The 185,798-nt window shown below is 68.5% G+C and carries 143 protein-coding genes, 1 tRNA gene, 4 pseudogenes and 1 riboswitch; of the genes and pseudogenes, 89 read left to right on the top strand and 59 right to left on the bottom strand.

The genetic code is table 11. The features are described 5' to 3' along the window. The 6 genes from A5775_RS22875 to A5775_RS22900 form a co-directional block, all read left to right on the top strand. On the top strand, nt 1-2,291 hold a 2,291-nt coding region (locus A5775_RS22875; protein WP_156660824.1), incomplete at its 5' end, for a thioester reductase domain-containing protein. Nucleotides 2,292-2,413: 122 nt separating this feature from the next. After that, on the top strand, nt 2,414-2,983 hold the full coding sequence (locus A5775_RS22880) for a carboxymuconolactone decarboxylase family protein (RefSeq protein WP_067257611.1): 570 nt from the start codon (nt 2,414-2,416) through the stop codon (nt 2,981-2,983). A 75-nt stretch (nt 2,984-3,058) separates the two neighbouring features. Continuing rightward, the gene (locus tag A5775_RS22885) at nt 3,059-4,183 is read left to right on the top strand and encodes a nitronate monooxygenase family protein (protein WP_067257614.1); all 1,125 of its coding nucleotides are present in this window, start codon (nt 3,059-3,061) and stop codon (nt 4,181-4,183) included. 82 nt (nt 4,184-4,265) lie between these two features. Then, nucleotides 4,266-4,451: riboswitch (M-box (ykoK) riboswitch) on the top strand. Between the two features lie 287 nt (nt 4,452-4,738). Further along, complete coding sequence (locus A5775_RS22890) at nt 4,739-4,987, top strand: Rv1535 family protein (RefSeq protein ID WP_067257617.1); 249 nt, start codon at nt 4,739-4,741, stop codon at nt 4,985-4,987. A 206-nt stretch (nt 4,988-5,193) separates the two neighbouring features. Continuing rightward, the gene (ileS, locus tag A5775_RS22895) at nt 5,194-8,331 is read left to right on the top strand and encodes an isoleucine--tRNA ligase (protein ID WP_067257620.1); all 3,138 of its coding nucleotides are present in this window, start codon (nt 5,194-5,196) and stop codon (nt 8,329-8,331) included. Nucleotides 8,332-8,582: 251 nt separating this feature from the next. After that, nucleotides 8,583-9,968, top strand: coding sequence for a DNA polymerase IV (locus tag A5775_RS22900; RefSeq protein ID WP_197512876.1), 1,386 nt, complete (start codon nt 8,583-8,585; stop codon nt 9,966-9,968). Here A5775_RS22900 and A5775_RS22905 read toward each other — a convergent pair. Beyond that, nucleotides 9,933-10,889 (bottom strand): asparaginase, encoded by a 957-nt coding sequence (locus tag A5775_RS22905; protein ID WP_067258009.1) that lies wholly within the window; start codon nt 10,887-10,889, stop codon nt 9,933-9,935. The two genes, A5775_RS22900 and A5775_RS22905, sit on opposite strands and share 36 nt — an antisense overlap. Nucleotides 10,890-10,943: 54 nt before the next feature. On the opposite strand from A5775_RS22905, the gene lspA reads away from it, so the two are divergent. After that, nucleotides 10,944-11,534: a signal peptidase II gene (gene lspA, locus A5775_RS22910; protein ID WP_082953141.1), complete on the top strand. Its 591-nt coding sequence runs from the start codon at nt 10,944-10,946 to the stop codon at nt 11,532-11,534. Continuing rightward, nucleotides 11,527-12,453 carry an RluA family pseudouridine synthase gene (locus A5775_RS22915; protein ID WP_067257625.1) on the top strand — a complete coding sequence of 309 codons (927 nt, stop codon included), beginning with the start codon at nt 11,527-11,529 and terminating at the stop codon, nt 12,451-12,453. Before lspA ends, A5775_RS22915 begins: the two co-directional genes overlap by 8 nt. Before the next feature lies 1 nt (nt 12,454). On the opposite strand, the gene A5775_RS22920 is transcribed toward A5775_RS22915, so the two are convergent. Together A5775_RS22920 and A5775_RS25180 are read right to left on the bottom strand one after the other, a co-directional pair. After that, nucleotides 12,455-13,213, bottom strand: coding sequence for a class I SAM-dependent methyltransferase (locus A5775_RS22920; RefSeq protein ID WP_067257628.1), 759 nt, complete (start codon nt 13,211-13,213; stop codon nt 12,455-12,457). Between the two features lie 47 nt (nt 13,214-13,260). Continuing rightward, a pseudogene (locus tag A5775_RS25180) lies at nt 13,261-13,374 on the bottom strand (group 1 truncated hemoglobin); the annotation flags it as partial. Nucleotides 13,375-13,598: 224 nt separating this feature from the next. Here A5775_RS25180 and A5775_RS22925 point away from each other — a divergent pair. The 4 genes from A5775_RS22925 to dnaE all read left to right on the top strand — a co-directional run bounded on the left by A5775_RS22925 (nt 13,599) and on the right by dnaE (nt 19,598). After that, on the top strand, nt 13,599-14,639 hold the full coding sequence (locus A5775_RS22925; protein ID WP_067258012.1) for an SDR family NAD(P)-dependent oxidoreductase: 1,041 nt from the start codon (nt 13,599-13,601) through the stop codon (nt 14,637-14,639). 3 nt (nt 14,640-14,642) lie between these two features. Then, nucleotides 14,643-15,446: an SDR family oxidoreductase gene (locus A5775_RS22930; protein WP_067257631.1), complete on the top strand. Its 804-nt coding sequence runs from the start codon at nt 14,643-14,645 to the stop codon at nt 15,444-15,446. A gap of 119 nt (nt 15,447-15,565) precedes the next feature. Then, the gene (locus tag A5775_RS22935; protein ID WP_067257634.1) at nt 15,566-15,997 is read left to right on the top strand and encodes an SRPBCC family protein; all 432 of its coding nucleotides are present in this window, start codon (nt 15,566-15,568) and stop codon (nt 15,995-15,997) included. 67 nt (nt 15,998-16,064) lie between these two features. Beyond that, entirely contained in the window at nt 16,065-19,598 is a 3,534-nt protein-coding gene (gene dnaE / locus A5775_RS22940; protein WP_067257637.1) for a DNA polymerase III subunit alpha, read from the top strand. A gap of 77 nt (nt 19,599-19,675) precedes the next feature. On the opposite strand, the gene A5775_RS22945 is transcribed toward dnaE, so the two are convergent. Continuing rightward, nucleotides 19,676-20,530 carry an MBL fold metallo-hydrolase gene (locus tag A5775_RS22945; protein WP_231995256.1) on the bottom strand — a complete coding sequence of 285 codons (855 nt, stop codon included), beginning with the start codon at nt 20,528-20,530 and terminating at the stop codon, nt 19,676-19,678. 80 nt (nt 20,531-20,610) lie between these two features. Further along, nucleotides 20,611-21,057 (bottom strand): PPOX class F420-dependent oxidoreductase, encoded by a 447-nt coding sequence (locus A5775_RS22950; RefSeq protein ID WP_067257643.1) that lies wholly within the window; start codon nt 21,055-21,057, stop codon nt 20,611-20,613. Between the two features lie 60 nt (nt 21,058-21,117). Here A5775_RS22950 and A5775_RS22955 point away from each other — a divergent pair, with 60 nt between their 5' ends. From A5775_RS22955 to A5775_RS22990, 8 genes are all read left to right on the top strand, one after another. After that, the gene (locus A5775_RS22955; RefSeq protein ID WP_067257647.1) at nt 21,118-21,519 is read left to right on the top strand and encodes a helix-turn-helix domain-containing protein; all 402 of its coding nucleotides are present in this window, start codon (nt 21,118-21,120) and stop codon (nt 21,517-21,519) included. Next, nucleotides 21,516-21,992 (top strand): VOC family protein, encoded by a 477-nt coding sequence (locus A5775_RS22960; RefSeq protein WP_067257650.1) that lies wholly within the window; start codon nt 21,516-21,518, stop codon nt 21,990-21,992. Before A5775_RS22955 ends, A5775_RS22960 begins: the two co-directional genes overlap by 4 nt. A gap of 40 nt (nt 21,993-22,032) precedes the next feature. Continuing rightward, nucleotides 22,033-23,859, top strand: a complete 1,827-nt coding sequence (fadD11, locus tag A5775_RS22965; protein ID WP_067257653.1) for a fatty acid--CoA ligase FadD11 — start codon at nt 22,033-22,035, stop codon at nt 23,857-23,859. Beyond that, nucleotides 23,856-25,760, top strand: a complete 1,905-nt coding sequence (locus A5775_RS22970; protein WP_067257656.1) for a lysophospholipid acyltransferase — start codon at nt 23,856-23,858, stop codon at nt 25,758-25,760. Before fadD11 ends, A5775_RS22970 begins: the two co-directional genes overlap by 4 nt. 87 nt (nt 25,761-25,847) lie before the next feature. Further along, nucleotides 25,848-26,633 (top strand): DUF6065 family protein, encoded by a 786-nt coding sequence (locus A5775_RS22975; RefSeq protein WP_067257660.1) that lies wholly within the window; start codon nt 25,848-25,850, stop codon nt 26,631-26,633. A 185-nt stretch (nt 26,634-26,818) separates the two neighbouring features. Further along, nucleotides 26,819-27,256, top strand: a complete 438-nt coding sequence (locus tag A5775_RS22980) for a nitroreductase family deazaflavin-dependent oxidoreductase (protein WP_067257663.1) — start codon at nt 26,819-26,821, stop codon at nt 27,254-27,256. 38 nt (nt 27,257-27,294) lie between these two features. Then, nucleotides 27,295-28,578 (top strand): threonine ammonia-lyase, encoded by a 1,284-nt coding sequence (gene ilvA / locus A5775_RS22985; RefSeq protein WP_067257667.1) that lies wholly within the window; start codon nt 27,295-27,297, stop codon nt 28,576-28,578. Nucleotides 28,579-28,596: 18 nt separating this feature from the next. Further along, complete coding sequence (locus A5775_RS22990; RefSeq protein WP_067257670.1) at nt 28,597-29,502, top strand: phosphatase PAP2 family protein; 906 nt, start codon at nt 28,597-28,599, stop codon at nt 29,500-29,502. A 2-nt stretch (nt 29,503-29,504) separates the two neighbouring features. Here A5775_RS22990 and A5775_RS22995 read toward each other — a convergent pair whose 3' ends face one another. Beyond that, on the bottom strand, nt 29,505-30,188 hold the full coding sequence (locus tag A5775_RS22995) for a pyridoxamine 5'-phosphate oxidase family protein (protein ID WP_067257673.1): 684 nt from the start codon (nt 30,186-30,188) through the stop codon (nt 29,505-29,507). A gap of 28 nt (nt 30,189-30,216) precedes the next feature. Here A5775_RS22995 and A5775_RS23000 point away from each other — a divergent pair, with 28 nt between their 5' ends. Further along, entirely contained in the window at nt 30,217-31,545 is a 1,329-nt protein-coding gene (locus tag A5775_RS23000) for an aminotransferase class I/II-fold pyridoxal phosphate-dependent enzyme (protein WP_067257677.1), read from the top strand. Nucleotides 31,546-31,552: 7 nt separating this feature from the next. On the opposite strand, the gene A5775_RS25755 is transcribed toward A5775_RS23000, so the two are convergent. The 7 genes and pseudogenes from A5775_RS25755 to A5775_RS23030 form a co-directional block, all read right to left on the bottom strand. Next, entirely contained in the window at nt 31,553-31,717 is a 165-nt protein-coding gene (locus tag A5775_RS25755) for a hypothetical protein (protein ID WP_197512853.1), read from the bottom strand. Between the two features lie 37 nt (nt 31,718-31,754). Next, the gene (gene treZ / locus A5775_RS23005; RefSeq protein WP_067257680.1) at nt 31,755-33,506 is read right to left on the bottom strand and encodes a malto-oligosyltrehalose trehalohydrolase; all 1,752 of its coding nucleotides are present in this window, start codon (nt 33,504-33,506) and stop codon (nt 31,755-31,757) included. Continuing rightward, a complete protein-coding gene (treY, locus tag A5775_RS23010; RefSeq protein ID WP_067257683.1) occupies nt 33,499-35,811 on the bottom strand; it encodes a malto-oligosyltrehalose synthase in 2,313 nt (770 codons plus the stop codon). Before treY ends, treZ begins: the two co-directional genes overlap by 8 nt. A 3-nt stretch (nt 35,812-35,814) precedes the next feature. Then, nucleotides 35,815-38,016: a glycogen debranching protein GlgX gene (glgX, locus tag A5775_RS23015; protein WP_067257686.1), complete on the bottom strand. Its 2,202-nt coding sequence runs from the start codon at nt 38,014-38,016 to the stop codon at nt 35,815-35,817. 59 nt (nt 38,017-38,075) lie between these two features. Continuing rightward, nucleotides 38,076-40,259, bottom strand: a complete 2,184-nt coding sequence (locus tag A5775_RS23020) for an acyltransferase family protein (RefSeq protein ID WP_067257689.1) — start codon at nt 40,257-40,259, stop codon at nt 38,076-38,078. A 313-nt stretch (nt 40,260-40,572) separates the two neighbouring features. Beyond that, a pseudogene (gene ripD / locus A5775_RS23025) lies at nt 40,573-41,241 on the bottom strand (NlpC/P60 family peptidoglycan-binding protein RipD); the annotation flags it as partial. Between the two features lie 333 nt (nt 41,242-41,574). Beyond that, entirely contained in the window at nt 41,575-42,006 is a 432-nt protein-coding gene (locus tag A5775_RS23030; protein ID WP_067257697.1) for a hypothetical protein, read from the bottom strand. A gap of 62 nt (nt 42,007-42,068) precedes the next feature. Here A5775_RS23030 and A5775_RS23035 point away from each other — a divergent pair, with 62 nt between their 5' ends. From A5775_RS23035 to A5775_RS23055, 5 genes are read left to right on the top strand one after another with little or no spacing between them, the layout of a single operon-like run. Next, nucleotides 42,069-43,373 carry an adenosylmethionine--8-amino-7-oxononanoate transaminase gene (locus tag A5775_RS23035; RefSeq protein ID WP_067257701.1) on the top strand — a complete coding sequence of 435 codons (1,305 nt, stop codon included), beginning with the start codon at nt 42,069-42,071 and terminating at the stop codon, nt 43,371-43,373. 31 nt (nt 43,374-43,404) lie between these two features. Beyond that, nucleotides 43,405-43,587, top strand: a complete 183-nt coding sequence (locus tag A5775_RS25965) for a hypothetical protein (protein ID WP_067257704.1) — start codon at nt 43,405-43,407, stop codon at nt 43,585-43,587. Between the two features lie 11 nt (nt 43,588-43,598). Continuing rightward, nucleotides 43,599-44,756 carry an 8-amino-7-oxononanoate synthase gene (locus A5775_RS23045; RefSeq protein WP_067257707.1) on the top strand — a complete coding sequence of 386 codons (1,158 nt, stop codon included), beginning with the start codon at nt 43,599-43,601 and terminating at the stop codon, nt 44,754-44,756. Between the two features lie 9 nt (nt 44,757-44,765). Then, on the top strand, nt 44,766-45,446 hold the full coding sequence (bioD, locus tag A5775_RS23050) for a dethiobiotin synthase (protein ID WP_067257711.1): 681 nt from the start codon (nt 44,766-44,768) through the stop codon (nt 45,444-45,446). Next, a complete protein-coding gene (locus tag A5775_RS23055) occupies nt 45,446-45,961 on the top strand; it encodes a 2'-5' RNA ligase family protein (RefSeq protein ID WP_067257714.1) in 516 nt (171 codons plus the stop codon). The genes bioD and A5775_RS23055 overlap by 1 nt, the downstream gene beginning before the upstream one ends. A 20-nt stretch (nt 45,962-45,981) precedes the next feature. On the opposite strand, the pseudogene A5775_RS23060 reads toward A5775_RS23055, so the two are convergent. The 6 genes and pseudogenes from A5775_RS23060 to A5775_RS23085 form a co-directional block, all read right to left on the bottom strand. Further along, nucleotides 45,982-47,395 (bottom strand): annotated as a pseudogene (locus tag A5775_RS23060) (mechanosensitive ion channel family protein). A 10-nt stretch (nt 47,396-47,405) separates the two neighbouring features. Beyond that, nucleotides 47,406-49,589: an adenylate/guanylate cyclase domain-containing protein gene (locus tag A5775_RS23065; RefSeq protein ID WP_067257718.1), complete on the bottom strand. Its 2,184-nt coding sequence runs from the start codon at nt 49,587-49,589 to the stop codon at nt 47,406-47,408. A gap of 51 nt (nt 49,590-49,640) precedes the next feature. Next, nucleotides 49,641-51,005, bottom strand: coding sequence for a hypothetical protein (locus tag A5775_RS23070; protein ID WP_067257721.1), 1,365 nt, complete (start codon nt 51,003-51,005; stop codon nt 49,641-49,643). Continuing rightward, the gene (locus A5775_RS23075) at nt 51,002-51,364 is read right to left on the bottom strand and encodes a hypothetical protein (RefSeq protein WP_067257725.1); all 363 of its coding nucleotides are present in this window, start codon (nt 51,362-51,364) and stop codon (nt 51,002-51,004) included. The genes A5775_RS23070 and A5775_RS23075 overlap by 4 nt, the downstream gene beginning before the upstream one ends. Nucleotides 51,365-51,367: 3 nt before the next feature. Further along, a complete protein-coding gene (locus A5775_RS23080) occupies nt 51,368-53,200 on the bottom strand; it encodes a hypothetical protein (RefSeq protein ID WP_067258015.1) in 1,833 nt (610 codons plus the stop codon). A gap of 112 nt (nt 53,201-53,312) precedes the next feature. Further along, on the bottom strand, nt 53,313-53,504 hold the full coding sequence (locus tag A5775_RS23085) for a hypothetical protein (RefSeq protein WP_067257728.1): 192 nt from the start codon (nt 53,502-53,504) through the stop codon (nt 53,313-53,315). A gap of 134 nt (nt 53,505-53,638) precedes the next feature. Between A5775_RS23085 and bioB the strand changes: the two genes are divergently transcribed. Genes bioB through A5775_RS23100 form a run of 3 tightly spaced genes read left to right on the top strand, consistent with a single transcriptional unit; the run spans nt 53,639 to nt 55,601 of the window. Then, nucleotides 53,639-54,676, top strand: a complete 1,038-nt coding sequence (gene bioB / locus A5775_RS23090; protein ID WP_067257731.1) for a biotin synthase BioB — start codon at nt 53,639-53,641, stop codon at nt 54,674-54,676. Between the two features lie 29 nt (nt 54,677-54,705). After that, nucleotides 54,706-54,933 carry a hypothetical protein gene (locus A5775_RS23095; RefSeq protein WP_067257734.1) on the top strand — a complete coding sequence of 76 codons (228 nt, stop codon included), beginning with the start codon at nt 54,706-54,708 and terminating at the stop codon, nt 54,931-54,933. Next, nucleotides 54,930-55,601, top strand: a complete 672-nt coding sequence (locus tag A5775_RS23100) for a DUF2567 domain-containing protein (RefSeq protein ID WP_067257738.1) — start codon at nt 54,930-54,932, stop codon at nt 55,599-55,601. The genes A5775_RS23095 and A5775_RS23100 overlap by 4 nt, the downstream gene beginning before the upstream one ends. Here A5775_RS23100 and A5775_RS23105 read toward each other — a convergent pair. Continuing rightward, entirely contained in the window at nt 55,596-56,936 is a 1,341-nt protein-coding gene (locus A5775_RS23105; protein ID WP_067258017.1) for a lipase family protein, read from the bottom strand. The genes A5775_RS23100 and A5775_RS23105 overlap by 6 nt on opposite strands. A 162-nt stretch (nt 56,937-57,098) precedes the next feature. Continuing rightward, the gene (locus tag A5775_RS23110) at nt 57,099-57,824 is read right to left on the bottom strand and encodes an NUDIX domain-containing protein (protein WP_067257741.1); all 726 of its coding nucleotides are present in this window, start codon (nt 57,822-57,824) and stop codon (nt 57,099-57,101) included. 46 nt (nt 57,825-57,870) lie between these two features. Between A5775_RS23110 and nadA the strand changes: the two genes are divergently transcribed. Genes nadA through nadC form a run of 3 tightly spaced genes read left to right on the top strand, consistent with a single transcriptional unit; the run spans nt 57,871 to nt 61,354 of the window. Continuing rightward, entirely contained in the window at nt 57,871-58,920 is a 1,050-nt protein-coding gene (gene nadA, locus A5775_RS23115; protein ID WP_067257744.1) for a quinolinate synthase NadA, read from the top strand. After that, complete coding sequence (locus A5775_RS23120) at nt 58,917-60,497, top strand: L-aspartate oxidase (protein WP_067257747.1); 1,581 nt, start codon at nt 58,917-58,919, stop codon at nt 60,495-60,497. The genes nadA and A5775_RS23120 overlap by 4 nt, the downstream gene beginning before the upstream one ends. A 2-nt stretch (nt 60,498-60,499) precedes the next feature. Next, nucleotides 60,500-61,354 (top strand): carboxylating nicotinate-nucleotide diphosphorylase, encoded by an 855-nt coding sequence (gene nadC / locus A5775_RS23125; RefSeq protein ID WP_197512855.1) that lies wholly within the window; start codon nt 60,500-60,502, stop codon nt 61,352-61,354. Nucleotides 61,355-61,497: 143 nt separating this feature from the next. Here the strand turns inward: nadC and A5775_RS23130 are convergent, their stop codons facing one another. Then, nucleotides 61,498-61,911 carry a nitroreductase family deazaflavin-dependent oxidoreductase gene (locus A5775_RS23130; RefSeq protein WP_067257753.1) on the bottom strand — a complete coding sequence of 138 codons (414 nt, stop codon included), beginning with the start codon at nt 61,909-61,911 and terminating at the stop codon, nt 61,498-61,500. Between the two features lie 96 nt (nt 61,912-62,007). On the opposite strand from A5775_RS23130, the gene hisD reads away from it, so the two are divergent. From hisD to A5775_RS23175, 9 genes are all read left to right on the top strand, one after another. Further along, nucleotides 62,008-63,354: a histidinol dehydrogenase gene (gene hisD, locus A5775_RS23135; protein ID WP_067257756.1), complete on the top strand. Its 1,347-nt coding sequence runs from the start codon at nt 62,008-62,010 to the stop codon at nt 63,352-63,354. Beyond that, nucleotides 63,351-64,499, top strand: coding sequence for a histidinol-phosphate transaminase (locus A5775_RS23140; RefSeq protein WP_067257759.1), 1,149 nt, complete (start codon nt 63,351-63,353; stop codon nt 64,497-64,499). Before hisD ends, A5775_RS23140 begins: the two co-directional genes overlap by 4 nt. Beyond that, nucleotides 64,496-65,128, top strand: a complete 633-nt coding sequence (gene hisB / locus A5775_RS23145) for an imidazoleglycerol-phosphate dehydratase HisB (RefSeq protein WP_067257762.1) — start codon at nt 64,496-64,498, stop codon at nt 65,126-65,128. Before A5775_RS23140 ends, hisB begins: the two co-directional genes overlap by 4 nt. Then, the gene (gene hisH, locus A5775_RS23150) at nt 65,125-65,745 is read left to right on the top strand and encodes an imidazole glycerol phosphate synthase subunit HisH (protein WP_067257765.1); all 621 of its coding nucleotides are present in this window, start codon (nt 65,125-65,127) and stop codon (nt 65,743-65,745) included. Before hisB ends, hisH begins: the two co-directional genes overlap by 4 nt. 82 nt (nt 65,746-65,827) lie before the next feature. Then, nucleotides 65,828-66,571, top strand: coding sequence for a bifunctional 1-(5-phosphoribosyl)-5-((5-phosphoribosylamino)methylideneamino)imidazole-4-carboxamide isomerase/phosphoribosylanthranilate isomerase PriA (gene priA, locus A5775_RS23155; RefSeq protein ID WP_067257769.1), 744 nt, complete (start codon nt 65,828-65,830; stop codon nt 66,569-66,571). 7 nt (nt 66,572-66,578) lie between these two features. Next, complete coding sequence (locus A5775_RS23160; RefSeq protein WP_067257772.1) at nt 66,579-67,379, top strand: inositol monophosphatase; 801 nt, start codon at nt 66,579-66,581, stop codon at nt 67,377-67,379. 1 nt (nt 67,380) lies between these two features. Then, complete coding sequence (gene hisF, locus A5775_RS23165) at nt 67,381-68,178, top strand: imidazole glycerol phosphate synthase subunit HisF (RefSeq protein WP_067257775.1); 798 nt, start codon at nt 67,381-67,383, stop codon at nt 68,176-68,178. Further along, nucleotides 68,175-68,522, top strand: coding sequence for a phosphoribosyl-AMP cyclohydrolase (gene hisI, locus A5775_RS23170; RefSeq protein ID WP_067257778.1), 348 nt, complete (start codon nt 68,175-68,177; stop codon nt 68,520-68,522). Before hisF ends, hisI begins: the two co-directional genes overlap by 4 nt. Nucleotides 68,523-68,593: 71 nt before the next feature. Further along, complete coding sequence (locus A5775_RS23175) at nt 68,594-69,700, top strand: calcium:proton antiporter (RefSeq protein ID WP_067257781.1); 1,107 nt, start codon at nt 68,594-68,596, stop codon at nt 69,698-69,700. A 7-nt stretch (nt 69,701-69,707) separates the two neighbouring features. Here the strand turns inward: A5775_RS23175 and A5775_RS23180 are convergent, their stop codons facing one another. After that, nucleotides 69,708-70,166, bottom strand: coding sequence for a peroxiredoxin (locus A5775_RS23180; protein ID WP_067257784.1), 459 nt, complete (start codon nt 70,164-70,166; stop codon nt 69,708-69,710). A 132-nt stretch (nt 70,167-70,298) separates the two neighbouring features. Here A5775_RS23180 and A5775_RS23185 point away from each other — a divergent pair, with 132 nt between their 5' ends. The 11 genes from A5775_RS23185 to usfY all read left to right on the top strand — a co-directional run bounded on the left by A5775_RS23185 (nt 70,299) and on the right by usfY (nt 82,269). Continuing rightward, nucleotides 70,299-71,837 (top strand): anthranilate synthase component I, encoded by a 1,539-nt coding sequence (locus A5775_RS23185; RefSeq protein ID WP_067257787.1) that lies wholly within the window; start codon nt 70,299-70,301, stop codon nt 71,835-71,837. Further along, nucleotides 71,830-72,516: a TIGR02234 family membrane protein gene (locus A5775_RS23190; protein WP_067258021.1), complete on the top strand. Its 687-nt coding sequence runs from the start codon at nt 71,830-71,832 to the stop codon at nt 72,514-72,516. The genes A5775_RS23185 and A5775_RS23190 overlap by 8 nt, the downstream gene beginning before the upstream one ends. Nucleotides 72,517-72,629: 113 nt before the next feature. Next, a complete protein-coding gene (gene trpC, locus A5775_RS23195; RefSeq protein WP_067257790.1) occupies nt 72,630-73,448 on the top strand; it encodes an indole-3-glycerol phosphate synthase TrpC in 819 nt (272 codons plus the stop codon). Nucleotides 73,449-73,521: 73 nt separating this feature from the next. After that, nucleotides 73,522-74,790, top strand: coding sequence for a tryptophan synthase subunit beta (gene trpB / locus A5775_RS23200; protein WP_067257793.1), 1,269 nt, complete (start codon nt 73,522-73,524; stop codon nt 74,788-74,790). Then, nucleotides 74,787-75,602, top strand: coding sequence for a tryptophan synthase subunit alpha (trpA, locus tag A5775_RS23205; RefSeq protein ID WP_067257798.1), 816 nt, complete (start codon nt 74,787-74,789; stop codon nt 75,600-75,602). The genes trpB and trpA overlap by 4 nt, the downstream gene beginning before the upstream one ends. Next, the gene (locus tag A5775_RS23210; protein WP_067257802.1) at nt 75,599-77,143 is read left to right on the top strand and encodes a prolipoprotein diacylglyceryl transferase; all 1,545 of its coding nucleotides are present in this window, start codon (nt 75,599-75,601) and stop codon (nt 77,141-77,143) included. The genes trpA and A5775_RS23210 overlap by 4 nt, the downstream gene beginning before the upstream one ends. A gap of 81 nt (nt 77,144-77,224) precedes the next feature. Further along, nucleotides 77,225-77,647 (top strand): DUF2752 domain-containing protein, encoded by a 423-nt coding sequence (locus A5775_RS23215; RefSeq protein WP_067258023.1) that lies wholly within the window; start codon nt 77,225-77,227, stop codon nt 77,645-77,647. Between the two features lie 65 nt (nt 77,648-77,712). After that, entirely contained in the window at nt 77,713-79,131 is a 1,419-nt protein-coding gene (gene pyk, locus A5775_RS23220; RefSeq protein ID WP_067257805.1) for a pyruvate kinase, read from the top strand. A 135-nt stretch (nt 79,132-79,266) separates the two neighbouring features. Then, nucleotides 79,267-80,160, top strand: coding sequence for an acyl-CoA thioesterase II (locus A5775_RS23225; RefSeq protein ID WP_067257808.1), 894 nt, complete (start codon nt 79,267-79,269; stop codon nt 80,158-80,160). Between the two features lie 144 nt (nt 80,161-80,304). Further along, nucleotides 80,305-81,702: a bifunctional lysylphosphatidylglycerol flippase/synthetase MprF gene (locus tag A5775_RS23230; RefSeq protein WP_067257811.1), complete on the top strand. Its 1,398-nt coding sequence runs from the start codon at nt 80,305-80,307 to the stop codon at nt 81,700-81,702. A gap of 255 nt (nt 81,703-81,957) precedes the next feature. Continuing rightward, nucleotides 81,958-82,269, top strand: a complete 312-nt coding sequence (gene usfY, locus A5775_RS23235; protein ID WP_067257815.1) for a protein UsfY — start codon at nt 81,958-81,960, stop codon at nt 82,267-82,269. 36 nt (nt 82,270-82,305) lie between these two features. Here the strand turns inward: usfY and cydC are convergent, their stop codons facing one another. The 7 genes from cydC to A5775_RS23275 all read right to left on the bottom strand — a co-directional run bounded on the left by cydC (nt 82,306) and on the right by A5775_RS23275 (nt 90,984). Beyond that, a complete protein-coding gene (gene cydC, locus A5775_RS23240) occupies nt 82,306-83,985 on the bottom strand; it encodes a thiol reductant ABC exporter subunit CydC (protein ID WP_067257819.1) in 1,680 nt (559 codons plus the stop codon). Next, entirely contained in the window at nt 83,972-85,585 is a 1,614-nt protein-coding gene (gene cydD / locus A5775_RS23245; RefSeq protein WP_082953145.1) for a thiol reductant ABC exporter subunit CydD, read from the bottom strand. Before cydD ends, cydC begins: the two co-directional genes overlap by 14 nt. 62 nt (nt 85,586-85,647) lie before the next feature. Continuing rightward, entirely contained in the window at nt 85,648-86,688 is a 1,041-nt protein-coding gene (gene cydB / locus A5775_RS23250) for a cytochrome d ubiquinol oxidase subunit II (protein WP_067257825.1), read from the bottom strand. A gap of 41 nt (nt 86,689-86,729) precedes the next feature. Then, on the bottom strand, nt 86,730-88,202 hold the full coding sequence (locus A5775_RS23255) for a cytochrome ubiquinol oxidase subunit I (RefSeq protein ID WP_067257828.1): 1,473 nt from the start codon (nt 88,200-88,202) through the stop codon (nt 86,730-86,732). A gap of 84 nt (nt 88,203-88,286) precedes the next feature. Beyond that, on the bottom strand, nt 88,287-88,898 hold the full coding sequence (locus tag A5775_RS23260; RefSeq protein WP_369827903.1) for an HdeD family acid-resistance protein: 612 nt from the start codon (nt 88,896-88,898) through the stop codon (nt 88,287-88,289). Nucleotides 88,899-88,925: 27 nt separating this feature from the next. Continuing rightward, nucleotides 88,926-90,257, bottom strand: coding sequence for an adenylate/guanylate cyclase domain-containing protein (locus A5775_RS23265; protein WP_067257834.1), 1,332 nt, complete (start codon nt 90,255-90,257; stop codon nt 88,926-88,928). Nucleotides 90,258-90,907: 650 nt separating this feature from the next. Then, nucleotides 90,908-90,984 (bottom strand) — tRNA-Leu (locus A5775_RS23275). 113 nt (nt 90,985-91,097) lie between these two features. Here A5775_RS23275 and A5775_RS23280 point away from each other — a divergent pair. Continuing rightward, the gene (locus A5775_RS23280; RefSeq protein WP_156660825.1) at nt 91,098-91,715 is read left to right on the top strand and encodes an ANTAR domain-containing response regulator; all 618 of its coding nucleotides are present in this window, start codon (nt 91,098-91,100) and stop codon (nt 91,713-91,715) included. Between the two features lie 193 nt (nt 91,716-91,908). On the opposite strand, the gene A5775_RS23285 is transcribed toward A5775_RS23280, so the two are convergent. Both A5775_RS23285 and A5775_RS23290 read right to left on the bottom strand, forming a co-directional pair. After that, nucleotides 91,909-93,114, bottom strand: coding sequence for a lipid-transfer protein (locus A5775_RS23285; RefSeq protein WP_067258026.1), 1,206 nt, complete (start codon nt 93,112-93,114; stop codon nt 91,909-91,911). After that, on the bottom strand, nt 93,111-93,566 hold the full coding sequence (locus A5775_RS23290) for a Zn-ribbon domain-containing OB-fold protein (RefSeq protein ID WP_067257841.1): 456 nt from the start codon (nt 93,564-93,566) through the stop codon (nt 93,111-93,113). Before A5775_RS23290 ends, A5775_RS23285 begins: the two co-directional genes overlap by 4 nt. Nucleotides 93,567-93,730: 164 nt before the next feature. Here A5775_RS23290 and polA point away from each other — a divergent pair, with 164 nt between their 5' ends. The 3 genes from polA to coaE all read left to right on the top strand — a co-directional run bounded on the left by polA (nt 93,731) and on the right by coaE (nt 99,332). After that, nucleotides 93,731-96,391, top strand: coding sequence for a DNA polymerase I (polA, locus tag A5775_RS23295; RefSeq protein ID WP_197512878.1), 2,661 nt, complete (start codon nt 93,731-93,733; stop codon nt 96,389-96,391). Nucleotides 96,392-96,656: 265 nt separating this feature from the next. Then, nucleotides 96,657-98,099 carry a 30S ribosomal protein S1 gene (rpsA, locus tag A5775_RS23300; protein WP_067257848.1) on the top strand — a complete coding sequence of 481 codons (1,443 nt, stop codon included), beginning with the start codon at nt 96,657-96,659 and terminating at the stop codon, nt 98,097-98,099. Between the two features lie 18 nt (nt 98,100-98,117). After that, a complete protein-coding gene (coaE, locus tag A5775_RS23305) occupies nt 98,118-99,332 on the top strand; it encodes a dephospho-CoA kinase (protein WP_067257851.1) in 1,215 nt (404 codons plus the stop codon). A 111-nt stretch (nt 99,333-99,443) separates the two neighbouring features. On the opposite strand, the gene A5775_RS23310 is transcribed toward coaE, so the two are convergent. The 6 genes from A5775_RS23310 to A5775_RS23335 form a co-directional block, all read right to left on the bottom strand. Then, entirely contained in the window at nt 99,444-99,857 is a 414-nt protein-coding gene (locus A5775_RS23310) for a hypothetical protein (RefSeq protein WP_067257855.1), read from the bottom strand. Nucleotides 99,858-99,904: 47 nt separating this feature from the next. After that, nucleotides 99,905-100,690 carry an Fpg/Nei family DNA glycosylase gene (locus A5775_RS23315; RefSeq protein ID WP_067257858.1) on the bottom strand — a complete coding sequence of 262 codons (786 nt, stop codon included), beginning with the start codon at nt 100,688-100,690 and terminating at the stop codon, nt 99,905-99,907. Further along, nucleotides 100,683-101,573: a non-homologous end-joining DNA ligase gene (gene ligD / locus A5775_RS23320; protein WP_067257861.1), complete on the bottom strand. Its 891-nt coding sequence runs from the start codon at nt 101,571-101,573 to the stop codon at nt 100,683-100,685. Before ligD (A5775_RS23320) ends, A5775_RS23315 begins: the two co-directional genes overlap by 8 nt. Beyond that, nucleotides 101,573-102,571 (bottom strand): non-homologous end-joining DNA ligase, encoded by a 999-nt coding sequence (gene ligD, locus A5775_RS23325; RefSeq protein ID WP_067257864.1) that lies wholly within the window; start codon nt 102,569-102,571, stop codon nt 101,573-101,575. The genes ligD (A5775_RS23320) and ligD (A5775_RS23325) overlap by 1 nt, the downstream gene beginning before the upstream one ends. Continuing rightward, entirely contained in the window at nt 102,568-103,032 is a 465-nt protein-coding gene (locus A5775_RS23330) for a DUF402 domain-containing protein (RefSeq protein WP_067258028.1), read from the bottom strand. The genes ligD (A5775_RS23325) and A5775_RS23330 overlap by 4 nt, the downstream gene beginning before the upstream one ends. A gap of 94 nt (nt 103,033-103,126) precedes the next feature. After that, a complete protein-coding gene (locus tag A5775_RS23335; protein ID WP_197512868.1) occupies nt 103,127-105,676 on the bottom strand; it encodes an FHA domain-containing protein in 2,550 nt (849 codons plus the stop codon). Between the two features lie 155 nt (nt 105,677-105,831). Here A5775_RS23335 and A5775_RS23340 point away from each other — a divergent pair, with 155 nt between their 5' ends. The 3 genes from A5775_RS23340 (at nt 105,832) to A5775_RS23350 (ending at nt 111,683) form a co-directional block, all read left to right on the top strand. Next, nucleotides 105,832-107,886 (top strand): serine/threonine-protein kinase, encoded by a 2,055-nt coding sequence (locus A5775_RS23340; RefSeq protein WP_067257871.1) that lies wholly within the window; start codon nt 105,832-105,834, stop codon nt 107,884-107,886. A 143-nt stretch (nt 107,887-108,029) separates the two neighbouring features. After that, a complete protein-coding gene (gene uvrB / locus A5775_RS23345; protein WP_067257873.1) occupies nt 108,030-110,207 on the top strand; it encodes an excinuclease ABC subunit UvrB in 2,178 nt (725 codons plus the stop codon). Between the two features lie 57 nt (nt 110,208-110,264). Next, entirely contained in the window at nt 110,265-111,683 is a 1,419-nt protein-coding gene (locus tag A5775_RS23350; RefSeq protein WP_067257878.1) for an MFS transporter, read from the top strand. 11 nt (nt 111,684-111,694) lie between these two features. Here A5775_RS23350 and A5775_RS23355 read toward each other — a convergent pair whose 3' ends face one another. Continuing rightward, on the bottom strand, nt 111,695-113,278 hold the full coding sequence (locus A5775_RS23355) for a glycosyltransferase family 39 protein (RefSeq protein ID WP_067257880.1): 1,584 nt from the start codon (nt 113,276-113,278) through the stop codon (nt 111,695-111,697). 284 nt (nt 113,279-113,562) lie between these two features. On the opposite strand from A5775_RS23355, the gene A5775_RS23360 reads away from it, so the two are divergent. Beyond that, complete coding sequence (locus A5775_RS23360; protein ID WP_067257883.1) at nt 113,563-114,006, top strand: universal stress protein; 444 nt, start codon at nt 113,563-113,565, stop codon at nt 114,004-114,006. A gap of 18 nt (nt 114,007-114,024) precedes the next feature. Here A5775_RS23360 and A5775_RS23365 read toward each other — a convergent pair whose 3' ends face one another. Further along, nucleotides 114,025-114,723: an MBL fold metallo-hydrolase gene (locus A5775_RS23365; RefSeq protein ID WP_067257884.1), complete on the bottom strand. Its 699-nt coding sequence runs from the start codon at nt 114,721-114,723 to the stop codon at nt 114,025-114,027. A gap of 133 nt (nt 114,724-114,856) precedes the next feature. On the opposite strand from A5775_RS23365, the gene uvrA reads away from it, so the two are divergent. Next, the gene (gene uvrA, locus A5775_RS23370; protein WP_067257888.1) at nt 114,857-117,775 is read left to right on the top strand and encodes an excinuclease ABC subunit UvrA; all 2,919 of its coding nucleotides are present in this window, start codon (nt 114,857-114,859) and stop codon (nt 117,773-117,775) included. Between the two features lie 138 nt (nt 117,776-117,913). Here the strand turns inward: uvrA and A5775_RS23375 are convergent, their stop codons facing one another. Then, complete coding sequence (locus tag A5775_RS23375; RefSeq protein ID WP_067257891.1) at nt 117,914-118,159, bottom strand: hypothetical protein; 246 nt, start codon at nt 118,157-118,159, stop codon at nt 117,914-117,916. A 372-nt stretch (nt 118,160-118,531) separates the two neighbouring features. Here A5775_RS23375 and A5775_RS23380 point away from each other — a divergent pair, with 372 nt between their 5' ends. The 3 genes from A5775_RS23380 to A5775_RS23390 all read left to right on the top strand — a co-directional run bounded on the left by A5775_RS23380 (nt 118,532) and on the right by A5775_RS23390 (nt 121,380). Continuing rightward, nucleotides 118,532-119,266 carry a hypothetical protein gene (locus tag A5775_RS23380; protein WP_067257894.1) on the top strand — a complete coding sequence of 245 codons (735 nt, stop codon included), beginning with the start codon at nt 118,532-118,534 and terminating at the stop codon, nt 119,264-119,266. Between the two features lie 44 nt (nt 119,267-119,310). Continuing rightward, the gene (locus tag A5775_RS23385; RefSeq protein ID WP_067257898.1) at nt 119,311-120,681 is read left to right on the top strand and encodes a cytochrome P450; all 1,371 of its coding nucleotides are present in this window, start codon (nt 119,311-119,313) and stop codon (nt 120,679-120,681) included. A 99-nt stretch (nt 120,682-120,780) separates the two neighbouring features. After that, nucleotides 120,781-121,380: a bifunctional 2-polyprenyl-6-hydroxyphenol methylase/3-demethylubiquinol 3-O-methyltransferase UbiG gene (locus A5775_RS23390; RefSeq protein WP_067258031.1), complete on the top strand. Its 600-nt coding sequence runs from the start codon at nt 120,781-120,783 to the stop codon at nt 121,378-121,380. Nucleotides 121,381-121,440: 60 nt separating this feature from the next. Here the strand turns inward: A5775_RS23390 and A5775_RS23395 are convergent, their stop codons facing one another. The 6 genes from A5775_RS23395 to lysX all read right to left on the bottom strand — a co-directional run bounded on the left by A5775_RS23395 (nt 121,441) and on the right by lysX (nt 131,773). Next, complete coding sequence (locus tag A5775_RS23395) at nt 121,441-123,285, bottom strand: bifunctional diguanylate cyclase/phosphodiesterase (protein WP_067257901.1); 1,845 nt, start codon at nt 123,283-123,285, stop codon at nt 121,441-121,443. Between the two features lie 109 nt (nt 123,286-123,394). Further along, the gene (locus A5775_RS23400) at nt 123,395-125,521 is read right to left on the bottom strand and encodes an Rv1355c family protein (protein WP_067257904.1); all 2,127 of its coding nucleotides are present in this window, start codon (nt 125,519-125,521) and stop codon (nt 123,395-123,397) included. Between the two features lie 85 nt (nt 125,522-125,606). Continuing rightward, complete coding sequence (locus tag A5775_RS23405) at nt 125,607-126,272, bottom strand: TetR/AcrR family transcriptional regulator (RefSeq protein ID WP_067257907.1); 666 nt, start codon at nt 126,270-126,272, stop codon at nt 125,607-125,609. A gap of 172 nt (nt 126,273-126,444) precedes the next feature. Further along, on the bottom strand, nt 126,445-126,864 hold the full coding sequence (locus tag A5775_RS23410; RefSeq protein ID WP_197512870.1) for a DUF6653 family protein: 420 nt from the start codon (nt 126,862-126,864) through the stop codon (nt 126,445-126,447). Nucleotides 126,865-126,869: 5 nt separating this feature from the next. Beyond that, the gene (locus A5775_RS23415) at nt 126,870-128,354 is read right to left on the bottom strand and encodes an alpha/beta hydrolase family protein (protein WP_197512872.1); all 1,485 of its coding nucleotides are present in this window, start codon (nt 128,352-128,354) and stop codon (nt 126,870-126,872) included. A 77-nt stretch (nt 128,355-128,431) separates the two neighbouring features. Then, nucleotides 128,432-131,773, bottom strand: coding sequence for a bifunctional lysylphosphatidylglycerol synthetase/lysine--tRNA ligase LysX (gene lysX, locus A5775_RS23420; protein WP_369827904.1), 3,342 nt, complete (start codon nt 131,771-131,773; stop codon nt 128,432-128,434). A 459-nt stretch (nt 131,774-132,232) separates the two neighbouring features. Between lysX and infC the strand changes: the two genes are divergently transcribed. From infC to A5775_RS23440, 4 genes are all read left to right on the top strand, one after another. Then, on the top strand, nt 132,233-132,841 hold the full coding sequence (gene infC, locus A5775_RS23425; protein WP_067258034.1) for a translation initiation factor IF-3: 609 nt from the start codon (nt 132,233-132,235) through the stop codon (nt 132,839-132,841). 62 nt (nt 132,842-132,903) lie between these two features. Further along, entirely contained in the window at nt 132,904-133,098 is a 195-nt protein-coding gene (gene rpmI, locus A5775_RS23430; RefSeq protein ID WP_067257922.1) for a 50S ribosomal protein L35, read from the top strand. Between the two features lie 87 nt (nt 133,099-133,185). Continuing rightward, a complete protein-coding gene (gene rplT / locus A5775_RS23435; protein WP_008257634.1) occupies nt 133,186-133,581 on the top strand; it encodes a 50S ribosomal protein L20 in 396 nt (131 codons plus the stop codon). A gap of 33 nt (nt 133,582-133,614) precedes the next feature. Beyond that, nucleotides 133,615-134,406 carry an RNA methyltransferase gene (locus A5775_RS23440; protein ID WP_156660830.1) on the top strand — a complete coding sequence of 264 codons (792 nt, stop codon included), beginning with the start codon at nt 133,615-133,617 and terminating at the stop codon, nt 134,404-134,406. Here A5775_RS23440 and A5775_RS23445 read toward each other — a convergent pair. After that, nucleotides 134,393-135,460, bottom strand: a complete 1,068-nt coding sequence (locus tag A5775_RS23445) for an oxygenase MpaB family protein (RefSeq protein ID WP_067258036.1) — start codon at nt 135,458-135,460, stop codon at nt 134,393-134,395. The genes A5775_RS23440 and A5775_RS23445 overlap by 14 nt on opposite strands. Before the next feature lie 199 nt (nt 135,461-135,659). Between A5775_RS23445 and A5775_RS23450 the strand changes: the two genes are divergently transcribed. The 18 genes and pseudogenes from A5775_RS23450 (at nt 135,660) to A5775_RS23535 (ending at nt 169,302) form a co-directional block, all read left to right on the top strand. Further along, nucleotides 135,660-136,577: an adenylate/guanylate cyclase domain-containing protein gene (locus A5775_RS23450; RefSeq protein ID WP_067257929.1), complete on the top strand. Its 918-nt coding sequence runs from the start codon at nt 135,660-135,662 to the stop codon at nt 136,575-136,577. A 9-nt stretch (nt 136,578-136,586) separates the two neighbouring features. Continuing rightward, nucleotides 136,587-137,405, top strand: a complete 819-nt coding sequence (locus tag A5775_RS23455) for a rhomboid-like protein (RefSeq protein WP_067257932.1) — start codon at nt 136,587-136,589, stop codon at nt 137,403-137,405. Nucleotides 137,406-137,544: 139 nt separating this feature from the next. Next, nucleotides 137,545-138,588, top strand: coding sequence for a phenylalanine--tRNA ligase subunit alpha (gene pheS / locus A5775_RS23460; protein ID WP_067257936.1), 1,044 nt, complete (start codon nt 137,545-137,547; stop codon nt 138,586-138,588). After that, the gene (gene pheT / locus A5775_RS23465) at nt 138,588-141,074 is read left to right on the top strand and encodes a phenylalanine--tRNA ligase subunit beta (RefSeq protein ID WP_067257940.1); all 2,487 of its coding nucleotides are present in this window, start codon (nt 138,588-138,590) and stop codon (nt 141,072-141,074) included. Before pheS ends, pheT begins: the two co-directional genes overlap by 1 nt. A gap of 31 nt (nt 141,075-141,105) precedes the next feature. Continuing rightward, nucleotides 141,106-142,165, top strand: a pseudogene (gene argC, locus A5775_RS23470) (N-acetyl-gamma-glutamyl-phosphate reductase). After that, on the top strand, nt 142,162-143,370 hold the full coding sequence (gene argJ, locus A5775_RS23475) for a bifunctional glutamate N-acetyltransferase/amino-acid acetyltransferase ArgJ (protein WP_067257947.1): 1,209 nt from the start codon (nt 142,162-142,164) through the stop codon (nt 143,368-143,370). Before argC ends, argJ begins: the two are co-directional and overlap by 4 nt. Next, on the top strand, nt 143,367-144,254 hold the full coding sequence (gene argB / locus A5775_RS23480) for an acetylglutamate kinase (RefSeq protein ID WP_067257949.1): 888 nt from the start codon (nt 143,367-143,369) through the stop codon (nt 144,252-144,254). Before argJ ends, argB begins: the two co-directional genes overlap by 4 nt. Beyond that, complete coding sequence (locus A5775_RS23485) at nt 144,245-145,450, top strand: acetylornithine transaminase (RefSeq protein ID WP_369827905.1); 1,206 nt, start codon at nt 144,245-144,247, stop codon at nt 145,448-145,450. Before argB ends, A5775_RS23485 begins: the two co-directional genes overlap by 10 nt. Then, on the top strand, nt 145,443-146,369 hold the full coding sequence (gene argF / locus A5775_RS23490; RefSeq protein ID WP_067257952.1) for an ornithine carbamoyltransferase: 927 nt from the start codon (nt 145,443-145,445) through the stop codon (nt 146,367-146,369). The genes A5775_RS23485 and argF overlap by 8 nt, the downstream gene beginning before the upstream one ends. Further along, nucleotides 146,366-146,860, top strand: coding sequence for an arginine repressor (locus tag A5775_RS23495; protein ID WP_067257956.1), 495 nt, complete (start codon nt 146,366-146,368; stop codon nt 146,858-146,860). The genes argF and A5775_RS23495 overlap by 4 nt, the downstream gene beginning before the upstream one ends. A gap of 49 nt (nt 146,861-146,909) precedes the next feature. After that, entirely contained in the window at nt 146,910-148,106 is a 1,197-nt protein-coding gene (locus A5775_RS23500) for an argininosuccinate synthase (RefSeq protein ID WP_067257959.1), read from the top strand. Nucleotides 148,107-148,125: 19 nt separating this feature from the next. Beyond that, on the top strand, nt 148,126-149,556 hold the full coding sequence (gene argH, locus A5775_RS23505) for an argininosuccinate lyase (RefSeq protein WP_067257962.1): 1,431 nt from the start codon (nt 148,126-148,128) through the stop codon (nt 149,554-149,556). 111 nt (nt 149,557-149,667) lie between these two features. Further along, nucleotides 149,668-150,729, top strand: a complete 1,062-nt coding sequence (locus A5775_RS23510; RefSeq protein ID WP_067257965.1) for a type III polyketide synthase — start codon at nt 149,668-149,670, stop codon at nt 150,727-150,729. A 139-nt stretch (nt 150,730-150,868) separates the two neighbouring features. Further along, the gene (locus tag A5775_RS23515) at nt 150,869-157,267 is read left to right on the top strand and encodes a type I polyketide synthase (RefSeq protein ID WP_067257969.1); all 6,399 of its coding nucleotides are present in this window, start codon (nt 150,869-150,871) and stop codon (nt 157,265-157,267) included. Beyond that, on the top strand, nt 157,248-163,649 hold the full coding sequence (locus tag A5775_RS23520; RefSeq protein ID WP_067257971.1) for a type I polyketide synthase: 6,402 nt from the start codon (nt 157,248-157,250) through the stop codon (nt 163,647-163,649). The genes A5775_RS23515 and A5775_RS23520 overlap by 20 nt, the downstream gene beginning before the upstream one ends. A gap of 2 nt (nt 163,650-163,651) precedes the next feature. Further along, a complete protein-coding gene (locus A5775_RS23525) occupies nt 163,652-166,759 on the top strand; it encodes a type I polyketide synthase (protein ID WP_067257974.1) in 3,108 nt (1,035 codons plus the stop codon). A gap of 160 nt (nt 166,760-166,919) precedes the next feature. Beyond that, nucleotides 166,920-167,981, top strand: coding sequence for a type III polyketide synthase (locus tag A5775_RS23530; RefSeq protein ID WP_067257977.1), 1,062 nt, complete (start codon nt 166,920-166,922; stop codon nt 167,979-167,981). Nucleotides 167,982-168,045: 64 nt separating this feature from the next. Continuing rightward, nucleotides 168,046-169,302, top strand: a complete 1,257-nt coding sequence (locus A5775_RS23535) for an HNH endonuclease signature motif containing protein (protein WP_067257979.1) — start codon at nt 168,046-168,048, stop codon at nt 169,300-169,302. 150 nt (nt 169,303-169,452) lie between these two features. Here the strand turns inward: A5775_RS23535 and A5775_RS23540 are convergent, their stop codons facing one another. The 8 genes from A5775_RS23540 to A5775_RS23575 form a co-directional block, all read right to left on the bottom strand. Then, the gene (locus tag A5775_RS23540) at nt 169,453-171,243 is read right to left on the bottom strand and encodes an ABC-F family ATP-binding cassette domain-containing protein (RefSeq protein WP_067258041.1); all 1,791 of its coding nucleotides are present in this window, start codon (nt 171,241-171,243) and stop codon (nt 169,453-169,455) included. Nucleotides 171,244-171,393: 150 nt separating this feature from the next. Further along, complete coding sequence (locus A5775_RS23545; protein WP_067258046.1) at nt 171,394-172,080, bottom strand: PAS and ANTAR domain-containing protein; 687 nt, start codon at nt 172,078-172,080, stop codon at nt 171,394-171,396. A gap of 89 nt (nt 172,081-172,169) precedes the next feature. Next, nucleotides 172,170-173,288, bottom strand: coding sequence for an enolase C-terminal domain-like protein (locus tag A5775_RS23550; RefSeq protein ID WP_156660827.1), 1,119 nt, complete (start codon nt 173,286-173,288; stop codon nt 172,170-172,172). Further along, nucleotides 173,285-174,301: an SDR family oxidoreductase gene (locus A5775_RS23555; RefSeq protein WP_067257982.1), complete on the bottom strand. Its 1,017-nt coding sequence runs from the start codon at nt 174,299-174,301 to the stop codon at nt 173,285-173,287. The genes A5775_RS23550 and A5775_RS23555 overlap by 4 nt, the downstream gene beginning before the upstream one ends. Nucleotides 174,302-174,331: 30 nt before the next feature. After that, entirely contained in the window at nt 174,332-176,122 is a 1,791-nt protein-coding gene (locus A5775_RS23560) for a glycoside hydrolase family 15 protein (protein WP_067257984.1), read from the bottom strand. Then, nucleotides 176,115-177,812: a GMC family oxidoreductase gene (locus A5775_RS23565; RefSeq protein ID WP_067257987.1), complete on the bottom strand. Its 1,698-nt coding sequence runs from the start codon at nt 177,810-177,812 to the stop codon at nt 176,115-176,117. Before A5775_RS23565 ends, A5775_RS23560 begins: the two co-directional genes overlap by 8 nt. Further along, a complete protein-coding gene (locus A5775_RS23570; RefSeq protein WP_067257990.1) occupies nt 177,812-178,558 on the bottom strand; it encodes a gluconate 2-dehydrogenase subunit 3 family protein in 747 nt (248 codons plus the stop codon). The genes A5775_RS23565 and A5775_RS23570 overlap by 1 nt, the downstream gene beginning before the upstream one ends. Before the next feature lie 18 nt (nt 178,559-178,576). After that, on the bottom strand, nt 178,577-179,083 hold the full coding sequence (locus A5775_RS23575; protein ID WP_067257991.1) for a hypothetical protein: 507 nt from the start codon (nt 179,081-179,083) through the stop codon (nt 178,577-178,579). Nucleotides 179,084-179,589: 506 nt separating this feature from the next. Here A5775_RS23575 and A5775_RS23580 point away from each other — a divergent pair. From A5775_RS23580 to A5775_RS23590, 3 genes are all read left to right on the top strand, one after another. Then, the gene (locus A5775_RS23580; protein WP_067257993.1) at nt 179,590-180,054 is read left to right on the top strand and encodes a DUF2834 domain-containing protein; all 465 of its coding nucleotides are present in this window, start codon (nt 179,590-179,592) and stop codon (nt 180,052-180,054) included. 183 nt (nt 180,055-180,237) lie between these two features. Further along, nucleotides 180,238-183,285: an acyl-CoA synthetase gene (locus tag A5775_RS23585; RefSeq protein ID WP_156660828.1), complete on the top strand. Its 3,048-nt coding sequence runs from the start codon at nt 180,238-180,240 to the stop codon at nt 183,283-183,285. After that, on the top strand, nt 183,282-183,509 hold the full coding sequence (locus A5775_RS23590; protein ID WP_067257998.1) for a Trm112 family protein: 228 nt from the start codon (nt 183,282-183,284) through the stop codon (nt 183,507-183,509). The genes A5775_RS23585 and A5775_RS23590 overlap by 4 nt, the downstream gene beginning before the upstream one ends. Here the strand turns inward: A5775_RS23590 and A5775_RS23595 are convergent. The 3 genes from A5775_RS23595 to A5775_RS23605 form a co-directional block, all read right to left on the bottom strand. Beyond that, nucleotides 183,475-184,098, bottom strand: a complete 624-nt coding sequence (locus A5775_RS23595) for a TetR family transcriptional regulator (RefSeq protein WP_067258000.1) — start codon at nt 184,096-184,098, stop codon at nt 183,475-183,477. The two genes, A5775_RS23590 and A5775_RS23595, sit on opposite strands and share 35 nt — an antisense overlap. Before the next feature lie 112 nt (nt 184,099-184,210). Further along, nucleotides 184,211-185,029: an ABC transporter permease gene (locus tag A5775_RS23600; RefSeq protein ID WP_197512874.1), complete on the bottom strand. Its 819-nt coding sequence runs from the start codon at nt 185,027-185,029 to the stop codon at nt 184,211-184,213. Beyond that, complete coding sequence (locus A5775_RS23605) at nt 184,963-185,727, bottom strand: ABC transporter ATP-binding protein (RefSeq protein ID WP_067258004.1); 765 nt, start codon at nt 185,725-185,727, stop codon at nt 184,963-184,965. The genes A5775_RS23600 and A5775_RS23605 overlap by 67 nt, the downstream gene beginning before the upstream one ends. Between the last annotated feature and the right edge of the window lie 71 nt (nt 185,728-185,798).

A 185,798-nucleotide genomic window follows, 5' to 3' on the forward strand; every position in this document is an offset into this window, starting at 1 on the left:
GTGAGGCCTGCCCGGTCGAGGTCGTCGACCGGTGGGCGCCGGGACGGGTGATGATCAACGCCTACGGCCCGACCGAGGCCACCGTGTACGCGGCGATGAGCGCCCCGCTGCACACCGAAGCGGGGTCGGCGCCGATCGGTGCGCCGGTGCCGCGGGCCGCGTTGTTCGTGCTGGACCGCTGGCTGCGTCCGGCGCCCCAGGGCGTCGTCGGCGAGCTGTACATCGCCGGACACGGTGTGGCCGCGGGATATTCGCGGCGGTCCGGTTTGACGGCGTCGCGATTCGTGGCCTGCCCGTTCGGCGGGCCCGGTGCGCGCATGTACCGCACCGGCGACCTGGTCCGGTGGGGCCACGACGGTCAGCTGGAGTACCTCGGCCGCGCCGACGAGCAGGTCAAGCTCCGCGGCTACCGCATCGAACTCGGTGAAGTGCAGGCGGCCCTCGCCGCGCTGGACGGGGTCGAGCAGGCCGCGGTGATCGCGCGCGAGGACCGTCCCGGCGACAAGCGGCTGGTCGGTTACATCACCGGCACCGCCGACCCGGTCGGCATCCGCATCCAGCTGGCCGACCGGCTGCCCGCCTACATGGTGCCGGCCGCGGTGGTGGTGCTGGACGCGCTGCCGCTGACGGTCAACGGCAAGCTCGACAAGCGCGCGCTGCCCGCACCCGAGTACCAGAAGCGCGGCGGCGAATACGTCGCCCCGGCCAACCACACCGAGGAGATCGTGGCCGGCATCTTCGCCCGGGTCCTCGGCATGGAGCGCGTCTCGGTCGAAGACTCCTTCTTCGAGCTCGGCGGGGACTCGCTGTCGGCGATGCGGGTGATCGCCGAGATCAACACCGCGGTCGACGGCGCCCTGTCGGTGCGCACCCTGTTCGACTCGCAGTCCATCCGGGCCCTGAGTCAGCGGATCACCAGCGGCGCCGACACCGAGAACGCCGCGGGGCCCGGCTTCGCGGCGGTGCACGGCGCCGACGCAACCGAGGTGTATGCCCGCGACCTCACGCTGGACAAGTTCATCGACGCGGCGACGCTGTCGACCGTGCCGTCGCTGACCGGCCCCAGCTCCGAGGTGCGGACGGTCCTGCTGACCGGCGCGACCGGTTTCCTGGGTCGTTACCTGGTGCTGGAATGGCTCGAGCAGCTGGAACTGGTCGAGGGCAAGCTGATCTGCCTGGTGCGGGCCCGCACGGACGAGGACGCCTGGCGCCGTCTGGAGAAGACCTTCGACAGCGGTGACCCCGAACTGCTGCAGCACTTCCGGGAATTGGCCGAAGAGCACCTGCAGGTCGTCGCCGGCGACAAGGGCCAGGCCAACCTGGGATTGGATGAGGCGACCTGGCAGCGGCTGGCCGAGACCGTCGACCTGATCGTCGACTCCGCGGCCGTGGTCAACGGCGTGCTGCCCTACAGCGAGCTATTCGCCCCCAACGTCGCGGGCACGGCCGAGCTGATCCGGTTGGCGCTCACCACGAAGATGAAGCCGTACGCGTACGTGTCGACCTCGGACGTGGGGCGCCAGATCGAGCCGTCGGCGTTCACCGAGGACGCCGACATCCGGGTCATCAGCGCCACCCGCGTCGTCGACGGCAGCTACGCCAACGGCTACGGCACCAGCAAGTGGGCGGGCGAGGTGCTGCTGCGCGAGGCCCACGACCTGTGCGCGCTGCCGGTCGGGGTGTTCCGCTGCGACATGATCCTGGCCGACACCACCTACGCGGGCCAGCTCAACCTGTCGGACATGTTCACCCGGATGCTGCTCAGCGTCGTGGCCAGCGGCGTCGCGCCACGCTCCTTCTACCAACTCGACGCGCACGGCAACCGGCAACGCGCACACTTCGACGCCCTGCCGGTGGAGTTCGTCGCCGAATCGATCACCACCCTGGGCGCCCAGGTGGGGCGGGAGTCCGCGACCGGGTTCGAGACCTACCACGTGATGAACCCGCACGACGACGGCGTCGGCCTCGACGAGTACGTCGACTGGGTCATCGATGCCGGTTACCCGATCGAGCGGATCGACGACTTCGGGGAGTGGCTGCACCGGATGGAGGCCGCTCTGCACGACCTGCCGGAGCGACAGCGCCACCAGTCGGTGCTGCAGCTGCTGCAATTGCGCAACGCTGCGCATGTGCCGCCGGCGGACCCGGCCCGCGGCTGCCTGGGGCCCACCCAGCGCTTCCGCGCCGCGGTGCAGGAAGCCAAAATCGGCCCCGACAACGACATCCCGCACATCAGCGCGCCGGTGATCGTCAAATACGTGACCGACCTGCAGCTGCTCGGCCTGCTCTGAAACACGTTCGCCGGTAGCGGTTTTCGCCATCGCCGGCCGAAGTCGTCGTCGTCGCGGCTCCCGCTGGCTACCATGACCGGTAGAACGCGACGGTCCCGCCGCAGGAGAGGAGTGCTCATCCGATGACAACAGCGCGCCTGCCCAAACTGCCACTGGACGAAGCCAAAGCCGCCGCCGACGAAGCGGCCGTCCCCAATTACATGGCCGAACTGAGCATCTTCCAAGTGTTGCTCAACCATCCGCCGCTGGCGCGCGCCATCAACGACCTGCTCGCCACCATGCTCTGGCACGGCGCCCTCGACGCGCGGTTGCGCGAGTTGGTGATCATGCGGATAGGCTGGCTCACCGCCTGCGACTACGAATGGACCCAGCACTGGCGCGTCGCCTCCCGGCTCGGTGTCTCGGGCGACGACCTGCTCGGCGTGCGAGATTGGCGCAACTACGCCGGGTTTGGGCCCGCCGAGCGGGCCGTGCTCGCGGCCACCGACGACGTGGTGCGCGACGGCGCGGTCAGCGCCGCGAGTTGGGCGGTGTGTGAGCGCGAATTCAACGGCGACACAACGGTTCTCGTTGAATTGGTCACGGTCATCGGCGCGTGGCGCATGGTCTCGTCCATCCTGCAGAGCCTCGAGGTGCCGCTGGAGGAGGGCGTGTCGAGCTGGCCTCCAGACGGCCGACCGCCCGGGTCGTAGCGGCGGCGAATCAGCGCGAATTGCTCAGGGCCGTAAGCGATTGACTTCTCCAGCAATAACTCTTAGCGTCGGGCAATGAGAACCAGGGTCGCCGAGATGCTCGGTGTCGAATTCCCGATCTGCGCCTTCAGTCATTGCCGCGATGTGGTGGCCGCGGTGACCAACGCAGGCGGATTCGGCGTCCTGGGCGCCACCGCGCACAGTCCAGCGCGATTGCGCAGCGAGCTGACTTGGATCGAGGAGCAGACCGGGGGCAAACCGTACGGGGTCGACCTGCTGCTGCCGCCCAAATACGTGGGCGCCGAACAAGGTGGGATCGACGCCAACCAGGTCCGGACCCTGCTGCCCGACGAGCATCGCGCCTTCGTCGACGACCTGCTGGCCCGCTACGGGGTGACGGCGCCCGCCGGGGACGCCCGCGTGTCCGCGGGTGGCCTGAGCATCTCGCCCAAGACGTACGAGCCACTGCTCGACGTGGCCTTCGCGCACAACATCCGGCTGATCGCCAGCGCGCTCGGCCCACCCCCGGCGGACCTCGTCGAGCGCGCCCACGACCAGGACGTGCTGGTGGCCGCCCTGGCCGGCACTACCCGCCACGCGCAGCGGCACGCCGCGGCCGGCGTCGACGTGATCGTCGCGCAGGGCACCGAGGCCGGCGGCCACACCGGCGACGTGGCGACCATGGTGCTGGTGCCCGAGGTCGTCGATGCCGTGGCGCCGGTGCCGGTGCTGGCCGCCGGCGGGATCGCCCGCGGCCGCCAGATCGCGGCGGCGCTGGCCCTGGGCGCCGAGGGTGTGTGGTGCGGGTCGGTCTGGCTGACCACCGAGGAAGCCGAGACGGTGCCTGTCGTCAAGGAGAAGTTCCTCGCCGCCACCTCCTCCGACACGGTGCGGTCGCGCTCGATGACGGGCAAGCCGGCGCGGATGCTGCGCACCGCCTGGACCGAGGAGTGGGAGCGGCCCGAAAACCCCGACCCGTTGGGCATGCCATTGCAGACCGCGCTGATCGCCGAGCCGCAGGTGCGCATCAACTCCGCCGCCGTCCACGACGGCGCCAAGGCGCGTGAGCTGGCGACATACTTCGTCGGACAGGTGGTGGGCTCGCTCAATCGGGTCCGCCCGACGCGCTCGGTGGTGCTGGACATGGTCGACGAGTTCATCGACACCATCGGCCGGCTGGACGGCCTGATCGAGAAGTGATCCCGGGCCCGTCGGTAACGAATCGCGGACACGCCAGCCAGGGATTTGACCGCGTCAGACCGCTCGTGCATGATCGGTCGGGTAAGCACCTCGTTAGGTGAGGCGTCTACACGAATACAGGCCACTGACCCCGAACGTCGAAAGACGCCCCGGGTCAGGACAGCTCCTCCCGGCTTAAGGGTTGAGCCCAGGTGGCTTCCGGTTTGGATTGTTTTTCCAGGCCAGGACACGTCGTGTGGTGCCGAAGCTCTGACGAGAGGGGTGCGGATCTCCGGCAATCGTCGGATTCTGCTCCTCTTGCTGCGCCCAGATCGCATGCGACCCCGCGTGCGTCGTGACCGCGAGGAGGTGAGGGACACATGAGTTCTAGCGATAGTCCGGATCGAAGTCCGAACACTGTTTCGTCCCGATCCGTTCTCCGGCGCGACGTACTCGGCTGAGTTGTCGCACACGCTAAGTGCTTATCCGCCAAGCGTTCTGAGATCGGAACCGACCCGGGACGGGACACGTCAGTCCTTTTTGGTCCCCGTTGGAATTCTCCTCTAGGAGTCGATCATGACCGCAGCTCTCTACGACGAAGTCGTCACCGTCGCGCCCGCTCGCACCCTGACGGTGGTACGGGACTTCCCTGAAATCCAGGTTCCCGCGCCCGAGACCGAAGAGCCGCGCCGCAGCGACTACCCGCTCTTCGGCCCGGGCGGCGACCCGCTGATCAACGGGGCCTGCCGGTTGTTGAGCATCCCGCTGCGGCACGTGTACGCGGCGCTGTGGCGCGTGGGTGTGCTCGAGGTTCGGGGCCAGTAGAATCGTTTCACTGGCGTCGATCCGGCCATCACCGGGGAGCCTTCGGAAGAACAGCCGGCCGGCTCAGTAGAACCGAACGGGTAGGCCCGTCACAGCCTGTTCAATGAGCGGCCGCGCGCGAGCGCGGCAAGCGGGGTGGTACCGCGGCGCTCGCGCAGCCGGCGCGTCGTCGTCCCCAGGCCTGAGACTGGCACAGGAGACGACGGTTGACCGAGCACACTTACCCCAAGCTGGCCAGCGGGGCGCCCGACTTCCCGGCGCTCGAGGTCGAGGTGCTGGATTACTGGGCCCGCGACGACACCTTCCGCGCCAGCATCGCCGGCCGCGAGGGCTCGCCGGAATACGTGTTCTACGACGGGCCGCCGTTCGCCAACGGTCTGCCGCACTATGGGCACCTGCTCACCGGCTACGTCAAAGACATCGTCCCGCGGTATCGCACCATGCGCGGCTACAAGGTGGAGCGCCGCTTCGGCTGGGACACCCACGGCCTGCCGGCCGAACTCGAGGTCGAGCGCCAGTTGGGCATCAGCGACAAATCGCAGATCGACGACATGGGCATCGCCGCCTTCAACGACGCCTGCCGCGCCTCGGTGCTGCGCTACACCGACGAGTGGCAGGCCTACGTCACCCGCCAGGCGCGCTGGGTGGACTTCGACAACGACTACAAGACGCTGGACCTGCCCTACATGGAGTCGGTGATCTGGGCGTTCAAGCAGCTCTGGGACAAGGACCTGGCCTATGAGGGCTACCGGGTGCTGCCTTATTGCTGGCGCGACGAAACCCCGCTGTCCAACCACGAATTGCGGATGGACGACGACGTCTACCAGAGCCGCCAAGACCCCGCGCTGACGGTGGGGTTCAAGGTGGTCGGGGGCGACTTGGACGGCGCCTACCTGTTGGTGTGGACCACGACACCGTGGACCCTGCCGTCCAACCTCGCCGTCGCCGTCAACCCCGACGTGACCTACGCGCAGGTGCGCGTCGGGGAGCGGCGTTTCGTGCTGGCCGAGGCGAGGCTGGGCGCCTACGCGCGAGAGCTCGGCTTCGAAAAGGGATTCGAAAAGGGAGTGGAACCCGAGGTGCTGGGCACCTGTCGGGGCGCGGACCTGCTGGGCACCCGGTACCTGCCGCCGTTCCCATATTTCATGGATGCGCACGATGCCTTTCGTGTGCTCTCGGGCGAGTTCGTCACCACCGAGGACGGCACCGGCATCGTCCATCTGGCGCCGGCCTACGGCGAGGACGACATGGCTGTCGCGGACGCCGCCGGCATCGCCCCGGTCACCCCGGTCGATTCCAGGGGACGCTTCGACGCCAGCGTCCCGGATTACCAGGGGCAGCACGTCTTTGACGCCAACCCGCACATCATTCGCGACCTGAAGAACGGCAGCGGTCCCGCCGCGGCCAACGGGGCGGTGGTGCTGCGCCACGAAACCTACGAGCACCCCTACCCGCACTGCTGGCGGTGCCGCAATCCGTTGATCTACCGGGCGGTGTCGTCCTGGTTCGTCGCGGTCACCGAATTCCGGGATCGCATGGTGGAACTCAACCAGCAGATCACCTGGTACCCCGAACACGTCAAGGACGGCCAGTTCGGCAAGTGGTTGCAGGGCGCCCGCGATTGGTCGATCTCACGGAACCGCTACTGGGGCACCCCGATTCCGGTGTGGAAGTCCGACGACCCGGCCTATCCGCGCATCGACGTGTACGGCAGCCTCGACGAGCTGGAGCGCGACTTCGGGGTGCGGCCCACCAACCTGCACCGCCCCTTCATCGACGAGCTGACCCGGCCCAATCCCGACGACCCGACCGGGCGTTCGGTGATGCGCCGCATCCCCGACGTGCTCGACGTGTGGTTCGACTCCGGGTCGATGCCCTATGCGCAGGTCCACTTCCCGTTCGAGAACGCCGACTGGTTCGACACCCACTATCCCGGTGACTTCATCGTCGAGTACATCGGCCAGACCCGCGGCTGGTTCTACACGCTACACGTGTTGGCCACCGCGCTGTTCGACCGGCCGTCCTTCAAAACCTGTGTGGCCCATGGCATCGTGCTGGGCTCCGACGGCCAGAAGATGAGCAAGTCGCTGCGCAACTATCCCGACGTGTCCGAGGTGTTCGACCGCGACGGCTCCGATGCCATGCGCTGGTTCCTGATGGCCTCACCGATCCTGCGCGGCGGCAACCTCATCGTCACCGAACAAGGCATCCGCGAGGGCGTGCGCCAGGTGCTACTGCCGTTCTGGAACGCCTATAGCTTCCTGGCCCTCTACGCGCCGAAAGTCGGTACCTGGCGCACCGATTCGACCCAGGTGCTGGACCGCTACATCCTGGCCAAGCTCGCCGAACTGCGCGACGACCTCACCCGCGAAATGGACAGCTGTGACATCTCGCGGGCCTGCGAGCAGCTGCGAAAGTTCACCGAGGCGTTGACGAACTGGTATGTGCGACGGTCGCGTTCGCGGTTCTGGACCGAAGACGCCGATGCCATCGACACCCTGCACACCGTGCTGGAGGTGACCGCGCGGCTGGCCGCGCCGCTGCTTCCGTCGGTGACCGAGATCGTCTGGCGCGGCCTGACCGGCGGGCGGTCTGTGCACCTGACCGATTGGCCGCAGGAGGGCGACGTGCCCGCCGACCCCGATCTGGTCGCCGCGATGGATCAGGTCCGCGAGGTGTGCTCGGCCGCATCGTCGTTGCGCAAGGCCAAGAAGCTGCGGGTGCGGTTACCGCTGCCGAAACTCACTGTCGCGGTGGGTAATCCGCATCTCCTCGAGCCGTTCGTCGACCTGATCGCCGACGAGCTCAACGTCAAGAGCGTCGAGCTGACCGACGCGATCGACACGTACGGCTCCTTCGAACTCACCGTCAACGCGCGGGTGGCCGGCCCGCGGCTGGGCAAGGCCGTGCAGGCCGCGATCAAGGCGGTCAAGGCGGGGGAGGGCGTCGTCAACGACGACGGCACCCTGACCGCCGGCCCCGCGGTCCTGCAACCGGGCGAATACAGCTCGCGGCTGGTCGCCGCCGACCCGGAGTTCACCGCGGCCCTGCCCGACGGGGCGGGCCTGGTGGTGCTGGACGGCACGGTGACGCCCGAGCTGGAGGCCGAAGGCTGGGCCAAGGACCGGATCCGCGAATTGCAGGAGCTGCGCAAGTCGACGGGACTGGATGTGTCCGACCGGATTTCGGTGGTGATGTCGGTGCCCGCCGGGCGCGCCGACTGGGCACAGGCGCACCGCGACCTCATTGCGGGCGAAATCCTGGCGACCAGTTTCGAATTCGGCGAGCCCCGCGACGGCGCGGACATCGGCGATGGCGTGCGGGTGAGCATCGCCAAGGCCTGAGCCGTCACATGCGCCACTTTCGCCTCTCCGCGAGGCGGCACATGGTTTGCCCGCCTCTGAGCGACAATCCGTCGCCGGACCGCATCGGCGTGACCCGTTGTCGCTGTGAGGCGGGCACAGCACCACATGGTCGGCCGCGGCCCCGGACGGTTCACGCGATGCGGCTGACCGACGGGTTGACCGCCCGCCAACGCCATCGCCTTGGCGATGGACGCCAGGCCAATAGCATCAACCCTGTGGAGTCGCGTTGGGTGCTGCACCTGGACATGGATGCGTTCTTCGCTTCCGTCGAGCAGCTCACCCGGCCGACCCTGCGCGGTCGGCCGGTGCTGGTCGGCGGATTGGGTGGCCGCGGCGTGGTGGCCGGCGCCAGCTACGAGGCGCGCGTGTTCGGCGCCCGCTCGGCCATGCCCATGCATCAGGCCCGCCGCCTGGTCGGCGTGAGCGCGGTGGTGTTGCCGCCGCGCGGCGTGGTGTACGGGGTGGCCAGCCGGCGGGTCTTCGACACCATTCGCGCCGTCGTCCCCGTCGTCGAGCAACTCTCCTTCGACGAGGGATTCGGCGAACCCGCGCAGCTGGCCGGGGCGTCCGCCGCCGACGTCGAAACCTTCTGCGAGGATCTGCGCCGACGGGTTCGTGACCGGACCGGGCTGATCGCCTCGGTGGGCGCGGGCTCGGGCAAGCAGATCGCCAAGATCGCCTCCGGGCTGGCCAAGCCCGACGGGATCCGCGTGGTCCGCCGCGACGAAGAACGGCCGCTGCTCGGCGGGTTGCCGGTGCGCCGGCTGTGGGGGATCGGCCCGGTCGCCGAGGAGAAGCTGCATCGCCTCGGTATCGAGACCATCGGGGAGCTGGCCGCGCTGACCGACGCCGAGGCGGCCAACATCCTGGGCGCCACGATCGGGCCGGCGCTGCACCGGCTGGCCCTCGGTGTCGATGACCGCCCGGTCGCCGAGCGCGCCGAGGCCAAGCAGATCAGCTCCGAGTCGACCTTCGCCGCCGACCTGACCAGCCTGGAGCAGCTGCGTGAGGCGATCGAACCGATCGCCGAGCACGCCCATCACCGTCTGTTGCGCGACGGCCGCGGCGCGCGCACCGTCACGGTCAAGCTGAAGAAATCCGACATGAGCACCCTGACCCGGTCCGCGACGCTGCCCTACGCCACCACCGAGATCGTCGCGCTGGTCGGCGTGGCCCGCCGGCTGCTGCTCGATCCGCGCGAGATCGGGCCCATTCGCCTTCTCGGCGTGGGGTTTTCGGGGTTGAGCGACGTGCGCCAGGAGTCACTGTTCCCGGATCTGGAACTGCCGCAGGAGCAAACGGATTCGCCGTCCGTCGAAACCGCGGCCGAGGCCATGTTCAGCACGGGACCCGACCAAGCGGGTTGGCGGGTGGGCGACGACGTCGTGCACGGCGACCTCGGGCACGGCTGGGTGCAGGGCGCCGGCCACGGTGTGGTCACCGCCCGGTTCGAAACCCGCGCGTCGGGCCCGGGCCCGGCGAGGACGTTTCCCGCCGACAGCGGCGAGCTGGCCCGCGCCAACCCGGTCGATTCCCTGGACTGGCCGGACTACGTGGGCGATCTGCAGGCCGACGCCGTGTCAGCCCCACCGGCCGATGACGTCGGCGACGGGTAGCCCGGCGGCCAGCGCGGCGATCAGCAGGACCCGCGCCTGAGGCGGCCGCAGCATCGGCACCAGCACCGCCCCGGCGGTCGCCATGGCATGGCCGGGGCCGTAGCTCGCGCCGACCCGCCCGCCGGGGACCCGGGTGGACACCGCGACGACGATCCCGTCGCCGCAGTGCCGGCGCACCGCGTCGACCACCGTGGGCCCGGCGTTACCCGAGCCCAACGCCTCGAGCACCACGGCGCGCGCCCCGGCGTCCACGCAGGCATCGAGCGCCACCGCGTCGCCGCCCAGATACGTCGCGACGATGTCGACCCGCGGCGCCGAACCCGCCCGCGGCTCGCCCACGTACGGCCGCGTCTTGGGGCCGGTCAGCGTCACCTCGCCCGCGACGGTGCCGAGGAGCCGGCCGGTGAAGCCGCTCAGGTCCTCGGTGGCCGCCTTGTACATGCCCAGCGGCTGCAACACCCGGCCCGCAAAACACAGCACCACGCCCAGGCCGCGGGCGGCGGGGCTGGCCGCCACCGCCAGGGCGTCGCGCACATTCGCCGGACCGTCGGCGTCGGGGGCGTCGGCGCTGCGCATCGCGCCGGTCAGCACGATCGGCGCGTCGCCGGCATAGGTGAGGTCGAGCCACAGGGCGCTTTCCTCCATGGTGTCGGTGCCATGCAGGACGACAACCCCGTCGGCGCCGCCGTCGAGCGCGGCCGTCACCGCGTCGCGAATCCGGTCCCAATCGGCCAGCGTCAGCTCCGAGCTGTCCACCGCCAGCAGGTCAACGACGTCGACGTCGTGCTCCCCGCGAAAGGGCGCGGTCAACTCGGCCCCGTTGTAGGAGGGCCGGTGCACCCCGTCGGCGCCGGTGCCGGTGGATATCGTGCCCCCGGTGGCGATCACGGTGAGGCGGGCCATGGTCGAATCATTGCGCATCGCCGCCACACGGACATCGCTAGGTTGCGCGGGGCAGTAGGGGATGATGAGAGAGTGCCTGAAGAACCAACGGGATCAACGGAGCCGGTGACCTCGGCCGACAACGCTGAGAACGACGCCGCCGACCAGCAGCGGCCGCCGCGCCGGCTGCGCTTGCTGCTGTCGGTCGCCGCGATCGTCCTGGCCCTGGACATCGTCACCAAGGTGCTCGCCGTCAAGCTGTTGCCTCCCGGACAGCCGGTGCCGATCATCGGCGACACGGTGACCTGGACCCTGGTGCGCAATTCGGGCGCCGCGTTCTCGATGGCCACCGGCTACACCTGGATGCTGACCCTGATCGCGACCGGCGTGGTGGCCGGCATCTTCTGGATGGGCCGGCGGCTGGTGTCGCCCTGGTGGGCGGTGGGCCTGGGGTTGATCCTCGGCGGCGCCATGGGCAACCTGGTCGACCGCTTCTTCCGGGCGCCCGGACCGCTGCGCGGCCATGTCGTGGACTTCCTCTCGGTCGGTTGGTGGCCGGTGTTCAACGTCGCCGATCCCTCCGTGGTGGGCGGCGCCATCCTGCTGGTGGTGCTGTCGATCTTCGGTTTCGACTTCGACTCAGTCGGTCGGCGCAACGCCGACGGGGACAGCGCGGGTGAGTGACCGCTCGATGCCGGTTCCGGAGGGGCTGGCGGGCATGCGCGTCGACACCGGCCTGGCCCGCCTGCTGGGGCTGTCGCGCAGCGCCGCGGCGGCCCTGGCCGAAGACGGCGGCGTCGAATTGGACGGGGTGCAGGCCGGCAAGTCCGACCGGCTGACCGGCGGCGCGTGGCTGCAGGTGCGCCTGCCCGAGGCGCCGGCGCCGCCGCAGAACACGCCGGTCGACATCGAGGGCATGACGATCCTGTACTCCGACGACGACATCGTCGCGGTCGACAAGCCGGCCGCGGTGGCCGCGCACGCGTCGGTGGGCTGGACCGGGCCGACGGTGCTCGGCGGCCTGGCCGCCGCCGGTTACCGGATCACCACCTCCGGGGTGCCCGAGCGGCAGGGCATCGTGCATCGCCTCGACGTCGGTACCTCCGGGGTGATGGTGGTGGCGCTCTCCGAGCGCGCTTACACCCTGCTCAAGCGGGCGTTCAAGCAGCGCACCGTCGACAAGCGCTACCACGCGCTGGTGCAGGGGCATCCGGATCCGTCCAGCGGGACCATCGACGCCCCGATCGGGCGGCACCGCGGCGGTGAGTGGAAGTTCGCGGTCACCAAGGACGGCCGGCACAGCCTCACCCACTACGACACCGTGGAGGCCTTCGTCGCGGCCAGCCTGCTCGACGTGCACCTGGAAACCGGGCGCACCCACCAGATCCGGGTGCATTTCTCCGCGCTGCACCACCCGTGCTGCGGCGACCTGGTCTACGGCGCCGACCCCAAACTCGCGAAAAAGCTTGGCCTGGAACGTCAATGGCTGCATGCCCGCTCGCTGTCGTTCGCCCATCCGGCCGACGGGCGGCGGATGGAGATCGTCAGCCCCTACCCGCCCGACCTGCAGCACGCGCTGGACGTGCTGCGAGCCGAGGGCTGACTCAGCCGGGCTTGCGGGCCTCGACGAGCACCCGCGTCGGGTGCGTGACGAACGGCCCCTCGGCCTCGATCCGCTCGTGAAGTTCGGCCAGCCGGTCGCGGTAGCGCTGCACGCTGAAGTCGGGCACCGACCAGACCACCTTGCGCAGGAAGTAGACGATGGCGCCGACGTCGAAGAATTCGGCCCGCATCCGCTCCATGCGCAGATCGACGATCTGCAGCCCGGCGGCCTCGGCCTGAGCGCGGACGGCGTCCGGGTGAAACTCGGCCCACTTCTGCGGCTGCGGTCCGATGAAGTACTCCACCAGCTCGCCCATCGTGGCGGGACCGATGTGCTGCGCGAAGTAGGTGCCGCCCGGCCGGAGCACCCGAAAGATCTCGGTCCACCAGACGGAGATCGGATGGCGCGTGGTGACCAGGTCGAAGGCGTCATCGGCGAACGGTAGCGGCGGCTCGTCGCGAGTCGCGACGACCACCACGCCGTGCGGATGCAGGCGCCGGGTGGCCAGGGCCGCGTTGGGCGGCCACGTCTCGATGGCCGCCATGGTGGGCGGGAACGGCGCCGCGCCGGACAGCACCTCCCCGCCTCCGGTGTGAATGTCCAGCGCGGACGACACGCTCGCCAACCGTTGCTTCAGCAGGCGCTGGTAGCCCCACGACGGGCGGTCCTCGGTCGCCCGTCCGTCCAGCCACGAGAAATCCCAGCCGTCGACCGGGGCGGCGTCCGCCTCCGCGATCAGGTCGTCAAATGTGCGCCGCATCCCAGCATGCTAGGCACCGTTTGCGACGGACGGCAGGCGGAATGCGATCAGACCGTCGCCTTGGCGTCGCCCGTCGCGATCTCGGACACCGTCTCCGACGGGAGCCCGGCGCCGGCCAGTGCGTCGGCCAAATGCCCGGCCACCAAGCCGAAGTGGTGCATCCCGGCACTGCCCGTCGGTTAGTGCGCGATCACGCACGGATTGCCTTGTGTAACACGCGGATCGCCTACGGGTGGCGATCGTTGTGGGCGAACCGTGAGAAGGCGCGCCGCGTTTACATGACCGCAATCTGCATCGGGGCGGGGACTGATGTCTTAGGTTGGCGTGATGGTGCACGTCACATCACTCGCGCAGCCCGCAAGGCGGTCGTCAGGAGCGAATGCCGATGAACCTTGGTGACTTAACGAACTTGGTGGAGAACTCGCTGGGGAACCTGGTGGAAAAACCGCTGGCTGCGGTGTCTCACATCGTCAACACCCCCAACTCGGCGGGGCGGTATCGGCCGTTCTATCTGAGGAATCTGCTCGATGCGGTGCAGGGCCGCACGCTCGAGGAGGCCGTCGCGGGCAAGACCGCCCTGATCACCGGGGGATCGTCGGGCATCGGGGAGGCCGCCGCGAAGAAGATCGCGGAAGCCGGCGGCGCGGTGGCGCTGGTGGCGCGCACCCGGGAGAACCTCGAGAAGGTCGCCTCTGAGATCCGCGACGCCGGCGGGATGGCCCACGTCTACCCGTGCGACCTGTCCGACATGGACGCCATCGCCGCGATGGCCGATCAGGTGCTCGACGACCTCGGCGGGGTCGACATCCTGATCAACAACGCGGGCCGGTCGATTCGGCGTTCGCTGGCGCTGTCCTACGACCGGATCCACGATTACCAGCGGACCATGCAGCTGAACTACCTCGGCGCTGTCCAGCTGATCCTCAAGTTCATCCCCGGGATGCGCGAGCGGGGATTCGGGCACGTGCTCAACGTCTCCTCGGTCGGCGTGCAGACGCGGGCGCCCCGCTTCGGGGCCTACATCGCCAGCAAGGCCGCGCTGGACAGCCTGTGCGACGCGCTGCAGGCCGAGACCGTCAACGACGACGTCCGGTTCACCACCGTGCACATGGCGCTGGTGCGCACGCCGATGATCAGCCCGACCACCCTCTACGACAAATTCCCGGCGCTGACGCCCGAGCAGGCGGCCGGCGTGATCGCGGACGCGATCGTGCACCGGCCGCGCCGGGCCAGCTCGCCGTTCGGCCAGTTCGCCGCCCTCGCCGATGCGGTCAACCCGGCGGTGATGGACCGGGTGCGCAACCGGGCGTTCGCCATGTTCAGCGACTCCAGCGCCGCAAAGGGTAACGAATCGACAACCGACACAACGGAATTCGACAGACGAAGCGAGACGTTTGTGCGGGCGACCCGAGGGATACATTGGTGAGACATGAGCCTTCCGAAACCTGACATCCAGACCACCGTCGTCATCACCGGGGCGTCATCGGGCATCGGCGCCGAACTGGCTCGCGGACTGGCCCGACGCGGCTTCCCGCTGTTGCTGGTCGCGCGGCGCCGCGAGCGCCTCGACGAGCTGGCCAACGAGGTGGGCAAGGAGTACTCGGTCGCCGTCGAGGTGCTGCCGCTGGATCTCAGCGACGGCGAGGCCCGCGCCAAACTGGCGAACCGGCTGCGCACCGAGCCGATCGCCGGGTTGTGCAACAGCGCCGGATTCGGCACCAGCGGGGTCTTCCACCAGTTGCCGGTGGAACGCGAGAGCGACGAGATCACCCTCAACGCGCTGGCGTTGATGGAACTCACCCACGCGAGCTTGCCCGGCATGGTTGAGCGCGGGGCCGGCGCGGTGATGAACATCGCCTCGATCGCGGGTTTTCAGCCGGTTCCCTACATGGCCGTCTATTCGGCCACCAAGGCCTTCGTGCAGACCTTCTCCGAAGCGGTCCACGAGGAGCTGCACGGCACCGGGGTGTCGGTCACCTGTCTGTGCCCGGGGCCGGTGCCGACCGAGTGGGCCGAGATCGCCAACGCCGAGCGGTTCAGCATTCCGCTGGCGCAGGTCTCGCCGCGCGAGGTGGCCGAGGCGGCGATCGGTGGCATGCTCTCCGGCAGGCGCACCGTGGTGCCCGGCGTGGTGCCCAAGGTGGTCAGCACGGGGGGCCGATTCGTGCCGCGCAGCCTGCTGTTGCCGGGCATCCGGATCGGCAACCGTTTCCGCGGGGGGCCCAAGCGCTGAGCGCCCGGTCTGTCCGGCGTGTTCAATCCGCGGGCGTAACCACACTGCGAAAAAATGCGCCAGAAATCGCAGCCTGGTTACGCTCGCGAGCCAAGATCCGCCGCCATTAAGCTCAGCCGGTGGCCGCTGTGGAGATGACCGCCGACGTACCGATGAGCCCCCAGCAGATGTGGGACCAGGTGTCCGACTTGTCGGACCTGGGTGACTGGCTGGTGATGCACGAGGGGTGGCGCAGCGAACTCCCCGACGAGCTGGGCGAAGGAACCCAGGTCGTCGGCGTGGCCCGGGCCAAGGGCCTCCGCAACCGGGTGACGTGGACGGTGACCAAGTGGGACCCGCCGCACGAGGTGACGATGTCGGGCTCCGGCAAAGGCGGGGCCAAATACGCCGTGTCGCTCACCGTGCGGCCCACCGAGGAGGGATCGACGCTGGGTCTGCGCCTGGAGCTGGGCGGGCGGGCGCTGTTCGGTCCGGTGGGCGCCGCGGCGGCTCGCGCCGTCAAAGGCGACGTGCAGAAGTCGTTGAAGAACTTCGTCGAGTTGTACGGATAAACGCCTTAAGACACACGCGGCGACACGCCCGAAAGCCGTCGGTGCTCAGTCATAGACTGGCGTCCCTATGAACCACTCGTCCTTCGTGCACCTGCATAACCACACCGAGTACTCGATGTTGGACGGTGCCGCGAAGATCACGCCGATGCTCGCCGAGGTGGAGCGGCTGCAAATGCCCGCGGTCGGGATGACCGACCACGGAAACATGTTCGGCGCCAGCGAGTTCTACAACGCCGCGGCCAAGGCCGGGATCAAACCGATCATCGGCGTCGAGGCCTACATCGCGCCGGCGTCGCGCTTCGACACCCGGCGGATTCTGTGGGGTGACCCCGGCCAGAAGTCCGACGACGTCTCGGGCAGCGGCTCCTACACGCACATGACGATGGTGGCCGAGAACGCCACCGGCCTGCGCAACCTGTTCAAGCTGTCCTCGCTGGCGTCGTTCGAGGGCCAGCTCGGCAAGTGGTCGCGGATGGACGCCGAGATCATCGCCGAACACGCCGAGGGCATCATCGCCACCACCGGCTGCCCCTCGGGGGAGGTGCAGACCCGCCTTCGGTTGGGGCATGACCGCGAGGCGCTGGAGTCGGCCGCCAAGTGGCGCGAGATCTTCGGCGCCGACAACTACTTCCTCGAGCTGATGGACCACGGCCTGTCCATCGAGCAACGGGTCCGCGAAGGGCTGCTGGAGATCGGCCGCAAACTGGGCATCCCGCCGCTGGCCACCAACGACTGCCACTACGTCACCCGCGACGCCGCGCACAACCACGAGGCGCTGCTGTGCGTGCAGACCGGCAAGACGCTCTCGGACCCGAACCGCTTCAAGTTCGACGGTGACGGCTACTACCTGAAGTCGGCCGCCGACATGCGCCGGATCTGGGACGACGCGGTCCCCGGCGCCTGCGACTCCACCCTGCTCATCGCCGAGCGGGTGCAGCCCTACGACGAGGTCTGGGCGCCCCGCGACCGGATGCCGATCTTCCCGGTGCCCGAGGGGCACGACCAGGCGAGCTGGCTGCACCACGAGGTGATGGCCGGGCTGCAGCGGCGGTTCGGAGCCGACGTCGGCCAGGACTACATCGACCGGGCCGAGTACGAGATCAAGGTCATCTGCGACAAGGGTTTCCCGTCGTACTTCCTGATCGTCGCGGACCTGATCAATTACGCGCGGTCGGTCGACATCCGGGTCGGGCCGGGGCGCGGCTCGGCGGCGGGCTCGCTGGTGGCCTACTCGCTGGGCATCACCAACATCGACCCCATCCCGCACGGCCTGCTGTTCGAGCGCTTCCTCAACCCGGAACGCCCGTCGGCGCCCGACATCGACATCGACTTCGACGACCGTCGTCGCGGCGAGATGGTGCGCTACGCCGCCGACAAGTGGGGCTCCGACCGCGTCGCGCAGGTCATCACCTTCGGTACCATCAAAACCAAAGCGGCCCTGAAGGACTCGGCGCGCATCCACTACGGCCAGCCCGGGTTCGCCATCGCCGACCGGATCACCAAGGCGCTGCCGCCGCCGATCATGGCCAAGGACATTCCGCTGTCGGGGATCACCGATCCCGCCCACGAGCGATACAAGGAGGCCGCCGAGGTCCGCGGCCTGATCGAAACCGACCCCGACGTCCGCACCATCTACCAGACCGCCCGCGGCCTGGAGGGCCTGATCCGCAACGCCGGCGTGCACGCGTGCGCGGTGATCATGAGCAGCGAGCCGCTGACCGAGGCCATCCCGCTGTGGAAGCGGCCGCAGGACGGCGCCGTCATCACCGGCTGGGACTACCCGTCGTGTGAGGCCATCGGCCTGCTGAAGATGGACTTCCTGGGCCTGCGCAACCTGACGATCATCGGCGACGCCCTGGATAACATCAAGGCCAACAGGGGAATCGACCTCGACCTGGAAACCGTGCCGCTGGACGACAAGCCCACCTACGAGCTGCTGGGCCGGGGCGACACCCTGGGCGTGTTCCAGCTCGACGGCGGCCCGATGCGCGATCTGCTGCGCCGCATGCAGCCCACCGAGTTCAACGACATCGTCGCGGTGCTGGCCCTGTACCGCCCCGGCCCGATGGGCATGAACGCCCACAACGACTACGCCGACCGCAAGAACGCGCGACAGCCGATCAAGCCCATTCACCCGGAGCTCGAGGAGCCGCTGCGCGAGATCCTTTCCGAGACTCACGGTTTGATCGTCTACCAAGAGCAGATCATGCTCATCGCCCAGAAGGTCGCCTCCTACACCATGGGTAAGGCCGACGCGCTGCGTAAGGCGATGGGGAAGAAGAAGCTCGAGGTGCTCGAGGCCGAGTACAAGGGCTTCTACGAGGGCATGACCGCCAACGGATTCTCCGAAAAAGCGGTGAAGGCGTTGTGGGACACCATCCTTCCGTTCGCCGGGTATGCGTTCAACAAGTCGCACGCGGCCGGCTACGGCCTGGTCTCGTATTGGACCGCCTATCTCAAGGCCAACTATCCGGCCGAGTACATGGCCGGGCTGCTGACCTCGGTGGGTGACGACAAGGACAAGGCCGCCGTCTACCTCGCCGACTGCCGCAAGCTGGGCATCACGGTGCTGCCGCCCGACGTCAACGAGTCGCTGGTGAACTTCGCCTCGGTCGGAACGGACATCCGCTTCGGGCTGGGCGCGGTGCGCAATGTCGGTGCCAACGTGGTGGGCTCGCTGATCGGCACCCGCAACGGCAAGGGCAAGTTCACCGACTTCTCGGACTACCTGAACAAGATCGACATCGCCGCCTGCAACAAGAAGGTGACCGAGTCGCTGATCAAGGCCGGCGCCTTCGACTCGCTCGGGCATGCCCGCAAGGGCCTGTTCCTGGTGCACACCGACGCGGTCGATTCGGTGCTGGGCACCAAGAAGGCCGAGGCGATAGGCCAGTTCGACCTGTTCGGCGGTGATGACGGTTGCACCGAATCGGTGTTCACCATCAAGGTGCCCGACGACGAGTGGGAGGACAAGCACAAGCTCGCGCTGGAGCGGGAGATGCTGGGCCTGTACGTGTCCGGGCACCCGCTCAACGGGGTGGCGCACCTGCTGGCCGCGCAGGTGGACACCCAGATCCCGGCCATCCTCGACGGCGATGTGGCCAACGAGACCCAGGTACGGGTGGGCGGCATCCTCGCATCGGTCAACCGGCGGGTCAACAAGAACGGGATGCCCTGGGCGTCAGCGCAATTGGAGGACCTCACCGGTGGCATCGAGGTGATGTTCTTCCCGCACGCGTATTCCAGCTACGGCGCCGACATCGCCGATGACACCGTCGTGCTGATCAACGCCAAGGTGGCCATCCGCGACGACCGGATCAGCCTGATCGCCAACGAGCTTGTGGTGCCGGACTTTTCCACCGCCCAGGCGAACCGGCCGATCGCGGTCAGCCTGCCCACGCGGCAGTGCACCATCGACAAGGTCAGCGCGCTCAAGCAGGTGCTGGCCCGCCACCCAGGGACCTCGCAGGTGCACCTGCGGCTGATCAGCGGTGACCGGATCACCACGCTGGAACTCGATGCGTCGCTGCGGGTGACGCCGTCGCCGGCGTTGATGGGCGATCTCAAGGAACTGCTCGGCCCGGGCTGCCTGGGCGGCTAGCGGTAGCCATCGCCGACTGTGCGGCCAGCCGCACGCTCGCGCCCGACTGTGCGGCCGGCCGCACACTCGCGGCGCGATCAGGGCAAGGCCAGCACCGCCTGGTGGTCGTGAGTCGGGATGATCGTGACCGCGTGCCGCGCCAGGTGCAGGCGCTGGAGCGTCTTGAAGGCCTCCTCGCGATCCTCGTCCACCAAATTGCCTGGGTAGCTTGACTTCTGCCGGACCTTGTCGATCTGCAACCGGTGCCAGGCGGCGTCGCCGGCGATCAAGATCCATCCCCGCTGGGTGTGGGCGAGCACCCCGACACTGCCCGGCGTGTGACCGGCCAGATCCACCAAAAGCACCGACCGGTCGCCGAACAGATCGTGGCTTGCGGTGAAGGTCAGCACCGGCGGCCCGTCCAGCTCGTATTCGCTGATCGCCCGGCCGCGCAGCGAATCGCGCACGCCGCCGACGGGCGCGACGGAGCCCGAAGCGATCCAATCGTGTTCGCGGCGGTGCAGGTGCACGGGAAGGTCCGGCAGGTCGAGCAGACCCGACACGTGGTCCCAGTGCGCGTGGGTGGGCACGGCGAAATCCAGCGTCGGCGCATCGGGTAGATGGGACAGTGCCGTGACGGTGGGGATGGTGCTGTCCGGCGGACGGACCGCGACCCGCAGCACCGCGGGCAGCTGGGCGATCGCGCGGTGCTCGGCGTCGAGGCACACCGCGGGATCGACGATGAACGTGGCCTGCGGGTGAGTGATGAGGAACGACGTCAGCGAGTTCTCGATGCGGGCCGGTGTGAAGGTGCCCTCGACGATGGCGGCCGTCGGCACCCGGCGCGGCACCTGGGGCAGCGCCCGCACGGTCACGGCGCGGCCGGTGTCCGGCAGCCCCGCGTCGACGACGCTGCGCACGAACCGTTCGTCGGGCCGCTTCGGACGCACCATCCCTCGCACGAGTCCTGCTGCGGCGCTGCAGCATTGGCGAAGGGTGGGGGAGCGGACGGGGTCCGGCATCGCGGTGCGCGTCATGGCAGTTCCACCCGGACGATCACACTGTCCGGCCACACCCCGCCGTCGCGGGCGCGCCGCACTTTCTCGCGCACGCACAGCTCCTGGTGCACGTTCGTCACGCCCGGGACCTTGATCAGCGGCACGATGTTCCATTGCCAGCCGTACCGGCGCCGCAGCACCCGGTTGGCCCGTTCGGCGTCGGCGCCGGACAGGACGGTGGCGCGGCCCGCCAGCGTCCTCGCGCCCGGGCGGACCCGGCCCCGGTAATCGCAGGCCGCGAGTTCGACGTCGCCGCGCGCGGCCAGCCGCCTGGTCTTCGGGCCCGCCTTGGTTCGGAACAACAAGCCGTCGGCGTCGAACGCGAACCAGACCGGGGTGTCGACGGGAGTGCCGTCGCGGCGAAAGGACCGGAGCAGGGCATAGCGGGAACCGTCCAGTTCCGCTCGTGAGGTGATAGCCATAACCACAGTCAATGACTTAGAGTTGACTCTAAGTCAAGCACCAAATCCTCGGGAGGCGCGGTGGCCGGTGGCCGCACGATCGGTGAGATCTCCCGCGAAACCGGGGTCGCCGCGACGACCCTGCGCTACTACGAGCAGATCGGCCTGGTGCCCGAGCCGACGCGACTGGGCGGTCAGCGTCGCTACGACGACTCGATCCTGTCCCGGCTCGAGGTGATCGCGCTGTGCAAGGCCGCGGGGTTCTCGCTCGACGAGATCCAGCTGCTGTTCGCCGACGACGCGCCGGGACGGCCGGCCAGCCGCGCTCTCGCCGAGGCCAAGCTCGCCGAGATCGACGCCCAACTGGAGTCGCTGGCGCGGGCCCGGGCCGTGATCGAGTGGGGGATGCGTTGCACCTGCCCGTCAATTGACGCCTGTACCTGCGGTATTCACCCACCCCACCCCGCCAAGGAGCAGTCATGAGCCAACCGCACCCCCTCGCCGTGCAGAACTTCTCGCACGTCTGCATCGGCGTCTCCGACATCGAGGCGTCCCTAGCCTTCTACACCGCGGTGCTGGGCATGGACGTCGTCTTCGACGTCGAACTCGAGGGCGCCGGACTGGATTCGGTGACCGGCGGGGCCGCCCAGCAGGGCCGCATGATCGGCGGGCTGATCGGGGCCGCGATGGTCGAGCTGCTGTCGCTGGGTACGGTGCCCGAGTGCCCCAGCGGACCGCACCTGGGATACACCAACATCTCGTTCCGGGTCGACGATCTCGACGCGGCCCACGACGCCGTGGCGCGCCTGCACCCCGGCGTGCGGGCCGACCCGCCCGTCGATATCGGGGGAGTGCGGATGTTCTTCATCTACGACCCCGACGACACACCGATCGAGCTGCTGGAATTGCCCGCCGGTGTGACGAGCACGGTACAGCTCTGGCGCCCCGGCAGCTGAAAACGTATCCGCGCCCTGGGCACCGACGTACGCTACGGAAATGACGACAGCCGAGCATCCGGCCACCCTGTGCGAGGCGTTCCAGCGCACCGCCGCGATCGACCCGGATGCGGTCGCGCTGCGGACGCCCGGCGACACCCAGACGTTGACATGGCGAGAGCTCGCGGCGCAGGTGCGCAAGGTCGCCGCCGGCCTCGCGGGCCTGGGGGTGCGCCGCGGCGACACGGTGTCGCTGATGATGGCCAACCGGATCGAGTTCTACCCCTTCGAAATCGGTGCCCAACACCTTGGCGCCACATCGTTTTCGGTGTACAGCACGTTGCCGGCCGAGCAGCTGACGTATCTGTTCGACAATGCCGGCACCAAGGTCGCCATCTGCGAGGCGCAGTACGTGGACCGCATCCGGGCCAGCGGCGCACCCGTCGAGCACATCGTCTGCGTCGACGGTTCGCCGCCCGGCACCCTCTCGGTGGAAGACCTGTATGGCTCCGCCCCAACGGATTTCGACTTCGAGTCCACCTGGCGGGCAGTGCAACCCGACGACGTCGCCACCCTCATCTACACCTCCGGGACTACCGGAAACCCCAAGGGCGTGGAGATGACTCACGCCAACCTGCTGTTCGAGATGTATGCCCTCGACGCCGTCCTGCCGAGCCAGTACGCCGACCGGGTCACGTCGTTTCTGCCGACGGCGCACATCGCCGACCGGGTGATGGGCCTGTACAGCCTGGAGGTGTTCGGCGCTCAGATCACCGTGGTTTCCGACCCGCGCGCCATCGCCGCCGCGCTGCCCGACGCGCGTCCCACCGTGTGGGGTGCCGTGCCGCGGGTATGGGAAAAGCTCAAGGCCGGAATCGAATTCACGATCGCCAACGAGCAGGACGATGTCACACGCCAGGCGTTGCAATGGGCGATGTCGGTGGCCGCCAGGCGTGCCGCCGCCCTGGTGGCCGGGGAGGCGATGCCGGATGACCTGGTCGCCGAATGGGCCAAGGCCGACGAGCTGGTGCTGTCGAAACTGCGCGAGCGGCTCGGCTTCGGCGAATTGCGCTGGGCGGTCTCGGGTGCGGCGCCGATCCCCAAGGAGACGCTGGCCTTCTTCGCCGGCATCGGCATTCCGATCGCCGAGGTCTGGGGGATGTCGGAGCTGAGCTGCGTCGCCACCGTCAGCCACCCCCGCGAGGCGCGCCTGGGCTCGGTCGGCAAGCTGCTCCCCGGGCTGGAGGGCAAGATCGCTGAGGACGGCGAGTTTCTGGTGCGCGGCCCGCTGGTGATGAAGGGCTACCGCAAGGAGCCGGCGAAGACGGCCGAGGCGATCGACGCCGACGGCTGGCTGCACACCGGCGACATCCTCGAGGCCGACACGCAGGGCTATCTGCGGGTGGTGGACCGCAAGAAGGAGCTGATCATCAACGCGGCGGGAAAGAACATGTCACCGGCCAACATTGAGAACTCCATCCTGGCTGCCTGCCCGATGGTCGGGGTGATGATCACCGTCGGCGACGGACGGCCCTACAACACCGCGCTCATGGTGTTCGACGCCGACTCGGTCGGCCCGTATGCCGCCCAACGCGGACTGTCCGACGCGTCACCCGCCGCGCTAGCGGCCGACCCCGAGGTCGTCGCTCAGATTTCCGCCGGGGTGGCGGCGGGCAACGCCAAACTCTCCCGGGTGGAACAGATCAAACGGTTCCGCATCCTGCCCACGCTGTGGGAGCCCGGCGGCGACGAGATCACGCTGACGATGAAGCTCAAGCGCAAGCCGATCATGTCGAAGTACGCCGAGGAGATCGAGCAGCTCTACGCGCCTGACCCGCATCCGGAGGTGCACGAGCCTTCCGGCGCCGCAACGGTGCAGCCGGCATGATCGGCGGGCCAGCGGGGAACGCCCGCGAGATCGGTCGCATCGGAGCGCGAAAGTTGTTGCAGCGCACGGGTCTCATCGAGGAGTCGACGACGCCCCTGGCGACCGACCCGGCCGAGGTGGCCCAATTGCTGCGCGCGCCATGGTATGACGAGCGGCTGAGCAAGCTGGCCGACGACCTCGGCCGCGATCTTCCCGCCGTGCGCGCCGAGGCCGCGTGTTACCTGCGCGAGATGGCGCCCTCGCTGGATGAGCGGGCGGTGCGGGCCTGGCGCAGCTTCAGTTGCTGGCTGATGCGGGCCTACGATGTGCTGGTCGACGAGGATCAGATCGCCCAGCTGCGCAAGCTGGACCGCAAAGCCACTCTGGCGTTTGCCTTTTCGCATCGCTCTTATCTGGACGGGCTGCTGCTGCCGGAGGTGATCCAGGCCAACCGGCTCTCGCCCGCGCTGACGTTCGGTGGTGCCAACCTGAACTTCTTCCCGATGGGTGTCTGGGCCAAGCGAACCGGGACAATCTTCATCCGGCGCCAAACGAAGGACATTCCCGTCTACCGCTTCGTCTTGCGCGCGTACGCCGCGCAGCTGGTGCAAAACCACGCCAACATGACGTGGTCCATCGAAGGCGGCCGGACCAGGACGGGCAAGCTGCGGCCCCCGGTGTTCGGGATCCTGCGGTACATCGCCGACGCCGTCGACGAAATCGACGGCCCCGAGGTGTATTTGGTGCCGACCTCGATCGTGTATGACCAGCTGCACGAGGTGGAAGCCATGACCACCGAGGCCTACGGAGCGACGAAGCGGCCCGAGGATTTTCGCTTCCTGATCCGGCTGGCGCGCCAGCAGGGTGAGCGCCTCGGCCGCGCCTACCTCGACTTCGGCGAACCGCTGCCGCTGCGCAAGCGCCTCGAGGAGCTGCGCGCCTTACAAAAAACATCGGAGTCCGGCACGGGCATCGAGATCGAACGCATCGCGCTGGACGTCGAGCACCGGATCAACCGTGCCACGCCGGTCACCCCGACCGCGGTGGTGAGCCTCGCGCTGCTGGGCGCCGACCGCTCGCTGTCCATCAGCGAGGTGCTGGCCACCGTGCGGCCGCTGGCGAGCTACATCGCGGCGCGCAACTGGACGGTGGCCGGCGCCGCCGACCTGACGAATCGCTCCACCATCCGCTGGACCCTGCACCAGTTGGTTGCCTCGGGCGTCGTCAGCGTGTACGACGCCGGCACCGAACCGGTCTGGGGTATCGGGGCCGAGCAGCACCTGGTCGCCGCGTTCTACCGCAACGCCGCCATTCACATCGTGGTCGACCGCGCGATCGCCGAGACGGCGCTGCTGGCCGCGATCGAAGACGCCGAGGGTTGCGTGGAAGGTTTGGTCCACCCGACGGCCGTGCGCGATGAGGCGCTACGCCTGCGCGAGTTGCTGAAGTTCGAGTTTTTGTTCTCGGCGCGCGCACAGTTCGAGAAGGAACTTGCCGACGAGGTGCGCCTGATCGGGCGGGTGGAAGACACTCGCAAGGCGGCCGGCGCGGCCGACGTGCGCGGCCTGCTGGAAAAGGCCGACGTCCTGTTGGCGCACCTGGTGCTGCGCCCGTTTCTCGACGCCTACCACATCGTCGCCGACAGGCTGGCCGCCTACGACGACGAATCGTTCGACGAGGAAGCGTTTCTCGCCGAGTGCCTCGAGGTGGGCAAGCAGTGGGAGCTGCAGCGCAGAATCGCCAGCGCCGAGTCGCGGTCGATGGAGTTGTTCAAGACGGCGCTGCGATTGGCCCGGCATCGCGAGCTGGTCGACGGTGTCGAGGAGCCGGATATCGCGCGACGCCGGCGCGAGTTCGCCGACGAGATCGCCACCGCGGTCCGGCGGGTCAACGCCATCGCGGAGCTGGCCCGAACGCGTTAGACCGGTTTTCACCCGGCACCGGACTTCACGGACCGTTAACGTTTGGTCGCGATAGTGCATTGGCCCTATCGGTGAAGCGAGGATCTGATGAGTGACAAGTCAACCGGGCAGCCCCGCCCCCTGATCGCGTACATCACCCATGAGATCGCGCCGCAGATCGCCCCCGCGCCGATCGGGCGGACGTGGATGTCTCAGATGCGGCAGGGTTGGCCCCACCGGTGCCTGCCGATGCTCATCGCCAACCAGAGCGGCTGGGAAGTGCGCAACCGCAACGCGTTCACCGCGACGTGGATGGGCGGCGACGACCGCGCGAGCCTGATGATCGCGCCCGACACCCGCGAGAGCGGCCAGTTCCTGCCCTCCAGCCACTTCGGCTACGGCATCTTGACCTGGCATTTGCCGATGCTGTTTCGCACCCCGCCCGGCTACAACCTGTTGGTGCGCGGCCCGGCGAACCATCCGAAGGACGCCATCTCCGCATTGGAAGGCATCGTCGAAACCGATTGGTCCACTTCGAGTTTCAGCATGAACTGGAAATTCACCCGCGAATTCATGCCGGTGCGATTCGAGGTCGACGAGCCGATCTGCATGATCGTTCCGCAGCGCCGGGCCGAGCTGGAAGAATTCGCCCCCGAACTCATGCCCATCGAGTCGGACGAAGAACTGCACCGCAAGCATGAGTTCTTCCTGGGCTCGCGCGGCGCGCTCGGCCGCGAACAGGAGGCGGTGAACGACGCCGCGAACGAGCGGGTGCCGTGGCAAGGCGATTACACGCGGGGCAGGCACAGCGACGGCGAGTCCGGGGCCGACGACCACCAGACCCGTCGCCGCCTGCGGCGGTTCACCGCGCACCAACCCGAGAACCGGGATTAGCGCGGTCACGGCCGTCACCCCAAACGGAGGCAAGGGGCTGGTGCCGGCCTCCCAGCGACAGCAGTTGTCGCTCAAAGGCGGGCATGTGTTCGGGTGCCCGCCGCGCCGTGACCGGTGGGGCAGGTGCGGCCACAGTGGCGATGCCGGTCGACGGGGGACGGCGCGCCGCGCTTAAAGTTGGTGGCATGCCGCTTTCCGGAGAGTACGAGCCATCGCCCTGGGATTGGTCTCGCGAGCAAGCTGACAAGTACGCCGAGTCGGGGGGAGCCGAGGCCGCCGACATGAAGGGCAAGCCGATCATCCTGCTGACCACGGTCGGCGCCAAGACCGGCAAACTCCGCAAGACACCGCTGATGCGCGTCGAGCACGACGGGCAGTACGCCGTCGTCGCCTCGCTCGGGGGGGCGCCGAAACACCCGGTCTGGTATCACAACATCACCAAGAATCCGCGGGTCGAGCTGCAGGACGGCGCCGTCACCCGCGATTACGACGCCCGGGAGGTCTTCGGCGATGAGAAGGCCACCTGGTGGGAGCGGGCCGTCGAGGCGTGGCCCGAATACGCCGAGTACCAGACGAAGACCGACCGTCAGATCCCGGTGTTCGTGCTGACCCCGGTCGGCTGAATTCCGGCGTTGGTCAGCTGGCATGGCACCATTAATCAGTGTCCGCTGAATTGAGCCGTCCCCCGAGCGTCGCGCCGCTGACCGCGGCTGACATCGACACCGCGGCCAAGCGGATCGCGGCCGTCGTGACGCCGACCCCGTTGCAGTTCAGCGACCGGTTGTCGGCCCGCACCGGCGCGCGGGTCTACCTCAAGCGCGAGGACCTGCAGATTGTGCGCTCCTACAAACTCCGCGGCGCCTACAACCTGCTGGTTCAGCTATCCGAGACGGAGCTGGCCGCGGGCGTGGTGTGCTCGTCGGCGGGCAATCACGCCCAAGGCTTTGCCTACGCGTGCCGAATGTTGCAGGTGCACGGCCGCGTCTATGTGCCCGCCAAGACGCCCATGCAAAAGCGTGACCGGATCCGCTACCACGGCGGGGAGTTCATCGACCTGATCGTCGGCGGCGCGACCTACGACCTTGCCGCCGAGGCCGCGCTGGCCGACGTGGAAAGCACCGGCGCCACCCTGGTTCCGCCGTACGACGACCTGCGCACCATGGCGGGCCAGGGCACCATCGCGGTCGAGCTGCTCGATCAACTCGAGACCGAGCCGGATCTGGTGGTGGTCCCGGTGGGCGGGGGCGGCTGCATCGCCGGCATCACCAGCTACCTCGCCGAGCGGACCGACAACTCGTCGGTGCTGGGCGTCGAGCCGGCCGGCGCCGCGGCGATGATGGCGGCGCTGTCCGCCGGCGAGCCGGTGACGCTGAACCACGTCGACCAGTTCGTCGACGGCGCCGCGGTGCGACGGGCCGGCGACCTGACCTACGCCGCGCTGGCGGCCGCCGGCGACATGGTCTCGATCACCGCGGTCGACGAGGGGGCGGTGTGCACCGCGATGCTCGACCTCTACCAAAACGAGGGCATCATCGCCGAACCCGCGGGCGCGCTGTCGGTGACGGGATTGCTGGACGCCGATATCGAACCCGGTTCGACGGTGGTGTGCCTGATCTCCGGCGGCAACAATGACGTCTCGCGCTACGGCGAAGTGCTCGAGCGCTCGCTGGTCCACCTCGGCCTCAAGCACTACTTCCTGGTCGACTTCCCGCAGGAGCCCGGGGCGCTGCGCCGGTTCCTCGACGAGGTGCTCGGACCCGACGACGACATCACGCTCTTCGAGTACGTCAAGCGCAACAACCGGGAGACCGGCGAGGCGCTGGTGGGCATCCAATTGGGATCATCGGCCGACCTGGACGGCCTGCTGACCCGGATACGCGCGACCCAGCTGCACGTCGAAACCCTGAAACCCGGGTCGCCCGCCTACCGCTACCTGCTGCTCTGAACCCCGGGACCGCGATACATGCATGAGCCGTATGGACCCGGTACCGCCGGTTTCGGGCTGGTCAGCGCCGCCACCATCGCCTTGCTCGTGCTGCTTGTGGGTGCGGCGATCTGGTTCGCCTGGCGCGGGCGGCTGGTGCGCGGCGTCTGGGAGAGGGTGTCCAACGCGCCCATGATCGGCGCGGCGCTGGCATGGGCGCGCGACCGGATCGGCGACAGGGGGCGGGCGCTGGCCCGCCGGTTGCCGGCGAGCGAGGTCGCCGGCGTCGCATTGCTACTCGGGCTGGCCGTGGTCGTCACGCTGGCGGTCGGCTTCACCGAAGTGCTCGACGACGTGCTCGAGGGCGACGGCATCGCCGTGATCGACCATCCCGTGACCCGGTGGCTTGCGGCCCACCGTGATCTGTGGCTGACCACCGTCCTGCGGGCGATCACGGTCGCGGGCGGGCCCCTGTTTCTGGTGGCGCTCGCCCTCCCGATTTCCCTTGTTGCCGGGTTGCGGTGCAGGTCGTGGCGGCCCGTGGTGCTCGCCCTGGCGTGTGGCGCGGGGGTGCCACTGGTGCTCTTCACCGCCAAAGCCCTGGTAGGCCGAAACCGCCCGCCCCTGCCTTTCGCCCTGGTCGACGCGGACGGGTATTCGTTTCCCTCCGGGCACGCCACCGGCACCGCGGCCATCATGGTCATCTCCGCGTGGATCCTGACCCGCTGGCTGGTCCCCGGGTGGACCGGGCGCGTGGCGGTGTGGGCGATCGCAATCGGCGCGGCGTTCCTGATCGGGTTCTCGCGCGTCTACCTGGGCGTCCATTACCTCAGCGATGTGCTCTCCGGCTGGCTGCTGGGCATGGCCTGGGCCGGCACCGTCATGCTCGTCGGAACCTGGTGGGACAACGCCCGGCGAGCACGCGCCCGGCAACCGGAGGCCTGAGTTCAGCCTCGTCGCTTCCCCAGGTACGGCGGCGCAGCAGCGCCGGGATCGAGGTCGTCGGCCGGCACCGGCATCCCGGACGTCAGGCTCAGCGGCACCACGCCGGCCCAGTGGGGCAGCGAAAGGTCCTGCGGGTCGTCGACCGGGGGGCCGCTGCGCACCTTGGCCGACACCTCGACGAGGTCGAGGGCGAGCACTCCGGTCGCGGCGAGCTCGCGCGCATCGGGGGCCCGGCAGTCGGCGGCGCGCCCGGGGGCGATGTGATCGAGCAGGCAGCCCAGCGCCCGCGACTTCTCCGCCGGGTCGTCGACCACGCGCGCGTCGCCCACCACGACCACCGAGCGGAAATTCACCGAGTGGTGCATTGCGGAGCGCGCCAGTACCAGCCCGTCGAGCAGGGTGACGGTGACGCACACGGGCAGGCCCGACCCCGCGGCCTCGGCCGTCCTCGCCGCGAGCAAGGGGCCGCTGCCGGTCGAACCGTGCAGGTAGAGCGTCTCCTCGAGCCGTGCGTGCGTGGTCGGCAGCACCACCGGACGGCCGGCACTCAGGTAGCCCAGGTGGCAGATCAGCGCCTCGTCCAGGATGTCGTGGACGGTGCGACGGTCGTAGCGTGCGCGCTCCCGAGAGCGGGTCGGCGTGGTGCGTGACGTCGGTCGGTATGCGGTTTCCACGGAATTGCCCACTGATTTGTCCTAGTACATAATATAATGTGTGCCAGTACAAAGCAGCATAACCGGAAGCGGTGCGGATTCCATAGCCGCCAGCATCGAGACGGCGATCTCGGCCGGCTCGCTGGCGCCCGGCGACGCGCTACCGCCCGTCCGCGAGCTGGCCACCCAACTCGGCGTGAACGCCAACACCGCCGCCGCGGCCTACCGGCTGCTGCGCGATCGCGGGGCGGTCGAGACCGGCGGCCGCCGCGGCACCCGGGTGCGGTACCGGCCGGCGACCACCCCGCGCTCGCTGCTCGGGCTCGAGGTGCCCGAGGGCGTGCACGACCTGTCGACCGGCAACCCGCACCCGGGGCTGCTGCCCATCGCGCGCGTCGCCGCTGCAAGTCCGGCGCCGGCCCGGCCGGTGCTCTACGGCGAGCCGGCCATCTCGCCGGAGCTGGAGGAGTTCGCGCGCAGCGCGCTGTCCACCGCCGGGGTGCCCGCCGAGCACCTCGCGGTGACCAGCGGCGCGCTGGACGGCATCGAGCGCGCGCTCACCGCGCATCTTCGTCCCGGCGACCGGGTCGCCATCGAGGATCCGGGCTGGGCTAATCTGTTTGATCTTCTTGCCGCACTGGGACTTTCGGCCGAACCGGTACGAGTGGACGACGACGGGCCGTTGCCCGCCGACCTGGCCCGGGCGCTGGGGCGCGGGGTGCGCGCGCTGGTCGTGACCAACCGCGCGCAGAACCCGACCGGCGCCGCGCTGTCGGCGGATCGCGCCGAGAGCCTGCGGGAGGTGTTGTCCCCCCGGGCCGACGAGGTGCTGCTGGTCGAAGACGATCACTGCGCGGGCATTGCCGGCGCGCCGCTGCACACCTTGGCCGGCTGCACCCGGCACTGGGCGTTCGTCCGCTCGGCGTCCAAGGCCTACGGCCCCGACCTGCGCGTGGCCGTTGTGGCGGGCGACCACCGGACCATCGAGCGCGTGCATGGCCGCTTGCGGCTCGGGCCCGGCTGGGTGAGCCACGTCCTGCAGCGGCTGGCCGTCGGCCTGTGGTCCGACGAGGCGGCATCGCAGGCGGTCGCGAGCGCCGAGCGGCACTACGCCGACCGACGTTCGCGGCTGCGCGGCGCACTGGCCGGGCGCGGCCTCGACGCGCACGGGCGTTCCGGGCTCAACGTGTGGGTTCCGGTTCCCGACGAGGCGGTCGTGATCTCACGACTGCTCGGCGCGGGCTGGGCCGCGGCGCCGGGCGCGCGGTTCCGCATGCAGACGCCGGCGGGCATCCGCATCACCATCTCGGACCTGGCACCCGACGAGATCGATCCCCTCGCCGACGCAGTCGCCCAGGCGGTGCGCCCCGCCGGCCGGCCCACCGTGTAGCCGCGGGTCAGGCGCTCTCGTCGTCACCCGTGCCGGGGCCGGTCCACAACATCTCCACGGTGGGATACGGCGGCAGGTCGCGGCGCACGGTGCGCCGAGTGTTGATGCCGCGGCGAGGCGGCTTATGCCGGCAGATCCGCCGCAGCTTGTGACCGAATTCAGAATGACTCATGGCCGCATCATCGAGGGTTGCCCCGCGCGGCCGCCAATCACTTATCCACAGCCCCGTCGGGCATCGCCAGGATGGCGAACGAATGACCTTGCAGCACAGCGCCGTCGGCATCGACGGCCGGCTCGTCCCAGGCCAGCACCACGTCGCCGCTGAGGGGCACCCGCACCGGCTCGGCGCTCAGGTTGCACACGATGCGCAACCGCCCGCGCGCCATGGCGATCCAGCCCTGGTCCTCGTCGTAGTCGACCGTGAGGTGTTCCAGCCAGGGGTCGGCCAGGTCCGGGTCGGCGCGCCGCAACGCGATCAGGTCGCGATACAGGCGGCGCAGGCGGGCGTGCTCGCCGGCGTCGACCTCGCCCCAGTTCAGCTTGGAGCGCGCGAACGTCTCGGGGTCCTGCGGGTCGGGGATCTCGTCCGCGTCCCAGCCGTGTTCGGCGAACTCGGCCTTGCGTCCTTCGGCGGTGGCCCGGGCCAGCTCCGGTTCGGGATGGGAGCTGAAAAACTGGAACGGTGTGGAGGCGCCATATTCCTCGCCCATGAAAAGCATTGCGGTGTAGGGCGATCCGAGCGTGAGCACCGCCTTGATGGCCAGCTGTCCACCGGTCAGGTTCTGTGAGGGCCGATCTCCCAGGGCGCGGTTGCCGACCTGGTCGTGGGTGCAGGTGTAGGCGACCAGCCGGGTGGCCGGGATGCCCGACTTCTCGGTCGTGTCCAGCGGCCGGCCGTGGCGGCGGCGCCGGAACGACGAATAGGTCGCGGCGTGAAAGAAGCCGTGGCGCAGCGTGCGCGCAAGGGTGGCAAGGCTGCCGAAGTCGGCGTAGTAGCCCTGGCGCTCGCCGGACACCGCGGTGTGGACGGCGTGATGAATGTCGTCGGCCCACTGTGCGGTCAGGCCGTAACCGCGGCGATCGCGCGGGGTGACCAGCCGGGGATCGTTCAGGTCGCTCTCGGCGATCAGCGACAGCGGGCGCCCCAACTGCTGTGCCAGCCAATCCGTTTCGGTGGCCAGCTCCTCGAGGATATCGATGGCGGTGGTGTCCACCAGCGCGTGAACTGCGTCCAGCCGCAGGCCGTCGGCATGAAAATCGCGCATCCAGCGCAGCGCGCAGCCGATGATGTAACGACGGACCTCGTCGGAGTCGGCGTCGGCGATGTTGATGCCTTCACCCCACGGGTTGCTCGCCGAGGACAGGTAGGGGCCGAACCGCGGCAGGTAGTTGCCGGACGGGCCGAGGTGGTTGAACACCGCGTCGATCAGCACTCCCAAACCCTTTGCGTGGCAGGCGTCGACGAAACGCACCAGCGCGTCGGGGCCGCCGTACGGTTCATGCACGCTGTACCACAGCACCCCGTCGTAGCCCCAACCGTGGCTGCCGGCAAAGGAATTCACCGGCATCAGCTCGACGAAGTCGATGCCGAGGTTCACCAGATAGTCCAGCTTGTCGATGGCGGAGTCGAGGGTCCCGGCCTCGGTGAACGTGCCCAGGTGTAGCTCGTAGATCACCGCGCCTTCCACGGGCCGGCCGGCCCACCCGGTGTCGGTCCACGTCGCCGCGTCCGGATCCCACAGCTGGGAGCGGGCGTGCACGCCGTCGGGTTGGCGGGGCGAGCGCGGGTCGGGCAGCACGGTGGGGTCGTCGTCGAGCAGGTATCCGTAGCGTGCGTCCGGCACGGTGTCCACGCTCGCATGCCACCAGCCGTCCGCCGAACGCGTCATCGCGTGCACCCGGCCGTCGACGTCGAGGCGAACCAGCTCGGGTTTGGGCGCCCAGACCCCGAAGTCAGTCATGATGGCGCTCCAGCAGCACGACGGGCAGCTCGGCGAACAATTGAGTGGCCGAGGTCGGTCCGTCCGCGATGGCCCCGGTGAGGGTGTCCTTCCAGGTGCCGCCGGGCAGCGGCAACACCGTGTTGCCCCAACCGGTTTCGGTCAGCCGCACGGTCCAGCGGGTCACCGCGACCACGATGTCCTCGCCCCGGCGGAAGGCCACCACGTGATCGCCGGCATCACCCTCGGCGAGCACCGGGACGTAGTCGCCGCCCACGAAGCTGTCCGGGTGGGCGCGCCGCACGCGCAGCGCGGTGGTGACGACCCGGATCTTCGGGTGCTGCAGCGCCTGCAGGGCGGCGCGCCGGGCCGGGTAATCGACCGGGCGGCGATTGTCCGGGTCGACCAGGCTGTCGTCCCACAGCTCGGTGCCCTGGTAAACGTCCGGTATCCCGGGCACGGTCAGCGCCAGCAGCTTCTGGCCCAGCGCGTCACTCGCGGCGTGCGGATTGAGTTGTGCGACAAGCTCGGTCAGCTGGCCGGCGACCGGCCCGTCGAGCACGGTGTCCAGCCAGCGGTGTATCGCGTCCTCGAAGGCGGTGTCCGGGTCGTTCCACGAGGTGTGCCAGGCCGCTTCCCGGATGGCCTTTTCGGCGTAGCCGTGTAGCCGGTCGCGCAGCTCGGTGGTGACCTTTCCTTTTTCGAGACCGCTGGTCGGCCACACGCCGAAGATGTTCTGCCACAAGAACCGTCCGGTCGCGGGGTCGGGGGAGGGCGCGGCGCTCTCCCACCGGGCGACGAACTCGGCCCACAGCGAGGGCACCTGGGACAGGACCCCGATCCGGGCGCGCACGTCCTCGCCGCGTTTGGTGTCATGGGTGGTCAGCGTCGTCATGGTCTGCGGCCACAGCCGCGCGCGGGTGGCGGCGCTGTGGTGGAACTCGGCCGCGCCGACACCGAAGCGGTGCGGCTCGCCGCCCACCTCGTTCAGCGAAACCAGCCGGGCGTCGCGGTAGAACAGGCAGTCCTCGACGGCCTTGGCGGTGACGGCCCCGCAGAGCTGCTGCAGCCGGGTGGCCGGCTCGCCGCCGCGGGCCAGCGCCGCAGCCAATACCTGCAGCGGCGGGCCCAATTCCGATGCGGCCGCCTCGGTTTCGGCCAGCGCGGTGGGCAGCAGCGCGGCCAGGCCGGGATAGTCGCTGCGGTAGACCCCGATATGGCAAAGCAGCGCGGCCACCGCCTCGGGCAGGCGCGGATGATCGGCGCCCGCGGCCGCCGCGATGCTGCGGCGCAACCGGCCCAGCTCGCTGGCCAACGTGTCGGTGGCCGAACGGACCTTGAGGTCGGCCAGCATGTCCGGCAGCTCCTGATGGTCCACGCCGGAGGACTCCACCAGCGCGGTCAGCGCCGGGGCGCCCTGCGGATCCACGAAGACGCCGCCGATTTCACGCAGCACGTCATAACCGGTGGTGCCACCGACGGGCAGGGTGGGCTCGAGCGCCTCGTCGGCCGCCAGGATCTTCTCGATCACGATCCAGGCCGACGGGCCGACCAATTCGCGCAGCCACGCCAAATAGCCGCACGGATCGGACAGCCCGTCGGGGTGGTCGATGCGCACGCCGTCGACCAGTCCCTCGGCGAACCACCGCCCGACTTCGGCGTGGGTGGCGTCGAACACCGCGCGATCTTCTTGGCGCAGTCCCGCCAGCGAGGTGATCGAGAAGAACCGGCGATAGCCGCACACGCCGTTGCGCCAGCCCACCAGCCGGTAGTGCTGGCGATCGTGCACCTCGGGGCCGGTGCCCCCGGCGGTCCCGGGCGCGATCGGCAGCGCCAGGTCGCCCAGGCGCAACAGGTCGCCGTCGACGGTGAGGTCGGCGGCGTCGTCGTCGGAGCCCAGGACCGGCAGCACGATGCGCCCGTCCGGGTCGAGATCCCAGTCGATGTCGAAAAACGTTGCGTAGGGCGAAGAACGGCCGTTCCGCAGGACGTCCCACCACCACGGGTTCTGCCGGGGCTGGTCGATTCCGACATGGTTGGGCACGATGTCGACGACCAGGCCGAGGCCACGCGCCCGCGCCGCCGCCGACAGCCGTGCCAGGCCGTCGCGGCCGCCCAACTCGGGGGACACCGTCGTCGGGTCGGTGACGTCGTAGCCGTGGCTCGACCCGGTGGTCGCGGTCATGATCGGGGACAGGTACAGGTGCGTCACCCCGAGGTCGTCCAGGTAATCCAGCAGGTTTTCCGCGTCGGCGAAGGTGAACGCGGACCCACTCGATTCACCACGCAGCTGCAGCCGATAGGTAGACAGGATCGGTAAATCCATGCGTCACAAAGTCTTACGCAAGATGAGCAGCGAGCGTGAGGGCAGCGACACCTTCTCCTCGGCGGTCACCACCTGATCGGGGCCCTCTTTGAGGCCCGTCGGTTCGTTGGTGTCCAGTTCCACCGTCCACTCCTGGGCGTAGTCGTCGGGCGGCATCGAGAACTCGACCGCATCTTCGCCGGCGTTGAAGCACAACAGGAATGAGTCGTCGACCACCCGCTCGCCGCGGGCGTCCGGCGCGGTGATGGCGTCACCGTTGAGGAACGCCGCCACGCATTTGTGGAAGCTCTCGTCCCAATCTTCGTGCGTCATTTCGCGGCTACTTGGATTCAGCCAGGCGATGTCGCGCACCTCGTCGCCGCTTCGGATCGGCTCGCCCTCGAAGAACCGGCGCCGACGGAACGCCGGATGCCGCTTGCGCAGGGTGGTCACCTTGCGCGCGAACGCCAGCAGGTCGGAATTCTTGTCGACCAAAGACCAATCCATCCAAGACAATTCGGAGTCCTGGCAGTAGACGTTGTTGTTGCCGTTCTGGGTGCGCCCGATCTCGTCACCGTGCGCGATCATCGGCGTGCCCTGGCTGACCATCAGGGTCGCCCAGAAGTTGCGCATCTGGCGGCAGCGCAGCTCGGTGATGTCGGGGTCGTCGGTGGGGCCTTCGACGCCGCAGTTCCACGAGCGGTTGTGGCTTTCCCCGTCCCGGTTGTCCTCCCCGTTGGCCCAGTTGTGCTTTTCGTTGTAGGACACCAGGTCGCCCAGCGTGAAGCCGTCGTGCGCGGTGACGAAGTTGATGCTGGCGCTGGGGCGCCGGCCCGTCGCCTCGTACAGGTCCGACGACCCGGTCAGCCGGGAGGCGAACTCGCCCAGGGTTGCGGGCTCGCCCCGCCAGTAATCGCGCACAGTATCGCGATACTTCCCGTTCCACTCGGTCCACAAACCCGGGAAGTTTCCGACTTGGTAACCGCCCTCGCCGACGTCCCACGGTTCGGCGATCAGTTTGACCTGGCTGACGATCGGATCCTGCTGCACCAGATCGAAGAACGCGCTCAGCCGGTCGACGTCGTGCAGTTCGCGGGCCAGCGTGGCGGCCAGGTCGAAGCGGAATCCGTCCACATGCATCTCCGACACCCAGTAGCGCAGCGAGTCCATGATCAGCTGCAGCACGTGCGGGTGGCGCGGGTTGAGGCTGTTGCCGGTGCCCGTGTAGTCCTTGTACAACCGCAGGTCGTTGTCGACGAGCCGGTAGTACGCGGCGTTGTCGATGCCGCGGAAATTGATGGTCGGGCCCAGGTGGTTGCCCTCGGCGGTGTGGTTGTACACCACGTCGAGGATCACTTCGATGCCCGCCTCGTGGAAGCTGCGCACCATGGACTTGAACTCGGCGACGCTGGAGTTGCGGTTGGCCGCGTATTGGTTATGCGGGGCGAAGAATCCGAATGTGTTGTAACCCCAGTAGTTTCGCAACCCCAGGTCCAGTAGTCGCGAATCGTGCATGAACTGGTGGACCGGCATCAGCTCGATGGCGGTGACGTTGAGCGACTTGAGATGGTCGATGATCGCCGGGTGGGCCAGGCCGGCATAGGTGCCCCGGAGCTCCTCGGGGACGTTGGGGTGGTTCTGGGTCATGCCCTTGACATGCGCCTCGTAGATGACCGTCTCGTGGTACGGGGTCAGCGGGGCCCGGTCGGATCCCCAGTCGAAGAACGGGTTGCTCACCACGCTGGTCATGGTGTGGCCCAGCGAATCGATCATGGGAGGAGTGCCCCGGTCGGCCCCGTCGGCGTTGGGCCCGTCCGGGTCGACCGCCGTCAGGTCGTAGGAGAACAGCGCCTGGCCGAACGCGAAATCGCCGTGAAAAGCCTTGCCGTACGGGTCGAGCAACAGCTTGCTGGGGTCGCAGCGGTGACCCGCCGCCGGATCGAAGGGTCCGTAGACGCGAAACCCGTAGCGCTGCCCCGGGTTGATGTTGGGCAGATAGGCGTGCCAGACGTAGCCGTCCACCTCGTCCAAGGGAATCCGGGACTCGCCGCCGCGGTGGTCGATCAGACACAGCTCGACCTTTTCGGCGATTTCGGAGAACACGGAGAAGTTGGTGCCGGCGCCGTCATAGGACGCCCCGAGCGGATAAGGGTTTCCCGGCCAGACGGTCGGGAGTTTGGGTTGGTGATTACCGCCTGGTTCTGAAGCGGGATTGTTGGTTGGCACCTTTCGACCTTATCCGCGCCCCAGGGCGCTCACGAACGTACGGCCGTCCGCGAAGCGGCTCACCACCATCCGGTGTTGTCGGCGATCTGGCGGCCCAGTTCGGGCGCCATGGTTCGCACGTACGTGGGGGACAGGTGATGAGCGCCGTGGTAGACCAGGATGTTGCCCTCGACCGGCCGGCAGACGTCGGCGCGGCAGACCGCGTCGGACATGTCGAGCACCTTGAGCTGCGGGAACTGGGTGACGAAGTCGAGGGTCTGGTTGCGGTCGGAGAGCAGGTCGGACCGCTTGATCGCACACGACTGCGCGGTGGCGCCGCGTTTGGCCAGGCAGTCCGCCGGGTCGAAGGGCTGGCCGTTCTTCACCAGCCACGGGGTGTCTCGCATCCCGAGGATGGGAATGTTGTTGTCGGACAACGTCTGCCAGATCCCGATATAGGTGGCGGGCATGACGTCGCCGGACTTGATGTTCCACGGCCGGGTCGTGGTGGTGAACACGTAGTCGGGCCGGTCGGTGGCCAGTTTGGTCATCGTCTCTTGCACCCACGCCCGGCACTGCGGGTAGGGCGCGTTGTTGCCCATGATCAGCGGGACCTGTTCGGTCGACAGCGGGCAGCCCATTTTGAGATAGGTCACGACCTTGAAGTGATGCAACTGCCCCAGGAGGTCCAGCGCAGGCAGCCAGTGCTCGGCGTGCGACCCACCCGCCAGCGCGATCGTGCGTTCGGCGGCCGCGTCGCCGTAGGTGCAGTTGACCACCGTCGGGTTGACGAAGTCGCTGATGCAACCGTCCTTGGTCGAGGCGGGCAGGTCTTGCTTGACCTCCAAGACCGTGGGCCGCATCGGCAATGTCGGCACGCGGACATGTTCGGTGAGTGCCCGCGCGCCGGGATAGTCCTGCGGGTTGAGGACGCTGAGCTCTTTGCCGGCCGACCGCAGCACCGTGACGTGCTGACGCCACGTGAACGACGTCGCGGTCAGGGTCACGCCCAGCAGCACGACCGCCGATCCCAGCACCAGGGTCGGGCGCCGGAGGCGGGCGGGCCACGAGGGCGTCGGCGCGGGCAGCCGGGGCGCCGGTTTCGAGGATGCGCGGAGGCGTAGCGGGTCCTCGACGAGCCGGTTGGTCAGATACGCGAGCACGCCGGACACCAGCAGCAGGACCGCGCCTTCGATGAAGGTGGCGTGCTTGTGGCCGCTGTAGGACAGCCAGAAGATGAGCAGCGGCCAGTGCCAGAGGTAGAGCGAATACGCCATGGCGCCCAACTCGACCAGCGGGCGCGTCGCCAGCAGTCGATTGGGCAGCGGCAACCGGCCATCGGCGCCACGATCGCCCGTCAGGCCGGTTCCGACGAGGATCATCAGTATGGCGGCGCCGACGGGCACCAGAGCCCACGGGCCCGGGAACTCGCGCACGCCGTTGATCAGCGCCCCGCAGGACAGCACCGCGCCCAGCGCGACCGTCGCCACCACCGTGCGCAACCACATGGGCCAGCGGACGCGGGGCACCAGCGCGCCGACCAGCGCGCCCAGCAACAATTCCCAGCCGCGGGCGAAGCTGTCGTAATAGGCGGCCGTCTGGTTCTCCTGGTGCGCGATGATCGCGTAGACGAACGAGGCCACCGTCAGCGCGCTCAGCACCACCAGGACCAGGGTCCGCAGCCGGGTGCCCAGCGGACGCCCCAGGTAGACCAGGCCGGCGATCAGCACCAGGAAGCTGACGTAGAACTGTCCCTGCACCGACATCGACCAGATGTGCTGCAGGGGGCTGACGGCCTCGCCCGCCCGCAGGTAGTCGGAGGCGGTGTTGGCCAGCTCCCAGTTCTGGTAGTAGCCGAGGCTGGCGAGGCTTTGGTCGGCGTAGGTCTCCCAGCGGGTTTCGGGTTGAACCAGGATGGTGAGCAGGGCGCATCCGGCCAGCACGACGATGAGGGCCGGCACCAGGCGACGGACGAGCCGGATCACCTCGGCCGCCGGCGACAGGGTGACCGCCGGGTTCAACGCGGCGCGAATGACCTTGCCGCCGAAGAAGAATCCGGACAGCGCCAGGAACACGTCGACGCCGCCGGAGACCCGGCCGAACCAGACGTGGAACACGGCAACCAGCGCGATCGCGATGCCGCGCAACCCGTCGAGGTCGTACCGATAGAACTTCTGCGCTCCCCGAGCTCCCTGAGTCGGTGCCCCCGCGGCGCCCGGATCGGCGGCGGCGACCGGTGACGGAGAACGTGTCGGGGTCTGCATGATCGACCGCCAATTTACCCAAAACCCGCCACCCGTTCCCCACCGCGCGCGGCGGGGGAGCAAGTGGCGGGCCTCGAAGGGTCGGGAACGGCCGGCGAAATTACCGGGTGAGGCCGGCGCCGGCCGGCTGCAACGGGGCCTGCTGGGCGGGCAGCTGCTGTACGGGTGCCTGCTGCAACGGTGCCTGCTGCAGGGGTGCCTGTTGCGCCGGTGCCAGCTGCATCGGGGCGCGCTGGGTCGGCGCTTGCTGCGTCGGGACCTGCTGCGTCGGGAGCTGTTGCGTCGGGACCTGCTGCACAGGCGCCTGTTGGGTGGGCAGTTGCTGCTGCGGCGCTTGCGTGAACGGTGACTGCTGCAACGGGGCCTGCTGGGTTGGCGCCTGTTGCAGTGGTGCCTGCTGGGTCGGCGCCTGCTGCAACGGTGCCTGTTGCGTTGGCAGCTGCTGGGTTGGCGCCTGCTGCAACGGCGCCTGCTGCGTCGGCGCCGACGCCCCGAGGATGCGGACCATGTAGGGCGTCATGCCATTGGCGCGCACCGGCGAGACCTGCACGACGTCACCGACCTCGAGCATCTGGTTGTTGCCCAGATACATCGCGACGCTCTGCGTGCCCTCGGGACCGTAGAAGATCAGGTCGCCCTTGCGGGCCTGCTGCGGCAGGACCTTCTGCCCGACGCGGTAGATCGCACCGGAGGAACGCGGCAGCTTGACGCCGGCCCCGGCGTAGGCGTACTGCATCAGCCCCGAGGCGTCGAAGCCCACCGTGTTGATGCCGGTGCCGGTGCCGCGGGTGGGGCCGTTGATGCCGCCTCCGGCCCAGGAGAACGGCACGCCGCGCTGCGACAGACCGCGGGCGATCACCACGTCGGTGGCCTGCTGATAGTCCATCGACCTGGCGCCCGGGTCGGCGGTCGCGACGGTGGGAACCACCATCGGCGCCCCGATCAGGGCCAAACCGATCGCGAAGGCGTAGATGCGTTTCATTTTCGTGGCCTCTCAGGCGCTCATGGGGCCTCGACGCGGTGACCTCGCGCGTCCGCCCCCGGTTCATGGACCGCGCGACGGCCCCCACGCTGGGGCCGCGCCGTCCATGGCACTTGCGAAGTGAATCGGCCGGTCAGAGGGCCGAATTCACATCAGTCACAACAGCCACTTTGACAACAGAAGGTGTTTGCCGCCAGGTCCACACGGGATTATTTGTCGTACCGTGACCGGACGGTGACTGGTGCGCCCCAATCCCGTATGCGCAGTTGTGATTTCGGTCTCAGCCCGGTGCGGCGACGCGGCGCCGTCACAGGGTGGCGAGGTGCGGCCCGATCAGAGCCAATAGCGTTCGCTGAACAGGGTCAGCATCGATCCCGCCGCCGAGCTGACCATGACCAGGGTCAGCGCCAGAACCGGCCAGAAGGACATGTACCAACCCTTCAGAATCGACACGACCGGGCCGATGACGGCCGCGGTCAGGGCGGCACCGATACCGCCCCACACCACGGGGTGGATGTACAGATCGAGGCCAAAGGGAACCGGCCCGCAGGTTTCGTCCTCGCAGACATTCGCCAAGAAGCCGAAGAGCCGCGACGGCCAGGTCGTCGCCGTGGCCAGCACGGCGAGCAGGATCAGCAGGGTGACGGTGCAGACGACGTCCCACACCGCCAGCCGCACCCGAATCACCCGGGGCGCCGCGGGGGCTTCGGCGTCGTAGTCCACCGACGGGGGCCCTGCGCTGTCGGGCTGGTGCGGCGTGGCCATGATGTCCCATGCTTCCCGACGGCCCGGTTTTGCGCGAATCGGCTGCTTTACCCTCGATCACTATGCCCGCGGCGAAGGCCGGGCTGACGCCCGAGCAGATCAGCGCGATCGACGCCGCGCACCTGTGGCATCCGTATAGCACCATCGGCGCCGAAGCCATCCCACCCGTCGTCGCCGTCGGAGCGCACGGGGCCCGGCTGACGCTGATCCGCGACGGCGAGCGTGTCGAGGCGCTCGACGCGATGAGCTCCTGGTGGACCGCGATCCACGGGCACGGCCACCCGGTGCTGGACGCGGCCCTGTCCGCCCAGCTCGGCGCGATGAACCACGTCATGTTCGGCGGGCTGACCCATGAACCCGCGGCCCGGCTCGCCGAGTTGCTGGTCGAGGTCACCCCGGCGGGGCTGGAGACGGTGTTCTTCAGCGACTCCGGGTCGGTGTCGGTGGAGGTGGCGGTGAAGATGGCGCTGCAGTACTGGCGCAGCCGCGACCGGCCCGGTAAGCACCGGCTGATGACCTGGCGCGGCGGCTACCACGGGGACACCTTCACGCCGATGAGCGTCTGCGACCCCGACGGCGGCATGCATTCGCTGTGGACCGACATCCTGGCCCGGCAGGTGTTCGCCCCGCAGGTGCCCCGCGAGTACGACGCCGCCTACAGCGCGGCGTTCGAGGAGCAGCTGGCCCGGCACGCCGACGAGCTGGCCGCGGTCATCGTCGAACCCGTTGTGCAGGGCGCCGGCGGCATGCGCTTCCACGACCCGCGGTACCTGCGCGACCTGCGCGAGATCTGCCGCCGGCACGACGTGCTGCTGATTTTCGACGAGATCGCCACTGGCTTCGGCCGCACCGGCGAGCTCTTCGCCGCCGACCACGCCGGCGTCAGCCCCGACATCATGTGCGTCGGCAAGGCGCTCACCGGCGGATACCTGAGCCTGGCCGCCACCCTGTGCACGACCGACATCGCCCACACCATCAGCGCCGGTGAGGCCGGCGCGCTGATGCACGGGCCGACGTTCATGGCCAACGCGCTGGCGTGCGCGGTGTCGGTGGCCAGCGTCGAGGTGCTGCTCGGGCAGGACTGGCGGACGCGGGTCGCCGAGATCGGCGCCGGGCTGGCCGCCGGGCTCGAACCTGCCCGCGCCTTGCCCGGCGTGACCGACGTGCGGGTGCGCGGGGCGATCGGCGTCATCGAATGCGCGCGGCCGGTCGACCTGGCCGTCGCCACCCCGGCGGCGCTCGACCACGGCGTCTGGCTGCGCCCGTTCCGCAACCTGGTCTACGCGATGCCGCCCTACATCTGCACGCCCGACGAGATCTCCCGGATCACCTCGGCGATGGTGCAGGTCGCCCGACTCGTTGGCTAGCAGTGACGTCCCGCTGCGCCCGGCTTGGACTATGCGGCGACCCGCCGCGCCCGGCTACGCCGCGCTTGCGATCGCCGCGGCCGCGCCGGCGATCGTCACTGACGTCGATGGTGGCGACCCGCTGCGCCCGGCGTCGCCGCGCTGGCGATCGCCACTGACGTCGATGGTGGCGACCCGCTGCGCCCGGCGTCGCCGCGCTGGCGATCGCCACTAGGCTGAACCCCTATGAACGCCTCCCCGCAGGCACCGATCGACGTCTCCCCGCTGGCCTGGCTGGAGGCGGTCGAACGGCAGCGCCGCGAGGCCGGGCTGCGCCGCGCACTGCGGCCGCGGCCCGCCGTGGCCACCGAGCTGGACCTGGCATCCAACGACTACCTGGGACTGTCCCAACATCCCGACGTGATCGACGGCGGGGTGGCCGCCCTGCGCATGTGGGGTGCCGGGGCGACGGGGTCCCGCCTGGTCACCGGCGACACCGAACTGCACCAGGAATTCGAATCCGAGCTCGCCGACTACGTCGGGGTGGCCGCGGGGTTGCTGTTCTCCTCCGGATACGCGGCCAACCTGGGGGCCGTTGTCGGCCTGTCGGGCCGGGGCTCGCTGCTGGTCTCCGACGAGTATTCGCACGCGTCGCTGGTCGACGCCTGCCGGTTGTCGCGGGCGCGGGTGGCGGTGACGCCGCATCGCGACGTCGGCGCCGTGGAGGCGGCACTACGGGCACGCGACGAGGAACGCGCGGTCGTCATCACCGAGTCGGTGTTCAGCGCCGACGGCGCGCTGGCGCCGCTGCGGGAACTGCACGACGTGTGCCGCCGGCATCGCGCCCTGCTCATCGTCGACGAGGCGCACGGCCTCGGGGTGCGCGGCGACGGGCGCGGGCTGGTGCACGAGGTCGGGCTGGCCGGCGCGCCCGACGTAGTCATGACCACCACGCTGTCCAAGGCGCTGGGCAGTCAGGGCGGCGCCGTTCTCGGGCCCGCGTCGGTGCGCGCCCACCTGATCGACGCGGCGCGCACGTTCATCTTCGACACCGGACTGGCCCCGGCGGCGGTGGGTGCGGCGCGTGCCGCGCTGACCGTGCTGCGCGCCGAACCCTGGCGAGCGGATGCCGTGCTGCGGCATGCCCGCATCCTCGCCGAGGTGTGCGGAGTACGCGAGCTACCGCAGTCGGCGGTGGTGTCGGTGATCCTGGGCGACCCGGACGTGGCGGTGGCCGCCGCGACCGCCTGCCTGGACGCCGGTGTGCGCGTCGGATGCTTCCGGCCGCCGTCGGTGCCCGCCGGAACCTCGCGGTTGCGACTGACCGCCCGCGCGTCGCTCGACGCTGATGAGCTGGAGGTCGCGCGCCGGGTGCTCACCGATGTGCTTGCCGGGCTTGACTAGGGCATACCGGTGACGGTCCTGGTCGTCACGGGCACCGACACCGGGGTCGGCAAGACGATCGCCACCGCGGCCCTGGCCTGCCACGCCCGTCAAGCCGGGATCGATGTGGCGGTGTGCAAACCCGTCCAGACCGGCACCGACTGCGGCGACGACGACCTCGCGGAGGTGGGCCGGCTGTCCCGGGTGTCCGAGCTGGCCGGGTTCGCCCGGTATCCGCAACCGCTGGCGCCTGTCGCCGCGGCCGCGCAGGCCGGGCTGCCGTTGCCCACTCGCGACCAGCTGCTGTCGCTCATCGAGGAGTTGGACCGGCCGGGGCGGCTGACGCTGGTCGAAGGCGCCGGGGGACTGCTGGTCGAACTCGGCGAAAACGGTGTCACCGCACGCGATCTCGCCGTGGCGCTCGGCGCCGCGGTGCTGGTGGTGGTCAGCCCGTCGCTGGGCACCCTCAACCACACTGCGCTGACTCTGGAATCGCTTGCTGCGCACAATCTTTCGTGTGCAGGGCTGGTGATCGGCAGCTGGCCTCGACGCCCCGGCGCGGTGGAGGCCTCCAATCGCTCCGCGCTGGCCCGGCTGGCCGCGGTGCGCGCCGTGCTGCCCGCGGGGACGGCGTCGATGGACGCCGCCGGCTTCGCGGCGCTGTGCGCCAACGCATTCGACCGCGACTGGGTCACCACGCTGGTCGGCTGATGGTCCACTCGATCGAACTCATCTTCGACCGCGACACCGAGGCCGCGATCCGCGACATTTGGGAAGCGTTGGCCGCGGCCGGAATTCCCAGCCAGGCACCCGCCAGCCGGCCACACGTGACGCTGGCCGTCGCCGAAGGCATCGCTGCCGACGTCGACGCGCTGCTGGCCCCGGTGAGCCGACGGCTACCGCTGGGTTGCCGCATCGGCGCGCCGGTGTTGTTCGGTCGCGGCAGCGCGGTTTTCGCGCGCCTCGTGGTGCCGAGCGGCGAGTTGTTGGCGCTGCACACCCAGGTGCATCGGTTGTGCGCCCCGCATCTGGTGCCCGGCCCGATGTCCAACAGCCTGCCCGGTCAGTGGACCGCGCACGTCACGATGGCCCGGCGGGTCGGCGGCGCCGAGCTCGGGCGCGCCTTGCGCATCGCGGGCCGGCCGGCCCACATCGAGGGCAACTTTGTGGGCTTGCGCCGCTGGGACGGCAACAAGAAGGTCGAGCACCTGATCGCTGATCGCTGATCGCAAGCGCCACCATCGGATTAGGCGTGCGAGAGTTCGCTCGCGGGCGCGGTGGCCTCGTGCACCCTGGCGCGCCGCTCGTCGATGGTGCGACCCAGGTCTTGCAGCAGCAGCGGCTTACTCGTCACCAATTCGACGAGGTGATCGCGATCGATCTCCAGCGCGGTCACCTCGTCGATCGCCTGCGCGTCGGCCAGGTTGGGTTGCCGGGTCAGCGCGGTCACGCCGAGGAACGAGCCCTCGTCCAGGCCGCCGGCCGCCACAACCGATCCGTCCCGGGCGGTGGCCGTCAGCCGCACCCCGCCCGCGATCAAGAATGTCATCTTGTCGGGCACTCGGCCGGCATGCTCGACGATCTCGTTCGCCCCGTAGCGAACGATTCTCGCGTGCGACACCAACGCCTGCTGATCCGGTGGGCTCAGCCGCAACGCCGGGGCCACCACTGTCCGCACTGCCCGCTCGATGCGCTCGGACGTCGAGATGTCGTCTTCGGCGCCATCGAGGCGCAGGCCTTCGCGACGCGCGGCGTACCAGAGCCAACGCAGGAACGTCGCTTGCGCGACGGAATCGTCGGCGGGCGACAACAATCCGACGGTGAGGAGATACTCGGCGCCGCCGGCGGGCGCCGCCGTGGCCACCGCATTGGGCCTGCGCTGCGGCAGCGCGTTGGCCACCCGCTCCAGCACTGCACATACCCGGTCGGGCGGATCGACCTCGGAAAAGGTTGTGGTGATTGCCAATTGGTGCCCACCGGGTGGGCGGCTGAGATTGGTGAACGAGGTGGTGGCCAGCACCGAGTTCGGGGTGATCTGCAGCCCACGGCCGGTCTGAATGTGCACAGACCGCCAGTTCGCCTCCACGATCCGGCCCCGGGCTGCCGCGGTGTCCAGCCAGTCGCCGATGCGGAATGGCTGTTCGAACAACATGAACAGCCCCGACACGATCTGGCCGACCGAGTTCTGCAGCATCAGACCGATCACCACCGAGGTCACGCCCAGCGCGGTGAAAAGCCCGCCGACGCGGATACCCCAGACATAGGAGAAAAATGACCGCGAGCCCCGTCCCGATCAGCAGGAACCGGGTCACGTCGAGAAAGATGCCCGGGATCCGCTGGCGCCAGGACCCTTGTGGCGCCCCCTCGAACACCGTGGCGTTGAGCCCGGACAGCAACAGCACCAGCACCACAAAGCCGAACACCGTCGCGAGGACCCGAACCGACGTGAACTGGGCCGGCATCCGTGCCACATTGACCAGCAGCACCAGCAGCGCGCCCAGCGGGATCAGGTAACTGCGCAACACGAAGGCGGGCCGGGCCAGCGGACTGTCCTTGCGGACCAGGCTCTGATGCCATTCGGTGAGGGCGATCAGCAGCAGCGGCAGGCCGAAGACCACCCCGGCGGCCCAGTAAAGGGATGACGAGTCCAAGGATTTCACGGCCCTGCCCTTATCCTTCCGATAACTTCCAGATCTGCTGCTCGACGCCGGCGACGGTGACGGTGCCCGCCGGCGTGAATTGCCGAATGTCGTGCATCACCTCGTATACCTTCGTGGTGACATAGATTCCCGTTTGCGTTGTGCTGCTACGTGTTTGATGAGCAAGGTTGACGGCCGCACCCCACATGTCGTAGACGATGCTGGATCGTCCGACCAGTCCACTGATGACGTTGCCGGTGTTGATACCGGCCCGCAGGGCCAGGTGGTAGCCCGTCCTGCTGTTGAAGCGCGCAATGATGTCTTTCATCTCGACCGCGAATTCGACCGTGCGGTGGACGCTGTCCAGGCGGGGGAAGTTCAGGCCGCAGCTGGCGAGGTAGCCGTTGTGCAGGGTGCGAATCGGCTCGATGCCAAGGGATTCCGCCGCTGAGTCGAGTTCCCGGATCAGCTCGTCGATGATGCCCACCAGTTCGCGACCGCTGAGATTGCCCGAGATTTCGTCGAGGCCGACGATGTCGGCGAAGATGACGGTGACGTCCTGGTGCTCCTGGGCGATTGTCTGTTCACCCTCGCGGTAGCGCCGCGCCACGGGCTCGGGCATCAACGACCCGAGCAGCCGGTCATTTTCTTTTCGTTGTTCGCCCAGCAGCTCTTCTTTGATCTGCAGGTTGCGGCTCATATCGTTGAAAGCGGTGGTGAGTTCCCCGATTTCATCGCGCGACGTGACGGGGATTGCGACGTCGTAGTTGCCTGCGCCGATCTCCTGGGCGCCGGCCTGCAATCTGCGAATGGGCCGCACGAAGATCTGGGCGACCAACAGCGCCGCCACACAGATCACGAATACCATTGCGGTGGTGGTTATCACGAGGGTATGGGTGAGCGACATCACCCGTGCGTTGGCCTCGGCGGTTTCCCTGGTCGCCACGATTGACCAATGCAGGTCGGAATTCGGTACGGACAGCGGGGCGTACGCCGCAAGTTCACGTCGTCCCACATAACTGGTGCCGGTCATGGTTCCGGTCTCGCCGCGTTCGGCGGCGCGCACGGCCGCGGTGTCCACGGGCTGGACCAGCGTCGTGCCACCCCATCTGATTGCGGTGTCGACGGCGTCGGGCCGGGTTCCAGCCGCTACCGCCTCACTCTTGTATCGCTGTGGATCTTCGAGGAATAACCGTGAATCGGAGCGCATCAGGTTGTCCGGGCCGGCGAGATACGTTTCGGCGGTATCTCCCATGCCCGCGGCCTTCCACTGCTTGTCGGCGGTCATGATCCGATTCACTTTGGAGATCGGCAGCGGCAGCGCCAGCACTCCGGCCGCCTTGCCGGGTGGACCGATCGGCGCGGCCAACCACGCGATGGGCTGACCGAGTTGGGCTTGGTAGGGCGCAAAGTCGGTGATCCACACGAAGTTCACCGAATTGGCGGCCATCGCCTTGTCATAGGCGTCACGCAGGTTGGATCGCCGATACGGGCCGGTGCGGACGTTGGTCCCGAGCGAGGTCGATTTCCGCACGCTGTAAACCACGTTGCCCCGGTTATCCAGCAGCAACGCATCCCGGTATTCGAAGCGGGTCGCGATCTCGCGAAAGTAGTCGTTGAAGCGCGCGTTGGCGGCCGACCAAGCGCTGCCGTCGCCGGCGTCGTCGGGCGCAGAAACCGTCCCATTCGAGGACCGGCTCGCCGCCACGGTGTAGTGCGCCTGCAGGTACTTCTGTGAGTTGTTGCTGGGCAGCACGGCGTCGAGGGCCAGCTGCTTGCCGGTGTCGCGCTCGATCGGTTTGATCAACCTCTCGTTGTAGAAGTCCACCAGCGCTCGTTGCTGCCCGGGGTCCACGGGTGTGTTGGCCAACTGGTCGAAACCGGCGGTGAACTCTTGCACCGCTTCCTGCGCGGTGGTTCCCCGGCTGTAGACGACCAGTGAATCCGACAGATCCGAGAACAAGGTCTCGATCGCCCGCTTCTGTGCCGCGCGCATCTGGGTCATCCGCTCGGAAGCGGCGGGTAACAGCGCGTTGCGGGCCGCGACGTACTCGACCGTTCCGATCACACCCAGCGACGCCAGGCTGGACACCAGCAGCATCAGCATGACTTTGGACTGGATGCTGATCCGGGACAGCGCCCACGGGCGACGCATCTTCTTTCGGGCCGGGTTCTGCTCGTCCGGGGGGACCGGCTCGGTCGAGCGCCGCGACATCAAGCGAGTTCGGCCAGGTCTGGCGTTGCGGAGGCGCGCACGCCGCAACGCCTACCCACCGAAGAGCAGATACAAACCGGTGAAGGTGTAGCCGACCATCACGAGCATCATGGTCAGCTGCCCGGTGAGCTGATGGCGGGCGGGCAGCAGCCGCAAGGCCTTGTCGTGGGCGGCGATCACCGCGAGGATGTGGCCGGTGATCACGCAGGTCACCTTGATCGCGGCCAGCACGGGCGGGTGCATGGACAAGACGTAGGCGACGTGTAAATGCGCCAGGCCGAACAGGTTCCAGCCGCGGCCGAACGGGTCGGCCAGCGCGAACACCGCCTGCTGTCCGCGCTCCACCAGGTAGGTCAGGTAGTGCGCAAAGATGTATCCCACCACGATCGGGATCAGCGAATGCGCCATCTCGCCGGGCAGGGCGCGGCGTCGCTCGCGATCCACGCCGCCGGTGGCGCGCGCGGCCAGCGAAAACGTCACCGCCACAACCGAAATGAACACGATCAACCCGATGGTGCGCAGCACCGATGACGCCACGGTGGGGGACGCGCCGAAGTCCCGCGTGAGCCGATCGGCGAAGCCGCGCCAGGTCGGCGACGACGAGAAACTGTCGAACGCCGTGGACCCGAGCAGCACCGCCAGCAGCACGACCACACCCGGGCGCACCGGCAGCGACGGCAGATGGTCAAGCGGATTCCCGACGACGATCTTTCCGGTCTCCCGATTGCGGCGAAACAGTGAGAGCCGGGAGACGGCCATGCTGTACACCCCGAACGGGTCGGCGCGCGCCAGCCAGCGCTGCCCGCACAGCCAGGCCCCGACCAGCATCAGCGCCGCGTAGCAGCCGATCCAGGTCCGGATCCAGGGCAGTGACGCCGAGTTCGGGCTGGCCAGCTCCATCCAGACGAAGGCGAACAGGCCCACCGCGGCGGGGCGGTAGCCCCAGCCTTCCGGGTAGGAAAGTCGAGGGCGGCCAAGGCGCTGCGGCGCGATGCGGTGCAGCAGCAGATACACCGTGCGCATGGGCGAAATCACTCGCCACACCGGCCCGACGGCCAGCGACAGGGCCACCAACCCGACCCACAGCAGCACATAGAACGTGCCGAGCAGGGCGTTGGACTCCGACTCGGGCCCCCAGATTCCGGCCGCCACCGCCCACAGCGCGAACACCAGGGCCAGCGACGCCGCGGACCAGCGGGTCACCCGGGCGTCGACGAACGTCGTCAGCGCCGCCGGCATCGGTCGGCCCGGTTTGCGCGGATCAAACCGCGGCTGTCGCCACGCGAAGGCGACCAGGGCGAAGGTGAATGTCAGCGCCCACGCCGCTCCGACCACCGCGTAGGCGTAGGGCACCGGGAGGTCGCCCGAGCCGCCCAGGCCATGCGCGAGCACCACCGCCGTGTGGGCGGAGGTCACGGCTGCACTTGGATGGTGGCGACGGTGCGGTCAAGATGGTGCAGTTCCACCGCGACGTTGCCGGGTACCTCGACGGCGAAGTCAAACGTCTGGTTGGGTGCCGCCGCGACCGAGAACTTGTGATCGGGCGTCGAATGCACGTGCAGCTCGTCGGTGGCATCGCTGGTCACGTGCAAGGTGATCTGCTGGTGCACCTTGGCCTGCAGCGTGGCGTTGGTCGGGGTGACCTGCCCGTTGGCGATGGTCACGTCGACCACCAGGGGCGCCGCCGGGGACGTGTTGGTGGAACCGCCGCAGGCGACCAGGCCGCAGACCAGCGCCGCCACCCACGCCGCGATGAGAGTGCCGCGAATCGTCATCGCCTAGGCCGCCCGGGGGACCTGCTGCTTGTCCTCCACGGGTTCCGGCTCGGTGACGGCGTTGCCAAGCCGGCCCGCGCCCCACGTCAGGCTGGCGATGACCATCAGCGTCAGGAAGAGCACCACGATCGAGCCTGCGGTGAACAACCACACCGGCGCGTTCTGGTCGCGTTCGCGCTGCAGGATGGTGATCTCCTGCACGAACGGCCGGTTCATCGCCGACAGCGCCGGAACCTCGGGCGCCGGAATGGCCTCGTCGGCCGGTTCGTAGATCGGCACCGCGGTCATCGTGTAGCCGTCCTGAACCCGCAACAGGGTCTTCCACGATCCCCACACCGGAAGCGGTTGCGTCGAGCGGTAATGCCCGGGGCCGACCTTCTCGAGCTCGTCGATCTGTAGACCGCGATTGTTCTCCATCCGCCCCTGCCAGGACAGGATCGTCACCCACTCCGGATGTTGGCTGACCATATCGGCCGGCAAGAGTTGGACGTCGGCCGACACCATGCGCTTCCCGGGTGCGCTGGGCAGATCGGTGAGCGTGATGGTGGCGTTGTTCTGGTGCGGCACAACGATATGCAGCCCGTTGGCCACCGCGCCGCCGATCACCAGCACCGTGGCCACCACTACCGAGATGCCGGCGGCGCGGCCCGGGAGCCGCTGCCCGGTGAGCACCATGCCGAACAGCGCGCCGCACATCCCCATCAGCACCGCGACCGGCACCGCCATGGCCAGGGCCTCGCCCCACATGCTGATCGGCCACGGGTAGTGGTACACCGCCGAGATCCACAGCGACTCCAGCCACAGCCCGACGGTGCCAACCCCCAGGCCGGCGACGGCGCCGAAAGCGATGGGCCGCTTGAGAAGCGGGGTCAGCGCGATCAACTCGACCGCCAGCGCGGGGCCGAGATACAGCGGGAACCAGTTGATCGGGGCTCCGAGGATAGGCCCGACCAGCCATGCCACGCCGCCGCGTAGGGCGATGGCGAAGATAGCCGCGAGGAGGGCCGCCCCGCGTCCCATCGTGATGCGGGCGGCGACCGCCGCCAGGGCCGCCGCGGCGGCGATCATCATGGGCTGCAGGACGAGCCGGAATTGCTCGACGCCGAAGTCGTATTCGATCTGATAGACCGACAGACCGATGAACATGCCACCGAACGACAGGTAGCGCAGGAACGTGATGAACGCGCCGTGCAGGACGTCGGCGCCCAGGTGGACCTCACCTTCGCGCTCCAGCATCAACACCGCGAACAGCGAAAAGCAGGCCCCACCGATCATCATCAAATGTGTTGGGCCCCAAAGGGTTACATCTTGTCCGAAGATGCGGTGCCAGATGTCGTCGAGCGGAAAGCCGATCATCGCGTACAGCCCGCAGCCGGCCATCAGCACACCGCCGACCGGTGCGTGCCAGTTACGCGTGATACGCAGCGCCGCCGGGCCGGGCTTGTCGAACGGCAGGACGACCGCCGTCATCCCGCCCAGGAAGATCCCGAACAGTCCGATGATGATGAAGTAGTGCGCCGGGTTGGCCAGCGGGCCGGGGTCGCGGCCGTTGCCGATATGCCAGCTGACGTCCCAGATGAACCCGAACAACGCGCAGATGATCGACGTGGTGAACACCAGCACCGGCAGGGCAACCCAGCTCGGCCGGTGGAACTTCTCGCCTACCTTGTCCGCGACCCGGCCCAACCATTGGATGCGATGCGTGCGGTGGGCGTGGCCCACCCACAGCATCAGCAGCGTGATCACCACCGCGGCGATCGAGAGCCCGATCACCTGGTCCAAGCCGGCACCGCGTGCCGGTGCCTCAGCAACAATCGTCAGTTCATTCGACCGCATCGTCGTGCCTCCCAACCGCGCCGGGCCGCCCCGGAGGATCCGATTCCGTCAACCGCTTATTACTGCCAAGTAGGTTCGTGATTGATTGTTTAATGCCCCGATCCGGCGCCCGTCAATCACGCTCTTTGTCGGGCGTGTCGAGTTTCGATGCGTCTTTGGTTGGCGCCGCGGCGTCGCGGCCTTCGCGACGGTCGCGCATGGCGATGTACAAGACCACCGCGACGACGATCACCGCAGGCAGAAATGCCGGCGCCGCCAACAGCAGGTAGTGGTGCGCCAGGTGTTCGACGTGCGGAGTCACCATGGTCGTATACCCAGGGATAGGTCGAGTTCTTCGGCCGTTACCCTATTTTGAACACCTTTTCATTCAGGCTGCCACCGCCACGGGGCAGATGTGTCCCCGCGCGCGGACACGAGAAAGAGGCAAGGGAGTACCTGGTGACCCAAGCGGCGACTCGACCGACGGCCGAAACCGGCAACGACGAGGACATCTTGGCGGTGGCCCGGCAACAGGTGCTGGAGGATGGCCAGGGCTTGAGCCGGGAGCAGGTCCTGCAGGTGCTGCAGCTGCCCGATGACCGGCTCGACGACCTGCTGGCGCTGGCCCACGAGGTGCGGATGCGCTGGTGCGGCCCCGAGGTCGAGGTCGAGGGCATCATCAGCCTGAAGACCGGCGGTTGCCCGGAAGACTGTCACTTCTGCGCGCAGTCGGGCCTGTTCGAATCGCCGGTGCGCAGCGCCCGGCTGGACATTCCCACCCTGGTCGAGGCGGCCAAGCAGACCGCCAAGTCCGGCGCCACCGAGTTCTGCATCGTCGCCGCGGTACGCGGGCCCGACGAGCGGTTGATGGCCCAGGTCGCGGCCGGCATCGAGGCGATCCGCAACGAGGTCGAGATCAACATCGCGTGCTCGCTGGGCATGCTGACGGCCGAGCAGGTGGAGCAGCTCTCGGCCATGGGTGTGCACCGCTACAACCACAACCTGGAGACCGCGCGCTCGTACTTCACCAACGTCGTCACCACCCACTCCTGGGAGGAGCGCTGGGAGACGCTGTCGATGGTGCGCGACGCCGGCATGGAGGTGTGCTGCGGCGGGATCCTCGGCATGGGGGAGACACTCGAGCAGCGCGCCGAGTTCGCCGCCGAACTCGCCGAACTCGCGCCCGACGAGGTGCCGTTGAATTTCTTCAACCCGCGGCCGGGCACGCCGTTCGGCGACCTCGAGGTGCTGCCCGCCAGCGAGGCGTTGAAGTCCGTCGCCGCATTTCGGCTGGCGCTGCCGCGCGTCATGTTGCGCTTCGCCGGTGGCCGTGAGATCACCCTGGGCGACCTCGGCGCCAAGAAGGGCATGCTGGGCGGCATCAACGCCGTGATCGTCGGCAACTACCTGACCACGCTGGGCCGTCCGGCCGAATCCGACCTGGAATTGCTCGGCGATCTGCAGATGCCCCTCAAGGGGCTCAACGCCAGTTTGTAAGCCGGCGCACCGCGGCTAGGTTGGCACTTGTGGTTGGCGATCTGGGCGCTGCGGTCAGCGCCGGCGTCTACAACGTCTACACCGGGGAATTAGGGGGCACCGTCGTGCCGACAGCGGCTCAGTTGGGTCTTGAGCCGCCCCGGTTCTGCGCGGCGTGCGGGCGCCGGATGGTGGTGCAGGTCCGCCCCGACGGCTGGCGGGCGCGCTGCTCGCGGCACGGCGCGGTCGACTCCGCCGACCTGGAGGCGCAACGGTGACCGAACACGCCAAGACGGACGCCTCCGACGCCTCGGAGGACCCCGGTGTGCTCCGCCGCGCGCGGGTTCGCGCGTTCCTTGCCGTCGCCGTGGGCTCGGCGGCGACCGGTCTGCTGATCGGCGGGCTGTGGGCGTGGATCGCCCCGCCGATCCGCGCGGTGGTGGCGCTCACCCGCTCGGGGGAGCGGGTTCATGACTATCTGGGTTCCGAGTCCGAGCATTTCTTCGTCGCACCCGCCCTGATGCTGGGCCTGCTGACCGTGCTGGCGGTGGTCGCCGCGGTGTGGACGTGGCAGTGGCAACAGCACCGCGGCCCGGGCATGGTCGTCGCCCTGTCGGTCGGCATGCTGACCGCCGCCGCGGCCGCCGCCGCGGTCGGGGCGGGGCTGGTCCGGCTCCGTTACGGCGCCTTGGACTTCGATGCGGTACCGCTGACCAAAAGCCCGTCGGTCGCCTACGTCACCCAGGCGCCGCCGGTGTTCTTCTCCGACCGCCCGTTGCAGATCGCGGTGAGCCTGTTGTGGCCGGTCGGCATCGCCGCCCTGGTGTATGCCGTGCGGGTGGCGGCGGACGCCCGTGACGACCTGGGGGCGCTTCCGCCGGCGGCTAGGCGTTCCGATGCGCTGCCGGTCGGGGGAGGCGGCGCGGCGGAAGCCACCGTGTCATAGCGGACGGCGGCGAATCCTGCGGCCCGTGACGACCTTGGCCGCGATCTTGAGCAGCCGGGCCATGCCGACGTAGGTCATCGGGTTGAACATGGTGGGCCAGGTGGTTCGCACCAGATGCTCGGTCAGCGGGCGGCCGTGGAAGCGATCGGTCAGCCAGCGCAACGTCATCGGCGCCGACAGCGGGTGCAGCATCATGTGTTCGTTGAAGGCGTCGCGGTGGTAGGTGACCCGCGCGCCGCCCGCCGAATAGGCGTGGGCCAGCACGTCGATGTCGTGGACGTCGATCAGGTAGTCGTGCACGGCCTGCACGATCAGCACCGGCGGCGTCGGGACCGCGGCGCCCAGCTTGATGTGATCGAAGACGTACGTGACTTCCGGGGTGGACAGGATCTTCTCGAGCGGCTCGTCGAGGTAGTCGCCCATGTCCTTGCCGGCCATGCGCACAACGGCCCCCACGGTCGTCATCTTCTCCAGCGAGTCGAGCAGGGTGCGCCCCTCCTCGTTGGTGTGCTCCCTGATCACCCGGTCCAGGTCGGGATAGATGTGCGCGAGCGCTGCCACCACCAGCGCGGGCAACCCCGACAGGAAACTGCCGTTGAGCCGGCGGAAGGTGTTGCCGAGGTCCCCGACGGGCGAGCCCAGCACCGCCCCCACGATGTCGAGTTCGGGCGCGTATTCGGCGCATATTTCGGCCGCCCACGCGCTGGCCAGGCCGCCGCCGGAATACCCCCATAGCCCGATCGCGGCCGACTTCGACAGCCCGAGACGCTCCGAACTCAGCGCGGCCCGGACGCCGTCCAGGACGCGGTAGCCGGGCTCATACGGAGCGCCCCACAGGCCGCGGAGGCCTTCGTGGTCGGGCACCGAGACGGCCCAGCCCTCGGCGACGGCGGCGGCGATCAGGAAAAGCTCGAACTGGCCGATCGCCCCCAGCGCCTTCGCCCGGCGCCGCAGCGCGTAGGACGGGAAACAGCGCGACGACACGGCGTCGATCGCGCACTGGTACGACAGCACCGGGCAGGGACGCCCCGGAGCGAGGTCGGCCGGGACGATCACCGTCGTGGCGGTCGCCTCGGGCTCGCCGTGCATGTCCATGGTCCGGTAGAGCAGCTGGACGGCCTTGATGGGCTGCGGGATCAGGCCGAGGAACGCCAATTCGACGTCGCGCGAGCGCAGCACCGTCCCGGGCTCAGCGTGCTGGAAACCCAGCGGCGGCTGGTAGAACGGGTCGTCCGAGGGCAGCAGCGGACGCACTTTGCGCTGCAGTTCCTCATGGGGCGGCCGGGCGATCCATTCCGCCCCGTGCGTGCCTGCCAGGTTGCCGAGCTCAGCCATTGAGGCTCCCTTCGTGGCCACCCGGCATTCTCGCGCACGAACGGCAGGTAGCCAAAACGTAATCGCCGCGTTGTGAGCGACTTCTCGTCGGTGTGGGCAGGTCAGGCACGCCACCGGTGTCGATCGAATTCCGCGCCGCCCGACGGCGCGTTTTGGGTAAGCCTAGCCGGGGAGCCCGGGCGGCCGGAGCGCGGCGAATTCATCGGTGACCCGCAGCGCCGCGTCGGTGAACCGGTACAGCGCGGCCGGGCGTCCGCCGCTGCGGCCGGATTGCGCGATGGTGCCGGTCGCGCTGATGACCCCGCGCCGCGCCAGCACCCGCTGCAGGTTCGTCGCGTCGACCTGGTAACCCAACGCGGCGCCGTAGATGTCGCGCAGCGTGGAGAGTGCGAATTCCCTTGGCGCCAAGGCGAACCCGATGTTCGTGTACGACATTTTGGCGATCAGCCGGGTACGGGCGTTGTCCACCATCGAACCGTGGTCGAAGGCCATCGGCGGCAGGCAGTTCACCGGGTGCCACCGGGTGTCCGGCGGTAGCTCGGGGCTGGCGGGGAAGGGGACCAGGCCCAGAAAGGTGGACGCGATCATCCGGTCGCCGGGCACCCGGTGCGGGTCGGAGAACACCGCGAGTTGTTCCAGGTGTGCGAGTTCTTTGAGGTCGACCTTCTCGGCGAGTTGGCGGCGGACCGAGGTGATCATGTCCTCGTCGTTGCGCACCTGCCCGCCCGGCAGTGACCATGTGCCGCGTTGCGGGTCCTTGGCGCGCTGCCATAACAGGACGTGGAGCTGTGGTTTCGTCGTGCGGCGTCCCTTGGCGACCTGCTCGGTTGCTTCGCGAACCTGGAACACGACCGCGAGCACTTCGTGGGCAGTGATACGATGGGCCATGTTTTCGATTATAAGTCGAAAACCTCCTGGCCTGAAAGGAGCCCCCATGACGGTGGTCAATCGCATGGACATGCTCGCCGAAGACATGGTTGCCAACATCACCGATTCGCCCACCGGTTACGCCGGCGTGGTCGCCGATGCGCAGTGGGCCGCAGAGATTCGCCGATTGGCGAAGTTGCGCGGCGCCACCGTGCTCGCGCACAACTACCAGCTGCCCGAGATCCAAGAAGTCGCCGATCACGTGGGCGACTCGCTGGCCCTGTCGCGAATCGCCGCCGAGGCGGCCGAGGACACCATCGTGTTCTGCGGCGTGCACTTCATGGCCGAGACGGCCAAGATGCTCAGCCCCGACAAGACCGTGCTCATCCCGGATCAGCGCGCCGGCTGCTCACTGGCCGATTCCATCACCGCCGACGATCTGCGCGCCTGGAAGGACGAGCACCCCGGCGCCGTCGTCGTCTCCTACGTCAACACCACGGCGGCGGTCAAGGCACTTACCGACATCTGCTGCACGTCGTCCAACGCGGTCGAGGTGGTCGAGTCCATCGACCCGGACCGCGAGGTGCTGTTCTGCCCGGATCAATTCCTCGGCGCCCATGTTCGTCGGGTCACCGGCCGCACGAACCTGCACGTATGGGCCGGCGAATGCCACGTGCACGCGGGGATCAACGGTGAGGAACTGGGCGACCAGGCTCGCGCGAATCCCGACGCCGAGCTCTTCGTGCATCCCGAATGTGGTTGTGCCACTTCGGCCCTATACCTCGCCGGCGAAGGCGCCTTCCCGGCGGACCGGGTGAAGATCTTGTCCACCGGCGGCATGCTGGAGGCCGCGAGCCAGACCAACGCGCGGAAAGTGTTGGTCGCCACCGAGGTTGGCATGTTGTATCAGCTGCGCAAAGCGGCGCCGCAGGTCGACTTCCGCGCCGTCAACGACCGCGCTTCCTGCAAGTTCATGAAGATGATCACCCCCGCGGCCCTGCTGCGCTGCCTCATCGAAGGCGCCGACGAAGTCGATGTCGACCCCGACATCGCTGCGGCCGGCCGACGCAGTGTGCTGCGCATGATCGAGATCGGACAGCCGGGCGGTGGCGAATGACCGCCCGTCCCCAGTGGACTCATAGCGCCGACGTTGTCGTGATCGGCACCGGTGTCGCCGGATTGGCCGCCGCGCTGGCCGCCCATCGCGCGGGCCGCAGCGTCGTCGTGCTGAGCAAGGCCGATCAGGCCCGCGGGGCGACGGCCACCCATTACGCGCAGGGCGGCATCGCAGTCGTCCTGCCCGACAATGACGACTCGGTCGAGGCGCATGTCGCCGACACCGTGGTCGCCGGCGCGGGCCTGTGCGACCCCCAAGCCGTCTACTCGATCGTCGCCGACGGGTACGCGGCGGTCTCCGAATTAGTCGGTGACGGAGCACGATTCGACGAATCCGCCCCCGGCCAGTGGGCGCTGACGCGCGAAGGAGGGCACTCACGGCGGCGCATCGTGCATGCCGGCGGCGACGCCACCGGCGCCGAGGTGCAGCGCGCGCTGGACCACGCCGCCCGCACGCTCGACATCCGCACCGGGCACGTGGCCCTGCGCGTGCTGCACGACGGAGCGGCCGTCACCGGCGTCCTGGTGGGCAACCCGCAGGGATACGGGATCATCAGCGCGCCATCGGTGATCCTGGCCTGCGGCGGCCTCGGGCACCTGTACGGCGCGACCACGAACCCGGACGGATCCACCGGCGACGGAATCGCGTTGGGACTGTGGGCCGGTGTCGCGGTCAGCGATCTCGAGTTCATCCAGTTCCACCCCACGATGCTGTTCGCGCCGGCGGCCGCCGGCGGCCGCCGTCCGCTGGTCACCGAGGCCATTCGCGGCGAGGGCGCGAGACTGATTGACCGGCAAGGAGATTCCGTAACGGCCGGTGTCCACCCGATGGGGGACCTGGCCCCCCGTGATGTCGTCGCCGCGGCCATCGACGCCCGTATGAAGGCCACCGGTGACGCGTGCGTTTTCCTCGACGCGCGCCACATCGGGGACTTCGCGAACCGGTTCCCGACGGTGACGGCCGCCTGCCGGGGCGCCGGCATCGATCCCCTGCGCCAGCCCATTCCTGTTGTCCCCGGGGCGCATTACAGCTGCGGGGGCATCGTCACCGACGTGTACGGACAAACCGAGCTGCCCGGGCTGTTCGCCGCGGGTGAGGTGGCCCGCACCGGGCTGCACGGCGCCAATCGGTTGGCGTCCAACAGCCTGTTGGAGGGGTTGGTGGTCGGTGGGCGGGCCGGCAAGGCGGCGGCCGCGCATGCGGCGTCGGCCGGGCCCGTTCGTGCGTACGAGCCCGAGCCCGTCGTGCACACCGCGCCCGAGCGCGGCGAACTGCAGGGCGCGATGGGCCGTGACGCCTCGGTGGTGCGCGACGCCGCAGGGCTTACCCGGCTGTCCACCATGCTGTCGCGGGCCACGGTGCGCACCGTGGCGGGCCGCCGCGATTTCGAGGATGTCGCGTTGGCCGTCGCCGCCCGCGCGGTCACGGCCGCGGCCCTGGCCCGCACCGAAAGCCGGGGTTGCCACCACCGTGAGGAGCACCCGCAGACCGCGGCCGAGCAGGCGCGCAGCAACGTGCTGCGACTGGCCGACGACCACAACTCGGTGCTGGTGGAGGCGCTGGCGGCGGTGGTCTGACCATGATCTCCGACTATGAACTCACCGCCGCGCGGGAAACCATCCGGCGCGGGCTGGTCGAGGATTTGCGCTACGGACCCGACGTCACCACGCTGGCGACGGTGCCCGCCGAGGCGGTGGCCACCGCGTCCATGGTGCCCCGGCAACCCGGGGTGATCGCCGGCATCGACATCGCCTTGCTGGTGCTCGACGAGGTGCTTGGGGCACGCGGCTACGAGGTCGTCGACCGCGTCGAGGACGGCGCCCGGCTGGAGGCGGGCCAGCCCGTGCTGACCGTGCGGGCAGAAACCCGCGGGCTGCTGACCGCCGAGCGGACCATGCTGAATTTGATCTGCCACCTGTCGGGGATCGCCACCACGACGGCGCACTGGGTGGCCGCCATGGACGGCACCAAGGCCCAGGTGCGCGACACCCGCAAAACCCTGCCCGGCCTGCGGGTGTTGCAGAAATATGCGGTGCGCGTCGGCGGGGGCGTCAACCATCGCCTCGGGCTCGGCGATGCCGCGTTGATCAAGGACAACCACGTGGTGGCCGCGGGATCGGTGGTCGACGCGCTGCGCGCGGTGCGCGACGCGGCACCGGATCTGCCGTGCGAGGTGGAAGTGGATTCACTCGAGCAGCTGGACGAGGTGCTGCCCGAAAAGCCCGAACTGATCCTGCTGGACAACTTTCCGGTGTGGCAGACGCAGATGGCCGTGCAGCGCCGGGATGCGCGCGCACCGGCCGTCCTGCTCGAGTCTTCCGGCGGCCTCAGCCTGGAGAACGCCGCAGCGTACGCCGCGACGGGCGTGGACTACCTCGCCGTCGGCGCGCTCACGCATTCGGTGGGCGTGCTCGACATCGGCCTGGATATGTAGTGCGGCATCGCGGGTGAACGGCTGCCGCTGGGTGTGAATCCTGGGCGTTGAGTGTGAATCGTCGGTGCGGTTCTTCGGCGTGTCGCCGCCGTGGCCGCACACTGAAAGCCACTGGCGCACACTCAAAGTCGAAGCGACCCGCCTCAGGCGATGTCGGCGACGAAAACCCCGATCCGGCGCAGCTGCATGCGCGCCAATCCGGGCAGCCCCTCGCCATCGGAGCCGGCGGGCAGGATCCGCGGGTTGATGAGGTGCAGCGTGCGGTTGCGGCTCAACTCCACGTCCGCCTGCCCGGCGGCGAGCACGTTCTTCACCCAGTCCGTCTTGCCGTGGCCCAGCGCGATCGCGAGCGTGTTGCCTTTGCGATACGTGGTCACGATGGTCTCGTAGGGCTTGCCAGAGGTGCGGCCGCGATGCTTGATCGTCGCCGTTCCGGGCAGATACCGCACGATCGGCTTGACCGCGGGGTTGAAGTACTTGATCTGAAAGCGCTCGAGCCAGGGCGGGAAGATCATCGGGACGCCGGGGGCGTTGTTGGGGTGCTCCTTGGCGGACATCGCGGCTCCCTGGGTTGGCTCGTCTGTTCAGCGCGGGGTATGGCCTCTCAACCGGCACACTACCGGTCGGATATTGATTTGAGTTCCTCTGGGACAATGGACACCGTGAGCACCACCCGACCGTCGCCGATGGCCCGTATCGACCTGCGGGGCGCGGAATTGACGGCTGCCCGGTTGCGGGCGGCGCTGCCGCGCGGCGGCGCCGACGTGGAGTCGGTGCTGCCCCAGGTGCGGCCGATTGTGCAGGCCGTCGCCGAGCGTGGCGCCGAAGCCGCGCTGGAGTTCGGGGCCTCCTTCGACGGGGTCCGGCCCCCGGCCGTGCGGGTGCCCGCGGAGGCGTTCGCGACGGCCCTGGCCGAACTGGACGCCGGGGTCGCCGACGCCCTGTGCGTAATGATCGAACGCACCCGCGCGGTGCACGCCGACCAGCGCCGTACCGACGTCACGACCGCCCTGGGTCCGGGCGCGACGGTCACCGAACGGTGGGTCCCGGTCGAGCGGGTGGGGCTGTACGTGCCCGGCGGCAACGCGGTGTATCCGTCCAGCGTGGTGATGAACGTGGTGCCGGCGCAGGCCGCCGGTGTCGCCTCGCTGGTGGTGGCCAGCCCGCCGCAGGCCCAGTTTGGGGGCCTGCCGCACCCGACGATCCTGGCCGCGGCCCGGCTGCTGGGCGTCGACGAGGTGTGGGCCGTCGGCGGTGCGCAGGCGGTGGCGTTGCTGGCCTACGGCGGCACCGACCTCGACGGTGCGGAGCTGGCGCCCGTCGACATGATCACCGGGCCCGGCAACATCTACGTCACCGCCGCCAAGCGGCTGTGTCGTTCGCGGGTGGGCATCGACGCCGAGGCCGGACCGACGGAGATCGCGATCCTGGCCGACCACACCGCCGACCCCGGGCACGTGGCCGCCGATTTGATCAGCCAGGCCGAACACGACGAGATGGCCGGCAGCGTGCTGGTGACCCCCAGCGAAGACCTGGCCGCCGCCACCGACAAGGAACTGGCCGCCCAGTTGCAGACCACCGTGCACCGCGAACGGGTGACGGCCGCGCTGGGTGGACGCCAGTCGGCGATCATCCTGGTCGACGACGTGGACGCCGGCGTCAAGGTCGTCAACGCCTACGCCGCCGAACACCTGGAGATCCAGACCGTCGACGCGGCGGGGGTGGCCGGGCGGATACGCGCGGCGGGAGCCATTTTCGTCGGCCCGTACTCGCCGGTGAGCCTCGGTGACTACTGCGCCGGCTCCAATCACGTGCTGCCGACCGCGGGCTGCGCCCGGCATTCCAGCGGCCTGTCCGTGCAGACCTTCCTGCGCGGCATCCACGTCGTCGACTACACCGAGGCGGCGCTCAAAGACGTGTCCGGGCACGTGATCACGCTCGCCGAGGCCGAGGACCTGCCGGCGCACGGCGAGGCGGTACGGCGGAGGTTCGAGCGATGACCGGACCCGGCCAACCCCAGAAAACCCAGCCCACGCTCGACGACCTGCCGCTGCGCGACGACCTGCGCGGCAAATCCCCTTATGGCGCACCGCAATTGGCGGTCCCGGTGCGGCTGAACACCAACGAGAACCCGCACCCGCCCAGCAAGGCGCTGGTGGACGACGTGGTGCGCTCGGTCGGGGAGGCCGCCGTCGACCTGCACCGCTATCCCGACCGCGACGCGGTCGCCCTGCGGACCGACCTGGCCGAGTATTTGAGCGCCCAGACCGGGGTCCGGCTCGGAGTCGAAAACCTTTGGGCGGCAAACGGTTCCAACGAGATTCTGCAGCAACTGCTACAGGCGTTCGGCGGCCCGGGGCGCACGGCGATCGGGTTCGTTCCGTCCTACTCGATGCACCCGATCATCTCCGATGGCACCCGCACCGAATGGTTGCAGGCCGCCCGGGCCGACGACTTCAGCCTGGACGTCGAGGCCGCGGTGGCCGCCGTCACCGACCGCCGGCCCGATGTGGTGTTCGTCGCCAGCCCGAACAACCCGTCCGGGCAGAGTGTTTCGCTGCCGGAGCTGCGGCGGCTGCTCGACGTGGTGCCGGGCATCCTGATCGTCGACGAGGCCTACGGCGAATTCTCGTCGGAGCCCAGCGCGGTGGAGTTGGTTCAGGAGTATCCGACCAAGCTCATCGTCTCGCGCACGATGAGCAAGGCGTTCGCCTTCGCGGGCGGCCGGCTCGGTTATCTGATCGCCACGCCGGCGGTGATCGACGCGATGCTGCTGGTGCGGCTGCCGTATCACCTGTCGTCGGTCACCCAAGCCGCGGCGCGGGCCGCGTTGCGGCACGCCGACGACACGTTGGGCAGCGTCGCGGCGCTGATCGCCGAACGCGGGCGCGTCTCAACAGAGTTGACGCGCCTGGGTTTCCGGGTGATTCCCAGCGACGCCAACTTCGTGCTGTTCGGGGAGTTCGCCGACGCACCGGCAACCTGGCAGCGCTATCTGGATGCCGGCGTCCTGATCCGCGACGTCGGAATCCCCGGCTACCTGCGGGCCACCACCGGACTGGCCCAGGAGAACGACGCCTTCCTGCGGGCCAGCGCCCAGCTCGCCGCCACCGAACTGGCCCCCGTCAACGTAGGAGCGCCATGACCACCACCCAAGCTGGAAAAGCCTCCCGCCGTGCGCGCATCGAGCGCCGCACCAAGGAGTCCGACATCGTCATCGAACTCGACCTCGACGGCACCGGCCAGGTCGACGTCGACACCGGGGTGCCGTTCTACGACCACATGCTGACGGCGCTGGGCAGTCACGCCAGCTTCGACCTGACCGTGCGCACCAAGGGCGACGTCGAGATCGAGGGCCATCACACCATCGAGGACACCGCCATCGCCCTGGGGCAGGCGCTCGGGCAGGCCCTGGGCGACAAGAGGGGCATCCGCCGGTTCGGCGACGCCTTCATCCCGATGGACGAGACGCTGGCCCACGCGGCGGTCGACGTGTCCGGCCGGCCCTACTGTGTGCACAGCGGAGAGCCGGATCACCTGCAGCACACCACCATCGCCGGCAATTCGGTGCCCTACCACACCGTCATCAACCGGCATGTGTTCGAGTCGCTGGCGATGAACGCGCGCATCGCGCTGCACGTCCGCGTCCTGTATGGCCGCGACCCGCACCACATCACCGAGGCGCAATACAAGGCGGTCGCCCGCGCGTTGCGCCAGGCGGTCGAGCCCGATCCCCGGGTGTCGGGCGTGCCGTCCACCAAAGGTGTTCTGTGACAAAGAAATCGGTTGTTGTCCTCGATTACGGCTCGGGCAACCTGCGGTCGGCTCAACGCGCGCTCGAACGGGTCGGTGCGTCGGTCGAGGTGACCGCGGACGCCGACGCCGCGGCCGCCGCCGACGGACTGGTGGTGCCCGGCGTCGGCGCCTACCAGGCCTGTATGACGGGGCTGCGCACGATCAACGGGGACCGCATCATCGGCGACCGGGTCGCCGCCGGGCGTCCCGTGCTGGGCGTGTGCGTCGGGATGCAGATCCTGTTCGCCCGCGGCGTCGAATTCAGCGTGGAAACCGAAGGATGCGGGCAGTGGCCGGGATACGTGACGCGGCTGCAGGCGCCGGTGATCCCGCACATGGGTTGGAACGTCGTCAATGCCGGGCCCGGCAGCCTCCTGTTCAAGGGGCTCGACGCGGACACCCGGTTTTACTTCGTGCATTCCTACGCCGCGCAGCAGTGGGACGGTTCGCCCGAGGCGGTGCTGACCTGGGCCACCCACGAGGGGCCGTTCTTGGCCGCGGTCGAGGAGGGGCCGTTGTCGGCCACCCAGTTTCACCCGGAGAAAAGCGGTGATGCCGGCGCGGCCGTGTTGAGCAATTGGGTCCAGGGATTGTGACGGGCCACGCGAAAGCGCTTTGTGCCACGCAACAGCCGAGGGTGTGCGTAATCCGTTGCAGCCTCGGCACACAGGAGGGAATGTGTTGATCTTGTTGCCCGCGGTCGACGTGGTCGACGGCCGTGCCGTGCGCCTGGTGCAGGGCAAGGCGGGCAGTGAAACCGAATACGGCTCGGCGCTGGACGCCGCGCTGACCTGGCAACGCGACGGCGCCGAATGGATCCATCTGGTCGATTTGGACGCCGCGTTCGGGCGCGGCTCCAACCGCGAACTGCTGGCCGAGGTGGTCGGCAAGCTCGACGTCCAGGTGGAACTGTCCGGCGGGATCCGCGACGACGACTCGCTGGCGGTGGCTCTGGCCACCGGATGCGCCCGGGTGAACCTGGGCACGGCGGCCCTGGAAAATCCGGAGTGGTGTGCCCGGGCAATCGGCGAGCACGGTGACAAGGTCGCCGTGGGGCTCGACGTCCAGATCGACAAAACCCACCCGGCCCCCACACACCGGCTGCGGGGGCGCGGCTGGGAGACCGACGGCGGCGACCTGTGGGAGGTGCTGGAACGCCTTGACAGCGAAGGGTGTTCGCGGTTCGTGGTCACCGACGTCACCAAGGACGGCACGTTGGGCGGCCCCAATCTGGAGTTATTGGCGGCCGTCGCCGACCGCACCGACGTCCCGGTGATCGCGTCGGGCGGGGTGTCCAGCCTGGACGACCTGCGCGCGATCGCCACCCTCACCGGCTGCGGCGTCGAGGGCGCCATCGTCGGCAAGGCCCTCTACGCCGGGCGATTCACGCTGCCGCAGGCGCTGGCCGCGGTCGGAGAGTAACAGCGGCATGGACGTGGAAGCGTTGGTCGAGACGGCATCGGCAATCCTCGACGACGCCACGGGACCGTTCCTTGCCGGTCACCGCGCGGACTCCGCGGTTCGCAAGAAGGGCAACGACTTTGCCACCGACGTAGACCTCGCGATCGAGCGGCAGGTGGTCGCCGCGTTGGTCGAAGCCACCGGAATCGGCGTCCACGGCGAGGAATTCGGCGGCTCGGCGGTCGACTCACCCTGGGTGTGGGTACTCGATCCCATCGACGGCACCTTCAACTACGCGGCCGGATCACCGATGGCGGGGATCCTGCTGGGCCTGCTGAATCACGGCGACCCGGTCGCCGGATTGACCTGGTTGCCGTTCATGGACCAGCGCTACACCGCGGTGGCGGGCGGCCCGTTGCGGAAAAACGGCGTCTCGCGGCCGCCACTTGCGTCGATCGATCTGGCCGACGCCCTCGTCGGCGCGGGATCGTTCAGCGCGGATGCCCGGGGCCGGTTCCCGGGGCGCTACCGGATCGCGGTGTTGGAGAACCTCAGCCGGTTCTCGTCGCGGTTGCGCATGCATGGATCCACCGGCCTCGACCTCGCCTACGTCGCCGACGGAGTCCTCGGTGCGGCAATCAGTTTCGGCGGCCACGTGTGGGACCACGCCGCAGGGGTCGCGTTGGTGCGGGCCGCGGGTGGTGTGGTCACCGACTTGGCCGGCGAGCCGTGGAATCCCGCGTCGGATTCCGTGCTGGCGGCCGGCCGCGGCGCGCACGCCGAGATCCTGGACCTTCTGCGCAGCACCGGCCGACCGGAGGACTACTGACATGCACGCGAACCACAGCGGCCTCGCGGTGCGAGTGATTCCGTGCCTGGACGTCGACGGCGGGCGGGTGGTCAAGGGGGTCAACTTTGAAAACCTCCGGGACGCAGGCGATCCCGTGGAGCTCGCGGCCGCCTATGACGCCGAGGGCGCCGACGAGCTCACGTTTCTCGACGTGACCGCCTCCTCATCGGGAAGGACCACCATGCTTGACGTGGTGCGGCGCACGGCCGAGCAGGTCTTCATCCCGCTGACCGTCGGCGGCGGGGTGCGCACCGTGGCCGACGTCGACGTGTTGCTGCGCGCCGGAGCCGACAAGGTCTCGATCAACACCGCCGCGATCGGCCGGCCCGAGCTGCTGGCCGAGATGGCACGGCAGTTCGGCTCCCAATGCATCGTGTTGTCCGTCGATGCCCGCACGGTTCCCCCGGGTTCGGTGCCCACCCCGTCGGGCTGGGAGGTCACCACGCACGGCGGGCGCCGCGGCACCGGGCTCGATGCCGTCGAATGGGCTTCTCGCGGAGCCGATTTGGGGGTGGGGGAGATCCTGCTGAACTCCATGGACGCCGACGGCACCAAGGCGGGGTTCGACCTGGAGATGCTGCAGGCGGTGCGCTCGGCGGTCACCGTGCCGGTCATCGCCAGCGGCGGCGCCGGGGCGGCCGAGCACTTCGCGCCCGCGATCGCGGCCGGTGCCGATGCCGTGTTGGCGGCCAGCGTTTTCCATTTCCGGGAGCTGACCATCGGGCAGGTGAAGGCCGCCATGGCCAAGGCGGGAATCGCGGTGAGGATGGCCCGATGACGCTGGATCCGAAGATCGCCGCGCGCCTGAAGCGCAACGCCGACGGCCTGATCGCGGCCGTCGTGCAGGAGCGCGGCAGTGGCGACGTGCTGATGGTGGCCTGGATGGACGACGCGGCCCTGGCCCGCACGCTGGAAACCCGTGAGGCGACGTACTATTCGCGGTCGCGTGGCGAACAGTGGGTGAAGGGTGCGACCTCCGGCCACACCCAATACGTCCACTCGGTGCGGTTGGACTGCGACGGGGACACCGTGCTGGTGACGGTCGACCAGGTCGGCGGCGCCTGCCACACCGGCGACCACAGCTGCTTCGACGCCGACGCACTGTTGCAACCGGAGCGTTAGCCGGCGAAGCGGGCGTGTCCAGGGTCACTGCCGCGGGCAGGGGCGCATGACTTCGACAAGAATGGCAGGCAATGTCGAAATGGTTGTCCCGGGACGCCTTGTCCTGGAACGTGGTTGTTCCGGTGCTTGCCGTCGTCGTGCTGGCATTGATCTGGGGCGACAAGCTGGGACCGGTACTGGTCGCGGTGGTCGGGCTGTTTCTCGTCGGCGCGGTGCTCGCCGCGGTGCATCACGCGGAGGTGGTCGCACACCGGGTCGGCGAGCCGTTCGGGTCGCTGATCCTCGCGGCCGCGGTCACCATCATCGAAGTGGCCCTCATCGTCGCGCTGATGACCTCCGGCGGCAACGAGGCCGCGACGCTGGCCAGGGACACCGCGTTCGCCGCGCTGATGATCACCACCAACGGGATCGCCGGTTTGTCGCTGCTGCTCGGCTCGCGGCGCTACGGCGTGACACTGTTCAACGCCGAAGGCGCCGGGGCCGTGCTGGCCACAATCACCACGGTGGCCACGTTGAGCCTGGTCCTGCCCGCCTTCACCACCGGCCACCCGGGCAGGGAGTTCACCTCCAGCCAGCTCGCCTTCGCCGCGATCGCCACGCTCCTGGTGTACCTGCTGTTCGTGTTCACCCAGACCGTTCGGCACCGAGACTTCTTCCTGCCGATCGCGCAGCGGGGCCAAAAGAGCCTGCTCGAGGACGAAAGCCACGCGGAGCCCCCCAGCACCCGCGCCGCGCTGACCAGCCTGGTGTTGCTGCTCGGCGCGCTGGTGGCGGTGGTGGGCCTGGCCAAGGAGGAATCACCGGCCGTCGAGTCGGCGGTTCTGGCCGTGGGCTTCCCGCAGTCGTTCGTCGGTGTGGTCATCGCGTCGCTGGTGCTGCTGCCGGAGACACTCGCCGCGGCGCGGGCGGCGCGCAACGGCCGCATCCAGACCAGCCTGAATTTGGCGTACGGCTCGGCGATGGCCAGCATCGGGCTCACCATCCCGGTGATCGCGCTGGCATCGGTCTGGCTCGAGGGGCCGCTGGTGCTCGGCCTCGACGCCATCCAGCTGGTGTTGCTCGCGCTGACCGTCGTGATCAGCGTGCTGACCGTGGTGCCCGGGCGGGCCACCCGCCTGCAGGGCGAGGTGCATCTGGTGCTGCTGGCCGCCTACGTATTCCTCGCGATCAGCCCCTGAGGATCGGCTAGGACCGGGCGCGCAGTGTTGCCAGCGCCTTGTCCGCGTGGGTGTCCATGCTGAATTCGCTGGAGATCACCTCGAGCACCGTGCGGTCGGTGTCGATGACGAACGTGGTGCGCTTGACCGGCATCAGCTTGCCCAGCAGGCCGCGCTTGACGCCGAACTGCGCGGCGACGGTGCCGTCGGCGTCCGACAGCAGCGGGTAGTCGAACTTCTGCATGTCGGCGAACTTGGCCTGCTTGTGCACCGGATCGGTGCTGATCCCCACCCGGTTGGCCCCGGCCGCGGCGAATTCGGAGGCCAGATCGCGGAAGTGGCACGCTTCCTTGGTGCAGCCGGGCGTCATCGCCGCCGGGTAGAAGAACAGGACGACGGGTCCGCCGGACAGCAGTTCGCTGAGCGTGCGCGGCGTTCCTGTCTGATCGGGCAGTTCGAAGTCGGCGACGGTCTCACCAGGTTTCATGGCGGACACGCTACGCCCGATGCCCGGCGGGCCGCCCGCTCGCGGGTGTAACGGCACGGCGAATTTCGGCGCGGGAAAGCGCCGCCACGTTACGCTCGCGGACCGCCCGCGCGCGTCTGGGAGGATGGGTCGGTGCACGCCCACCCCGCCGCGACGACCTCCCGAGAGGATTTCCGCCAGCTGGCCGCCGAGCACCGGGTGGTCCCGGTGACCCGCAAGGTGCTGGCCGACAGTGAGACGCCGCTTTCGGCCTATCGCAAACTCGCCGCCAACCGCCCGGGCACGTTCCTGCTGGAGTCAGCCGAGCACGGGCGTTCTTGGTCGCGGTGGTCGTTCATCGGCGCGGGGGCGCCCTCGGCGCTGACCGTGCGTGACGGCGAGGCCGTCTGGCTGGGCGTGGTGCCGCACGACGCGCCGACCGGAGGCGACCCGCTGGGGGCGTTGCGGGCCACCCTGGACCTGCTGGCCACCGGGCCGCTGACGGGGCTGCCGCCACTGTCGGGCGGCATGGTCGGTTTCTTCGCCTACGACCTGGTGCGGCGCCTGGAACGGCTGCCCGAACTGGCCGTCGACGACCTGGGCCTGCCGGACATGCTGTTGCTGCTGGCCACCGATGTGGCGGCGGTGGACCACCACGAGGGCACCATCACGCTGATCGCCAACGCCGTGAACTGGAACGGGACCGACGAGCGGGTCGACGAGGCCTACGACGACGCGGTCGCCCGGTTGGACGTGATGACCGCGGCGCTGGGCCAGCCGCTGTCGTCGACCGTCGCGACGTTCGACCGGCCGAAGCCGCGCTACCGCGCGCAGCGCAGCGTCGAGGAATACGGGAAGATCGTCGACTACCTCGTCGAGCAGATCGCCGCGGGTGAAGCCTTTCAGGTGGTGCCCTCGCAGCGATTCGAAATGGACACCGACGTCGATCCGATCGACGTGTACCGGATGCTGCGGGTGACCAACCCGAGCCCCTACATGTATCTGCTGCACGTGCCGAATAGCACTGGGGGAACGGACTTTTCGATCGTCGGATCCAGTCCGGAAGCGTTGGTCACCGTCGCCGACGGCGTCGCCACCACCCATCCGATCGCCGGCACGCGCTGGCGCGGGGACACCGACGAAGAGGATCAGCTGCTGGAAAAGGAGCTGTTGGCCGACGAGAAGGAACGCGCCGAGCACCTGATGCTGGTCGACCTGGGCCGCAACGACCTCGGCCGGGTGTGCACGCCGGGCACCGTCCGCGTCGAGGACTACAGCCACATCGAACGCTATAGCCACGTCATGCACCTGGTGTCGACGGTCACCGGCCTGCTCGACGAGGGCCGGACCGCCCTGGACGCGGTGACGGCCTGCTTCCCGGCCGGCACGCTGTCGGGCGCGCCGAAGGTGCGGGCGATGGAGCTGATCGAGGAGGTGGAGAAGACGCGCCGCGGCCTGTACGGAGGCGTGGTCGGCTACCTGGATTTCGCCGGCAACGCCGACTTCGCGATCGCCATCCGCACCGCCCTGATGCGCGACGGCGCCGCCTACGTGCAGTCCGGCGGCGGGGTCGTGGCGGACTCCAACGGCCCCTACGAGTACACCGAGGCGACCAACAAGGCGCGCGCGGTGCTCAGCGCGATCGCCGCCGCCGAGACCCTGACCGGACCGGGTGCGAGCCGCGATGACTGAGCCCCGCGCGGAGCGGCGCCGGCTGAACAGCCGGTGGTTGATCCGGATCGCCCAGGTGACGCTGGTGGTTGCCGCGGGCACACTGTGGGTGGCCTCGCGGCTGCCCTGGGTCGTGATCCGGTCGTTCGACGGGCTGGGGCCGCCCAAGGAAGTGACCTTGTCCGGCGGGGCGTGGTCGACGGCGCTGCTGCCGTTGGCGATGCTGCTGCTGGCCGCGGCGGTTGCCGCCATCGCGGTGCGGGGTTGGCTGCTGCGCGCGCTGGCGGGACTGCTGGCGCTGGCCAGCCTGGCGGTCGGCTACCTGGGCATCAGTCTGTGGGCGCTGCCCGACGTCGCGGTCCGCGGCGCCGAGCTGGCGCACGTCTCGGTGATGGCGCTGGTCGGTAGCGAGCGGCGGTACTGGGGCGCCGGGATCACGGTGGCGGGCGCGGCGTGCGCCCTGGTCGCCGCGGTTTTGCTGATGCGATCCGCGTCGGACTCGGGGTCGACCCGGTCCAGCGCAATGAAGTACACGACGCCGGCGACGCGCCGCTCGATTGCGCGACGCAAAGACGCCGACGGGGCGATGCTGGAGAAGCCGGAGACGCCGGAAATGTCGGAGCGGATGATCTGGGATGCGCTTGACGAGGGCCGCGACCCGACCGATCGGTCGAGCGAGTCTGACACCGAGGGTCGGTGACGGGACGCGAGCCGCGGGCCGCTACCCTTCATTCACGTCGTCGCAATCGGCTGGGGACAACCGAGTGGCCGTCCGATGACAGCGGGGCGACAGGGCGAAGGGAAACGACAGGCATGAGTCCGGCAACCGTGCTTGACTCCATCCTCGAAGGAGTCCGGGCCGACGTTGCCGCGCGCGAAGCGCTCATCAGTCTGTCTGAGATCAAGGCCGCCGCGGCTGCCGCGCCACCGCCACGCGACGTGATGGCCGCCTTGCGCGAGCCCGGAATCGGCGTCATCGCCGAGGTCAAACGCGCCAGCCCGTCGGCGGGTTCGCTGGCGACCATTGCCGATCCGGCCAAACTGGCCAGGGCGTACGAAGACGGCGGCGCGCGCATCATCAGCGTCTTGACCGAGGAGCGCCGCTTTCACGGTTCGCTCGACGACCTCGACGCGGTCCGGGCGGCGGTCTCGATACCGATTTTGCGCAAAGACTTTGTCGTGCAGCCCTATCAGATCCACGAAGCGCGTGCGCACGGCGCCGACATGTTGCTGCTCATCGTCGCGGCGTTGGAGCAGTCGGCGTTGGTGTCGATGCTGGACCGCACCGAATCGCTGGGTATGACGGCACTTGTCGAGGTGCACACTGAAGAGGAAGCCGACCGGGCGCTCAAGGCCGGGGCCAACGTAATCGGCGTCAACGCCCGCGATCTGGCCACGCTGGCGGTGGACCGGGATTGCTTCGCTCGCATCGCTCCGGGGCTGCCCAGCAACGTGATCAGGATTGCCGAATCCGGTGTGCGCGGTACCGGAGACCTGCTGGCGTACGCCGGTGCGGGCGCCGACGCCGTGTTGGTCGGCGAAGGTCTGGTCAAAAGTGGTGACCCGCGCGCCGCGGTCGCCGACCTGGTGACCGCGGGCACCCATCCGTCCTGTCCGAAACCGGCTCGCTAGTCGCTGCGTCACTGAAGAGCCCCTGCGCTGTAACGTTGAACCCCATGAGCCATCCCCGCGTAGAGCCTTGGTGATGGTGGGCGTCTCCCCCCAGTCCCGCCCGGACCTTCCGCTTCCGAGCGCAGCCATCGCCGAACCCACCCGTCACGAACCCGATGCGGGTGGCCATTTCGGCGTGTACGGCGGCCGCTACGTCGCCGAGGCGCTGATGGCCGTGATCGAAGAGGTCACCGCGGCTTACGAGAAGGAGCGCGTCAACCAGGACTTCCTGGACACCCTGGATTATCTGCAGGCGCAGTACGCCGGCCGGCCGTCACCGCTGTATGAGGCGCCGCGGTTGTCCGATCAGGCCGGCGCGCGGATCTTCCTCAAGCGAGAAGACCTGAACCACACCGGTTCTCACAAGATCAACAACGTCCTCGGTCAGGCCCTGCTGGCTCAGCGCATGGGCAAGAAGCGGGTGATCGCCGAGACCGGAGCCGGCCAGCACGGCGTGGCGACCGCCACCGCGTGCGCCCTGCTCGGCCTGGACTGTGTGATCTACATGGGCGCCGTGGACACGGAGCGCCAGGCGCTCAACGTGGCGCGGATGCGGTTGCTGGGAGCCACCGTCGTCTCGGTCCAGAGCGGTTCGAAGACGCTCAAGGATGCCATCAACGAAGCGTTCCGGGATTGGGTTACCAACGCCGACAACACCTTCTACTGCTTCGGCACCGCGGCCGGGCCGCATCCGTTTCCCGCCATGGTGCGCGATTTTCAGCGCATCATCGGCCTCGAGGCGCGCGCCCAGATCCAGGCCCAGGCGGGCCGGCTGCCCGACGCGGTGGTGGCCTGCATCGGCGGCGGATCCAACGCCATCGGAATCTTTCACCCCTTCATCGACGATCCCGGCGTGCGGCTGATCGGATTCGAGGCGGCCGGCGACGGCGTCGAAACCGGAAGGCACGCCGCGACCTTCAGCGGCGGGTCCCCCGGGGCGTTTCAGGGATCGTTCTCGTACCTGCTGCAGGACGAGGACGGTCAGACCATCGAATCCCATTCCATCTCAGCGGGTCTCGACTACCCTGGGGTGGGTCCGGAACACGCGTACCTGCGCGAAACCGGGCGTGCCGAGTACCGTCCGATCACCGACGCCGAGGCGATGGACGCGTTTCGCATCCTGTGCCGCACCGAAGGGATCATCCCGGCCATCGAATCCGCGCACGCGGTGGCCGGGGCCCTGAAGCTGGCCCCCGAAGTGGGTGAGGCGGCGATCATCGTGGTGAACCTGTCCGGGCGCGGGGACAAGGATGTCGAAACGGCCGCGCAGTGGTTCGGGCTGTTGGGATCCAGCGACCGATGACCGTCAAGCAGAGCGAAGCGAGCAGGCTCGGGCCGGTCTTCGATGTGTGCCGTCAAGACGGTCGCGCGGCGCTGATCGGTTATCTGCCGACCGGTTACCCGGACGTGCGGACGTCGGTGGACGGGATGATCGCACTGGTCGAATCGGGTTGCGACATCGTCGAAGTCGGGGTGCCGTATTCGGATCCCGGCATGGACGGCCCGACCATCGCCAAGGCCACCGAGGCCGCGCTGCACGGGGGAGTGCGCGTCCGCGACACCCTGGCCGCGGTCGAGGCGATCAGCGCCGCCGGCGGCCACGCCGTGGTGATGACCTATTGGAACCCCGTGCTGCGCTACGGGATTGACGCCTTCGCCCGCGACCTGGCATCGGCTGGCGGATACGGCCTGATCACTCCCGATCTCATCCCCGACGAAGCCGGGCAGTGGCTGGCGGCATCCGAGGAGCATCGGTTGGACCGGATATTTCTGGTGGCGCCGTCTTCGACGCCGCAGCGCTTGGCGATGACGGTCGAAGCGTCCCGCGGATTCGTCTACGCCGCGTCGACGATGGGCGTCACGGGAGCGCGCGACGTGGTGTCGCATGCCGCGCCCGAGTTGGTGGGCAGGGTCAAGGAGATATCCGATATCGCCGTCGGGGTCGGGTTGGGAGTGCGGTCGCGAGAGCAAGCCGCCCAGATCGGCGGCTACGCCGACGGTGTCATTGTCGGTTCCGCGCTGGTGTCGGCGCTGGGAGACGGGGGTTTGACCGCATTGCGCGCACTGACTGAGGATCTCGCCGCCGGTGTTCGTCAACGGGCGGCCGCGTCGTGACGAAGTTGCTCGCCTACTTTCCGAGTCCGTCGCAGGGCGTATGGCACCTGGGGCCGCTGCCGATCCGGGCCTACGCGCTGTTCATCATCGCCGGCATTGTGGCCGCCCTGCTGATCGGCGACCGGCGCTGGGAGGCGCGCGGCGGTGAGCGCGGCGTCATCTACGACATCGCGCTGTGGACCGTGCCGTTCGGGTTGATCGGTGGCCGGCTCTATCACCTGGCCACCGATTGGCGAACCTATTGGGGCCCGGGCGGAGCCGGGCTCGGGGCGGCGGTGCGGATCTGGGACGGCGGCTTGGGCATCTGGGGCGCGGTGGCGCTCGGTGCCGTCGGCGCGTGGATCGGGTGCCGCCGACACGGGATTCCGCTGCCGGCCTTCGCCGACGCGATCGCCCCGGGAATCATTCTGGCGCAGGCCATCGGTCGGCTCGGTAACTACTTCAACCAGGAGCTTTACGGCCGCGAGACCACGCTGCCGTGGGGCCTGGAGATCTTCTACCGCCGGGACCCCTCGGGATACATCGACCCGCATTCGCTGGACGGCATCTCGACGGGGCAGATCGCACTCGTCGTGCAACCGACATTTCTTTACGAATTGATCTGGAACGTCCTCATTTTCGTCGCTTTGATCTATGCGGACCGACGATTCACGCTGGGCCACGGTCGGCTGTTCGCGCTCTATGTGGCCGGCTATTGCGTCGGGCGCTTCTGCGTGGAGCTGCTGCGCGACGACACCGCAACCCTCATCGCCGGTATCCGGATCAATTCGTTCACATCGACTTTCGTGTTCATCGGAGCCGTGGTGTACCTCATGGCGGCGCCCAGAGGCCGCGAAGATCCCGAGAGCCTGCGCGGGAACCAATACGTTGACGAGGAATCCGCGGAACTGGAGCCGGCGACCGTTGCCGCGGCGACGGCCGCGGCGGATTCGGCGGGTGCCGTGGGTGCCGCTGACGACGATGGGCCGGCCGAATCGGCGGTGGGAACCGCCGAAGTCCCCGAAGAACCGGAAGCCGTAAGGCGGGAGACCGAAGAACCGGACGCCGAGGAGTCTGAGGCCGAAGAGGTGGAGCTCGGTGAGCCGGAGGCCGAGGCGGAAGTTGAAGAGCCGCAGGCGGATGAGCGCGAAGCCGAGGCAGAATCTGATGAGCCGGAGGCCGAGGCGGTCGCTGACGTGGCTGAGGCCGAGGAGTCTGAGGCCGAAGAGGTGGAGCTCGGCGAGCCGGAGGCCGAGGCGGAAGTTGAAGAGCCGCAGGCGGATGAGCGCGAAGCCGAGGCAGAATCTGATGAGCCGGAGGCCGAGGCGGTCGCTGACGTGGCTGAGGCCGAGGAGTCTGAGACCGAGGAGGTGGAGCTCGGCGAGCCGGAGGCTGAGGCGGAAGTTGAAGAGCCGCAAGCGGAACCTGACGAGGCGACAGACGAGGAACCGGAAAGCGCAGGGTCCGCAACGGAACCTCGCATCGACGAAAAGATTCCGGATCAACCGGAGACCCGGCGGCGGTGGGGCTCGCGACTGCGGAACCGACTGTCGGGCCGCTAATCACCGATGCCCGGATTTCAGGCGGGGGGCGGGATGAATGGCATGCTGGATGACTGTGACCAACGCAGGATCAGTCGTCCGATGACGCCACCTGATCCCCCCGTGCATGGCCTGCGTCGTCATCTCGGCTACGTCGGGGCCGGGACCGGCCTCGCGCTGGGCGGCGCGCTCGGCTACGTCGGACTGGCCGACCCGCATGATCCCGCGTCGATCTATCCGCTGTGTCCGTTCAAGTGGCTCACCGGCTGGAATTGCCCGTTTTGCGGCGGACTGCGGATGACGTATGACGTCGTGCACGGTGACCTGGCGGCCGCCATCCATGACAACGTCTTTGTGCTGATCGGAATCCCGATGCTGGCCGCGTGGTTGCTCGTACGTCGCGCACGGGGCAAGTCACCCGTGTCGGGGCCGGCGGTGGTGACGCTCGTGGTCACGACGATCGCGTGGACGGTTCTGCGTAACTTGCCCGCCTTCCCGTTGATTCCGACCGTTCTTGGTGGGTAAAAGCACACTGCGCGGCGCCCTAATGTGCGGGCCGCGGGGGTTACACACGACTATGCTGGGTCGGCGTGAGTAGACGCGGGAAGATCGTCTGCACCCTTGGGCCTGCGACCAATTCGGACGAGTTGATCTTGGCGCTGGTTGAGGCAGGAATGGACGTCGCCCGGTTGAACTTCAGCCACGGTGATTACTCGGATCACAAAGCCGCCTACGAACGGGTCAGGGTCGCCTCCGACGCCACCGGGCGCGCCGTCGGCGTGCTCGCCGATTTGCAGGGCCCCAAGATCAGGCTGGGGCGCTTCGCCACCGGCCCCACCTACTGGGCCGAGGGTGAAACGGTCCGGATCACCGTGGCCGACTGCGAGGGCAGCCACGACCGGGTCTCGACCACCTACAAGAGACTGGCCGCGGACGCTGCCGTCGGTGACCGGGTTCTGGTCGACGACGGCAAGGTCTGTCTGGTGGTCGACCGCATCGAGGGCGACGATGTCATCTGCACCGTCGTCGAGGGCGGCCCCGTCAGCAACAACAAGGGCATCTCGCTGCCGGGCATGAACGTGTCCGCACCGGCCTTGTCGGAGAAGGACATCGAGGACCTCACCTTCGCGCTGGACCTCGGTGTCGACCTGGTGGCGCTGTCCTTCGTGCGTTCGCCGGCCGATGTCGAATTGGTGCACGAGGTGATGGACCGGGTCGGCCGACGGGTTCCGGTGATTGCCAAGCTGGAAAAGCCCGAAGCCGTCGACAATCTGGAAGCGATCGTGCTGGCCTTCGACGCCATCATGGTGGCCCGCGGCGACCTGGGCGTCGAGCTGCCCCTGGAAGAGGTTCCGCTGGTGCAGAAGCGGGCCATCCAGATGGCGCGGGAGAACGCGAAACCGGTCATCGTGGCCACCCAGATGCTCGATTCCATGATCGAGAACTCACGGCCGACCCGCGCGGAGGCCTCCGACGTCGCCAACGCCGTCCTCGACGGTGCCGACGCGGTGATGCTGTCCGGGGAGACCTCGGTGGGCAAGTATCCGCTGGCGGCTGTGCGGACCATGTCGCGCATCATCTGCGCGGTCGAGGACAATTCCACCGCCGCCCCGCCCCTGACGCACGTGCCACGCACCAAACGCGGCGTGATCTCGTACGCCGCCCGCGACATCGGCGAGCGGCTCGACGCCAAGGCGCTGGTCGCCTTCACCCAGTCCGGCGACACGGTCAAGCGGCTCGCGCGCCTGCACACCCCGCTGCCGCTGCTGGCCTTTACCGCCTGGCCCGAGGTGCGCAGCCAGCTGGCCATGACGTGGGGGACCGAGACGTTCATCGTGGCGATGATGACCTCCACCGACGGCATGATCCGCCAGGTCGACAAGTCGCTGCTGGAACTCGGTCGCTACAAGCGTGGCGACCTGGTGGTCATCGTCGCCGGCGCGCCACCTGGCACAGTAGGGTCGACCAACCTGATCCATGTGCACCGAATCGGGGAGGACGACGTCTAGCCCGACGACGATGCGGTCCGGCACGCGGACCGAGGAGAACTCGGGCGATTCGATCCAGCCCGACGACGATGCGGTCCGGCACGCGGACCGAGGAGGAGTTGGGCAATTCGACCTAGCCAGCCCAGAGGAGAGCCTGTGCCAGCCGGCAATGAGCCGAACACCACGTCTGACTTCGCGGAGCTGCTGGCGACACTCGACCTTCACCGGGTTTCCGATGATCTGTTCATCGGCTCGCATCCCAGCAAGAACCCGATGCGCACGTTCGGTGGCCAGCTGATGTCGCAGTCGTTCGTCGCGAGCAGCCGCAGCCTGGTTCGCGACGACCTGCCGCCGAGCGCGCTATCGGTGCATTTCATCAACGGCGGCGACACCGGCAAGGACATCGAATACCGCGTGACCCGGCTGCGCGATGAGCGGCGGTTCGCCAACCGCCGCGTCGACGCCATGCAAGACGGCACATTGCTGTGCTCGGCGATGATCTCCTACATGGCCGGAGGCCGCGGGCTCGAGCACAGTGTCGATCCGCCGCAGGTGGCCGAACCGCACACGCAGCCCTCGATCAGCGAGCTGTTGCGCGGCTACGAAGAGACCGTCCCGCACTTCGTGAACGCCCTGCAGCCGATCGAATGGCGCTATACCAACGACCCGGCGTGGGTGATGCGGACGAAAGGGGAACGCCTGCCCCACAACCGGGTCTGGGTCAAGGCATTGGGTGAGGTTCCCGAGGACCCGGTATTGCACACGGCGACAATGGTGTATTCCTCCGACACCACGGTGTTGGACTCGGTCATCACCACGCACGGTCTTTCCTGGGGATTCGACCGCATTTTCGCCGCGTCGGCCAACCATTCCATTTGGTTTCACCGGCAGGTCAACTTCAACGACTGGGTGTTGTACTCGACGTCGTCGCCGGTCGCGGCCGATTCGCGGGGCCTGGGCACCGGGCATTTTTTCGACCGGTCCGGGCAGCCGCTCGCCACGGTGGTGCAAGAGGGCGTACTGAAGTACTTTCCGCCTTCTCGCCGGTAAACCGTTACGCAATAGCTGCAGGATATCCGCCGGAATCTCTGCCGGTCGGACCCTGATCGAGCGTAACTTTGACGTAACCGTGGTATTCGGTGCAGAGGCGGCAGAAACGCCGCCCAGCTGTTGTCAGCGCATCGGGAGGTGAGTGTGAACGGGCCGGTGGTGGACGTCGCAGCGCGACCTCGCGCGCGCGAACGTGTTGTCGTTTCGGCCGATTCACTGGCGGTCCGCTTGATCGGCGCCCTTGCGCTGCTGTGTGCGGCGTGCTGGTTCATCGAGATACTCGCCCGTCACCACAGCCAACCGAACTGGCAGTTCGCCGATCGGTTGGCCTGGTCGTTGACGGTTCTGGTTGCGGTGGCTTGGATCGCGCGCGGCGTCTTCCTGGGTCGCCCGGTGACGACGATGCACGCCATCGCGGCCGCGTTTTTCCTGCTGGCGGGCTTGGGCCTGCATGTCTTGTCGTTCGATGTGGTCGGTGACGTCGTGATCGCCAGCTCGGGCATGGTGTTGATGTGGCCGATGCCCTCGCACCCGCGGCCCGCCGACCTGCCGCGTGTGTGGAAATTGATCAATGTGACCAGCGATGACGCGTTGGCGCCGTTCACCATGCAGACCGGCAAGAGCTACCACTTCACCGCCGACGGCGCCGCGGCGCTGGCCTACCGGACGCGGATGGGAATCGCCGTGGTCAGCGGCGACCCCATCGGCGACGAGGAGCGCTTCCCGGAACTGGTGGCCGATTTCGCCGCCACCTGTCATGCCCACGGATGGCGGATCGCGGTGGTGGGGTGCGGCGAGCGGCGACTCAAACTGTGGAACGACTCGGCGATATTGGGACAATCGTTGCGCGCCATACCAATTGGGCGCGACGTGGTCGTCGACGTGTGCGGTTTCGACATGGTGGGCCGTAAATTCCGCAACCTGCGTCAGGCGGTGAAGCGCACCCACAACTGCGGTGTCACAACGGAAATCGTGGCAGAGCAGGAACTCGGCGACACGCTGGTCGCGGAGCTGGCCGAGGTGGTGCGGGAATCGTCCAAAGGGGCGCACGCCGACCGCGGATTCCACATGAATCTCGACGGCGTGCTGGAAGGCCGTTTCCCCGGAATACAACTGATCATCGCCAGGGACGCCGCGGGCACCGTGCAGGCATTTCACCGGTACGCCACCGCCGGCGGCGGCAGCGACATCACCCTCGACGTTCCGTGGCGGCGCCGCGGTGCCCCCAACGGGCTCGACGAGCGGCTCAGCGTCGACATGGTCATGGCAGGCAAAGACACTGGGGCACAACGGGTATCACTCGCATTCGCGGCGTTTCCCGAAATTTTCGACGACAAGAACCGCGGCTGGACCCAGCGCGTCTTCTACCGGCTGATCCACATCCTCGACCCGCTGATCGCGCTGGAGTCGCTGTACCGGTACGTGCGCAAGTGGCATGCCCTCGACGCGCGGCGCTACGCGCTGATCTCCATGACGCAGATCGTGCCGCTGCTGTTTGTGCTGCTGTCGCTGGAGTTCATGCCTCGCCGGCGACACCTCTGAACCTGCCGCCGACGGTGCGGGACTGCCCTGATTGGCGTGTCGAAAAGTGGCGGGGGGTCGATGCCGGTGATGTGTTGATTCGACGAGTTAGCTTTTCCAGCGGCTGCCCAGTTACTAGACAGAACATTCCCACCCTTACTCGCTACCGTTGACGAGTAGACCCTGGTTGGCTTTCGTACATGCGTGGTCAAATGATCGAGCACCATCCGGTCGCCCCTCCGAATGAAGCGGTAACTACGGGAAAGGGGAATCGTCATGGGTGACACATTTCGCGACCCCATCGATCATGCGAGGACAACAAGGGCACACGCGGGCGAGTCGCTCATCGACGTGATGGGCTGGCCGGGATACCTGTTCATGTTCGCGGGCGTGATCGCCATCTTTCGGTGTCTCGTCGCTCTCGGCACGGGCCACGAGGGTCGGAGCCTGATCAGCGGCGGGATAGCGATCGCGGCGGTCACGGTCGGGCTGGTATGGCTCAAGGTCGAACACCGGCGGGTCCGCAAGCTCGAGAACCGCTGGTATGACGAGCACCCCGAAGCCTTTCGCCAGCGCCCAGCCAGCTGACAGACCGCGCAACTGCTGCGCACGCATCGCTGACGTTCACGCCGCGTGATCGACGCGCAGTTCGCGACAGCCGATCCTGTGGGAAAGGTGGTGAGTGGCCACCACCACCGTGCGTTCGGGGGACAGCAGCCGCGAATCCGGGGCCAACAGGTCGCGGAGGACCTCATCGGCGTCGGTGACGTCGAGGTGTTCGGTCGGTTCGTCGAGCAGCACGATCCGCGCGGGCGAGATCACCGCCCTGGCCAACAGCATTCGCCTGCGCTGCCCCGCCGAAAGGGCTTGGGCACCACCGGTCAACACCGTGGCCAAGCCCTCGGGCAAACCGGCGAGCCACGTGCCCAGCCCGACGGCGTCCAGGGCCGCGGTGAGTTCGTCATCTCGGCAATCGCCGCGGGCGACCAGCAGGTTGTCTCGGATGGTGGTGGCGAAAATGTGGGCGTCCTCCGCGAAAAAGCCGATGGCGCCACGCAAATCGGCTTCCTCGAACTGAGAAACGGCGATACCGTCCAGCAGCACTTGCCCGTCCAATGGCGGCAGGAGGCCGGCGAGCGTCATCAGCAATGTCGTCTTCCCGGCACCGCTGGCACCGGTGACGGCCAGCCGCGCGCCCGGCGGCAGGTCCAGCGCGATCCGGGTTGAGCGCGCCCCGCCGTCGTGACCCGAGCGAACGTCGGCCGACAGCCGGCCGGTGCCGACCGGCCTCGGTGGCGTCTGCCTCGTCTCGGCGCATTCACCCGGGCCTTCGGACGGGGTCAGCTCGAGCAACCGGCGCGCGGCGATCCGCGACCGCGTCAACTGCACGGCCGCCGCCGGCAGCGGCGTCATCGCCTCGAAGGCGGACAACGGCAGCAACATCAAGACGGCCAGCGTGGTGGGCGCGACCGCGTGCGCCAACCCGATTCCGGCCACCACCGCGCCCAGCACGCTGGCTCCGATGGCCGCGGTGGGCATCGCCTCGGCGATGGCGGCGGGTTTGGCGGCGGCGTCCAGGGCATCACCCCACGCGCGTTGCCGGCGTTGCGAATCGGCGATGACGCCGGGAAGCAGACCGGCTACTCGCAGCTCGGGCGCATGTTCGAGAGCGATCATGGCCGCGTTGTCACGCTCGGAATGATGTTGCCGGGCAATGTTTTCCTGGGTCGCGGCGGCCCGCGCGGCGAGGCGGGGCGCGACGAAACCGGCGATCAGCAGGCAGAGTGCGAGTACGACGGCCGCCGCCGGCGAAATGGCGGCGACCACCACGGTGGCAGCCAGCGCCAGCACCACCGCGACGCCGACCGGCACCAGGGCACGCACCAAGACGTTGGCCAGCTCGTCGACGTCGGCGCCCACCCGGGCCACCAGTTCACCGCTGTGCAGCCGGACGGCGGCCGCCGCGGGGCCGCGTGCCAGCCTGCGGTAGGCCTGCACCCGGGCGGTACCGGCCGCCCGCAGGGCGGTGTCGTGGGTGATCAGGCGCTCGCAGTAGTGCAGCACGGCTCGCGAGATCGCGAACATGCGGACCGCGACCGCGGCGACCGAAAGGTCCAGCACGGGCGGCATCTGCCATGCGCGGGTGATCAGCCACGCCGCAACGCCGGCCAGGGCCAGCGCGCTGCCCAGCGAGAGCACCCCGAGCGTGATCGCCGCCAGCACGCGGGGCAGCCGCGGACGCAGCAGGGCAGCGGCGGCCAGCAGGGGCTGATGGCGAGGCGTCGTCGAATCAGGCTGGGGCATAACGCACCCCACGGTCGGCGAACACCTCGACGACCTGATCGCCGATGGCCAGCACCGGCTCACGGTGCCCGACCACGATCACGGTCGCACCCGCGCGGGCCCGTTCCACGATGGCCCGCAAGACCCGCTCCTCGGTGCGAGCGTCCAGGTGCGCGGTCGGCTCGTCGAGCAGCAGCACGGCGGCCGCCGATCCGAGCGCTCGGGCGAGACCTAACCGTTGCCGCTGCCCCAGAGACAGTCCGACACCGCCGCGCCCCAGCACGGTGCCGCCCCGCTGGGGCAGCTCTGCCAGCACGGCGTCGAATCCGGAGACAGCGCAAGCCGTTTCGATGTCCTGGAGCTCTCCGAGCAGCGCCAGGTTGTCGTCGACGGTGCCCGGCACGAGCACGGGACGTTGGGGGAGCCAGGACAGCTGCCCCCACCACCGGGTCGGCTCGAGGTCGGCGACATCGGCTCCGTCGACGGTGACCCGGCCCGACGAGGGCGCGGTGAGGCCGGCGATCGCCTGCAGTGTGGTGCTTTTGCCCGCGCCGTTTCGTCCGGTCAGCACGGTCACCGCGCCGGGTTCGATCACCGCGCTCAGATCGCGCGGCGCCTGTCCGTCGCGGCCGGTGACCATGAGATGTTCGAGGCGGATCCGCGCGCCGCGGGCGGCAACCGTCTGGGTCCTGACCCTGGACGGGGTGGGCTCGCCGATGAGGGCGAACGCCTCTGCCGCGGCGGTCCTGCCGTCTTGAGCGGCATGGAATTCCACGCCGATGCGGCGCAATGGCCAGTACACGTCCGGCGCCAGCAACAGCACCGTCAAACCCGTGGTCAGGGTCATCTCCCCGAAAACCAGGCGGAGGCCTATGCCGACGGCGATCAGCGCCACACCCAGCGTGGCCAACAATTCCAGTACCAGGGCCGACAGGAAGGCGATGCGCAGCGTCGCCATGGCTGAGCGGCGGTGCGTGGCAGCCAGTTCGGCGATGCGCCGTTCGGGGCCCGCGCTGCGTCCCAACGACCTCAGGGTGGGGATCCCGGCGATCAGGTCCAGCAGCCGGGCCTGCAGGGTGGTCATGGCGGCCAGCGCCGCCGCCGAGCGGTCCCGCGTTGCCAGCCCGATCAGCACCATGAAGATCGGTATCAGCGGCAGCGTGATCGCCACGATCGCCGTCGATTTCAGGTCGTAGGCGGCGATCACGGCGACGGTGGCCGGCGTCAGGATCGCGGCGAGCAGCAGCGTCGGCAGGTATCCGGTGAGGTAAGGACGCAGGCCGTCCAGACCGCGGGTGACCACCACCGCGGCGGCGTCGCGTTGCGCCGCGAGTTCACCGGGCTGCCTGGCGGTCACCGCATCGAGCACCTGGCCGGATAGGTCGGCGATGACGGCGCTGGCGCCCCGCTGCCCCAGTCGGGCCTGAACCCAATGCGTCAACGCACGAACAACCCACAACGCCAACAGGATTGACAGCGGTTCCGACCAGGTGCGCAGGCCGCGTGCGGAGGGGTCGCCGACGACGCCCGCGACGATGCTCGCCAGCACGATCGCCGAGCCGATCGCGCAGGCGGAGATCAGCACCCCGCAGCACACTGTGGCGACAAGATAGCGGCGCAGCGCCCTCGATGCCCGCCACAGCCTCGGGTCTAGTGGCGCCCGGCTCGCGTGGTCTTGATCGCTCAGGACGGACGCCTTGCCAGACCGATCGGCGCCGGTATCCGCTCGGCCGAGATCCGTTGCCGGAAAACCCAGTACGTCCACGCCTGGTACACCACCGTCAGCGGGGCCATGAACGCCGTCACCCACGTCATCACCTTGAGTGTGTAGTTGGTCGAGGAGGCGTTGTAGATGGTCAGGCTCCACTGCTTGTTCAGGGTCGAGGGCACCAGGTTCGGATACAGCGAGCCGAAGAGCAGGATCACCACGGCCGCGACCACCAGCGCGATGCAGGTGAACGCCCAGCCATCGGATGCGCGCCGCCACACCAGCAGCACCGCCGCCAGTTGCGCGAGCACCGCGACGGCCAGCACCAACCACGTCCAGTCTTTGCCGTAAGCGAGTTGCGTCCAAATCCCAAAGCCCGCAACCAGTCCGGTGACCGGAAGCGAAAGCCACACGCCGAATCGGTACGCGTCCTCATGGATGGCGCCGGATGTCTTCAACGCGACGAACACCGCTCCGTACAGCAAGAACAGACCGGCGGTGGCCAAGCCGCCCAACACCGTGTAGGCGTTGAGCACGTCGGTGATCGAGAGGTGGATGTGGCCGTCGGCGTCCACCGGGAGTCCGCGGACCAGGGCGGCGAACGCGACGCCCCACAAGACCGCCGGCAGCCACGAGCCGGCCGCGATGCCGAAATCGGCCCAGCCGCGCCACTTTGTGTCGTCGATCTTGCCGCGCCACTCGATCGCCACGGCACGCACGATCATGCCGAACAGGATCGCCAGCAGCGGCAGGTACAGCGTGGAAAACACTGTGGCGTACCAGCCGGGAAAGGCGGCGAACATGGCCGCGCCACCGACGATCAGCCAAACCTCGTTGCCGTCCCAGACCGGGCCGATGGTGTTGAGCGCCGTGCGGCGCAACGGTTCGGCGTCTCCGATGCCGACGCGCGCGAACGGTTCCATCAGCATGCCCACGCCGAAGTCGAAGCCCTCGAGGATGAAGAACCCCAGGAACAACACCCCGATGATGCCGAACCACACTTCTTGCAGTCCCACTCCGATCAGCTCCTTTCGGCGTCGGTAGGCCCCATCACGTCTCAGTAGGCGAACGACAGGGGCGCCACCTCGTCGTCGCTGGGCGCGTGCGGGGGAGCGGGTTCCGCGTCGTGTTCCAGTGGACCTTCGACGGTGTAGCGCTTGAGCAGAAAGAACCAGAGGACCGCCAGCACCGCGTAGACGAGGGTGAAGGTCACCAGCGACGTGATGACCATGCCGGGCACGTGATTCGACACACCTTCGCGGACGGTCATCCGCACCAATTGGTCACCGGTCGGGTTCGGAGCCACCACCCACGGCTGGCGACCCATCTCGGTGAACACCCATCCCGAGATGTTGGCCAAAAACGGCGTGGGAATGGTGAGCAGGGCGAACCAGGAAACCCAGCGGCTCTCGGGGGTTCGCCCGGCGCGGGTCAGCCACAACACGGCCAGGGCGAACACCAGGGGGAACACCAGGAAGCCGATCATCAACCGGAAGGACCAGTAGGTGACGAACAGGTTCGGCCGGTAGTCGTCGGGTCCGAAGCGCTGCTGGTATTGCTCCTGCAGGTCGGTCACCCCTTGCAGCGTCACCCCGCTGAGCTTGCCTTCGGCCAGGAACGGCAGCACGTAATGCACCTTGATCACTTCCCCGACGCTGCCGCAGTTGTTGTGGGTGCCGATGGTCAGCACCGAGAAGTCGGGGTCGGTTTGTGTGTGGCACAACGCTTCTGCCGACGCCATCTTCATCGGCTGCTGGACGAACATCAGCTTGCCCTGGCGATCGCCGGTGAAGAACAAGCCGAGGGCGGCGAGTAACACCACCGCGCATCCCAGGATCGCCGCAGGGCGAAACATGGTGCGGGCCTCGGTTTCCGCGGCGGCAGTGGCGGATCCGGACTTGCGTGAACGCACCATCCACCACGCGCTGACGGCGGCAACGAACGTGCCGGCGGTCAGCAGCGCTCCCGCCACAGTGTGCGAAAAGGCCGCCTGAGCAGTGTTATTGGACAGCAGCGCGAATATGCTGTCCAGCTCGGCGCGTCGCGTCGCCGGGTTGTAGTGCGCGCCGACCGGGTGTTGCATGAACGAATTCGCCGAGATGATGAAGAACGCCGAGGCGTTGACACCGATCGCGACAATCCAGATGCAGGCCAGGTGGAGCAGCTTCGGCAGCCGGCTCCAGCCGAAGATCCACAAGCCGATGAACGTGGATTCGAAGAAGAAGGCGAACAGCCCTTCCATTGCCAGCGGCGCACCGAAGATGTCGCCGACGAACCGCGAGTACTCGCTCCAGTTCATGCCGAACTGAAACTCTTGGACGATGCCGGTCGCCACACCGATGGCGAAGTTGATCAAAAACAGCTTGCCGAAGAACTTGGTCAGCCGGTACCAGGCGGCGTTGCCGGTAGCCACCCACACGGTTTGCATGATGGCGATCAACGGGGCCAAACCGATTGTGAGCGGCACAAAGATGAAGTGGTAGACGGTAACAATACCGAACTGCCACCGCGAAATATCGACGACATTCATCTGTCATCTCCCGACTGCGGAGGCCCGATCAACGGCTACGACAGAGTGTAGTAGATAAGACCGCGCCTCCGCTAGCGGCGCCCCTCAGCTGACGAGGGTGTTGGACGCCTTGCGGATGCCGAACGACGAAATGATCTCGAAGATGCCGATCACCACGAACCACGCGCCCACCACGATCGCCAGGGTGGCGAGCGATTCGAGCGGTGACGCCAGGATGACGATGCCGGCGAGCAGGCTGAGCAGGCCGACGAAGATGTTCCAGCCGCGGCCCGGCAGGTGCGGGTCGCTGACGGCCGAAATCGTCGTGCCGACACCGCGGAAGATGAACCCGATGCCAATCCAGATGGCCAGCAACAGGATTGCGGTCAATTGGTCTTTGCCGAAATGGCGGAACGCGAGCAACGCCAGAATCAGCGATGCGGCCCCGCTGATGAACAGCAAGATGCGGCTGCCCGCCGAGACATGCAGTGAGAACGCGAAGACGACCTGTGCGATACCGGTGATGAGCAGATACACGCCGAAGGCGACGGCGGCGACCAGGATGGAAATTCCCGGCCACGCCAGCACCAGGACACCGAGGACGAGCGACAGAATTCCCGACAGCAGAGCGGATTTCCACAAATGCGGCAGCATGCTTGGAACGGGGTTGGTTCCAGGAGAGCCAGGGGAGATGGTCATGGCGGCAGTCTGGCACAAACGCGGGCTGCGGTACAGGGACTTTGATCAGACGTGGGCGGTGTGGGGCCGCTCGGTGAGCAGGTCGGTGGGCTCTTCCTTTGCCTTGCGGCCGATGAGGTACCAGGTGCGCATGACGCCCTTGCCCTTGACTTCGATGCGGCCGCGCTCCTGCAGGACAAAGTCGTTTTTAAGTCGTTCGTACATCGCCTCGGGCACCTGGATGCGGCCGACGGAGTCGGTGGATTCCATCCGCGATGCGACATTGACCGCGTCGCCCCACACGTCGTAGAAGAACCGCCGCGAGCCGACGACACCGGCGACCACGGGTCCGCAGGCCATGCCCATCCGCAGCGAAACCGCGTCGCCACGCGGATCCTTCAGTGCGGCCGCGACATTGGCCATGTCGAGCGCGAAATCGGCAAGCGCGAAGGCGTGATCCGGCCGGGCCCGGGGGACCCCGCTGACCACCATGTAGGAGTCGCCGCTGACTTTGATCTTCTCGAGGCCGTGTTTGTCGACCAGCTCGTCGAAGGCGCCGTATAACCGGTTCAAAAAATGCACCAGGTCGGCCGGGGTGGTGGTACTGGCACGTTCGGTGAACCCGACGATGTCGGCGAACAGAACGGAGACCTCGTCGTACTTGTCGGCGATGACGCTGCGGGACGAGCTCTTGAGCCGCTCGGCGATGCTGCCCGGCAACATGTTGGCCAGCAGTGCTTCCGAGCGCTCGTACTCGGCTTCCATCACCGCCTCGGCGCGCTGGGTGTCGCGCACGGCGAACCACACCGCCACGAACACCATCACGCAGGCGGAGATGATGGTGACGACGAAGTTCATGGACTGCGCCCACGCCGGCTGTAATCCGGTGTCGCGCGGGACAAGGAACTCCAGCGCAATCACCAGGCCGGCCCCGATCGCCGCGACCGCGGCCGCCAGCACGGTGTGTTCGATGCCCAGCAGCAGCACCGCCAGGCACGCCCCAACCAAAAAGAAGAACTGCGAGCCCGTCGCCGTGCCGGCGTCCCACGTACTGGCGAACACCGTGACGTAGGCGGCGCCGATAAAGGTCAGCGGCGCGACGAGCTCACCGAAGCGGTGCAGCCATGGCACGGCGGCGAAGATCATCGAGGCGACGGCGTTGAGCGAGATGATCTGCCAGGTCCAGACTCCGGTGACCAATTGCAAAACCATGAAGTCGACGCAGACCAGCACGGCCAGCCAGGCGGCGATCGCGAGAACCCGGTATTGGCGCGCGGCACTGTCGGCGTAGTGCTGGTTGCGGGCGCGCGACTGGGCCCGCGCCGCGGCTACGCAGTCCGGGCGCTTCGACGTGCCGTCTGGCCATCGCGGTGGGCCACCACATTCCTTGGCCGCCACGCAAGCAAGCGTAACCGCCGAACAGGCAATCTTGTCGACAACCGCGTCAATATCTCGTTTTCGCCCCCGTAAGTTTGCCCGGTCTGATAACCATCTTGTTATCGGGTTTTTTGTCGGGTTTACGAGTCATTTGGTTCGGTTATTAACGCGTGTTGGACGCTCTATGTGACACGTGTTCGCCTCGACTAAGGGGTGCCTGATGGCGGGTCTCAGAAGAATCGTTCTGGCGTCGATAATCGCCCTTACTGCCATGCTCATGGACGGCTGCAGCATCGCCTGTAGTGAGCCGAGTTGGCTGCTCCGAGTGGCCGGCGATTCCATCGGCAATTACAACGCGGGGCCGGAGGTTTCGGCCTCGGGCCAGGTGTGTGTCACGCGGTCATTCGGCGACTGAGGCTCAGCGAGGTCGACTCCGTGTCAAGGTCCGCCGCGAGCGCGCCATATTATGAATTCAAGTGATCTTTTACGCGCGATATCCGTATTGCGACACAACGGGTCATAAATGCGCACGGTTTATAAATGCCCGCATATTCATACCATTGGAAGGTATTAGGCCCATTATAGAAACTTCCGGGCTGGTTATACCCGGCGGACCCACTACTTCAGTACTGGAAAGCCGGGGGTGCCGATGTTGCTGCCGCCTGGGTTGCTGGTGCCCTCGGTGAGATTCGAACTCACACTGGACGGGTTTTGAATCCGTTTCCTCTGCCAGTTGGGATACGAGGGCTTGCCGGCGTCTTACCTTAGAGGCAGCATCCCACCATAGAGGACTTGGTGTCCTCACCTGTCACACCGCCCCCGCGCACGCTGGTCTGAGGCGTTCGCGACACAATGTCCGTCATGACAGGCCCCACAACCGACACCGACGCCGCCGTGCCGCGCCGGGTCCTGATCGCTGAAGACGAAGCGCTCATCCGACTGGATCTCGCCGAGATGCTCCGAGAGGAGGGTTACGAGATCGTCGGCGAGGCCGGCGACGGACAGGAAGCCGTCGACCTGGCGGAGCGTCATCAGCCGGACCTGGTGATCATGGACGTGAAGATGCCGCGCCGCGACGGCATCGACGCGGCCTCGGAGATAGCCAGCAAGCGAATCGCCCCGATCGTCATTTTGACGGCGTTCAGTCAGCGCGACTTGGTCGAGCGTGCCCGAGACGCCGGAGCGATGGCGTACCTGGTGAAGCCGTTCACCATCAGCGACCTGATCCCGGCCATCGAATTGGCCGTCAGTCGCTTCGGGGAGATCGCGGAGCTGGAACGCGAGGTGGCGACGCTGTCCGAGCGGTTGGAGACCCGCAAGCTCGTGGAACGTGCCAAGGGGCTGCTGCAGACCGAACAGGGCATGACCGAGCCCGAGGCGTTCAAGTGGATTCAGCGGGCCGCCATGGACCGGCGGACCACGATGAAGCGGGTGGCCGAAGTCGTCCTGGAGACCCTGGACCCGCCGAAGGACGCCTAGCCTTCCACCGGTGGGTGCGTGCCGAGCGTCGAGTGTGAGCTCAGGGATTCGAGTGTGAAGCCACGGCTTTGACTGTGAGCCCATGGCGACGACACGCCGAGCGCGGCCACCGTGGCCTCACACTGAAAGCCGTGACTTCACACTGAAAGCCGTTGCCGCGCACCGGTCAATGCGGCCGAGGCCGCGGCGATCCCTAGCGGGCGACGATCACCGACGAGCCGTGCCCGAACAGCCCCTGGTTGGCGGTGATCCCGACCGTGGCGTTTTCCACCTGCCGACCCGTGGCCTGACCGCGCAGTTGCCATGTCAGCTCGCAGACCTGAGCGATCGCCTGCGCGGGGATGGCCTCGCCGAAGCAGGCCAGCCCACCGGACGCGTTGACCGGGACCCTGCCGCCGATGGTGGTGGCGCCGCTGCGCAGCAGCGCCTCGGCTTCGCCTTTGGCGCACAGGCCCAGGTGTTCGTACCAGTCGAGCTCCAGCGCGGTGGACAGGTCGTAGACCTCGGCCAGGCTCACGTCCTCGGGCCCGATGCCCGCCTCGGCATAGGCCGCGTCGAGGATATGGTCCTTGAACGCCCGATCGGGTGCGGGCACCGCGGCGGTGGAATCCGTTGCGATGTCCGGTAATTCGGGCAGGTGCTGCGGATAGTTCGGGGTGACTGTGCTGACCGCTCGCACGGATGGCACACCGGCCAGCGAGCCGAGGTGTTCGCGGGCGAACTTCGCGCTGGCCACGATCAGCGCGGCGGCGCCGTCGGAGGTGGCGCAGATGTCCAACAGCCGCAACGGGTCGGCCACCACCGCGCTGGCCAGCACGTCCTCGACCGACACCTCCTTGCGGTACCGCGCGTTCGGGTTCTGCAGGCCATGCCGCGAGTTCTTGACCTTGACCTGGGCGAAATCCTCGAGCGTGGCGCCGTAGAGATCCATCCGCCGCCGCGCCAGCAACGCGAAGTACACCGGGTTGGTGGCGCCGATCAAATGGAACCGCTGCCAGTCGGGATCGTTTTTGCGCTCACCACCGACCGGGGCGAAAAAGCCCTTCGGCGTGGTGTCGGCGCCGATGACCAGGGCCACGTCGCAAAAGCCGGCCAGGATCTGGGCCCGGGCGCTCTGCAGCGCCTGCGAACCGCTGGCGCAGGCGGCATAGCTCGAGCTGACCGGCACACCATTCCACCCGAGCTTCTGGGCGAACGTCGCGCCGGCGACGAATCCCGGATAGCCGTTGCGGATGGTGTCCGCACCGGCCACCAACTGGATCTGACGCCAGTCCAGGCCCGCTTCGTTGAGCGCGGCCCGGGCGGCGGCCACCCCGTATTCGGTGAAGTCGTTGCCCCACTTGCCCCAGGGGTGCATCCCGGCGCCCAGGATGTACAGCGGTTCTGGAGCGCTACTCATGACGAGATCCTCCACGCGTGCACGATGCGCTGCACGCCGTCGTCGTCGGTGTACAGCGGCATGGTGGTCAGTTCCATCTCCATGCCGACCTCCAAGTCGGCGGCCAGCGTGCCCTCGACGACCTTGCCCAGCACGATCAGGCCCTCCTTCGCCAGCTCCACGGCGGCGACGGCGAACGGTTCAAAGGGGTCCGGCGACGGGTAGGGCGGCGGTGGCGCGTAACGGTTCTCGGTGTAGCTCCACAGTTTTCCCCGCGTCGACAGGGCGACCGATTCCAGCGTGTCGCTGGTGCAACCCGGATTCGGGCAGTTGTTCTCGCGCGGCGGGAAGACGTAGGTGCCGCACTCGGGGCACTTGCTACCGATCAGATGCGGGACGCCGGCTGCTTCACTCGTCGAGTCGGTGGCGAACCATCCCTCGACCGCCGGTTCTTGTTGGATGACTTCTGGCACCGAGCCAGCGTACCCAGCCCACGCACAGAACTGAAACGTGTTGCAGTTCTGTGGGCGGCCCGGTCGGGGCGCGGGGCTCGTCACACCGGGTGCCTAAAGTGAAAGCCGTGCCCGCCACGAAAACCGCTCCGAAGGCCAGCGAGGAACAAACCAGGCCGACGCTCATGCTGCTGGACGGCAATTCCCTGGCGTTTCGGGCGTTCTATGCGCTGCCCGCCGAGAACTTCAAAACCCGCGGCGGGCTGACCACCAACGCGGTCTACGGCTTCACCGCCATGCTGATCAACCTGCTGCGCGACGAAGCCCCCAGCCACATCGCCGCGGCCTTCGACGTGTCCCGGCAGACCTTCCGCTCCGAGCGCTACCCGGAGTACAAGGCCAATCGGTCGGCGACGCCTGAGGAGTTCCACGGCCAGATCGACATCACCAAGGAAGTCCTGGCGGCCCTGGGCATCACGGTGCTCGCCGAGCCTGGGTTCGAGGCCGACGACCTGATCGCCACCCTGGCCACCCAGGCCGAAAACGAGGACTACCGCGTGCTGGTGGTCACCGGCGACCGCGACGCCCTGCAGCTGGTCAGCGAGAACGTGACGGTGCTCTATCCCCGCAAGGGGGTGAGCGAATTGACCCGCTTCACTCCCGACGCCGTCGTCGAAAAGTACGGGCTGACGCCCACGCAGTACCCCGACTTCGCCGCCCTGCGCGGCGACCCCAGCGACAACCTGCCCGGCATTCCCGGTGTGGGGGAGAAGACCGCCTCCAAATGGATCGGCGAGTACGGGTCGTTGCAGGCGCTGGTCGACAACGTCGACTCGGTGCGTGGCAAGGTGGGCGATTCACTGCGCGAACATCTGGCCAGCGTGATCCGCAACCGCGAGCTCACCGATCTGGTCAAGGACGTGCCGCTGGCCCAAACCCCCGACACGCTGCGGCTGCAGCCGTGGGACCGCGACCAGATCCACCGGCTCTTCGACGACCTGGAGTTCCGGGTGCTGCGGGACCGGCTGTTCGAAACCCTGGCCGCGGTGGAGCCCGAGGTCGACGAGGGCTTCGACGTGCGCGGCGGCGCGCTGGAAGCCGGCGAGCTGGCAGTGTGGTTGGCCGAGCACAGCTCCGGGAAGCGCTTCGGTCTGGCCGTCGTCGGCACCCACCTGGCGTACGACGCCGACGCCACCGCGCTGGCCATCGTCTCCGCCGACGGCGAGGGCCGCTACATCGACACCGCGACGCTGGATCCCGAAGACGAAGCGGCACTGGCGTCCTGGCTGGCGGACCCCGGCCCACCCAAGGCGCTGCACGAAGCCAAGCTCGCCATGCACGACCTGACCGGGCGGGGCTGGACGCTGGCCGGCGTCACCTCCGACACCGCGCTGGCGGCCTACCTGGTGCGCCCCGGGCAGCGCAGCTTCTCCCTCGACGACCTGTCGCTGCGCTACCTGCGCCGCGAGTTACGGGCCGAAAACCCTGAACAGCAACAACTTTCGCTCCTCGACGACACCGAGGGCACCGACGACCAGGCGGTGCAGACCCTGCTCCTGCGTGCCGTGGCGGTGCTGGATCTGGCCGACGCGCTCGACGAGGAACTGGCCCGGATCAACTCCACCTCGTTGCTGAGCGGCATGGAGCTGCCGGTGCAACGGGTGCTGGCGGGAATGGAAAACGCCGGTATCGCAGTCGATTTGGACTTGCTGACCGAGCTGCAAAGCGATTTCGCCCACCTGATCCGTGACGCGGCCGAAGCGGCATACGCGGTGATCGGCAAGCAGATCAACCTGGGCTCGCCAAAACAGTTGCAGACGGTGCTCTTCGACGAGCTGGAGATGCCGAAGACCAAGCGCACCAAGACCGGTTACACTACCGACGCGGACGCGCTGCAGTCGCTGTTCGACAAGACCGGTCATCCGTTCCTGCAGCATCTGCTGGCCCACCGCGATGCCACCAGGCTCAAAGTCACCGTCGACGGGCTGCTGAATTCGGTGGCCTCCGACGGGCGCATCCACACCACGTTCAACCAGACCATCGCGGCGACGGGCAGGCTGTCGTCGACCGAGCCGAACCTGCAGAACATTCCGATTCGCACCGAGGCGGGTCGGCGGATCCGCGACGCGTTTGTGGTCGGTGACGGCTACAGCGAGCTGATGACCGCCGACTACAGCCAGATCGAGATGCGGATCATGGCCCACCTGTCCAAGGACGAGGGGCTCATCGAGGCGTTCAACACGGGGGAGGACCTGCACTCGTTCGTGGCGTCGCGGGCGTTCGGCGTGCCGATCGAGGAGGTGACCGGCGAGCTGCGCCGCCGGGTCAAGGCCATGTCCTACGGGCTGGCCTACGGCTTGAGTGCCTACGGGCTGTCCGCCCAGCTCAAAATCTCCACCGAAGAGGCCAAAGATCAGATGGAGCAATACTTCGCCCGGTTCGGCGGGGTGCGCGACTACCTGATGGATGTCGTGGAACAGGCCCGCAAGGACGGCTACACGTCGACGGTGTTCGGCCGTCGCCGCTATCTCCCCGAACTCGACAGCAGTAACCGCCAGGTGCGGGAGGCCGCCGAGCGGGCCGCGCTCAACGCGCCCATCCAGGGCAGCGCGGCCGACATCATCAAGGTGGCGATGATCGAAACCGACAAGGCGATCACCGACGCCGGGCTCTCCTCCCGGATCCTGCTGCAGGTGCACGACGAGCTGCTGTTCGAGGTCGCATCGGGAGAACGGGAACAGCTCGAAGCCCTAGCGCGCGACAAGATGGGCGGCGCCTACCCGCTCGACGTCCCGCTCGAGGTTTCGGTGGGCTACGGACGCTCATGGGACTCCGCCGCGCACTAGCGCGGCGATCGGGGCGTCGCGGTGCGCTGAAAGGCCACCGTTCATGCGTCCGGCCTTCGAGCAGATATTTGCTGCTCAATCGGCCGCCGAGCGTAACGTCACGGCGAAGAATCACCTGAAAACTCGCTGTGGCGTTACATTCGGTGCAACCGTTCGATCAGAGGCGGCCGTGCTGGGTTTGGCCAGCGTGTGCACAGTCGAGTAACCTCGACGGGTAAATCCCAATTGTCCCTACAACCAAACCTGTCCGGAGCACCCCAACAATATGCCGAGTCCCGCCGTCACCTCGCCCCAAGTAGCCATCAACGACATTGGCTCCAGCGAGGACTTTCTCGCCGCAATAGACAAAACGATCAAGTACTTCAACGATGGCGACATCGTCGAAGGCACGATCGTCAAAGTGGACCGGGACGAGGTGCTCCTCGACATCGGCTACAAGACTGAAGGGGTCATCCCCGCCCGCGAGCTCTCGATCAAGCACGACGTCGACCCCAACGAGGTCGTTTCCGTGGGAGACGAGGTCGAAGCCCTGGTCCTCACCAAGGAGGACAAAGAAGGCCGCCTGATCCTGTCCAAGAAGCGCGCGCAGTACGAGCGCGCCTGGGGCACCATCGAGGCGCTCAAGGAGAAGGACGAGGCCGTCAAGGGCACCGTCATCGAGGTGGTCAAGGGTGGCCTGATCCTCGACATCGGGTTGCGCGGCTTCCTGCCCGCCTCGCTGGTCGAGATGCGCCGGGTGCGCGATCTGCAGCCGTACATCGGCAAGGAGATCGAGGCCAAGATCATCGAGCTGGACAAGAACCGCAACAACGTGGTGCTGTCGCGCCGGGCGTGGCTGGAGCAGACACAGTCCGAGGTGCGCAGCGAGTTCCTCAACCAGCTGCAGAAGGGCGCCATCCGCAAGGGTGTCGTCTCCTCCATCGTCAACTTCGGCGCCTTCGTCGACCTCGGCGGTGTGGACGGTCTGGTGCACGTTTCCGAGTTGAGTTGGAAGCACATCGACCACCCGTCCGAGGTGGTTCAGGTCGGCGACGAGGTCACCGTCGAGGTCCTCGACGTCGACATGGATCGCGAGCGGGTTTCGTTGTCGCTGAAGGCAACTCAGGAAGACCCGTGGCGTCACTTCGCCCGCACCCACGCCATCGGCCAGATCGTGCCCGGCAAGGTCACCAAGCTGGTTCCGTTCGGCGCGTTCGTCCGGGTGGAAGAGGGCATCGAAGGCCTGGTGCACATCTCCGAGCTGGCCGAGCGCCACGTCGAGGTCCCCGACCAGGTGGTTGCCGTCGGCGACGACGCGATGGTCAAGGTCATCGACATCGACCTGGAGCGCCGCCGGATTTCGCTGTCGCTCAAGCAGGCCAACGAGGACTACACCGACGAGTTCGACCCTGCGAAGTACGGCATGGCCGACAGCTACGACGAGCAGGGCAACTACATCTTCCCCGAGGGCTTCGACTCCGAGACCAACGAATGGCTCGAGGGCTTCGACAAGCAGCGCACCGAGTGGGAGGCCCGCTACGCGGAGGCCGAGCGCCGGCACAAGATGCACACCGCGCAGATGGAGAAGTTCGCCGCGGCCGAGGCCGCCGGCCACACCGCCGGCGAGCAGTCGCCGGGCAACGGCGCGCCTCCGGAGAAGGCGGGCGGATCGCTGGCCAGCGATGCCCAATTGGCCGCGCTGCGGGAGAAACTCGCCGGCAACGCGTGACCCGTTCCTGAGGACGCCATGCTGCGTATCGGGCTGACCGGTGGCATCGGCGCCGGCAAGTCGGCGCTGTCCTCGACATTCGCGCGATTCGGCGCCGTCATCGTCGACGGGGACGTGATTGCGCGTGAGGTGGTCCGGCCGGGCACCGAAGGTCTGGCGGCGCTCGTCGAGGCGTTCGGGAGTGACATCCTGGCGCCGGACGGATCGCTGGATCGTCCGGCGTTGGCCGCCAAGGCGTTTCGCGACGACGACGCGCGCCAGACGCTGAACGGGATCGTCCACCCGCTGGTGGGCAAGCGCCGCGCGGAGATCATCGCGTCGGTGCCCGACGATTCTGTTGTCGTCGAAGACATTCCACTGCTGGTGGAGTCCGGGATGGCGCCGTTGTTCCCGCTCGTGGTCATTGTGTACGCCGACGTCGAGGTGCGGCTGCGGCGGCTGGTCGACCAGCGCGGCATGGCCGAAGACGATGCCCGCGCCAGGATCGCCGCCCAGGCCAGCGACGACCAGCGCCGTGCGGTCGCCGACATCTGCCTGGACAACTCGGGCAGCCCGGAAGACCTGGTGCAACGCGCCCAGGAGGTGTGGGACCACCGCATCGCGCCGTTCGCCCACAACCTGAGCACGCGCCAGATCGCCCGGGTGCCGGCGCGGTTGGTGCCGCCCGACCCGAGCTGGCCGGCCCAGGCGCAACGAATCCTGAACCGCCTGAAGACAACCTGCGGACACCGGGCGTTGCGCGTCGACCACATCGGTTCGACCGCCGTGCCCGACTTCGCCGCCAAAGACGTCATCGACATTCAGATCACCGCCGAATCCCTCGCCGTCGCCGACGAACTCGCCGAGTCGTTGTTGTCCGCCGGTTACCCGCGCATCGAGCACATCACCGAGGATGTCGCCAAGAGCGACGCCCGCAGCACCGTCGACCGCTACGACCGCGATGACGATCCGTCACTGTGGTCCAAGCGAATTCACGCCTCGGCGGATCCCGGTCGACCCACCAACGTCCACATCAGGGTCGATGGATGGCCCAATCAGCAGTTCGCCCTGCTGTTCGCCGATTGGCTGAAAGCTGACCCGGATGCGCGCGCCGAGTACCTGAGCGTCAAACGCACCGCCGAAAAAGACGGTGGGGGAGACACGGCGGCCTATGTCGCCGTCAAAGAGCCGTGGTTCCTCGGCGCCTACCGGCGGGCCTGGGAGTGGGCCGACGCGACGGGGTGGAAACCCTAGGCCGATGGGGGCGACCCGCATGCGATCGCCACGGCCGCGCGTGCGATCGCCCCTAGGCCGATGGGGGCGACCCGCTGCGCCCGGCTGCGCCGCGCTTGCGATCGCCCCTAGTCAAGGCAGGGGTGCCCCGCACTGCAGTGCACCGTTGTTGGGATCGGCGTTCCCGGCCACCGGTCTGACCATTTGGTCAGCCTGGACGAAAACGTTGTCGTCCACGTCGATCTCGCAGTGCACGTTCGCCGAGTACGGGAAGTGCAGCACGATGCGCATGCCGGCCTGCTGCGGATCGGGCAACACCGTGTCGGCTTCGAATGCGTTGCCGGGCATCGAGCTCAGCCCTGCCGTGTTGGTCTGGCCGCCGTTGATCACGAACGTGGCCTGACTGCCGGTCGTGACGCCGTCGATCCTGGCCCGATACGTGATGTTGTGCAGATCCGCCCGTGCCATCGCCGGATTCAACTGGGCGCCGGCGGCGATCACCGCCACCGCGGCGATCGGCAGGAGCCTGCGGCCTTTGCAGCTCATAGCCGGTGACATTACAACCAGCGTGAATTCGGAACCAGAGGTTTGCGCTACGGCTGGCAGCGCGGGCACCACAGCGTCGCCCGGCCGCCCACCCGGGCGCGCTCGAGCCGCGTGCCACACCGCGGGCAGCACGGGTCGGGTTCGTCACGCACCCTGGTGAGCCAGCGCGGCAAGGCCGGCACCCGGCCATGTCGCACCGCGGTGCGCAGCACCCGCGTCATCGCGCGATGCAATGCCAACACGTCGTCGTCATCCAACTCCGGGATCGCCACGGTCGGCCGAACTTTTGCCCGCCAGCAGATTTCGTCGACCAGCAGGTTGCCGAGTCCGGCGATCACCGATTGGTCCATCAGCGTGGGTTTGAGCTGTCGCGAGTGTGCGGATCGCGAGGCCAGCACCGGGCGGAATTCGCGCAGGCCAAGCCCCAGCGCGTCGGGGCCCTGCGGGCCGGTGACATGCGCGATGTCGTCCGCGTCGTCGGCCAGCCACACCCCGCGCAACTTGCGAAGGTCGGCGTAGCGCAGTTCGCCCTCGTCGAGCGACACCAGTAGCCGCTCGTACGGATCGTGGTCCGCCCCGTCGGCGGCGTAGTAGGGCCGGCCGGTCATGCCGCTGTGGATCAGCAGCGCCGGGCCGTCCGTGGGCAGCACCAGCCACTTGCCGTGCCGGCGTGGGCCCGCGAAGCGGCGCCCGGTCAGCCGGCGCGCAAGCGTTGTGGCCGTGGTGTTTCGCAAGATCCCGGGATCGTGCACCTGCACGTGCCGGATCCGCCGTCGCGGCAAGGTGGCGGCGAGCTGCCGCCGGTACCCTTCCACGTCGGGCAGTTCAGGCACGTAGCTTGGCCAATCGCCGCAGGGGGCCGGTCAGGGTGCGGGCGTGTCTCGACATGTCTGCCCACGGATCTGGTTGTCCGGCAAGTCGTTTGGGAACATCTCGGATGGTGAACCGGTCGGCCCGCAATCGCCGATTGTCCAGTTCGTCCCATTCCAACGGCGTGGCCACCGGCGCGCCGTCGCGGGCCCGCACCGAATACGGCGCGACCGCCGTCTGTGCGTAGGCGTTGCGCATGATGTCGAGATAGACCCGCCCGTCGCGCTTGTTCTTCCGAGCCTCCACGGTGCGATGAGCGGGATCATCCGCGGCCACCACTTCGCTGACGTCGCGGGCGAACTGCCGCGCGGTGTCGAAATCGGCGTCGGCGCGCAAGGGAGTCACGACGTGCAGCCCGCGCGACCCCGTTGTCTGGACGTAGCACGCCAGGCCCAGGTCCCCCAGCGCCCCGGCCGTGGCGTGAGCGGTCGCTCGCACCACCGCGAAGTCGTTGTCGGACGGGTCGAGATCGAAGACGAGCCGGTCAGGGTTGTCCAGCCGGCCTCGACGCGACTGCCACGCGTGCAAGGTGATGCAGCTTTGATTGGCCAGCCAGTGCAGCGCCTCCGGGCGTTCGACGACCACGTGTTGCACCGTGCCGCCTTCTTTGGCCACCCGGACCCCGCTCATCCACTCCGGTAGCGAACCGGCGAAATCCTGCTGGATGAACCCGGTTTCAGCAATACCGCGGGGATAGCGCTGCACGTTGAGGGCCCGGCCTCGCAGGTGCGGCAACATGGTGTCGGCGACCTGGTCGTAGTAGGCGGCCAGGTCGCGCTTGGTGATCCCGTCGGCGGGAAACAGAACTCGGTCCGGGTGGGTGATGTCGACGTCGACACGGGCCATCAGTGCGTCTCCCGCACCACGTCGCCGGGTTCCTTGTCGGTGCGCATACCGAGGTAGCGCGGATGGCGCAACTTGCCATCGCGCGTCCACTCGCTGAATCCGATCTGAACCACCATCTCCGGGCGTACCCAATGCGCGCCGGGTTCGCGCACCAAACCGCGGTCGAACGGCGGCGCGTCCCGGGTGATCGGCGACAGCCGCTCATGCAAGTGATGCAGTGTGGCGTCGTCGAAACCGGTGCCGACCTTGCCCGCGTAGATCAGGTCGCCGCCCTCGTAGTAGCCGAGCATCAGCGCGCCCAACTCGACACGACTGCCCTTCGGGCTGGTGTAGCCGCCCACCACGAACTCCTGATCGCGCACGCATTTGAACTTCAGCCAGTCCTTTGAGCGCCCGCTCTGATAGGTCGAGTCGGCACGCTTGGCGATCACACCCTCGTCGCCGCGCTCGCATGCGCGCCGGTAGGCGGCGATACCGTCTTCGACCCGGTGCGGCGCATAGCGCAGCGGGTCGGTGAACTCGATTGACTTGCGCAGCAGCTTCTTTCGCCAGAGCAGCGGCACCTCAACGGTTGACATGCCGTCGAGATGCAGTAGGTCGAAGACGTAGAAGAAGATCCGCACCGGCGAGGAGCGCACGACCTCGGGGTCGGTGAGTCCCAGCCGCCCCTGCAGCCGGGCAAAGCTGGTCCGGCGCCCCTGGAACGCCACCACCTCGCCGTCCAGGACGAAGCGGGTGACGGGCTGAGCCGCGAGCGCATCCACCAATTCTGGGTAGGTCGCGTTCAGCGGCTGACGATTTCGCGATAACAGCCGGACCTGATTGCCGTCGCGAAACGCCAGACAGCGCATCCCGTCGAACTTGCGCTCGAAGATCCAGCGCGGGTCGGAGAACCGCTGGTCGGTGAGCGTGGCCAGGGTGGGCGAGCGCCACTCGGGCACCCCCTCGTCGTGCAGCACTGCGCGCACCGCACCGGGAAGGCTGGTGAAGTCCGTCACGATGATCGGTCCGGCGGCGTGCCGCGTCCATGCCAGGTCAGCTCCATGCCGCCGCCGGCCAACCAGCGCGACAGGTCATAGCCGTTGCGCGCCAGCCCATCCACGGCGGCCACGGCGCGTCGCACCGCCCGCTCCGCGACCTCGGGAGTCAGCAGGCCGTGGCGCACGGCATCGAGCAACTCGTCGATATCGGCCAGTTCGGCGCTGGCGCCGGTGCGGACCTCGATGTCGAGGTAGTGATCCTCGGATCGCCACATCTCGGGGCCTGGCGTGTATTCGCCCACATCCAGGTAGTAGTCGTGGTCGCGCTCATGCCCCGGGTTGAAGTGAAAGACCGTGGCGCGCAGGCCCAACGACGGTAGCAGCCATGACTCGAGGTAGTGGAACTCGGCGCGGCCGGGAGTGGGACGGGCGACATAGAGGCCCCACGGGTGCACCGCGTACTGGTCCACGGCCCGCACGATGCCCTTGGGATCGGTGTTGGTGCGGCCCACCAGGTCGAACGTCTCGTGCTTCGGTGGATGAATCTGGCTTCTCCTCCTGAATGATGTCACCCTACCGGCGCAACCGGATCTTCCACCGCACAAAGCCGGCGTACAACAGCGACAGCGCGGCCAGCATGCCCATGTCGCGCAGCCAGGCCGTCGGCGTGTGCTGCCAGAACCGGTCCTGGGACAGCAGCGAATCGGGCACCAGGTGCCGCAGGTCCACCGTCGATGACGCGGCGGCGTAGCCCCAGCGCGCCGGCATCGCCCACGACAGCTGGTTCAGGCCGAGCCGGCCGGTCACCGGCACCATGCCACCGCACAGCACCAGCTGCGCCATCACCGTCACCACGAACAGCGGCATGATCTGCTCGGTGGAGCGCACCAGCGACGAGATGGCCAGACCCAGAATGGCCGAGGCGACACACGTCGCGGCGACCGTGGCGAACAGTTCGACGGTGGCCCCGATCGTGGAGTGGCCGAACAGGTTTGCGCCGTGCGCCGGCGCGCCCTTGCCGGCCACCACGATCGCCGTGACGATCGCCGACTGCAGGATGGCGAACGCGCAGAACACGGCGCTCTTGGCGAGCAGATAGGCGGTGGTGGACAGGCCGACCGCCTGTTCACGCTGGAAGATGGCCCGTTCGCCGACCAGGTCGCGAATTGTCAAGGCGGTGCCCATGAATGCCGCGGCCGGCATGAGCAGGGCAAGGATCTGTGCGGCCTCGTCGGGGGTCCCCGCAGTGGGGCCGGGCACCTGAAATCCGTTGCTGCCCGGGACGGTCAGTGACAGCGAACCCAGGATGAAGGGCAGCAGCGCCAGGAAGACGAAATAGGCGCGGTCGGCGACGACGAGGCGAAACTGCCGGCGGGCGATGGTCGAGATCTGGCGCCGCACGCTGGTGTGCACCGGCGCACCCAGGCCGGCCGGCTCGTCGGCCTTGTCCGGCATGCGCTTCTGGGCCTCGCTCCGTTCCAGAAAGCGCCGGTTGGCTTCCTCGGGGTCGGCACCGACCTGGGTGAAGATCTTGGCCCAGTTGGTGGTCCCCATCGCGTCGCCGATCTGCTCGGGTGAGCCGCGGTAGGCGGTCTTGCCGCCGGGGGCCATGAGCAGCACCTGGTCGCAGACGTCCAGGTAGGACAGCGAGTGGGTGACAACCAGCACGACACGACCGGCGTCGGCCAACTGGCGCAGCATTGTCATGACTTGCAGGTCCAGCGCGGGGTCCAGGCCCGAGGTGGGCTCGTCGAGGATCAGCAGCGACGGCCCGGTCAGCAGTTCGAGCGCCACCGACGCGCGTTTGCGCTGCCCGCCGGAGAGCTTGTCGACGCGGGTGTCGGCGTGCTTGGTCAGGTCGAGTTCCTCGAGCACCTGGGCGACGACCCTGACGCGGTCCGCCTTGCCGGTGTCGGGCGGCAGCCGCAGCTCGGCCGCGTAGCCCAGTGCCTGGTTGACGGTCAGCTGGCGATGCACCACGTCGTCCTGCGGCACAATGCCGATCCTGCTGCGCAGGGACGCGTACTCGGCGTGAATGTTGTGTCCCTCGAACGTCACTGAACCCGAGCTCGGTGTGGTGTAGCCGGCGATGAGTCTGGCCAGGGTGCTCTTTCCAGCGCCCGATCCGCCGATCACCGCGGTCAGCGTTCCGGGGCGTGCGATCAGTGAGATGTCGTCCAGCAATTGCTTTTCGTTGTCGACGACGTAGGTGACGTTGCGCACCTCGAGGCCGCCGGTGCGCGTCGCGGCCTCGCTGCGCTTGGTGAGCGTGCCGCCGCGGAGCACCAGGTCGACGTTGCCGATGGTGACGACGTCGTCCTCGGACAGGATTGCCGAACCGACCCGGGTGCCGTTGACGAACGTGCCATTGACGCTGTTGTCGCGGATCTCGGTGCCCAGCGGGGTGGGCACCAGGGTCGCGTGCTGGCGCGACGCCAACACGTCGGAGACGACGATGTCGTTGTCGGCGGCGCGCCCGATCGTCATGGCGCCGAGGGTGCCCGCGGCCGACGACGCGCGCGGCGAGAGCAATCGCACAAAGCGCGTCGCCAGGTGGGACACGTCGGCCGACTTGGCGTCGACCACAGTGAATTCCGTGGCCGGCGTGGCCGGCGTGGGGGACGGCGGCGCGAGCTGCCACCTGGCCGGCGAACCGGGGTCGATGACCGTCCGTTCCTCGGGCGGAGCGACGCGCGGTCGTGGCGCCGGCCGCGATCGCGCGCGGTGCGGATCGCCAACCGCGGACCACGTCAGAGTCGGCGGCCCGGAATCGTGGCTGGGCCGGGTGCGCGCCGCGGGGCTTGCGTGGCCCTGGCGGGGTCCGATCGCGAAGGTCAGGTGCGGGCCTCGCGGGTTTCCGACGTGAATGCTCTGGCCGTCGTGGATATCGATGACGGGCATCCGGTAGCCGTTGAGAAAGGTCCCGTTCAGCGAGCCGTTATCGATTGCCAGCCAGCGGCCTTGATCGAAACGCAGAATCAGGTGCGCGCGCGAGATTCGCGGATCGGCGATCCGCACATCGGCCTGTATGTCGCGTCCGACGACCACTTCGCGCCCGGCCGCGAAGGAGCGTTGGGACCCGTCGTGCCGAATCGTCAGGAGAGGCGGGGCGGGTCGAGTCACCGTTCAAGTATCGGCCCGCACCGACCGTGCCTCTATGAGATCCGGCTGTGACTTCCCTTTGTTTCGGCCCGGCTATTCATAGCGCCTTCACAGCCGGCCGAGGCGAATCGCCCACTGGCGTACGGCATTATTCGAACGAGGGGGCCAAGGCATCGATGGATGAGCATAAGCGAACGACCCGGCGCATCGGCGCCGGGCGACGACTGCTGAACAACCCGCGACAGGCCCGTGACGCCTTGCGCGCGGGCTTTCACTCGTTGCCCGCCGTGCCCATCGGACAGCTGTTGCGCCGGATACCGTCGGCGGGTTCCGCGCCGAACGCGGAACCCGAAGCGGCACAGTGGCACAGCGAGCCCAGTGCGTCGCGCCTCGCGGTGGGCAATGGCGCATCCTTCGCCGGCTACACGATCTTGCGGCAGCTGGGCGCCGGCGGAATGGCCGAGGTGTACCTGGCCTTGCATCCCCGGCTGCCGCGCCGCGACGTGATCAAGGTCCTCGCCGAGGCGGTGACGGCCGATCCCGAGTTTCGCGAAAGGTTCAACCGGGAGGCCGATCTCGCGGCAACACTGTGGCATCCCCATATCGTCGGCGTCCACGACCGCGGCGCGTTCAACGGGCATCTGTGGATTTCGATGGATTATGTCGAGGGCACCGATGCGTCGCGGTTGGTCAAGGAGGGCCACCCCGAGGGCATGCCGATCCACGAGGTGTGCGCCATCGTGCAAGCGGTCGCGGGCGCGCTGGACTACGCGCATGACCGCGGCCTGCTGCACCGCGACGTCAAGCCCGCCAACATCCTGCTGACCCATCCCGAAGGCGAAGATCGCCGAATCCTGTTGGCGGACTTCGGTGTCGCGCGTCATCTGGGCGACATCAGCGGCATCACCGAAACCAACGTCGCGGTGGGAACGGTGGCTTACGCTGCGCCCGAGCAGCTGACGGGTTCTCCGATCGACGGGCGGGCAGACCAATACGCCTTGGCCGCAACGGCTTTCCATCTTCTCACCGGCGCGCCGCCGTTCCAGCATTCCAATCCGATCGCGGTCATCAGTCAGCACCTGCACGAGGACCCTCCTCGGCTGAGCGATTTTCGGCCGGACCTGGCGGAGCTCGACGACGTTTTCTCAAAGGCGCTCGCCAAGCGGCCCGAGCACAGGTTCGCGCGGTGCCGCGCGTTCGCCGCGGCGGTCAGCGAGCAGTTCCCCGAGGCCGGCGGCAACGCGCAGCCCCGTACCGCCCCGTCGGCGCCGCACCGTCGGCGCGGGCCCGGCGGCGCCCTTGCGGCCTTGAACCACCGGTTTTCGTCGAAAACCCGATGGGCCGCCGCGCTGGTGTGCGCGGTGCTCGTGGCCGTCGCGGCGACCTGGTCGGTCCTGTACTCCTTTCAGCCCGCCACGCCGCCGCCCAACCCGGCGCTGGCATCCAAACCGTCCGTCCCCGCCCCCAGCGCCGCACCCGCCGCCGGGGGACCGGTGCTGAATGGGACCTACACGCTGGATTACGACCAGGCCAAGCGGACCACCAACGGGATCGGCATCCGGCACGGCGGAGCCACCACCGACTGGTGGGCGTTCCGGTCGGCCTGCACGACCAACGGCTGCGCGGCCACCGGGACCCAGCTGGACGATCTCACCCACCAGGCGCCCAGCGGCCAGACCGACACCCTGCGCTACGTGGGCGGCTACTGGCAGGGGGCGCCCGAGCAGTTGCACGTGGGCTGCGCTCAGCCGAACGGCCGGGTCCCGGCCACTCAGCAGGAAACCGTCGCCTGGTCACTGGCACCGCAGGGCGACGGCACGCTGCGCGGCACAAAGACAGAAACCGTGCTGAGTAACGAGTGCGGCGCTCAGGGGGCGGTGGTGCGGGTGCCCGTGGTGGCCACCCGGGCCGGCGCTGCGCCGGCCGCGGTGACGTTGGGCGACCCCACCCAGGTCATCAACACCTCGACCCCCGCGTCCGCTCCGTCGCCGCCGGTGTTCGGCGGGCTGTGCGGTGACGTGGGCAAGGTCGCCTACGATCCGACCAACAACGAGCAGATCGTGTGCGAAGGCAGCAGCTGGGCCAAAGCCCCCATCACGATGGGCGTGCACGCGGCCGGCAGCTCGTGCGACCGGCCGGGCACCTCGGTGTTCGCGATGAGCACCTCCAGCGACGGCTACCTGCTGCAATGCGATCCGGTCACCCGGACGTGGGCGCACCCGGCGGGGTAGGCGGAGGGAGTCTCGCCGAACGTGCACTCCTTGCGAATTTCCGGCCGATTCTCGCGTTCAGCACACGTCGGCGGCGATTGGCGCGGCGTTCCGTGCAGACCGGCTCCAACGCACTTGTCGGTGATCGCCTCTACCCTGGTGGCATGGCATTCGCCACCGAACACCCGGTAGTCGCTCATTCGGAATATCGCCCGGCCGAAGAGGCCGTGGCAGGGCTGGTGCGCGTCGGCGGCCGCTTCGAAGTGGTCAGCCCGCACGACCCTGCCGGCGACCAGCCGGCGGCCATCGACGAGCTGGAGCGCCGGATCAACGCGGGGGAGCGCGACGTGGTGCTGCTCGGCGCCACCGGCACCGGGAAGTCGGCCACCACCGCCTGGCTCATCGAGCGGCTGCAGCGGCCGACCCTGGTGATGGCTCCCAACAAGACGCTGGCCGCCCAGCTGGCCAACGAGCTGCGGGAGATGTTGCCGCACAACGCCGTTGAGTACTTCGTGTCGTACTACGACTACTACCAGCCCGAGGCGTACATCGCGCAGACCGACACCTACATCGAAAAGGACAGCTCCATCAACGACGATGTGGAGCGGCTGCGGCACTCCGCGACGTCGTCGCTGCTGTCGCGCCGCGACGTGGTCGTGGTGGCGTCCGTGTCATGCATCTACGGCCTGGGCACGCCGCAGTCCTACCTGGACCGCTCGGTGGAACTGCAGGTCGGCAACGAGGTGCCCCGGGACGCGCTGCTGCGACTCCTGGTCGACGTCCAGTACACCCGCAACGACCTGTCCTTCACCCGCGGCTCGTTCCGGGTGCGCGGGGACACGGTGGAGATCATCCCGTCCTACGAAGAGCTGGCAGTGCGCATCGAGTTCTTCGGCGACGAGATCGAGGCGCTCTACTACCTGCACCCGCTGACGGGCGACGTGATCCGGCAGGTGGACTCGCTGCGCATCTTCCCGGCCACCCACTACGTGGCCGGCCCCGAGCGGATGGCCCACGCCATCTCGACGATCGAAGAAGAACTGGCCGCCAGGCTGGCCGAGCTGGAGGGCCAGGGGAAGCTGCTCGAGGCGCAGCGGCTGCGGATGCGCACCAACTACGACATCGAGATGATGCGCCAGGTCGGGTTCTGCTCGGGCATCGAGAACTACTCGCGCCACATCGACGCCCGGGGGGCGGGTTCCCCGCCGGCGACCCTGCTCGACTACTTCCCGGAAGACTTCCTGATGGTCATCGACGAGTCGCACGTCACCGTGCCGCAGATCGGCGGCATGTACGAGGGCGACATGTCGCGCAAACGCAACCTGGTCGAGTACGGCTTCCGGTTGCCGTCGGCGTGCGATAACCGCCCGCTGACGTGGGAGGAGTTCGCCGACCGCATCGGGCAGACGGTGTATCTGTCGGCCACCCCGGGCCCCTACGAGCTCAGCCAGTCCGGCGGCGAGTTCGTCGAGCAGGTCATCCGGCCCACCGGCTTGGTGGACCCGAAAGTGGTGGTCAAGCCGACCAAGGGGCAGATCGACGACCTGATCGGCGAGATCCGCAAGCGCACCGACGCCGACCAGCGGGTGCTGGTCACGACGCTCACCAAGAAGATGGCCGAGGACCTCACCGACTACCTGCTCGAAATGGGCATCCGGGTGCGCTATCTGCACTCGGAAGTCGACACGCTGCGCCGAGTGGAGCTGCTGCGTCAGCTGCGGCTCGGTGAGTACGACGTGCTGGTCGGCATCAACCTGCTGCGTGAGGGCCTGGACCTGCCCGAGGTGTCGCTCGTGGCCATCCTCGACGCCGACAAGGAGGGATTCCTGCGGTCCGCGCGCAGCCTGATCCAAACCATCGGCCGCGCCGCCCGCAACGTCTCCGGCGAAGTGCACATGTACGCCGACAGGATCACCGACTCGATGAAGGAGGCCATCGACGAGACCGAACGGCGCCGGGCCAAGCAGGTCGCGTACAACGAGGCCCACGGCATCGACCCGCAGCCGCTGCGCAAGAAGATCGCCGACATCCTCGACCAGGTCTATCGCGAGGCCTCTGATACAGAAGCCAGCGTGGTGGAGATCGGCGGGTCAGGGCGTAACGCGTCCCGGGGCCGGCGCGCGCAGGGCGAACCGGGCCGCGCGGTCAGCGCCGGGGTGTTCGAGGGCCGCGACACGGCCAGCATGCCCCGCGCCGAACTCGCCGACCTGATCAAAGACCTCACCGCGCAGATGATGGCCGCCGCCCGCGACTTGCAGTTCGAGCTGGCCGCGCGGTTCCGGGACGAGATCGCCGACCTCAAAAAGGAACTGCGCGGGATGGACGCCGCCGGGCTGAAATGAGTTTGCTGGCAACCGATCTCCGGCCGGTACCCCCGCGCCACCCCATACGGTAGAGGGGTGACCGACGCGGCGACTATCACCGGCGGCTGGCGAGAGCTGCTGGGCGCGCGGTACCTGAGAACGTCAATCCTGCTGGCCGGCGGGGTGGCGTTGTACGCCACAAACGAGTTCCTGACCACCAGCTTGTTGCCCAACACCATCGCCGAAATCGGCGGCAGCCGGCTCTACGCGTGGGTGACGACGCTGTATCTGGTCGGGTCGGTGGTCGCTGCGACGATGGTCAATCCGCTGCTGCTGCGCATCGGGGCGCGGTCGTCGTATTTGTTCGGACTCGCCGTGTTCGGGATCGCCAGCCTGGTTTGCGGTGCGGCGCCCAACATGCACGTCCTGATTGCCGGGCGGGCGATGCAGGGCGTGGCCGGGGGCCTGCTGGCCGGCCTGGGCTACGCGGTGATCAACTCCGCGCTGCCCCGCTGGTTGTGGACGCGGGGCTCGGCGCTGGTGTCGGCGATGTGGGGAGTCGCGACCGTGGTCGGGCCCACGACGGGCGGGCTGTTCGCGCAGCTCGGGATCTGGCGGTGGGCCTTTGTCGTGATGGCCATCCTGACCGCCTTGATGGCCCTGCTGGTGCCGGTCGCGCTGGCCCGCGTCGCCCCGACGAACGGGATCCCGCGGATGAAGGTGCCGGTGTGGTCGCTGCTGATCATCGGCGTGGCCGCGTTGGCGGTCAGCGTCGCGCAGGTTCCGCGCAACACCGTGGCGACGTACGGGCTGCTCGCGGCCGGCATCGCGCTGGTCGGCCTGTTCGTGATCGTCGACTGGCGCATGCACTCGGCCATCTTGCCGCCCAGCGTGTTCTCTCCGGGACCGTTGAAGTGGATCTACCTCACCATGGGTGTACTGATGGGTGCCGCGATGGTGAACACGTATGTGCCGCTGTTCGGGCAGCGGTTGGCCCATCTGACGCCGATCGCGGCCGGCTTCCTGGGCGCGGCGCTCGCCCTCGGCTGGACGGTCAGCGAAATCGTCAGCGCGTCGCTGGAAAACCCGCGAACGATCGGGCGGGTGGTCATGGTGGCGCCGTTGGTGGCCGCGTCCGGCCTGGCGATGGGTGCCGTGGCCCGGCACGGTGACGCGTCTGCATGGACCGCCGGCCTATGGGCGGTGGCTCTGCTGGTCGCCGGCATCGGCATCGGTATGGCCTGGCCGCACCTGTCGGCCCGCGCGATGGCCTGCGTCAACGACCCGGCCGAGGGCGGCGCCGCCTCGGCGGCGATCAACACCGTCCAGCTGACCTCCGCGGCGATCGGCGGCGGGCTGGCCGGGGTCGTCGTCAACACCGCCACCGGCGGCGAAGCGGTGGCGGCCCACCTGCTGTTCACGGTCTTCACCGCATTGAGCGCCGCCGGGGTGGCGGTGTCGTACGCCGCGACGCGCTCGGTCCGCCAGGCGCGGCCCGTCGTCAACGTCGGCTGAGCCGTCAGCGACTACCGCGTGGACTTGACAACCTGCGAGTAATGGAATTGCCAACGCTCGACAATGTGGAAGCCGAGGTAGCCCGGGAATCGGTATGCCGGGGCGCGCCCGAATGCGCTTCCGGGCGGCAGCGATTGTCCCGATTGATGGTCGGGCAGCGAATTGTCTTTGTTGGTAATGGTCCAGATTGTGGAGCATTTGTTGATTTTGGCCGTCGTCAGCCATACGGCGACGTGGCCGTCCCACAGCGATCCGACCTTGGGGCCGTACACGCCGCGTTCGACGTCGATCAGCGACCGGAAGGCTTCCGGGCGGGTGGCCAGCAACGCCCGGATCGGCCCGGGCTTCCACGGCACGGTGTTGTCCACCATCAGGCAGTCGCCGGGGGCGGCGTGTGAGCTGATCAGGTCGGCGACCTGGCTGTAGTCCCACCCTTCCTTGGCATACGGCCAGCGCTGGATGAACAGATAATTCGGCGTCGCGGCAATGCCGAACAACAGCACCGCGCCGACCACCTGCCACGGCCGGCGGGCGAGCGTGACGATGCAGACGGCCAGGACGATGGCCATCGCGGGCGCGGTGAAGATCAGGTAGCGCGGGTAGTAGATCGGTTCGTTGACGGCCGAATAGATGACGACGAGCGCGGTCGGAATGACCATCCACGCCGCACAGATGGCCAACAACCGGCGCGGGTCGCCGGCCGCGGCCGGCGCGCCGACCAGCCTGGTCACCGCCGCCGCGACGATCACGACCGCGCTCAGCACCGCGAAGGCGACGCTGTGGTCGAAATACTGGCGCAGGATGATGTCGAACGCGTAATGCCAGCTCACGGGATAGATCCAGCCGACCTGCCAGACCTGGCCATGGGCGAACAGCGCGAACGGAATCATGGCCGCGACCGCGACGGCCGAGGTGGCGGCCCACCACAACACCGGAGACTTGCGGGACCCTGCGGGGAGCAGCAGAGGCAGGATCGCGCCGTACACCGGCACCAGCAGGACCAGGTTGACGTTGAGCAGGATCGACAGCGTCAGTCCCAGCGCGTACCAAACCCACCCGCGCCGCCTGTTGCGCCGGGCGGTGGCCACGAACAGCACCGTCAGCCACACGGACGCGGCCGCCACGAAGGCGTACGGACGCGCTTCCATGCCCGCCCACGTGGTGCGGGGCAGGATGGCGAAAATCGCGCCCGCGCACACCGCCGTCGGGCGCGTCGCGAACCGCTTGGTGAACACCGTGACCCCGGCGGCGGCGGCGCCGATTGCGAGGGCGCTGGGGAACCGTGAGAAGAACTCGGTGGGCGGGAACAGTGCGAACCACCCGTGCATCACCAGGTAGTACGCCCCGTGCACGGCGTCGATGCGGCCCAGTAGCCGCCACAGCTCGGGCAACGTCCGGCTCGCCGCGGCCGAGATCGTCGCCCCCTCGTCGAACCACAGCGACGGCCGGCAGGCCCAGGCGGCGCTGACGACGGTGGCGAACAGGGCGATCGCCCACGGGTCGAGCAACCTGCCGCGGGGGCGGGCGGCGACGGGATCGTCGACGATATCCCCGGTATGCGGCTCGAAAATCGGCTCGAGGGTGGGCATGGACATGATGCTTGTTACTTTAGGGCGCGGCCCGTCGAACCGGTCACAAAGAGCTCCCGCCGCATTCTCAGTTCGCGTCCGTATTCGCGAAAGGCAGCGTAATGCAATACTTTCCGCCGTCGCCGACAGCATTTGATTGTTTTGTCATCGGCGATATTGTCGGGTGGCGCAGCCGGCCCCCGCAAATTGCGGGCGCGCCACGTCGCACTGTGTCGCAAATCTTTCTCCTCAGCACCGAGCAAACGCGATACTGTCTTGGGTTGGCTGACCAACCGAAACTGGGAGGGTAAATGGGCGCCTATCGGACTGTGGTGGTAGGAACCGATGGCTCGGACTCGTCAATGCGTGCGGTAGAGAAGGCGGCCCAGATCGCCGGACCGGACGCCAAGCTGATCGTGGCCTCGGCGTACTTGCCCCAACATGAGGACGCCCGGGCCGCCGACGCCCTCCGGGACGAGAGCTACAAGGTTTCGGGCACCGCGCCGATTTACGCCATTCTGCGCGACGCCAGGGACCGCGCCCACGCGGCCGGTGCGAAAAACATCGACGAACGCCCGATCGTGGGCGCGCCGGTCGATGCGCTCGTGCACCTCGCCGAGGAAGAGCAGGCCGATCTGCTCGTGGTCGGCAACGTCGGTCTGAGCACCATCGCCGGCCGGCTGCTGGGATCGGTGCCGGCCAACGTCTCGCGCCGGGCCAAGACCGACGTGTTGATCGTGCACACCACGACGTAGCCGCCCGCCCGGCTGGGGCTACCAGCCTCGCTCGCGCCATTCGCTCAGGTGGGGGCGTTCTGCGCCCAACACCGTGTCGTCGCCGTGGCCGGGGTAGATGACCGTCGAGTCGGCGTACACGTCGAACACCCGGGTGGTGACGTCGTCGAGCAACTGGTCGAAATCGCCGGCCTGCCAGGTCTTGCCGACGCCGCCCGGAAACAGGCAGTCGCCGGTGAACAACTGGGTGGTCCCGCCGGTCGCGGGCCCGTCCAGGGCCAGTGCGATCGATCCGGGGGTGTGCCCCCGCAGGTGGATGACGTCGAAGCTCAGCTCGCCGATCTGCACGGTGTCACCACCGGCCAGCAAACGGTCCGGTTTGACCGGCAGGGCATCGGCGTCGATCTCGTTCGCGGCGGTCGGCGCCCCGGTCGCGGTCGCCACGGCCTCCAGCGCCTGCCAGTGATCGAAGTGCTGATGGCTGGTCACGATCAGCGACACCTTCGGTGCGTTCTGCCGGATCAGGCCGATCAGGTCGTCGGCGTCGTTGGCGGCGTCGATGAGCAGTGTTTCGCCGGTGGCGGAACACGTCACCAGATACGCGTTGTTGTCCATGGGGCCTACCGACGCCTTTATGATCGTGGCGCCGGGCAGGGTCCGGCGGGCCGCGGTACCAGGGTCGACGTGTCCCGTGTAGTTGTCGACAAGCTTGTCAGTGGGGCCGTCCTGGGCTGTCATAGCGGCCACGTTACTGGTCACACGCTGCTTGTCGGTATGGGCACATAGCATGGAATGCGCCGTGCGCAACTCCGACCCGGGATCGGCGTTGCGGCAACGAAGAAGTAGCAGACAGTTCCTGAGAGGGGCAGCGTTGGCTGACCGTCTGATCATCAAGGGCGCCCGCGAGCACAACCTGCGCGGCGTCGACCTCGACCTGCCCCGCGACGCGCTGATCGTCTTCACCGGGCTGTCGGGTTCGGGCAAATCGTCGCTGGCCTTCGACACGATTTTCGCCGAGGGGCAGCGGCGCTACGTGGAGTCGCTGTCGGCCTACGCCCGCCAGTTCCTCGGGCAGATGGACAAGCCGGACGTGGACTTCATCGAGGGGCTTTCCCCGGCGGTGTCGATCGACCAGAAATCCACCAACCGCAACCCGAGATCGACGGTCGGCACGATCACCGAGGTCTACGACTACCTGCGGTTGCTCTACGCCCGCGCCGGCACCCCGCACTGCCCGGTGTGTGGTGAGCGGATCGCCCGCCAGACACCCCAGCAAATCGTCGATCAGGTGCTGGTGATGCCCGAAGGCACCCGATTCCTGGTGCTCGCCCCGGTGGTGCGCACCCGCAAGGGCGAGTTCGCCGACCTCTTCGAGAAGCTCAACGCCCAGGGCTACAGCCGGGTCCGCGTCGACGGTGTCGTGCATTCGTTGACCGATCCGCCGAAGCTGAAGAAGCAGGAGAAGCACGACATCGAGGTGGTGGTGGACCGCCTCACCGTGAAGGCCAGCGCCAAGCAGCGCCTCACCGACTCGGTGGAGACCGCGCTGAACCTGGCCGACGGCATCGTGGTGCTGGAGTTTGTCGACCACGAGCATGACGCCCACAACCGCGAGCAGCGGTTCTCCGAGAAGCTGGCCTGTCCGAACGGGCACGCGCTGGCGGTCGACGACCTGGAACCCCGGTCGTTCTCGTTCAACTCGCCGTACGGCGCCTGCCCCGAGTGCAGCGGTCTGGGCATCCGCAAGGAGGTCGATCCCGACCTGGTGGTGCCCGACCCCGAGCGCACGCTGGCCGAGGGCGCGGTGGCGCCGTGGTCGACGGGCCATACCGGGGAGTACTTCACCCGGATGATGGCCGGGCTCGGTGACGAGCTGGGCTTCGACGTCGACACCCCGTGGCGCAAACTGCCGGCCAAGGCCCGCAAGGCGATCCTCGAGGGATCCGACCATCAGGTGCATGTGCGCTACCGCAATCGGTACGGCCGGACCCGGTCGTACTACGCCGATTTCGAGGGCGTGCTGGCGTTTTTGCAGCGCAAGATGGCGCAGACCGAGTCCGAGCAGATGAAGGAACGCTACGAGGGCTTCATGCGTGACGTACCCTGCCCGGTCTGCGAGGGCACCCGGCTCAAGCCGGAGATCCTGGCGGTGTCGTTGAGCGCCGGCAATCGCGGCAAGAAGTCCATCGCCGAGGTCTGTGAGCTGTCGATCTCCGATTGCGCCGACTTCCTCAACACCCTCACCCTGGGGCCGCGCGAGCAGGCGATCGCGGGGCAGGTGCTCAAGGAAATCCAGTCGCGGCTGGGCTTTTTGCTCGACGTCGGGCTGGAATACCTGTCGCTGTCGCGCGCGGCGGCCACGCTGTCCGGCGGTGAGGCGCAACGCATTCGGCTCGCCACCCAGATCGGGTCCGGTCTGGTGGGCGTGCTCTACGTGCTCGACGAGCCGTCCATCGGGCTGCATCAACGTGACAACCGCCGGCTCATCGAAACACTCACTCGCCTAAGGGGTTTGGGCAACACGCTGATCGTGGTCGAACATGACGAGGACACCATCGCGCACGCCGACTGGATCGTGGACATCGGCCCGCGGGCCGGTGAGCACGGCGGCCAGATCGTGCACAGCGGCACCTACGCCGAACTGCTGGCCAACAAGGACTCGATCACCGGCGCCTACCTGTCGGGCAAGGAGAGCATCGAGATGCCGGCGATCCGGCGTCCCGTCGACCGGCGCCGGCAGCTCACCGTCGTCGGCGCCCGTGAGCACAACCTGCGCGGCATCGACGTGTCGTTCCCGCTCGGCGTGCTCACGTCGGTGACCGGCGTGTCCGGTTCGGGCAAGTCGACTCTGGTCAACGACATCCTCGCGGCGGTGCTCGCCAACCGGCTCAACGGCGCCCGGCAGGTCCCCGGTCGTCACACCCGGGTCACCGGGCTGGACCACCTGGACAAGCTGGTGCGGGTTGATCAGTCGCCGATCGGGCGCACGCCGCGGTCCAATCCGGCCACCTACACCGGCGTGTTCGACAAGATCCGCACCCTGTTCGCCGCCACCACCGAGGCCAAGGTCCGTGGCTACCAGCCGGGCCGGTTCTCGTTCAACGTCAAGGGCGGCCGCTGCGAAGCGTGCACGGGTGACGGCACCATCAAGATCGAGATGAACTTTTTGCCCGACGTGTATGTGCCGTGCGAGGTGTGTCATGGCGCCCGCTACAACCGGGAAACCCTCGAGGTGCACTACAAGGGCAAAACCATCTCCGAGGTGCTGGACATGTCCATCGAGGAGGCGGCGGAGTTCTTCGAGCCGATCACCGGCATCCACCGGTATCTGCGCACCCTGGTCGACGTCGGCCTCGGTTATGTGCGGCTCGGCCAGCCGGCGCCGACGCTGTCCGGCGGCGAGGCGCAGCGCGTCAAACTGGCCGCGGAACTGCAGAAGCGCTCCACCGGACGCACCGTCTACATCCTCGACGAGCCCACCACGGGTCTGCATTTCGATGACATCCGCAAGCTGCTCAAGGTCATCAACGGCCTTGTCGACAAAGGCAATACGGTCATCGTCATCGAACACAACCTGGATGTCATCAAGACCTCGGACTGGATCGTCGACATGGGTCCCGAAGGCGGCGCCGAGGGCGGAACCGTTGTCGCGGAAGGCACTCCGGAGGACGTCGCGGCGGTGCCGGAGAGCTACACCGGGAAGTTCCTCGCCGAGGTCATCGGGCGTAGCGCGCCGCCGGCCAGCGCTGCTCCACGGCGATCGACCCGGCGCCGTAAGGCCACCGCCTGAGCCAGCTTTCGCGATCGGCTCCGGGCTATGCGAACCTCAGTCGAACCCCGTGATCCTGCCGGCGTCGCAAAACCCGAGTAGCGTTGTCGGGCAAGATATCTGGCAGGGCCTGAAAGATGGGCACGTGCCCCGCGCCGCTCACGTATCGTCGCCGTGCCGCATCGACTCGCGGATCTGGGCCAGCCGCTCGGCCGCGGCGCGCCGGCGTTCGTCGTACTCTTCGGCGACCGCCTGGCCCTCGGGTGTCTCCGCATCGAGTTCGGCGGATCCCTGTGCCGTCGCATACCGGGCCTCGATCTTGTCGCGTACGGACTCGAACGTCGGTACACCGGCGTTGTCGTATCCGGCATCGGGGGCGCCGTCAGTGGCCGGTTCGTCGGGCATGCCGCCACGCTACTGCGTACGGCGAGTCAAATAGGCAACGTCCGTTGTCAGTTCTAGGCGCCGCATCCGCCGTGCCGAGATTGCGGCGGATTGGTCGCTGCGCGTGGCATTTCCCGTGCTCTAGCCCGGACCGGCGGTAACCGTAAATGACCAGCGGTCGTTGGTTACTGAACAGTAGCCGTCGCATTCGCCAAATCCCATGCGCCGCTGACCAAACGCGCGTTACAACTTTTTGCCCGCGCTGCGCGCTCACTAATTAGCTATTTGTGCCACAATCACCTTGGTTATTTGTCGCGAGTCGAATTGCGAAACGATTCAAGACGCGTTCAAGAAATAGCTCGGATCGCACGGTTAATAGGTGGAGGCAAACCCATGGAAGCGGCTCAGCTCGAAACAAGAGTGTTTGATGCCCCGCGGTCGGACGTTGTGTCCGGCTGGCGCGATCACGCGACGGGATGTTGGGTCGTCGCGTCCACGCCGAGGGCGGAGCCCGATCTGTGGAATCAATACCTCGAGGGTGCGCTGCAGAGCTATCGCAGGCACGGGTTGGACTGGGTGCTCGACGTGGACGCGATTCAGGACGGCGACGACACGGCGCTGTTCTTCGCCGCGCTGGACCCGCAGGGGCGCGTCGTCGGCGGTACGCGCGTCGTGGGGCCCCTGCGCTCGCCCGAGGATTCCCACGCTCTGGTGGAGTGGAAAGACAGCCCGGGCCTTTCCCTGTTGCGGCAGATGATCGCCAACCGGCTTCCCTTTGGCGTCGTCGAGGTGAAAAGCGCCTGGGCCAATTCCCGCGAATACGGCAATCAGTCACTTTCCCGGGTATTGGCCCGCACCGCGCTGCCGACGATGACGCTGCTGGGTGCCCAATTCGTGATGGCTACCGCGGCGGCCCACGTGCTGGAGCAGTGGCAATCCTCCGGAGGTGTGGTGGCCACCCGCTTACCCGCGGCGGCCTATCCCAATGAGAACTACCGAACCAAAGTGATGTGGTGGGATCACCGCACCCTTTCCACCCATGCCGAGCCGGGACAATTCAAGCTGATGTGCGCCGAGAACGCCGAAATCCTCAGCCGCTTTTCGGCATTAGAAGAAATCACGTGTTGAGGTCAGAGTCCCGGTTGCCCGCGAAAGTATTCTAGGGTCGAGTCGTGTCCATCGATGAGCCCCTCCGTGACGTCGCCACGTTGCCCTTGGCCCCGAAAAATCCGCTTCCGTATCGCGAACGACTAAATGCCATCAGGGAATTCCATACCGGTACGAACAAACTTCGCGATGCCGGTGGGCCAGTCACCCGGGTGACTTTGGGGCCCAGCTGGCTGATCCCGCCAATCGTTTTGGCGACATCCCCGCAAGGCATCCGCGACATCCTCAGCGTAAGAGACGGTTCGGTCGACAAGACCAGCACGGTGGCCACCGAGCTTCGCCGGCTATTGGGCGGAAACCTGTTCGTCTTGCCGCACGCCGAGTGGCTGCCGCGGCGACGCACCCTGCAACCGGTATTCACCCGACAGCGCGTCCGTCAGTTCGGTGGACACATGGCCGAGGCCGCCGAGATCGTATGCGCCAAGTGGCGCGAGGGTTCCGAGATCGACCTGGATGCGCAGTGCCGCACGCTGACATTGCGGGCGCTGGGCCGCTCGGTGTTGGGCTTGGATCTCGATGAGCGCTCCGACGCGATCGCCGAGCCGCTGCGCGTGGCGACGAGTTACGCGGTGAGGCGTGCGCTGCGGCCGCTGCGCGCACCCGAGTGGATGCCCACGCCGGCGCGGCGGCGTGCCCGCGCCGCCGCCGGAGCGATTCGCGAGCTGGCTGACGAGATTCTGCAAGCGTGCCGTGCCGATGCCGGCAGGGAGGCTCCGCTGGTACACGCGCTGATCGCGGCCACCGATCCGGAAACTGGGAAAGCGTTGTCGGACGACGAGATCCGCGATGAGATGATTATCTTTTTGTTCGCCGGTCACGACACCACGGCCACGACCCTGACCTACGCGCTGTGGGCACTGGGCCGCCATCCCGACCTGCAGGAGCGCGTCGCCGCGGAAGCCGCCGCGCTCGGCGACCGCCAACTGACTCCCGACGACGTTGCGAGGCTGGGCTTTACGGTCAAGGTACTGCAGGAGGCGCTGCGGCTGTGTCCGCCGGGGCCAACCGGAACCCGCATGGCGACCCGGGATGTCGAAGTCGCCGGCTACCGCGTCAAAGCCGGCACCATGCTGGCGTTCGGACGAATGGCGGTACAAACCGATCCGGACTTGTGGGATGACACGCAGCGGTTCGATCCGGACCGATTCAGTCACCGAGGTGCCGACAGTCGTGACCGTTGGCAGTACGTCCCGTTCGGGGGCGGGCCTCGCTCATGCATCGGTGACCACTTCGCAATGCTCGAGGCGACACTCGCGTTGGCGACCATCGTTCGCCGTGTCGAAATCGAGTCCCTGTCGGGCGATTTCCCGCTGGCTGTCCCCTTCACCATGGTCGCGGCGGCTCCGATCCGGGCCATGGTACGACTGCGTCATTGACCTTTCCGCTGTCTCCCTCCGCGCCGCGACGGGCCTGGTATGCACCGTGGGGCAGGGGTCGCGGGCGGGGATGCCGCCGCGGATGCCATCATTGCGGCCATGGCTTCTCGACACGCGCGATTTCGGTTCTTCTACCGGGTCGGCTTCACGCCGTGGGAAGGTCATCCGATCGGGCTGGGCCTGCGGAACCTGATCGAGGGATCCGGCGAGAGCGCGGCGCTGCCCACAGGATCGGCCCTCGACGTGGGATGCGGCACCGGGGATTGCGCCATCTATCTCGCCCAGCACGGCTGGAACGTCACCGCAGTCGACTATGTCGCCAAGCCGCTCGAAAAGGCGCGCGCCAAGGCTCGCGCCGCAGGTGTTTCCGTCGATTTTTCCCGCGCCGACGTCACGCAGTTGAGTCAGTCCGGGATCGGGACGGGCTTCCACTTGATCGTCGACAACGGGTGTATCCACAACATGAGCGGCAGTGATCGTGAGGCCTACGTTCGGGAAGTCAGCGCCGTCGCGGCACCCGACGCGCGGCTGTACATCGTCGCGTTTCCTCCTGGAGGTCGGTTCGGCGTGCCGGGCATCGATCACGCCGAGATCGAGCGACGATTCGCGTCCGGCTGGACGCTGTTGTCCACGGGAGACGAGCGGCAGCTCGACGACAAGACCCCGACGTATTACTACTTGTTTCAGCGAAGCCCCTGAGCGCCGATCGGCGGCGGGGCTCCGCGTGGCGAGGCTCTCGATCGCGTTCTGCCTTCCCGTCTATCCTGTGTCGGAGAAGTTCATCGGTATGACGCGTTTGGCGAGGAGCGATTCCATTGCCGCGCCGTCTAGCGGACGGGACAGCAGAAAGCCTTGTGCGCGATGGCAACCCAGGGCGAGCAGCGTCTTTGCCGCAGCCACGGTCTCGACGCCTTCGGCGATGACGTCGAGACCGAAGGCGTCGGCCAGGGCCATCGTCGAGCGCACGATGGCCAGGTCACCGGGGTTGGTATCTACGGTGCCGACAAAACCCTTGTCGATCTTGAGGGCGTCGACGGGAAGGGATTTCAGATACGTCAGCACACTGTAGCCGGTGCCGAAGTCATCGATGGCGATTTGGACGCCGACGTCCTTCAATCCGAACAGCGTTTTGCGCGTGGCGTCGATATCTTGGACGACAACACTTTCGGTGATCTCCAGACATATGGTGCTGGGATCGAGACCAAACTCGTCGAGGGTGGCAGCGACGGTGTCGACGATGCCGTCTGTGACGAGCTGCACCGGCGATACGTTGATGCGCAGCACTGCGCCGCGTCCGACGCCGCGTGATTGCCAGAGGCCGAACTGCGCGCATGCCGAACGCATGACGAGACGACCGAGTTTGGCGCCCAGGTTGATCGATTCCACAACCTGGATGAACGAATCTGGCATCAGCAACCCAAGAGTTGGGTGTTGCCAACGGATCAGCGCCTCGGCGCCGAGGACGTCACCGGTCCGCATATCGAACTCCGGGAGGTAATGGAGCACCAAGGCGCCACCACCGCTCTCGATCATCCCTTCCAGGTGCACTTCGATGTCGTTGCGAATCATTTCTCTGGTAGACATCTCCGGACTGAAAGTTGCGATCTTGTTACCGCCGGAACTCTTGGCCGACCGGGTAGCCAAATCGACCCGGCGAAGCAGGTCCGACGTGCTCTCGTGTCCGGGTCGGCCCGCTGCGAAGCCGATACTTACGGTGCGACTAAGCATCTCACCGTCGATCGCGACTTGTCGATGAACCCGCTTGTACAGCGACTCGGCGAACGCTTCGGAAGCCCCAACGTCCATGGCTGCGGTTGGCACGACGACGAACTCGTCACCACCGAAGCGGGCGATGACCGAGGGAACACCGTTGGTGGCCTCGCGTAACGACGCGGCGAAAGCCTCGATGAACCTGTCCCCGGCGTTTTGACCGAGGCGATCATTGATGACCTTGAAGCGGTCCAGGGCGAGGAACACGAGCGACACCGGGCCCGGCTCTCCCTCAGCCAGCCGCTTATCGAGGTATGCGATGAGCGCCCTGCGGTTCAGCAGCCCGGTGAGTTCATCGTGCTCAGCCAGGTAGTGGATCTGTTCTTCGGCGACCACCCGGGCCTGCAGCTGCGCGAAGAGCGCGGCGATCGCCTGCAGTGCGTTGAGCTCTTCCGGTAGCCATTCGCGGTCTCCGACCTTGCCGAAGGCCAGCGTCCCGGTTGTCACGTCGCCAGACAGCAACGGTACGGCGGCCAGCGAGACAGCACCCCACCCGGTGCCCTCGTCGATATTGCGTTGGTAGTCGGCGTTGGCCGGCGCGGGACGCACGACTTGGGGCACTTTGAGATGTTCGGCCTGCGCAAAGACCGAGTCGGCGTCGGCGAAATGGACGACACCGATCGGGTCGGGATCGGCGTTGCGGGGCGGCCACTCCGCAACGAGCACCGTGGCGTGGATCGTGTGATCGTTGCGGCGCAGGAAGCTGAAGTCCACGCCCAATTCGTGGACCAACTTACCGAGTACCCCTTGACTGATCGCGCCGGAGTCAGCCGCGGTGGCCGCCATCAACTCTGCGGCAGCACCGGTGACCAGGTAGTCCAACGTGCCCGACATCGCCCCTACCGTAGCTGCATCCGGTGTGCGGTGGCGGATTTGGGTACTGCGCCACCTATCCGTTCACGAAACGGACTCGTAATCCCTGGGCGCCTCAGAAACGAATCGCTCAACTGAGCACCCGGGCCCGGTCAAAACTGCGGCGGCTGGGTACCGATGTGGGCGGCCCGTCAGTGAACCGGAGTACGAGCACCGCGGATTGGTCCGACGGTATGCCGGCCAATGCTTGGAAGTCGCGCTGCAATTGGGCGAGTTCATCGGCGAACTGAGGTGACAGGTCGTTGAATTCGGTGCGGTCGCTGGCGTACAGGAAAACAGGCGAGACCGGCTGGACGGACAGCCCGTGCTGCTGGGCGATGATCCAAACCAACTCGACGGCCGCTCCTCCCCGAGCGTAGTCGCGAAGGTCTTTTCCGGCCACGGTGATCGCTGCCACCGCAGAACTGGCCGATATCCGGTCGCGCGTGTCTTCGCCGAGCGCGCTGCCCGCGTTCCATTGGGCCAGCCGTGTCATGACGTCGGTGCGGCGCAGGATGTCGAGCATCGCCAGATCGCCGGCGCCGAGTTCGAGGCTGCGCACATCGATGCCGGTGTCTGGTTCGGGATCGCGCGGCCAGCGCAGTTCGGAGACCATCTCTTTGTGCAAGTGCGGCGTCAGGTAACGGATGCGGTCGGATGCGGCCAGAAGTGTTGCCGCATGGGCGATGTCGTCTCTTTCGGTGAGCAGGTGTAGCTGCGCGCCTTCACGCTGTGCGGCGTTGACCAGCGCCTCGATGGTGGCGGCGTCGATCGGTCGGGGCTTTCCGTGGTGTCGGTTGGTTTCGCGTTCGAGCATCGGCTGATAAAGGTCGGCAAGCCCGGGGTCGGTGCCATCGGTCAATTCCAGCGTCGCGCGCAGCGGCGATCCGTCGACGTGGTCGGTGATGCTGACGGGCCCCAGGATGTGGTGGGCGGCGGCAGCGATTCTGGCGTTCAAGAGGGCGGCCCCCACGGCGACGGCGCTGCCGCGGAAGCTGACATCCATTGTCGAAGTGTGTTGTACCGCAATGTCGATGGTGATCCCGTTAGCTCCGGCGTGGACATACCACGGTTGGACGTTGCCTCCCGACGGTGCGCGAATCGCCGCCGCGGCAATGATGCCGGCCATCCCGGGCAGGTCCGGCGCCTCGTGCCGGTCAACCGGCGCGGCGCAGTGCCCGGCCATGTCGGGTTCATCGAGTTGGTCGAGCGCGCAACCAATATCGATGCGGGTGCGGCCCGAGCGAAGGTCCTCGCCGAGTCCGATTCTGCGCACGCACTCCGCCAACGCCGACGCACCCAGCACGACATCCGAAGCCACCTGCGGCCAGGTCGACACCGTGCGGTCGATCTCGATGAGCGAGGCGGCCGTGCGGGGCGAAAGCCGTTCGGCCTCAAGGTGACGCAGGACATGGGGCACCTTGTCGCGGCTGCTCATGCCCGGCAGCAAGGCGATGTCCACGTCGCCGAGCAGGCCGTGCAGAATTGGGCGTTGCGGCTCTTGATCGAAACGCTCCACGTCGACCAGTCCGCGGTCACTGGTAGCCATCAGCACCGGAATGCGGCGGGCGCGGGCGCCTTCTCGCAGCAGCGCCTTCATGTCCAGCGAATCGCATTCTTCGATGATGATGTCGAGCCCGTCCAGGAACGCGTCGACGGTACCGAAGCTGAGTCCGGCGTCAAACACCTCGACCGGGAGGTACGGGTCGAGTTCGGCGATCCGGCGCGCCGCCACACAAGCCTTGTTGACGTCGAGGTCGAACACGCTGGCCGGCACCCGATTCAGGTTCGATAGCTCGAGGTGATCAAAGTCGGCCAGCCGAAGACGGCCACACAATCCCTGCGCGGCAAGAGTGTGCGCAATGACATGCCCGACGCTGAGGCCGGCCACGCCAATCCGCAGCGCGCCGAGCCGATCCTGTTCTGCCGCGGTGATGTTGTTGCGGTTACGGTCCAGACGTACCGCGCGGTAGCCCCGCGGGCCCAGGACCGCCACGACGGCGCGCCGCCAGGGGTAGTAGGCCCATCGCCCGGGCTCTGCGATGAGGTCAGGGTGCGGTTTGGGGCGAAGGCTGGACAGGTTGGCTACCTGTGCGTCGAGCCGGTCGATGAACTCCACGCTGGGGTCGGCTTGGAGCCGCCGCAACGCCGCGCCGCCGTCGGGCGCCTCGGAATCGAGAATCTGCGCGGAGTAAGCGGATACGGCGGACTCATCCATGGTGCTTCGTGTATAGCATCCGGGCGCCAGGCCGGACCGGGTTTGACTCGGTTTCCGTCGCGCAACCTCAGCGCTGTCGGCGATCTCACACGCGGTGACGAGTCGATTCCTGGGGTTCCGCTTCGTCGAGGAATTGGCCATGCCGGATGAGCCCGGTGACGGCGGCATCCCAGCGTCGCAACTGCGGTTCGGTAAAGAAAGGCTCCCGCAGGTACAGCTCGATATAAGGATGCAGAATGACCGCGCCGACACGCAGAATCAGCGGGTTGAGCGCCGCCCAATCGGGATCGAGGTCGGGGCGGGCCTTGCTGCGCCGGGAGAACTCGTCGCGCTGGGCCGTGCTGATCCCCAAAAGTCCGGTGAAGATGACCGATCCGAATGCGCCGCCCTCGGCGAGCGCGCGCCCGAGATAGGTGATGAGGTCGGGCCGTTCGGCCATCAAGGACGTCAGGCGGCGGCCGGCTTCGTCGAGCCCGTCGGCAGGCGCGTCGGCAAGCGCGGTTGGTTCCAGCGCCTCACCGACCACCTGCAGCACGTACTGATTGACGGCGGCGGTGAGCGCCGCCTTGGTGCGGAAGTGGTGCTGCACGAGCCCGACTGACACTCCGGCGGTTTCGGCGACCGTGCGCAGCGACGTCGTGGCGATGCCGTGCGTGGCAAAGCAGCTCAGGGTGGCGTCGCGAATCCGCTCCTTGGCCGTTGGCGCGACGGGCGGGGGCGGTTCGTAGGGGAACATCCGGGTGGATCCCATGGCTCGACAATATAACCGCATCGCGCGGCGATATGTGGCGATCGACTTACGTTATACGCGTATTGTTTTGCCGGCATTTGCGCACGGGGTGGCAGTCGGGCCGCGGCAACCTCGGCTAGCCGCACGTGTCCTTCTCCACGAAGGGTGTTCCCGCGCACAAGGTCCCGTTACGTTACTGCGACTGCCGCTCGAGATACCCGACCATCTGCCGCCAGTACACCAGGGTCAGCGCCATCTGCACGGTGACCGCGATCAGCGCCGGCCGCAGCCGGTGGCGGCGGGCGGCGAGCACCGCAGTCAGCGCGGCCGCCGACGTCGCCGCGCTGACCAATGCCGCCGCATCACGGGGACGACGGCTGATCCACAGCTCCTCGCCCAGCATCGCCCGCGTCGACCATGCGCGGTGATGGGCGGGTTTGCCGAAAACGAACGGATTCACGGCCAGCCACAGCGCAATCCACACCGCGTGGCTCCATCGCCGCGTCCACGGCGGGATCAGGATCAACGGCGTGCTCGCCCACCGGGTCCATGCGCTCCACGGATGGCAGTGCCGCGCGAAGACCGCACGCCGAACGCGCGCAACGGATAACACCAGCGCTACCGCATCGCGGTGTCGGAATGCTCGGCCGGGACCACCACCGGCGCACCGGCGGCGGGCGCGGATGTGGCCGACAACGGCGTCCGCGCAATGCCCGGGGTGCCCAGCGCTCCGGCCAGCCAGGGCAGCGCCGCCGCGAACACCCGGTCCGCGAACGGCCAGTCGTGCCTGCCGGGCTGCGGAACGACTGCGCAGTCGATGCCGTTGGCGCGGCCGAGCGCACACAGCGAATAGGCGGCCGCGGCCTGGTTGGCGGGATTGGCGGCCGCTTCGCGTCCGGCCAGGCGGATGGCAACGCTATCGGTCAGCTGGATGTCCCGGCGCGCCGCGGGCGGCCCTTCCGACGAAATCGCGAACCAGCCCGCCACGTCGCGGTAGGGCCCGTGCCGGTTGATCACCGTGGTCGGATCGAAAGTGGCCCAGGCGTCGGCGTTTCCGCCGAACAGCCGGGCGATGGTTTGTGCCTTGTTGCCGGCGTTCGGGAAGAAGTCGCCGGCGACGTCGACGAACGCGCTGAACATATCGGGATGCATGACGGTCAAATCCACGGCGCAGGTCCCGCCCATGGACCAGCCGGCCACACCCCAGTTGGACCGGTGCGGGCTGACGCCGAAAGTCGAAACCATATAGGGCACGACGTCTTTGGTGAGGTGGTCGGCGGCGTTGCCCCGGACCCCGTTGACGCATTCGGTGTCGTTGTTGAAGGCGCCGCCTGAGTCCACGAACACGAACACCGGCGCCTTGCCGCCGTGCGCGGCCGCGAAGTCGTCGATCGTCTTGACCGCGTTGCCCGCACGCGTCCAGTCCGCCGGCGTGTTGAACTGCCCGCCGATCATCATCACCGTCGGCAACGGCGGCGGTGGGGTGCTGGCGAACCATTCGGGCGGCAGGTAGACGAGCTCGCCACGGTGTTTGAAGTGCGACCCGTCCGAGGGGATCGCGACGGGCACCACGGTGCCGTGCGGTGGCCGGGTTCCCTTGGCGGCCATTGCCGTAACGGTGGCCTGATCGGTCTGATCGGGCAGCGGGCCGGACGTCAGCTGGCTCCAGGCGGACTGGACCGTGGGGAAGTAGCCCACCCACAGGTTGAGCACCAGCGCCGCGCTGAGCACGCACAATGGCACGGCCAGCACCGCCGCGCCGCGCCGCCAGCGGCGCGCGCTGCGCCATCCCAGAACCAGCACCGCCACCGCCATACCCGTCAGCGCGATCCAGAGCCACAGCGCCGCCGGCGCCGGCTCCTCGGAGAGCCCGTCGTCGACGATGTACCAGTGCGTCAGGTAGGCCGCGGCTCCGCCGGCCAGCGCCGCCGCCGGCATCCGCACCGTCCGCCAGCGACGCGACCGCCAGCCGACCGCCAACGTCAGCACGACGGCGGCGAGCACCTGGATCGTCGTCGGCACCCAGCCATGCATCAGCGAGGTGTGACTAAGAGCCAGGACCTGCGCGGGGGCTGCGTTCGTCGGGGCTGTCACGTGAGTCATTGTGATCTATTGTTAACCGGCCTGGAACCTATTTACCTAATGTTCGCTGACGACGGGCTGAATGTTGCGATCCTCGGCTAATGCGGTTTAGCCAGCGGAAACGGCAGCGTCTCGCGGATGCTGCGGCCCGTTATGAGCATGACGAGGCGATCGACGCCCATCCCCAGCCCGCCGGTGGGCGGCATCGCGTATTCCATCGCTTGCAGGAAGTCTTCGTCGAGCTCCATCGCCTCGGGATCCCCACCCGCGGCCAACAGCGACTGCTCCTGCAGGCGGCGGCGCTGTTCCACCGGATCGGTGAGCTCGCTGTAGGCGGTGGCCAGCTCGACACCCCACGCCACCAGGTCCCACCGTTCGGCGACGCCGGGTTCGCTGCGGTGCGGCCGGGTCAGTGGCGACACCGATGTCGGAAAGTCGATGTAGAACGTGGGCTCCTCGGTCCGGTCCTCGACCAAATGCTCATACAGCTCCAGCACCACCGCGCCGGCGTCCCAGTGCGCCCGATAGGGAATGTGCACGGCGTCGGAGAACTTGCGCAGGGTGGGTAGCGGCGTGGTGGGGTCGATGTGCTCGCCGAGCGCCTCGGATACGGCGTCATACACGGTCTTGACGGTCCACACGCCGGAGATGTCGACGGGTTCCAGGCTGCCACTGGTGCCCTGGCCGCGTGGGCGCATCACGGTCTGGTCGCCGTGAGCGGCCTGGGCGGCGTTCTGGATCAGCTCACGGCACCCGTCGATCCAGACCTTGTAGTCGGCGTGCGCCTGGTAGGCCTCCAGCAACGTGAACTCCGGGTTGTGGCTGAAGTCGACACCCTCGTTGCGGAACGCCCGGCCCAACTCGAACACTCGCTCGACGCCGCCGACGCACAACCGCTTGAGATAGAGCTCCGGCGCGATCCGCAGGAACAGGTCCATGTCGTAGGTGTTGATGTGCGTGACGAACGGCCGCGCGGTGGCGCCGCCGTGGATCTGCTGCAGGATCGGGGTCTCGACTTCGATGAACCCCTTGGCGAACAGCGTTTGGCGGACCGAGCGCAGCACCTCGCTGCGTGCCGTGATCAACTCGCGCGACTCGGGATTGACAGCCAGGTCGACGTAGCGGGTCCGCACCCGGGCCTCCGGGTCGGTCAGCCCCTTCCACTTATTGGGCAACGGCCGCAAGCACTTACCGATCATCCGCCAGTCTTCGACGATCAGCGAGCGCGTCCCCTTCTTGGAAAAGCCCATGTGGCCGGAGACTTCGATCAGGTCACCGAGATCGATGGCGGCCGTGAAGTCGGCCGTGCGCCCGCGCTGCAACTGCGAATTGTCCAGCAGCACTTGCATTTCTCCCGACCAGTCACGCAGCTGCGCGAACAGCACTCCGCCGTAGTCGCGTATCCGCAGGACCCGGCCGGAGACCGTGATCGTTTCCCGGTCGTCCGCATCGAGGGCCGCGGCGACGCTGTGGCTGGGCGGGCGGCCGACCGGATATGCGTCGATGCCGTTGCGCCGCAACACCTTCAGCTTGGCCAGGCGCACCCGGACCTGTTCGGGCAGCCGGGATCTCGCCTCCTCCTCGTCGGCCGACTCCTGGCGTCTCTGCAGCCCGCTGACGTCCGGCGCGCTCCCGTCGTGATGCAGCAGCCCGGACTCGGCCAGCCGGGCGGGCACGGCCGGGTGATGGCCGGTGTGCGGCTTGCGCCGGCCGAACGGCAAGACGAGGAAGCCCTCGGCGAGGGCCGAGGCGACCCCGACCCGGGGGATCAGGCGGGCGTCCTCGTAGCAGGCGTAGCGCGGTATCCAGTCGGGTTGGTATTTCATGTTGGAGCGATACAGCGTCTCGAGCTGCCACCACCTCGAGAAGAACAGCAGGAACCCGCGCCACAGCCGGGCGACGGGCCCGGCGCCGAGTTGGGCGCCCTGTTCGAATGCCGAGCGAAACATCGCGAAGTTCAGTGAAATACGGGTGATACCAAGGGTTTCCGCGTTGAGGGCGAGGTCGCTGACCATCAGCTCGATGGTGCCGTTGGGGGACTGCGGCGATCGGCGCATCAGGTCCAGGGAGACACCGGTGGTTCCCCACGGGACCAGCGACAGCATCGCTACGACGGCGCCGTCCCGGTCCAGCGCCTCGACCAGCAGGCAGTCCCCGTCGGCGGGGTCGCCGAGCCGACCCAGCGCCATCGAGAAGCCGCGTTCGGTTTGGGTATCGCGCCAGGCGTCGGCGCGGGTGATGGTGTCGGCCATCTCGTCGGCCCCGATGTCGCGGTGCCGCCGGATCCGAACGGTCAGCCCCGCCCGGCGGGCCCGGGTCACGGCCTGGCGCACTCCGCGCATATCGGGACCGGACAGCTTGAAGTCGGCGGTCCGCAGGATGGCCTCGTCGCCGAGCTCCAGCGCGTTCAGGCCGGCTTCGCGGTATGTCCGCGCGCCCTGGGTGCTGGCGCCCATGACGCCGGGGGCCCAGCCGTAGGTCTGGCACAGACCGAGCCAGGCGTCGGCGGCCTGGGACCACGCCCGCGGATCGCCGATCGGGTCGCCGCTGGCCAGGCAGACGCCGACTTCGACGCGGTAGGTGATGGCGGCGCGCCCGCTTTGGGCGAAAACCACCGACTTGTCGCGGCGGGTGGCGAAGTAGCCCAGAGAGTCCTGCTTGCCGTACAACTCGAGCAGCCCGCGGATGGCCGATTCGTCCTCACCGGTCAGCGCGTTTTCCGCGCGCTGGGATTGGAAGAGCACGATGGTGGCCATGATCAGCGCGAGCGCGCCGAACAGACCGAAGATCGCGTTGAGGAACACGTGCGGACGGCCGCTGAACAGGTCCGGATCCGCGAGCGCGAATCCGACCACCCGGTTGGCCACGTAGGGCAGGCGGTCCTGGCGGGTCAGCGTCCCGGGGAACAACTCGACCAGGGCCCAGGACACTCCGATTCCCACCACGTCCCCGGCCACCAGCACCCCGGCCGCTTTCACCAGCGCTCCGTTGCGGACCTTGGCCCAGAATTCCCGGTAGGCCAACACCAGCAGGACGATCACGACGATGTGTACCGCGAACCCGAGGTTCTCGCCGAAGATCTCGGCGGCGGTGTTGTCACCGGCGGCGATCTCGGCGGCGTTCAGCGCGGCGGCGAGAATCATGTTGGCCAGCAACAGCAGCCAGGCGATCCGCTTACGCGCGGTCAGGGCCGCGGCCAACAAGGCCAACACGAACGACCACGCGATGCTGGTGTCGGGGAAGTTGAACAGATAGTCGTTGATGAACTCGCGCGGGACCTTGATCAGATACCGGATCAGCGGGGACACGCTGCCCAGCAACGACACGGTGGCGATGACACCCACGGTCCACCCGGCCGCCGCCGGCACCCAGCGATACCGCGAATTCGACCGGCTGCGAGGCCCCAAATGGGGCCCCGAACGAGGAGAAGCGAGTGTCACAGACCGCGAGGATATGCCCTGAATCCGTGAAAAGCTTGCCGAAGCGCTAAGAGTGGCGGGCACGAGTTTGGCCGCGCTTTTCGCGTCGGGTTGACGGCGGGTGCGGCGCCGTGGTCGGCCGAGGTGCTAAAAGGCACCTCAAGGCTGCTAAACTAGCGCCTGCGACCATCCCGGCGAACGCCAGGAACAGTTAAGTGGAGTCCCACTCCCACCGCGAGCCGACGAGATCCCTACGCGGATCTTCGGAAGGTTTGGCGGTCCGGTCACAGGCAACGTGTATGCCTGTTCCGCGTGTAGCGCGGGCGGCCCGAGTAGTCCTCGGTCGCGATCGGTCGGCATTGGGCCCTGCTGGTGCAGGGCTTTTTTGCTAGTGGTGTGGTGTTTCCGCCGCTGATTCCCGACCAACCCCGGCCACCGGTCGTCACGCAGGACATCCAGAAGCCCAACAAGGGAGGCCCCATCAGCACTGAGACCCGCGTCAACGAGCGCATCCGCGTACCTGAAGTCCGATTGATTGGCCCAGGGGGAGAGCAGGTAGGCATCGTGCGCATCGAAGACGCACTGCGCGTCGCCGCGGACGCCGATCTCGACCTCGTCGAAGTTGCCCCGAACGCCAGGCCGCCGGTCTGCAAGATCATGGACTACGGCAAGTTCAAATACGAAGCGGCGCAAAAGGCGCGCGAATCCCGCCGGAACCAGCAGCAGACCGTCGTCAAAGAGCAAAAGCTGCGACCCAAGATCGACGATCACGACTACGAGACCAAAAAGGGCCACGTCATCCGCTTCCTGGAAGCGGGATCGAAGGTGAAGGTCACGATCATGTTCCGCGGACGTGAGCAGTCGCGGCCCGAGCTGGGCTATCGATTGCTCCAGCGCCTGGGCGCGGACGTCGCCGAATACGGTTTCGTGGAGACGTCCGCCAAGCAGGACGGCCGCAACATGACGATGGTGCTGGCACCGCACCGCGGCGCGAAGACTCGCGCCAGGGCGCGGCATCCCGAAGATGCGGGGGGCGGCGTGGCACCGGATTCCGATGCGACCGCCGACGCCGAACCTTCGTCGAACTGACCTAAGGCAAGAACAGCGAGGACTCGAAGAGAAACTCGAGTCCTTCATAGAACAGAGGAAAAATGCCCAAAGCCAAGACCCACAGCGGGGCCGCAAAGCGCTTCCGGCGCACCGGAACCGGCAAGATCGTGCGGCAGAAGGCCAACCGCCGGCACCTGCTCGAGCACAAGCCCACGAAACGGACCCGCCGGCTCGACGGCCGCACCGTGGTGTCGGCCAACGACACCCAGCGGATCAACCGGCTGCTGAACGGCTGACCACCCGCCGGCCAGACCCGCACCGCGAGCTGGCACGGCGAACCCCTTTATCGACCCATTACGCATGAACGAGAGTAGGAATATCCAATGGCACGCGTGAAGCGGGCGGTCAACGCCCACAAGAAGAGGCGCAGCATCCTTAAGGCCTCGAAGGGCTATCGCGGCCAGCGATCCCGGCTCTACCGCAAAGCCAAAGAGCAGCAACTGCATTCGTTGCAGTACGCGTACCGCGACCGTCGTGCGCGCAAGGGCGAATTCCGCAAACTGTGGATCTCACGCATCAACGCGGCGGCGCGCGCCAACGACATCACCTACAACCGGCTGATCCAGGGCCTCAAGGCCGCCGGTGTGGAGGTGGACCGCAAAAACCTGGCCGACATCGCGGTCGCGGACCCGGCCGCCTTCACCGCGCTGGTCGACATCGCCCGTGCGGCGCTGCCCGAGGACGTCAACGCGCCGTCGGATTCGGGAGAAGCCGCCTAACCGACCGCCTAACCGACGATGCCTGACCGGCAGGTGCTGACCGAACGTTCGGCCACGGTCGCCGCGGCGGTCAAACTGCATCGCCACGTCGGGCGCCGTCGGGCACGCCGTTTTCTCGCCGAAGGCCCCAACCTGGTCGAGGCCGCCTCCCGGCGCGGCCTGGTCCGCGACGTCTTTGCCACCGACGTCGCCCAGCACCGCCATGCGTCGTTGCTGGCGGCCCTGGATTGCCCGGTCCACCCGGTCACCGAGCGCGCCGCGAAGGCCCTCTCCGACACCGTCACCCCGGCGGGGCTGGTCGCGGTGTGCGACATGCCGGCGACCCGCCTCGACGACGTGCTGGCCGGCTCTCCTCGGCTGATCGCGGTCGCCGTCGAGATCAGCGAGCCCGGCAATGCCGGCACCCTGATTCGCCTCGCCGACGCGATGGGCGCGGCCGCTGTGATCCTCGGCGGCCACAGCGTCGATCCGTACAACGGCAAGTGTCTGCGCGCGTCGGCCGGCAGCATCTTCTCGGTCCCGGTCGTCGCCGCGCCGGACGCGCTCGCCGCCGTGGACGCGTTACGCGCCGCGGGTCTGCAGGCGCTCGCCACCACCGTGGATGGCGAGCAACGGCTGGACGAGGCCGGCGAACTGCTCGGCAGGCCGACGGCGTGGCTGTTCGGGCCCGAATCCCACGGCCTGCCAAGCGAAATCGCGGCCGCGGCCGACCACCGGCTGCGGATCCCGATGTCCGGCGGCGCCGAGAGCCTGAATGTGGCGTCGGCCGCGGCCATCTGTCTGTATCAGAGCGCGCGGGCGCTGAACCTGCCTACGCGGCCTTGACGGGTCGCTTCGGGCGGCCCCGCCCGGCGCGCAAGCCGGCCAGCGACAACGTCGTGTGCACCAACGATCCGGCCCGCTCCAGCACCGCCCGGGCGGGTCGCAGCGCGGGGTCGAACGGCAACTTGGGCGGCGGGGGAAAGTAGTGCATCGGCAGCCCGCGGCGGTCGCGCGGCGGCGCCATGAACGGCGGGGCCTCGACCAGCGGCGCGTCGCTGGGCAGCCGTCCCTCGGCGCGGCGGTAGGCGGCCAGCGCACGCGGGTGCAGCCGGATCTCGTCGGGCACCGCCAGGAACGCCAGTTCGACGATCTTGCCGAACAACCGCAGCAGCACCTCGTCGCCCGGGGTCCAACGCATTCCGGCCTTTTCGCGGACTGCGGGTTCGAACAGGCCCGCGGCGATCCAGCGCTGCCCGGCCACCAGCGGTTTGAAGATCCGGTCCCAGATCGGGGTCGGCATCGGCACGAACTTGGGTTTGGGAATCCGGATGTCGAAGATGTCGAGGACCGCCCGGTTGATTTCCAACTCCTCGCGACCGACCCGCTCCCAGTACTGCTGGAATTCGTCCCACGATTCGGGCACCGGCCGCATGCTCATCCCGTACATCCGGTACCACTGCACGTGCTCGTCGAACAGCTGCCGCTTCTCGGCCTCGGTCAAGCCGCCGCAGAAGTACTCGGCCACCTTGACGATCAGCATGAAAAACGTGGCGTGCGCCCAGTAGAAGGTTTCCGGATCGAGCGCGTGGTAGCGCCGACCCTCGGCGTCGACTCCTTTGATCGTGCGGTGGTAACCCTTGATCTGCTGGCCGGTCTGGGCCGCCCGGTCGCCGTCGTAGACCACGCCCATGATCGGGTAGACAGACCGGGCCACCCGCTGTAGCGGCTCGCGCAGCAGGATCGAATGTTCCTCGACCGCCGCGCCGAGTTCGGGGTACATGTTCTGGATCGCCCCGATCCACACGCCCATCATTCCGGTGCGCAGGTCGCCAAAATACTTCCAGGTCAGGGAATCTGGTCCGAGCGGATCAGCGGATGTAGTCGATCTGCCAGTCATCGCGGCCTCCTGCACCGATTGGCCTCACGATAACTTTGACAACGCCCGTTGTCTACGATTTCGGTGATGTGTCCGCGGGGTGTTATCGAGCTTCCACACCGGTGTGGCAGCACCGTGATCAGGCGGCTGGGTGCGATGTGTGCCACACCCGGCGAGGCCGTCGTTGCCTGCCTCTGACGAAACCAAATACCCTGGCCGGGTGGAACTCGCGCGTCGCGATCTCGACTCGGGCGAGCCTGGCGAATCCGCTGCGGCGCACTCCGCACCGCGGGGTCCGCTGTCGGTGCATAACGCGACTCAATGGCTGCACGGCCGAAATCACAGCCCCGGGGCGGTGGCGCTGGTCCGGCGCGCGCGTCGGCTGCTGCCCGGGGACCCCGAGTTCGGCGATCCGCTGTCCACGGCCGGCGATGGTGGCCCGCGCGCCGCCGCGCGGGCGGCCGACCGGCTGCTGGGCGACCGCGACGCGGTGTCGCGTGAGGTCAGCCTGGGGGTGCTGCAGGTGTGGCAGGCGCTGGCCGAGGGGGTTTCGCGGCGGCCGGCTAATCCCGAGGTGACGTTGGTCTTCACCGACCTGGTCGGCTTTTCGACGTGGTCCCTGCAGGCCGGCGACGACGCGGCCCTCACGCTGCTCCGCCAGGTGGCGCGGGCCCTCGAACCACCGCTGCTCGACGCCGGCGGGCACATCGTCAAACGGATGGGCGACGGACTCATGGCCGTGTTCGGCGATCCGATGGTCGCCGTGCGAGCCGTGCTGACCGCCAAGGAGGCGCTCCGGGCGGTCGAGGTAGATGGCTACACACCGCGGATGCGCGTGGGAATCCACACCGGACGGCCGCAGCGCCTGGCCGCGGATTGGCTCGGTGTGGATGTGAATGTCGCCGCACGAGTTATGGAACGGGCCACCAAAGGTGGAATCATGGTGTCGAGTTCAACGTTGGATCTCATACCGCAAAGCGAGTTGGATGCGTTGGGCGTCGAGGCCAAGCGCACCCGCAAACCCGTTTTCGGGCCGAAGCCCGCCGGGATGCCCGCAGATTTGGCGATATATCGCCTCAAGACTTTTAGGGAGTTGTCAGGCGCTGATGACACAGCCGACACACAACCGCAGCCATAATGGGTGCCAATGATAGGGGGCATCGTGTCCCGGCTGGCCCGGGTCCAATTCACCGTGGGGTATGCGGCGCTGCTGCTTGCCATCAGCTGCGCCATCCTGGTGCTCGGTCCGGACGCGCATGACATCATCGTCGCGCGTGCCAGCACCAACGTGCACAACCTGTCCCACGGGCACCTGGGCACGCTGCTGGGCAGCGCGCTGGTCGTCGACGCCGGCCCGCTCTACTTCTGGCTGCCCTTCCTGACCTGCCTGCTGGCGCTGGCCGAGCTGCATTTGCGCACCATCCGGCTGGTGGTGGCGTTCCTCGTCGGCCACATCGGCGCGACGCTGCTGGTGGCCGCCGCCCTGGCCGGGGCCGTCAAGTTCGGCTGGCTGCCGGTGTCGATCACCCGGGCCAGCGATGTCGGGATGAGCTACGGCGCGCTGGCGGTGCTCGGCGCGATGACGGCGGTGATCCCCTCGCGCTGGCGGGCCGCCTGGGTCGGCTGGTGGGTGGCGGCGGGCATCGCTTCGGCGATCGTGGGCGGCGACTTCACCGACGCCGGTCATACCGTCGCCGTGATCCTGGGCGTCCTGGTGTCGGCGCGCTTCCGGCAGCCGATCCACTGGACGCCGGCCCGCTACCTGATGCTGGCGGCCTCCTCGGGCTTCGGCTTCCTGATGCTGGCCCACCACTGGGGAACCATGGCGGCGACACCGGTGTTCGGCCTCCTCGGCGCCCTGGTCGCCTACACGGTGGCGAAGTTCGTCACCGGCCGGGGCCTCCCGGTCGCGCCGCTGGACGGCGACGACACATTGCCCGGTCCCGCGCCGGCCGTCGCCGGCTGAGCGCCGCCGGGCAACTGCCCAGCGCCCGCCGGGCGCCGCGCAGCGAATCACTATGATCAGCATTCGACCCGTGCCGCGCGGAAAGCACCATCGATGCGGGCAGCCCTAACAGCCTCGTCAGCAAGGAGAATGTCGCCGCGTGGGTGATCAACCCGTCGACCTGTCGCCCGAAGCGTTGACCGAGGCGGTCACCGCCGCCCGGCAGGCGTTCACCCGGGCCGACGACCTCGACGCACTGGCCCGCGCCAAGACCGAGCACCTCGGTGACCGCGCACCGCTGGCCCTGGCGCGCCAGGCCCTCCGAAGCGTTCCCAAAGACGAGCGCGCCGACGCCGGTAAGCGGGTCAACGCCGCACGCGGCGAGGCCCAGCAGGGGTACGACGAACGCCTGGCGGCCTTACGCGCCGAACGCGACGCCGCGGTGCTCGTCGCCGAGCGCATCGACGTCACGCTGCCGTCGACGCGGCAGCCGATCGGCGCGCGGCACCCGATCACGATCCTGGCCGAACACATCGCCGACACCTTCATCGCGATGGGTTGGGAATTGGCCGACGGCCCGGAGGTCGAGACCGAGCAGTTCAACTTCGACGCGCTCAACTTCCCCGCCGACCACCCCGCGCGCAGCGAGCAGGACACCTTCTACATCGCGCCGGAGGACTCCCGTCAGCTGCTGCGCACCCACACCTCGCCGGTGCAGGTGCGCACGCTGCTGGCGCGCGAGTTGCCCGTGTACGTCGTCTCGATCGGCCGCACGTTCCGCACCGACGAACTCGACGCCACCCACACGCCGGTCTTCCACCAGGTCGAGGGCCTGGCGGTGGACCGCGGCCTGTCCATGGCGCATCTGCGGGGAACGCTGGATGCGTTCGCGCGCGCCCAGTTCGGCCCCGAGGCCCGGACCCGCATCCGGCCGCACTTCTTTCCGTTCACCGAGCCCTCCGCGGAAGTCGACGTGTGGTTCGTCGGCAAGAAGGGTGGCCCCGGCTGGGTGGAGTGGGGCGGCTGTGGGATGGTGCACCCAAACGTGTTGCGGGCGGCGGGGATTGACCCCGAGGAATATTCCGGCTTCGCATTCGGCATGGGCCTGGAACGAACGCTGCAGTTCCGCAACGGGATTCCGGACATGCGCGACATGGTCGAGGGCGACGTTCGCTTCTCGCTGCCGTTCGGGGTGGGTGCCTGATGCGCGTTCCGTACAGCTGGCTGCGCGAGGTCGTGAACGCCGGCGCGCCGGACTGGGATGTGGCGCCCGCCGAGCTGGAGCAGACGCTGGTGCGCATCGGTCACGAGGTCGAAGAGGTGATCCCCCTCGGCCCGGTCGACGGCCCGCTGACCGTCGGCCGCGTCACCGACATCGAGGAACTCACCGATTTCAAGAAGCCGATCCGGTTCTGCCACGTCGACATCGGCGACGGCAACGACCGCGAGATTGTCTGCGGTGCGACTAATTTCGCGGCCGGTGATCTTGTGGTGGTGGCGCTGCCGGGCGCCACGCTACCGGGCGGGTTCGCCATCGCCGCGCGCAAGACCTACGGCCGCACTTCGGACGGAATGATCTGCTCGGCAGCCGAACTCGGTTTGGGCGCCGACCATTCCGGGATCCTGGTGCTGCCGCCGGGCACCGCCGACCCGGGCGCCGACGGCGCCGCGGTGCTGGGCCTGGACGACGTCGTCTTTCACCTGGCGATCACGCCCGACCGCGGTTACGGCCTGTCGTTGCGGGGCCTGGCCCGCGAGATCGCCTGCGCCTACGATCTGGACTTCGTCGACCCGGCGAAGGTCGAGCCGTTACCGGCGTCCGGAGAGGCCTGGCCGCTGACGGTGCAGCCCGACACCGGCGTGCGGCGGTTCGCGCTGCGCCCGGTCATGGGCATCGACCCCGCCGCCGTGTCGCCGTGGTGGCTGCAGCGCCGGCTGCTGCTCTCCGGCATCCGCGCGACGTCACCGGCGGTCGATGTGACGAACTACGTGATGCTCGAACTCGGTCACCCCATGCACGCCCACGACCGCAACCGCATCACCGGCGGTTTCGCCGTGCGATGCGCCCGGCCCGGCGAGACCGTCGTCACGCTCGATGACATCGAGCGCAAACTCGAACCGGCCGACGTCCTGATCGTCGACGACACGGCGACCACGGCGATCGGCGGCGTGATGGGCGCGGCGAGCACCGAGGTGCGCGCCGATTCCACCGACGTGCTGCTCGAGGCCGCGGTCTGGGATCCCGCCGCCGTCTCGCGCACCCAGCGCAGGTTGCACCTGCCCAGCGAGGCCGCCCGCCGCTACGAACGTGGGGTGGATCCGGCCATTTCCGTGGCCGCGCTGGACCGGTGCGCCACACTGCTCGCCGAGATCGCCGGTGGGGCGGTGTCCGAGACGCTGACGGATTGGCGGGGCGATCCGCCGCGTGACGACTGGGCCGGCTCGCCGATCGACATCGCCGCCGACCTGCCCGGCCGCATCGCCGGGGTGACCTACGCCCCGGGCACGGCCGCCAAGCGGCTGTCCCAAATCGGTGCTGCCGTCACCGAAAACGGCGACACGTTGACGGTGACCCCACCCAGCTGGCGGCCCGACCTCGTGCAGCCCGCCGACCTCGTCGAGGAGGTGCTGCGCCTCGAAGGGCTGGAGGTCATCGGATCGGTGCTGCCGTCGGCGCCGGCCGGGCGGGGCCTGTCCGCCGTGCAACGACGCCGCCGCGCCGTCGGCACGTCACTGGCCCAGTCCGGTTACGTCGAGATTTTGCCGACGCCGTTTCTGCCCGCGGGGGTATTCGACCTGTGGGGCTTGGCGGCCGACGATCCGCGCCGCAGCACGACCAACGTGCTCAACCCGCTGGAGGCCGACCGCCCGCAGTTGGCCACCACGCTGCTGCCGGCGTTGCTGGAAGCCTTGGTGCGCAACGTGTCCCGCGGCCTGGTCGACGTCTCGCTCTATGCCCTGGCGCAGGTGGTGCACCCGACAGCCGAGACCCGCGGCGTGACGTTGATCCCCGTCGACCGGCGGCCGACCGACAGCGAGATCGCCGCGCTCGACGCGTCGTTGCCCCGGCAACCGCAGCATGTCGCCGCGGTGCTGACCGGCCTCCGGGAACGCCGCGGCCCCTGGGGGCCGGGCCGCCGGGTCGAAGCCGCCGACGCGTTCGAGGCGGTGCGCATCATCGCCCGCGCCGCCGGAATCGACGTGCGATTGCGGGCGGCGCAGCAGCTGCCGTGGCATCCGGGCCGGTGCGCCGAGGTGCTGGTCGGCGACACGACGGTGGGGCACGCGGGCCAGCTGCATCCCGCCGTGACCGAGCGCTCCGGCCTGCCCACGGGCACCTGCGCCCTCGAACTCAACCTCGACGCGATGCCCCTCGTCGCGGCGCTGCCCGCGCCCCGGGTGTCGCCATTCCCGGCCGTCTTCCAGGACGTCAGCCTCGTGGTGCCCGCGGACGTACCGGCCGCCGCGGTCGCGGACGCCGTGCGTGCCGGCGCGGGGGAGCTGCTGGAAGACCTGCAGTTGTTCGACGTTTTCACCGGCCCGCAGATCGGCGAGGACCGCAAATCGCTGACCTTCGCGCTGCGGTTCCGGGCGCCGGATCGCACGCTGACCGAGGACGACGCCACCGCGGCTCGCGACGCCGCGGTGCGCCGGGCCGCCGAGACGGTCGGCGCCGAGCTCCGCGCCTGATTAGAATGGATTTGCAAAGTACTGCATAACCATGCAAAATCGTCGGAATGGCCGACGTGATGAAGGTGGCGGTTGCCGGTGCCAGCGGCTATGCGGGCGGTGAAATCCTCCGCCTGCTGCTCGGGCACCCGGCCTACGCCGACGGGCGCCTCGCGATCGGCGCGCTGACCGCCGCGGCCAGCGCCGGCAGCACGCTCGCCGAGCATCACCCGCACCTGACGCCGCTGGCCCAGCGCGTCGTCGAGCCGACCGAGCCCGCCGCGCTCGCCGGCCACGACGTGGTGTTCCTGGGCTTGCCGCACGGTCATTCGGCCGCGCTGGCGCAGCAGCTCGGCCCCGACACCCTGATCATCGACTGCGGTGCGGACTTCCGGCTCACCGACGCCGCCGCGTGGGAGCGGTTCTACGGCTCCGCGCACGCCGGCAGTTGGCCCTACGGGCTGCCGGAGCTTCCCGGCGCGCGCGAGCGGCTGCGCGGTGCCCGCCGCATCGCGGTCCCGGGGTGTTACCCGACCGCGGCGCTGCTGGCGTTGCTGCCCGCGGTGGCCTCAGACCTCATCGAGCCGGCTGTCACCGTGGTCGCGGTCAGCGGTACCTCCGGGGCCGGGCGGGCCGCCAAGACCGACCTGCTGGGCGCCGAGGTCATCGGATCGGCGCGGGCCTACAACATCGCCGGGGCGCACCGGCACACCCCCGAGATCGCCCAGGGCCTCGGCGCCGTCACCGGTCGCGACGTCACGGTGTCGTTCACCCCGGTGCTGATCCCGACGTCACGCGGCATCCTGGCCACCTGCACCGCCCGCACCCGTGTGCCATTGCCGCAACTTCGGGAGGCCTACGAAAAGGCTTACGACGCAGAACCTTTCATCTACCTGATGCCCGAGGGGCAGCTGCCTCGCACCGGCGCGGTGATCGGCAGCAATTCGGCGCACATCGCCGTCGCGGTGGACGAGGCGGCCCAGACCTTCGTGGCGATCGCCGCGATCGACAACCTGGTCAAGGGCACGGCCGGGGCCGCCGTGCAGTCGATGAACCTGGCGCTGGGCTGGCCTGAGACGGAAGGCCTTTCGGTGATCGGGGTGGCGCCATGACGCGCACCCAGGCGCGGCTGGTGCGCGAACAGGGCGTCACCGCGCCGGCCGGGTTCCGGGCGGCCGGCATCGCCGCCGGCATCAAGGCCTCGGGGAATCGCGACCTGGCCCTGGTGTTCAACGAAGGCCCCGACTACGCGGCCGCCGGGGTGTTCACCCGCAACAGGGTCAAGGCCGCGCCGGTGCTGTGGTCCCAGCAGGTGCTGACCACCGGCGCGCTGCGCGCGGTCATCCTCAACTCCGGCGGTGCCAACGCCTGCACCGGACCGGGCGGGTTTCAGGACACCCACGCCACGGCCGAGGCCGTCGCGGCGGCCTTGTCGGACTGGGGAACCGAGACCGGGGCCATCGAGGTCGCGGTGTGCTCCACCGGGCTGATCGGTGACCGGCTGCCGATGGACAAGGTGCTCGCCGGGGTGCGCGCGATCGTGCAGGACATGGCCGGCGGCCTGTCCGGCGGCGACGACGCGGCCCAGGCGATCATGACCACCGACACCGTGCCCAAACAGGTTGCGCTGCACCACCCCGGCAGCTGGACCGTCGGCGGGATGGCCAAAGGCGCGGGCATGCTCGCGCCGTCGCTGGCGACGATGCTGTGCGTGCTCACCACCGACGCGGCCGCCGACGCGGCGGCGCTGGATTCCGCACTGCGCCAGGCCGCCGCCCGCACCTTCGACCGGCTCGACATCGACGGCGCGTGTTCGACCAACGACACCGTGCTGCTGTTGGCCTCGGGGGCCAGCGGGATCATGCCGGACCAGGCCGATCTCGACGACGCCGTGCTGCGCGTCTGTGACGACCTGTGCGCTCAGCTGCAGGCCGACGCCGAGGGCGTGACCAAGCGCGTCGACGTCACCGTCACCGGCGCCGCCTCCGAGGACGACGCCCTGGTCGCCGCGCGGACCATCGCCCGCGACAGCCTGGTCAAGACGGCGGTGTTCGGTTCGGACCCCAACTGGGGCCGGGTGCTCGCCGCCGTCGGCATCGCGCCGGTCGCCCTGGATCCCGATCGGATCACGGTGTCGTTCAACGGTTCCGCGGTGTTCGCCGACGGGGTTCCCGTGCCGGGTGCGCGCGAGGTCGACCTCTCGGGGGCGGATATCGACATCACCGTCGACCTGCGGCTCGGCGAGGGGCGGGCCACCATCCGGACCACCGACCTGTCCCACGGCTACGTCGAAGAGAATTCGGCCTACAGCTCATGAGCTCCTCGACCGAAGCGCTGCCGACCGCGGTCAAGGCGGAGGTGCTCGCCGAAGCCCTGCCCTGGCTCAAGCAGCTGCACGGCAAGATCGTCGTCATCAAGTACGGCGGCAACGCCATGACCGACGACACGCTGCGGCATGCCTTCGCCGCCGACATGGCGTTCCTACGCAACTGCGGTGTTCATCCCGTCGTCGTGCACGGCGGCGGCCCGCAGATCAGCGCGATGCTGCGCCGGCTCGGCATCCAGGGTGACTTCAAGGGCGGATTCCGGGTCACCACACCGGAAGTGCTCGACGTGGCGCGGATGGTGTTGTTCGGTCAGGTGGGCCGCGAACTGGTCAACTTGATCAACGCGCACGGACCGTACGCGGTCGGCATCACCGGCGAGGACGCCCAACTGTTCACCGCCGTGCGGCGCAGCGTCACCGTCGACGGCGTGGCCACCGACATCGGCCTGGTGGGAGACGTCGACCGGGTCAACACCGCCGCGGTGCTGGATCTTATTGCCGCACGGCGTATTCCGGTGGTGTCGACGCTGGCGCCGGACGTCGAGGGTGTGGTGCACAACATCAACGCCGACACCGCCGCGGCGGCGCTGGCCGAAGCGCTGCACGCCGAGAAGCTGTTGATGCTCACCGATGTCGAAGGCCTGTACACGAGTTGGCCCAACCGTGATTCGCTGGTCAGCGAAATCGATACGGCCACACTGTCGCAACTGCTACCGACGCTGGAGGCGGGCATGATTCCCAAGGTTGAAGCGTGTTTGCGGGCCGTCACCGCCGGGGTGCCCAGCGCGCACGTCATCGACGGTCGGGTCGAACACTGCGTGCTGGTCGAGCTTTTCACCGACGCGGGCACCGGCACCAAGGTGGTATCGACGTGACGAACACCGCCACCATGCGGCAGCGCTGGGAAGCCGTGATGATGAACAACTACGGCACCCCCGCGATGGCACTGGCCAGTGGCGACGGCGCCGTGGTCACCGACGTCGACGGACAGAGCTACCTCGACCTGCTCGGCGGCATCGCGGTCAACATCCTGGGTCACCGCCACCCCGCGATCATCGAGGCCGTCACCCACCAGATCGCGACGCTGGGTCACACGTCCAACCTGTATGCCACCGAACCCGGCATCGCGCTCGCCGAAGAACTGGTCGCATTGCTGGGCGCGCCTGAGGAAACGCCGGCGCGGGTGTTCTTCTGCAACTCCGGCACTGAGGCCAACGAGGTGGCGTTCAAGCTGTCCCGGCTGACCGGCCGCACGAAACTGGTTGCCGCACAAGACGCTTTCCACGGCCGGACGATGGGCTCGCTGGCGCTGACCGGCCAGCCGGCCAAGCGGGCGCCGTTCGCCCCGCTGCCCGGGGACGTCAGCTACGTGCCGTATGGCGACGTCGTGGCGCTGGCCGCGGCGGTCGACGACGACACCGCGGCGGTATTTTTGGAACCGATCATGGGGGAGAGCGGCGTCGTCGTGCCGCCCGAGGGATATCTGGCCGCCGCGCGCGATGTCACGGCGCGCCACGGCGCGCTGCTGGTGCTCGACGAGGTGCAAACCGGGATGGGCCGCACCGGAACGTTTTTCGCCCACCAGCACGACGGCATCACCCCCGATGTGGTGACGCTGGCCAAGGGGCTGGGCGGCGGCCTGCCCATCGGGGCCTGCCTGGCCGTCGGGCGGGCCGCCGAGCTGATGACTCCCGGCCTGCACGGCAGCACCTTCGGCGGCAACCCGGTCTGCACCGCGGCGGCGCTGGCGGTGTTGCGGATCCTGGCGGCCGAGAACCTGGTCCGCCACGCCGAGGTGCTGGGCAAGTCGTTGCGGCACGGCATCGAGGGGCTCGCCCACCCGTTGGTCGACCACGTGCGCGGGCGCGGCCTGCTGTGCGGGGTGGTGCTCACCGTGCCGCGGGCCAAGGACGCCGAGGCGGCCGCGCGCGAGGCCGGGTTCCTGGTGAATGCCGCCACGCCCGACGTCATCCGGCTGGCGCCGCCGCTGATCATCACCGAAGACCAGCTCGACGGCTTCGTCACCGCGCTGCCGGGCATTCTCGACAAGGCTGGAGGCGCAGATGCCTAAACACTTCCTGCGCGACGACGACCTGTCGCCCACCGAACAGGCCGAGGTGCTGCAGCTGGCGGCCGAGCTGAAGAAGGACCCGCTGCGCGCCCGCCCACTGGAGGGCCCGCGCGGGGTCGCGGTCCTGTTCGACAAGAACTCCACCCGCACCCGCTTCTCGTTCGAGATGGGCATCGCCCAGCTCGGCGGGCACGCCGTCGTCGTCGACGCCCGCAGCACCCAGCTGGGGCGCGACGAGACCCTGGAGGACACTGCGCGGGTGCTGTCCCGCTATGTCGAGGCGATCGTTTGGCGCACGTTCGGGCAGGAGCGCCTCGAGGCGATGGCCGGGGCGGCGACCGTCCCGGTGGTCAACGCGCTCTCCGACGAGTTCCACCCCTGCCAGGTGCTCGCCGATCTGCAGACCATCGCCGAATGCAAGGGGTCGCTGCACGGCCTGCGGATGTCCTACCTCGGCGACGGCGCCAACAACATGGCCCACTCCCTGATGCTGGGCGGGGTCACCGCCGGAATCCACGTGACGATCGCCGGCCCGGACGGTTTCGCCCCCGACCCGGCGTTCGTGGCCGCGGCCCGGCGACGCGCCGACGACACCGGCGCCTCGGTCACCGTCACCGCCGACGCCCGGGCGGCCGCGCGGGGCGCCGACGTGCTGGTCACCGACACCTGGACGTCGATGGGGCAGGAGGACGACGGCCTGGACCGCGTCAAACCGTTCCGGCCGTACCAGATCAACGCCGACCTGCTGGGGCTGGCAGATCCGGAAGCCATTGTGCTGCACTGCCTTCCGGCCCATCGCGGTGACGAGATCACCGACGAGGTGATGGACGGGCCGGCCAGCGTGGTCTGGGACGAGGCCGAAAACCGGTTGCACGCCCAGAAGGCGCTGCTGGTGTGGCTGCTGGAGCGGCGCTCATGACCCGCTCGAAGACCACACCCGAGACCACCCGGGCCGGCCGGCAAGACCGCATCGTCGCGATCCTGTCGTCGGCGTCGATCAGCAGCCAGAGCGAACTGGCGGCCCGGCTGGCCGCCGAGGGCATCGAGGTCACCCAGGCCACGCTGTCGCGGGACCTGGAGGAGCTGGGTGCGGTGAAGCTGCGCGGGGCCGACGGCGGCGTCGGCGTCTACATCGTTCCCGAGGACGGCAGTCCGGTGCGCGGCGTATCGGGCGGGACCGCGCGGCTGTCCCGGTTGCTCAGCGAGCTGCTCGTCTCGGCCGACGCCAGCGCGAATCTCGCGGTGCTGCGCACCCCGCCCGGCGGCGCCAACTATTTGGCCAGCGCGATCGATCGCGCGGCGCTACCGTACGTCGTCGGCACCATCGCCGGCGATGACACTGTCTTCGTGGCCGCCCGAGAGCCGATGACCGGCGCCGAGCTGGCCAGCACCTTGGAAAGACTCACCTAAAACTCACGTAAGACTCACGTAAGCGCTTCAACCTGAAGGAGATTGGTTCATGTCAGAACGCGTCATCCTGGCGTATTCCGGCGGTCTGGACACCTCGGTGGCCATCAGCTGGATCGGCAAGGAGACCGGCCGCGAGGTCGTAGCGGTGGCGATCGACCTCGGCCAGGGCGGCGAAGACATGGAGGTCATCCGCCAGCGCGCCCTGGACTGCGGGGCGGTGGAGGCCGTGGTCGTCGACGCCCGCGACGAATTCGCCGAGGGCTATTGCCTTCCCACGGTCCTGTCCAACGCCCTGTATATGGATCGGTACCCGTTGGTGTCGGCGATCAGCCGGCCGTTGATCGTCAAGCACCTGGTGGAGGCCGCCCGCCAGCACGGCGGCAGCATCGTCGCGCACGGGTGCACCGGCAAGGGCAACGACCAGGTCCGGTTCGAGGTCGGATTCGGTTCGCTGGCACCCGATCTCGAGGTGTTGGCACCCGTCCGTGATTACGCCTGGACGCGGGAGAAGGCGATCGCGTTCGCCGAAGAAAACGACATCCCGATCAACGTGACCAAACGCTCGCCGTTCTCCATCGACCAGAACGTGTGGGGTCGCGCGGTGGAAACCGGTTTCCTGGAACACCTTTGGAACGCCCCCACCAAGGACGTCTACGCCTACACCGAAGATCCCACGCTGAACTGGAGCACCCCCGACGAGGTGATCGTCGGATTCGAGCGCGGGGTGCCGGTGACCATCGACGGCAAACCGGTGTCGATGCTGCAGGCCATCGAGGAGCTCAACACCCGCGCCGGCGCCCAGGGCGTCGGCCGCCTCGACGTCGTCGAGGACCGGCTGGTGGGCATCAAGAGCCGCGAGATCTACGAGGCGCCCGGCGCCATGGTGCTGATCACCGCGCACACCGAGCTCGAGCACGTCACCCTCGAGCGCGAGCTGGGCCGCTTCAAGCGGCACACCGACCAGCGGTGGGCCGAGCTGGTGTACGACGGGCTGTGGTACTCGCCGCTCAAGGACGCGCTGGAGACCTTCGTGGCCAAGACCCAGGAGCACGTGACGGGTGAGGTCCGCATGGTGTTGCACGGCGGCCACATTGCGGTCAACGGGCGGCGCAGCGCCGAGTCCCTGTACGACTTCAACCTGGCCACCTACGACGAGGGCGACAGCTTCGATCAGTCGGCCGCCAAGGGTTTCGTCTACGTGCACGGGCTGTCGTCGAAGATCGCGTCCCGGCGGGATCAGCAGTGACGGGCGCGGAGGGTCGCACGTGAGCACTCGCGAGGGGTCGCTGTGGGGCGGGCGGTTCGCGGACGGCCCGTCCGAGGCGCTGGCCGCGCTGAGCAAGTCCACCCACTTCGACTGGGTGCTGGCCCCCTACGACATCGTCGCCTCGCGGGCACACACGGTGATCCTGTTCCGGGCCGGGCTGCTGACCGAGGAGCAGCGCGACGGGCTGCTGGCCGGCCTGGACCAGCTCGCCACCGACGTCGCCGACGGCAGCTTCTCGCCGCTGGTCACCGACGAGGACGTGCACGCGGCGCTGGAGCGCGGCCTGATCGACCGGGTCGGCCCGGACCTGGGCGGGCGGCTGCGGGCCGGCCGGTCCCGCAACGACCAGGTGGCGACCCTGTTCCGGATGTGGCTGCGCGACGCGGTGCGCCGCGTCGCGGCCGGGGCGCTGGATGTCGTCGGCGCGCTGGCCGCCCAGGCCGCCGCCCACCCGGACGCCATCATGCCCGGCAAGACCCACCTGCAGTCCGCCCAGCCGGTGCTGCTGGCCCACCACCTGCTCGCGCACGCCCACCCGCTGCTGCGCGACGTCGACCGCATCGCCGACTTCGACAAGCGGGCGGCGATCTCCCCGTACGGCTCCGGCGCGCTGGCCGGGTCGTCGCTGGGACTGGACCCGGACGCGATCGCCACGGACCTGGGCTTCGCGGCCGCCGCCGACAACTCCATCGACGCGACCGCATCGCGGGATTTCGCGGCGGAGGCGGCGTTCGTCTTCGCCATGATCGGCGTCGACCTGTCCCGGCTGGCCGAGGACGTCATCCTGTGGAGCTCGACGGAATTCGGCTACGTCACCCTGCACGACTCGTGGTCCACCGGCAGCTCGATCATGCCGCAGAAAAAGAACCCGGACATCGCGGAGCTGGCCCGCGGCAAGTCCGGGCGGCTGATCGGAAACCTGGCCGGCCTGCTGGCCACGCTGAAGGCCCAGCCACTCGCTTACAACCGTGACCTGCAGGAAGACAAGGAACCGGTGTTCGATTCGGTGGCCCAGCTGGAGCTGGTGCTACCGGCGATGGCGGGCCTGGTGGGCAGCCTGACGTTCGACGTCGACCGGATGGCCGCGCTCGCGCCGGCCGGGTACACGCTGGCCACCGACATCGCCGAATGGCTGGTGCGCCAGGGGGTGCCCTTCCGCTCCGCGCACGAGGCCGCCGGCGCCGCCGTGCGCGCCGCCGAGCAGCGCGGTGTCGGCCTCGACGAGCTGACCGACGACGAGCTGGCCGCCATCAGTGGTGACCTGACGCCGCAGGTTCGTGAGGTTTTGACGATCGAGGGCTCGGTGGCCTCGCGGGATGCGTGGGGCGGCACCGCGCCCGTCCGGGTCGCCGAGCAGATCGAAAACGTCCTGGCCAGCGCCGGACGGCTCAAAGACCAGCTCCGGGACCGGACGCGGGGGAGCCGTTGAGATGAGCTCGGTTCCGCTGCCCGCCGCTGCCATGCCGACTAGACTGCGGGCTCAGAGCGATCCGGATGAACCTTGCGGGCCGGATCCCCGTGATCAAGGGGTGGGAAAGCAATGAGCGTCGTCGCCGGCGTCTTCGGTGCGTTGCCGCCGCACCGGTATTCGCAGCGCGAGCTCACCGACTTCTTCGTCAGCATTCCCGAGTTCAAGGACTACGAGGACATCGTCCGGCAGCTGCACGCCAGCGCCAAAGTCGACAGCCGTCACCTGGTGCTGCCGATCGAGCAATACCCCACGCTGACCGACTTCGGCATGGCGAACCGGATCTTCACCGAGCACGCCGTCAATCTCGGCTGCGAGGCACTGTCCGGCGCGCTCGACGAGGCGGGACTGCGGCCGCAGGACGTCGACGTGCTCATCACGACGACCGTCACCGGGCTGGCGGTGCCGTCGGTGGATGCCCGGATCGCCGCGCGCCTGGGTCTGCGCGACGACGTGCGACGGGTGCCGCTGTTCGGCCTCGGCTGCGTGGCCGGGGCCGCCGGTGTGGCCCGCGCGAACGATTACCTGCGCGGCGCACCCGACGCCGTCGCCGCCCTCATCTCGGTCGAGCTGTGCTCGCTGACCTATCCCGGATACACGCCGTCGCTGGCCGGCATGGTCGGCAGCGCCCTGTTCGCCGACGGCGCGGCGGCGGTGGTGGCCGTGGGCGACCGGCGCGCCGAACACCTTGCCGCCAGCGGCCCCAGCGTCCTCGATTCGCGCAGCCATCTGTACCCCGATTCGTTGCGCACCATGGGCTTCGACGTGCGAGCCGGAGGCTTCGAGCTGGTGCTGTCGAAGGACGTTGCCGCCGTCGTCGAGCAATACATCGAGGACGACGTCACCCAGTTCTTGGGGGCGCACGGCTTGACCGCGGCCGACATCGGCGCGTTCGTCAGCCACCCCGGCGGCCCCAAGGTCATCGAGGCGATCACCGCGGCGCTCAGCCTGCCGCCGGAGGCCCTGGAACTCACCTGGCGTTCACTCGGCGAGATCGGCAACCTCTCGTCGGCGTCGGTGTTGCACGTGCTGCGTGACACCATGGCCAAGCCGCCGCCGAGTGGAAGCCCCGGCCTGATGCTCGCGATGGGGCCGGGATTCTGTTCCGAACTGGTGTTGTTGCGTTGGCACTGATGGTCGCTCGTGTACTTCCGTTCCTGCTCTAAGGCGCCCTGTTGGGGCGGTGTCGAGTTTGTGGCGGTGGGCCCAACTCGACGCGGAACCGACCCACCGCCGGAAGTAGCGCTGTGAGTGACACGAAAGGCCGCGTTCGATGAACGGCAACACCGAAGAGCTCGTCCGGGCCCTTCGCCAATCGCTGAAGGAAACCGAGCGCCTCAAGCGCGAGAACCGCCAATACCTTGCTGCCGCCACCGAACCCGTGGCGGTGGTGGGCATGGGCTGTCGCTATCCCGGTGGGGTGGATTCGCCCGAGGCCTTGTGGGAGATGGTGGTTGAGGGCCGCGACGTGGTCTCGGAATTTCCGGCGGACCGCGGCTGGAGCTTGGCCGGGCTGTTCGATGCGGATCCCGACGCCGTCGGAAAGTCGTATGCGCGGTGCGGCGGATTCCTTTCGGACGTGGGCGATTTCGATGCCGCCTTCTTCGGGATCGCCCCCAGCGAGGCGCTGGCGATGGACCCGCAGCAGCGTCTGCTGCTCGAGGTGTCGTGGGAGGCGTTGGAGCGGGCCGGAATTGATCCCGTCGCCCTGCGCGGTTCGCCGACCGGCGTGTTCGCCGGGATATTCCACGGCTCCTACGGGGGTCAGGGCCGGGTGCCGGGACACTTGGAGCGGTACGGCCTGCGCGGCTCGACGCTGAGTGTGGCCTCGGGGCGGGTGGCCTACTCGCTGGGGCTGGAGGGCCCGGCCGTCTCGGTGGACACGGCGTGTTCGTCGTCGCTGGTGGCCCTGCATTTGGCGGCGCAGTCGTTGCGTTCCGGTGAATGCGATCTGGCGCTGGCCGGCGGCGTGACAGTGATGGCCACACCGGCGATGTTCATCGAATTCAGCCGGCAGCGCGCGCTGGCCGCCGACGGTCGGTGCAAGGCGTACGCGGGCGCGGCCGACGGCACCGGATTTTCCGAAGGCGTCGGTGTGCTAGTGCTGGAACGGCTGGCGGATGCGCGCCGGCTGGGGCATCCGGTGCTGGCGGTCGTGCGGGGCTCCGCGGTGAACCAGGACGGCGCGTCCAACGGGCTGGCGACACCCAACGGGCCGTCGCAACAACGGGTGATCCGGGCGGCGCTGGCCAACGCGCGGCTGGGGACCGCGGACGTGGATCTGGTGGAGGGGCATGGGACGGGCACCATGCTGGGGGATCCGATTGAGGCCCAGGCGCTTTTGGCGACCTACGGGCAGGGCCGGCCGGCGGATGAGCCGCTGTGGTTGGGGTCGATCAAATCCAACATGGGTCACACCTCGGCCGCGGCCGGCGCCGGCGGGGTGATCAAGATGGTGCAGGCGGTCCGCCACGGCGTGATGCCCAAGACGTTGCACGTGGATGAGCCGACGCCGCACGTGGATTGGTCGGCCGGGGCGGTGTCGCTGCTGACGGAGCCGCGGTCCTGGCCCACGGTGGATCGGCCGCGCCGCGCGGGTGTCTCGTCGTTCGGCATCAGCGGCACCAACGCGCACGTCATCGTTGAGCAATATGCACCGGAGCCCGAAAGCGCTCCGCCCCCAGGCGATGACGTGGTAGTGCCCTGGGTGCTCTCGGCCCGTTCGGCCGACGCGCTGGCGAGCCAGGCGGCGCGGCTGCTGGCGCACGTGAAGGCCCATCCCGCGCTGCGGGTGGTGGACGTGGGCTGGTCGCTGATCTCGACGCGGTCGCGCTTCGAGCACCGGGCGGTGATCGTGGGCGCCAACGGCGCGCAACTGCTGCGCGGGCTGGCCGAATTGGCGGCCGGTGAGCAGGGCGCCGGCGTCACGGCGGGCCGGGCACAGTCGCCCGGCAAGACGGTGTTCGTGTTCCCCGGTCAGGGTTCGCAATGGGCCGGCATGGGCGCCCAATTGCTGGACAGCTCGGCGGTATTCGCCGAGCACCTGCACCGATGCGCCGGCGCGCTCGCCGAACACGTCGACTGGTCGCTGATCGACGTCATCCGCGGCGCGCCGGGCGCGCCCGGACTGGACCGGGTGGACGTGGTGCAGCCGGCGCTGTGGGCGGTCATGGTGTCGCTGGCCGAGTTGTGGCGCACGGTGGGCGTGACTCCCGATGCGGTGATCGGTCATTCGCAGGGCGAGATCGCGGCGGCGTATGTGGCGGGAGCCCTGTCGCTCGAAGATGCCGCCCGGGTGGTCGCATTGCGCAGCCGGCTGCTGGTGGGGTTGTCGGGCCGCGGCGGCATGGTCTCGCTGGCCTGCGGCCGGCCGCGCGCCGAGCAGCTGATCGCGGCGTGGGGTGACCGGCTCAATATCGCCACCGTCAACGGTGTTTCGGCGGTGGTGGTGTCCGGTGAGGTGGATGCGCTGACCGAACTGACGCAACGGTGTGAAGCCGACAACATTCGCGCCCGCCGCATCGACGTCGACTACGCCTCGCATTCCGTCCAGGTGGATGCGATCCGCGAGCCGCTCGCCGAGGCGCTGAACGGCCTTGCGCCGCGGTCGTCTTCGGTCGCGTTCTTCTCCACCGTGACCGGTGAGCTCATGGACACCGCGGGATTGAACGCCGACTACTGGTTCCGCAGCATCCGGCAAACGGTGCAATTCGAGCGGGCGGTACGCAGCGCCTGCGAGGCGGGCTATCAGGCGTTCATCGAATCCAGCCCGCATCCGGTGCTGATGGCCGCCGTCGAAGAGACAATGCCCGACAGCGAGCAGGGCTGCGTCATCCCGTCGTTGGGCCGCGACGACGGCGGCGTGGACCGCTTCTGGCTCTCGGCCGGGCAGGCCTTTGTTGCCGGCGTGGGCGTGGACTGGCGTGCCGCCTTCGCCGGCCTGGGTGGCCGGCGCGTCGACCTGCCGACCTACGGGTTTGTGCGGCAACGCTTTTGGCTTCCGGGTGGCTCGACGGGATCGCATGACGTCGCCACCCTGGGGCTCGACCGCGCCGACCACGGACTGCTCGGCGCGGTGATGCGGCGGCCCGACTCCGGTGGTGTGGTATTGACGGGCCGGTTGTCGACGGCCGCCCACCCGTGGCTGGCCGATCACGCGGTGGGCGAGACCGTGTTGTTCCCGGGCGCGGGGTTCGTCGAGCTGGCGATCCGGGCGGGGGACGAGGTCGGCTGCGGGGTGCTCGAGGAGTTGACGTTGTCGGCGCCGTTGGTGCTACCCGCCGCCGGCGGTGTGCAGGTGCAAGTGGTCGTCGGCGCGCCCGACGAGTCGGGGCGGCGCCGGCTGTCGGTGTATTCTTCTGCCGAGCAACAGGATTCGGACTGGGCGCTGCATGCCGAGGGCCTGCTGCGGCCGGGGGCGGTGACGCCGGGCGCGGACCTCTCGATGTGGCCGCCCGTCGGTGCGACCGCGGTCGACGTCGGCGATGCCTATGCGCGCCTCGCGGGGCGGGGCTACGCATACGGCCGCGCATTCCAGGGGTTGCGGGCGATGTGGCAGCGCGGGGATGAGGTCTTCGCCGAGATCGCCGTCCCCGCCGAAGCCGAGGCCGCCGCGCAGGACGGCGGCTTCGGAATTCATCCCGTGCTGCTCGACGCCGCGCTGCACGCGATCGGCGTCGCCGGCGAGCAAGGCCAGACTGTGTTGCCGTTCTCCTGGCAGGGTGTGTCGCTGCACGCGTCGGGCGCTGCGCGGGCACGGGTTCGGATCGCGCCGGCCGGCGCCGGGGCGGTCTCGGTGGAATTGGCCGACGGTGCGGGGTTGCCGCTGCTGTCGGTGGGGTCCTTGGCCATGCTTCCGGTCTCCGCCGAGCGGTTGACGGCCGCGGCGGCGCCCGCGCCGCGTTCGGCCGCCCACGGATTGCTCGACGTGACCTGGACACCGATCCCGCTGGGAGGCGAGAGCGACGGCGCCGAGGTCTCGTTGTGGGAGCTGGCCAATCATGGTGGCGGCGTGGTGAAGTCGGTGCACGCGGCGGCCGCCGAGGCCTTGGAGGTGCTGCAGTCGTGGTTGCGCTCCGACGGCGGCGGGGTGCTGGCCGTGCAGACCCGCGGGGCGGTGGCGCTTGCCGGTGAGGACGTTTCGGACCTGGCCGGCGCCGCGGTGTGGGGCCTGGTGCGCTCGGCACAGGCCGAGCACCCGGGCCGGATGGTGCTGGTCGACTCCGATGGGTCGCTGGATGCCCAGGCGGTAATCGGTTGCGGTGAACCGCAAGTGGTGATTCGCCGGGGCGCGGCGTACGCGGCCCGGCTGCGGCCGGTGCGAGCGGACTCGGCGGCCAGTCTCCCGGCCGGTGGCTGGCGGTTGGACGCCGGCGGCGAGGGCACGCTGCAGGACGTGGTGGTGAGTCCGTCCCCACGGGTGGACCTGGCCGCCGGACAGGTGCGGGTGGCGGTGGCCGCCGTCGGCGTCAACTTCCGCGACGTGCTGGTGGCCCTGGGCATGTATCCCGGCGGCGGCCAGTTGGGCGCCGAGGGCGCCGGCGTCGTCGTCGAGGTTGCGCCCGACGTGGCCGGGCTGGCGGTCGGTGATCCGGTGATGGGGTTGCTGGGGGTCGTCGGCTCCGAGGCGGTGGTGGATCACCGAGTGGTGACACCGGTGCCTGAGGGCATGTCCCTGGTTTCGGCCGCCGGTGTGCCGGTGGTGTTCCTGACGGCGCTGTACGGGTTGTCGGTGCTGGCGGGGCTGCGCGCCGGGGAGCGTGTGTTGGTGCACACCGCCACCGGGGGAGTGGGCATGGCCGCGGTGCAGCTGGCGCGGCACTGGGGTGCGGAGGTGTTCGTCACCGCCAGCCGCGGCAAGTGGGATACCTTGCGCGCGATGGCGTTCGACGACGATCACATCGGGGATTCGCGCACGCTCGAGTTCGAGGAGAAGTTCCGTGCGGTCGCGGGCGACCGCGGCTTCGATGTCGTGCTCAATTCTTTGGCCGGCGACTTCACCGACGCGTCGCTGCGGCTGTTGGCCCCCGGCGGGCGGTTCATCGAGATGGGCAAGACCGACGTCCGGGATCCGCACCTCGTCGCCGAACGGTATCGCGGCGCCCAATACCGGGCCTTCGACCTGATGGAGGCCGGGCCCGACCGCACCGCGGCCATGCTGGCCGAGATCGTGGAACTGTTGGCGGACGGGATCCTGACACCGTTGCCGCAGAAGACGTTCGACGTTCGATGCGCCTCGGCGGCCTACCGCTACGTCAGCCAGGCCCGCCACATCGGCAAGGTCGCGCTGACCGTTCCGTCGGGACCCGGCGAGGTGCTCAGCGGGTGCGCCGGCGGGCTGGCGGGGAGCACCGTGGTGATCACCGGCGGCACCGGGATGGCCGGTTCGGCGCTGGCACGTCACCTTGTCGACCGCTACCGGGTGGCCCACGTGGTGCTGGTCAGCCGTGCCGGCGCGGATGCGGCCGGGATCGCCGAATTGGTGGCCGGGTTGCAGCGGGCCGGCGCTCAGGTGTCGGTCCAGGCCTGCGACGTGGCCGATTCCGACGCGGTGGCGGCGATGCTGGCGGGGATACCGGCGCAGTATCCGCTGCGCGGTATCGTCCATGCCGCCGGGATTCTCGACGACGGGTTGATCTCTTCGCTGACCCCGGATCGGGTGGACGCGGTGCTGCGGGCCAAGGTCGACGGGGCGTGGAACCTGCACCAGCTCACCAAGGAGCTGGATTTGTCTGCGTTCATGGTGTTTTCGTCGATGGCGGGCATCGTGGGAACGCCGGGGCAGGCCAACTACGCGGCGGCCAACAGTTTCCTCGACGGGTTGGTCGCCTATCGGCGTGCCCACGGCCTCGCCGGGCTGTCGCTGGCCTGGGGGCTGTGGGAGCAGGCGTCGGCGATGACCGCACACCTCGGTGACCGGGACAAGGCCCGGATGAGCAGGATCGGGCTGGCCCCGCTGTCCACCGAGCAGGCCTTGGCGGCGTTCGACGCCGCGATGCTGGTCGACAACCCGGTGCTGGTGGCCGCCCGCCTGGACCGGGCTGCGCTGTCGGACAACGTCGCCGCCCTGCCGCCGCTGCTGTCCGAGCTCGCCGCCGGCCCGACCCGGCGCGTCGTCGACGACACGGACGCCGCCGCGTCGATGACCGGTCTCACCGCACGCCTGCACGGCTTGAATGCCGAGGCCCGCCAGCGCGAGTTGGTCGACCTGGTTCGCGGCAACGCCGCGATGGTGCTGGGGGTGCCCAACCCGGCCGACATCAACGTCGGCCGCGCGTTCCAGGAGCTCGGCTTCGATTCGCTGACCGCCGTCGAGCTGCGCAACCGACTCAAAAACGCGACGGGCCTTACCCTTTCGCCGACCCTGATCTTCGACTACCCCACACCCACCGTGCTGGCCGGACACCTGGACACGCAACTGGCCGGCACCGACGCCGGCGACCAGCCGAACCTGATGGCGCGCGTCAACGACATCACCCGCGAACTGCAGGCGCTGCTCGGCGCGCCCGACTGGAATGCCGAGGACAGGTCGGTGCTGCGGGCCCGCATCCACACCCTGCTCAGCGCCCTACCGCCCGCCGACCCGCCCGACTCCGAACACCTCGACGACGACCTCGATGCCGCCACCGAAAGCCAACTCTTTGCGATCCTCGATGAAGAACTCGGCCGCTGACACCCCGCCCGAAGCAACGATGCCGGGCACCGCGCAGCACGTCGACTACCTGAAACGCCTCACCGCGGACCTCAGGCGTACCCGGCGGCGCGTCGCGGAGCTAGAGGGCCAGCTCTTTGAACCGGTGGCGGTGGTCGGCATGGCCTGCCGCTACGCCGGTGGGGTGGACACGCCAGAAGCCCTGTGGGAGTTGGTGATCGAGGGCCGGGACACGCTATCGGACTTTCCGGTCGACCGTGGCTGGGACGTCGAGGGTCTGTACGACCCGGACCCGGACGCGAAAGGAAAGATGTACACCCGGCAGGGCAGCTTCCTGCAGGACGCGGGTGACTTCGATGCCGGATTCTTCGGCGTCGGGCCCAGCGAGGCGCTGGCCATGGACCCCCAGCAGCGGATGATGCTGGAGATCTGCTGGGAGGCGTTGGAGCGCGCGGGAATTGACCCGTTGGCGTTGCGCGGCACGGCGACCGGTGTGTTCGCCGGCGTCATTCATGCCGGATACGGCGGCGAGGTGAAGGGCGAGCTGGAGGGCTACGGCCTGACCGGCTCGACCCTGAGCGTCGCCTCGGGTCGGGTGTCGTACGTGTTGGGGCTGGAAGGCCCCGCGGTGTCGGTGGACACCGCCTGTTCGTCCTCGTTGGTCTCCATGCATCTGGCCGCGCAGTCGTTGCGGTCCGGCGAATGCGATCTTGCGTTGGCCGGGGGCGTGACGGTCATGGCCACCCCCGCGGCGTTCGTCGAGTTCAGCCGGCAGCGCGCACTGGCGCCCGATGGTCGCTGCAAGGTGTATGCCGGTGCGGCGGACGGGACTTCGTGGTCCGAAGGCGCGGGTGTGCTGGTGCTGGAGCGCCTGGCCGATGCCCGGCGCCTCGGGCATCCGGTGTTGGCGGTGCTGCGGGGCACCGCGGTGAACCAGGACGGCGCGTCCAACGGTTTGACCGCACCCAACGGGCCGTCACAGCAGCGGGTCATCCGGGCGGCATTGGCCAACGCCGGATTGACGGCGGCGGACGTGGATGTGGTGGAGGGACACGGGACGGGGACGGTGCTCGGGGACCCGATCGAGGCGCAAGCCCTGCTGGCGACGTACGGGCAGGACCGCCCGACGGACCGGCCGCTGTGGTTGGGATCGATCAAATCCAACATCGGCCACACCTCGGCCGCGGCGGGGGTGGCCGGCGTGATCAAGATGATCCAGGCGATGCGGCACGGGGTGATGCCCAAGACGCTGCACGTGGACATCCCGTCGCCGCACGTGGACTGGTCGGCCGGCGCGGTGTCGTTGCTGACCGAACCGCGACCGTGGCCGGATGACGGCGGGCTGCGGCGGGCGGGTGTCTCGTCCTTTGGGATCAGCGGCACCAACGCCCACGTGATCGTGGAGCAGGCCCCCGCCGAGCTGGTCCCAGAGGAGGACGACGCGCCCGCGAGGGACGGTTCGAATCCTGTTGTGCCGTGGGTGGTTTCGGCTCGGTCGGCCGACGCCCTGGCCGGTCAGGCGCAACGGCTGCTGGATCGCCTGGGTTCCGGCCCGGGTGTGCCGGCGATGGACGTGGGCTGGTCACTGGCAACGACCCGGGCGGCGTTCGACCACCGCGCGGTGCTGGTCGGCGCCGATCGTGAGGGCCTGATGGCGGGGCTGACGGGGGTGGCGTCCGGTGCGCCGGGCCCGGGCGTGATCGCCGGGCGCACCCGCTCGTTGGGCAAGCGCGTGTTCGTGTTTCCCGGTCAGGGTTCGCAGTGGCTGGGCATGGGCGCGGGCTGGTACGAACGATTTCCCGTGTTCGCCCGGGCCTTTGACGAGGCCGTGGCCGCGGTGGACGCCCATTCCCGGCTGCCGCTGCGCGAGGTGATGTGGGGTACCGACGCGGAGTTGTTGCAGAGCACCGAATTTGCCCAGCCGGCGCTATTCGTGCTGGAGATCGCGTTGGCCGCGCTGTGGGAATCCCTGGGCGTCACGCCGGATGTGGTGATCGGTCATTCGGTAGGCGAGATCGCCGCGGCGTGCGTGGCGGGAGCGCTGTCGTTACCCGATGCGGCACGACTGGTGGCGGCCCGGGGCCGGCTGATGGCGCAGTTGCCGTCCGGCGGGGTGATGATGGCCGTGACCGCCACCGAGGCGGAGGTGGTTCCGCTGCTGAACGGCGATGTCGGCATCGCCGCGGTGAACGGCCCACGCTCGCTGGTGCTTTCGGGTTCGGAATCCGCGGTCCGGGTGGTCACGGATCGGCTGGCGGGTGGCGGCGCGCGGGTGCGGCAGCTGGCGGTCTCGCACGCGTTCCACTCCGCGCTGATGGAGCCCATGATGGCGGACTTCTCCGCGCTGGCGGCCGACGTGTCGGCACACGAACCGCGGATCGCGCTGGTGTCCAACCTGACCGGGCAGCTCGCCGGCCCCGGCTATGGGTCGGTCGCGTACTGGGTTGACCATGTCCGCAAGCCGGTGCGGTTCGTCGACGGTGTGCAGCTGGCCGAATCCCTGGGCGCCGGTGTGTTTCTGGAGGTCGGTCCCGGTGCGGCCTTGACGGCCGCGGTGGACCAATCCCTGACGACGGACCGCGCGATTTCGGTGGTGTCAATGGCCAAGGGCCGCCCCGAGGTCGACTCGCTGCTGTCGGCGGCCGCACAGCTGTTCGTGACCGGTGCGGACGTGGACTGGTCCGCGGCGTTCACCGGGGTGAACCCCCGCCGGATCGAGCTGCCGACGTACGCCTTTGTACGACGCCGGTTTTGGCTGTCGAGCGATTCGGTGGGTTCGGCGAACATCGCCAGTCTGGGTTTGACCGAGGCCCAGCATGCGCTGCTGGGCGCGGTCGTGGACCGGCCGGATTCCGGCGGTGTGGTGTTGACCGGCCGGCTGTCCACGGCAGCTCAACCGTGGCTGGCCGACCACGCGGTGGCCGGCACCGTGCTGTTTCCGGGGGCGGGCTTCGTGGAGCTGGCGTTGCGGGCAGGTGACGAAGTCGGCTGCTCGGTGATCCAAGAGCTCACTCTGTCGGCGCCACTGGTGGTTCCGGCGATCCCGGCGGGCGAGGTGGTACAGCTCCAGGTGGTGGTGGACGCGGCCGGCGAGACGGGATCGCGGCCGGTATCCGTGTATTCGCGTGTTGCGCAATCGGATTGGACGTTGCACGCCGAAGGCCTGCTGAGCGACGGCGCGGCCGACCCGGTAGAGGATTTGTCGGTGTGGCCGCCCGCCGGCGCGGACGCGGTGAACGTGGCCGGCGCGTACGAGGACTTGGCCGCCCGAGGCTACGGCTACGGCCCGGCCTTTCAGGGGTTGCGGGCCGTATGGCGGCGGGGGACCGAGACTTTCGCCGAGGTCGAACTTCCGCAGCAGCCCGGAGTCGCGGCCGGTGGCTTCGGCATCCACCCGGTGGTGCTGGACGCGGCGTTGCACGCGCTCGGGGTGGCCGACGAGCGGATCGAGACCGTGTTGCCGTTCTCCTGGCAGGGCGTGAGCCTGTACGCGGCCGGAGCGTCGCGGGTCCGGGTGCGGCTGGCGCCGGTCGGCACCGGTGCCGTATCGGTCGACCTGGCCGATGCGTCGGGTCTGCCGGTGCTGTCGGTGCGGGAGCTGGTGACGCGCGCCGTGTCGGCCGAGCAATTGACCGCGGCGGTGGCGGCCCGCTCCGGGAGCGGCGAACTCCTGGACGTGGTGTGGTCGCCGGTTTCACAGCCCGTCTCTCAGCCGGACAACGACGGGGGCGAGAACACCACGGTATGGGAGCCGCCGCCCGGCGCTGCGGTCACCGCGGTCTACGCGGCCACCCACCAGGTGCTTGACGTCCTGCAGTCGTGGCTGACCGGTGATGCCGTCGGAACTTTGGTGGTGGCTACCCGCGGGGCGGTCGCGCTTGCCGGCGAAGATGTCACGGACCTGGCCGGCGCGGCCGTGTGGGGGCTGGTGCGCTCGGCGCAGGCCGAGCACCCGGGCCGCGTGGTGCTGGTCGATACCGATGGATCGCTGGACGTCGCGACGGTCATCGGTTGTGGCGAACCGCAATTGGTGGTGCGCGACGGCGTCGCCTACAGCGCCCGGTTGAAACCGGCCAGCCGGCGGGCGCTGTTGGGATTGCCCGAGCCGCCGTCGGTGTGGCGGCTGGCCGCCGGGGACGCCGGGACGCTGGAGGAGCTGGCGGTGCAGCAGTACCCGCCGCCGGAGCTGGAGGCCGGTCAGGTCCGGGTGACGGTGGCCGCGGCCGGGGTGAATTTCCGGGATGTGCTGGTGGCGCTCGGCATGTACCCGGGCGCGGCACAGTTGGGCGCCGAGGGTGCCGGCATTGTGACCGAACTCGGTTCCGGCGTGAGGGATTTAGCCGTCGGTGACGCCGTGATGGGCATATTCGGGCTGGCGGGCTCGCAGGCCACCGTCGATCACCGGTTAGTGACGCGGGTGCCGCGGGGCTGGTCGATGGCGCGAGCCGCGGGCGTGCCGGTGGTGTTTCTGACGGCATACTACGGGCTGTCGGTGCTGGCCGGGCTGCGGGCAGGCCAGCGGGTGCTGGTGCACGCGGCCACCGGCGGGGTGGGCATGGCCGCCGTACAATTGGCCCGGCATTGGGGTGCGGAGGTGTTCGCCACGGCCAGCCGTGGGAAGTGGGACACGCTGCGCGCCATGGGATTCGACGACGCGCACATCGCGGATTCGCGGACGCTGGAGTTCGGGCAGAAGTTCGCAGGCACCGGCGGCATGGACGTGGTACTCAACTCCCTGGCCGGTGATTTCAACGATGCGTCATTGCGGCTGTTGGGCCCCGGAGGTCGTTTCATCGAGATGGGCAAGACCGATCTGCGCGACCCGCATGTCGTCGCGCAGGCCCATCCCGGGGTGGTGTATCGCGCGTTCGATCTGATGGAGGCCGGCCCGGATCGCATCGCGGACATGCTGGCCGAGCTGATGGGGTTGTTCGCCGCCGGCGTCTTGGCGCCGTTGCCCGTCAAGGCTTTTGACGCGCGTTGCGCCGCCGACGCCTACCGGTTTGTCAGCCAGGCCCGCCACATCGGCAAGGTCGTGCTCACCATGCCGGACGGTCCCGCGGGACTGGCCGGCGGAACCGCGCTGGTCACCGGCGGCACCGGCATGGCGGGCTCGGCGGTCGCCCGCCACCTCGTCGAGCGGCACCGGGTGCCCCACGTGATGCTGGTCAGCCGCAGCGGGGAACAGGCGGCCGGAATGGCCGAGCTGGCCGCCGAATTGCGCGATGCGGGGGCCTCGGTGACGGTGGCGGCCTGCGATGTCGGCGACAGGGAGGCGATGGCGGCCCTGCTGGCACGGGTGCCGTCGCAGTACCCGCTGCGGTCGGTGTTCCACGCCGCGGGAGTGATCGACGACGCGGTGGTCGGGTCATTGACGCCGGCGCGCATCGATGCGGTGCTGCGCGCCAAGGTCGACGGCGCCTGGAACCTGCACGAGCTGACCAACGGACTGGATCTCTCTGCCTTCGTGGTCTTTTCGTCGATGGCCGGGATCGTGGGTGCGCCGGGCCAGGGCAACTATGCGGCGGCCAACAGCTTCCTCGACGCGCTGGCAATCCATCGCCACGCGCACGGGCTGCCGGGATTGTCGGTGGCCTGGGGAATGTGGGAAGAGCCGTCGGCGATGACGCAACACCTCGGGGAGGTCGACAGGGCGAGGATGAGCCGGGCCGGCCTGAGCGCGCTGTCCACCCGGCAGGCGCTGGAACTGTTGGATGCCGCGCTGCTGGGCGAGCACCCCATGGTGGTGGGCACCCGCCTCGACAGGGGCGCGCTGGCTCACCACGGCGCCGCGCTGCCGCCGCTGCTGAGCCAGCTGGCCACCCGCCACGCCCGCCGGGTCCTGGAGCACACCGACATGGTGTCGTTGACTGGGCTGCGGGCGCGGCTGGACGGCATGAGCCCCGAACAGCGTCACGCCGAATTGGTGGAACTGGTCTGCGGCAACGCGGCCACCGTGTTGGGGCACACCACCGCGGACGTCAACGCCGACGACGCCTTCGGCGACCTCGGTTTCGATTCGCTGACCGCCGTCGAACTGCGCAACCGACTCAAAATCGCTACCGGGCTCACCCTTTCCCCCACGCTGATCTTCGATCACCCCACGCCGACCGCCCTGGCCGAACACCTCGAGACCGAGCTCGCCACGCCGTCCGTCACCGCGGCGGCCGCGCCGCCCGATCGGATGGCCCGCTTCAACGACATTGCGCGGGAACTGCAAACACTGCTCGGCCAGCCCGATCTGAGCCCCGGTGACCGCGCGCAGCTCGTCGCCCGGCTCGAAGGCCTGCTGACGACACCGACCGCGCTGCCCGAGCACCCCGAGGACCCGTTCGACGACGACCTCGCCACCGCCACCGAGAGCCAACTCTTCGCGATCCTCGATGACGAAGCCGGCCCCTGACCTTGCCATCGACAGACGTTGCGATCATCGGGCTGGCATGCAAATTCCCCGGAGCCGCCGGCCCGGGCTCCTTCTGGCGGCTCATCCGCGACGGACAGGAAAACACCCAGTTCGCCGGGGAAGCAGAGCAATTCGATGCCGACTTCTTCAACCTGTCGCCGCGCGAGGCGTGCGCGATGGATCCGCGCCAACGATTGGCCCTCGAACTGACCTGGGAGCTGTTCGAAGACGCCTTCGTGGTGCCGGAAACGCTGCGGGGCGAGCCGGTCTCGGTGTACCTGGGGGCGATGACCGATGACTACGCCGCCCTGACGCTGCGCGATCTCGCCGACAACCTCGACCACCACACGTTCACCGGCATCAGCCGGGCGATGATCGCCAACAGGATCTCGTATGCCTTCGGGCTGCAGGGTCCGAGCATGACCGTCGACTCCGGCCAGTCGTCTTCCCTGGTGGCGGTGCACCTCGGATGTGAAAGCGTGCGCACCGGGCAATCGTCGCTGGCCATCGCCGGCGGGGTGCACCTCAACCTGGCCGACGAAATCGCCATGCTGGAACGCGAATTCGGCGCCGTGTCGGTCTCGGGTCACACCTACGCTTTCGATCGGCGCGCCGACGGTTACGTGCGCGGTGAGGGCGCCGGGCTGGTGCTGCTGAAGCCCTTGGCGGCGGCCCTCGACGACGGCGATCGCATCCACGCTGTCATTCGGGGCAGCGCCGTGGCGAACGCCGGGCGCAGCTCGGCGGGCCAGACCGTGCCGTCGGCACCCGGCGAGGCCGACGTGATCCGCCGCGCGCTCGCCGATGCCGGCCTCAAGGCAGGAGACATCGACTACGTCGAGGGCCACGGCACGGGAACCAAGGTCGGTGACGCGATCGAAGCCCAAGCGCTGGGTGAGGTTTTCGCCGGGCGCCCGGACGCTGCGGTGTGGGTGGGATCGGTGAAGACCAACATCGGCCACGCCGGCGGCGCCGCGGGGGTGGCGGGCCTGCTCAAGGCCGTCCTGGCGATCCAACATTCGACGATCCCACCCAGCCTCAACCATGCCGGACCGGATCCCGAGAGCGATCTGAATCGCCTTGGACTGCAAGTCAATACGACACCGCTGCCGTGGCCGTCCACCGATCACCCACGGCGGGCCGGGGTGTCCTCGTTCGGCATGGGCGGCACCAACGCGCACCTCATCGTGGAACAGCCTCCCGCCCAACCAGACCCGGCCCCACCGGACTCAGGCCTCGCGGTGCCGTGGGTGCTGTCGGCCCGATCCGAGCGCGCGCTGACCAATCAGGCGCAACGGCTATCGGCCTACGTAGCCGAGCGAGGTGATCTCACCCCGCTCGACGTGGCGTGGTCGTTGGTCAGCACCCGGGCGTCCTTCGAGCACCGCGCGGCAGTGGTGGGCGGCGATCGCGAGGCGCTGGCAACGGGTTTGGCAGCATTGGCGGCGGGGGAGTCCCATTCGGGTCTGGTGGCGGGCCGGGCCACGTCGCCGGACAAGACGGCGTTTGTCTTTCCGGGTCAGGGGTCGCAGTGGTTGGGAATGGGGCGCCAACTGTATGACCGGTTCGACGTGTTCGCCCGCGCCATCGATGAGGCCGCCGCGGCGGTTGACGGGCATGTGCGGCTGCCGCTGACCGACGTGATGTGGGGCACCGAGCCGGAGTTGTTGCAGAGCACGGAATTTGCCCAGCCCGCGTTGTTCGTGCTGGGGATCGCGCTGGCGGCGCTGTGGCAATCGTTCGGTGTCACACCGGATGTGGTGATGGGCCATTCGGTGGGGGAGATCGCCGCGGCGTATGTCGCCGGGGTGCTGACGCTGCCGGATGCGGCGCGACTGGTGGCGGCCCGCGGCCGGCTGATGGCCCAGCTGCCGGCCGGCGGGGTGATGGTGGCGGTCGGCGCCGGCGAGGCCGAGGTGGCTCCCTTGCTGGACGGCGGGGTGAGCATCGCGGCGGTCAACGGCCCCCATTCGGTTGTGCTCTCCGGTGAGCAGGCCCCGGTCGGGACGCTGGCGGACCGGCTGGCGCAGACGGGTCGGCGCGTGCACCGGCTGGCGGTCTCCCATGCGTTTCATTCGCCTCTGATGGCGCCCATGCTCGACGAGTTTTACGCGGTGGCGGCCGACATCGATACGGGGCGACCGCAATTCGGCCTGGTGTCGAATCTGACCGGGCGACTGGCCGACGCCGGATACGGGTCGGCGGGATACTGGGTGGAGCATGTGCGTCAGCCGGTGCGCTTCTTCGAGGGGGTGCGCGCCGCCGAGACGGCGGGCGTCGCGACCTTCCTGGAGTTGGGTCCGGGCACGGCGCTGACGGCCGCGGTGGACCAATCGCTGAGCGCCGAGCGGGCGGTGTCACTGGCGACCATGCCCAGGGACCGCCCCGAGACGGAATCGATCCTTGGCGCGGCCGGACAATTGTTCACCCGCGGGCTCGGCCTCGATTGGGCGGGCGTGTTCGCCGGACTGCACCCCCGCCGCGTCGAATTGCCGACGTATGGCTTTGCGCGAGAGAGGTTTTGGCTGGGCGGCAGGCCTGCGGGATCAGGGGAAGCCGAGGGGACACCGGCCGCCACCGCCACACGCTCACCCGATTTGGCCCAACGGCTGCACGCACTGGCGCGCGACGAACAGCGGCGTGTGCTGGTCGAGTTGGTGTGCGAGCACGCGGCAGCGGTGCTGGGACATCCGGGCGGCCACGTCATCGATCCCGACCGCGCCTTCGGAGACCTCGGATTCGACTCGCTGATCGGCGTGGAATTGCGCAACCGCCTCACCACCCATACCGGGACGGCGTTGTCGCGAACGCTGATCTTCGACTACCCGACCCCGATGGCGCTGGCCGATCATCTCCGCCGGCAACTGCTTCATGACGATCGCGAGGAATCAGACGATGAAAAACTCTGGTCCGCGTTGAGGAAGATTCCCGTGCGCGAGCTTCGCAGGACGGGATTGCTCAACAAACTCCTTTTACTCGCCGGCATGCCGGAAGCACCCGACGCCGACGCAAACGATCCACGTGTCACCGGTGACGACATCGACTCTTTGAGTCCCGACGCGTTAATCGCCATGGCCCTCAATTCGGCGGATGACGACGACATCGAATGACGAATTCCCCGCTGCCCGACCTGATTACGCGAACACAACGGCGCATCAATGAGACATGTGTTGAATACATGAAACTTTTGCAAGACCCCACCGGACCGCATAAACTTCCAGCATTACGCGGAATCGTATCTAAGCTGGTTGGCAATCAAGAGGATAGACCATGAGCGTCATCGCGGGTGTGTTCGGCGCTTTGCCGCCGCATCGCTACAGCCAACGCGAAATCACCGACCACATCGTCGAGTTCCCCGCGTTGAAGGAGCACGAAGAGATCGTCCGGCGTTTGCATGCCGCCGCCAAGGTCAACAGCCGCCACTTCGTGCTGCCGCTCGAGCGGTACCACTCGCTGAGCGACTTCGGTGACGCCAACGAGGTCTTCATCGACAAGGCCGTGGAACTGGGCTGCGACGCGCTGCTGGGCTCCCTCGACGAGGCGGGGCTGAACCCGCACGACATCGACACGATCGTCACCACGACCGTCACCGGCATCGCGGTGCCGTCGCTCGACGCCCGGATCGTCGGGCGTCTCGGCCTGCGCCCCGACGTGCGCCGGGTGCCGCTGTTCGGGCTGGGCTGCGCCGGCGGGGCGGCGGGCGTGGGCAGGCTGCACGATTACCTGCGCGGCGCGCCCGACGGCGTCGCCGCCCTGGTGTCCGTCGAACTGTGCTCGCTCACGTTCCCCGCAGTCAGGCCGACCGTCTCGGGGTTGGTGGGGACGGCGATGTTCGGCGATGGCGCCGCCGCAGTCGTCGCTGTCGGGGACCGCCGTGCCGCCCAACTGAATTCGGCCGGACCCGACATCCTGGATTCGCGCAGCCGGCTGTACCCCGAATCGCTGCACATCATGGGCTGGAACATCGGCTCGGCCGGAATTCAACTCGTGATGTCTCCAGAACTGCCGGCCGTCATCGACCGGTACCTGGCCGACGACGTGAGCAGGTTCCTCGCCGCGCACCAGCTGACCAAGGACGACATCGGCGCCTGGGTGACTCACCCCGGCGGCCCCAAAGTCATCAACACCGTCGCCAAGTGCCTCGAGCTGCCGCCGGAGGCGCATGAGCTGACCTGGCGCTCCCTCGGGGAGATCGCCAACCTCTCATCGGCGTCGGTGCTGCACATCCTGCGGGACACCATCGCCAAACCGCCGCCCGCCGGCAGCCCGGGGCTGATGCTCGCGACGGGCCCCGGTTTCGGTTCCGAACTGGTGCTGCTGCGCTGGCATTGAGCGCATAACTTCCGCCGACCTGTTGCCTGCCGGATTTGTCGGTGGTCGCTGCGATGATGGCGTTATGTCTTCGATTGCATCTGTTGACGCCGTGGGGGTGGCTCCTGGTGAGCGTCTTGAGGTGTTGTTTGAGGAGTTGGCGGAGTTGGCCGGTCAGCGCAATGCGATTGATGGGCGCATTGTGGAGATTGTGGCTGAGATCGATCGCGACGGATTGTGGGGGTCTACGGGTGTGCGGTCGGTGCCGGCGTTGGTGGCCTGGAAGATGGGTTGTTCGTCGGCCAATGCGCACATGCTGGCCGCGATCGCGTCCCGGTTGACCGAGTTCCCGCGGTGTGCTCAGGGGATGCGGGAGGGTCGGCTCTCGGCCGATCAGGTCGGGGTGATCGCCGCGCGCGCGGGGCAGGGTTCTGATGCGCATTACGCGCAGTTGGCCGCGGTCGCCACGGTCAATCAGTTGCGTACCGCGGTCAAGCTGGAACCACGACCCGAACCCGACCCGCGGCCCGAGCCTGAGCGGTCGTTCATCGCGACTGCCACCGAGCAGGGCGCTTGTTATCGGATCACGCTGGGCCACTTGGATGCCGCGAAGTTCGATGCCGCCTTGGCGTCGCATCGTGATGCGCTCATTAGCGAGTGGAAGCGTGATCACGACAATGGCGGGGGCGCGGGCGTGGGTGATCAGGTGGCGCCGGTGCCGGGCACGGCCGAGGCGTTTATGCGCCTGGTGGAGGCGGGTTGGGACGCCGAGGTGACCCGCCGCCCCCATGGGCAGCGCACCACGGTGGTGGTGCACCTTGATGTCGAGCGGCGGGCTGCGGCGTTGCATCTGGGTCCGCTGCTGTCTGACGCGGAACGCCGATATGTGACCTGTGATGCCACCTGTGAGGTCTGGTTCGAGCGCCACGGTGAGGTCATTGGGGCCGGGCGGGTGACGCGGGTGATCAATCGGCGGCTGCGCCGCGCGCTGGAGTATCGCGACCGCACGTGCGCGGTTCCCGGCTGTGGTGCTACCCGGGGTTTGCACGCCCACCACATCCGGCATTGGGAAGACGGCGGCCCCACCGAGTTGGCCAACCTGGTGCTGGTCTGCCCCTATCACCACCGGCTGCACCACCGTGGCCTGATCACCATCACCGGACCCGCGCACGCTCTGGTCGTCACCGACGACGCCGGCCGAATCCTGAGCCCGGGAGCGCTGGCACGCCCACCCACTGGGCCCCCGCCTGCGGTGGCGCCCTGCCCGGGCCCTACCGGCGAACGCGCCCACTGGTGGTGGTATGACCCATTCCAACCCCAACCACCACCGACCAACAACTAGCCCGGTTCGTGGTACCGGTAGCTGCGCAACTTGAATAGCTTGGGACATCGAGGGATTCGTCCACACTATCCGTCTCGGCCGATCCACATCGGTATGGCTGGCCCTGAGGTGCGACTCGACGCTGCCCACAAAACCTATTGCCGTTCAAGACTATTCGAGCAACTCCGAGAGCTCCAGCCAACGGCTCTCGGTCGCGGCGACCTCGTCGTCGAGCGCGCGCAACTCCTGGGTGAGCCGGGTGATGCCCACATGGTCGGACTGATCGTGCGCCGCGAGTTCGTTGTGTTTGTCCTTGATGCGGTCCGCCAGCCGCACCAGCTGCCGATCGGCGGCGGCCATCTCTTTCTCCGCGGCGCGGCGCTGGGCACCGGACATCGCCGGCTGCGACGGCCGCGACGACCGAGACGGCGGTGACGGCTCGGTGGTGGCCTCGCCCGCCCGCCGCTCGGCCAGCCGCAGGTACTCGTCGATGCCGCCGGGCAGGTGCCGCAACCGGCCGTCGAGCACCGCGTACTGCTGATCGGTGACCCGCTCCAGCAGGTAGCGGTCGTGCGAGACAACGATCAGCGTGCCCGGCCAGGAGTCGAGCAGATCCTCCATGGCCGTCAACGTGTCGGTGTCGACGTCGTTGGTCGGCTCGTCGAGCAGCAACACGTTGGGCTCGGACAACAGCGTGAGCATCAGCTGTAACCGTCGCCGCTCGCCGCCGGAGAGGTCCGCCACGCGGGCGGACAGGTGGCCGCGGCCGAAGCCGAGCCGCTCCAACAGCTGCGCCGGGGTGACCTCACGGCCGTCGACCTGGTAGCCGCCGGGGAGCCTCCCCAGCACGTCGGCGATCCGGTCGTCGCCGACCGCGGCTAGCGCATCGCCCTGCTGGTCGAGCACCGCCAGCCGCACGGTCTTGCCGCGTTTGACGCGCCCCGCGTCGGGCGTGATGGTGCCGTCGATCAACCTCAGCAGGGTGGATTTCCCGGCGCCGTTGGCCCCGACGATGCCGGTGCGTTCGCCCGGTGCGATCCGCCACTCGACGTCGCGCAGCACCGGGCGGCCGTCAAACGCGACCGACACGTCGAGCAGGTCGACCACGTCCTTGCCGAGCCGGGCGGTGGCCAGCTTGGCCAACTCGACGGTGTTGCGCAGCGGTGGCACGTCGGCGATCAGCTGGTTGGCCGCCTCGATCCGGAACTTGGGCTTCGAGGTCCGCGCCGGCGCTCCGCGACGCAGCCATGCCAGTTCCTTGCGCATCAGGTTCTGCCGCTTGGCTTCGGTGGCGGCGGCCATCCGGTCCCGCTCGACGCGCTGCAGCACGTAGGCCGCGTACCCCCCGTCGAACGGCTCGACGATCCCGTCGTGCACCTCCCACGTCGTGCTGGCGACCTCGTCGAGGAACCAGCGGTCGTGGGTGACCAGCAGCAGCCCGCCGGCGTTGGCGGCCCAGCGCGCCGCCAGGTGGCCGGCCAGCCAGGTGATTCCCTCGATGTCCAGATGGTTGGTGGGCTCGTCGAGCGCGATGACGTCCCATTCGCTCACCAGCAGCCTGGCCAGCTGCACCCGCCGACGCTGGCCGCCGGAGAGCGTGGCAATCGTTGCGTCCCAAGCGATGTCGGAAACCAGCCCGGCAACCACGTCGCGGACCCGCGGGTCACCGGCCCACTGGTGTTCGGCCGCGTCGCCCACCAGGGTCCAGCCCACGGTGTGGTCCGGATCCAGGGTGTCCGCCTGGCTCAGCGCGCCGACCCGCAGCCCGCTGCGTCGGGTGACCCGGCCGGAGTCGGGTTCTTGGTGGCCGGTGAGTAGCCGCAGCAGGCTGGACTTGCCGTCGCCGTTGCGCCCGACGATGCCGATGCGCGCGCCGTCGTTGACCCCGAGGGTGATCGAGCCGAACACCACCCGAGTGGGATATTCCAGGTGTACGGCCTCAGCTCCGAGTAGGTGCGCCACCGGCACGACCCTAGCGCGGCGACGATGCCGGCCGGTTGACGGCCGGAGGAGGAGCCGCGCCATCTGACCCTAGCGCGGCGACGATGCCGGCCGGTTGACGGCCGGAGGAGGAGCCGCGCCATCCGACCCTGGCGGGGTCCGACGTTCTCGTTAGCCGAGGGTCAACAGTGCCCGGTCCACATAGCTTTGGGTTTCCGATGATGCCTTGCTGGCCACGGCGTCCAGGAAGCGGTTGGCGACGTCACGCACCTTGAGATTCTCCTCCTGGGAACGCCATACCAGGATGTCGAACGCACGCTCGGCGGAAATGCCGTAGGCGACCATCAGCACGCCCTTGGCCTGCTCGATGCGGGCCCGGGCGTCGGCCACCGCCGAGAGCACGTTGGTGATGTCGGCATGCAGCGAGTCGGTGACGTCGACGTAGAAGCCGGACGTGCCGGCCAGGGCGCCGGTGCCGTCGACCATCCGATCTCCGGCGACGATGACGCAGTGGGTGCGTCCAGCGGTGTCGATGATGCGGTGCCGACTGCTGAACGGCTTTCCTTTCATCACCCGCTCCAGCACGGCCGCCACCCGCTCACGGTCGTCGGGGTGCTTGTGTCGCAGCAGCAGTTCCGTGGTCGGCTCCACTTCTCCCGGCTGATAGCCATGCATACGCGCCACCGCGTCCGACCACTCCCACCGATGGCCGTCCAGGAAGAACCGGAATCTGCCCACGCGCTGCGGATCACCTGTACCCAGCACCGAGTCGACCGCGCTCCGGTCGCCTTCCGCGACGACGGGCAACTTGAGGGCCTTGCGATGCTCAACGGTTTCGTCGTCGGGGTTCACTGTCATCGGGGGTTGCTCCAATCCCATTTGTCAAAACCTTGGCGTAACGATTCCCGTTTTTGCGCGCCGCATGCGTGGTTGTAAGAACGGTGCGCTCAGGCCACCCGGTACTGCTCGGCGTCGCTGTACTTGAACTCCAGGCCGAACCCCGGCCGATGCTGATCCGGCCGCAATGCGCCGCCCTCGGGCGTCAGCGCGCCCTCGAAAAGCATGTGTTCGATGCGGTGGTGATCGTGGAAGTACTCGAGGTGCCGCAGATTCGGGATGGCGGTGGCGACGTGGGCGTGCAGGTTGGGGGCGCAGTGCCCGGAGACGTCCACGTTGCAGGCGGCGGCCACGGCGGCGCCGCGCAGCCAGTCGGTGATGCCCCCGCAGCGAGTGACGTCGATCTGTAGGCAGTCGACCGCCCCGGCGGCCAGCATTCGATGGAAATAGGCCAGGTCATAGCCGTATTCACCGGCGGTGACGTCCGGGGTCACCTGGTCGCGGACCTCCCGCAGCCCGGCCAGGTCGTCCGAGGAGACGGGTTCCTCGAACCACGTGACGTCGTGATCGGCCATGGCGTGGGCCATCCGGATCGCCTGCTTGCGTTGGTAGGCCCCGTTGGCGTCGACGTACAGCTCGGTGTCCGGACCGATCACCTTGCGCGCCAAGGCGATTCGATCGAGGTCGCGACGCTCGTCGGAGCCCCACGATTCGCCGATCTTGATTTTGACGCGCGGGATCTGCCACTCGTCGACCCAGCGTTCGAGCTGGGCGCGGGTGGTGCTTTCGTCGTACGTGGTGAAGCCGCCGCTGCCGTAGATCGGCACTTCGGGATGCGCCATGCCGAGCAGTCGGCACACCGGCAGGCCCAGCAACTTGCCCTTGAGGTCCCACAGTGCGGTGTCGATCGCCGATATCGCGCACGACACCAACCCCGGCCGCCCGTTGTTGCGCATCGCCTTGACCATCGACTCCCACAAGGCGGGGATGTCAACGGCGTTGTGTCCGTTGAGCGTGCCGGCCAGCGGCCCGGTGATCAGCTTGGCGGAGGCGCCGTCGCCATAGGTGTAGCCGATTCCGCGCAGGCCTGCGGCCGACACCTCGGCCAGCACCAGCGTGGTCGACGACCAGGCCAGGGTCCCGTCGGCTTCCGGTGCGTCGGTGGGGATTTTGTAGACCTGCGCGGTGACCTCGTCGATCGCCGCGTCGATCTGCGCGGCCGTCGTCATCGCGCCCACCGGCGGCCCGCACGCGCCGCCAGCCACGCGGCCGCACCGGCGGCGCTCAGCGCGCCCGTGCCGCTGACGACCGGGTGCTGCGACGCCCACAGTTGCGGGCAGTGGGTGTGCGAGTTGTCATCGAACTCGCCGCGGGCGCCGTGATCGCTGCCGGGTTCCTGGTCGAGCGGTTGCCAGAGGTTGTGGGGCTTCTCGGCGCTGACGTGCTCCTTGGTCTGTTGCGAGTCGTATCCGGTGCGGCCGAGGTAGCGGTCCAGCAGCGGCGCGACGAACTTCTGCGCCAGCAGCGTCACCAGGGTGGTCTCGCCGACCCAATATTGTTTGCGCCCCGGATGATCCGCGGCGTACAGGACGCCGCGGGCGGCGACTTCGGGCTGGTAGATCGGCGGCACCGGTTGCGGATGGCGGGGCAGCCGCGAGAGCACCCAGGAGAATTGGGGAGTGTTGACCGCGGGCATCTGGACCACGGTGATCCGCACCTTCGAGCCCTCGTGGAACAGTTCGCAGCGCACCGATTCGGTGAACCCGTTGATGGCGTGCTTGGCGCCGCAGTAGGCCGACTGCAGCGGGATGGAGCGCTGCCCGAGCGCCGAACCGACCTGCACGATGGTGCCGCGGTTGCGGGGGCGCATCTTGGCCAGCGCCGCCATGGTGCCGTGCACGTAGCCGAGGTAGGACACCTCGGTCACGCGTTTGAACTCCTCGGCGCTGATCTCGGTGAATGGCGCGAACACCGAGGTGAACGCGACGTTGACCCAGGCGTCGATGGGACCGAACGCGGTTTCGGCCTCGTCGGCGGCGGCGACGACGGCCGCGTGGTCGGACACATCGGTCGGGATGGCCAGCGCCTTGCCGCCGCCGGCCTCGACGTCACGGGCCGCGCCTTCCAGCCCGGCGGAGCCGCGGGCGAGCAGGACGACGTTCGCGCCACGCTGCCCGAACTCCTTCGCTGTGGCGCGGCCGATGCCCGCGCTGGCTCCGGTGATCACCACTGTCTGAGTCATCGCAGAAATACCTTTCGTGTTGGGGCCGGATCAGTCATGGTGGGCGGCGTCGCCGGTGAGGGTGGCCGTGCATTCCAGCATCAGTGCGTGCGCGAACGCCTGGGGGAGGTTGCCGCGGAGCTGGCGTTGCCGCACGTCGTATTCCTCGCAGAACAGTCCCGGCGGCCCGCAGGCGGTGCGGTTGCGTTCGAACCACCGCATCGCGCAATCAGCATGGCCCAGTTGATGTTCGGCCAGCGCCATCATGAACCCGCAGAGCAGGAAGGCGCCCTCGGCATCGCCGAGATCGCGCTCGTCGTGCCGGAATCGGTAGACAAACCCGTCGTCGGTGAGTTCCCGGCGAACGGCGTCCAGGGTGGCTATGGTCCTGGGGTCCTCGGCGGGCACGGCCCCACGCACCGGCGGAAGTAGCAGCGATGCGTCGACACCGGTCAGCCGGGGGCTGCGTTGCCAATAGCCCTGCGGGTGCAGGCTTTCCGACGCGGTGTCGGCGAGGATCGCGTCAGCCAGCGAAGCACACGTGGCGACCTCGGGACCGGTACCGGCCAGCTTCGCGATGGCCCGTAACCCCGCCACACAGGCCAGGCGGGACTGCGTCCAGCGCTCGTTGTCGATTTCCCAGACGCCGGCATCCGGTTCGCGCCAGCGCTTTTCGATCGCCTTGATCGCGGTCTGCGCCGCGCGCCAGCCGTCTGCGTCCAGCCGGTCAGCGTCGCCCGCCTTGGCCAGCAGCTGCAACGCCTCTCCGAAGGCATCGAGCTGGAATTGCTGATTGACCCAGTTGCCGATCTTGTCGGCGCCTCCGGGGTAGCCGGGCAGGTCGAGCGTTTCTTCGCTGGGCACGGCGCCGCCGGTGACGGTGTAGGCGGGCTTGAGGTTGGGGCCGTCCTCGAGCAGCCGGGCGCCGACGAACTCCACCGCCCGGTCGAGCAGCTCGGTCGTGCCGACGGCGGCGGCGGCCATGCCCGCGTACACCTGGTCGCGGATCCAGGAATAGCGGTAGTCGTAATTCTGGTTGGAGTGCGCGCGTTCGGGCAGGCTCATAGTGGCGGCGGCGACCATGCCGCCGCTGCTGCTGGTCAGCCCCCGCAGCACCGCGTAGGAGTTGCGCCCGTCGCGTGCAGCGATGGTGCAGTTCAGCTCGGGTACGCTGCGCTGCCAGGCGGCGGTGGTGGATTCCCAGGCCAGGTCGGGGTCCGGCGGCTGGTCGGGCAGCGCGCGTTCGGACAGTTCCAGCACCAGGTCGTGGTGCTGGTCCTCGTCGAGGGTGATCTCACAGCTGAGCAGCTCGCCCTTCTCCTGGGCGGCCCGGACGGGGCGCGCGTCGCATCCGGCCTGCCAGCGCCAGTGCAGCGGTCCCGAGCGGCCGCTCCACACCCCGCCATCGAGGCTCGGTTTGCCGGGGCCGTGCCGGCCGAATCCCGCACTCGCCGCCAGCAGCACCCGCACCCGCGCCGTCCCGCGGCAGCCGGTGAGCCGCCGCAACAGCACCACCCGGTCGGGGTCGCCCGGGAAGGCCAGCGCGTCACGGCATTCCACGATGCCGTCGCGAGTGATCCAGCGGTTACGCCAGATCAGGGTGCCCGGCTCGTAGTAGCCGCCCCACACGTGCCGCGCGTCGGTCGGGGTGACGGCGTATATCCCGCCGCCGCCAATGAGATTGGAGAAGACGGCGTCGGAATCCCAGTGCGGCGCACACATCCACGCCACGTCGCCCTGCGGCCCGATCAGCGCGCCCCGCTCGCCGTCGGCGAGCAGCGCATACTCGCGCAGCACCCGGGGTGCGAAGGTGGTCTCGGTGTCGATCTTCAGCTCAGCCACGGGCTTGTGCCTTCGACCCCCACCCAGCGCTGGTATCGATCTTTCCGGCGGCCATCCGTTCGGCCAGCCGCGACGCCAACGCCATGATCGTCAGCGCGGGATTGGCGGAGCCCTGGGTGGGACACACCGAGCCGTCGGCGAGAAACAGGTTCGGTACGCCCCAGACCCGGTGGTCGGAGTCGACCACCGAATTCTGCGGCCCGGTGCCCATGCGGGCGCCGCCGATCAGGTGGGCGAAACGCTCGATGGTGAGCACGTCCTGGGCGCCGGCGGCGGTCAGGATGTCGCCGATCACCTTGGTGGAGTAGGCCATGTTGGCCTTGTCGTTGTCGCAGAGCGTGTAGTCGAACCGGGCGACCGGGATACCGTACGGGTCCTTCTCCTGGGCCAGGGTCACCCTGTTGTCCGGCAGCGCCAACAGCTCGTTGAGCACGCCGACGGTCGCCCAGTGGTTGTAGTCGCGCATGTATTCGCGCAGGGCGCGGCCCCAATGCCCGTCGGCCAGCACGTGTTCGGCCCAGCCGATAGGCAGCGGGGAGACGGTCTGAATGGCGAACCCGCGGGCGAACCCGCGTGAGTGATCGGTCTCGTAGAACTGCTCCGAGGTCACCTCCGGCGGGGGCGCCTTGTACATCCGCATCTCCTCGGACCAGCGGCCCGCGGACTGGGTGGCGCCCTGCACCATCACATAGCGACCGACCTGATCGTCGTTGTTGCCCAACCCGTTCGGGAAGCGCTCGCTGACCGAGTTCAACAGCAGGCGCGGCGTCTCGATCGAATACCCGGCCACGGCAACCACTTTGGCTCGCTGCAGCCGTTCTTTGCCGCCCACCTCGTCGTAGTAGACCACGCCACGAGCCGCGCCGGTCTCGTCGAGTTCGACGCGCGAGGCCATGCAGTTGGCGCGGATCTCGACGTCGTGGGCCAGCGCGTCGGGAAGGTGCGTGACGTAGGGGCTGGCCTTGGCGTTGACCTTGCAGCCCTGCAGGCAGTAGCCGCGGTAGATGCAGTGCGGGCGGTTGCCGAAGGTGCCGTTGACGATGCCGACGGGCCCGACCCGCATCTCGATGCCGAGTTTGAGCGCACCCTCCCAGATTTTGGCGGCCGCACCCGAAACTGGATGCGGGGCAAAGGGGTAACGATGTGGATCGCCCCAAGGCCAATTCTGCCCGGCCACCGGCAGCTCGAGCTCGATCCGTTCGTAATGGCGGCGAATGTCCTCGTAGCGCAGGGGCCAGTCGGCACCCACCCCATCGAGCGTGTAGGTCGCAAAGTCGCTGGGGTGGAACCGCGGGGTGTAGCCGGCGTAGTGCACCATGGAGCCGCCCACCCCACGCCCGGAGTTGTTCTTGCCCAGCTCAATTGGGTCGTCGCCGCCGATGATGCGCTTTTGCGTCCAATACAGCGCGTGGGAGCCGGCCTCGTCGGACACCCAGTCCTCGTCGGGGTGCCAGAACGGGCCGGCCTCCAGGATCACGACCCGCCAACCGGCGCGCGCCAGCCGCTGCGCCAGCACCGAGCCGCCGGCGCCCGCCCCCACGACCACCAGATCGACCTCGTCGTCGTCGGTGTAGCGGCGCATGGTCTTCTCGCCGGGCAGGTCGCGCGAATGCACGTCGAGCAGGAACCGCGAATCGTTGTCTTTTGGTCCGACAGCTCCTTTGAACAGGCCTCGCCAGAAGTCGCCCATCACACTTCGCCGTTCTGCACGACCTGCACGGGGTCTTCGTCGGTGGCGCCGGGGGTCTCGTACGGTTCGCGCGCGGAGGCGGGTCCGGTGGCGCCGCCGAGGCGCATGAACCCGCGCGGGTAGGCGGGGCCGCCGAATCCGATCTCGTTCCACGCCCACGGGTGGGAGTAGAAGCCGGACAGCGTCATTCGCATGCACACCGACCAGGCGCGCTTGACGTTCAGGCTTTCCCAGGCGCCGCCGTCCAGGTCGCCCTGTGAGAACTGGCCGACGATCTCCTCGCGGATCTCCAGCCCGGCGGAGGCGAAGGAGGATGCGCCGTATTTGGCCGCCGCGGTCTCGTTGAGCCCGCGCAGCACCAACCGCCACGTGTCGCGGTCGTCGGGCATGTCCGCGTACTGGTAGCCGTCGAGACGCCCGTCGGCGAGCTTGGAGTCGACGGATTCGGCCGCCGGCACTCGCGGCTCCTCGTCCTGCGCCAGCACCGTGTCGCAGAACGCGCGCAGGCACGGCTCTTCTTCGGCGGTGAAAAACCGCAGTGGGCCGGGAGGTTCAAGCCGGGCCAGCACCACTTTGCGGGTGGCCTCGTCCCACGTGTGGGCGTTTGCCAGCACGTCGAAATCGGGGTAACGCCCGATCATCTGCGGCGTGGTGCCGCGGCGCTGCTTGGGAAGCCAGGCCGGGTGCGGCGGCTTGCCGTCGGGGCGCAGGTTGGGCAGGTGGTCCGGGCGGGAGGTGTCGGCCATCGCGGTGATCCCGACGCCCTAATCCCGGAACCGTTCGCGGCGCAGGAGCGACGCCAACAGCCCCATGCCCCCGACCATGCACATCAACCCTGGCGCCGCGATCGGCGGCCCCATGGGCACGTTGTAGGACGCGTGTTTCCATCCGCCCGGTTTGCGGGCGACGCCGCGCGCGTGCAGGTATTCGCCCATCAGGCCGTTGGCCGTGTAGATGCCGGCGGTGATCGGGAGCCAGAGTTTGGCCCAGCGCCGCGAGAACACGCCGCCGATGCCCGCGACGACCACCGGCGGAGTCACCACGATCGGGCTCCACATCCACTTGTTGCCGAAGCTCGCCTTGTAGTGCTCGAAGTAGATTTCGGCCGTGGTGACGAGCGCCGCGATGGCGGTCAACCCGGACAGCGAGCGTTCGAAACGACCGTGTGCGACGTCGTACAGTGCGCGCTCGGCCAGTTGCGAGACCTCGCCCCGTCCATCGCTGCCGGCGGTGCGGCCTGTGCGCCGTCCGCCGTTGCCCAGCAACAACATGTGATTCCCTTCTACCCTCGCGTTTCGCCGGGCCGGCGGTCACCGGCCCAGGCAGGTTCCGTCGTGAGATGGTTGGCGGCCGTTCGTGCGCCGCGGGGTGACCCCGTCGATGCGTGGGTGATGTGGTCCGCCCGCTCGCCGAGCAAATCCGTCGTCGTGTCGATCAAGCGACCTCGCCTTCGGGATGGAAGGAACACGGTCCGGCGGTCTCCGGCCTCCGCCGCCGTCGGTGACCGTTGCGAAAGCCGCCCAGCGAACTGGAAAGCGCCCAGCTGTGGGTTTCAACCGGAGTGGTCTCGACAACGCGTCGTGACCGAAGCGCGTCGGCTGTGTACCCGGTGTCCTGGTGCACAAACTGGCGTGCAGCTGATTCACAGCGAGTCACCAGGGGTGGGCCGCCACGGCGGCTAACGATCCCGCAGCAGCCATTCAGATCGGAGCCGTCGGGCTACAGGTGAAGTTGCCATTTTGTGCTGGTGCCAGTTCAGTTCGTTCTACCTTGAGCCATGACAACAGCCGACCAAGCGAACCAAGCATCATCGGTCCCTACGTCCCGCAAAATTCTTTGCATCGTCTATGGCGCTATTGCAGTCGCCGCGCTCATCGCGACATGGAGCCAGACAGTCGCATATGTACACAGCCCGACCGGTTTCTTCGTTGATTTCTGGCGCGACACCCAAACGACTGCGGCCTCGCGAAACATTGCAGCCGACGCCCTGATGTTGGCCCTGAGCGCCGTCATTCTGATGGTGATCGAAGCCAGGAAATACAACGTGCGATTCGTCTGGCTTTACGTTGTCGGATCGTTCTTCATCGCCGTAAGCGTCATGTTTCCGCTTTTCCTGATCGCCCGCGAATTACGCCTGGGTGCATCCGGCGCGCCCCGCCTTCGCAGGGCCGACACGATTCTGCTCGTGGTGGTCGCCGTTTTGACCGTGGCCCTGACGATTTGGATCGACATGGGTAGGTGACGACTGAAGGCATTCGTCGCCTATCCGGTGCACGCCAAGCACGGTTAGCCGCCGTCGGAACACACGCCGAGCCGCCGGCCGAAGGCGACGGCAAGCCACCACCTTTTTGGCGGAGCTCGGGTCCGTTCTTACAACGCACGCCGCCGCCGAATCCGTGTAACCACTGCCCTTCTAGCTGCCCAGATGTGCCATGATGTCCAAGCTGTCAAGACTCAGGGAGCAGCAGTGGATCTCAATTTTTCGATGGTCACACGACCGGTCGAGCGGCTGATCGCTACCGCGCAGAACGGGCTGGAAGTCTTGCGATTGGGGGGTTTGGAGACCGGCACGGTGCCGTCTCCGTCTCAGATCGTCGAGAGCGTGTCGATGTACAAGCTCCGGCGTTACTTCCCGCCGGACAGCCGGCCCGGCCAGTCGCCCGTCGGGCCGCCGGTGCTGATGGTGCATCCGATGATGATGTCGGCCGACATGTGGGACGTCACCCGCGACGAAGGCGCGGTGGGGATCCTGCACGCTCACGGGCTTGATCCCTGGGTCATCGACTTCGGTGAACCCGACAAGATCGAGGGCGGTATGCGCCGCACCCTGGCCGACCACATCGTCGCGCTGGGCGAGGCCATCGACACGGTCAAGGACGTGACCGGCAGCGACGTGCACCTGGTCGGCTATTCGCAGGGCGGCATGTGGTGCTACCAGGTCGCGGCCTACCGGCGCTCCAAGAACCTTGCCAGCATCGTGGCGTTCGGCTCCCCGGTGGACACCCTGGCCGCGTTGCCCATGGGTATCCCGGCAAACTTCGGCGCGGCGGCGGCCAACTTCATGGCCGACCACGTATTCAGCCGCCTGGCCATCCCGAGCTGGATGGCGCGCACCGGATTCCAGATGATGGATCCGCTCAAGACGGCCAAGGCACGGGTGGACTTCGTGCGCCAGCTGCACGACCGCGAAGCCCTGCTGCCGCGCGAGCAGCAGCGCCGCTTCCTCGAACGTGAGGGCTGGATCGCCTGGTCCGGCCCCGCGATCTCCGAGCTGCTCAAGCAGTTCATCGCCCACAACCGGATGATGACCGGCGGCTTCGCCGTCAACGGGCAGATGGTCACGCTCACCGACATCACCTGCCCGGTGCTGGCCTTCGTCGGCGAGGTCGACGACATCGGCCAGCCGGCCTCGGTGCGCGGCATCCGGCGGGCGGCGCCGTACGCCGACGTCTACGAGTGCACCATCCGCACTGGGCATTTCGGCCTGGTCGTCGGGTCCAAGGCCGCCCAGCACAGCTGGCCGACCGTCGCCGAGTGGGTGCGATGGCTGTCGGCCGGCGGCGACAAGCCCACCAGCATCGAGCTCATGGCCGACCAGCCCGACGAGCACACCGACAGCGGCGTGGCGTTGAGCTCCCGGCTCGCGCACGGCATCGGGGAAGCTTCCGAGGCGGCGCTGGGCATGGTGCGCGGCGCGGCGAGCACCGTCGTCGCGGCGAACAAATCCGTGCGCACCCTGGCCGTCGAAACCGCCCGCACCTTGCCGCGACTGGTCCGGCTGGGACAGATCAACGATCACACCCGGATCTCGCTGGGCCGCATCATCGAGGAGCAGGCCCAGAACGCCCCGCAAGGCGAATTCCTGTTGTTCGACGGGCGCGTGCACACTTACGACGCCGTGAACCGGCGCATCAACAACGTCGTCCGCGGCCTGATCGAGGTCGGGGTGCGACAGGGCGACCGGGTCGGCGTGCTGATGGAGACCCGGCCCAGCGCGCTGGTGGCCATCGCCGCGCTGTCGCGGCTCGGCGCCATCGCGGTGGTGATGCGGTCCGACGCCGACCTCGCCGCGTCGGTGCGGCTCGGGGGAGTGACCGAGATCCTGACCGACCCCACCAACCTCGACGCGGTGCTGGCGTCGGACGGTCAACTGCTACGGCAGGTGCTGGTGCTCGGCGGCGGCGAGTCGCGGGACCTGCACCTGCCCGAGGACCCCTCGCAGCAGCCCCAGGTCATCGACATGGAACAGATCGACCCGGACGCCGTCGAGCTGCCCGGGTGGTATCGGCCCAACCCGGGACTGGCCCGGGACCTGGCGTTCATCGCGTTCAGCGCGGCCGGCGGCGAGCTGGTGGCCAAGCAGATCACCAACTACCGCTGGGCGGTCTCGGCGTTCGGCACCGCGTCGACGGCCGCACTCGACCGTCGCGACACCGTCTACTGCCTCACGCCGCTGCATCACGAGTCGGCGCTGCTGGTCAGCCTGGGCGGCGCGGTGGTCGGCGGCGCCCGCATAGCGCTGTCGCGGGGCCTGGACCGGGACCGGTTCGTCCAGGAGGTACGTCAGTACGGCGTCACCGTGGTGTCCTACACCTGGGCCATGCTCCGCGAGATCCTGGACAGCCCCGCCGGTCCGCCGTTCGTCCTGCACGGCAACCACCCGGTGCGCCTGTTCATCGGGTCCGGGATGCCCACCGGGCTGTGGGAACGCGTCGTCGAGGCCTTCGCGCCCGCCCACGTCGTCGAGTTCTTCGCCACCACCGACGGGCAGGCGGTGCTGGCCAACGTGTCCGGCGCCAAAATCGGCAGCAAGGGCCGCCCGCTGCCGGGCGCCGGGCGCATCGAGCTGGGCGCCTACGACACCGAACACGACCTGATCCTGGAAAACGACCGCGGCTTCGTGCAGATCGCCGAACCCAGACAGGTCGGGGTCCTGCTCGCCGCGTCCAACGGCCCGATCGATCCGAGCGCCTCGGTCAAGCGCGGGGTCTTCGCCGCCGGCGACACCTGGATCTCGACCGAGTACCTGTTCTACCGCGACGACGACGGCGACTACTGGTTGGCGGGGCGGCGCGGCTCGGTGGTGCGAACCGAGCGCGGCCTGGTCTACGCCGAGCCGGTCACCGACGCCCTGGGCTGCATCAACGGCGTCGACCTCGCGGTGACCTACAACGTGCCCGTGGGCGACCACGAGGTGGCGGTGTCGGCGGTGACGCTGCTGCCGGGCGCTTCTATCACCGCGGCCGACCTGACCGAGGCCTTCGCCAAGATCCCCATCGGTTTGGGGCCCGACATTGTCTGCGTGGTCTCCGAGATGACGTTGAGCGCGACGTACCGCCCGACGGTGAGCGCCCTGCGCGCCGCCGGGATTCCGAAGGCGGGACGTCACGTCTGGTACTTCGACGCGGAAACCGAGCACTACCGCCGGCTGACCCCCGGGGCGCGCTCCGAGCTGAGCGGCACGAAGTCATGATCGACGACGCACTGCTGAACATCCTGGTATGCCCGGCCGACCGGGGCCCGCTGGTATTGGTCTCCGGAACCGGCGGCGGGCAACTGCTTTACAACCCCCGGCTGCGGCGGGCCTACCGGATCGAGGACGGCATCCCGGTGCTGCTCATCGATGAGGCCCGCGACGTCGACGACGAAGAGCACGCCCGGCTCATGGCACCAGGCCGTCCGGCAGATCCCCAGTGAGGTATCGCTGCAGGTTCGGCGCGATGGTTCGCGCGACCTGTTCGGCCGGCAACGAAGCGAACGGCTCGACTCCGACGATGTAGCGGGCCATCACCACGCCCATCAACTGCGAGGCGAGAAACTGGGCGCGGACGACGCCCGTCCCCGGCGGATTGTCCACGCGCGGAGCCACCTCCGCGGTCACGATCTCCTGCAGGAAGGAGCGCGCCAGGTTCACGTCCGCGCCGGCGAGCAGTGACCGCAACGTCGCGATCAAGCCGGCCCCCAGCTCGGAGTCCCAGATCGGCAGCAACACCGACGGCAGTGTGAACCCGAGCTCTTCGACGGGCACGTCCCGCATGGGCACCAGCACCGTCATGGGGTCGATCGGAATACGGATCGCGGCGGCGAACAATTGCTGCTTGGTGCCAAAGTAGTGGTGCACCAGAGCGGAGTCGACGCCCGCGGCCGCAGCCACCGCCCGTATCGATGTCCTGTCAATACCATTGCGCGCAAACAGTTCTCGGGCGCTGGTCAGGATCCGCTCCCGGGTGTCGGAGTTCCCGGTCGGCCGCCCCCGCCGCCGGCGCCCGGCGCTGGTGGCCGTCACTGAGGCCCTCCGTGGCGACCCGCTGCGCCCGGCTGCGCCGCGCTGGCGATCGCCACGCAGCTCAACGCGTGGCGACCCGCTGCGCCCGGCTGCGCCGCGCTGGCGATCGCCACTAGGGCGTCCGGCGCCGCAGCGTCGCCGCCGCCAGACACAACGCCGCCACGGCGAAGCCCAACACCACGACGATGTCGCGCACCGCGACGAAGGTCAGTTCCGGGCGTGCGCCCACCTGTTGCAGGGCCTCCAGCGCGTAGCTGGCCGGCAGCACGTTGCTGATCCATTGCAGCCAGTGTGGCATCAACGCCCGCGGCACGATGATGCCGGCCAACAGCAGCTGCGGCACCATCACCAGCGGGATGAACTGTACGGCCTGAAACTCGGTGCGGGCGAACGCACTACACAGCAGGCCCAGGCCGACGCCCAGCACGGCGTTGACGATGGCGATCACGAACACCCACACCGGGCTTCCCGCCGTGTCGAAGCCGAGCAGCCAAAACGACACGGCGCAGGCCAGAATTGCTTGCACCGCAGCGGCGATCGAGAACGCGGTCCCGTAGGCGATCAGCAGGTCGAGCCGGCGCAGCGGGGTGGTCAGGATGCGCTCCAACGTGCCCGAGGCCCGCTCGCGCTGCATGGTGATCGACGTGATGACGAACATCAGGAACAGCGGGAACAGGCCCAGCAGGATCAGGCAGGCGTTGTTGAACGGGGTCGGTGTGCCGGGCGGGTGCGGGGCGTTTTGAAACATGAAGTACATCAACGTGATCACCAGCACCGGCACCAGCAGGATCATCGCGACGCTGCGGTGATCGGCGGCCAGCTGGCGCAGAATCCGCGCCGTGGTCGCGGTGTACCCCCGCAGGCTCAGCCCGCCTCGCGCATGGTGCTGCGCTTGATGATGGACAGAAACGCGTCCTCCAGTGACGTGCATCCGGTGTCCTCTCGCAGTTGGGTTCCGGTGGTGTGGGCGACGAGCCGGCCCTCGCGCATCAGCAGCAGGTCCCCGCAGTGGTCGGCTTCGTCCATCACGTGGCTGGAGACCAGTAGTGTGGTTCCGCCGCGGGCCAGTTCGGCGAACTGGCCCCAAAGGTCCGCGCGCAGCACGGGATCCAGGCCCACCGTCGGCTCGTCGAGCACCAGCAGTTCGGGCTGACAGACCAGCGCGCACGCCAGCGAGACCCGGGTGCGTTGCCCCCCGGAGAGGTTGGCGCACAAGGCGGTCCGGTGGTCGGTGAGCCCGACCCGTTCGATCGCGGTATCGGCCGCCCGCCCGTCGAACCCGTACAGCGTCGCGAAATATCGCACGTTGTCGACGATGCGCAGGTCGTTGTAGATGGTCGGGTCTTGGGGGAGGTAGCCGATGCGGCTTCGAAGCGCCGGGCTGCCCGCCGGTCTACCGAGCACGGTGACGTCGCCTGACGTCACGATCTGGGTGCCCACGATGCACCGGATCAGCGTGGTCTTGCCGCACCCGGACGGACCGAGCAGGCCGGTGATGCTGCCGGGGGCGATCTGCACGGAAAAGTCGTGCAGAGCCGGGCGTTTGCCGCGGATCACGCGCAGGTGATCGATCTTTACCGCAGGCTCGGCCCGGGTGGGGATTAATTCATCAGCGGATGAACTCATCATGTGATGAATATTCGTCGCGCGCGGGGGCGCTGTCAAGGGGTCAGGTCGACCCCGGGGTGGGTGGCGAGGGG

Source organism: Mycobacterium sp. 852002-10029_SCH5224772 (assembly GCF_001667315.1).
GTDB lineage: Bacteria > Actinomycetota > Actinomycetes > Mycobacteriales > Mycobacteriaceae > Mycobacterium.

Bases quoted from the DNA above. Each gene is read 5' to 3' on its own strand.
- A5775_RS22880 (WP_067257611.1), top strand. From the start codon at position 2,414: ATGACAACAGCGCGCCTGCCCAAACTGCCACTGGACGAAGCCAAAGCC.
- A5775_RS22885 (WP_067257614.1), top strand. From the start codon at position 3,059: ATGAGAACCAGGGTCGCCGAGATGCTCGGTGTCGAATTCCCGATCTGC.
- A5775_RS22890 (WP_067257617.1), top strand. From the start codon at position 4,739: ATGACCGCAGCTCTCTACGACGAAGTCGTCACCGTCGCGCCCGCTCGC.
- A5775_RS22905 (WP_067258009.1), bottom strand. From the start codon at position 10,889: ATGCGCAATGATTCGACCATGGCCCGCCTCACCGTGATCGCCACCGGG.
- A5775_RS22920 (WP_067257628.1), bottom strand. From the start codon at position 13,213: ATGCGGCGCACATTTGACGACCTGATCGCGGAGGCGGACGCCGCCCCG.
- A5775_RS22925 (WP_067258012.1), top strand. From the start codon at position 13,599: ATGAACCTTGGTGACTTAACGAACTTGGTGGAGAACTCGCTGGGGAAC.
- A5775_RS22930 (WP_067257631.1), top strand. From the start codon at position 14,643: ATGAGCCTTCCGAAACCTGACATCCAGACCACCGTCGTCATCACCGGG.
- dnaE (WP_067257637.1), top strand. From the start codon at position 16,065: ATGAACCACTCGTCCTTCGTGCACCTGCATAACCACACCGAGTACTCG.
- A5775_RS22945 (WP_231995256.1), bottom strand. From the start codon at position 20,530: ATGGTGCGTCCGAAGCGGCCCGACGAACGGTTCGTGCGCAGCGTCGTC.
- A5775_RS22950 (WP_067257643.1), bottom strand. From the start codon at position 21,057: ATGGCTATCACCTCACGAGCGGAACTGGACGGTTCCCGCTATGCCCTG.
- A5775_RS22960 (WP_067257650.1), top strand. From the start codon at position 21,516: ATGAGCCAACCGCACCCCCTCGCCGTGCAGAACTTCTCGCACGTCTGC.
- fadD11 (WP_067257653.1), top strand. From the start codon at position 22,033: ATGACGACAGCCGAGCATCCGGCCACCCTGTGCGAGGCGTTCCAGCGC.
- A5775_RS22970 (WP_067257656.1), top strand. From the start codon at position 23,856: ATGATCGGCGGGCCAGCGGGGAACGCCCGCGAGATCGGTCGCATCGGA.
- A5775_RS22975 (WP_067257660.1), top strand. From the start codon at position 25,848: ATGAGTGACAAGTCAACCGGGCAGCCCCGCCCCCTGATCGCGTACATC.
- A5775_RS22980 (WP_067257663.1), top strand. From the start codon at position 26,819: ATGCCGCTTTCCGGAGAGTACGAGCCATCGCCCTGGGATTGGTCTCGC.
- A5775_RS22990 (WP_067257670.1), top strand. From the start codon at position 28,597: ATGCATGAGCCGTATGGACCCGGTACCGCCGGTTTCGGGCTGGTCAGC.
- A5775_RS25755 (WP_197512853.1), bottom strand. From the start codon at position 31,717: ATGAGTCATTCTGAATTCGGTCACAAGCTGCGGCGGATCTGCCGGCAT.
- treZ (WP_067257680.1), bottom strand. From the start codon at position 33,506: ATGACTGACTTCGGGGTCTGGGCGCCCAAACCCGAGCTGGTTCGCCTC.
- treY (WP_067257683.1), bottom strand. From the start codon at position 35,811: ATGGATTTACCGATCCTGTCTACCTATCGGCTGCAGCTGCGTGGTGAA.
- A5775_RS23020 (WP_067257689.1), bottom strand. From the start codon at position 40,259: ATGCAGACCCCGACACGTTCTCCGTCACCGGTCGCCGCCGCCGATCCG.
- A5775_RS23030 (WP_067257697.1), bottom strand. From the start codon at position 42,006: ATGGCCACGCCGCACCAGCCCGACAGCGCAGGGCCCCCGTCGGTGGAC.
- A5775_RS23035 (WP_067257701.1), top strand. From the start codon at position 42,069: ATGCCCGCGGCGAAGGCCGGGCTGACGCCCGAGCAGATCAGCGCGATC.
- A5775_RS25965 (WP_067257704.1), top strand. From the start codon at position 43,405: ATGCGGCGACCCGCCGCGCCCGGCTACGCCGCGCTTGCGATCGCCGCG.
- A5775_RS23045 (WP_067257707.1), top strand. From the start codon at position 43,599: ATGAACGCCTCCCCGCAGGCACCGATCGACGTCTCCCCGCTGGCCTGG.
- A5775_RS23055 (WP_067257714.1), top strand. From the start codon at position 45,446: ATGGTCCACTCGATCGAACTCATCTTCGACCGCGACACCGAGGCCGCG.
- A5775_RS23065 (WP_067257718.1), bottom strand. From the start codon at position 49,589: ATGTCGCGGCGCTCGACCGAGCCGGTCCCCCCGGACGAGCAGAACCCG.
- A5775_RS23075 (WP_067257725.1), bottom strand. From the start codon at position 51,364: ATGACGATTCGCGGCACTCTCATCGCGGCGTGGGTGGCGGCGCTGGTC.
- A5775_RS23080 (WP_067258015.1), bottom strand. From the start codon at position 53,200: ATGCGGTCGAATGAACTGACGATTGTTGCTGAGGCACCGGCACGCGGT.
- A5775_RS23085 (WP_067257728.1), bottom strand. From the start codon at position 53,504: ATGGTGACTCCGCACGTCGAACACCTGGCGCACCACTACCTGCTGTTG.
- A5775_RS23105 (WP_067258017.1), bottom strand. From the start codon at position 56,936: ATGGCTGAGCTCGGCAACCTGGCAGGCACGCACGGGGCGGAATGGATC.
- A5775_RS23110 (WP_067257741.1), bottom strand. From the start codon at position 57,824: ATGGCCCATCGTATCACTGCCCACGAAGTGCTCGCGGTCGTGTTCCAG.
- nadA (WP_067257744.1), top strand. From the start codon at position 57,871: ATGACGGTGGTCAATCGCATGGACATGCTCGCCGAAGACATGGTTGCC.
- A5775_RS23120 (WP_067257747.1), top strand. From the start codon at position 58,917: ATGACCGCCCGTCCCCAGTGGACTCATAGCGCCGACGTTGTCGTGATC.
- nadC (WP_197512855.1), top strand. From the start codon at position 60,500: ATGATCTCCGACTATGAACTCACCGCCGCGCGGGAAACCATCCGGCGC.
- A5775_RS23130 (WP_067257753.1), bottom strand. From the start codon at position 61,911: ATGTCCGCCAAGGAGCACCCCAACAACGCCCCCGGCGTCCCGATGATC.
- hisD (WP_067257756.1), top strand. From the start codon at position 62,008: ATGGACACCGTGAGCACCACCCGACCGTCGCCGATGGCCCGTATCGAC.
- A5775_RS23140 (WP_067257759.1), top strand. From the start codon at position 63,351: ATGACCGGACCCGGCCAACCCCAGAAAACCCAGCCCACGCTCGACGAC.
- hisB (WP_067257762.1), top strand. From the start codon at position 64,496: ATGACCACCACCCAAGCTGGAAAAGCCTCCCGCCGTGCGCGCATCGAG.
- A5775_RS23160 (WP_067257772.1), top strand. From the start codon at position 66,579: ATGGACGTGGAAGCGTTGGTCGAGACGGCATCGGCAATCCTCGACGAC.
- hisF (WP_067257775.1), top strand. From the start codon at position 67,381: ATGCACGCGAACCACAGCGGCCTCGCGGTGCGAGTGATTCCGTGCCTG.
- hisI (WP_067257778.1), top strand. From the start codon at position 68,175: ATGACGCTGGATCCGAAGATCGCCGCGCGCCTGAAGCGCAACGCCGAC.
- A5775_RS23175 (WP_067257781.1), top strand. From the start codon at position 68,594: ATGTCGAAATGGTTGTCCCGGGACGCCTTGTCCTGGAACGTGGTTGTT.
- A5775_RS23180 (WP_067257784.1), bottom strand. From the start codon at position 70,166: ATGAAACCTGGTGAGACCGTCGCCGACTTCGAACTGCCCGATCAGACA.
- A5775_RS23190 (WP_067258021.1), top strand. From the start codon at position 71,830: ATGACTGAGCCCCGCGCGGAGCGGCGCCGGCTGAACAGCCGGTGGTTG.
- trpC (WP_067257790.1), top strand. From the start codon at position 72,630: ATGAGTCCGGCAACCGTGCTTGACTCCATCCTCGAAGGAGTCCGGGCC.
- trpB (WP_067257793.1), top strand. From the start codon at position 73,522: ATGGTGGGCGTCTCCCCCCAGTCCCGCCCGGACCTTCCGCTTCCGAGC.
- trpA (WP_067257798.1), top strand. From the start codon at position 74,787: ATGACCGTCAAGCAGAGCGAAGCGAGCAGGCTCGGGCCGGTCTTCGAT.
- A5775_RS23215 (WP_067258023.1), top strand. From the start codon at position 77,225: ATGACGCCACCTGATCCCCCCGTGCATGGCCTGCGTCGTCATCTCGGC.
- usfY (WP_067257815.1), top strand. From the start codon at position 81,958: ATGGGTGACACATTTCGCGACCCCATCGATCATGCGAGGACAACAAGG.
- cydC (WP_067257819.1), bottom strand. From the start codon at position 83,985: ATGCCCCAGCCTGATTCGACGACGCCTCGCCATCAGCCCCTGCTGGCC.
- A5775_RS23255 (WP_067257828.1), bottom strand. From the start codon at position 88,202: ATGAATGTCGTCGATATTTCGCGGTGGCAGTTCGGTATTGTTACCGTC.
- A5775_RS23280 (WP_156660825.1), top strand. From the start codon at position 91,098: ATGACAGGCCCCACAACCGACACCGACGCCGCCGTGCCGCGCCGGGTC.
- A5775_RS23285 (WP_067258026.1), bottom strand. From the start codon at position 93,114: ATGAGTAGCGCTCCAGAACCGCTGTACATCCTGGGCGCCGGGATGCAC.
- polA (WP_197512878.1), top strand. From the start codon at position 93,731: ATGCTGCTGGACGGCAATTCCCTGGCGTTTCGGGCGTTCTATGCGCTG.
- rpsA (WP_067257848.1), top strand. From the start codon at position 96,657: ATGCCGAGTCCCGCCGTCACCTCGCCCCAAGTAGCCATCAACGACATT.
- coaE (WP_067257851.1), top strand. From the start codon at position 98,118: ATGCTGCGTATCGGGCTGACCGGTGGCATCGGCGCCGGCAAGTCGGCG.
- A5775_RS23310 (WP_067257855.1), bottom strand. From the start codon at position 99,857: ATGAGCTGCAAAGGCCGCAGGCTCCTGCCGATCGCCGCGGTGGCGGTG.
- ligD (WP_067257861.1), bottom strand. From the start codon at position 101,573: ATGGCCCGTGTCGACGTCGACATCACCCACCCGGACCGAGTTCTGTTT.
- A5775_RS23340 (WP_067257871.1), top strand. From the start codon at position 105,832: ATGGATGAGCATAAGCGAACGACCCGGCGCATCGGCGCCGGGCGACGA.
- uvrB (WP_067257873.1), top strand. From the start codon at position 108,030: ATGGCATTCGCCACCGAACACCCGGTAGTCGCTCATTCGGAATATCGC.
- A5775_RS23355 (WP_067257880.1), bottom strand. From the start codon at position 113,278: ATGTCCATGCCCACCCTCGAGCCGATTTTCGAGCCGCATACCGGGGAT.
- A5775_RS23360 (WP_067257883.1), top strand. From the start codon at position 113,563: ATGGGCGCCTATCGGACTGTGGTGGTAGGAACCGATGGCTCGGACTCG.
- A5775_RS23365 (WP_067257884.1), bottom strand. From the start codon at position 114,723: ATGACAGCCCAGGACGGCCCCACTGACAAGCTTGTCGACAACTACACG.
- A5775_RS23375 (WP_067257891.1), bottom strand. From the start codon at position 118,159: ATGCCCGACGAACCGGCCACTGACGGCGCCCCCGATGCCGGATACGAC.
- A5775_RS23380 (WP_067257894.1), top strand. From the start codon at position 118,532: ATGGAAGCGGCTCAGCTCGAAACAAGAGTGTTTGATGCCCCGCGGTCG.
- A5775_RS23390 (WP_067258031.1), top strand. From the start codon at position 120,781: ATGGCTTCTCGACACGCGCGATTTCGGTTCTTCTACCGGGTCGGCTTC.
- A5775_RS23395 (WP_067257901.1), bottom strand. From the start codon at position 123,285: ATGTCGGGCACGTTGGACTACCTGGTCACCGGTGCTGCCGCAGAGTTG.
- A5775_RS23400 (WP_067257904.1), bottom strand. From the start codon at position 125,521: ATGGATGAGTCCGCCGTATCCGCTTACTCCGCGCAGATTCTCGATTCC.
- A5775_RS23405 (WP_067257907.1), bottom strand. From the start codon at position 126,272: ATGGGATCCACCCGGATGTTCCCCTACGAACCGCCCCCGCCCGTCGCG.
- A5775_RS23415 (WP_197512872.1), bottom strand. From the start codon at position 128,354: ATGACTCACGTGACAGCCCCGACGAACGCAGCCCCCGCGCAGGTCCTG.
- rpmI (WP_067257922.1), top strand. From the start codon at position 132,904: ATGCCCAAAGCCAAGACCCACAGCGGGGCCGCAAAGCGCTTCCGGCGC.
- rplT (WP_008257634.1), top strand. From the start codon at position 133,186: ATGGCACGCGTGAAGCGGGCGGTCAACGCCCACAAGAAGAGGCGCAGC.
- A5775_RS23445 (WP_067258036.1), bottom strand. From the start codon at position 135,460: ATGACTGGCAGATCGACTACATCCGCTGATCCGCTCGGACCAGATTCC.
- A5775_RS23455 (WP_067257932.1), top strand. From the start codon at position 136,587: ATGATAGGGGGCATCGTGTCCCGGCTGGCCCGGGTCCAATTCACCGTG.
- pheT (WP_067257940.1), top strand. From the start codon at position 138,588: ATGCGCGTTCCGTACAGCTGGCTGCGCGAGGTCGTGAACGCCGGCGCG.
- argJ (WP_067257947.1), top strand. From the start codon at position 142,162: ATGACGCGCACCCAGGCGCGGCTGGTGCGCGAACAGGGCGTCACCGCG.
- argB (WP_067257949.1), top strand. From the start codon at position 143,367: ATGAGCTCCTCGACCGAAGCGCTGCCGACCGCGGTCAAGGCGGAGGTG.
- argF (WP_067257952.1), top strand. From the start codon at position 145,443: ATGCCTAAACACTTCCTGCGCGACGACGACCTGTCGCCCACCGAACAG.
- A5775_RS23495 (WP_067257956.1), top strand. From the start codon at position 146,366: ATGACCCGCTCGAAGACCACACCCGAGACCACCCGGGCCGGCCGGCAA.
- A5775_RS23500 (WP_067257959.1), top strand. From the start codon at position 146,910: ATGTCAGAACGCGTCATCCTGGCGTATTCCGGCGGTCTGGACACCTCG.
- A5775_RS23510 (WP_067257965.1), top strand. From the start codon at position 149,668: ATGAGCGTCGTCGCCGGCGTCTTCGGTGCGTTGCCGCCGCACCGGTAT.
- A5775_RS23515 (WP_067257969.1), top strand. From the start codon at position 150,869: ATGAACGGCAACACCGAAGAGCTCGTCCGGGCCCTTCGCCAATCGCTG.
- A5775_RS23520 (WP_067257971.1), top strand. From the start codon at position 157,248: ATGAAGAACTCGGCCGCTGACACCCCGCCCGAAGCAACGATGCCGGGC.
- A5775_RS23530 (WP_067257977.1), top strand. From the start codon at position 166,920: ATGAGCGTCATCGCGGGTGTGTTCGGCGCTTTGCCGCCGCATCGCTAC.
- A5775_RS23535 (WP_067257979.1), top strand. From the start codon at position 168,046: ATGTCTTCGATTGCATCTGTTGACGCCGTGGGGGTGGCTCCTGGTGAG.
- A5775_RS23545 (WP_067258046.1), bottom strand. From the start codon at position 172,080: ATGACAGTGAACCCCGACGACGAAACCGTTGAGCATCGCAAGGCCCTC.
- A5775_RS23550 (WP_156660827.1), bottom strand. From the start codon at position 173,288: ATGACGACGGCCGCGCAGATCGACGCGGCGATCGACGAGGTCACCGCG.
- A5775_RS23555 (WP_067257982.1), bottom strand. From the start codon at position 174,301: ATGACTCAGACAGTGGTGATCACCGGAGCCAGCGCGGGCATCGGCCGC.
- A5775_RS23565 (WP_067257987.1), bottom strand. From the start codon at position 177,812: ATGGGCGACTTCTGGCGAGGCCTGTTCAAAGGAGCTGTCGGACCAAAA.
- A5775_RS23570 (WP_067257990.1), bottom strand. From the start codon at position 178,558: ATGGCCGACACCTCCCGCCCGGACCACCTGCCCAACCTGCGCCCCGAC.
- A5775_RS23575 (WP_067257991.1), bottom strand. From the start codon at position 179,083: ATGTTGTTGCTGGGCAACGGCGGACGGCGCACAGGCCGCACCGCCGGC.
- A5775_RS23580 (WP_067257993.1), top strand. From the start codon at position 179,590: ATGACAACAGCCGACCAAGCGAACCAAGCATCATCGGTCCCTACGTCC.
- A5775_RS23585 (WP_156660828.1), top strand. From the start codon at position 180,238: ATGTGCCATGATGTCCAAGCTGTCAAGACTCAGGGAGCAGCAGTGGAT.
- A5775_RS23590 (WP_067257998.1), top strand. From the start codon at position 183,282: ATGATCGACGACGCACTGCTGAACATCCTGGTATGCCCGGCCGACCGG.
- A5775_RS23600 (WP_197512874.1), bottom strand. From the start codon at position 185,029: ATGCACGTCACTGGAGGACGCGTTTCTGTCCATCATCAAGCGCAGCAC.
- A5775_RS23605 (WP_067258004.1), bottom strand. From the start codon at position 185,727: ATGATGAGTTCATCCGCTGATGAATTAATCCCCACCCGGGCCGAGCCT.